Source organism: Curvibacter sp. GW821-FHT01G03 (genome assembly GCF_059422285.1).
The window spans coordinates 225,674-453,256 of record NZ_JBWKWP010000002.1 but is presented as its reverse complement, the minus strand read 5'-3'; the positions used below and the strand labels follow the sequence as shown (position 1 = coordinate 453,256).

The following is a 227,583-nucleotide window of genomic DNA, read 5'->3' as shown; positions in this document are numbered from 1 at the left end:
GCGCCCACAATGGCCAGCAAAAAGGCCTTGGCATTGCGGTTGATGCTGGAGAAGAACACATGCCCACCGGGCTTGACCAGGGTGGCGCAGGCTTGCACAACCGAAGCGGGGTCGGGCACGTGCTCCAGCATTTCCATGCAGGTGACCACGTCAAACTGGCCGGGTTGCTCCAGGGCCAGGGCTTCGGCGCTGATTTCTCGGTATTGCACGCCGGTGGTGCCGGCTTCGAGTGCGTGCAATTGGGCCACGCGCAGCGCCTTCGAGGCGAGGTCGATGCCCAGCACGTCGGCGCCTTTGCGGGCCATCGAATCCGACAGAATGCCGCCGCCGCAGCCGATGTCGACCACCTTGCGCCCGACCAGCGGGGCCTGGGCGTTGATCCAGTCCAGGCGCAGCGGGTTGAGCTGGTGCAGGGGGCGAAACTCGCTTTCGGGGTCCCACCAGCGGTGGGCCAGATCTGAAAACTTGGCCAGTTCGGCCGGGTCGGCATTGAGGGTGGGCGCGGAGGTCTGTGCTTCAGTCATGGGGCAATTGTGATTCAAGCAGACATAAAAAAAGCCCCGTTGCCGGGGCTTTTTGTTGTAACCCGGAGGGGATTACTTGGCGGCGCGGGTGCCAACCACTTCGATTTCCACGCGACGGTTCTTGGCGCGGCCTTCGGCGGTCTTGTTGTCAGCCACAGGCTGGCTCTTGCCCTTGCCTTCGGTGTACACGCGGTTCTTTTCGATGCCCTTGGACACCAGATAAGCCTTCACGGCTTCAGCGCGGCGAACCGACAGCTTCTGGTTGTAGGCCACCGAGCCCACCGAGTCGGTGTGACCGACGGCGATGATGACTTCCAGGTTGATGTCCTTGACCTTGCCGACCAGATCGTCCAGCTTAGCCTTGCCTTCAGCCTTCAGAACCGACTTGTCGAAGTCGAAGAAAGCGTCAGCAGCGTAGGTCACCTTGGTTGCAGCAACTGCGGCCGGAGCGGCAGCAGGAGCGGCAGCAGCAGGAGCGGCCGGAGCAGCTGCGGGGGCAGCAGCAGGAGCGGCAGCCGGAGCAGCCTTCGGAGCGATAGCGCCATCGCAACCAGCCACGGCAGTTGCCGGGGTCCAGTTGGCATCACGCCAGCACAGTTCGTTGGTGCCGTTCTTCCAGACGAGTTCGCCGGTGCCGTTTTTCCAGTTGTCGACGGTTTGAGCGCCAGCAGCGGTTGCAAGGGCAGCGGAGGCAAACAACATCGCCACTTTGTTCAGTTTCTTCATGGTTCTCCTCTTGGGGAAAAAGCCGCAGCCGCGCGGCAAATACGTACGCTTCCAGTGACCACCACCAAAAACGTTGTTTAAATTGTGCCACACCCGTTCGCCACGGCTCAGGGTCTGGCTCAAGCTGCGTGCAGGACAAGCGCGCAATATGCACGGTTTGTTGCTAGTTCGCGACAGGGCGTTGCCCGTAAAATGAGCCTTTCCTGCCGCAAACACCACCTCTCATGACCCAGTTCGCCAAAGAAACTCTGCCCATCAGTCTCGAAGAGGAAATGCGGCGCAGCTACCTCGATTACGCGATGAGCGTGATTGTGGGGCGTGCGCTGCCCGATGCCCGAGACGGCTTGAAGCCAGTTCACCGGCGCGTGCTTTTTGCCATGCACGAGTTGAACAACGACTGGAACCGGCCCTACAAGAAGTCGGCGCGTATCGTGGGCGACGTGATCGGTAAATACCACCCGCACGGTGACAGCGCGGTGTACGACACCATTGTGCGCATGGCCCAGGATTTTTCCTTGCGCCATATGTTGGTGGATGGTCAAGGTAATTTTGGATCGGTGGACGGCGACAACGCGGCAGCGATGCGGTACACCGAAATCCGCCTGGCCAAGATCGCCCACGAGATGCTGGCTGACATCGACAAGGAAACCGTCGATTTCGGGCCCAATTACGACGGCAGCGAAAAAGAACCCCTGGTGCTGCCCAGCCGCTTGCCCAATCTGCTGGTGAACGGCTCGGCCGGTATCGCGGTGGGCATGGCGACCAACATCCCGCCGCACAACCTCAATGAGGTGGTGGATGCCTGCCTGCACATGCTGCGCCACCCCGAGACCACGGTGGATGACCTGATGGAGATCATCCCGGCGCCTGACTTCCCAACGGCCGGCATTATTTACGGCATCAACGGCGTCAAGGACGGCTACCGCACCGGGCGTGGCAAGGTGGTGATGCGCGCGCGCTGCCACTTTGAAGACATCGACCGCGGCCAGCGCCAGGCCATCATCGTGGACGAGCTGCCCTACCAGGTGAACAAGAAGACTCTGCAAGAGCGCATGGCCGAGCTGGTTCACGAAAAGAAGATCGAGGGCATCAGCCACATCCAGGATGAGTCGGACAAATCAGGCATGCGCCTGGTGATCGAGCTCAAGCGCGGTGAAGTGCCCGAGGTGGTGCTGAACAACCTGTACAAACAGACCCAGCTGCAGGATACCTTCGGCATGAACATGGTGGCCCTGATCGATGGCCAGCCCAAGCTCTGCAACCTGAAGGACCTGATCGAGGTCTTCCTGCAGCACCGCCGCGAGGTGGTGACACGCCGCACGATCTTCAACCTGCGCAAGGCCCGCGAGCGCGGCCATGTGCTGGAAGGCCTGGCCGTAGCGCTGGCCAACATTGACGATTTCATCGCCATCATCCGCAACGCCCCCACCCCGCCGGTGGCCAAGGCCGAGCTGATGCTCAAGAGCTGGGACAGCAAGCTGGTGCGCGAGATGCTGACCCGTACCCGTGCCGATGGTGGCGTGGTCAACGCCGACGACTACCGCCCCGACGGCCTGGAGCTGCAGTTCGGCATGCAGGCCGACGGCCTGTACCGCCTCTCTGAAACCCAGGCCCAAGAGATTCTGCAGATGCGACTGCAGCGCCTGACCGGCCTGGAGCAGGACAAGATCGTGGCCGAGTACAAGGACGTGATGGCCGAGATCGATGATTTCCTCGACATCCTGTCCAAGCCCGAGCGCGTGTCGACCATCATCGGCGACGAACTGAGCGTGGTGAAGACCGAGTTCGGCCAGACCAAGCTGGGCGCCCGCCGCAGCGAGATCGAGCACAGCGCCCAAGACCTGAGCACCGAAGACCTGATCACGCCCACCGACATGGTGGTCACGCTCAGCCACAGCGGCTACATCAAGAGCCAGCCGCTGTCCGAGTACCGCTCGCAAAAGCGGGGGGGCCGCGGCAAGCAGGCCACCGCCACCAAGGAAGACGACTGGATTGACCAGCTCTTCATTGCCAACACGCACGACTACATCCTGTGCTTCTCCAACCGCGGCCGCATGTACTGGCTCAAGGTGTGGGAGGTGCCGGCCGGTTCGCGCGGCTCGCGTGGCCGCCCGATCGTCAACATGTTCCCGCTGGCCGAAGGCGAAAAGATCAACGTGGTGCTGCCGCTGACCGGTGAAAACCGCAGCTTCCCGGCCGATCACTTCATCTTCATGGCCACCAGCATGGGCACCGTGAAGAAGACCCCGCTGGACGAGTTCAGCAACCCGCGCAAGGGCGGCATCATTGCCGTGAACCTGGACGAGGGCGATTTTCTGATCGGTGCTGCGCTGACCGACGGCAAGCACGACGTGATGCTGTTCAGCGACGGCGGCAAGGCGGTGCGCTTTGACGAAAACGACGTGCGCCAGATGGGCCGTCAGACGCGCGGCGTGCGCGGCATGATGCTCGAAGAACACCAGCGCGTGATCGCCATGCTGGTGGCCGAAGACGAGCAGCAAAGCGTGCTCACCGCCACCGAAAACGGTTACGGCAAGCGCACCTCGATCACCGAGTACACCCGCCACGGTCGCGGCACCAAGGGCATGATTGCCATCCAGCAAAGCGAGCGCAACGGCAAGGTGGTGGCCGCCACGCTGGTGCATGCCGATGACGAGATCATGCTGATCACCGACAAGGGCGTGCTGGTGCGCACCCGCGTGGGTGAGATCCGCGAACTGGGCCGTGCCACCCAAGGCGTGACCCTGATCGCGCTGGACGAAGGCTCACGCCTGTCCGGCCTGCAGCGCATTGTTGAAAACGATGCCAATGCCCCGGCAGCCGATGGCGCAGACAGTGCCGACGGCGAAGAGGGTACTGAGCCCACCGGCGAGGCCTGACCCGCAAGCGCCTTTTGATGCCCACCCGCCGGGGCCCGCTGGGCCCCGGGTCTTTTTGTTACAGGTTCTGTTCATGACGCGTCCCTACAATTTCTCGGCCGGCCCGGCCGCGATCCCCGAAGAGGTGCTGCAGCAAGCTGCCGCCGAAATGCTCGACTGGCACGGCAGCGGCATGAGCGTCATGGAGATGAGCCACCGCGGCAAAGAGTTCATCAGCATCTACGAACAGGCCGAAGCCGACCTGCGCGAGCTGCTGGCGGTGCCGGCGAACTTCAAGATCCTGTTCATGCAGGGCGGTGGCCTGGCTGAGAACGCCATCGTGCCGCTGAACCTGTCGCGCGGCGAATCGGCTGATTTTGTGGTGACCGGCACCTGGAGCGACAAAAGCCAGAAAGAAGCGGGCAAGTACTGCGAGGTGCACATTGCCGCCAGCAACCAGGCCGACGGCCACACCAGCCTGCCGGCCCCGGCCAGCTGGCAGCTCAGCAAGGCGCCGCGTTATGTGCACCTGTGCAGCAACGAGACCATCCACGGCGTGGAGTTTCAAGAGCTGCCCGATCTGAAGGCCCTGGGCTGCGACGCCCCGCTGGTGATCGATTTCTCGTCGCACGTGGCGTCGCGCCCGGTCGACTGGAGCCGCGTGGGCATGGCCTTTGGCGGCGCACAGAAGAACATCGGCCCCGCCGGCCTGACCCTGGTGGTGGTGCGCGAAGACCTGCTGGGCCATGCGCTCAAGGCCTGCCCGAGCGCTTTTGACTACAAGTTGGTGGCCGACAACCAGTCGATGTACAACACGCCACCCACCTACGGCATCTACATCGCCGGCCTGACCTTCCAATGGCTCAAGCGCCAGACCGAAGCCGGCCTGAGCGGCGTGGCCGCCATGGAGGCCCGCAACAAGGCCAAGGCCGACCTGCTGTACGGCTTCCTCGACCAGTCGCAGCTCTACACCAACCCGGTGGCCCTCGAAGGCCGCTCGCGCATGAACGTGCCTTTCCGCCTGCGCGACGAATCACTGAACGACGCCTTCCTGGCCGGCGCCAAGGCACGCGGGCTGCTGCAGCTCAAGGGCCACAAGTCGGTGGGCGGCATGCGGGCCAGCATCTACAACGCCATGCCGCTGGCCGGCGTGCAGGCGCTGGTCGACTACCTGCGCGAATTCGAAAAAACCAAGGCCTGAGCGCCCCAAGCCCAGAGACACCGTCATGACCCAGCCCTCCAACGCCCCTTTGCCCACCCTGGGCGAGTTGCGCGTCCAGATCGACTCGCTCGACCAGCAACTGCTCAGCCTGCTCAACCAGCGTGCCCATGTGGCCGAACAGGTGGGCGAGGTCAAGAAGCGCGAAGGCACGCCCTTCTTCCGCCCCGACCGCGTGGCCCAGGTGATCGAAAAGATCAAGACCGCCAACCCCGGCCCGCTCAAGGATGAGCATGTGGCCGCCATCTGGCGCGAGATCATGTCGGCCTGCCTGGCCCTGGAGTCACCGCAGCGCGTGGCCGTGCTGGGCCCTGCCGGCACCTTTTGCGAGCAGGCCGCCATCGAGTTCTTTGGCGGTGCTGCCGACCTGATGTACTGCGCCAACTTTGACGAGGTGTTCCACGCCACGGCCGCGGGCAGCGCCCAGTACGGCGTGGTGGGGGTCGAAAACTCGGTCGAAGGCGTGGTCACCCGCTCGCTCGACCTGTTCCTGCACACCCCCACCCATGTGATCGGCGAGGTCAGCCTGCTGGTGCGGCACAACCTGCTGCGCCAGAGCGCCTCGCTCGATGGCATCGAAGCCGTGCTGGCCCACCCGCAGGCTCTGGCGCAGTGCCAGGCCTGGCTGTCCAAGCACCTGCCCCATGCCGAACGCCGCCCGGTGTCCAGCAACGCCGAGGGCGCCCGCCTGGCGGCCACCAACCCGGCCTGGGCCGGCCTGGCCAGCGAGCGCGCCGCCACCCTGTTCGGCCTGCACATCGTGGCCCACGCCATCCAGGACGAGGCCTACAACCGCACGCGCTTTGCCGTGATCGCCTTGCCGCAGACCCTGGCCACCCCACCTGCCACGGGCCGCGACTGCACCAGCCTGGTGGTTTCGGTGCCCAACCGGCCCGGCGCAGTGCACGACCTGCTGGTGCCGCTGAAGACCCATGGCGTGTCGATGACCCGCTTTGAATCGCGCCCGGCACGCACCGGCCACTGGGAGTACTACTTCTACATCGACCTCGATGGCCACCCCTCGCAACCCAACGTGGCCAAGGCCCTCGAAGAGTTGAGCGGCCTGTGCGCCTTCTACAAGGTGCTGGGCTCCTACCCCGTCGGGGCTGCCTGATGACGCCCACACCCCACACCGGAGCAGGCCATGTTTGAGCAACTGGGCTTGATCGGCTGCGGCCTGATGGGCGGCTCGTTTGCGCTGGCCCTCAAGCGTGCAGGCCTGGTCAAGCGGGTGGTGGGCTACAGCAAGTCGCCCTCCACCACCGAAAAAGCCCGCCAGATGGGCGTGATCGACCTGGCCGCACCCTCGGCACTGCTGGCCGTGGCCGGGGCCGACATCGTGATCGTGGCGGTGCCGGTGTCGGCCACCGAGGCCACGCTCAAGGCCATCAAGCACCTGGTCACGCCCGACATGCTGATCATGGACGTGGGCTCCACCAAGACCGACGTGGTGCAGGCGGCCCGCACGGCCTTGCGCGACCAGATCGGCTCGTTTGTGCCGGCCCACCCGATTGCGGGCAAAGAGGTGTCGGGCATCGAGCATGCCGATGCCGACCTGTACAAAGGCCGCCAGGTCATCCTGACCCCGCTCGAAAAAACGCTGACGGCCCACCTTCAAAAGGCCGCCACGGTGTGGACGGCGATCGGCTCGCAGGTGATCCACATGTCGCCCGAGCAGCACGATGCCGCCTTTGCGGCGGTCAGCCATCTGCCCCACCTGCTGGCGTTTGCCTACATCAACGGCATTGCCAACCAGCCGACGGGTGACGATTTTCTGGCCTTGGGTGGCCCCGGGTTCCGGGATTTCACCCGCATTGCGGCCAGCGACCCCAAGGTGTGGCGCGACATCCTGCGCTCCAACCGGCAAGAGCTGTTGACCCAGATGCGCCACTTCAAGGCCGCACTGGCCGAGTTTGAAGCCCAACTTGAAGCCGATCAGGGCCCCGCCCTGGAATCCCTCATCGACCGCGCCAGCCAGGTCCGTGCCCAATGGCGCCTGGCAGCCCCCCGCACCGCCAAATAATGTTCAGCACCGAATTCCTCGACCTGCCCCCGCTCGCCAGTGCTGGCGGCGCCGTCACCCTTCCCGGCTCGAAAAGCATCTCCAACCGCGTGCTGCTGCTGGCGGCCCTGAGTGCGGGCACCACGCGCATCCATGATCTGCTCGATTCGGACGACACCCGCGTGATGCTCGATGCGCTGCGCACCCTGGGCTGCGGCCTGCGCCAGCAAGGCAGCGTGCTCGAGATCGACGGCCTGGGCGGGCAACTGGGTCAACGCCAGGCCAAACTCTTCATGGGCAATGCCGGCACCGCCATGCGCCCGCTCACGGCCGCGCTGGCCCTGCTGGGCGGCGACTTTGAGCTGAGCGGCGTGAAACGCATGCACGAGCGCCCGATCGGCGACCTGGTCGACGCCCTGCGCCAGCTCGGCTGCCAGATCGACTACACCGGCAATGAGGGCTACCCCCCGCTGCACATCCACCCGCCCAAGCTACAGCTTGACCAGCCCATCCCCGTGCGAGGCGATGTGTCCAGCCAGTTCCTCACGGCCCTGCTGATGGCCCTGCCGCTGGCGGCCACGCAGGACATCGTGATCGAGGTGGTGGGCGAGCTGATCAGCAAGCCCTACATCGAGATCACGCTCAACCTGCTGCAACGTTTCGGCATCCAGGTGCAGCGCGAGGGCTGGGCCCGCTTCACGATCCCGGCGGGCAGCCGCTACCAGTCGCCCGGTGACATCCACGTCGAAGCCGATGCTTCTTCGGCCAGCTATTTTGTGGCGCTGGGCGCCCTGGCCCAGCCCCATCAGGTGGGCGGCAAGGTGCGTATCCAGGGCGTGGGGCTGGACTCAATCCAGGGTGATATCCGCTTTGTGGAGGCGGCGCGCCTGATGGGCGCCCAGGTGGATGGCGGGGCCAACTGGCTGGAGATCTCGCGCCAACACTGGCCGCTGAAGGGCATCGACCTCGACTGCAATCACATCCCCGACGCTGCCATGACACTGGCCGTGATGGCCTTGTATGCCGACGCCCCCACCACCTTGCGCAACATCGCGAGCTGGCGTGTCAAGGAAACCGACCGCATCGCCGCCATGGCAGCCGAACTGGGCAAGCTGGGCGCCACGGTTGAAGAAGGCCCCGACTGGTTGCGCGTGCACCCGCTGCCTGCAGGCCAATGGCGCAGCGCCAGCATCCACACCTACGACGACCACCGCGTGGCCATGTGCTTCTCGCTGGCGGCCTTCAACCCCGATGGCGTGAGCGTGCGCATCGAAGACCCCAAATGCGTCGCCAAGACCTTCCCGGACTATTTCGAAGCCTTGTTCGGCCTGGTCAACACCCCGGCTCAACGCATTCCGGTGATCTGCATCGACGGCCCGACGGCCTCGGGCAAGGGCACCGTGGCGGCGGCGGTGGCCGCCCGCCTGGGCTACCACTTTCTGGATTCGGGGGCCATGTACCGCATCACCGCGCTGGCCGCGCTGCGCGCCGGCCTGACCATCAGCACCGAGCACGAAACAGCGATTGCCGAGCTGGCCCGCACCCTGCCGGTGCGCTTTGACGATGGCAAGGTGTGGCTCGGCAACGACGATGTGACCGAAGCCATCCGCACCGAAGAAGCCGGCATGAACGCCTCCAAGGTCTCGGCCCTGCCCGCAGTGCGCCTGGCCCTGGTGGACCTGCAGCACAGCTTCCGCGCCCTGCCGGGTCTGGTGGCTGACGGCCGCGACATGGGCACGGTGATCTTTCCAGACGCCCCCTACAAGCTCTACATGACGGCCAGCGCGGCCTGCCGCGCCGAGCGCCGCTACAAGCAATTGATTTCAAAAGGGATCTCTGCTAATCTCAGCGAGTTGCGCGCGGACCTCGAAGCCCGTGACGCCCGGGATCAAAACCGGGCCGTTGCGCCCTTGAAGCCCGCGCCTGATGCGCAGTTGCTCGACAACTCCGAGTTGACCATCGAAGAATCGGTGTCTCAGGTGTTGAAAGGCTGGCTGCAACGCCAGGCCATCGGCCCCACAGCCGCCACCTGAGCAAAACCGAGCCGTGCGATTGTCATTGTCATAGCACGGCCGGTGAAGGCCCCCACAGCCCCCTTCGCGCGTCAGCGCACAGGCGGTGGGGTTCGTCAACGTAACCCGCGGGTCAGCCCGCAAAAAACCGCCGCAATCAGCCCCTAGCGATGGCAATGGTGCCTTCGCATTTCCTGCTTGCGGACTAGGAAATTTCATGTCTGAATCTTTTGCCGCCCTTTTTGAAGAATCTCTGCAACGCTCTGAAATGCGTGCAGGCGAAGTCATTACCGCCGAAGTCGTGCGCATCGAGCACAGCTTCGTGGTCGTGAACGCTGGCCTCAAGTCGGAAGCCTATGTGCCTCTGGAAGAGTTCAAGAACGACAAGGGCGAAGTCGAAGTCCAAGTGGGTGACTTCGTGTCGGTGGCCATCGACGCCATCGAAAACGGCTACGGCGACACCATCCTGTCGCGCGACAAGGCCAAGCGTCTGGCCTCGTGGCTGGCCCTGGAAAAGGCCCTGGAATCCGGCGAATTCGTCACCGGTACCACCAGCGGCAAGGTCAAGGGCGGTCTGACCGTCCTGGTCAACGGCATCCGCGCCTTCCTGCCGGGTTCGCTGATCGACACCCGTCCGATCAAGGACCTGTCGCCCTTCGAAAACAAGACCCTGGAATTCAAGGTCATCAAGCTGGATCGCAAGCGCAACAACGTCGTGCTGTCGCGCCGTGCCGTGGTCGAAGCCTCGATGGGCGAAGAGCGCGCCAAGCTGATGGAAACCCTGAAAGAAGGCTCCATCGTCAATGGCGTGGTCAAGAACATCACCGAATACGGTGCATTCGTTGACCTGGGCGGCATCGACGGTCTGCTGCACATCACAGACATGGCATGGCGCCGTGTCCGCCACCCGAGCGAAGTGGTGCAAGCTGGCCAAGAGATCACTGCCAAGATCCTCAAGTTCGACACCGAAAAGAACCGCGTGTCCCTGGGCCTCAAGCAAATGGGCGACGATCCTTGGATGGGCGTCAACCGTCGCTACCCGCAAGGCACTCGCCTGTTCGGCAAGATCACCAACATCGCCGACTACGGCGCGTTTGTTGAACTCGAACCCGGCATCGAAGGCCTGGTGCACGTCTCCGAAATGGACTGGACCAACAAGAACATCGCCCCCAGCAAGCTGGTCACCCTGGGCGACGAAGTCGAAGTCATGGTTCTGGAAATCGACGAAGACAAGCGCCGCATCAGCCTGGGCATGAAGCAGTGCAAGGCCAACCCGTGGCAAGAGTTCGCGCAAAACACCAAGCGCGGCGACCGCGTCAAGGGCCCGATCAAGTCGATCACCGACTTCGGCGTGTTCGTGGGTCTGGCTGCCGGCATCGACGGCCTGGTTCACCTGTCCGACCTGTCGTGGAACGAAGCTGGCGAAGCCGCTGTCCGCAACTACAAGAAGGGCCAAGAAGTCGAAGCCATCGTGTTGGCCGTGGACGTGGACCGCGAACGCATCTCCCTGGGCATCAAGCAGCTCGACTCCGACCCGTTCACCACCTTCGTGACCGTGAACGACAAGGGCCAGACCGTGACCGGCAAGGTCAAGACGGTTGATGCCCGTGGCGCTGAAATCGATCTGGGCGAAGACATCGTCGGCTACCTGCGCGTCAGCGAAATCTCGCGTGACCGCGTGGAAGACGCTCGCAACGTGCTGAAGGAAGGCGACGAAGTGACCGCTGTGGTGGTGAACGTGGATCGCAAGACCCGCAACATCCAGCTGTCGATCAAGGCCAAGGACGCTGCTGACCAGCAAGAAGCCATGGCTTCGCTGAGCCAGCAATCGGCCCGCGAAAGCGCCGGCACCACCAGCCTGGGCGCTCTGCTGCGCGCCAAGCTGGACGGCGGCAACAACTGATCCTGACGGATCAGCCGGCCCCGGGGCCGGTTTTGCACATGTTGCAAAACCGGCCCTTTTTCTTTTTCAGACTGAACCCATGACCCGATCCGACCTTGTTGAAGAGCTGGCCAACCGGTTCAGCCAATTGACACACCGGGACGCCGAACACGCCGTCAAGACCATTCTTGACGCCCTGGGCGATGCACTGGTGCGTGGCCACCGGATCGAGATCCGTGGCTTCGGCAGCTTCTCGATCAACCACCGCCCGCCCCGCATGGGTCGCAACCCGCGCAGCGGCGAAAGCGTGGCCATCCCGAGCAAGCGCGTGCCCCACTTCAAGCCGGGCAAGGCCCTGCGTGAGGCCGTGGACAAGCGCACCGAGGAACTGGGCCAAGAGCCCAAGTGACCCGAAGTGATGCCCCGACGATGCAGCAAGGCCTGCATGCCGGTCATCCCTCGTTAGAATCTCCTCGTCACTGAGGAGATGAATGAAATACCTCATGTGGCTGCTCAAGGCAGCCATTTTTTTTACCCTGTTTGCCTTCGCGCTGAACAACCAGCAAGACGCAACCGTCCACTTCTTCTTCGGCACCCAATGGCGGGCGCCGCTGGTTCTGGTGGTACTGTCCGCCTTCACGCTGGGTGTGGTGGCGGGCGTGCTGGGCATGGTGCCCCGATGGTGGAAACACCGCAGTGCCGCACGCAAGCACCAGGATCAAACCGCCCAACAGCCGGCCGCCCAGGCAGCCCCTCCTCAAGCCCCGGTGGCCCCCCCACCCTCTGTCGACGAGCACGAACCCCCTCATGGAATTTGATCTCAGCTGGCTCTTGCTGGGCCTGCCGCTGGCCTTTGTGCTGGGATGGGGCGCCTCACGCTTCGATATCCGCCAATTGCGCCTGGAAAACCGCCAGGCGCCCAAAGCCTATTTCAAGGGCCTGAACTTTCTGCTGAACGAGCAACAGGATCAAGCCATCGACGCCTTCATCGAAGCCGTCCAAAACGATCCGGACACCTCGGAGCTGCACTTTGCCCTAGGCAACCTGTTCAGGCGGCGTGGCGAGTACGAACGCGCCGTGCGCGTGCACGAGCACCTGCTCAGCCGCGCCGACCTGAGTCGCACCGACCGTGAGCGTGCTCAGCACGCGCTGGCCCTCGACTTCCTGAAAGCCGGCCTGCTGGACCGTGCCGAAGCGGCGCTGCACAAGCTGGAGGGCACCCCTTTCGAGAGCCAGGCCCGCCTGGCCCTGCTGGCCATCTGCGAACGCTCGCGCGACTGGCCCCAGGCTGCCGGCATTGCCCAGCGCATGGACCAGGCTGGCCAAGGTCGCTTCAATGCCCGCCAGGCCCATTACCTGTGTGAGCAGGCCCTCAGCCTGGTGGCGCAACAGGATGTGCCGGGCGCGCTGGAACGCTTGGCGGAAGCCCGCACCACAGCCCCCGAGGCCCCGCGCGCCTACATCGAAACGGCCCGCCTGCAGGCCCTGCAAGGCCAGCACAGCGACGCCTGCGACACCTTGCAGCACATGGCCCGCGTGGCCCCCAGCCACCTCTCGCTGGCAGCGCCCCTGTGGGCTGACTGCGCCCAGGCCGCCAAGCGCGGCCCGGAAACCCTGGCCCAGCTCGACGCCATCTACCAGGAACACCCCTCACTGGACCTGCTGGAAGCGCTGGTCACCCTGAGCCAGGCCCAGGGCGTACCAAGTGAAGTGGCCCGCGAGCGCTACGTGCAACACTTGGACAAAGAGCCCTCACTGGTGGCCGCCGCGCGATGGCTGGCCGGGGAGCAGCTCAGCCACGAACAGTTCCACCCCCAGGTGCAACGCGCCCTCGACCACGCGGCCAAGCCGCTGGTCCGCTACCGCTGCGCGGCATGCGGCTTTGAAGCCAAGCAGTACTTCTGGCAATGCCCGGGCTGCCAATCATGGGACAGCTACCCGGCCCAGCGGGTCGAGGAACTGTGAGCTGAGTGTCCACTCGGGCGTTGTCTGAAAGACGCTTGAACGGGGTTTTCAACCGCACACCATTGGCGTGGCGGTGCAAGCCCCCAGGGGGGCAGCAACACGCCTTTAATCAAAGGCTTCGCCACCTCCTGGAGAGCCCCCCATGTCCAACCTGTTGCGGCACGGCTGCCGGCCACTGATTCGCACCCTGCTCGGCGCCTGGGCCCTGAGCCTGTTTCTGGGGACAACGGCCCATGCCGAGCTCGAAATCAACCAGGCCAGCGAGGCCCAGCTTGACAGCCTGCTGCATGTGGGGCCGGCCCTGTCGCAAAAAATCCTGAGCCAGCGCCAGCAAAGCCCCTTCGCCGATTGGTCGGACCTGATCCGCCGCGTGCCTGGTATCGGCCCGCGCCGGGCCCGGCAGCTTTCACACCAAGGACTGACTGTGCAGGGTCAGGCCTACCCCGGCACACCCCAGCCGGAGGGCAGCAAGCCCTGATGCTGTTCAGCGCCGTGAGGTCGCAGCCCCAAAAGGGGCCATCTGACCCCACGGGCCCCTTCAGTCGAGGGTGCCCCCCACCATCACGGCATCGTGCTGGTGGGCCAGCGCGGCCTCCAGAGCCGCTTGCACGGCCTTGAGCTGCACGTCGATGGGCACGCCCCCCTGCCCTGCCTCATGGCCGAACGGCGGCACATGCATGAAGCCCCCACGCAGGCCCGGGTGCTGCTCCAGGTAGTCACTCAACAGAAACAGCAATTGATTGCACACAAAGGTGCCGGCGGTATAGGACACCGCCGCAGGTGCGCCCACGGCCTGCATGGCCTGCACCATGGCCTTCACCGGCAGGCGACTGCGCCAGGCCAGCGGTGCCTCGGGCAGGATGGGCTGATCCAACGGCTGCTCACCCGCGTTGTCGGGGATGCGCGCATCCACCCAATTCAGCGCGACCCGCTCCATGCACAACTCGGTGCGTGAGGCCGCGAGGCCCAGCGCCATGACCAGCGAGGGGGCAGGCCCGGCCTCGATGGCCTGGCGCAGCACCGGCCACGCCGTGCTGAAAACACAGGGCAGTTGCAGCGCCTGCACACGCTGCCCGCCGGCCAGCACGCAGCCGTCCAGTTGGCGCGCCACCTCCCAGGAGGGGTTGAGCGGGTCCCCACCAAAGGGCTCGAAGCCTGTGAGCAAGACCGTGCCGAACATGGTGGCCCTGCCTTTTCAGCGGGCCGCGTCGGCCGGGCCGTAGCCACCGCCGCCGGGGGTCTGGATCTCGAACACATCGCCGGCCTTCATCTCGGCCTGGCCGATGTGCTCCAGTGTCTCGACACGACCGTCGCTGCGCAGCACGCGATTCACGCCCACGGCACCGGCCTCGCCACCGGCCATGCCAAAGGCACCGCGCAGGCGGCCGTTGGACAGGATGCTGGCGGTCATGTCTTCCAGGAAGCGCAAGCGGCGGACGCCACCGTTGCCGCCATGCCAGCGCCCGGCACCGCCCGATCCCTGGCGGATCTCGTAGCTTTCCAGGCGCACCGGGTAGCGGAACTCAAGCACCTCTGGATCGGTCATGCGCGAATTGGTCATGTGCGTCTGGACCACGCTGGTACCGTCGAAGCCGCCCGCGACCTGGCCCTGGGCATCAAACACCGCACCGGCGCCGCTGCCACCGCTGATGGTTTCGTAGTACTGGTAGCGTGCGTTGCCGAAAGTGAAGTTGTTCACCGTGCACTGGCTGGCCCCCATCAGGCCCAGGGCGCCGATCAAGGCGTTGGTGATGCAGGTGGAGGTTTCCACATTGCCCGCCACCACCGAGGCCGGCGGGCGGGGGCTCAGCATCGAGCCCTCGGGGATGATCACCTTCAGCGGCTTCAGGCAGCCTGCATTGAGCGGGATGTCGTCGTCCACCAGGGTCCGGAACACGTACAGCACCGCGGCCATGCAGACCGCCGTGGGGGCGTTGAAGTTGTTGATCTGCTGCTCACTGGTGCCGGTGAAGTCGATCTCGGCACTGCGCTCGGCCCCGTTCACACGGATGCTGACGGCGATCTGGGCGCCATTGTCCAGCGGCAGGGTGAAGCGCCCGTCCTTGAGGCGGGTGATGGCCCGGCGCACCGATTCTTCGGCGTTGTCCTGCACGTGGCCCATGTACGCCTGCACCACGTCCAGCCCGAACTGGGCCACCATCTTGCGCAGCTCCTGCACGCCTTTTTCGTTGGCAGCGATCTGCGCTTTCAAGTCGGCCAGGTTCTGGGCCGGATTGCGGCTGGGGTATTCGCCGCTTTGCAGCAGGGCCACCATTTCGGCCTCGCGCAAGGCACCACGATCGACCAGCTTGAAGTTGTTGATCTGCACGCCCTCTTCTTCGATGCGGGTCGAGAACGGGGGCATCGAGCCGGGCGTGATGCCCCCGATGTCGGCGTGGTGCCCACGCGAACCCACATAGAACAGCGGCTGCTCGTCGGCCGCCTGCCCCAGGTAGACCGGGGTGATCACCGTCACATCGGGCAGGTGGGTACCGCCGTGGTAAGGATCGTTCAGGGCGTACACGTCGCCCGGCTGCATGCGACCGGCATTCTCGCGAATGACGGTCTTGATGCTCTCGCCCATCGAACCCAGGTGGACCGGCATGTGCGGGGCATTCGCAATCAGGTTGCCTGCGGCATCGAACAAGGCACAGCTGAAATCCAGCCGCTCCTTGATGTTCACCGAATAGGCGGTGTTCTGCAGTTGCAACCCCATCTGCTCGGCGATGTTCATGAAGAGGTTGTTGAACACTTCCAGCAGCACCGGATCGGCCGTGGTGCCGGCTGCGTAGGTGATGGCCCGCGCCTCCCGGCGCTCCAGCACCAGGTGGTCCAGGGCCGTGAGCGCGGCCTCCCAACCCGGCTCGACGATGGTGGTGGCGTTCTTCTCGGCAATGATGGCCGGCCCCGGGATCACATCGCCCGGACGCAGGTCTTCACGCACCACCAGGGCGGCATCGTGCCACTGGCCACCCGAGTACATGCGCACGGTTTCGCGGCGCGGCACCTCGCGCACCGGGTTCAGGGCATGGCGCGGCTCGGCAGGGGCATCGCCAGCCACCACCGATTCGACCGACACGGCCTCGACCACCAGGCCCTTGCCCGCCATCAGGAAGGCAAAGCGTTGCCGGTAAGCCTGCTCGAAGCCCGCCTGGATGGCCGCCAGCGTCTGCTCAGCCGTGTCGCCGGGCCGATACGCCACCACCAGGGCCGAATCGCTGCCCTCATAGCGCACATGAACGCGGCGGTGGGTGGTGATGCCGCCGGCGCTGACCTGCTGGCGGCCCAGCTCGGTCTCGGCCCCCTGGGCCAGGGCGTCCAGCCGGGCCTGGATGTCGGGCAGGGCCTCGACCTGCAGACGCGATTCCACCGCCTGTTCGCGGATCAGGCTCTGGTCGGCCAGGCCCATGCCATAGGCCGACAACACACCGGCCAGCGGGTGCACAAACACCCGTGTCATGCCCAGGGCATCGGCCACCAGGCAGGCGTGCTGCCCGCCCGCACCGCCAAAGCACTGCAGGGTGTAGCGGGTGACGTCATAGCCCCGCGCCACCGAGATCTTCTTGATCGCATTGGCCATCTGCTGTACCGCGATCTGGATGAAGCCTTCGGCCACCTCTTCGGCCGTGCGTCCGGCGCGCTGGGCCAGCTCGGCAAAGCGCTGCTGCACCACCTCGGCATCCAGCCGCTCGTTGGCCTGCGGGCCGAACACGGATGGGAAGTAGCGTGGCTGCACCTTGCCCACCATCACGTTCGCATCGGTCACGGCCAAGGGGCCGCCACGGCGGTAGCTGGCCGGGCCGGGGTTGGCCCCGGCGCTTTCAGGGCCCACCCGGAAGCGCGCGCCATCAAACTGCAGGATCGAGCCGCCACCAGCCGCCACGGTGTGGATGCTCATCATGGGCGCGCGCATGCGCACCCCGGCCACCTGGGTTTCGAACTCGCGCTCAAACTCACCTTGCAGGCCGCCCCGGAAGTGGCTGACGTCGGTGGAGGTGCCCCCCATGTCAAAACCAATCACATCGTCATGACCTGCCAGCCCGGCGGTGCGGGCCATGCCCACAATGCCCCCGGCCGGGCCGGACAGGATCGCGTCCTTGCCCTGGAACACGTGGGCATCGGTCAGCCCGCCCGACGACTGCATGAAGAACAGGCGCACACCCGGCATTTCAGAGGCCACCTGGTCCACATAGCGGCGCAGGATGGGCGACAGGTAGGCGTCCACCACCGTGGTGTCGCCACGGCTGACGAATTTCATCAGCGGGCTGGTTTCGTGGGAGCTGCTGATCTGCGTGAAGCCGATCGCGGCCGCCAGGGCCTGGGCGGCTTTCTCATGGGCGGTGTAACGGTACCCATGCATGAAGACAATCGCGACACTGCGCAGCCCCCGGTCGTGAGCGGCCTGCAGGTCGGCGCGCAGACGGGCTTCGTCGAGCGCCTGCACCAGCTCACCCTGAGCACCCACACGCTCGTCGGCTTCGATGACCTCGGTGTACAGCAACTCGGGCAATACGATGTGGCGGTCAAACAGGCGCGGCCGGTTCTGGTAGGCGATGCGCAAGGCATCGCGAAAGCCCCGGGTAGTCACCAGCAGCGTGGGCTCGCCCTTGCGCTCCAGCAGCGCATTGGTGGCCACGGTGGTGCCCATCTTCACGCATTCAACCTGCTCGGGCGTGATCGGCTCGCCGGCCTTCAAGCCCAGCAGATGGCGAATACCCGCCACTGCCGCATCGCGGTATTGCTCGGGGTTTTCAGACAGCAGCTTGTGCGTGACCAGGGTAAAGCCCCCATCAGCCAGTGGCTTGCGCGCCACGATGTCGGTGAAGGTGCCCCCACGATCAATCCAGAATTGCCAGCGATGGGGAGGGGTCGAGACAGAGGCTTGCATGGTCAGAAGTCGGCTTCAAGTGGGTTGATGAAGGGGGCTTGCGCCAGCGCCCGATCGCCCAACAGGCGACGGGATTGCAGCAAGGTACTCAGTTGCCAGGCTGTGGCGTCGGCCACAGCCTGGGCATAGGGCGGCAGGTTGGTGCATTCCAACACCACCTGGCGCAGATCCGGGGCCCGGGCCTGCAAAGCCTGCGCCGCCTGCACCACTTCGAGGCGGGCACGGGCTTCGTCAAGGGCGATGGCATTGCCCAGAATCGAGGTCACAAAATGCCCGTCCTCGGGCAGGTCTTGCAAGACCACGTGGCCCAGGCGGTCGGCAGGCACCCCCGCGGCCCTCAGGTGCTCGGGGCCCAGCCGATCGGCGCGGATGGTCAAGACCCCCACACGGGGCTGGCGGACCAACAGCGCGGGCAAGGCCAGCAGGCTGGAGCTCAGCACCGGCACGGGAACCGAGGCCTGAAGCTGAGCCTGCAGCAGCACCAGAAAGCCGCAGCTGGTGGTGATGGCATCCGCCCCGTCAGCCACCAATTGGCGCGCCGCTGCCACAAAACGTTCAGCCAGCCCGCTGTCACGCAAGGCCTGCGCCGAGCACACCACCTGGGCCGGCACAGCGCCTGGCACGACCTGAGTGATCACGGGCCAGGGGTAGCTGTCGGGCCGCCCCAAGTCGCCCGGCAAGCGCGGGAAGCGCGTGTCCAGCAGGATCAAGCCCAGCCGTCTTGGCGCTGCCATGGGGTTCACAGCGAGGCCGCCGCTCGGGCTGCCTGGTCGTACATGCCCGAGAGCACGCGCAGCAGCCGCGCCAGATCGCCGATGTCCCGATTCAGTGCATCGTCGGCCTGCAAGGCACCAATCAGGCACGACTCCCGGATCTCCCGGTAGCGGGCCACCCGGGCCAGCCCTTCTTCGGTGCAGGCGTAGGTCACTTCTTTGCCGTTCTTGCTGGCCATCACCACCCCCAGGTTCTGCAGTTTCTTCAACGAGTAGTTGATGAGGTGGGTGTCCTCGACATTCATGATGAAACAGATGTCGGCCAGGCGCTTGTTGCGGGCACGATGTGTCACGTGATGTAACACCAACACATCCAGCGGGGTCAGGTCCTTCAGCCCGGCGGCACTCATGCAATGCACGATCCAGCGGTGGAATGCATTGCCAGCCACCACCAGCCCGAACTCGAACTCGCTCATCTCGGCGCTCTGCTCGGAAACCAGATGCGCAGAGGACACAATGAGGGCGCGCTCGGTGGCGCCTGCGGGGGAAGCGGTGGGCTTGGCTGTCATGGTCATCCTCCCGGTTGGCATTGATGTTGCATGCTCAGATTGTAGGCAGCACCATGACAATTTACCAACGTTTTGTTGACATTAAGTAATTACCCCCATGATGTCGATCTGCCGGCCGATTACATTCACGTCAAACTTTTTTCCGGAGCACACATGAAGCGTCGCTATTTCTCTTTCACGGCTCTCAGTTTGGTGCTGGCGTCCGGCGCCACCATGGCGCAGACCAAATGGGATCTGCCCACCGCCTACCCCGCCAACAACTTTCATGTCGAAAACCTGAGCCACTTTGCCCAGGACGTGGACAAAGCCACGGGCGGCAAGCTCAAGCTGACTGTGCACGCGAATGCCTCGCTGTTCAAGGCCAACGAAATCAAGCGCGCCGTGCAAGGGGGCCAGGCTCAGATCGGTGAGATCCTGCTGGCCAACTTCGAAAACGAAAACCCCATCTATGGCACCGACGGCGTGCCTTTCCTGGCCTCGTCGTACGCCGAATCCAAGCGCCTGTATGACGCCCAGAAGCCCGTGCTGGAAAAGCTGCTGAATGCCCAGGGCATGAAGCTGCTCTACACCGTGCCATGGCCCCCGCAAGGCATCTACACCAAGAAAGAGATCGCCTCGGTGGCCGACCTGCGCGGCATCAAGTGGCGCGCCTACAGCCCGGCCACCGCCAAGGTGGCTGAGCTGATCGGGGCCCAGCCCGTGACCATCCAGGCCGCCGAGCTGTCGCAGGCCCTGGCCACCGGCGTGATTGAAAGCTACATGAGCTCGGGCTCGACGGGCTATGACTCGAAGACCTACGAAAGCCTGAAGTACTGGTACGACACCCAGGCCTGGCTGCCCAAGGACGCCATCATCGTCAACAAGAAATCCTTTGATGCCCTCGACCCCGCCACCCAGGCCGCGGTGACCAAGGCCGCCGCTGAAGCCGAGACCCGCGGCTGGGCCTTGAGCCAGGAAAAGAACGACTGGTACAAAAAAGCCCTGGCCGAAAAGGGCATGAAGATCATGCCGCCGCCGGCCAAGCTGACCGCTGACCTCAAGCAGGTGGGCGACATCATGCTGAGCGACTGGATCAAGAAGGCTGGCCCGGACGGTGAAGCCATTGTTGCCGCCTACCGCAAGTCCGCCCCTGCGGCCAAGAAATGATGCGACGCTTTCTCGACCGCCTCTACCTTGCCAGTGGCGCCCTGGGCGCCAGTTTCATCGCGCTGATCTGCGTGCTGATGATCGCGCAGAGCGTGCTGCGTGAATTCGGCGTGCGCACCGGCGCCATGAACGACGTGGTGGCCTGGTTCTGTGCCGCTGCGGCCTTCTTTGCCATGCCCCATGCCTTCAAGCACGGCGATTTTGTGCGTGTGACGCTGCTGCTGGAAAAGGTACCCAGCCGCCAGCGCCGCATGCTGGAGATCCTGTCGCTGGTGATCGGCTCGGTGGCCACGGCCTACCTGGCCTGGTCGGCCTGCCAGTTCACCTACGAAAGCTGGGAGTTCAACGACATTGCCCAAGGCCTGCTGCCCATCCCGATGTGGATCCCGCAGATGAGCTTTGCCATCGGCTCGGTGCTGCTGCTGGTGGCCGTGGTGGACGAACTGGTGATCGTGCTGCGCGGCGGCGTGCCCACCTTTGTGCGCGAGGTCGAAGAGCGCCATGCGCGCGGCGACTTCTCGTCCGAAGTTTGAGCACGTCCCCCTCCATAACGAAAGTACAACATGGATATATTGATGGTGGGTGGCATCTTGCTGCTGCTCATGATGGTGCTGCTGTCGGGCGGCGTCTGGATCGCCATGACGCTGGCCATCTGCGGCTGGGTCGGTCAGGCTTTCTTCACCAGCACGGCGCCGGGCAAGAACCTGTTCTCAGCCTTCTGGGAAAGCAATGCCAGTTGGGAGCTGGCGGCCCTGCCCCTGTTCATCTGGATGGGTGAAATCCTGTTCCGGACCAAGCTCAGCGAAGAAATGTTCGAGGGCCTGCGCCCTTGGCTCAACCGGGTTCCCGGCCGCCTGATGCACACCACCATCCTGGGGTGCGGCATCTTTGGCTCGGTGTCCGGCTCGTCTGCAGCCACCTGCGCCACGATCTCGAAAGTGGCCTTGCCTGAACTGATGAAACGCGGCTACGACGAGAAGCTGGCCCTGGGCTCGCTGGCCACGGCCGGCACACTGGGCATTCTGATTCCGCCCTCGATCACCATGGTGGTGTACGCGGTGGCGGCAGATGCTTCGATCATCCGCATCTTTCTGGCTGGCTTTCTGCCGGGCTTTTTGCTGATGGGTCTGTTCTCGGGCTACATCGGCTGGTGGAGCCTGCGCCACCCCGACAAGGTGCCTGCAGCCGACCCGCCCAGCAGCTTCATGCAGAAGCTGCGCCAATCGGGCAACCTGATCCCTTGTGCGGCCCTGATCGTGTTCATCTGCTGGGTGCTGATTGCCGGCTATGCCACCGCCACCGAATGCGCAGCCTACGGCGTGATGGGCTCACTGGGCCTGGCCTTGTGGAGCCGCTCGCTGACCTGGCAGAACTTCAAGGAAGGGCTGATGGGCACCACGCGCACCAGTTGCATGATCATGTTCATCCTGGCAGGCGCCGCCTTCCTGACCAAGACCATGGCGTTCACCGGCATCCCGCGCGAGCTGGCCGAGTGGGTCGAGTCGATGCACCTGTCGCCCTTTGCGCTGATCAGCGTGCTGGTGGTGGTGTACCTGGTGTTGGGCACGGCCCTGGACGGCATCAGCATGATCGTGCTCACCAGCGCGGTGGTGCTGCCCATGATCCAGAAGGCGGGCTTCGATCTGGTCTGGTTCGGCATCTTCATTGTGCTGCTGGTTGAGATCGCCGAGGTCACGCCACCGGTGGGCTTCAACCTGTTCGTGTTGCAGAACATGACGGGCAAGGACAGCAACGTGATCGCCAAGGCCGCAATCCCCTTCTTTGCCTGCCTGGTGGTGTGCATCGTGCTGATCACAGTGTTCCCTGACATCGTCACCATCGTGCCGGATCTGGTGATGGGCAAAGAGAAATAGGCCCCCACCCGGCCTTGGGTCAACAGCCCCGCGTCGCCTTGCCCTGGCGACCTGGGGCTGTTTGCTTTGAGGCCCCAGCCACGACCCTCCCCCCCCTCACCTGGCATGGTTCTGGCAGTTTCTTTTTTGTTGATTCCATCCCACCTCCCGCCCGATTTCGCATGACCCAACTCATCGCCTCACACGCCCACCCCCGCCTGAGCCCTGAGCCAGGCAACAGCCCCTTGAGCCACAACCCGGGGTCCTCAGCACCGCCGCTCCCAACCACGCGCCATGGCTTCAGCATCGGCCAGAAGCTGGGCCTGAGCTTTGGCTTGCTGGGCCTGGCGGTGGCCCTGCTGGGGGCAACCACCTGGTTGACCGGCGATGCCACCACCACCCAGGCCCAGCGTCTGGCCCAGCAACGCTGGCCGCTGGAGCGCGCTGTGCGCGACTGGAAGACCCAGTCGATCAAGCTGGGTGAACTGGCGCTGCGGGCCACGGGCTCGAACGATGTGTTTCCGGTGGCCAATGAAATGCGCAGCGAGGCGCAACATGACGATGCGCTGGTCCAATCGATTCAGCAGCAGGCGGGCAGTGCCGATGCCGCCACCCAGCAGGCGGTCGAGAGCGCCCTCAAGCAACGGACAGCCTATGTGCAACTGCGCCAACAACTGGTGCAGAACGCATTGGAGTCCAAGGTGATCAGCCAGAAGGAAATCAGCGATCACGCGGCCGTGCTGAAGAGTTACCTGACCAGCCTGGACACCTTGCTGAGCCTGTCGGAAGCCAGCGCGCGCGCCGATGCCGACAGCATGATCGCCAACGCCCAACGCGCCCAATGGATCAGCGCCATCGCCGTTGCCGCAGTGCTGTTGCTGGCAGCGGCCTGTGCCTGGCTGCTGCGCCGCTCCATCGTGCAGCCGCTGGCCGAGGCCTCGCGCGCCGCGGCCCGCGTGGCTGCGGGCGACCTGACCGTGCGCATGGACCACCAGCGCCAGGACGAGATCGGCAGCCTGCTGCAAGCCCTGAACCGGATGGTGGGCGCCCTCAACCAGGTGGTGGTGGAAGTGCGCGATGCGGGTGAGTCCATCCACACGGCCAGTGCTGAAGTGGCCCTGGGCAACCAGGACCTGAGCCAACGCACCGAGCACACCGCCAGCCGGCTGCAACAAACCGCCGCCAGCATGGACCAGCTCAGCCACATGGTCGGCACCCATGCCGAGAACACCCACCAGGCCACGGCGCTGGTGCGGGCTGCCACCGAGGTGGCCGGGCGCGGAGGGGCGGTGGTGCAGCAGGTGGTGGGCACCATGAACGAAATCCAGGCCCGCAGCCAGAAGATCGGTGAAATCGTGGGGCTGATCGACGGCATTGCCTTCCAGACCAATATCCTGGCCTTGAACGCCGCCGTCGAGGCCGCCCGGGCCGGTGAACAAGGCCGCGGCTTTGCCGTGGTGGCCGGTGAGGTGCGCAGCCTGGCCCAGCGCAGCGCCGCGGCGGCCCACGAAATCAAGCACCTGATCGGTGCCAGCGTCGAGAAGGTGCGCGACGGTACCACCCTGGTCGGCACAGCGGGTAGCACCATGAATGAGTTGGTGGCCAGCGTGCAGCAGGTGAGCGCACTGATGGCCGAAGTGAGCGCCGCCACCGCCGAGCAGACGCAGGAACTGCACCGGGTGAGTTCAGCCATCGGCGAACTGGATCAGATGACCCAGCAGAACGCCGCGTTGGTCGAACAAGGCGCCGCCGCCGCTCAGAGCCTGACCGAGCAGGCCACCCGCCTGAGCGCTTCGATGGCGCAGTTCACCCTGCAGAAAGGCCGTTGAGGCGCCCCTCAGAGGGGGCGTGTCAGGTACACCGCTTCGCGCCCCACCACCGGGGCCCGGGTGGGCATCATCACGGTGCAGTCATCGCACAGGGCCCGTATTTCGTGCGGGCCATCGCGGGCGATCAGTTCACCCTGGGCAAAGCTTTCAAAACCGACCAGGGGCCGCGTGAAGGCGAAATCAGAGGTCTGCACCAGGCAGGTCTGCAGCAATTCGAAGCGCCGGGGGGTGGGCCGTTCGCGGGCGGCCCCGTTGGGGGCCTCGACCAGGCCGAAATGGGCCAGAAAGCCCAGGGCCGCTGCGGTGGCGGTGTCGGCAGCCGACTGCAGAAAGTGCTGGCCGCATTCCACCACCAAGGCAGCGCCGGCATCGCTGGCCGCCTCGCCGTGGCGCCCGTGCTGGATCAGCGGGGTGCCCGAACCCAGGCCGCTGGGCATCACCATGTGCACCGGCGGCAAGCCCACGGCCAAGGCCACTTCAGCATTGCGCGCATAGGCGGGGTACACCCAGAAGGGCTGCACATCCTGGCTGGTCGAGTGGATATCCAGAATATGGTCAGCGGCAGACACCACCGGCCGCAGCTCACGGGCCCGGCGCAACTCGGGGCTGTCCTCGCGGCCCTCCAGCTCGGCGGCCGACCAGACGCGGTTGAGGTTGTGCACCAACTGGCGGCTGTCGAAGGGGCGTTCGATGTCGAAGCTCTCGTAGGCGGCGACGTTGGCAAACGACACCGTCAGCGTGCCCCGCAGAGGCCGCACGCCGCTGTCCAGCAAATGAGTGGCGGCCACCATGCCGCACAACTCATTGCCGTGCGTCAGGGCATTGATCAGCACGTGCGGGCCAGGGCGGCCCGACTCGAAGCGGTGCACATAGTCAATGCCCACATTGCCTTGCCGATAGGCGCTGAGATCGCGTGGCAGCACCTCGAACAACGGTGCCGCAGACTGCTTGGAATCGTTCATGTTCAAAACCCTTGTTGACGGTGAAAACAGCGGTACTCAGCGACGGGCCTGCATGTGGTCACGTTGCGCCAGTTGCGGAAAGCCCTTGAACCACAAAGCGGCCACCAGCACGGTGCCCACCCCGCCCAGCACCACCGAACCCACCGGGCCCAGCAAGGCAGCCGTGGCCCCCGATTCGAATTCGCCCAGTTGGTTGCTGGCCCCGATGAAGACCGAGTTGACCGCACTCACGCGGCCGCGCATGGCGTCCGGGGTTTCGAGTTGGACCAGGGTCTGGCGCACCACCACGCTGACCATGTCTGCAGCACCGGAGACCGCCAGCGCCGCCAGCGACAGCCACAGGCTGGTGGACACACCGAACACCAGCGTGGCCAGACCGAACACCGCCACAGCCAGCAACAGCTTACGCCCCACATGGCGGTCCATGGGCCAGCGCGTGAGCAGCACCGACATCAGCAGGGCGCCGGCTGCGGGCGCCGCACGCAGCAGGCCCAGCCCCCAGGGTCCGACGTGCAACACGTCTTTGGCATAGATCGGCAACAGGGCCACAGCACCCCCCAGCAGCACCGCAAACAGGTCGAGTGACACCGCCCCCAGCACCACCTTGCGCTCCCAGATGAAACGAACCCCGGCCATCAGCGTGCCCAAGGACACCGGCTCCTGGGGCGGCGGGTCGTGCTCATAGTGCACCCGCAGGATCTGCACGATGCCCAAGGCGAACAGGGCCGCGCAACACAGGTACACCGCGGTGACGCCGGCCACAAAGATCACCCCGCCCAGTGCGGGGCCGCCAATGATGGCTGCCTGCATGCCGGCTGACGAAAAAGCCATGGCCCGAGGCAGCATGGCCGGCGGCACCAGCACGGGGGTCAGGGCTTGCTGGGCGGGCATCTGGAAGGCCCGCGCCGTGCCTAGCACCACCGACAGCCACAGCAGCCAGTCGCGGCTGACCCAGCCACCCAACGTGGCCACCACCAGCACCGCAGCCACCAGGCCCTGCGCCAGCACGCAGGCGGCCACAATGCGGGCCCGGTGCACCCGGTCGGCCACATGGCCGGCCACCAGGGTCAGCAGCAATGCGGGGAGAAACTGGTACAGCCCCACCAGGCCCAGGTCCCAGGCCTGGCCCGTCAGTTCATACATCTGCCAACCCACGGCCACCATCAGCATCTGATTGCCTGTGGTGGCGCTGAGCCGCGTGAACCAGAACCGGATGAAGGCGCGCTGTTGCAACAGCTCGGAAAAACGGGGCGCGCCTGCAGCGCCGGCCCCTGCAGCCGCATTTGTCATGGGTGGCAGCATAGCAGTCAACCACCCTGTGGCGCCTAAGCAAAAACCGTTGTGCACTGCACATAAAACGCATAAAGCAGCGGCACAATGAATCTCCATGGAAGCCAATACCCAACTCAATGACCGTCGCCTGGCTGATGCCTGGGCCGAACTGCAAAACCATGCCAACAACGGCTATTCGCTTGACGAAGACGCCTACCGTCTGGCCTTCGCAGACCCGGAGTTCCTGTTGCGCCGCGAGACGCGGGGGATCCGCTTTCAGTTGGAGATGCTCAAGCCCGACCTGGCCCATGCGGCCCAGGGCATCAACAACACGGTGGTCGTGTTTGGCAGCGCCCGCTACCTGGCCCCAGACGAAGCCCAGGAAGCACTCGACAAGGCCCAGGCCGCTGGCGAACCACGGGCCATTGCCCGAGCCGTTCAGGCAGTGCGCAATTCACGCTACTACGATCTGGCCCGGCAGTTCGCCCGCCTGGTCGCCGCCGAGAGCGACAAGCGCCCCAAGGAAGACCGGCTCTACATCTGCACCGGCGGTGGCCCCGGCATCATGGAGGCCGCCAACCGTGGGGCACACGACATGGGCGCCCTGAACGTGGGGCTGAACATCGCCCTGCCCCATGAGCAAAAAGGCAACCCCTACATCTCACCCAGTCTGTGCTTCAAGTTCCACTACTTCGCACTGCGCAAAATGCACTTCATGATGCGCGCCAAGGCCCTGGTGGCGTTTCCGGGGGGCTTTGGCACGTTGGACGAACTGTTCGAAGTGCTGACCCTGGTGCAGACGCGCAAGGCCAAGCCCGTGCCCATCGTGTTGTTCGGCACCGATTACTGGAAGCGCCTGATCAACTTTGATGTGATGGTCGAAGAAGGCACCATTTCACCGGAAGACCTGGCCTTGTTCCATTTCGCCGACGAGCCGCTGCAGGCCTGGCAGCAGATCCAGGCTTTTTACGGGCTTTGAGTTGCTGGGCTTGCGCGGCAGCCGGGGGCTCGAAGCCCCACGACACCCCGTCCGTCAGGGATGATGTGGCCCGCCACGCATGCCCCACGCCAATTTGGAGCCGGCGCCCACCAGCAGGCCCGAGGCCCAGAACACCGACCCCACCCCGACCAGCGCGCCGGCTGAGCCAAACAGCATGGGCATCAACACACTGGATGCATTGATGGTCATCAGCCGCAGGCCCAGCGCCTCGCCATGGCGATCGTGGGGTGTGATCTGGTGCAGGGTGCTCATGATCATGGGCTGCACCGAACCCAGGGCAAAGCCAGCCAGTACCGAGCACAGGCCCATGGCCCAGGGGCCTTGCAGCAGCGGATAAACCCCGAACAGCAAGGCCGTGGTCAACATGGCCGTCATGATCACGGCCCATTCGTGCACCCGCTCGGCAAACAGGGGCAGCAACATCCGCACGCCCGAGGCCGACACGGCAAACGCCCCAAGGATGGTGCCGATCACCGAAGCACTGAGCCCGCGCTCATGGCCCAGCAAGGGCACGACAAAGGTGTGCACATCCCAACAAGAGGACAGGCACCAGTTGATCAGCAGCAGGCGCCTGAAGCCCACGTCGCGCAACAGCTCCCAGGCCGGCCGCTGGCGGTGCTCAGGCGGTGGCTCCATGGCGGGCAGCGCCCGCACCGAACGCGACCACCACCAGGACATCAGGGGCAGGAAGGCCATCAGACCAAAGGCGGCGCGATAGCCGAAGTGATCGATCATCAGGCCGGCAAAGAAGGGGCCCACAAAATTGGACACCGCCGGCCCCAAGGACAGCCAGCTGAAGACCTTCTTGAGCTCGGTCGGCCCCTCGGCCAGGCGCCCCACATGGCGCTGCAAGGCAATGACGGCGGCCCCGGCGGCCCCCCCGGTGCACAGCGCCGCCAGGCACAAAGACGCAAAGTGCGGCCAGGCGACCGCCACAGCCGATCCCGCAAAGGACACGCCCACGCAGATGGCCAGGGGCCGGTGCAGGCCATGGCGGTCGGCAAAGCGGCCTGCGGGCAAGGCCAGAAACACCTGGGTCAGAGCGAACAGCGCCAGCAGCACCCCGACCGAGGCCGCGCTGTAGCCCTGTTGCAAGGCCAGCAAGGGTGTGGCCATGCGCATGCCCGCCATGGCGGCATGGATGCAGACCTGGGCCGTGATCAGCCGGGCCAGTTCCTGGTTGAGACGACGCTTCAAGAGGGCTCACCTCCCCCATCCAGTGCGTCTGGTGACGACAGTGCACCGGGCTGGGCCAACTCAGGCAGCCAGCGCGCGGCCTCGGGGTCGGGCAAGGCCTCGACCTTCTTGAGGGCCCGGTTCATGACGTTGCTGCGGGTCTGGGCCCGGTCCAACGTGTTGAGCACGGTCTGGGTCTGCTCCTTGACCTTGCTGAGCACCTCACCAAACTTGTTGAATTCGGTCTTGACGGCCCCCAGCACCTGCCAGACTTCGCTGGAGCGCTTCTCGAGGGCCAGTGTGCGAAACCCCATCTGCAGCGAATTGAGCATGGCCATCAGTGTGGTGGGCCCGGCCAGCGTGATGCGGTGCTCACGCTGCAAGACCTCGATCAGGCCCGGGCGGCGCAACACTTCGGCATACAGGCCTTCCGAGGGCAGGAACAGGATGGCGAAGTCGGTGGTGTGGGGGGGCTCGATGTACTTTTCTGCGATGGAGCGCGCCTCGGTGCGGATGCGCAGCTCCAGGGCACGGGCAGCCAGTTCAGCGGCGGGCGCATCGGCACGCTGCTGGGCATCGAGCAGGCGCTCGTAATCCTCGTTGGGGAATTTGGCGTCGATCGGCAGCCACAGCGGCGCGCCATCCTCGGACCGCCCGGGCAGGCGGATGGCGAAGTCCACCGGGTTGCGGCTGCCGGGGCGGGTAACCACCTGCTCGGCGTATTGGTCGGGGGCCAGCACCTGCTCCAGCAGGGCAGCCAGTTGCGCCTCGCCGAACATGCCGCGGGTCTTGACGTTGGTGAGCAGGTGTTTGAGATCACCCACGCCCTGGGCCAGGGTCTGCATCTCGCCCAGCCCCTTGTGCACCTGATCAAGCCGATCGGCCACCTGTTTGAAGCTCTGCCCCAGGCGGGCTTCGAGGGTGCTTTGCAACTTCTCGTCGACGGTCTGACGCATCTCGTCGAGCTTGGCGGCATTGCTTTGCTGCAACTGGGCCAGCGCAGCCTCCAGGGTGGCGCGCAGCTCGCCCAGGCGACGGGCGTTGGCCTCGCTCAGGCCTTGCACCTGCTGGGCGAGGGTGTCGGTGAGCAATTTCTGCAGCAGGGTGAGCTGCTGGGCAAAGGCGTCGAGCTGGGCGTTCTGGGTGCGGGTGGCCTCGGCACCCTGGCGCAACAGGGTCTGTTGGAAGGTGGCCAACGACTGGCTCAGCTCCTGGCGGGTGCCGCGGGCACTGTCCGCCAATTCACGCCGCAGCTCACGCTCGGTGCGCTCGGCGCTGGCCGCGATGGCTTCCAACACCGCCTCGGCCGCCTGAGGGGGGCGGCGCAACAGGAGCACCAGCAGCAAGACGAGCAGGAGCCCATACAGGGCGCCGAAAGTCAACAGGTCCACCATGCTGCCGGGGTCAGGCGCCCAAGACGGCCGGGTTCAGCGGGGTCAGGGGCTTGCCGTGCACCAGGTAGCCGATCAGGTTGTCGGCGGCCAGATCGGCCATGGCGCGACGCGTCTTGATCGTGGCGCTGGCGATGTGAGGCGTCAGCACCACGTTGGGCACGGTGAGCAGATCCGGGTGCACTTTGGGCTCGCCCTCAAACACGTCAAGCCCGGCAGCCGCAATGCGGCGCTCACGCAAGGCCACAGCCAGCGCGGCATCGTCAACGATGCCGCCGCGGGCGATGTTGATCAGCGTGGCACTGGGCTTCATCAAGGCCAGTTCCGGCGCGCCGATGGTGTGGTGCGAAGCGGCACTGTAGGGCACCACCAGCACCACGTGGTCGGCGCGGCGCAGCAACTCTTCTTTGCCGACATAGCGGGCCTTGCACTCGGCTTCAAGCTCGGGCGACAGGCGAGAACGGTTGTGGTAAATCACGTCCATGCCAAAACCCAAAGCACCACGGCGGGCAATGCCCTGCCCGATGCGGCCCATGCCGATGATGCCCAGGGTGCTGCCATGCACTTCGGTACCGGCAAACATGTCGTAGCTCCAGCGGGTCCACTCGCCACGGCGCAGGAAGTGCTCGCTCTCGGTCACGCGGCGTGCCGTGGCCATGAGCAGGGCAAAGCCGAAATCCGCGGTGGTCTCGGTCAACACGTCGGGGGCGTTGGTGCCCAGCACGCCACGGGCCGTCATGGCGTCGACATCGAAATTGTTGAAACCCACCGCCATGTTGGCGCAGATCTTGAGGGCGGGACAAGCGGCCAGCAGCCCCTCATCAATGCGCTCGCTGCCCGTGGTGAACACACCCTGCTTGTCGGCCAGGCGGGCCTTCAGCTCCTCCGGGGTGAAAAGCACATCGACCTGGTTGGCGTCGACCTCGAAATGGGCACTGAGGCGTTCCAGGGTTTCAGGGAAGATGGCGCGGGCCACCAGGATCTTGGGTTTGGACATGGCAATCAACGTGCGGGCTGCGGGCAGGCGGTTGGGCAAAAATGGTGCTGGCCAGGCATCAAGGCCGCCCAGCACCCCGTGGGCGTGTGGATTCAGGGCGGGGCGATCTCGAACACCTGGCGCAGGTAGGCCAGGTATTTCTCGTCGTCGCACATGTTCTTGTTGGGGCTGTCGGACAGTTTGGCCACCGGCTGGCCGTTGCAGCGGGTCATCTTGATGACGATCTGCAAGGGCTCGCTGCCCAGGTCGTTGGTCAGGTTGGTGCCGATGCCAAAGGCCAACAGGCAGCGGCCACGAAACTGCTGGTAAAGCTCGATGGTGCGCGGGATGGTCAGGCCGTCACTGAAGATCAGGGTCTTGGTGCATGGGTCGACACGGTTGTTGCGGTAGTGTTCGATCAGGCGTTCACCCCAGGCGAAGGGGTCTCCGCTGTCGTGGCGCGCGCCATCGAACAGCTTGCAGAAATACATGTCGAAATCGCGCAGAAAAGCATTGATGCCGTAGACGTCACTGAGCGCAATGCCGAGGTCACCGCGGTACTCCTTGGCCCAAGATTCGAACCCGAACACCTGGCTGTCGCGCAGGCGTGGCCCCAGGGCCTGGCAGGCCTGCAGGTACTCGTGGGCCATGGTGCCCAGCGGGGTGATGCCCAGGCGCATGGCGGCCAGCACATTGCTGGTGCCGGCAAACTGGTGACTCAGACGGCTGTTCAGCACGCGCAGCACTTCTTCGTGCCAAGCCCGCGAAAAGCGGCGCCGGGTCCCGTAGTCGGCAATCTTGAGGTTGGACAGGCCTTCACCTTGCAACTGGGCGATCTTCACGTCGAGGCGGCGGCGCCCCTCCGGAAAGTCGGGTACGGGCTGGGTGTTGCGAAAGTAGACCTCGTTGACGATGGCCAGCACCGGGATCTCGAACAGGATGGTGTGCAGCCAGGGCCCGCGGATCGTGATGTCGATCTCGTCGCTGGGCAGCGGCGTGATGGTGATGTACTTTTCATTGAGCCGGAACAGGCCCAGAAAATCGACAAAGTCGCTCTTGATGAAACGCATCGAGCGCAGGTAGGCCAGTTCGGCATCCTGGAACTGCAGGCTGCACAGCGAGCGGATCTCGTCGCGGATCTCGTTGGCGTAGCGCGCAAGGTTGACGCCAGGATTGCGGCACTTGAACCGGTACTCGACCTGAGCCCCCGGAAACTGGTGCAGCACCACCTGCATCATGGTGAACTTGTACAGGTCGGTGTCGAGAAGGCTGGTGATGATCATGGTGTGTCGCGGCTGGCCTGCCGCAGCGGTTCGGGGTGCGCCGGGTGGAAGGCCACGGTGCACAGCGGGGAATCTGTCTCTGTTGTCTTGAGGGGCTCGAGGCCCTTGCCAACCCTCATTGTGGCACCTGCAGGAGAGCCTGCGCCGAGTGGGCCTGCGCGATGGGCAAAGGCAGGCTTGCCGAGCGGCGAATGCCTGCGGCGACTCTGCCGTCCCTCAACGCTTCAAGCCAGTCAGGACCGCACGCAAGGGCTCGGGCACAGGCACCGGACGGCGGGTCTCCCGGTCGACGTAGACGTGCACAAAATGCCCCTTGGCCGCACACAAGGCTTCGCCCTCGGCAAACAAGCCCACCTCATAGCGCACACTGGAGCTGCCCAGCCGGGCGACACGGATGCCAGCCTCGATGTTCTGCGGGAAAGCCAGGGGCGCAAAGTAGTTGCACTGGGTCTCGATCACCAGACCGATGGTGCTGCCGGCATGGATGTCGAGCACCCCCTGCTCGATCAAGTAGGCGTTGACCGCGGTGTCAAACCAACTGTAGTAGACGACGTTGTTGACGTGGCCGTAAACGTCGTTGTCCATCCAGCGGGTGGTGATGGTGCGAAAGGCGGCGTAGGCACTGCGGGGCTCAGGGCTGGGCCGGGCCGCAGCGGTGGGGTTGGCATCGGTGTTCATCGCCGACGATTTTGCCAGCGCGCATGAAATTGCGCAGCCACATGGTAAGTGTTGAACTGGGCACGGACTGTGGTCTGCAGATCGTGGCCGTAACCACCGCCCATGGCAAAGGCCAGGGGCAGGCCACGCTCGAAAGCCCAGCTGAACACCCTGCGGTCACGGGCCTCCAGACCATCATGGCTCAACTTGAGGCGCCCCAGACGATCGCCCTCATGTGGGTCGGCACCGGCCAGGTACAGCACAAAACCCGGATCAAAGCGGTGTTCCACCTCCTGCAAGGCGTGCTCCAGGGCCTGCAGGTACTCATCGTCGCGACAGCCGTCTGGCAGGTCCACATCGAGATCTCCGGGAACCTTGCGAAACGGAAAGTTCTTTTCGCCGTGCAGCGAGAGGGTGAAGACCGTCGGATCGTCCCGAAAAATGGCCGCCGTGCCATTGCCCTGGTGCACATCCAGATCAATCACCAGCACCTGCAGTGCGCGCCTGGAGCGCCGGAACCATTCGGCCTGCATCAGACGGGCGGCCACCGCCAGATCGTTGAACACACAGAACCCGCCGCCCTGCGCCACCCCGGCGTGATGCGTCCCCCCGGCCAGGTTGGCGGCAATGCCCTCCGAAAAAGCCATGCGGCTGGCGGCCACCGTGGCACCGACCGAGCGACGCGAACGTTCGGCCATGGCCTCGCTCCAGGGAAAACCGATCTCGCGCTGAGCCGCCGCCGAGAGGCTGCCCGTCTGCACGGCGTCGACATAGGCCGGATCGTGGGCCAGGGCCAGTTCGCCATCGGTCGCCCGAGGTGCCTCGCACAGCACCACCTCGGGCAACTCGTCCACCAGACGGTCCCTGAGCAGGCGATATTTCTGCATTGGGAAGCGGTGCCCTTCGGGCAATGGCAGGACAAAGTGATCCGCGTAGAAGGCTTGCATGAAACGTTGGTGTCCGATGTGAGTAATTAGAAAATGAGATCTAAATTGTTGCAACGCAGCAAAAAACACTTGCCAAGGCGAATTAGCACCCGCATACTTCAACCCATGCTGCACTGCAACATGACTAAGTCGGTTCAGGGCAGAGGAAATTCCAATTCACATTTTTTAATAGGAGTCCCTATGTCTCTGACCACTGAACAAATCCTGGCTGCTCACAAGGCCAACGTTGAAACCCTGTTCGGCCTGACCACCAAGGCTTTCGAAGGCATCGAAAAGCTGGTTGAACTGAACGTGACCGCCTCGCGCGCTGCTCTGCAAGAAGCCGCCAGCCACACCCAAGCCGTGCTGAACGTCAAGGACGCCCAAGAACTGCTGGCTCTGCAAGCCAGCCTGTTCCAGCCCCTGGCTGAAAAGACCGCTGCTTACAGCCGTCATCTGTACGACATCGCTTCGGGCACTGGCGCCGAGTTCGGCAAGGCCGTCGAATCCAAGACCAGCGAAGTTCAAAAGTCGTTCGTGGGTCTGGTGGACAACGCCTCCAAGAACGCCCCCGCCGGCTCTGAAACCGCCGTGGCCGTGATCAAGAGCGCTGTGGCTGCTGCCAACAACGCTTTTGAATCGGTGCAAAAGGCCGTCAAGCAAGCTTCCGACGTGGCTGAAGCCAACTTCAACGCCGTGGCTGCCACCGCTGTGAACGCCGCCAAGACCGGCACCACCGCTGCCAAGAAGCGTTGATGGTTCTCCGCTGGCGCAAGCCAGCGGGCCCACAGAATACGGAGCCTGGATTCGCAGTTGTCTCCTCGGGTCTTTTCGATGCCTTCGGCTCAGGGATCCATTCAAAGCCCAGTCAGTGACTGGGCTTTTTTTGTGCATTGATCCCTCCCGCAGCAACACCATTCAGGGCTGACGGGCCATTGCCAACGCCGCCTTCAAGCCTGGCAAAGCCTGCTGCATGGCCAGACGGCCTGCCTCAATGGAGCGGCGACGAGCGCCAAAATCGGCGCTCTTCACGCCCGACAATGCCGGCCGAACCACCAAGTCGGCCTCCTTGAGCTCCCAGTTGTTGATGCTCTTGGACATGATGGCAAAGGTTTGCAGTAGGATCTGCAGCGAGTCATTGGCCTGATTGCCCTCAGGCGGGCTGGAGATGTCCACAGCCACCACGTAGGTGGCCCCCATCTGCCGGGCGTAGCGCACGGGCACAGGCGACACCAGCCCGCCATCCACATAATCATGACCCCCAATGCTCACCGGCTGGAAGACCGACGGCACAGCACTTGATGCACGCACCGCCGTGCCTGTGTTCCCTCGGCGGAACAACACGCCCTGCCCGGTCTGCAGATCGGTCGCCACAACGCCCAGCGGCAGTTTCATGTCCTCGATCGAGCGATTGCCCAGCAAGCCGTTCACATACCGTGCGAGAGCTTCGCCCTTGAGCATGCCCCGGCTGAACAAGGGCAGCGTCCAGTCGGTGATAGCCGCTTCTTCCATGGTTTCAGCCACCTGCTGCATCTGGGGCCCGGTCTTGCCGCTGGCATAAAGCGCGGCCACAACACTGCCCGCCGACGTACCCACCACCAGATCAGGCTTGATGCCCGCTTCTTCCAGCACCTGAATCACGCCAATGTGGGCAAAACCGCGGGCCGCCCCCCCTCCCAAAGCCAGACCGACCTTCAGGGGAGGACGGGGTGGCGGCTCTGGGACAGCGGGCGGCACAGGCATAGTGCTGCCGTCACTGCGGGCAGTGCCTGGTTTGATTTCAGGCGCCGTCGAACAGGCGGCCAGCAACAGCGCGGCACACAGGCCGAGCACCCCGCAACGGGCGCGCGCAGGCACGGCCTGCATCAAGGCATTCAAGACAGATTTCATGGAAAGATTCAAAACGAACAGATGCAAACGAGCCCATCAAGCGCACAGGACGCGTCATCAGGGCAAGCCCGGCATTGTGCCGTCAAGAACTTGCCCGCAGGGTTGGCAATGCCATAATTGACGTTTACGTAAACGTCACTCATCACTTCCCATCAAGGAGACAACATGCAGATCAAGGATCGGGTTTTCATCGTCACGGGCGGCGCCTCGGGTTTGGGCGAAGGCACAGCACGCATGCTGGCTGCCAACGGCGCAACCGTGGTCATTGCCGATATGCAAGCCGATAAAGGCGAGGCGGTGGCACGCGAAATCGGTGGTGCCTTTGTCAAATGCGACGTCAGCCAGGAGGCCGATGGCCAAGCCGTGGTGGCCAAAGCCACCTCTTTGGGCAAGTTGGTGGGACTGGTGAACTGCGCAGGCATCGCCCCCGCAGAAAAGACCGTTGGCAAAAATGGCCCCCACGCCTTGGCCGTCTACTCCAAGACCATCATGGTCAACCTGGTCGGCACGTTCAACATGATCCGCCTGGCGGCCGATGCCATGTGCAAGAACGAACCCGAATCCACCGGAGAACGTGGGGTGCTCATCTCGACGGCTTCTGTGGCGGCATACGACGGGCAGATCGGCCAAGCTGCGTACAGCGCCTCCAAGGGTGGCGTGGTCGGCATGACCCTTCCGATCGCGCGCGACCTGGCACGCAATGGCATCCGCAACATGACCATCGCCCCAGGCATTTTCGGCACCCCCATGCTGTTCGGCATGCCACAAGAAGTGCAAGATGCCCTGGCCGCCAGCGTGCCCTTCCCTTCTCGCTTGGGCACACCCAATGACTACGCCCGCCTGGCCCAGCACATCATTGAGAACGACATGCTCAATGGTGAAGTGATCCGACTCGATGGTGCGATCCGCCTGGCCCCACGCTGAGTGGCTTGCCTGCCAGACCGGGTAACCAAGCAATCCGGTCTGAACGACTCAACAAAAGTCGCTGCGCTGGATGGCATGCCATCAGCGCAGGCCAGCATCAAGCACTGAAAGGTCACATCGATAGAACAGCACAAATAAAAAAAGGGTCACAGACGAATCTGTGACCCTTTTCAGGTTTGGCGGAGTGGACGGGACTCGAACCCGCGACCCCCGGCGTGACAGGCCGGTATTCTAACCAACTGAACTACCACTCCTGGCAGACAGCTTTTGCGCCCTGCGAACAGAGCCAAGTGCTGCAAACTTGGCGACCCTACGGGGATTCGAACCCCGGTACTCACCGTGAAAGGGTGATGTCCTAGGCCTCTAGACGATAGGGTCAAACCTTGGACTAACCGAAATTGGTGGAGGTAAACGGGATCGAACCGATGACCTCTTGCATGCCATGCAAGCGCTCTCCCAGCTGAGCTATACCCCCAATTTTCTGGCTTTCAACCAAAAAACGCTTCTGACGCAAGCGCCCGAAGACTTTGACTGGCGGAGTGGACGGGACTCGAACCCGCGACCCCCGGCGTGACAGGCCGGTATTCTAACCAACTGAACTACCACTCCTGGCAGACAGCTTTTGCGCTCTGCGAACAGAGCCAAGTGCTGCAAACTTGGCGACCCTACGGGGATTCGAACCCCGGTACTCACCGTGAAAGGGTGATGTCCTAGGCCTCTAGACGATAGGGTCAAAACCTTGGACTACTTAACCATCAAATCAAACTGTGGTGGAGGTAAACGGGATCGAACCGATGACCTCTTGCATGCCATGCAAGCGCTCTCCCAGCTGAGCTATACCCCCACATCTAGCTTGATTTAACTTCAAGTTAGCTCATTTGTCTTCAACATCGTTTTATTTATGTCGTTAACTCCTGAGCCTCAAATTATAGTCACATTTTTAGGCGTTTCGCAATCTCAGCGAAATTTTTTCTCGACCGAGCAATTCAAGCAGTGCATCGACCGACGGCGTATGCGCCGTACCAGCCGTGAGAACACGCACTGGCATCGCCAAGTGCGGCATCTTAAGGCCAAATTCGGTCAGTGTTTCCTTGATGGCCGCGGAAATTGAAGGCTTGTCCCAGGCACAGACCTGCAGACGGGCATCCAGCGCCTGGAGCGCTGGGCGCACCGCATCCGTGACGTGCTTGGCCAGTTCGTCGGCCTGGGGGCTGACTTCTTCAGCGTAGAACACCTTCACCCAGTCGGCCAGGGCCACCAACGTGTCGCAACGATCCTTGAACAGGCCGCAGATGGCCGGCAAGCGACCATCATCCAGGCCCGACAAGCCCAGTTTGGCAGCGAAGGGCAACACCAAGCCAGCGAGGGTCGCATCATCGAGTGCCTTGAGATGCTGTGCATTCACCCAGCGCAGCTTGGCCTCGTCAAACTGGGCGGCGCTGCGCCCCAGGTGATCCAGACTGAACCAGCCCAGGAACTGCTCACGACTGAAAATTTCATCGTCACCATGCGACCAACCCAGTCGCGCCAGGTAATTGACCATGGCATCGGGCAGGTAGCCCTCGTCACGGTATTGGGTCACTGGCTTGGCGCCGTTGCGCTTGCTCATCTTTTCACCCTGCTCATTGAGCACGGTGGGCAGGTGGGCATACACCGGGGGCTCTTGGCCCAGCGCACGGAAGATGTTGATCTGACGCGGCGTGTTGTTCACGTGGTCATCACCACGGATCACGTGGGTGATCGCCATGTCGATGTCGTCGACCACCACGCAGAAGTTGTAGGTCGGCGTGCCATCGGGACGGGCAATCACCAGGTCATCCAATTCATCGTTGCTGATCTCGATGCGCCCTTTGACCTTGTCCTCCCACACCACAGAACCTTCCTGGGGGTTCTTGAAGCGCAGCACCGGTTGCACCCCCTCGGGGACCGGGGGCAGGGTTTTGCCAGGTGCCGGACGCCAGGTGCCGTCATAGCGCGGCTTTTCCTTGGCCGCCATCTGACGTTCACGCAGCGCATCCAGCTCCGTCACACTCATGTAGCACGGGTAGACGTGGCCAGCAGCCTGCAACTGAGCCAGCACTTCCTTGTAGCGCGCCATGCGCTGCATTTGGTAGAACGGCCCCTCGTCATGGTCCAGGCCCAGCCACTTCATGCCTTCAATGATCACATCGACCGCGGCCTGGGAGGAGCGCTCCAGGTCGGTATCTTCGATGCGCAAGACGAACACGCCCTGGTTGGCGCGGGCAAAGGCCCAGGGATAAAGCGCCGAGCGGATGTTGCCCAGGTGGATGAAGCCGGTTGGCGAAGGCGCGAAACGCGTGCGCACAGTGGGGGAAACGGTGGTCATGGTGTTCAGTTCTAAAAGGCCACTGGCCACCGAAGTGGCCAGGGCGAGGTGAAGGGCAAAAAAGGCCTTGGCGGGCTCAGGCCTCCTGGGCGTTGGGCAAGGCCAAGCGCGAGGTATCGGGCTCGCCTTCTTCCTGTCCCACACGGTTCTCGTTGAGGCGGGCGATGTCGTCAGAGGTGATGTCACCAGTCACGTAAACGCCATCAAAGCACGAGGCATCGAAGCCGCTGATGCTGCTGTTGAGAGAGCCGATGGCGGCCTTCATGCCATCCACATCCTGGTAGATCAGGGCGTCGCAGCCGATGATCTGGCGCACCTCTTCGACCGTGCGGTCATGGGCCACCAGTTCAGAGCTGGTGGGCATGTCAATGCCGTACACATTCGGGTAACGCACCGGCGGTGCTGCGCTGGCCATGTAAACCTTGTTGGCGCCAGCATCGCGTGCCATCTGCACGATCTCGCGACTGGTGGTTCCGCGCACGATCGAATCATCGACCAGCAGCACGTTGCGGCCCTTGAACTCGCTGCCGATCACATTGAGCTTCTGGCGCACCGACTTCTTGCGCACACCCTGGCCCGGCATGATGAAAGTGCGGCCGACATAGCGGTTCTTGACGAACCCTTCGCGGTAAGGGATACCCAAGAGGTGTGCCAGTTGGGTGGCGCTGGGCCGGCTGGACTCGGGGATCGGAATGACCACATCGATCTCACTCGGGGGCACCGTGGAAACCACCCGCTTGGCCAGGCTCTCACCCAGGTTCAGGCGGGCCTGGTAGACCGAAATATTGTCCAGCACCGAGTCAGGGCGAGCCAGGTAGACAAATTCAAAAATGCAGGGATTGAGCTTGGGGTTGTCGGCGCATTGCTGAGACGACATCTGACCCTTCAGGTCAATGAACACGGCCTCGCCCGGCTCGACGTTGCGCTCGAACACATGGCCTGTGCCCTCCAAGGCCACCGACTCACTGGCCACCATCACGGTGCCATCCGCACTGCGGCCCATGGCCAAGGGACGGATACCGTGAGGATCGCGGAAAGCCAGCAGGCCATGACCCGCGATCAGGGCGATCACGGCATACGAACCCTTGACCCGCTTGTGCACCGCACGCACGGCCGTGAACACCTCTTCAGCCTGCAGAGGCAAGCCGCGGGTCGCGCGTTCCAACTCATGGGCGAACACGTTGAGCAGCACCTCCGAATCGCTTTCGGTGTTGGTGTGGCGGTGATCGGTGGAAAACAGCTCCGAACGCAGGGTCTTGGCATTGGTCAGGTTGCCGTTGTGCACCAGCACGATGCCGAAAGGTGCATTCACGTAGAAGGGCTGGGCCTCTTCCTCGCTGTAGGCATTGCCGGCCGTGGGGTAACGCACCTGACCCAGGCCCACCGATCCCGGCAGAGCCCGCATGTTGCGGGTGCGGAAAACGTCACGCACCATGCCTTTGGCCTTGTGCATGAAGAATTTGCGCTCCTGCTGGGTCACGATGCCGGCCGCATCCTGGCCGCGGTGCTGCAACAGCAGCAAGGCATCATAGATAAGCTGATTCACAGGGGCGTTGCTGACAACGCCGACGATTCCACACATGACAAAACCCCGATCAAGGAAGATATCTTCCAAACTGTGCCGGCAACGCCGGCTTCAAACCATCCAGCACCGCCGCAAGCACCGGTGCACCTTTTGACTCCTGCCACCATCCGCCCTCGTGCAGCGGCGTGACCTGAATCACCACCGCCACCGCGAGCAACAATACCGCCCCGCGAACCAGGCCAAACAAGGCCCCCATCGCGCGGTCTGCGGGCCGCATACCGATGGCCGCCACCAACTTCTGCGCCATGAAAGCCACCAACGCCGAGGCAAAGATGGCCGCCACAAACACCACCAGAAAACCAGCCGCATAACGCAACGATCCATCAGCTGATCCGAGCGGCAAGTACGCCGCAGCGTCCAGGGCAAACCACTGCCCGGCGATGAATGCAACCACCCATCCAGCCAGTGAGACCGTCTCATACACCAACCCCCGCCAGGCGCCGATCACCAGGGACACCCCCAGCACCGCCAGCAGGACCATGTCCGCTACAGCCATCCGTCAGCCTTATGCATCACTGCTCACAAGGTCAGGATGGATGCTGGAAGATCAAGTGACTTGATGCGCGAGGCCGCTTTGTCGGCCTCTGCCTTGCCCGCAAATGGGCCCACACGCACGCGAATGCGCTTGCCGTCACCGGTCTCGATCACCTGGGTATACGTTTTCAGCCCTGCCTTTTCCAGCTTGAGTCGGGCGTCGCGAGCCTTGGCAGCATCACTGAAGGCGCCCACCTGGACGATGAAGCGGGCACTGTCTGCGGCGGCAGGTGCATGAGGCGCTTCAGCGGCACTCTTGCCTTCGAGCAAGGCACGCGCCCGGGCGGCATCCTCCGCGGCCTTGCCATCGGATCTGGTTTCGGGTTTGGGTTCCGGCTTCGCTTCGGCCTTGGCCACGGCCCGGGCTTCGGGCTTGGGTTCGGGTTTGGATTCCGGCTTGGGGTCGGGCTTTCGCTCCGCGCGGGCCTCTGGCTTGTCTTTGTGCTCAGACTTGGATTCGGGCCTGGTTTCAGCCTTGGCCTCAACCTTGGGTGCTTCCTTGCGCGGTTCAGCGGCCGGTTTGGCGGCGGCTCGGGTTTCTGTGCGCGGGCTGGAGGAAGGCACCACCTCTTCGTCAGGGCCGATGCCTGAATCAGACGCGCTGCCGACGGTCACCGGCGGCGTCGGCAAAGCCAGCGCAGGCGACTTGTTCTTATCCGGGATGGCGATCGGGATGTCCACCGGAATCGGTCGGGGCTGGGTGTCGAACAGCAGCGGAAAGCCCAACACGCCAGCCAAGACCAATACGGCGGCACCGATCAATCGATGGCGGGCGCGGCGGCGCAGCACTTCCACACTGTCACCTTGCGATGAAGCCGGCGGCCGCTCGTCACGGCCTTTGGAAGCGCCCCCCAGGGGCCAGCGAAACTTGAAAAAAGCCATGAAGTGTGGGCGTCAGGCGTCCAGATGTTTGGCGTGAAGGCGGGGAATGCCGTCTTTGAGAACACCACCCACCGTGAAGAACGATCCAAAGACCACGATTCTATCAGCCGGGTCTGCGGCGGCCACGGCCGCCGCCAAGGCCTGCTGAGGATCCGGGAAGGTGGCCGTGCTGACCTCACGTCGCCCGCCCGCCACCATCTGCAGTGCGTGCCACTTGGCTTGCAGCCCGGCGGCCGACTCGGCGCGCGGGGTCGGCAGGTCGGTGAAATACCAGCGATCCACCAAGGGAGCAATGCGCGCCAGCATGGGCCCCAGATCCTTGTCGGCCATCGCTCCCAGCACCGCATGGGTACAGGGATAGAAGCCCATGGCGTCGAGATTGGCCGACAAGGCCGCCACCGAATGGGGGTTGTGCGCCACGTCCAGCACCAGCGTGGGCTGGCCCGGCACGATCTGGAAGCGACCGGGCAACTCCACCATGGCCAGCCCATTGCGCACCGCCTGGGCTGTGATGGGCAGGCGTTCGCGCAAGGCCGTCAAAGCCGCCAGCACACCAGAGGCATTGACCAATTGGTTGGCGCCGCGCAAGGCGGGGTAGGCCAGACCGCTGTAACGGCGCCCGCGGCCGGCCCAACCCCATTGCAGCTTGTCGCCTGAGAAATTGAAATCCGTACCGAAACGCCACAGATCAGCACCGATCTCCAGCGCCCGATCCAGCACGCTTTGCGGCGGCAGCGGGTCACTCACCACCACCGGGCGACCGGTGCGCATGATGCCGGCCTTCTCCAGGCCAATCGTCTCGCGGTCGTGGCCCAGGTACTCCATGTGATCGAGGTCGATGCTGGTGATGACGGCGCAGTCCGCATCGATCAGGTTGACCGCATCCAGACGCCCGCCCAGGCCCACCTCCAGGATGGCCACATCCAGCCCGGCCATCGACAGGCAGCGCAGGATCGCCAGCGTGGTGAACTCGAAATAGCTCAGCGACACCTCATCGCCCCGCAGGCGCGCCAGCTCAACGGCCTCAAAGTGCGGGAGCAGGGCTTCGGGCGTGACGATCTCGCCATGCACCCGGCAGCGTTCCTGAAAATGCACCAGGTGCGGCGAGGTGTACACACCGGGACGGTAGCCGGCCTGCAGCAGGATGGCCTCCAGCATGGCACAGGTCGAGCCCTTGCCATTGGTGCCCGCCACCGTGATCACAGGCACGTCAAAACGCAGGTCCATGCGACGCGCCACCTCGCGCACGCGGTCCAGACCCATCTCAATGTTTTTCGGGTGCAGCCGCTCGCAATGGGTCAGCCAGGCGTCCAGGGTGGTAGGCAGGGGATTTCTCATAAGACCCAGGATTGTCGCGCAGCACGGCCTGCTGCATCATCTCGGCCCATGAATCACCCCAAGATCACCGTCTACGGCATCCCCAACTGCGACACCGTCAAGAAAGCCCGCCAATGGCTCACCGAGCAAGGGCTGGCATTCGACTTTCATGACTTCAAGAAACAAGGCGTGCCCGAGGCCGCGCTGGACGCCTGGCTACCGGCCCTGGGCTGGGACAAGCTGGTGAACCGCCAAGGCACCACCTGGCGCAAGCTGGAACCGGCCTTGCAAGCCACGGTCCAGGACGATGCCGGCGCCCGCGCCCTCATGCTGCAGCAACCCAGCGTGATCAAGCGCCCCGTCGTTGACTGGGGCCCCCAGGCCCAACCTCGCTTCACGGTGGGCTTCAAGGCCGAAGCCTGGACGCAGCGTGGCCGCTGAGTCGGGCCTCACGTCCTGTTACATCCATTTACAGCCGCGCCGACACACCTCAGGAACCCGCTCTCTAGACTGCGGGTCAACCCTGAAGCGCCCCCAAGCGTTCAGCAAACAACACTTGAACTGAGGTTTTCCATGAACAAGCCCTTTGTCTTCGGCCTGGCCCTCTTGAGCACCACACTGTTGGCCGGCGCAGCGTCGGCCCAGGAAATGGCCCGAGTGGTCTCCACCACCCCCATCATTCAGCAGGTGGCGGTGCCCCAGCAGGTCTGCACCAACCAGCAAGTCGCCACCCCCGGCACCACCTCAGGGGCCGGTGCGGCCATGGGCGCCGTGGCCGGCGGTGCCGTGGGCAATGCCGTGGGCGGCGGCAGCGGCAAGGCCGTGGCCACGGTGATCGGTGTGCTCGGGGGGGCCTTGCTTGGCAATTCGATTGAGGCCCCCAGCCAGCCCCAGGTGCGCAACGTCCAGAACTGCAGCACCCAGACGGTCTATGAAAACCGGACCGTGGCTTACAACGTGACCTACGAATACGCTGGTCACCAGTACACGGTCCAGATGCCCAACGACCCTGGCCAGTACCTGCCCGTGCAGGTGAGCCCGGTCATCAATGGCCGTGTCAGCCACCCCGGCTACCCGGCCTCGGGCCCGCAGCCCGTGACGGCGCCGGTCTACAACAACACGCCCCAACCCTACCCGGCCCACTGATGCGCGATGCGCGATGGGTACGGCAGTGAGTCTGCGCGCCCGGGCACAGGCCCGCGGCGTGGCCTAAAATCGAGGTTTGCCCGAATTCGACTTCTTGCGCAACGCCTGCAGGTCGGCTTGTGGCCTCACCTCCAACGGATTCACCTCCATGACCACTGAAACCATCCAGAACGTGGCCTTGACCACGAAAGCCAACGTCTACTTTGACGGCAAGTGCGTGAGCCACGGCTTCGCCCTGGCCGACGGCACCAAGAAAAGCGTCGGCGTGATCCTGCCCGCCACGCTGACCTTCAACACCGGCGCCCCGGAAATCATGGAAGGCGTGGGCGGCTCGTGCGAATACAAGCTGGCTGGCAGCACGGAATGGGTCAAGGCAGGCGCGGGCGAATCGTTCAAGGTCCCCGGCAACTCCTCGTTCGAGATCCGCGTGACCGAGGCTTACCACTACATCTGCCATTTCGGCTGATCCACCCACTAGGACCGAACATGGCCACCATTCTGCAAGACCTGCCCCTGGGGCAAAAAGTCGGTATCGCCTTCTCCGGCGGCCTGGACACCAGTGCCGCGCTGTTGTGGATGAAGAAAAAGGGCGCCCTGCCCTATGCCTATACGGCCAACCTGGGCCAACCCGACGAGCCCGACTACGAAGAGATCCCGCGCAAGGCCAAGCTCTATGGCGCTGAGCAGGCTCGCCTGGTCGACTGCCGCACCCAACTGGCCCACGAAGGCATTGCCGCCCTGCAGGCCGGCGCCTTCCACATCTCCACCGCGGGTGTGACCTACTTCAACACCACCCCGCTGGGCCGCGCCGTGACCGGCACCATGCTGGTGGCCGCCATGAAGGAAGACGACGTCAACATCTGGGGCGACGGCAGCACCTTCAAGGGCAACGACATCGAGCGCTTCTACCGCTACGGCCTGCTGACCAATCCGGCCCTGAAGATCTACAAGCCCTGGCTGGACCAGAAGTTCATCGACGAACTCGGTGGCCGCGCCGAGATGTCCGCCTTCATGACCGCCGAAGGCTTCGGCTACAAGATGTCGGCTGAAAAGGCCTACTCGACCGACTCCAACATGCTGGGTGCCACCCACGAAGCCAAGGACCTGGAAAACCTCAACAGCGGCATCCGCATCGTCAACCCCATCATGGGTGTGGCCTTCTGGCGCGACGATGTCGAGGTGAAGCGCGAAGAAGTCAGCGTGACCTTCGAAGAAGGCCAGCCCGTGGCTCTCAATGGCATCCAGTTCAATGACCCCGTCGAACTGATCCTGGAAGCCAACCGCATCGGTGGCCGTCACGGCCTGGGCATGAGTGACCAGATCGAGAACCGCATCATCGAAGCCAAGAGCCGAGGCATCTACGAGGCCCCCGGCCTGGCCCTCCTGCACATCGCCTACGAACGCCTGGTCACCGGCATCCACAACGAAGACACCATCGAGCAGTACCGCCTCAACGGCCTGAAGCTGGGTCGCCTGCTGTACCAGGGCCGCTGGTTCGACCCGCAAGCCATCATGCTGCGCGAATCCGCCCAGCGCTGGGTGGCCCGCGCCGTCACCGGCACCGTCACGCTGGAGCTGCGCCGTGGCAACGACTACTCGCTGCTGAACACCGAAAGCCCCAACCTGACCTACGCGCCCGAGCGCCTGTCGATGGAAAAGGTTGAAGACGCCCCCTTCTCACCAGCCGACCGCATCGGCCAGCTGACCATGCGCAACCTCGACATCGTCGACACCCGCGACAAGCTGGGCATCTACACCAATGCCGGCCTCCTGTCGTTGGGCGGCAACTCGCCCCTGCCCTCGCTGCCGCGCAAGCAGGACTGAGCAACACCCCCCCCCAGATGCCGCCCAGACGGGCAGGCATCCCCCAAGCCAGCGGCCACCAGCCGACTGGCTTTTTTTGTTTTGGGCCTCTGCGGCCCACGCAGAGCACCGCCATCACGGCGCCGTGATTCATGGAATCGTCATGGTTTCGCCATCGACAGGTCATGGCACCCCGGGAAGATCAACGCCCAAGCCCGGCCCCAGGTCGGTCCGCTCCCATGGACTGGCACAGGCGACCGGGGCGCCCACCCACCGTGTCACCACCGCGCCGAACGCAACAGCCACAAGCTGCTATCGAGCGGTCGGTGCCCCGCCCATCGCGAAAGACACCGCCATGAACATCCGCCAACGCATCGTGTTGCTGATCACCTTGACCTTTCTCGCCCTCAGCTCGATCGGTACCTTTGCCGTGTTCCAGTCCCACGGCAGTGCCTCCGAGGTGCGCAGCGTGACCGAGGGCGTGGTGCCCAGCGCCCTGCACTCGGTGGAGTTGCAGGGCCAGCTCAAGGATGTGCAGATGGCCGCCATGAGCATGGTGGCCGCCCCCGATGAGCAGACCGTCGCCCGCACCCGAGACGAACTGGCCCAGAAGAAGGAGATCCTGCAAAAGGCACTGGACCTACAGCTTCAGATGGCCGACAGCAGTGCCCAGAAAGGGCTGGTCAAAGAGGCCGCAGAAAGCCTGAAGAACTACTTCAGCGCCATCGACGACACCGCCAACTTCAAGCTCAAGGGCATGAAGGACATGGCAGAGGCCAACATGGGTGCCACGGTCGACCAGTACCTGCGCGAACAAGGTGCCCTGCTCGACACCCTGCAGATCGAAAAGCGCCGCAGCAAAGATGCGGCCATCGAGAGCATGAACAGCCACCTCACCAGCACCACCACCACGCTGACCATCGCCACCGTGCTGGCCGTGCTGCTGCTGGTGGCCATCGGCCGCATTCTGTACCGCCAGGTGGTCCACCCGATCAAGGACATGGAATTGAAGATGACCGAGATCGCGACCAGCCAGGACTACACGCACCGCCTGCCCGTCACCCGGCAGGATGAGGTGGGGCGCTCGATCGCCGCATTCAACACCATGATCGAAAAGATCGAGGAAAGCAGCGCTCTGGTGCGCCAGAAGACTGCCGACATCCACGCCATGCTGCACAACGTGCCCCAGGGCATTCTGACGATCGAAAACGGCAACACCATCCACCCCGAGTTTTCTGACTTCCTGAGCACCGTGCTGGAGACAGAAGACATCGCCGGGCGCGACTTCTTCGAGGTGATCTTTTCAGGCGTGAACCTGGGTGCCGATGCCCGTTCGCAGGTCGAAGCTGCCGTAGCCGCCTGCATCGGCGAAGACCGCATGAATTTCGACTTCAATGCCCACCTGCTGCCCCGCGAGGTCGAAAAAACGCTGCCCGATGGCCGCATCAAGATCCTGGACCTGATCTGGTCACCGATCACCAACGAGCAAGACACCACCGAACGATTGCTGCTGTGCGTGCGAGACGTGACCGAACTCAAATCCCTGGCCAAGGCGGCCGACGCCCAGAAACGCGAACTCGCCATGATCGGCGAAATCCTGTCGGTGCCACAAGACCGCTTCAATGGCTTCCTGGCCAGTGCACGCCAGTTCCTCGACCAGAACCAGCAAACCCTCGAAACCGCCGCCAGCCAGGACGACGCGACGCGGCGCCAGCAACTGGGGCTTCTGTTCCGCAACATGCACACCGTCAAGGGCAACGCGCGCACCTACGGTCTGAACACCCTGACCGACGTGCTGCACCAGGCCGAACAAAGCTATGACGACCTGCGCCAGCAGGAAGTCCTGGAATGGGACAACGAGCGCTATCTGAGTGAACTGGCCCAGGCCCGCAACACGCTGGAGGAATACGCCACCCTGAATGCCGACAAGCTCAGCCGCGGCCTAAATACCGCCAATGAGACCAGCCACACCGTCTCGCAGGCCGAAATACAGCACACGCTGCAGATGTTGGAGGGCGTGGACACCAGCGACCTGAGCGCCGCTGCACAGGCCATCCAAGACATCAAGAGCCGCCTGGCCACCCTGGGCAGTAAATCGCTGCAGGAAACACTGTCCAGCGTGTTTGAATCGCTGCCCTCGCTGGCCCTCGAACTGGGCAAGGAGGCGCCCAAGCTGGCCCTGGCCGATCACGGCGTGCTGCTGCGGCCGGAGGCCGGCCCCTTGTTGCGCAATGTGTTCATGCACCTGCTGCGCAACGCCCTGGATCATGGCATTGAGCCCATCCTGGACCGCATCGCCGCCGACAAGCCGGTAGCCGGCACCATCCGGATCAACCTGCAATTGGACGCCCAAGGTCTGCACCTGGTGCTGAGCGACGATGGTAAAGGCCTGGCCCTGCAGCGCATTCGGGCCAAGGCCATCGAACAAGGCCTGCTCGATGCCAGCCAACACCCCGAAGCCCAGGATCTGGCCCAGTTGATCTTCGCCCCCGGCTTCTCCACGGCCAGCGCAGTCACCGAGGTGTCGGGGCGAGGCGTCGGCATGGACGCCGTGAAGATGTTTGTCGAATCAGCTGGTGGTCGCATCGAGTTGCACCTTTTGTCCGAGGCGACCCAGCGCGAATACGTGCCCTTCGAGACCCGGATCCACCTCCCCGCTTCACTGGGTGTGTACGCCATGACGCAACAACGACCGCAAACCGCTTGAGCAAGAAAAGGTACGCGAGATGACGACCACACTGATGATGACCCTGCTGTTGGGCGCCATCGTGCTGAGCCTGCTGCTGGGCTGGCGTGCTCACAGGCTGAACGCCACCCTGCAGACCATGGTTCCGCGACAGCTGATGGAAGACAGCAAGCAGCGCGCCCAGGCCAGGATCGACGATCTGCAAGAGCAGATCGAAGCCCTGGAGCAGCGCCTGCACGATGCGCAACGGCAATGGGACACCCGCCAGCAGGCACTGATCGGCGAACAACAGCTGCGCCTGACGCACAGCCAAGCGCAGGCCAGCCAGTCTCAGACCCAGATCGCCACCCAGTGCAACACGCTGGACCGCTCCATCACCGAGCTGCGCAACGTGGGCAAAACCTACGAACGCTGGCACGCCAGCATGGACTTCCTGCTCGGCCACAACCGGGCCATGCACAACAAGAACGACGAATTCGCCTCCATCGTGCGCCAGTTGGTGATCGTGGCGCTCAACGCCTCGATCGAAGCAGCGCGCGCCGGCACCATGGGTCGCGGCTTTGCGGTCGTGGCCGACGAGATGCGCTCACTGTCGGTGCGCGCCGAAAAGCTGGCCCAGGATTTCCGCAGCAGCCTGTACGAGAACGACTTGATCACCACCACCACCTTCCAGGACATGCAGGCCGGCGGCAAGATGATCGTGGGCGCCGTCACCGGGCTGGAGTTGCAGAACCGCAAGATCCTGGGCCTGGTCGACGGGCTGCAAAGTGCGCAGGAGCCTTGCGCATGATCAGCCAACGTGCCAAAGCAGGCTTCGATCGCATGGTCATGCAGGGCATGAGGGCCTCATTGGTCAAGCCGGGGGACGTGGTCACCGATTTGTCGGCCGTCCCGGCCTGGCGCCAGCCCCCGGCCAGTCACGCCGTGGTGCTGAGCGTGGCCTCGCTGTTGTTTCGCATGCTCGTCGTGGTCTATTTCAGCGACACCCCGGCCCTGCGTCGCCATTTCGCCGGCCTGAGCCGCCAAAACGCAGAAGACCTGTCCCACCAGGCCTTTCTGGATGCCGTCTGCGAGGCCGGCAACCTGTGCTGCGGCAGCGTCAACCGCGACCTGGGTGGCCTGTACGCCTGGGTGGGCATGTCCACCCCCCACATCGTCGAAAGCCACTGCACCCGCCACCTTGGCATCCTCAAGGCGGGGCATCTGCAGCACTTTCAACTGCTGCTCGATGGTGAACCACCGCTATACCTGACCTTGTGTGTGAGCGAGTCCGAAGACCTCGACTTCGACTTCCAACTCCCCGCCCCGGCCGACCAGGGCGTGGGCGAACTTGAACTGTTTTGATTGAACCAGGAGCCCCCATGGCACAAATCCTCGTGGTCGATGATTCGAGCACTGTCCGCAACGAAGTCGGCGACTTCCTCAAATCGAATGGCCTGGGCGTGTCCCTGGCCGTCGACGGCCGAGACGGCCTGAGCAAGCTCCAGGCCGATCCAGCCCTCAAACTGGTGATCTGCGACGTCAACATGCCCAACATGGACGGCCTGACCATGGCCGAAAAAGTGCGCAGCGAGCTGAAGAACAGCAACGTCAACATCATCATGCTGACCACCGAAAACTCACCCGCCATGAAAGAGCGCGGCAAAGCCGCCGGCATCAAGGGCTGGATCGTCAAGCCCTTCAACGGCCCGGCCGTGATCGCCTCGCTCAAGAAGATGGTGGCCTGAACCGGCCCCACCGGCCCGGGCCCCGGGGTTCAGATCACCACGGGCTCGGGCTCCAGCCGGATGCCGAAGCGTTCATAGACACTGGTCTGGATGGCGCGTGCCAGCGTCATCACCTCGCCGCCGGTCACGCTGTCGGCACCTTGGCCACGGTTCACCAGCACCAGGGCCTGCTTGTCATAAACCCCCGCCTTGCCCACCGACTTGCCCTTCCAACCGCAGGCGTCGATCAGCCAGCCCGCCGCCAGCTTGATGCTGCCATCGGCCATGGGGTAATGCACGATGCGGGGCTCGCGGGCAATGATGTCGGCACATTGTTCGGGGGTGACCGAGGGGTTCTTGAAAAAGCTGCCGGCATTGCCCACCTCAGCCGGGTCGGGCAATTTGCTGCGGCGGATGTCGCACACCCAGTCGAAGATCTGCCGCGCCTCGGGCTGTTCAATGCCGGCCTGGACTCGGCGTCGCTCCAGATCCAGATAGCCCAGCTCGGGTTTCCAGGGCTTGGGCAGGCGCAGGCGCACCCGGGTGATCACGGCCCGGCCGGCCAGGCCCAGCCCCAGGGGCAGCGAGGCATCCTGCGGCGACGTGGGCGCCCGGTGCTTGAACACCGAATCGCGGTAGCCGAAGGCGCATTGGGCAGCATCGAGGCTGAAGGTCTGCCCGGTCAGCAGATCAAACGCATCGAGTGATTCAAAGCGGTCCTGCAATTCAACGCCATAGGCGCCGATGTTCTGCACCGGCGAGGCGCCCACGGTGCCCGGGATCAGGGCCATGTTCTCCAGGCCGGGCAGGTTCTGGTCCAGGGTCCAGGCCACGGTGTCATGCCAGGCCTCGCCAGCGCCCGCCTCGACGATCCAGGCGCGGGGCGTTTCGTCCAGCACGCGCAGGCCCTTGATCTCCATCTTCAGCACCACATCGCGCACATCGCCCGTGAGCACGATGTTGCTGCCCCCACCCAGCACCCATTTGGGGGCTGGGCCCAGTTCGGGGTCGGCCATCAGCTCCGCCAGATCCGCCGGGGCGCGCACGCGCACCAGGGTCTGGGCACGGGCCACGATCCCGAAGGTGTTGTAAGGCTGGAGCGGGACATTTTTCTCGACTAACATCGGCGATATTGTCTCATTTGCCCTGGTTCATCCCGTCATGCCCTCATTCGATACCGTCTGCGAAGCCAATCTGGTGGAAGTCAAAAATGCCGTTGAAAACGCGGCCAAGGAAATCAGCACCCGCTTCGATTTCAAGGGCACCTCCGCCGCCATCGAACTCAAGGACAAGGAAATCACCCTGTTCGGCGACGCCGAGTTCCAGCTCGACCAGGTCGAAGACATCCTGCGCAACAAGCTGACCAAGCGCAATGTGGACGTGCGCTTCCTCGACAAGGGCGCGGTCCAGAAGATCGGCGGCGACAAGGTCAAGCAGGTGGTCAAAGTGCGCAATGGCATCGAATCCGAGGCTGCCAAGAAGATCCAGAAGCTGATCAAGGACAGCAAGCTCAAGGTTCAGGCCGCCATCCAGGGCGATGCCGTGCGTGTCACCGGCGCCAAGCGCGACGACCTGCAGACCGCCATGGCCTTGATCCGCAAAGACATCACCGACATCCCGGTCGACTTCAACAACTTCCGCGACTGATCCTCTGCGCATGCCCCACCGGTTCATGCCGCCCCCCTCACTGAGGCCCCGACTTGTCGGCCTGGCCCTGGCGGGGCTGGCTTTGGGCCTGTGCCTGCCGGCGACAGGCCAGGTGGTCCTGTCCGGCATCCTCGGTGGAAAAGCTTTGTTGCTGGTGGGGGCCTCCGCCCCCAAGGCCGTGGCCCTGGGCGAGACCTTTCAGGGCGTGCGGCTGGTGTCCCTTGACAAGGACAGCGCCGTACTGGAGCAGGACGGCCAGCGCTTCACCCTGCGACTGGGCGAGTCGCCGGTGCAGCTCAAGCCCGGCAGCGCGGCGGCGCGCCCGGCCAATGGCAAGCAAATCACCCTGACCTCGGACAGTGCCGGACATTTCAAAAGCCAAGGCGCCATCAACGGCCAGATCATGCAGTTCGTGATCGACACAGGGGCCACGGTGGTGTCCATCGGCCGCGCGGACGCCGAACGCATGGGACTGGCCTTTCTCGGTGGACAGCCAGTACAGATGCAGACGGCTAACGGCACGGCGCAGGGTTGGCGCATCCAGCTTCAAAGCGTGCGCGTCGGCGATGTTGAAGTATTTGATGTGGAGGCGGTTGTCACCCCCATGGCCATGCCGGTGGTACTGCTGGGCAACAGCTTCCTGAATCGGTTCCAAATGCACCGGGTCAGTGACCAGATGGTGCTGGAAAAGCGGCTGTGAGCGGCGACACCCTGCCCATGCACTTGGCCCAGGAGGGTCCGAGCGAAAGCTATGAGGACCTGCTGAGCCAATGGAGCGACCTGGAATCCGGGCTGGGCATGCTGCTGGCCGTGCCCGACAACGTTGAAGGCTTTCATCAAAAACTTCGACAGCACGACCGCTGGATGCAGGAACTGCTCGAGCAGGATGCCGACACCGCGCTATACCTGCTGTTCCAGATGGCGGGCACCTCGATCGCAGGCTACAGCACCACCCACTCCCTGGTGTGCGCGGCGCTTTGCCACATCATCGCCCTCGAGTTGCAACTGCCCGCCGGGCAACGCGACAGTCTGGTGGCCGCCGCCTTGACGATGAACATCTCGATGACGGCGCTGCAGGACGAACTGGCCGAACAGACCACGCGCCCCTCGGTCGAGCAGCAGACCAACATCGACGCCCACTCGGTCAAAAGCTGCATGCTGCTGGCCCGCGTGGGCATCAAGGATGAACTCTGGCTGGCCATCGTGGCCTCGCACCACGAGAACCTGCCCATGACGCTGCCCGGCAGCGCGCCCGACCCGATGCTGCGCCTGACCCACATCCTGCAGGTGACCGACCGCTATGCGGCCATGATCAGCCCGCGGCGCTCGCGTCCGGGTCGCAGCGTGACCGACTCGCTGCGCGCGGTCATCAGTGCCAGTCAGGGGCGCCATGACGACGTGGCCCAGGCCTTGGTACGGCATGTGGGCCTGTGCCCGCCAGGCACCTACGTGAGGCTCGACAACCAGGACCTGGCCGTGGTGCTGAGGCGCACCGCGCAACTCAACCAACCCCTGGTAGCCAGCCTGATCGACCCGCGGGGCGAGCCCTACCCGCACCCTCGTCTGCGCAACATTGCCCTGGGCGAGCAACGCATCCAGGCCGCCGTGCCCTCCGATGCCGTCAAACTCATGATCAACCACGCGGTCATGATCTCGGTGGCCCGCTCGCAACAGCCACGCAGCTACTGACAGGCTGCGGCTGACGGGTTCCAGGCACCAGGCCCTGGGCCTCAGGATTTCTTCTTCTGCCCCAAACGTGACTCAGTGCCTGCCAGCAGGCGCTGGATGTTCTCACGATGCCGATACACCAGGAAAGCGGCCATGGCCACCAGGGCCAGCAACTCGGGCGTCTCGGCATACCAGGCCGTGCCACTGGCCAGCACATAGACCAGCGGAGCCGCCACGGCCGCCGTCAGTGACGACAGTGACGAATAGCGGAACAGCACCGCCATCAGCAACCAGATCGCCCCGGCCGCCAGGCCCAGCACGGCATCAACGCCGAACAACACCCCCAGCGCCGTGGCCACGCCCTTGCCCCCCTGAAAGCGGAAGAACACCGGGTACAGATGGCCCAGAAAGGCCGCCAGCCCCACCAACGCGACCGTCCCGTCGTCCAGGCCCCAGTGGCGGCCGTACCAGCGCACCAACACCACGGGCAGCCAGCCCTTCAAGGCATCCAGCAACAGGGTGACGATGGCTGCAGCCTTGCTGCCCGAACGCAGCACATTGGTGGCGCCGGGGTTCTTGCTGCCGTAAGTACGCGGGTCATTCAGACCCATCACGTGGCTCACGATGACGGCAAACGACAGCGAGCCGAGCAGGTAGGCCAACAGCGTGGCCGCCAGTGTGTAAAGAATCTCCAACTTGTTCTACCTCTGTGCTATCTGCAAAAAGCCCTGAGCCGGCCGCAGATGCGCCCGTTTCAGGTCCAAGACGCTCATTCTGCCAGCGCGCACTGCACCGGCCGGGCACCCAGTTGAGCCACGCACACCTGAGGGTCGATGCCGACCAGAAACCCGCGGCGCCCGCCGTTGATGCAGATGCGGGGCAAGCCCAGGATGGTTTCCTCAATGTAGACCGGCATCTGCTTGCGCGTTCCGAAGGGCGAGGTCCCCCCGACCAGGTAGCCGCTGTGCCGGTTGGCCACCTCGGGTGCGCAGGGCTCCACCGACTTGGCCCCGATCTGGCGCGCCAGGTTTTTGGTCGACACCTTGCGGTTGCCATGCATCAGCACCACCAGGGGCTTGGCATCCTGGTCTTGCATGATCAAGGTCTTGACCACGGTGTAGGGGTCCTGCCCCAGCACCTCGGCGCTGTGCAGGGCGCCGCCGTGCTCCAGGTACTCGTAAGGGTGTTCGGTGTAGGCCACCCGGTGGGCCTTGAGCCACTGGGTGGCGGGTGTTTCGGAGACGTGTTCTTTCTTGGCCATGGACAGTCCCGGGCCCATCGGCCCGGCAAACAACAGGGTTGAGATGTTACGCCTTGGCCACCGGCGCGCGGCGCGGTGCCCTGGCGCGCACCTTGCGCTTGCCGAACTGCCCCACTCCGGCCACCAGCAGGTCAGCCAGGGCCTGCACCGGGGGCAGCAAAGGCCGCCCGCTTTGTGCCAGCAAGCACAGCCGCCGTTGCTGCAGGCCGGGCTCGGCAAATGGCACGGCCTTGAGCTGGCCTTGCTCCACCGCGTGCGACACCGTCAGGTAGCCCGCGGGCAACACATCCAGCTCACCCATCATCGACATCAGGGCGGGCGAGAAGTTGCTCACCAAGGCCGGGGCATATTGCAGTCCCTGCAGGGCGCAGCCCTGGTCGAACAGGCGACGGCTGGTGGTGCCCGGTTCACCCAGCAGCAGCGGGTAACGCACCGCTTCGGCCAGCCGCACACGGGGCTTGGCCGCCAACGGATGAGCGGGGCGCATCACGGCCAGCACCGGGGCCAGCACGGTGTGCAGCACCTCCACCTCCTTCTCAGGACTGAGGCTGTACTTGAGCCCCAGGTCCACCTCGCCCTGGCGCAGCAACTGATTGACCTGATCAGGAGCCACCACCTGCAACGTCAGCTGGGCCCCTGGGTGGGCCTGTCGAAACGACTGCAATGCGCCGGCCACGAAGCCCGCGGCGAAACCTTCGGTACAAGCCAGACGCACCCGCACCCGACCGGCCAAGCCGCCCAACTGCTCCAGCACGAACTGACCTTCTTCGGTGGCCGACGACAGATGGGCCAACAGGCGTTCCCCAGCGGGGGTGGGCGTCATGCCCCGGTGAGCGCGCTCGAACAAGGCCAGGCCCAACGCGTCTTCCAGCAGGCTGACCTGGCGGCTGACCGCTGAAGCCGCGACATGGAGCTGGCGCGCGGCCTCGCTCACGCTGCGGGTGCGGGCGACCACCGCAAAGTAGCGCAAGGGCAGGCTGAACAAGGGCAGTTTCACGGCAGGTCCTTTGGCATTCAACGTTCTGATCAAAGCAACGTTGCTTTGTGAATTCTCTAATGAGAGCAAGCATGTTTCATGCCCTGACAAACCCTCACTCGGCTTCTAATGGAGCCCAGCAAGTCTTCATCCCCCCTCTGTTGAGCGCCGCAGCCTCTGCCGCGGCAAAAAAGGAATGCCATGCAACGCCGCTGTGCCCTTTCCCTTCTGGCCCTGGCCGGATGCGCCAGTCTGAGCCAGACCGCCCTGGCCACCGCCGAGCCCTGGCCCAACCGCTCGGTGCGCATCGTGGTGCCTTTTCCACCCGGTGGCGGCACCGACATCGTGGGTCGGGCCATGGGGCAGGCCCTGTCACCGCGCCTGGGTCAGGCAGTGGTGATCGACAACAAGCCCGGGGCCTCGACCCTGATCGGCACCGAAGCCGTGACCCGATCCGCCCCCGACGGCTACACCTTGCTGGTGTCGGGCTCGACCACCTTCTCGGTGAACCCGGCCCTGAAGCCCCGGCTGAACTACGATCCCTTCAAGGACCTGAGTGCTGTGGCCGTGCTGGCCCGGGCCCCGCTGGTGGTGGTGGTGCCCGCCCAGTCACCCTTCAAGACCTTGCCGGAGCTGCTGAATGCCGCCCGGCGTCAACCCGGCTCGGTGCGATACGCCACCTATGGCAGTGCCACCGCGCCCCACCTGGCTGGCCTGCTGCTGGGCTTGAGTGCAGGCGTCACGCTGCAAGACATCCCCTACAAGGGCAGCGCCCAGGTCAGCACAGCCCTGATGTCGGGCGAGGTCGAGGCGACCTTTGACACCGTGGCCAGTGCCGGCCCCCTGATCAAGGCGGGCAAACTGCGTGCGCTGGCCACCCCCAGCCGCGTCCGGGTGAGCTCGCTGCCCCAGGTGCCCACGCTGACCGAGCTGGGCCTGCCCGACGCCAGCTTCGAGGGCTGGTACGCCATGGCCGCGCCGGCCAGCACCCCCGCCCCCGTGCTGGAACGCCTGGGCCGTGAACTGCGTGCAGTGATGGCCCTGCCCGAAGTGCAAAAGCAGTTTCGCGCCCAGGCCCTGGAGCCGGTGTACCAGGACCCGGCCACCATGACCCGGCTGATGGAGCAAGAGATCACCCAGTTCCGCGCCGCTGCAGCACGCGCCCACCTGACACTGGAGTGATGCCGGGCATGCACACCCCTCTGGCAGCGGTGCGGCTCGACAGGCCGAACCCTGCATTTCCGACAAAGTCTGATCCGGATCACGCCTTCGGGCACCGCCCTGTGGTCTGCTACCCGGCTTTCCACGGCCTGGCCTCGCTCTTGCTGCAGGCCGTGCACGACTTTTCGGACAATCCTCGCCATGAACACACCAGAACCTGCCCAGACAGTGGCGCCGATCGCCGCGCCAATGGCGCAACCGGGAGCCCCCGAATCTCCCCCAGCCGCAGCGCCCGCGCCGAGTTCACCCGTCAGCGGTGTGGCCCCCCACAGCCTCACGGAAGACGCCTTCGCGCTGTTCTCAGCCACCCTGCTGATCGCCCTGGGCGTGGCCATCTATGGGCACGACCACCTGCTCACCGGGGGCATGGCCGGGCTGGCTTTCATCGTGCATTACGCCACTGGCATCAGCTTCGGCAAGGTGTTCTTCGTGCTGAACCTGCCCTTTTACGTGCTGGCCTGGCGCCGCATGGAGCGCGCCTTTGTGCTCAAGACGATCGTGGCGGTGGCCCTGCTGTCGCTGCTGGCCGAATGGACCCCGCACTGGATCAGCTTTGCGCAGCTCGACCCGGTCTATGCCAGCGTGCTCGGCGGCGTGCTGCTGGGCGTCGGCTTCTTGATGCTGTTCCGCCACCGCGCCAGCCTGGGCGGGGTCGGCATCCTGGCGTTCTACCTGCAGGAAAGCCGGGGCTGGAAGGCCGGCCATATCCAGATGGCCATCGACTGCGCCATCCTGCTGCTGGCCCTGTGGACGGCACCGCTGCCCAACGTGGCCCTGTCAGTGGCCGGCGCCGTGGTGCTGAACCTGATCCTCACCATGAACCACCGCAAGGACCGCTACATCGGCTCCTGACCCTCCCCACCCTCGTGTTCGCCGGGGTGTCGGGGTGGCCCACCCACCTCACCGAAAGCCCGACATGACCCGAGACCAATTGATTCAGCAAGCCCGCCACGAACTCGACAGCGGCGCCCTGGCCGCCACCCTGGCGCGCCGGGTCGCCTGGCGCACCGAAAGCGATCTGGGGGCCGATGCCACCGAGGCCTCGCGGGCTGCCCTGCTCGGCTACCTGAGCGACGAGATGAGCCCCGTGCTGCAGGCGATGGGGTTCGAAGTGCAGATCCTGCCCAACCCGGTACCCGGTGCGGGCCCCTTCCTGCTGGCCCGCCGCATCGAAGACCCGGCCGCCCCCACCGTGCTCACCTATGGCCATGGCGATGTGGTCAACGGCCAGAAGCCGCAATGGCGCGACGGCCTGGACCCCTGGCAGTTGAGTGTCGAAGGAGACCGCTGGTATGGCCGCGGCACCGCCGACAACAAAGGCCAGCACAGCATCAACCTCAGCGCCCTCGCCCACACCCTGCAGGCCCGCCAGCAGCGCCTGGGCTACAACCTGACCGTGCTGCTGGAGATGGGCGAGGAAGCCGGCTCCCCCGGCCTGGCCGAGTTCTGCCAACAACACCGTGAGGCCCTGCGCGCCGACCTGTTCCTGGCCAGCGACGGCCCGCGCGTGCATGCCGAGCGCCCCACCTTGTTCCTGGGTTCGCGGGGCGCCATCAATTTCTCGCTGCAGGTGCAGCCGCGGCCCCGGGCCTACCACTCAGGCAACTGGGGCGGGGTGTTGAGCAACCCGGGCACCCGCGTGAGCCACGCGGTGGCCAGTCTGATCGGGCCACAAGGCGAAATGCGCGTGGCCGCCCTCCGTCCACCAGCCCCACCTGAACGCCTGCGCCAGGCCCTGCTCGACCTGCCGGTGGGCGGTGGCACCGATGACCCCGAACTCAGCCCTGGCTGGGGTGAGCCGGGCCTGACGCCGGCCGAGCGCCTGGTCGGCTGGAACACGCTGGAGGTGCTGGGCCTGGGCGCCGGCTCGGCCGTGCGGCCGATCAACGCCATCCCGGCCTCGGCCGTGGCGCACTGCCAGCTGCGCTTTGTCGTAGGCACCGACTGGCAAAACGCCGAGCAGCACCTGCGTGAGCACCTGGATGCGCACGGCTTCACCGACGTGCGGCTGGACATGGGCATGCGCTGTGCCGCCACCCGCCTCGCCCTGGACAACCCCTGGATCGACTGGGCCCTGGCTTCGATGCAGGCCAGCACGGGCAAGCCAGCCAGCCTGCTGCCCAACCTGGCCGGCTCCTTGCCCAACGACATCTTCTCGGACGGTCTGGGCTTGCCCACCTTGTGGGTGCCGCATTCCTACCCGGCCTGCGCACAGCACGCCCCGAACGAGCATCTGCTGGGCTCGGTGGCACGCGAGGGCCTGGCCCTGATGGCCGGCTTGTTCTGGGACCTGGGCGAACCTGGTGCGCCTTGGCGGACCGGGGCGCTGACCTCGGCAGCCGCCTGAGCCTTGCCCGCCGGGCTGATCAGATGGCGGGGTCGCGCTGCTCCCAGCGGATGGCATCGATCGCTGCCAACAGCTCGGGCGACAGCGTGGTGCCCCAGGCCGCCAGGTCTTCATCGAGCTGGGCAACCGAGGTCACACCGATGATGGTGCTGGCCACCTGCCACTTGGTGTAGCAGAACGCCAGGGCCAACTGGGTGGGGGTGAGGCCGTGCTCGCGCGCCAGCGCGTTGTAGCGTCGGGCGGCCTCCAACGCCTCGGGGCGGCCCCAGCGCTGCTTGCGCATCGACTCATAACGGGCGATGCGCCCATCCTTCGGGGCCTCAGGACCTTCGATACCACTGGCGTCGTATTTGCCGGTGAGCAGCCCGAAGCCCAGCGGCGAGTAGGCCAGCAGCGACACGTTCAGTCGATGGCAGCTTTCGTCCAGGGCGTTCTCGTAGCTGCGGTTGATCAGGCAGTACGGGTTCTGCACGGTGGCCACGCGGGGCAACCCGTGCTGTTCGGCCAGGCGCACGAACTCGTGCACGCCATAAGGGGTCTCGTTGGACAGGCCAACATAACGCACCTTGCCAGCCTTCACCAGGCGGCCCAGGGCCTCAAGCTGTTCATGGATCGAGGTGACCGAGCGCTCCTTGCTGGGGTCGTAATACATCGCACCGAAGGCGGGCACATGACGCTCGGGCCAGTGGATCTGGTAGAGGTCGATCACCTCGGTCTGCAGTCGGCGCAGGCTCGCGTCGCACGAAGCCGCGATGTCAGCCGCTGTCATGCCCGCGCCCTCTCGGATCCAGGGCATGCCGCGCGAAGGGCCTGCCACCTTGGTGGCCAGCACCACCTGCTGGCGAGCACCGGGGTTCTTGGCGAACCAGTGGCCGATGATGGTTTCAGTGGCGCCGCAGGTCTCGGCACGGGCGGGCACCGCATACATCTCTGCGGTGTCCAGAAAATTGACGCCTGCCGCCAATGAGCGGTCCAGGATGGCATGAGAGGTGGCCTCGTCGACCTGCTCGCCAAAGGTCATGGTGCCCAGGCAGATGGGCGTGACGTGCAGATCGCTTTGTCCAAGCTGGACTTTGTTCATGAAAACTCCGATGGGTCTGTCTGATGAAAATCTGGGCCGCTGAGGGCGCATGCCATGGGCTCACCCAAAGAACGGCAGCCCTGGCGAACAACGGCGGCAAAGAGTGTACGGGCGGGCAGAATTTTCTGCTGGCCCGTGCCACGACCTTGTCCTGGAGTTGACTGACGCCCGTTTGCCGCGTTCCGTATGATCCGCGCGATGTACCAGCCCAAACGACTCTCCCGCAGCGAATTCGTGCCCATCCGGGGCCTTCAATACCATGTGCGCGTCTGGGGCGAGCCGCAGGCCGGCCAGACCCCTCTGGTGATGGTGCACGGCTGGATGGATGTGGCGGCCTCCTACCAGTTCGTGATCGACGCCCTGCCCACCGACCGGTATGTGATCGCACCCGACTGGCGCGGCTTTGGCCTGACCACCGGGGCGGTCTGCGACCACTACAGTTTTCCCGATTACCTGGGCGACCTCGACTTTCTGCTTGACCACTACACCGGCACACAGGCCGTCGACCTGGTGGGCCACAGCATGGGCGGCAATGTGGCCATGATGTACGCAGGCGCGCGTCCGGAGCGCATCCGCCGCCTGGTCAACCTGGAGGGCTTCGGCATGCCCGCCACCCGCCCGGCTCAGGCACCTGGGCGCTATGCCCGCTGGATGGACGAACTCAAGAAGGTTCACTCGGGGGCCATGGCCCTGAAGGGTTACGACGGCCTGGACGGCGTCGCGCAGCGCCTGATGAAGACCAACCCCCGCCTGGGCCCCGACAAGGCCCAGTGGCTGGCCCAGCACTGGGCCCACGAAGTGACTGGCGCCAACGGACAGCCGCAGTGGCAGGTCCTGGGTGAAGCGGCCCACAAAGTCACCAGCGCGCAGTTGTACCGGGTCGATGAAGCCCTGGAGCTTTACGCGCGCATCAGTGCCCCGCTGCTGGCGGTTGAAGCCTCTGACGACAGCCTGGGTCAATGGTGGAAAGGCCAGTACACCCTGGATGAATACCACCAGCGCCTGCAACGGGTACCCGACTGCCGCGTGGCCCGCATCGAAGACGCGGGGCACATGCTGCACCACGACCAACCCGAAGCCCTGGCAGCACTGGTGGCGGGTTTTCTGGGATGAATCATCACAGATCGCACCATTTCTCATTAATTTCTGCACAATGAAGCTCGCTGGCGCGGGCATTTGAGACAGCGTGGGATGGTGGCAAGTCGGCTCTCGCCAGAGCTTGAGGAGAACCGCACCATGCGCCTGAGCATCAAACTGCCACTGGCCTTTGCCAGTGCCCTGGCCGCCCTGCTGGCAGCCGCCCTGTTCGGACTGGTTCAGCTGAACCAGTCCATCGGCGTGTACCGGGAGGTGGTGCAAAGAGACCACGACAACGCCATTGGTGCGGTCCAGCTCCTCAGTGAGTTCAAGGTTCAGATCCAGGAATGGAAGAACGTGCTGCTGCGAGGCCAGGACCCCGCACAACGCGAACGCTATTGGGGGGCCTTCCAGAAGCAGGAAGCCCTGGTTCAGCAAAGCGCACGCGCACTGGCCGCCCAGGTCGACCAAGCTGACGCACGCGCCCTGCTGGAGCAGTTCAGCCAGACCCACCAGAACATGGGGCAGGCCTATCGCCAAGGGCTGCAGGCATTTGAGCAGGCCCAGTTCAACCCCGCTGCTGGCGACAAAGCGGTCACAGGCATCGACCGGGAACCGGCCCGCCTGCTGGACCAGGCCACCGCCCTGATCAGGCGCGCCAGCGAAGCATCCGGCGAGGCCGCGGCCAGCCACGCCCGGGCCAGCACCTGGATCAGCCTGTCGGTGATGGGGCTGGTGTGCCTGCTCAGCGCGGTGGGTGCGCTGTGGTTCAGCCGCTCGGTCACACGCCCGCTGGGCCATGCCGTGAAAGTCACCCGCGCCGTGGCCGATGGCGACCTGAGCCTTGCGCTGAGGGCCACAGGCCGGGATGAGGTGGCAGAACTGCTGCAGGCCATGTCCGACATGCAGGCGCGCCTGTCCCAGGTGGTCAGCACCGTGCGCTCAGGGGCCGAGGGGGTGGCCCATGCCAGCGCCGAGATCGCGGCCGGCAACAACGACCTCAGCCTGCGCACCGAGCAGCAGGCCTCAGCACTGGAGCAGACATCGGCCTCGATGGAGGAAATGGCCGCCACGGTGGAGCACAACGCAGACAACGCACTGCGCGCCGATGCTGTGGCACACCAAGCCTCCAATACGGCGCAGCGGGCTGGCGGGGCCGTGCAGTCGGTGGTGAACTCGGTCCTTCAGATGCAGCAAAGCGCCCACCGGATTGCCGACATCACCGGGGTCATCGATGGCATTGCCTTTCAGACCAACATCCTGGCGCTCAATGCCGCCGTCGAGGCTGCTCGGGCTGGGGAACAGGGCCGTGGGTTTGCTGTGGTGGCGGGTGAGGTGCGGGTGCTGGCCCAACGCAGCGCAGCGGCAGCCCGCGAGATCAAGCAACTCATCCAGACCAGCCATGAACAAGTGGAGCAAGGCGCCCAGGTGGCCGGGCTGGCCGGCTCGACCATGACCGAGGTGGTCAGCGCGATCGCCGACGTGACCCGGCTGGTGGCCCAGATCAGTGCCGCCAGCAAAGAACAAAGCCTGGGTGTGGCCCAGATCGGCCAGGCCGTGCAGCAACTGGACCAGACCACGCAACAGAACGCAGCCCTGGTCGAACAAGGGGCCGCGGCCGCCCAGAGCCTGAAGCAGCAGGCCACAGCCCTGGTCGGTTCGGTGGCCTTCTTCAAGACCCACCCCCAGGTAATCACCGGTTGACAAAATCACACCAAATTTCTTTATTTCCAGCAAAAACCACCCGAAAAGGCCTTAAAAAATTTTTGCAACATCCGATTGAAATTTTTTCATCAGATCTGAGGCCTTGTGACAGCTTCTCGACAGCCACAAAGCGGTTGACCTCGATAAAGTGGCGCCGCCCCATCAACAACAGGAGACAAAAATGGTTTGGCAACAGGTTTACAACCCGACAGGCAACATGGTCCTGTCCACCTTGCTGGCCGCCGTGCCGGTCGTGGTGATGTTGGTCGGTCTCGGCTTTCTGCACCTGAAAGCCCACATCGCAGCCGGCCTGGGCCTGCTCAGCGCCTTGGCAATCGCGGTGTTCGCCTTCGGCATGCCGGCCGAGATGGCTGGCAAAGCGGCCTTTCTGGGCGGGCTGACCGGCTTGCTGCCGATTGGCTGGATCGTGCTGAACATCATCTTCCTGCATCAGTTGACCGAACAAAACGGCAGCTTCAAGGTGCTGCAGGATTCGATTGCCGGCATCACCGAAGACCGACGCCTGCAACTGCTGCTGATCGCCTTTGCCTTCGGGGCCTTCTTTGAAGGTGCGGCCGGCTTCGGCACCCCGGTGGCCGTGACCGCGGCCATCCTGATCGGCCTGGGCTTCTCGCCGCTGGCAGCCTCGGGCCTGAGCCTGATCGCCAACACCGCCCCGGTGGCCTACGGCGCCCTGGGCACCCCGGTGATCACCCTGGCCAAGGTGCACGACTACGATCTGGCCGCCGTGTCGGCCATGATCGGCCGCCAGTTGCCCTTCTTCTCGCTGCTGGTGCCGTTCTGGCTGATCTGGGCCTTTGCCGGCTGGAAAGGCATGAAGCAGATCTGGCCCGCCCTGCTGGTGACCGGCCTGAGCTTCGCCATCCCGCAGTTCCTGGTGTCGAACTACATGGGCCCCGAACTGGTCGACGTGATTGCGGCCATCTGCTCGATGGCCGCTCTGGTCACCTTCCTGAAGTTCTGGAAGCCGGCCCAGATCTGGACCTCGGTCTCGCTCAAGGGTCATGAGACCACCGGTGGCCAGGCCCAGAAGCCCGTGGCACCGATCAAGCATCCCACCTCGGCCGTGGTCAAGGCCTGGACACCCTGGGTCATCCTGACCGCCTTTGTGTTCGCCTGGGGCCTGCCGGTGACCAAGACCTATCTGAACGGTCTCTTCTCACCCAAGTTCGCCATTGACGGCCTGCACAAGCTGATCGAGAAAATGCCCCCCGTGGTGCCCAAGCCCACGGCCGAAAGCGCCGAGTACGTGTTCAACCTGCTCTCGGCCACCGGCAGCGGCATTCTGCTGTCGGCCCTGATCGGCGGCCTGGTGATGGGCTATGGCCTGCCCGCGCTGGTGAAGTCCTATGGCAAAACCATCTGGCTGGTGCGTTACTCCTTGCTGACCATCGTGCTGATGCTGGCCCTGGGTACGCTCACCCGCTACTCGGGCGTGGACACCACCCTGGGTCTGGCTTTTGCCGCCACCGGCGTGTTCTACCCCTTCTTCGGCACCCTGATGGGATGGCTGGGGGTGGCCCTGACCGGCTCCGACACCGCGGCCAACGTGCTGTTCGGCGGCATGCAGAAGGTGGCCGCCGACCAACTGGGCCTGTCGCCCAACCTGATGGGTGCGGCCAACAGCTCGGGCGGCGTGATGGGCAAGATGATCGACGCCCAGTCGATCGTCGTGGCCTCGACGGCCACCCGCTGGTTCGACCACGAAGGCGACATCCTGCGCTACGTGTTCTTCCACTCGGTGGCCCTGGCCTGCCTGGTGGGCCTGTTCGTGACGCTGCAAGCCTATGTGCCGCCCTTCACCCTCATGGTGATCCACTGAGCCGCGGGGCGCCGGCCCCTGCCTCTGCCTGCCTCCAGGACCGCTTCGGCGGTCCTTTTTTATTTGGGCCGGAAACCGCCCCGCCAGGAGTCCTGTCACGACCCGTGAGAAAATGCAGGGTTTGCATGCCCAGCCATTGGCGCCCGGCGCCCCAGCGGCATGCCCCCGAACACTCACAGGATAAAAATCATGGAAGCAGAACGCGTCAACCTCATCGGCACCACCCTGGCAGACCTGAGCCAGCGCACCGAAGAGTTACGGAGGTATCTTTGACTACCCTGCCAAAGCTGAACGCCTGCGCACGGTAACCGCCTCGCTGGAGGACCCCAACGTCTGGAACGACCCCAAGAAGGCCCAGGAACTGGGCAAAGAGAAAAAGGCCCTGGACGACGTCGTCCTGGTGCTGGACCGCCTGAGCAGCGAACTGGCCGACAACACCGAGCTCTACGACATGAGCAAGGAAGAAGGCGATGAGGCCGGCCTGGAGACCATCGAGGCCGAGTGCGCCCAACTGACCCAGAGCATCGAGCAACTCGAGTTCCGCCGCATGTTCAATCAGCCGGCCGACCCCAGCCCCTGCTTCCTCGACCTGCAGGCCGGTGCCGGCGGTACCGAAGCCTGCGACTGGGCCAGCATGCTGCTGCGCCAGTACCTGAAGTACGCTGAGCGCAAGGGCTTCAAGGCCACCGTCGAAGACGAAACCCCGGGCGACGTGGCCGGCATCAAGAGCGCCACCATCAAGATCGAGGGCGAATATGCCTTCGGCCTGCTGCGCACCGAAACCGGTGTGCACCGACTGGTGCGCAAGAGCCCGTTCGACTCGTCGGGCGGCCGCCACACCAGCTTTGCCAGCGTCTTTGTGTACCCCGAAATCGATGACTCGATCGAGATCGACATCAATCCGGCCGATGTGCGCACCGACACCTTCCGCGCCAGCGGCGCAGGCGGTCAGCACATCAACAAGACCGATTCGGCCGTGCGCCTGACCCACATCCCCACCGGCATCGTGGTGCAGTGCCAAGACGGCCGCAGCCAGCACAGCAACCGTGACGTGGCCTGGAAGCGCCTGCGCTCGCGCCTGTATGACCACGAGATGCGCAAGCGCCAGGAAGAACAACAAAAGCTCGAAGACAGCAAGACCGATGTGGGCTGGGGCCACCAGATCCGCTCGTATGTGCTGGACCAGAGCCGCATCAAGGACCTGCGCACCAACGTCGAGATCTCCAACACCCAGAAGGTGCTGGACGGCGATCTGGATGCCTTCATCGAAGCCTCGCTCAAGCAAGGCGTCTGACCCCACCAGCCCCAGCCGGCACCCCGGCCCACAGGAAGAAACACATGATGCGAGAAGGACAAGCCACGGCCATCCACCGTGCAGACTACACCGCTCCCGCGTACTGGATCGACACCGTTGAACTGACGTTCGACCTCGATCCGGCCAAGACCCGCGTGCTCAACAAGATGCGCCTGCGCCGCAACGCCGAGGTGGCCAACCAGGCCCTGCGCCTGGACGGCGAAGAGCTGAACCTGGCACGCGTGCTGGTCAACGGCCAAGGCACCTCGTTCAAGATGGACGGCAACCAGTTGGTGCTGGAAAACCTACCCGAAGGCCCGGACGCCTTCGATCTGGAGATCTTCACCACCTGCAACCCGGCCAAGAACACCAAGCTGATGGGCCTGTACGTCAGCAACGACTCGTTCTTCACCCAATGCGAGGCCGAAGGCTTCCGTCGCATCACCTACTTCCTGGACCGTCCCGACGTGATGGCCAGCTACACCGTGACCCTGCGCGCCGACAAGGCCAAGTACCCGGTACTGCTGTCCAACGGCAACCTGGTCGAGCAGGGCGAACTGGAGGAAGGCCGCCACTTTGCCAAGTGGGTTGACCCACACAAAAAGCCCTGTTACCTGTTCGCCCTGGTGGCAGGCAAGCTCGTGGCACGTGAACAGCGCATCCGCTCGCGTGCCGGCCATGACCACCTGCTGCAGGTGTTCGTGCGCCCTGGCGACCTCGACAAGACCGAGCACGCCATGAACTCGCTGATGGCCAGCGTGGCCTGGGACGAGGCCCGCTTCGGCCTGCCGCTCGACCTGGAACGCTTCATGATCGTCGCCACCAGCGACTTCAACATGGGCGCCATGGAGAACAAGGGCCTGAACATCTTCAACACCAAGTACGTGCTGGCCAACCAGGCCACCGCCACCGATGCCGACTTCAGCAACATCGAAAGCGTGGTCGGGCACGAGTACTTCCACAATTGGACCGGCAACCGCGTCACCTGCCAGGACTGGTTCCAACTCAGCCTCAAAGAAGGCCTGACCGTCTTCCGCGACCAGGAGTTCAGCCAGGATCTGGCAGGCAGCCCCTCGGCCCGTGCGGTCAAACGCATCGAAGACGTGCGCGTGCTGCGCACCGCACAGTTCCCCGAAGACGCTGGCCCCATGGCCCACCCGGTGCGCCCCGACAGCTACATCGAGATCAACAACTTCTACACCGTCACCATCTACGAAAAAGGTGCCGAGGTGGTCCGCATGATGCAGACGCTGGTGGGCCGCGAAGGCTTTGCCAAGGGCATGAAGCTGTACTTCGAGCGCCATGACGGCCAGGCTGTCACCTGCGACGCCTTTGCCCAGGCGATCGCTGATGCCAACCCCGGCTCGGAACTGGCCCAGCGCCTGCCCCAGTTCAAGCACTGGTACAGCCAGGCCGGCACCCCCCGTGTGCAGGCCCTGGGCCGCTACGACGCGGAAGCCCGCACTTACACGCTCACGTTGAGCCAGCAATGCCCACCGACCCCGGGCCAGGCCTTCAAGGAACCCTTTGTGATTCCGCTGAACCTGGGACTGCTCGACACCCTGGGCCGTGAGATGCCTCTGCAGCTGGCCCACTGGCCGCAGGCCGAAACCGGCACCCGCACCTTTGTGTTGAGCCAGCCCAGCGAGACACTGACCTTCGTCAACGTCGACAGCGCCCCCGTGCCCTCACTGCTGCGTGACTTCTCGGCCCCGGTGGTGCTTGACTATGCCTACAGCGACGACGAACTGCTGACCCTGCTGGCCCATGACAGCGATGCCTTCAACCGCTGGGAAGCCGGTCAACGCCTGGCGCTGGCCCGCGCCATCAAGGCCATCACCGCCGAGCAAGCCCCTGGCGCCGAAGTGCTGGACGAGGCCTACCTGCGCGCCATGCGCCAGGTGCTGGCCGACCCCCACCTCGATGCCGCCTTCAAGGAACTGGTGCTGACGCTGCCGTCCGAGACCTACCTGGCCGAACAGCTGGACGTGGTCGACCCACAACGCATCCATGCCGTGCGCGAGGCCATGCGCGAGCAACTGGCACGCGCCCTGCAGGCCGACTGGCAGCAGGCCTGGGAGGCCAACCGCGACACCGGCGGCTACCGCCCCGACCCCGAATCGTCGGGCAAGCGGGCCCTGGCCGGCTTGGCGCTGACCATGCTGTGCCTGGCGGCGCGCCACAGCGGCGACACCGTCTGGCCCGGCAAGGCGCTGCAGCGCTTCAAGGACGCGGGCAACATGACCGACCGCTTCAACGCCCTGAGCGCCCTCGTGATCAGCGGCCACGAACTGGCAGCCCCCGCCCTGGCGCGCTTTCATGCCCTGTTCAAGAACGAGGCCCTGGTCATCGACAAATGGTTCTCGCTGCAGGCCGGTGCGTCCGATCGCAACGGCAACGTGCTGGGTGCCGTGCGGCAACTGATGAGTCACCCCGACTTCAACCTGCGCAACCCCAACCGGGCCCGCAGCGTGATCTTCAGCTATTGCAGCGCCAACCCGGGCGCCTTCCACCGCAGCGACGCGGCAGGCTATGTGTTCTGGGCCGATCGCGTGATCGAACTGGACGCCATCAACCCGCAAGTGGCTGCCCGCCTGGCCCGCGCCCTGGATCGCTGGAAGAAGCTGGCCGAACCCTACCGCAGCGCCGCCCGCGAAGCCATTGCCCGCGTGGCCGCCAAGGCCGAACTCAGCAACGACGTGCGCGAGGTTGTCACCCGCGCACTCGCCGATTAAGGAGAGAAATCAACATGGCATCCAGAATCAGCCTGACCCGCTTCCTCGTCGAGCAGCAACGCGTCGACGGTCACATCCCATCGCAACTGCGCCTGCTTCTCGAAGTGGTGGCCCGCGCCTGCAAGAGCATCAGCCAGGCCGTCAACAAAGGCGCCCTCGGCGGGGTGCTCGGTAGCGCCGAAAGTGAAAACGTTCAGGGCGAGGTGCAGAAAAAGCTCGACATCATCGCCAACGAAGTCCTGATCGAAGCCAACGAATGGGGCGGCCACTTGGCAGCCATGGCCTCCGAAGAGATGGACAGCATCTACCTGGTGCCAAACCGTTACCCGCAGGGCGAATACCTGTTGTTGTTCGATCCGCTCGACGGCTCGAGCAACATCGACGTCAACGTGAGCATCGGCACCATCTTCAGCGTGCTGAAGAAGCCTGAAGGCTCGCCTGGCGTGACCGAACAGGACTTCCTGCAGGCCGGCGCCCAACAGGTCGCGGCCGGCTATTGCGTCTATGGCCCCCAGACCACCCTGGTGCTGACCGTGGGTGACGGCGTGAGCATGTTCACCCTGGACCGCGAACAAGGCTCGTTCGTGCTGACCCAGGAAAACGTGCGCATTCCCGCCGACACCAAGGAATTCGCGATCAACATGAGCAACATGCGCCACTGGGACGAGCCCGTGAAGCGCTACATCGACGAATGTCTGCAAGGCCAGGAAGGCCCGCGCGGCAAAGACTTCAACATGCGCTGGATCGCCAGCATGGTGGCCGATGTGCACCGCATCCTGACCCGCGGCGGCGTCTTCATGTACCCCTGGGACAAGCGCGAACCCAACAAGCCCGGCAAACTGCGCCTGATGTACGAAGCCAACCCCATGAGCTGGCTGGTCGAACAAGCCGGCGGCGCTGCCACCAACGGCCGCCAGCGCATCCTCGACATCCAGCCCAGCCAGCTGCACGAACGCGTGAGCGTGGTCCTCGGCTCAAAAAATGAGGTCGACCGCATCACCAGCTACCATACCCCGCTATAATGGCGGGCTAACGCCGGTGTAGCTCAGTCGGTAGAGCAGCTCATTCGTAATGAGAAGGTCGGGTGTTCGATTCATCTCTCCGGCACCATCAAAAAGTCTTTGTAATTCAACGAGTTACAGAGCAGCAAGGAACCCAGCCTCGTGCTGGGTTTTTTGTTTGGGGTTACGCCGGGGTTACAAATCTGGCGAGTCAGATGCCCAGACAGAGTGGACGAGAAGTTTGGCGCAAATGAAAAAGCCCGCGCGCAGCGGGCTGTATGGCGGCAAACGACCGACTCAGGCCGCCAGCGCCCCCCATGTATTGACTGCATCCGCCAACTCTTCAGGGCTGTATCCGACCTCCAGAGTCATGTTGGAAGGTGCACGGTACGCGATGCTGTCGATGACATCGTCGATTTGACCATTGGTGCGCTTGTCTCTCTTGGGCGGCCGAAGCACGAACAACCCCATCTGCCCCTTGCTGCGATACCGGGCAGCAAACTCCAGGTCCAGAGCGCTATCCAACAAGTGATTCTTCAGGGTGGCCGGCGAATAGTAGGCGCTGCGCACAATTCCAACACCGTTGACCGGCTGAAGAGGGATGTTGACCGCTCGGGGGCCCTTCTCTGTTTGGATAAGAACCTGAGGCGTGTTGGCGATGATGCTTGTGTCGAAACCCGTGCGAAGTTTCATCACATCTCGAACAGAGTCCAGCGCTTCAACGTCATCAATCACCTCGCTCTGCGAGGCAGCGCGCATAGGCAACGCCACAGTCACCTGATCTCTGAAGGCAATTTCAACCATCCGCTCTACGTCAAGGTTGTAGAACGGGGTCGGCTCCTCGAATCGAATCTGAGGAGATGGCGATGCTTCACCGCGGAGGGCAGCCTCGCCTGCAACAGCAGCCAATCTGACAATTGCCGAAGCGGCCTCGCCATACATGCAAGCAAGTCGACCAGGCTCAGTCACGATCTTCATCACGCGCTTACCAGATGCGCCGCTGATCGCACAAACGCCAACATTGAGGACCTCGCCCGTATACAAATCGGGGACACACCGGATGACAAAGATTCGCCCAGCCGCCTGTGGGGCGGCAGTCTGCGTCACGGCAGAGGTCAACGAATTAAGAAATGCGGTGCTCATACGATCAACTTTAGCTCACGGCCGAAGGATGCTGCAAGGCTTAGCGCTCGCCACCATACGGCGTCAAGGGCCAGGCGAGCATCGCTGAGTTCGGCAGTCCCAAGTGTTTCGCGCAACTCCATGTGAATGGCAAAAAAATTATCTTCGATCACTTGAGATGCCGCCAAAACTGCACTCTTAAACGACTCCTTGGACTTGGCGTGTGGTAACCAGTCGTCTATCTGCCTGCTTCTGAACCAGCCTGTTGTGGCCTGCAAGCTGGCCTCAGTCCACGCAGGGCCGCCAAGAATGTCGCCGTGATCTATGGCCATGAAGCTTGACTTCCCGGTCATCACCAGATTCCCCCAATTCCTATCCCCGTTCATGACGAGTTGATCTGCCGCGACAAGGCTGGGCATTGCTGGGCAACTGAGCAGCCGCTCGCAAAGCGCAGGGATCACGGTGGCGCCTTCAAGCCGATAGATCTCCATCGGAGTGCCGTCGAACTTCGGGGTGGCCTCAAGACTTACGAACGCGAGCTCCTTCGTGTCACCGCCAAGTACGGGTGCGACCATCAATGCGGCTTGAGGTTGGGGAATCCCAAGCCCACCGAAAACTGCGTGGCAGAACCACTCATTGAAGAGCCCGCGGAAGTTTTCAGGCTTGAAGTGCTTCACATACCCCCTGCAAGGCGCACCATCTGGATCCTGAAGTCTGGCCAAGTGGGTATCGGCCCTAATTCCATCTGGTGGAACCGAGATCGGACCGAGGTAACAACTCTCCGGCCAGAAGGGTGGTGGTGATACAGGCATGACCGCAGCGAACACTTCTCAAATGATATGTTGAAAAGTCGCAGTATAGATTGATCAAAGTTGATTAAGACTGCCTTCAGCCCGCATTGCCAACACGATCAAAAAGCCTCGAACCCAGTCGCACGATCATCGCCAATAGATTTCCTTGCCCACCACCGGCCGACTGGGTCGCATCTAAACGGGCATCTATCAGACGCCTACTGTTGGTCTATCCAGTGTGGCGCCACCTGCTCGACTCGGGCAACTCCCCAAAAGGTAGAGAGCCAGACTCTTCGCCAGGCCCCGTCGCTGACTCGGCTCCCAGTTGCTGGGGGCCGATCAAACGGGGGCGATGTTAAGTTTTGTTAGGTTCTAAGGAGCAAAACCACTCTCAGCCGCTTTGCGAGGCAGCACTTCGGCGCAAGGGATCGCGCAAAGAAAAAACCCGGCGCTCTGGCCGGGGCAACCCTTGCGGGCTTGCTCAGGGAGGAAAAGCAAGGTCAGCGAATGGGGCCATTGCCTTCGCATCGGCCCAGAAGATTCAAAGGCCCCGTCACTCTGATGGTCACAACCGGCCCCAAGGCCAGGTCAGACTTGCAGGAGCATCTGTCAATTGATTCTTCAGCCTGCTGCACCAGCTCTCTGGGAACACCATCCAGCTCCAACAATCTCAGCACATATTGAAGCCTCTGCCGGTTCAGGTTCGCGCCACCCGACGCTTCGGCGGAATTGCTCCTGATGCTGGAAGCCAGCGCAGTCACGAGGACCCCTGGACACCAGCCACCATGGGGTAGCGCGCGAATCTCTCGATGGAATTGATCTCTGGCCTCGGCCGGCAGCGCCACCCCGCTGCTCTCAAAGCGCACTGAGAGAAAATGGGTCGGGTAGGAGGTGGCCAGAGCCGATGAAGCCCAGTAGAGGCACATCATGCTCCCAATGGCGATCTGTGCCGCCCGTAGCGAAGACAGCCACCCATGTGACCGCAAACGAGACCCGACGAAAGGCATCTCAGCACTCACCCACGAAGGAAGCCAGTAGGCGCCGGGTTGACCGTGGTCTCAGGTTCATCTGCAGCCGTCTCTGTGCTTGCCAGGCCATGCAGTTCGTAGCCGATCCACAGAAGTGCCAGCACCTGGGCAATTCGAATCAAACGGTCAATCAATGGGGCCTCCGGTTGAGGTTGACATGAGATCTGAGTGCAGATCCCGCCCCCAATTGTCCAAGTTCTTCGGGCTCGCCATTCGGCCTGCCTGGGGTGCCGTTGGGAATACATCACCCCATGTCGAGACATTGCACTCAGCGGCCCGCCTGCTGACCCAGCGCCTTGGCCAAGCTCTCCAAATTGCCGCTGAGCATGATGCGCCATTCATCACCGGCCTTCTTGAGACTGATGACCTCCATGCTGACCACATTTAGATTGCTGACGCTGGCCTTGGTGCGTGCGAGAACATGAACCAACTCGCCTTCGTGAACCGAGCCGACCAATTCGGCGGAATGGATCCGCAATGAGGCAAGGGCGGGATGATCTCCCAATACCGTCACGAGAAAGTTCAGCACCGTGCTCATGAAATCGCGCGGCGACATCTCGGCAACACTCTTTTCAGTGGCACCAGCACCAAAGACGCCTTTGCAAAAGGCCATTCCCTTGCTCTCGCCGCCCTGGGCGCACATTGGCAAGAGCAGTTCCTTGAATCGCGCAATTTCAGCAGGATGCATGTGATCAGCCACCGCTCGAATACCCTTGCTTTGGACATCAGAGAAATAGGCCTGCACCTCCGCCTGTGGTGTCGAATCCGTCGCAATGGCGTGTGCGTTGAAAGCGAACGTAAAAATCAGCAATAACAAAGCGCGCATTGAAATTCCTTCTTTGGGTAAACAATGGCTCGATTTCCGAGCCGGCATCCGCCAGGATGCATCATTGTGAGAAAGTCATGAAATCATGGCCGGCAACCAATCCATTCGGATCTGACGATCCAGCCAGAGCCTAATTCCGGACGACTTGGTCACGGTACTTTTTCGGGATAGTGCGAACGCGGCAGTCAAAAGGCCAGCCCGTCGCGTAGCCTCCGATGCTCGTCAAAAAATAGTGCCGCTTCGAATTCGCACGCCCCAGACCTTGCATGGTCGCAACGTCAATTTCGCAATCGTGGTAGCAAACGGTTTGCAGCCAGAAGACCCACTATCTTTCGGAGCAGATGGTTTATCGTTGGATCAAGCACGAGGTTGTAGCTTGGTGTCAGTTCGCCGGCCAGCAGCGCTGATACCTGGAGTACTTACCGTCCTGACTCAAGACTTGCATTGAGTTCGGTCCATCGACCTTGTACTTCGGATCGTCGATCAGGGTTGTGTCTGGCCTATAGGTTCCTGGTTTAAAGCAACCGCCAGGTCCACAGAAGGAAACAGAATACGTTCCCTCTCCCGCTGGCTCAACGGCCAGTCCAAACTCCTGCGAGCAGGACACCTTCCAAAGACCGGCCAAGGGGTGAAGAGGTGTGGGGAAAATTCGCCCGGACAGGTGAATGTTGAGGCTTGTTCCGCGGGGGTCATGTGTCGGATCAGGCCAAACAGCGGCTTCGCTGAAACTCCAACTTAAGCTTATAGCAATAAGCAACTCTACATTCTTCATGGTCCTCCCTTTTTGGGCAAATGTTAGCAAAGAAGGCCGTGAGACTTTGAGCCCTTGTTAGCCTGAAACCGCAAGGCCTGCTCTCCAGACAATGCCGCGTGCGAGGGCCTCTTCGGGCGGTTGAAGAACGAGTTGTTCTATCCTCGGGACTTGAGGCTCTCCACCGTCGAGCAGTTCATTGAAGCGGTCGACTCGCACATCCGCTGGTACAACGAAAAGCGGATCAAGATCTCCCTTGGCTCTCTCAGCCCCATTGAGTATCGGGTGAGCCTTGGACTTGCGACATAAACCAGTCCAAGTTTTTATCCGCACCCCCCTGGCTCAGGTCTACTCGTGATTCAACACAGCAAGAAATCAGCCATTCTTTATTTTGCGCCACCAGATTACTGTTGAATTTTAGCAGCTGCGCGTACCAACTGAAGAACAACGACAGCACCCGCCATATAAAAAAAATAAGCCACCAACACCAGCGCTTTAATTCTCTTGGTGGCCAATAAAACCCAGGATGTAGCACCTACCGCACCAATGATCAGTATCGGCAACAAAGGTAGCGTGAACCTCAATTCGATTGCGGAGGCGAGCGTGACAGTACACCACCCAACAAAAAACAGCGCCGGAACGAATCTAATGCCAAGCGCCTTTGGCTGCCCATTGAGGCTATGAATAATTATACCCAAAGCCCCAAAAAACAGAATCGAAAGAGAGACAAAAGAGCATGCCAAATTAAGAGACGAGCCGCTTTTTGGATATGGGACAAGATAATCAAAATCAAATCCAGCAAGCAGCTTAACCAACACAAGCATCGCTCCATCGACCGGATTGCTGAAATACCACACAAGCCCCAAATAGGCATCAGATGAATTAATCAAAAAAGATGATGCATAGAAGTTTTGCGGACCTCCTTCCCCTAGCCAAGTTGCATATTTGATGTTTTCAATACCCCATCGTATTTGAGCTCCACCCAGATCGGCAACCGGAAGGAAGGTTACACGATTGAAGTATTCTGCGTTCAATGAAATTTGCAGAAAAATCGGAAGCAACCCAAAAACCACGCAAGGCAATATGACCCTTATGTGACCCGAGTGTTTCCTGCATGCGTAAAACAACACCAGGGAAACCGGCGCCAATATCCATACGTTTGCAGGCCGCACGACCACAGCGAATGAAGACAGGAAAACAAGCAAGAATACGTCAAGAAAATATTTTCTCCCCATCTCCACTGGAACTGACTGCCCGATCATCAAAGACAAAACAAAAATAATTAAAGATACCGAGAATCCATCAGACAGGGTCACACCCAAATAGGGAATGGCAAAAACATTAAGACAGAGTGCGAAAAAAGTAATATCCCCAGTTTTTTCATCTATCTTTGAAATTTCGCTACAGAGTGAAGTAATGGCATACATGTACACCAATGTTTGCAGCAACCACACCAAAAAAGAAAATGGAATTTTCAAAAATGAAGATACGCCATCAATCGCAGCCAGGAAAAATGGGTAACCATATGTTCTAAGCTCATGCGCCAACGACCCACCCTTGTTTACATTTTTTGCAATATCTACATACCGAATTGCATCACAGCAAACCTTTGCAATCGTCAGTTGATATATATAAAACAAAAACGACAAAAAGAAGAGCAATCCTAAAAACAATATTCTATTTGGGTTTTTTTCGCAAAGAAATTTTGCCATGGCTTACAGTTTCAAAAAAAGCGCTATGACTTAGATTATGCGAGGTAAAACTCAAACTATGTTAAATCTCTTTGAATTCCAGAGCCATTCAGAGGAAGAGATTGGGGAAATCTTTGCGATGGCCCCGCCCCAGGTTCGCAAGAACCTGGGGCTTTTTGTTTTCCGGTGTTGCTCAGGGCCTCAAAGAGGTGCCGTGCATGCCAGGGCCAGCTATACAGAACTGGGCGAACAAGCCCTTCACCCGACGCGCTTGCTCAAGGCCCAGATGCAGGCCCCCACAGCCAGAAGATCAGCCACATCCCTCTCATAACCTTCTGCCTTGGGATCCAGCCGTTCCAGCAGTGAGGCGATGTTGGCAATGGCCACGTCCGGGTCCGCGGCCCCACCGCTGGCTTCGGTCTCCAGGATTCTGAGCATGGCGTCGGGTTGTTTCATGGCGTTAACAGGGCGGTTGAGGCTGGCGTTGTGGCAGACACCCAAGGATAGCGAAGCCTTCAGCAGGCGTCACGTCAACGCTGTTGCGACCACCCCGTAAATCGCTTGTTACCCCTCATCTCGGCGATCGGCCCACCCCAGCGAGGGCACGTGGTGGCAGGTTCGGGCAGGCCACAGTTTCTCAGAAGGGGCCCAATCTCAAGCCCAGAAAGACGAGGTAGTGCTTCTCACAGCCATGGCATTCAAGGTGCCGACTCCCCGGGAGAAACCGCATCCACAGGTCGCGGGCCACGCGGAACAAAGGCTCGTGACAGCGGCTGCAACGCGGCCTGCTTTCATGCCTGAGCGCTGGGTTGGATGAAACTGTGCTCATGAACGACCTCCTTACCGACCTCGGTCATGTCGAACAGACACGCCGCCGCATGCGATTGCTGCGTTGCAACATGTTACGCCTCCACCGTGACAAGCCAAAGAATTTCTGCAAATGGGCCAGGGGTTAGGCCCCCCTCAGACCGAAGTCACCTTGAAACGTATCTGGTCAACCACTTACCAAAATTGGGCGATGCGCGCCCTGTTCAGGTTTGCCAAACTCGCGCGAACCGCAGGGAGAACGACAACGTGACAGCAGACTTTTCATTTGAAGATGGCGGCTACCTCATCGAGGTGTACGCCAGCGAGGTACAGCCCGGGCAATGGAAGGTTCATTCCGTTTTCCAGCGCCTGAGTGACCTGGACGATGACCACGGCATCGCCACCGCGATCCGACATGAGTCCGACGTGATCTTCGAATCGATGCCCCACGCCATGCTGGCGGGTCGCGAACAGGCCAAGCAATTGGTGCGGCAGGGCTCGGTCGGGCTCTGACAGCCGCTTTCAGAGCTCAAGCCCCGTCTGTGGGCAGGACCATGGTGATGGCCCCAAAAGGACAACGCAGCTCACATTTGCGGCAACCCACACAACGATCGGCGTCTTGCAAGGCTGAGAATTTGCGCCAGCCCTGAGCCTGCAAACTCAGAAGATGCAGATGACACGTCGGCACACACCAGCCACAGCCCGTGCAACGTGTGGAATCGATCACCGGAATCGGAATGGAACGAGAGGGGTTCATGCAAGCCGTGTTAGAAACCAGAGATAGCCAAAGCCCCTGCCGTGACAGGGCCTGTGCAGGCATGAATGCTGCTGCAGCGATGCTTTGGCACCAGAGTGTGGCTTCATGAACGCTATTTTCTTTTTTCCCGTGGCCGTGGCGATCGCTCTGACACCCGGTCCGAATAATTTCTGCGCCCTGAACAACGGCATTCGCCAAGGCGTGGTCCCGGCCTTGGTAGGCACTTGCGGCCGGGTTCTGGCGTTTTCGGTGTTCCTGACGGTGTCGGCCGTGGGCCTGGGCGCCATGCTGCTGGCCTCTGAGGCCGCTTTCAGCACCATCAAATGGGTGGGTGCAGCCTATCTTTTCTACCTGGGCTGGCGGGCCTGGCGCAGCCGCGAGTTCAGCGGACTGGCCCAGACGTCGGACACCGCGGACGGGCAGGACGCGCCCGCTGCGGCGGTGCAAGCGCGCAGTTGGCGGGCCTTGATACGGCAGGAATTCCTGCTGGGCATCACCAACCCCAAAGCCATCATTTTGTTCGCTGCAATCTTTCCGCAATTCATTGACCCCAGCCAAGCGGCTGTGCCTCAGTTTGCGATTTTGGGCCCCACCTACCTGGCCGCCGAGTTCGTGGCCAGCCTGGTTTATGCCGCTGGCGGCCTGCAATTGCGCCGCCTCATCACCACCCAGCGGGCCGTCGTGCGACTGAACAAGGCCACTGGGGGCTTCTTCATGGGGGCGGCCGGGCTGCTACTGGCCTCCAACAAATAAAAACAGCGCACTGCCAGACCGGCCACTACGATCCCCGTCTTCCACGACATACCAGGGCGCGACTGAGGTGGCACCAGCCCTGCCCCGCAGGGGTACCTGTTTCTGAGATTGTGTCAAGTGCGTAAAGTCTCAGGCACACTCCGAAGGTTTGCCCCCCACGCCCGCGCACTTCCCGCACTGATGAGTAAAAGACTGTTCGATTTCACCCTGGCCAGCCTGGCCTTGATTCTGCTGGGGGTGCCCATGTTGCTGATCGGGCTGGCGGTGCGATTCAACTCACCCGGGCCGGCGCTTTACTGGTCACTCCGGGTCGGTCGACAGGGCAAGCCTTTTCTGATGCCCAAGTTCCGCAGCATGCGGGTGGGCACACCCACGGTCGCCACGCACCTGTTGCCCGATCCAGACAGCCATCTGACGCCTTTGGGCCGTTGGCTGCGCCGCACCAGCCTGGACGAACTGCCCCAGCTGTGGTGCATCGTGCGCGGTGACATGAGCCTGGTAGGCCCGCGCCCTGCCCTGTGCAACCAACAGACACTGCATGCGATGCGCGAGACGGCAGGTGTCCATACCCTGGCCCCAGGCCTCACCGGATGGGCCCAGGTGCATGGGCGCGATGACCTGGACGACACCGAAAAGGCCGCCTACGACGCCGAGTACCTGCGCACGCACTGCCTGGCGCTGGACTTGCGTATTTTGTTCCGGACCGCCGTGCTGGTGCTGCGCGGCGAAGGCATACGACATTGAAACCAGACACCCCCGACTGACCGCCACCTCAGCAGAACATCAGGGCCAGCAAGGCCGCATCGTCGGCCAGGTTCAGCAAGGCATAGGCCGACAGACGCAGCAGCCAGAACTGCGCCTGCAAGGGCAAACCCTCCAGGGCCAGCCACCCCGAAAGCGGCGCCAGTGCCTCGGACGCGGGCTCGCTCACTCGAAACGCACCCCGGCACGTGCCCCGGCCGGCAAGGCCTGCATGCGGCCCACGACAACGGCCTCGGCAAATCCGGCCTCATGGAAGGCGCTCAGCACAGCGTCAGCGGCCTCAGGCGCACAACTCACCAACAAGCCGCCGCTGGTCTGCGGATCGGACACCAGGGCCTGCTGCCAGGCCTCTGCGCTGCCGGGCCAGGTGATGTCGCCCCCATAAGAGGCCCAGTTGCGGGCCGAAGCGCCGGTCACCACCCCATCATGGGCAAAGCGCTGGGCAGCCTCGATCAGGGGCAAATCAGCCAGGCTGACCTCGGCCTGCAGAGAAGAACCGCGGCACACTTCCAGCAGGTGCCCGGCCAGACCAAACCCGGTCACATCGGTCATGGCGTGAACGCCGGCCAACCCGCCCAGGGTGCTGCCCACGCGGTTCAAGCGCGTGGTGTGAGCCAACATCTCGGCATAGCCGGCCTCATCGAGCAGGCCTTTTTTGAGTGCGGCCGACAAGATGCCCACCCCCAGCGGCTTGCCCAGCACCAGCACGTCACCGGCCTGTGCGTCAGCATTGCGCCGCACGCGATCAGGGTGCACCAGGCCCAGGGCCACCAGCCCATAGATGGGCTCCAGCAGATCGATCGAATGCCCTCCGGCCACGGGGATGCCGGCCTCACGGCAGATCTCGGCCCCACCGGCCAAGACTTCGCCGATGGTCTCGGGCGACAGCTTCGCGATCGGCATGCCTACCAGGGCCAGCGCCAGGATGGGCGTGCCGCCCATGGCATAGATATCAGACAAGGCATTGGTGGCCGCGATGCGACCGAAATCTCGCGGGTTGTCAACGATGGGTGTGAAGAAATCGGTGGTGGCCACCAGGGCCTGATGGTCATTGAGGCGGTAAACCGCCGCGTCATCGCTGGTCTCCAGCCCCACCATCAACTCGGGCGGCATCAGGCCACGCGGTGCGCGTGACAAAATCTCGCTCAGCAAGCCGGGGGCAATCTTGCAGCCGCAACCGCCTCCGTGGGAAAACTGGGTCAATGCAGGAGTCGAAGTAGTCATGTCTTATTTTCACGTTTTTTGGCGACAGGGACGCTCATGAGCCGCCGAGCCCCCGTGCAGGTCAGCGAAATTGACCAATTCGACGTCGTGATCGATGCCCGCTCGCCCTCCGAGTTTGCACTGGATCACATCCCGGGGGCCATCAATTGCCCGGTGCTCGATGATGAGGAGCGCCGCATTGTGGGCACGATCTACAAGCAGCAAGGCGCCTTCGAGGCACGTCGCGTGGGCGGGGCCATGGTGGCCGCCAACCTGGCCCGCCACCTGAACGAACGATTTGCTGATCAGCCCGCCGACTGGAAGCCGCTGGTGTATTGCTGGCGTGGCGGTCTGCGCAGCGGCTCGATGGTGGCCTGGTGGCGTCTGGTGGGCTGGGATGCCCAGCAACTGGCCGGCGGCTACAAGCGTTTTCGCCAGCAAGTGGTGTCAAACCTGGCCGAGTTGGCGCCCAGGTTGCGGCTGCAGGTGCTGTGCGGCCCCACCGGCAGTGCCAAGACGCGACTGCTGCACGCGCTGGCCGACCAGGGCGCCCAAGTGCTTGACCTGGAAGGGCTGGCCCGCCACAAGGGGTCTTTGCTGGGCGCCGTGCCGGGGCAAGCTCAGCCCTCGCAAAAGGCTTTTGAGACCGCCCTCGACGCGGCGATCCGCCACTTCGACCTGAGCCGCCCCGTGTGGGTCGAGGCCGAAAGTCGAAAAATCGGACGCATTGCCCTGCCCCAGGCCCTGGTGGACCGCATGCGCAGTGCCCCCTGCCTGGAGTTGCAGGCCTCTTTGTCAGAGCGACTCCGTTTTCTGCTGAACGACTACGCCTACCTGGGAGACGCCCCCGAGCAACTGGCGCAGCAGTTGGAACCCCTGCGCACCCTGCACGGCCACGAGGTGCTGAACCAGTGGCAGGCCTGGGCCCGCCAAGGCCAACTCGCGCCCCTGTTCGAAAGCCTGGTCACGCTGCACTACGACCCTCAGTACGCCCGCTCGCAAGCGCTGCACTTCCGTCACTGGCCCGAGCGGGAGGCCCTCCAAGCCGACTCGCTCACCCCGGCTGCGCTGGCCCTGCTGGCCGCCGATGGACTGGCGCAGCGCGAACTGCCCGAGCCGGCAGACAAGGCCGCTTATTCATCTGCGTCATGATTTTTCAAGACTGACAGGGTTATGCTTTCGCCTTTGACACCTTTGTCAACGCCCGGCGTGCTCGCCCCCTCCTGAACCTCATCCATGGCTGAACGATCGCCCTACGAGATTGCCAAGGAAACGCTCAAGCTGCTTTCCGTGCGCAAGCTGCTGCCCTCGCCCGAAAACTACCAGGCGCTGTATCACGAAGTAGCCGGTACCCGGCATGTGCCCAACTTTCCCGAAGAGCAGTTGCGCAGCATCGCCCGGGTGATGCCGGGCCAGACACCAGCCCAGCAACGCCTGCTGGGCCAATTGGACCAGTCCATCCAAACCCGCAACTGGGTGGGCCTGCAGGCCGCCCTGGTGGGCCTGGCCACCCAGCCCCTGGTGAGCACGCCAGCGCACCTGCCGGACAAACCTGCCGTCACGGACGACTTGATGGCCGAATTGCGCGAACAGATCGCGCGCCTGATCGAAAACACCCTGCCCATGCTGGGCCAGGATGACCCGCGCCTCAAAGAGCAGGCCGAGCAACTGCTGACCTTCGCCCGCCAACCAACGGCCGACGTGAGCACCCTCAAACTGATGCTGGGCAACCTCAGCTTCAAGGTGTCCTTTGCGGCCGAAGACCAGATGGCCATCAAGAGCTCCCTGCTGGAGCTGTTGCACCTGCTGTTTGTGAACATCGGCGAGCTGACGGTGGAGGACAGCTGGGTCAAAGGCCAGATCGACGCGCTGGTCAGCGCCACCACGCCGCCGCTCACACTCAGGCGCCTGGACGACGTGCAGGCCCGCCTGAAAGATGTGATTTTCAAGCAAAGCGAAGCCAAGGCCCGCACGCTGGAAGCGCAAGAGCAGATGAAGCAGATGCTCGCGGCCTTCATCGAGCGCCTGGGTCGCATGACAGAACACAGCAGCGCCTACCAGGGCACGATCGAGAACTGCTCGCGCCAGCTGGAATCGGCCCAGACCCTGGTCGACATCGCCCCTGTGCTGCAAGAGGCCATTCAGGCCACGCGCGCCATGTCCATCGACACCTTGCACATGCGCGACGAACTGCGCGAGATGCGTGAGCGCACCCAGCAGGCTGACGAAGCCCTGCGCCGGCTGCAAGAAGAGTTGGACCGCGCCAGCTCGCAGGCGCGCCACGACCCGCTGACTGGCGCACTCAACCGCAAGGGCCTGGACGAGGCCCTGCAGCGCGAGATCGCCCGGGCCCGCCGCCAGGGCACGGCCATGTGTGTGTCGCTGCTGGATCTGGACAACTTCAAGCGCCTCAACGACAACCTGGGCCACGACACGGGCGACGCCGCCCTGGTGCACTTGGCCCAGGTGGCGCGCAGTACCATGCGCCCGCAAGACAGCCTGGCCCGCTACGGCGGTGAAGAATTCCTGGTGGTGCTACCCGACACCGAGCAGGCCAAAGGCGTTGAGGTGATGAAGCGCCTTCAGCGCGAGCTGACCAAGCAGTTCTTCCTGAAAGACAACGAAAAGGTACTGATCACCTTCAGCGCGGGCGTCGCGCAGGTGGGGGCCGACGAGGAAACCACCGAAGCCATCAAGCGTGCCGACCAAGCCATGTACCTGGCCAAACGGTCCGGGAAGAACCGTGTGGTTGCGGCCTGAGCTGCCTCGGCGCGCGTGGCTGCAAGCCCTGCTGCTGGGCAGCGCGGCTCAGCCCTGGCGGGCCTGGGCCCAGCGCAACACCCCGGCGGGCCTGGCCGCCGATCCATTTGGCCTGGGCGTGGCCAGCGGCTCACCCAGCCATGACAGCGTGGTGCTCTGGACCCGCTTGTGCACTGACGGACTGGGTCCGAACCAAGTCACTGTGTCATGGGAACTGGCCGAGGACGATCGATTTGCCCGGGTGCTGCAACGTGGGCAGGCCTCAGCCCAGGCCGAGTTGGGCCACAGCGTGCATGTCGAGGTCAAAGGCCTGCAGGCCGAGCGCTGGTACCACTACCGCTTCATGGTCGGCGACGCGGTCAGCGCGGTGGGCCGCACGCGCACTTTTCCGGCCCCGGACGCACTGGCCCCGCGGCTGCGGCTGGCATTTGCCTCTTGCCAGCGCTGGGAGCACGGCCACTATGCGGCCTGGCGTGACGTGGCCACCCGCAGCCCCGACCTGGTGGTGTTTGTGGGCGACTACATCTACGAATACGCCTCGCCCCCGGGCGACCCCACCCCCCAGGCCAAGACCCCGATCCACCGCGTGCACACGCTGCGCCGCGCTCAGACCCTGGCCGACTACCGCGACCGCTATGCGTTGCACAAAAGCGACCTGGCCCTGCAGGCGGCCCACGCAGCCTGCCCCTGGCTGCTGACCTGGGACGACCACGAGGTCGAGAACGACTACGCCGGCGATCGGGGTCGCGACAGCAGCGGCGCCGACTTCCTGCGCCAGCGCAGCGCGGCCTACCAGGCCTTCTATGAAAACCAGCCCCTGCGCGCCTCGGTGCTGTTGCACGGTCTGCAAGGCCTGACCCGGCCTGACGCCTTGCGCCTCTACCAGCGCAGCGACTTCGGGCGGCTGGCGCGTTTTCACCTGCTGGACGACCGCCAGTACCGTGCCGTGCAGGCCTGCCGCGAAGCCGGCAGCAGTGGTGCCGGCACTGTGCGCGCGGGCCGCTGTGCCGAGCTGAACGATCCGACCCGCAGCCTGCTGGGCCCGGCCCAGGAGCAGTGGCTGGCCCAGGGCCTGGCTCAGGATGCCGGCCCGCTGGGGCCGCGCTGGAGCGTGATCGCGCAGCAAACCCTGTTCTCGCCGCGCCACTATGGCGGCGCCAGCGCGGCCGCCCGGGCCGATGAACCCACCCCCACCGACCCCTGGGACGGCTACCCGGCGGCCCGTCAGCGCCTGTTGGCCGACCTGCAGGCCACGCCGCCGCGCAACACCGTGCTGATCGGTGGCGATGTGCATCAGAACTACGTGTGCCGGGTGCAGGCCGACCCCGATCGGCCCGATTCGCCGGTGCTGGCCAGCGAGTTCTGCGGCACCTCGATCAGCTCACACTCCAGCGCCACGCTGGAGCGCGCCGCCGCCCTGCGGCGCGACAACCCGCACATCCTGCTGGCCCGGCCAGACCAGCGCGGCTACGCCTGGGTAGAGCTGAGCCCGCAACGCTGGCAGACCACGCTGATGGCGGTGGATGACCCGGGCCGCGCCGACAGCCCCGTGCGCCCTCTGGCCCGCTTTGTGGTCGAAGATGGCCGCGCCGGGCCTCAGCCCGACACGGTTTAGCTCAAGCCTCAGACGTCGATCGCGCCGGCCGAGCCCGCCTGCTTGCGCAGTTCGAACTTCTGGATCTTGCCGGTACTGGTCTTGGGCAGTTCGCCAAACACCACCGCACGCGGCACCTTGAAGCCGGCCAGGTGCTTCTTGCAATGCGCCACGATGTCTTCGGGCGTGGTCTCAGCACCCGCCTTCAACTCGACAAAGGCGCAAGGGGTTTCGCCCCAGCGTGCATCGGGCTTGGCCACCACCGCGGCGGCCAGCACGTCGGGGTGGCGATAAAGCACGTCTTCGACTTCGATCGAAGAGATGTTCTCGCCACCCGAGATGATGATGTCCTTGCTGCGATCCTTGATCTTGATGTAGCCGTCCGGGTATTGAACCGCCAGGTCGCCGCTGTGGAACCAGCCCCCGGCAAACGCCTCTTGCGTGGCCTTGGGGTTCTTCAGGTAGCCCTTCATGGCGATGTTGCCGCGGAACATGATCTCGCCCATGGTCTCACCGTCCTGCGGCACCGGCTGCATCGTCTCGGGGTCAAGCACGCGCACATCGCGCTGCAGGTGGTAGCGCACGCCCTGGCGAGCGTTGAGTCGGGCGCGATCGCCGATGTCCAGCGCGTCCCAGGCTTCGTGCTTGGCGCACACCGTGGCCGGTCCATACACCTCGGTCAGCCCATAGACATGGGTCAGGTCAAACCCCATCTGCTCCATGCCCTCGATCATCGAGGCCGGCGGCGCGGCGCCCGCCACCATCGCCCGGATGCCGGCCGGCACACCGGCCTTCAGGGCGGCCGGTGCATTCACCAGCAGGCCGTGCACGATGGGTGCACCACAGTAATGGGTGACACCGTGCTCGCGCATCATGGCAAAGATGGCCTCGGGGTCGACCCGGCGCAGGCACACGTTGACACCGGCCCGCGCGGCCACTGTCCACGGGAAACACCAGCCGTTGCAATGGAACATGGGCAGGGTCCAGAGGTAAACCGAGAACTTGGGCATGTCCCACTCCAGCACATTGGAGATGGCATTCACCGCGGCACCACGGTGGTGGTAAACCACCCCCTTGGGGTTGCCTGTGGTGCCGCTGGTGTAGTTCAAGGCGATCGCATCCCACTCGTCCGCGGGCAACTGCCAGGCATATTCAGGGTCACCACTGGCCACAAACTGGTCATAGGTGGTTTGCCCGAGCCGCAGCGGGGCCTCGCCATAGAGGGCATCCTCCACATCGATCAGCAGCAGCGGGGTCTGGGCCTGGCGCAGCGCCAGAGCCTTTTGCACCACCAGGGCAAACTCGGGGTCGACGATCAGCGCCTTGGCCTCGCCATGGTCCAGCATGAAGGCAATGGTTTCCGGGTCAAGCCGGGTGTTGAGCGAGTTGAGCACGGCCCCGGCCATGGGAACCCCGAAATGGGCCTCGACCATGGGCGGGGTGTTGGGCAACATCACGGCCACGGTGTCGTTCTTGCCGATGCCGGCACGGCTCAGGGCGCTGGCCAGTTGGCGGCAGCGTGCGTAGGTCTGAGCCCAGGTCTGGCGCAAAACCTGCTCACCACGCCCGTGCACGATGGCCAGGCGGTCGGGGTAGACCTGGGCTGTGCGCTCGATGAAGCTCAAGGGGGTGAGACTGGCGTGATTGGCTTCGGTGCGGGGCAGATCCTGGTCATAAAAGGCGGTCATGAGGTCTCCTGAAGTGCGAAATAAGACAGTGCGGGCTGCGCTCGTTTCATTTTGCGGCGACAGCCTTACGCGGGCGTTTCAACCCACAAGGGCCTGAGCCACTCAGGCCGCCGGCCGACTGAGGCGCCCGCTTTGCTTGGCTCGGTACATGGCCGCATCGGCGTCGGACAGCAGGCTGCGCACATCGTGCCCGTCACGCGGATACAGGCTGATGCCCACACTGGCGTGCACCTGGATCGGCAGCCCCTGGTGCAGCACGGGCTGCAGAAACTGGGCCTGCAGCTTGGCCGCGATCGGGTCGGCATCCGCCTCGCCCTGCAGACCTTCGCACACCACCACGAATTCATCGCCGCCCATGCGGCCCACCAGATCACCGGCGCGCAGGTCATCGCTCAGGCGCTGGGCCACAGCACGCAGCACGGCATCGCCCACCTCATGGCCCAGGCCATCATTGATGTTCTTGAAGTGGTCCAGGTCCACGAAAAGCACCGCACAGACCAGGCCCGAACGGTCGGCCCGGTCCAGGGCCTCGGCCAGGCGCGCTTCCACCATGCGCCGATTGGGCAGGCTGGTCAGCGGGTCATGGTGGGCCAGGTGGTCCATGGCGTTGTGGCGGCTGCGCAGCTGCGACATCTGCAGCCAGACCTGCTCCTCCATGTGCTGGAAGCCACGCGCCAGCTCACCGATCTCATCCTGGCGCTCGACCGGCAGCCCCATCACACGCTGCCCCTTGCCCATGCTGCGGGTGGCCGCCACCATCGCCTTCAGGGGCTCCGTGACCACCCGCGACACCAGCACCGCCATCAACAGGGCCGCCAGACACACCAGCAGCAGCACCTGGACGATGCTGCGGCCCAGGAGCGGTGTATCGCCCTCGATGACGCTGAGCGTCTGGGCCAGCCCGAGCACCAGGAAACGCTGATCCACCTCGGCGCCGACCGGCAAACGCACAAACGCCGCCGCCAGGGGTTCGCCATAGGCATCGCTGGCCCGGGTGACCAGCGACTGGACCCGCCCATTGATCAAGCCCTGGGCCTCGGGAAAGGTGTCCTGGATGAACACGCGCTGCCCACGGTCAAACCCGAAGGTCTGGCTGGCATCCGGGTGCATCAGCCAATCCCCCCAGCGGTTGCTCATGTAAAGCTGGAAGCCGCCCGGCAGATTGGACATCACGTCCTGCAGAAAAGGCCGGGCCGCCACTTGCAAGGCCACCACACCCAGGGTGCGCCCCTGAAACACCACAGGTGCCGACACCGTGAATGAGGGCATGTCGTTGGCCCCCGGAGACTCGTCATGGTTGACCGCGAACTCAGACAGATACACCTGCCCGGCCGGTTGGGCCAGGGCCTCGAAAACATAGGGGAAATGCCCCTTCTCCCGCATGTCGCGCTCCGGCGCACGCTGCAGCGCCTCGCCCTCGCGCAGCACCCGCACCCGCTCCAGGCCATGCTCCCGCGCAGTGATCAGCCGCAGTTGCAGGTAGGCGGGATGGGAGGCCAGCAGGGCCTCGAAAGCTTGAGCCATGACCTCACGGTCGGCTTGCGGCGCACGGCCATGAGCCCCTGCCCCCTCTTCCAGCAAGGACCGGGCGGCCGCATGAGCCGCCAGCCCCAGGGCGTCTCGCGAGACGCTTTGCAGGCTGGAATGCAGGTGACGCGCCAGCACCTCGGTCGTGCTCAACAGGTAGCGCTCGGCGCGCTCGGTCATCATGGCGCGACTGCTCACAAAGGTGTAGTGGCTGGCCAGGCCGGCAGCAAACGCGCTGAAGGCCACCAACAGCAGGCTCAGCCGCAGGGCAATGCCGCCGGGCTTCATGCTGCCAGCCTCTCGGGCCGCTCGCCGTCCCGGATGCGCTGCCAGAGCGCCGCCCGGCGGGCTTCGTCCTCGACGGGCTCCAACCACAGCAGCGAGGCACCGGAAGCCACCTCAGGCGGCTCTTCCAGCGTGTTGGCCAGTCCCTGACGCTGACTGAATGTACGGCTGACCTCAGCCGACAACATGGTGTCGATCCAGCGCGCGGCCAAGGTCAGGCTGCGTGCCTGGCGGGTGATGGCCCAGCAGTCCAGCCATGCCAGGGCGCCCTCGCGCGGCAGGGTATAGCCCACATCCAGGCCCTGATCACGCAACAGCTTGAGTTGCTGGCGACCGTAGTTGGCAAACATCAGGGCCACCTGATGACGACGGAACAGATCGGCCGACTCGTCCGGCTGGGTGTAGAAGGCCCGCACATTGCGGCGCAGGGCCACCAGATGTCGGGCCAGAGGGTCAAACTGGCTGGCAGGGATGCGAAACGGCGGCAGCCCGGACGACTGCGCGGCAATGGAGAAATTGTGCGCACTGCCGTCAAATGCCAGCACCTTGCCACGCCAGCGCTCATCCCACAGCGCCTGGATCGAATCCGGCGGACGGGTCATCTGACGGCGGTCGAAGATCAGCCCCATCTCGGCATAGGTGAAAGGCATGCCGAACAGCTGAGACCCCTGCATCAGGCCCGGAATCGATTCACGCTTCAGAAAGCGGGGCAGTTGGGCCGCCGCCTGGGGAATCCAGGCCAGCGGCAAAGGCGACAACTGATTCAGGGCGCGCAAGCGCTGCAACTCGACCGTGTTGGCCGCCAGCACGTCAAAAGGTGGCCCACCAGTGTCGGGGTCGCGCCGGGCCAGGCGTTCGCGCAGCACATCATCAGACCCCACGATGGTGAGCTCAACCCGGACCTCGAAGCGACGCTCAAAGGCCTTGACGATGTCAGCATCTGCGTAGCCTGGCCAGGCCAGCACCCGCAAGACGCGACTGGTGTCAGCCACCCCACCCTCGCCCGAGCCCTGGGCGCAGGCACCTCCGCTGGCCCAGACGACAGTCTGCGCCAGTCCCGCACGCCAGAAGGCGCGCCTTCCAGCCGAGGGTCGCATGCCGCTTGTCATATAAGGTGTTCCGTCCGCCTGACAGTTTAAGGGGACAATAGGCGGGTGACGATCCCCCAGTCTTTCATCCAGGAACTTCTTGCCCGCACCGATGTGGTGGACATCGTGGGTCGCTACGTGCCCCTGAAGAAAGCCGGGGCCAACTTCATGGGCCTTTGCCCCTTCCATGGCGAAAAGTCGCCCTCCTTTTCAGTCAGCCCGTCCAAGCAGTTTTTCCATTGTTTTGGCTGCGGCAAGAATGGAAACGCCATCGGCTTCCTGATGGAGCACGCGGGCATGGGCTTTCGCGAGGCCGTGGAAGACCTGGCTCAGCAATACGGCTTGCAGGTGCCCGATGACGATGTCTCGCCGCACGACAAGGCCCGCGCGGCCGAACAGCGGCAAAAGCAACTCAGCCTCAGCGAGGTGCTTGAAAAAGCAGGCGACGCCTATCGCAAGCAGCTCAAAGTGTCGCCCCGGGCCGTGAACTACCTCAAAGGACGGGGCCTGTCGGGCGAGGTGGCCAAGCGTTTCGGCCTGGGCTACGCTCCGGAGGGCTGGCGCAGCCTGGCCAGCGTGTTTGCCGAGTACGACAGCCCCCTGCTGGCCGAATGCGGCCTGGTGATCGTGAGCGACGAGGACGGCCGGCGCTACGACCGCTTCCGTGACCGGATCATGTTCCCGATCCGCAACGTGAAAGGGGAATGCATCGGTTTTGGCGGGCGTGTGCTGGGGGACGAGAAGCCCAAGTACCTGAACTCGCCCGAAACCCCGGTGTTCAGCAAGGGGCGCGAGCTGTATGGCCTTTACGAGGCCCGCACGGCGCTGCGCGAGCAGGGTTACGCCCTGGTCACCGAAGGCTACATGGACGTGGTGGCGCTGGCCCAACTTGGTTTCCCCAACGCGGTGGCCACCCTGGGCACGGCCTGCACCGCCGACCACGTGCACAAGCTGTTCCGCTTCACCGACTCGGTGGTGTTCAGCTTCGATGGCGATGCCGCCGGCCGGCGCGCCGCGCGCAAGGCGCTGGACGGAGCCATCCCCTATGCCACCGACACGCGCAGCGTGAAATTTCTGTTCCTGCCGGCAGAACACGACCCCGACAGCTTCATCCGTGAATATGGCCCCGACGCCTTTTCGCGCCATGTGGGCGACGCCCTGCCGCTGAGCCGCTTCCTGATCGAGGCCGCCCGCGAGCAATGCGACCTGGGCACGGCCGAGGGCCGCGCCCACATGGCCGCCAACGCGCGCCCGCTGTGGAGCGCCCTGCCCGAAGGCGTGCTCAAGCGCCAGTTGCTGGGCGAGTTGGCCGAACTGACCCAGTTGCCCACCGCCGACCTGGCAGCCTTGTGGCAGGGCAGCCCCGATGCCGGCGCCGTTCCGCGCCATGGTCAACGCCAGGCGAGCCCGGATGACGCCCCCCACTGGCATGGCGATGGCGGCCAGGGGGCCTGGCCCGATGCCGGCGGCGGCAGCACCGGCCACCCCTCGGCCGGCCCCGGCAAGCGCTTCGACAAGGGCGGCTTCAAGGGCGGAAAAGACGGGTTCAAAGGCTCGCGCGATGGCTGGAAGGGCGGCAAATGGAATGCCAAGCCCGAGGAAAACGACGACGGCCCGCGCACCCCGCCCGTGACGCGACCTGACCATGCGGCCCGTCTGCTGCTGTCGCACATGAGCGCGCTGGAAAGCCTCGGCCACGATGACCACGACATGCTGTGCCAGTTGCCGCCCCCCCATGGGGCCCTGTTCGTCTGGCTGGAGAGTCAGTTCCACGAACACGGGCCCGTGCCCTGGGCGGTGCTGCGCGAGAGCCTGCGCGGGCAGGTCTTCGAAGCGCTGGCGGTGAAGCTCATGACCGGCTCACACGCTCAGACCGAGGGTGAAATCAAGGAATTGCGTGCCGAGCTGCGCGGGGTGCTCAACCGCATGCTGGTTGAGCAGCTCAAACTGCAAGAAAAAGAGGCCATCGAGGCGGTGCGACACGATCCGGCCGCCCTGGAACGCTACCGTGCCCTGTTCAAACGCCGCACCGAGCTCGAGCTGAATCTGCAGCGCGTGGCCATCCAATAAGCACTCTTGTACCGCCTGGCCCTTGAAAAGCGGCCACATCGGTATAATGTAAGGTTTGCATCGGCAAGAGCGACAGCAGCACCTCCGGTCCGGGCCCGCACCACACCCCTAAACGGGGCACGCGCCCACCATCCGCAAGGACTGCACACCAAATGTTCGCCCAGACATCTTGCCCCTGAGAACCGCGTGGCCAGGCCTTGCCCGGCTACCTGCTTCTCAACTGCGAAGGGCTGCAACAAGCTGCAAGAAATTGCGCCAAGCCTCCCTTTGCCGTGCCACCCGCGCCGGGATATGTGGCGCTTGCTCGTTTCTTTGTGTCCCTGTTTGATCCTGAGGTTGTCCATGCCCGCTCAAAAGTCCGCGAAGCCAGTCAAGTCCGAGTCCACCGCCCCGGCCCAGGTTGCTCCGAAAGCCACCGCCAAGACCCCGGCAGCCAAGACGGCTGCCAGTGCCAAGGCGGCGACCCCGTCTGCCAAGAAAGCCACCACAGTGCCCGCATCGAAACCCAAGGCTGAAGCCACCTCCGACGAACTGAAAAAGACTGCCAAGGCCACCGCGGCCGCTGGCGAAGACGCTCCGGTCAAGAAAAAGCCGGGCCGCCCGCCCAAGGCTGCCGCCGACAAGGACGCGACCCCCAAGACCGGTGCCAAGCGCGGCCGCAAGCCCAAGGCCGATGCGGTCAAGGAATCCAGCGAAGACGATCTGGACCTGTCCGACATCGAAGCCGACCTCGAAGGTGAAGTCGAAGCCACCCCCGCCGCGGCCACGACCGAAAAGGTCAAGCCCCTGCGCATGAAGATCAGCAAGGCCAAGGAACGCGCGCTGATGAAGGAATTCGGCCTGGACGAGACTGTCCTGTCCGAAGAAGACATGGCCAAGCGCCGCTCGCGCCTGAAGACCCTGATCACCCTGGGCAAGACCCGCGGCTACCTGACCCAGGTTGAAATCTCCGACCACTTGCCCGACAAGCTGGTGGATGCCGAGACCATGGAAGTCGTGGTCACCATGTTGAACGACATGGGTGTGGCGGTGTACGAGCAGACCCCCGACGCCGAAACCCTGTTCCAGAACAACGTGACCCCGACCGCTGCCACGGTCGAAGAAGCCGAAGAAGAAGCCGAAGCCGCGCTGTCCACCGTGGACTCCGAATTCGGCCGCACCACCGACCCGGTGCGCATGTACATGCGCGAAATGGGCACGGTCGAGCTGCTGACCCGTGAAGGCGAAATCGAAATCGCCAAGCGCATCGAAGGCGGCCTGATGGCCATGATGGAGGCCATCTCGGCCTCCCCCGCCACCATCGCCGAAATCCTCAACATGGGTGAGGAAATCCGCGAAGGCAAGATCGTCATCTCGACCATCGTCGACGGCTTCTCCAACGCCAACGAGGCTGACGACTACGTGGCCGAAGAAGACTTCGACGAATTCGACGAAGCCGACGACGACGACGGCAAGGGCGGCTCCAAGGCCCTGACCAAGAAACTCGAAGAACTCAAGCGCGAAGCCCTGTCGCGTTTCGACAAGCTGCGCGAGCTGTTCGAGAAGATGCACAAGATCTACGACAAGGAAGGTTACGGCGGCGCCGTTTACATGAAGACTCAGCAGCAGCTGTCTGCCGAGCTCATGACCATCCGCTTCACCGCCAAGACCATCGAGAAGCTGTGCGATCTGGTGCGTGCCCAGGTCGATGACGTGCGCAAGAAGGAACGCGAACTGCGCCGCATCATCGTCGACAAGTGCGGCATGCCCCAGGAAACCTTCATCAAGGACTTCCCGCCCAACCTGCTCAATCTGAAGTGGGTCGAGAAGCAGGCGGCCGCCGGCAAGCCCTGGTCCACCGTGATGGCCCGCAACATCCCCCCGATCCAGGAACTGCAGCAAAAGCTGATGGACGTGCAGTCTCGCGTGGTGGTGCCGCTGTCCGAGCTCAAGGACATCAACAAGCGCATGAACGAAGGCGAAGCCGCCTCGCGCGATGCCAAGAAGGAAATGATCGAGGCCAACCTGCGTCTGGTGATCTCGATTGCAAAGAAGTACACCAACCGGGGTCTGCAGTTCCTGGATCTGATCCAGGAGGGCAACATCGGCCTGATGAAAGCGGTCGACAAGTTCGAATACCGCCGCGGCTACAAGTTCTCGACCTACGCCACCTGGTGGATCCGTCAGGCCATCACGCGTTCGATCGCGGACCAGGCCCGCACGATCCGCATCCCGGTGCACATGATCGAGACCATCAACAAGATGAACCGCATCAGCCGCCAGCACTTGCAGGAGTTCGGCTTCGAGCCTGATGCCTCCATCCTGGCCGCCAAGATGGAGATCCCTGAGGACAAGATCCGCAAGATCATGAAGATCGCCAAAGAGCCGATCTCCATGGAAACGCCGATCGGCGACGACGACGACAGCCACCTGGGCGACTTCATCGAGGACGGCTCCAACACCGCCCCGATCGACGCCGCCATGCAGGCCGGTCTGCGCGATGTGGTCAAGGACATCCTCGACGGCCTGACCCCGCGCGAAGCCAAAGTGTTGCGCATGCGCTTCGGCATCGAAATGTCCACCGACCACACCCTCGAAGAAGTGGGCAAGCAGTTTGACGTGACCCGCGAACGCATCCGTCAGATCGAAGCCAAGGCCTTGCGCAAGCTCAAGCACCCGAGCCGCAGCGACAAGCTGCGCAGCTTCATCGACTCGCTGTGATCCCAGCCCCCTGATCGACCGGCGCCTCTTCGGCGCCCCCGATCTGTGCAGCCCCTGAGCCTTGCGGCCAGGGGCTTTTTGCTGGGCAAAACCAGGTGCGCCCTCTTGGCGCAGCAGGGCTGCCGGCCCCTGTCCAAAGCACCTGCTGACAAGCCTTGCATCGCGGCAAACCGCCTGCTTATTTGCAACAAAAGCCGTTCGCGTCAGCGACGGAAGATGGTGCAAATGAACGCTGTTCCGCCATGACTTCTGCCCTTTTCCACCCTGGCTTCCGGATCTTGCTCAGCCTGAGCGCCCTGCTCGGCACGTCTTCTCACGCTGGCAGCGGCCTGGGTGTCGAAACCGGCCCTTGTCTGGGCCCCGACTGCCCCAGCCGCTACCAGCCGCCAGCGGCCTGCCGGAAGCTGGGGGCCGAAGGTCGTGACCAGGCCTGGTCGCTGGTGGTCGGTGGCAACTTCCAGGTGCTGAAGGGCAGTGAAACCGAGGGCCGCGTGTTCGTGGCCGGCAATCTGGTGCTGCGCACCCAGGCTTACTACAACCTGGTGCAAGTGGGCGCCGGGGCCTGCGTGGTACCGCCGGACGCGGATCAGGCCAGCAGCCCCCCGCACCTGGTGGTGGGCGGGCAGATCCAGCCCGTGGCGGCCAGCGCCATCCTGGCCGTGGGTCAGCCCAATCTGCGCTCCAACGTCATCGTTGGCGGCTCTAGTGTGGGGGCGGGTCAGGTGCAGGCGCGCGGCGGCGTGCGCTACCAGACGCCCCCACCCGCAGCGCCGGTGGACTTCATCCGCCTGGCCCAGCGCAGCGCCCATTGGGCCACCCTGCCCCCCACCGGCACGGTGCATGGGCAGCATCCGATGGTGCTTCAGGGCGACGGGCAGTCGGCTCTGCAGGTGTTTCATCTGCGGGCCGACCTGCCCAGCGGAGGCCTGCGCCTGAAAGACATCCCGGCGGGCGCCACGGTGCTGATCAACCACCTGGGCACCCAGACCGTCAGCCTGCAGTACTACGACATGAGCGACACCGCGGGTCGCGGCGGCTTTCAGTTCGACACCGAACTCACCCGGCGCATGCTGTGGAACTTTCCTGCGGCCAGCCTGGTGAAACTGGGCGGTGGGGCTCAATGGCAGGGCAGCGTGCTGGTGGCGCAAGGCGCGCTGTACAACGCCTTGCCCGGTCTGAACGGACGGGTGCTGGTGGCAGGCGACCTGACCCAGGATGGCCAGGGCAGCGAATTCCACAACTACGATTTCCAGGGCGACCTGCCCGACCCACCGACCGACGAACAGAACACAACAGATCCAGGCCCGGAAACCCCGACCGAGAGCCCCCCCGAGACACCGACAGAAGCGCCCCCTGAAGAACCGCCCCCGGGGCCGATGCAGGCCGCCCTGAGCATCCAGGTGCGCTACGACGGCGATGCGCTCAAAATCCTGCAAGCGCCGCAACTCCAGATCCAAAGCCAGTGCGATCGTTCGGGCACCCAGTCGGTCAGCTTCACGCCGCCCGCGGTGGGCTGGATCGAAGGTCTGCAGGCCCAGGAGTCGTGCCTGCTGGTGGCCCGAATGGCGCACGCCGCCCAACTGCCACGGGGCTGGCAATTGCGGCAGCCCCCAAGCGGCCAGTGGGTGGGCGACAACCCCAGGGTGATCGCCCCCGACACCAACCCGGTCGAGCTGCTGCTGCCCATCCGACCGGTGCTGAGCGCCACCCTGCGGGTGCAGCCCCGTTACCTGGGCGACAGCCGCGCCATCCAGACCCCTCCCCGCATCGAGTTGAACTTGCGTTGCAGTCACTCCGGCCTGCAGGTGTTGCTCGTGCAAGCCCCTCAGGTCAGTCAAAGTGCGCTGCTGCAGGACGGCGAGACCTGCGAGGTGCTGGCGCAGCAGATCAGCGCGGCCGTGCTCGCACCCGAGCACACCTTGAGCCTGCCTGACACCGGCTGGTGGAGCCCGGGCAGCACGCTGGTGGCCGGTGACACGCCCGACCTCATCCCGCTGGACATCCGCATCCTGGGGCCGGCCCCCAACAATGGCCCCCAGCCGCCCACGGAGGACAGGCCATCCACCTTGAACAGCATCCCGCTGCTCGGCCCTTGGGGCTTGCTGGGCCTGGCCTGTGGTCTGGGTTTGCTGGGCGGTGGCAGTTGGGCCGCCCCCCTCATCGCTCGGCGCCAGCGCCGCACGACCGGCGACAAGGTCAGTGAAAGTCGCGACTGCGTGGGCGCATCGTCCCCAGGGTCTGGTCCAGCATCGCATTGAGGTTGTGCAGGCGACGCGCCACCAGGTGGCAGACATCGCCCTCGCGCTGCCACAGCCCGTCCACCGCCATCAGGCGCGAGCCCAGCAAGGCCTCGCGTTGCTCGGCCACCACCGGGGCCCACACGATCACGTTGACCACACCCGTCTCGTCTTCGAGCGTGACAAACACCGTGCCCTTGGCCGTGCCCGGGCGTTGGCGCACCGTGACCAGGCCGCAGGCCTGCACGCGCCGTCGCCCAGGCACCGCCTGCAACTGCTCGGCACTGAAGATGTGGCGCCGTGCCAGTTCGGAGCGCAGCAAGGCCAGCGGATGACGCCCCAGGCTCAAACCCAGGGCCTGGTAGTCCAGGGCCAGGGCTTCGGCCTCGCTGGCCACGGGCAGGGCCAGCGGGGCTTCATGCACCGGCGCGTGCTGCAACAGGCGGGGCGCGCGGTGCAACGCAGCGCTCTGCCACACCTGCTGGCGGCGGTGCCCGGCCAGGCCCTCCAGGGCATTGGCGGCCGCCAGCGCGGCCAGGTCGCCCGCGTCCAGCCCGGCCTCACGGGCCAGGCGCTCCACGCTCAGGGGCTGGCCGCGGCGGCGCAACTGCAGCACACGCCGGGCGGCGGCCTCGCTCAGGCCCTTGACCTGCTGCAGGCCCAAGCGCACCGCGGGCTGGTGCGCCCCAGCCCAGCCTGGGGGCTCCAGGGTGCTCAGCCAGTCGCTGTGCAATACATCCACCGGCCGCACCTCCACACCATGGCGGCGTGCGTCCTGCACCAATTGAGAGGGGCCATAAAAGCCCATGGGCTGCGAGTTCAGCAAGGCGGCCAGAAAACAGGCCGGCTCGTGACACTTGATCCAGGCGCTGGCATAGGCCAGCAAGGCAAAGCTGGCCGCATGGCTTTCCGGAAAGCCGTACTCACCAAAACCCTCCATCTGCTTGAAGATCGCTTCGGCAAACTCGGGCGTGTAGCCACGCACACGCATGCCCTCGAACAGGCGCTCACGCAGGTGGCCGATGCCGCCCTTGCGCTTCCAGGCCGCCATGCTGCGGCGCAGGTGGTCGGCCTCCTCGGCGCTGAAACCGGCCGCGATCATGGCGATCTGCATGACCTGCTCCTGGAAGATGGGCACGCCCTTGGTGCGGCTCAAAGCCACCTCCAGGCCAGGCGGACAAACTTCAGGCTCCAGGCCCTGGCGCCGGCGCAGGTAGGGATGCACCATGCCGCCCTGAATGGGCCCGGGCCGCACGATGGCCACCTGCACCACCAGGTCATAGAACTCACGCGGCCTCAACCTGGGCAACATGCTTTGCTGGGCCCGCGACTCGACCTGGAACACCCCCACCGTGTCGGCCCGGCACAGCATGTCGTAGGTGGGCCCGTCTTCGCCGGGCACATCGGCCAGGCCGAAGGGCCGGCCATGCCACTGCCCCATGAACTGAAAGCTGCGCTGCAACGCGCTGAGCATGCCCAGGGCCAGCACATCGACCTTGAGCAGGCCCACGTCGTCGATGTCGTCCTTGTCCCACTCGATGCAGGTGCGCCCCGCCATGCGGGCATGCACCACGGGCACGGTGGCATCCAGGCGCTCGCCACTCAGCACAAAGCCGCCCGGGTGCTGCGACAGGTGGCGCGGAAAGCCCAGCACCTGCTGCGTCAAGGCCAGCCAGCGCTGCAACAAAGCGGCGTCCAGGGGCAACCCCAGGCTCTGCAAACGCGGCTCCAGGTCGGCCGGCGCATCCCACCACTGCTGGTGGCGCGCCAGCACCTCCACCACCGCCGCGGGCACCCCCAAGGCAAAGCCCACATCTCGGATGGCGCTGCGCGCTCGGTAACAGATCACCACCGCCACCAGAGCAGCATGCCCCCGACCATACTTGCCGTACAGGTACTGGATGACCTCTTCTCGGCGCTGGTGCTCGAAGTCGACATCGATGTCGGGGGGCTCCTTGCGGGCGCGGCTGATGAAACGCTCGAACAACAGGCTGTGGCGGCTCGGATCGATCTCGGTGATGCCCAGGCAGAAGCACACCGCCGAATTGGCGGCCGAGCCCCGGCCCTGGCACAGGATGTGGCGCTGACGGGCAAAGCACACCACATCGTGCACGGTGAGGAAGTACTTCTCATAGCCCAGCTCGTTGATCAAGGCCAGTTCGTGCGCCAGTTGAGCCCGCACCGCCTCGGGCGCCCCCTGGGGGTAGCGGCGCCGCACCCCAGCCTCGACCGCCTGGCGCAGGTGCTGGGCCGGGCTCAGGCCGGTTGGTACCAGGGCCGGCGGGTATTCGTAACGCAGCTCATCCAGGCTGAAGCGGCAGCGGGCGGCCACGCGCACGCTCTCGGCCAGCAGCTCGGGCGGAAACAAGCTGGCCAGGCGCAGCCGGGAGCGCAGATGCGCCTCGGCATTGGCCTGCAGTTCCAGGCCGCACTCGGCCACCGGGCGACGCAGGCGGATCGCGCTGAGCACGTCGTGCAGCGGCTTGTCCGAACGCCGGTGCAGGTGCACATCGCCCACCGCCACCAGGGGCAGGCCGCAGGCGTGGCCCACGGCCTGCAGGGCCTCCAGCCAGCGGGCATCGTCCATGCGCAGCCAGCGGCGCACGGCCAGCCAGGCCCGCCCCGGAAAGCTGGCCGCCAACCCCTGGGCCACCTGGGCCAGAGCCTCGGTCTCAGGGGGCTGATCACGATCGGGGCTCCACAAGGCCAGGCAATCGGCCAGCCGCGCCGGGCTGGCCTGCAGATCGGCCCAGCCCAGCTGGTATTCGCCCTTGGGCTGGCCCGCCCGCACCTGGGTGATCAACTGGCACAGCTGGCCATAACCGCGTCGGTTGCAGGCCAGCAGCACCAGTTGCCCGCCCGGATCACCCAGCGCCGGCTCGGGCGGCAGGCCAAACTGGGCCCCGATGATCAGCTTGAAACCCAGGCGCTTGGCCTCGCCATGGGCGCGCACGACGCCGGCCACCGAGCACTCGTCGGTCAGGGCCAATGCCTCGTAGTCCAGGGCTTGGGCGCGCGCCACCAAGTCTTGCGGCCAGGCCGCGCCGCGCAGAAAACTGAAGTTCGACACGCATTGCAGCTCGGCATAGGCCGGCAGGGGCGAGGCAGGGTGTGCGGGCGGGGTCATCCGAACACCCCGTGCAGAAACCAGCGCGTCGGGCTGCCCTGGTGAGCGTTCAAGGGGCGCACGCGAAACACCCACAGCAAGCCGGCCCGGGCACTGCGGGCAATGAAGTAGTCGCGCAGGGTCAGGTCGGGGTCGGTCGCGCCGGGCCCATCCCACCAGCCGGCCTCCAGCCGTTCAGGGCCGGCCAACAGGGTCAGCGGGCCGCCATACTGCGGACGCTCGCCGACCAGGCGCAGCGGCTCGGGTTCGGGCAGCAACCAGGGGGGCTGCCAGGCGGTGGCGGGCGCTGGCCGAATCGTGGCCGGAGAGGCCGGCCGCTCGATGGCGGGCTGCCAGTGCTGCATGTGCTGAGGCCGGTGGTCGGCCTGCAATCGGCCCGCCAGCACCCGCCCTGGGCCCAGGCGCGCGCTCAGCCGCTCCAGGCAGATCGGCAGGGGCTCGCCCCCGGCCAGGTCCTGGGGCAACAGGCTGGCACTGTCGGGCCCCCAGTGCTGCACCCCCAGCGCCTGCAGGCTCAGGGCCTGCACCGGCGCGGCCAGCGTGAGCCGGGCCAGGTGTTCAGCCAGCAGGCGCTCCAGGTGGGCCACTTCACGCGTGGCTTGGGCCGTGTGCACCACCAGCTCAGCCCCCGGCTCGCACCCCCGGCGCGGGTCATGCCGCCAGGCCAGACGCACCCCGGTCACGCCGCTGTGGCGTGCCGCCAGCCACACGGCCAGAGCCTGCAGCAACTGGCGCGCCCCCCACATCAGGCCTGCCGCCTGCTCCACCAGACTGGGGCAGGCCAGATGCTGCTCGAACTGCTCGGGCAGCACCTGCCAGTCAAACACCTCGGGCCGTTGACCGTGGGCGCGGTCCAGGGCGCCGGACAGATCGGCCCCGAAACGGCGCGCCAGGCCGGCGCGGGGCAAGGCCCGCACCTGGCCCAGGGTCTGGCACCCCAGCTGCTGGAGCAGCTCGGCATGCTGCGCCACCTCGGGCAGCGCCTGCAATGGCAAGGCATCCAGCGCGGCCGCCAGCCGGGCCGCATGACAGCGGCGCAGGCGCCGTTGCCCAGGGGGCAGCGAACGCGCCAGGGCCAGGGCTGCCCAGGCCGTGGGGGCCACACCGATGCGCTGCACGCCCAGGGCACCGGCCTCGGCCATCAGACGGCGCAGCAAGGCCGGCGCCCCCCCGAACAGGCGCAGGCTGGCCTGCACCTCCAGCACCACGGCGCCCTGCAGCCGGGCCACGCGCGGCGTGTAGCCCAGGGCCCACCACGCCAGCGCCGGTCCGGGCTCAGCCAAGGGGTCGGGCAAGAGCGCGATCCACCACATGGCGATCCGGTTTGAAAGGGTTGGGGGATGGGGCCACCGGGGTCTGCGAAGGTGTGTGCGGTGGCGGGTGCTGTGGCGAAGAGGCCGGCCCGGCCCGCAAGGGCGAAGGCCGGGCCGCAGGCAACAGCAAGGCCTGCTCGAGCACCCGGCCACGCCGCTTGAGCACCTGCACCTCCAGTGCGTCGGTCGGGCCGGCGCGCAGGCCCAGGCGCAGCGGTGCGGGCGAGGCCTGCTGCCGAGCCACCCAGGGGCGCAAGGCCCACAGGCCAGGCGGGCAGGCCTGGCGCCCGGCCTGGGCCGCCAGCTGCAGGCGCCGCAGGCCCTGCGACAGGCCTGATGACAGGCCCTGTGGCAGCCAGACCAGCAAGGCTGCCAGCGCCTGACAACGCAGGGCCTGCTCGGCGGCCCACAGGCGCTCGGCCGGACTGCTCGCCTGCACCCAGATCAGGGAGCTCAGCGCCAGCCCCTGCCAGGCCAGCGCCGGCAAATGCGGCACCAGCGGCGGCCCCACCAGCACCACCGAGCCTTGCTGAGACAGCCGCGCCAGGCTGGGGGCCAGCAAGCGCCACTCACGCCAGCCCGCCTCGGGCTGCAGCACCTCCGTGAGCTGGCCGCAGGGCCAGCCCCCGCCAGGCAGTTCGGCATCCAGCGCGGCAAAACCGCTGGGGCACACCGGTGCTGCGCTGCGCCCCAGGTCGCTGGCGCGCCAAAGGCTGGGAATCGCATCCAGAAGAAGGGCTGACATGGTGAATCGAGGGGGTGACGTGACTTTGAACTGTTTATTTATACAGTATTTTAACCATCACACGGCAACAGCACAGTCCACCCAGGGGTCTCTGGGTTCGGGTATCGCGGCCCACCGTGACCAAGCCCACACCTGAGGCCCTTGCGGCGGTGTTTCGGCGTGTTACAAACAGTGGGTGATAGACCTCAGACCGACGTCCCATCAACCGAACAAGACAGAAGCATGAACAAGACGACACGCGCCATCAGCCTCCTGGGCCTCATGTGGAGTTCCCTGGCCCTGGTGGCTTGCGGAGGGGGGGGTGGCGGCGGCAGCACCAGCACGCCCATGGTGGACAGCTATGGCGTCACCCAGTCCAGCAGCTTTGATGGGGGCGTGACCAGCGCCGCCGGCATCAACGGGGCCGCCGCCGATGGCACCGTGCTGGCCAATGCGCCCGTCACCATCACCGACAGCGCCGGCCACAGCGTGAGTGCCACCACCAACAGCAACGGCATCTACCATGCCCGCATCGACGGCTTTGTGCCCCCCATGGTCGGGGTGGTGACCAAGCCGGATGGCTCACGCTGGTTTGCCCCCGGCACCACCGCCCCGGTGGCGCGCAGCTTCATCGTGCTGAACCTGACCGGCCTGACCGACAAGCTGGCCTCGGACGTGGTGAGCGCCGCCGGCCAGTCGGGCTCGTCGCGCCTCACCCCGACCCTGCTGGCCGCCAACAGCACCGCGTTGGCCCAGGCCAAGGCCAACCTGAACAGCAACCTCGGCAGCCAGATCACCGCCGCCGGGCTGAGCACCAGCACCTTCGACCCGGTCAGCACCTTGCTGACCAACACCAACACCGGCTACGACCAGTTGCTCAACGGCCTGGCCATCAGCAACACCGCCACCACCCCGACGGTGATCGGTACCCGCTACAGCCTGGGCGGCAGCATCAGCGGCCTGGGCTCGGCCACGGGCCTGAGCCTGAAAAACGGCAACGACACGGTGTTTGTGAGTGCAGGCGCCGCCAACTTCGCCTTCAGCCGCCTGATCGCCCCCGGGGCCAACTACAGCGTGAGCGTGGCCAGCCAGCCCAGCGGCCTGAGCTGCAGCGTGAACAACGGCAGCGGCACCATGGGCGCAGCCGCCCTGACCAATGTGGCCGTGGTGTGCGGCACCAGCGTGGCCAGCCTGGGTGGCAGTGTCAGCGGCCTGGGCACCGCCAGCGGCCTGGTGCTGGCCAATGGCAGCCAGACCGTGAGCGTGCCGGCCAATGCCAGCAGCTTCACCTTCCCCAGCAACCTGACCCTGGGTGCCAGCTACTGGGTGACCGTGCAGACCCAGCCCAATGGCGCCACCTGCGCCGTCAACAACGGAGGTGGCACCGTCACCAGCGTCGCCCCCATCACCTCGGTGCAGGTGCAGTGCGTGCTCAACACCTACCCCTTGAGCGGCAGCGTGAGCGGCCTGAGCACCAGCGGGCTGGTGTTGGGCATCACGGCACAAAGCGTCAACGTGCCAGCCAATGCGGTGAGCTGGAGCTTTCCGGCGGGCGTGGCCGTGGGCGTCAATTACAACGTGGTGGTTCGGGCGCAGCCCGTGGGCGCCACCTGCTCGGTGGCCAATGGCAGCGGCACCATGGGAGCCAGCGCGGTCAACTCGGTGACCGTCAGCTGCAGCAGCGCCAGCTACAGCCTGGGTGGCAGCATCAGCGGCCTCACGGGCAGCGGCCTGGTGTTGAGCGCCCTGGGCCAGAGCCTCACCGTGGCCGCCAACGCCACCCAGTTCACCTTCGCCACGCCCGTGGCCGCAGGCACCGCCTACAACGTGCAGGTGCAGACCCAGCCCTCGGGCCAGACCTGCAGCGTGAGCAACGGCAGCGGCAGCATCACCGGCAGCGCTGTGAGCAACGTCCAGATCAGCTGCAGCAGCAGCGCCACCACCCTGGGTGGCAGCGTCAGCGGCCTCACGGGCAGTGGCCTGGTGGTGGCCAGCAATGGCCAGACCCTGCCGATCCCCGTGCCTGCCACGGGCACCAGCACCACCTTCATCTTCCCGCAGGCACTGGCCTACGGTACGCCCTACGACGTGACAGTGCCCACCCAGCCCACCAACCAGTACTGCAGCGTGGGCAATGGCAAGGGCACCATGGCCGGCTTGAACGTGAGCAATGTGCAACTCAATTGCGGCCCTGGCTCGTTTGCCCTCAGCGGCACGGCCAATGGTCTGCTGGGCCCCCTGACCCTGGTGGTCAGCAGCACCGGAGACACCGCCGCACTGACCGTGGCCAAGCCCGGCTTCAGCTTTGCCACGCTGATCCCGGTAGGCACGCGCTACCGGGTTTATTCGCAGTTCCCGGCCCTGCGCGCCTACGCCTGCAACGCGGCGGACGGCACCCTGCCGCCGGGCGGGGTGTCGCTGGTGTTGAGCTGCTTCACCCAATACGCTCACACGCTGACCGTCAGCGGACTGGCCAGCGGCACCTCGCTGGGCCTGAGCATGACCTTCAGCTACCCCACGGGCAGCTCGCCCGACCAGAGTGACACCATGACCCAGACCTTCACGGCCTCGAACGGCACCCTCACCTACTACCTGCCAGTGGGGGCCAGCTACAGCTACGGCATCACGGCCCAGCCAGCCTCGGGCAGTTGCGCCATCAGTCCGACCGGCACTGGCAGCGGCAGCCAGACCACCAACGGCAGCGCGGTGAAGTTCAGCTGCCAATGAACTCCCCCGACAAGCGCACCGACAGCAGCACCGACAGCGGACCGCCCGGTGTGCGCCTGCTCGGCACCCAGGAGCTGGCCAACGACTGGACTCGGCTGAGCAAGACCCGATTTGAGCTGCAGACCCGCGACGGCCGCACCCTGAACACCGCCCGCGAGGTCTACCACCTGGGCGACGGGGCCTCGGTGCTGCTGTACAACCGGGCCCAGGCCACGGTGCTGCTGACGCGCCAGTTCCGCCTGCCGGTGTGGCTCAAAGAAGGGGGCGAAGGACAGTTGATCGAGACCTGCGCCGGCCTGATCGACCCGGCCGACAGCCCCGAGTCGTGCGCCCGCCGCGAAATCGAAGAGGAGATGGGGCTGCGTGTGGAACACCTGCAGCCGGTGTTCCAGGCCTACATGAGCCCGGGCTCGGTGAGCCAGCGGCTGCATCTGTTCTGCGCCGAATACACGCCCGGCAGCGCCGCCACCCAGGGCGGCCTGGCCGAGGAGGGCGAAGACATCGAGGTGCTGGAAATGCCCCTGCAAGAAGCCCTGGACAGGGTCTATGACGGCCGAATCCAGGACGGCAAGACCATCATGCTGCTGCTGCATGCGGCCCTGACAGGCCTTGATGGGCTGATCCAGCGCAGACCGGAGGAGAAAAGCCTGGGTTCACCTCTTGTTAAAAGTTGTGACTGACGTATCGTCTCCAACCAGCCGCCCACCTTGAACCGACCCCAGCCCCCTCAACCCGCCCACCCTCGTCTTGCGCCTGATGCTTGAACGGATCTTCAGCCCAGCTTTCAGCCCCGCGCCCTGGCGCAGCATGGCACTGATGATTCTGCTGGTGCTGGGCTTCACCGGTCTCTACACCTGGACCACCTGGCAGCAGGTCAGCAATAGCCTGATCGCTGAGCTGAGCACGGTGACGGAGCTCGGCGAAAAATCAACCGATCATTACTTTCAACTGCTGCATGTCAGCCTGAGCGGGCTGGCCGAGGAACTGCAAGAGTCCCCCACCCCCGAGGGCCAGTACGATCTGGAACGGGTCCGCCGTTACAGTCGCCGGCACCCCGAACTGCTGGACGTGAGCCTGATCCGCCAGGACGGGCAGATGCTGCTCTCGACCCAGGCCGATGCGGGCACCGTCATGCCCTCGCTGGCCACGCGGGACACCTTCATGGAAGCACGCGCCGCCATGATCCGAGGGCAGAACTTTGTGTTCGGACGCCCTGCCCTGGGCACCCTGACACAGCGCTGGATGATCCCGCTGCGCCATGCGCTGCGCGATCGTCAAGGCCGCCTGCAGGCCATGGTGACAGCCTACCTGCCGGCCGAACTGCTGCAGACCTTCTGGCAGAACGCCCCCATCGTGAAGCGGGCCTCGATCGGCATCCTGGGTGATGACGGCTACCTGCGCAGCCGCTACCCCAACCCGGCCAGCGCGAGCATGCAGCAGATCTACGGCCAGCAGCGCCGGGGCGCCCTGTTCCGCGAGCTGCAGGCCCGCCATTTCCCAGCCCAGGGCACGCTGCAGGGCCGCAATGAGATCGGAGGCCAGGACAACCTCAATGTCTACCGCCGCATGAGCCACTACCCGGCCACCCTGTTCGTGACCCTGCCCATGCAGGAGATGCGGGCCGTGTGGTGGAGCAACATGCAGGTGCCCTATTTCCTGATCAGCCTGCTGCTGGTCGGGCTGTTGCTGGTGCAGCGCAGCGCGCAACGCCGCCGGCACGAACTGCTGCGCCAGCAGGAGATGATGCAGCAGGCCAGGGCCCGGCTGGCGGCCATCGTGGAAAGCTCGGACGACGCCATCATCAGCCATGACCTGGATGGACGCCTCGCGTCCTGGAACCCCGGGGCCAGCCGACTGCTGGGCTACACCGAGGCCGAGGCCCTGGGCCAGTCCAGCCAGATCATCGTGCCGCAGGAGCGCCAACTTGAGGAACGCCAGATCCTGGAGCGGGTGCGCCAGGGTGAGCGCGCCGAGCGCATCGAAACGCAGCGTCTGCACCGGGACGGCACGCGCCTGGACATCGAGCTCACGCTGTCACCGCTGACCGACGAAGGCGGCCGCATCACCGGGGTCTCGAACATCATGCGCGACATCTCCGAGCGCAAATCGGCCGAGCAGGCCATCCATGTTCTGGCCTATTTCGACCCCCTGACCGGCCTGCCCAACCGGCGCCAGTTCATGGACCGCCTGAGCCAGACCCTGAGCCAGGCGCAGAGCGGGTTCCAGGTGGGCGCCCTGCTGTTCATCGACCTGGACCACTTCAAGGACGTGAACGATGCCCGTGGCCACGCCGTGGGCGATGCCGTGCTGTGCCATGCCGCGGCCGTGCTGGTGAGCCTGCTGCGCGAAGGCCACCTGGTGGCACGGCTGGGGGGGGACGAGTTCGTGGTGCTGGCCCCGATCCTGAGCAACACCCTGACCGCCGGTGCCAGCGAGGCCATGGCCTTGGCCGAGCGCATCCGCCAGCGGCTGGCTCAGCCCTTCGAGCTGGAGCAGCAGCGCTACAGCCTGGGCGCCAGCATCGGCGTGTCCCTGTTCCCCTTCGGTCAGCAGACCCCGGCCGACCTGCTGCGCGAGGCCGACACCGCCATGTACCGCGCCAAGGGTGCCGGGCGCAACCGCATCGCGTTTTTCGAGACCAGCATGCAGGCCGACATCGAGCAACGCCTGGCGCTCGAGAACGACCTGGAAAAAGCCCTGGCCCAGCAACAGATGGTGGTCTACCTGCAACCCCAGTTCGACGCCCGTGGCCAGATCGATGGGGCCGAATTGCTGCTGCGCTGGCAGCACCCCGAGCGCGGCCTGGTGCCGCCCGACCGCTTCATTGCTGCCGCCGAAAAGTCGGGCCAGATCATCGCCCTGGGTGACTGGGTGCTGCAGCAGGCCTGCGAACTGCTGGTGTTGCTGCAGGCGCGCGGCCACGACATCCCGCTGTCGATCAACGTGAGCCCGCGCCAGTTCCGCCAGCCCGACTTGGTGGGCCGGGTGAAAGAGGTGCTGCAACGCACCGGCGCCCCTGCGCACAGCCTGATCTTCGAGGTGACCGAAGGCCTGCTGATCGACGACTTCGAGGAGACCGTGGCCCGCATGCTGGCCCTGGCCCAACTCGGCATCCGCTTCTCGATCGACGACTTTGGCACCGGCTACTCCAGCCTGGCCTACCTCAAGCGCCTGCCGCTGTATGAGTTGAAGATCGACCGCAGCTTTGTCAAGGACACGCCGGAAGACCCCAATGACACGGCCATCGTGCGCATGATCCTGTCCATGGCCAAGCACCTGGGCCTGCGTGTGGTGGCCGAAGGCGTGGAAACCGCCGAGCAGGCCGACTTTCTGCGCCAAAGCCACTGCGACGCCTTGCAGGGCTACCTGTTCGCCCGCCCCGCCCCGGCCTGGCAGTGGCTGGCGGAGCAGGAGCGGCCCATCAAAGACAAGTCACCGGGTTGATGACCGCGTGGCGGCCTCAGGCCGGGCCGCCACTGGCGTGGATCAATCCAGTTTCACCCCCACCTGCTTGATCACGCGGCCCCACTTTTCGCGCTCGGTCTTGGCGTAGCTGGCCATCTGGGCCGGCGTGCCGGGCAGCGGCTCGACGCCCAGGGCCTGCAGGCGAGCCTTGACGGTGGTCGAGTTGAGCGCGGTCTGCAAGGCCTTGCTGAGGCTGTTCACCACCTCCGGCGGGGTGCCGGTGGGCACCACCAACCCCTGCCAGGCATAGCCCTCGAAGCCTTTCAGGCCTTGTTCGTTGAGGGTGGGAACGTCGGGCATGGTGGCCACGCGCTGCGGGCTGGCCACGCCGATGGCCTTGAGCTTGCCGCCATTCAGAAAGGGATAGGCGGTGGCGCTGTCCACCCACATGGCAGGCACCTGACCGCCCACCACATCGGTGATGGCCGGGGCCGCGCCGCGGTAAGGCACATGGGTGAGCTTGAGGCCGCTTTGCTCGCGGAACAATTCGCCCACCAGGTGGTGCGGGCTGCCCGGGCCGGCCGACGCCCAGTTCACGCCATCGGTCTGTGCCTTGGCCCAGGCGACAAACTCTTTGTAGTTGCTGACCGGCACCTGGTTGGACACCACCAGGAACATCGGGAAGCGCACCAACAGGCCCACGGGCTGGAAGTCTTTTTCAGCGCTGTAGCTGAGCTTGCTGAACAGGAAGGGATTGGCCGCCAGGGTGGCAAAGTCGGCCGAGAACACCAGATTGCCGTAGTCCTTGGAACGGGCCGCGTACTCAGCAGCGATGTTGGTGCCCGCGCCGGGCTTGTTGTTGATGATGATGGTGCGACCCAGGCTGGTGCCCATGGATTCGGCAATGGTGCGGGCCACCACATCCGAGCCCCCACCGGCGGCGTAGCCCACCACCCATTCCAGGGGTTTGTCATTGGCAGCGGCCAGGGCGGCGCTGCCCAGGGCCAGGCCCAGCCAGGACGTGGCCAGGGCGGTCAGAAAAGTGTTGCGTTGCATGGTGTTGTCTCCGATTCGGGTGTGGTTTTTGGAATGGCTTGTTGTTTTGATGAGGGCGCAATGCCCCCTGCCCCGCCACGGAAGGCAGGCCAGAGAACAGAGGCGTTGCTGAGCGCCGCTGGGGCGAGGCTGGGCCGGGCCTCAGGCCGCGGCGTGCACCGGGGCCACCGGGGTGATGGCGGCGCGCTCGGGCGCCACCGGCGCCTGGGCCGGCGCGCTGCCGCGGGCCAGCTGCAAAGCATGCTGCAAGGTGTCGGCATCGCCGATGTGGTTGGCCAGCAGCAGCACCAGGCGGGCGTTCATGGCATGGCTTTGCTCGGTGCTGAGGCCCTGGTGGGACTGGATCAGCGCGTCGTAGAAGTCGTCGCAGGCGCCGAGGTTGGCTTGGGTGTTGAGCATGTCGGTGTCTCCAGGGTCTCAGGCGGCGGTGGCCGTCGCGGTCGCGGTGGCCAAGGCGGCGCGCACGGCGGCTTCGGTGGGGGCACGCCAGCGAGCGCTCACGTGCTGGTCAGGGCGGATCAGGTAGGCGGTACCGGGCTGGGCATCCAGGCGCTGGGCCACCAGGCCTTGCGGGTCGAGCAGCTCGTGGCCGATGCCGATGGCCTGCACATGCGGCAGGCCGGCGGCCCAGGCGGGCACGGGGCCGAAGCACAGCAGCGTGAAGTCAGCGCCCAGCTCGCGCAACAGCCAACTGTTCTGACCTTCGGGGCGGCGCACCGGGGCATCGAGCAGCACGGCGCCGGGCACCTGGCGCGGTGCGGCAAACGCATCCCCATCCGGGGTGTTGAGCACCGAGCCCTGCAGCGTGGCCGGCACCGACAGCCGGCCGCTGTTGACCAGACGGCGGGCAAATTCATGCTCGCGCGCCAGGTCCAGGGTGGCGTCGCGGAACAGCCGGCTGATCTCGCTCTTGGGCGTGATGAAGTCGGTGGCCCGGGTGGAGTTGAGGATGTTCTCGTCGGCCGCGTACTCGCGCTCGGGGCCATAGGTGGCCAGCAAGGCCTCGCCGGCGCGGCCCTTGAGCAGCCAGTCGAGCTTCCAGGCCAGGTTCTCGGTGTCTTGCACGCCGCTGTTGGCACCGCGTGCGCCAAACGGTGAAACGCCGTGCGCGCTGTCACCGGCAAAGATCACCCGGCCGTGCACGAAGCGGTCCATGCGCAGGCAGGCAAAGGTGTAGACGCTGGCCCACTCAAGCTCGAACTGCGCGTCATGCCCCAGCAGGGCGCGCACGCGCGGCAGGATGTTCTCGGGCTTTTTCTCTTCTTCGGGGTCGGCGTCCCAGCCGAGCTGGAAGTCGATGCGCCAGACGTTGTCGGGCTGACGGTGCAGCAGCACGCTCTGGTGCGGGTGAAAGGGCGGATCGAACCAGAACCAGCGTTCGGTCGGAAAGTCGGCCTGCATCTTGACGTCGGCGATCAGGAAGCGGTCCTGGAAGATGCGGCCCTTGCTCTCCAGGCCCAGCATGGCGCGCACCGGCGAACGCGAGCCATCGCAGGCCACCAGCCAGTCGGCATCGAGCTGGCAGGCGCCCTCGGGCGTGTCGATGCTGACCCGTGCACCGTCGGCACGCGGCGCCACGGCCGTGACCTTGTTGTGCCAGCGGATGTCGATCAACGGCAGCTGCAGCGCGCGCTCGACCAGGTAGGCCTCGGCGTAGTACTGCTGCAGGTTGATGAAGGCGGGCTGCAGGTGCCCATCTTCGGGCAGCAGGTTGAACTGGTAGACCTGCTGATCGTGGAAGAAAACCTTGCCCACGTTCCAGGACACGCCCTTCTCGACCATGCGCGGGGCCACGCCCAGGCGGTCCCAGATCTCGAGCGCCCGCTTGGAAAAGCAGATGGCGCGCGAGCCGATGGACAGGCGGTAGTCGTTGTCGAGCACCACCACCGGCTGGCCGCGCTGGGCCAGGTCGATGGCCAGGCTCAGCCCGGCCGGGCCGGCGCCCACCACCACCACCGGGTGGCGCGCCGGCGTGGCAGCGTCCTGATCGGCACTGCGCCGGTACGGGAACTCGATGGCCTGCACCTCAGGCCCGGTGCCACGCAGGGCTTCGAAAGGAATGTCTTGGGGGTTCATGCGGCTTGTCTCCTCACACCTGGACTCTTGCGGATTGGGGGTTCAGCCTTCCAGCGACTTCCACATCTGCACATCGCGCTCGGCAGTCCAGATGCGGGGGTCGGGAAACTGGGTGGCTTCGTCGTAGGCACGGGTCACGTCAAAAGGCATGCAGTGGTTGAAGATCACCCACTGGCCGTACTTGGGCTGCAGCTTGGCAAAGGTGGCTTCATAGACCTTGCGCAGGTCCTGGCCTGCGGCGGCACCGGCCTTGACGCTCTCGTACAGATCGCTGATGAAGGCCCGGGTGCCGGCCAGGCCAGCCTGCACCTGCTCAGGCGTCTGCAGCGCAGCGCCACGGCCAGGCACCAGCTTCTCGGGCTTCAGCGCGGCGATGTTGTCCAGGGTCTGTGGCCAGTCCTTGAAATAGGCGTCGCCAGCGTAGGGGGTGGCGTCGAACTCGACCAGGTCACCCGAGAACAGGATCTTCTCTTGCGGCAGCCAGGCCACGGTGTCGCCCTTGGTGTGGCCGCGGCCCAGTTGCAGGATCTGCACCTCGACGCTGCCCAGCCACAGGGTCATCTTCTTGTTGAAGGTCAGGGTGGGCCAGGTCAGGCCTTCGGGCACGCTTTCGACGTTCTGGAACAGGCGCGGAAAGCGGCCGATCTCGCTGTCCTTGTCGAACTGGCCTCGCTCGACGATCAGGTCACGGGTGTCTTCGCTGGCGATGATGTGCTCGGCGCCATAGGCGCTGGCCCCCAGCACGCGCACCGCGTGGTAGTGGCTCAGCAGCACGTACTTGATGGGCTTGTCGGTCACTTCGCGGATGCGGCGGATCACGTCCTGCGCCATCACCGGCGTGGCCTGGGTGTCGATCACCATCACAGCGTCGTCGCCAATGATGATGCCGGTGTTGGGGTCGCCCTCGGCGGTGTAGGCGTAAGCGTGCTCGGACAGCTTGTCGAAGCTCACCTTCTTCACTTCAAGGTCGGCGGCAGAGGCAAAAGTCTTGGTCGTCATGTCGGTCTCGTGGGTGGGTTGAAATTCAACATAGGCAAATTTGTTCGCCTAAACGGAATTCGTTGATCCTAAGCAAAAAATTCATTCATGTCTAAGCCATTCGTTTAAGTGAAAACCCTAGCCCTTTCAGGGGGCCTGCGAGCAAGCACAATCGGGTCATGAGAAGCACAAGCGAAGAAGAACAAGGCCTGGAGCCCGAATCCGGCCCCCGCGCGCCGCGCGGCATCCAAAGCGTGGAAGTGGGCGGCCAGTTGCTCAAGGTGCTGGCCCACACAGGCCGCCGCATGCCCCTGAAAGACCTGGCCCGCGAGGCCGACATGAGCCCGGCCAAGGCCCACCCCTATCTGGTGAGCTTCGGCAAGCTGGGGCTGATCGAACAAGACGGCGTGAGTGGCCACTACGGCCTGGGGCCTCTGGCCTTGCAACTGGGCCTGATCAGCCTGCAGCAGGTCGACCCGGTGCAGCTGGCCAACGCCGAGTTGCCGGCCCTGGCGCAGCGCCTGGGTCACACGGTGTCGGCCTCGGTGTGGGGCGCGCGCGGCCCGACCATCATCCGGGTCGAAGAAGGGCCGACCGCGGTGTATGTGGCCATGCGGCACGGCACCACGGCCTCGGTGCGCCACACGGCCTCGGGCCAGGTGTTTGCGGCCTACCGGCCGCGCCACGACGTGGCCATGGCCCTGGCCAGCGACGGCGACGCCGGCGCCCTGGACGACCCCACCTTTGCCGCCGAACTGGAGCGCGTGCGGCAAACCCGGCTGGGCGTGGTGAACAACCACCTGATCACGGGCATCAGCGCCCTGGCCAGCCCCGTGTTCAATGGCTTTGGTCAGCTGGTGCTGGTGCTGGCCTGCATCGGCCCCAGCGCCACACTGGACACGGCTCTGGACGGGCCGGTGGCCCTGGCCCTCAAGGCCTGCGCCCTGGATCTGAGCCGGCGCCTGGGCGCCACCGGCTAAGGCCGTCTTTCAATCCGCCAGCAAGGGGCTGTGCACCTTCGAGAAGCCGCCCGCCTGGTCGTAGGCGTGGCCCATCTGCAGCACGGCCCAATCGGCCTGGGCCGGGCCGATGATCTGCAGGCCCACGGGCCAGCGCCCTTGCGGCCCGCCCAGGCCAGCCGGCACGCTGAGGGCCGGCAGCCCACCCATCGTGGCCGCGATCACCACCTCCATCCAGCGGTGGTAGGTGTCCATCGTGCGCCCATCCACCTGCGCCGGCCAATGCTGGGCCAGCTCGAACGGAAACACCTGGGCCGAGGGCAGCACCAGGTAGTCATAGCGCTCGAACAAGGCCCGCAGTGCCTGGTACCAGGCACTGCGCACCGCACTGGCCCGGAACAGCTGCGGCCCGCTCAAGGCCAGCCCCCGCTCGATCTCCCACACCGCCTCGGGCTTGAGCTGGGCACGGCGCTTGGGGTCCTCATACAAGGGCGCGTAATTGCCGGACACGGTGAAGCTGCGCAGGTCCAGCCAGGCCTGCCAGACACGCTCGAAATCGGCCTGCGGCAAGACCGGCTCGACCACGCAGCCCACCGCCTCGAAATGGCACAGCGCCTGCTCGCACAGTGGCAGCACCCCGGGCTCAGTGGCCAGATGCCCGCCCAGGTCGCCCAGCCAGCCAATGCGCGTGCCCTGGAAATCACGGGCCAGCGAGCCGGCGTAGACCGAAGTGTCCTGCTGCCGCGTCAAAGGCTGGCGCGCATCAAAGCCTGCCTGCACCGACAGCAGCAAGCCCAGGTCGGGCACGTTGCGCGCCATCGGGCCGCTGACGCCGAACTGCTGGAAGAACACCTCGTCGGCCGGCCCCTGCGGCACGCACCCGAAAGACGGCCGGAAACCAAACACATGGTTGAAGGCCGCCGGCGTGCGCAGCGAGCCCATCATGTCGGAGCCATCGGCCACCGGCAACAGGTGCAAGGCCACCGCCGCGCCAGCACCGCCGCTGCTGCCACCGGCCGATCGGGTCGGGTCGTACGCGCCACCGGTGGCGCCATACACGCTGTTGTAGGTGTGGCCGCCCAGGCCGAACTCGGGCGAATTGGTGCGCCCGATGAAGAGGGCGCCCGCTGCACGCATGCGGGCGAACACCTGGGCATCGGTGCGCGTGAGCTGGCCCTTGAACAGGGGAGAGCCCCGGGTGGTGATCAGGCCTGCGGCCGGGGCGATGTCCTTGGGGGCTTGTGGAAAGCCATGCAGCACGCCCAGGCTCTGCCCGCGACCCAGTTGCTCATCGCGCTCACGGGCCTGGGCCAGCAGGCCCTCGGGCTCCAACGCGGCGACGATGGCATTGACCTGGGGGTTGAGGCGCTCGATGTGGCCTAGCGTGGCCTGCATCAGCTCGACACACGACAGTTCACGCCGGTGGATGGCCTGCGACAGGGCTACCGCATCGAGGGCCAGAGGGGCCGGCAGGGCCACTTGGGCGTCGGTGGAGGCTTGGGGGGTGATTTCAGAGGGCATGGGCTGGGAGCTTAAGCAGGCAAGCCCTGCGGCGCAATGCAGGGGAACGCCAGCAAAAAAGCCCGGGCCTGCCCGTCTTTCGACAGGGCAGGCCCGGGCTCGATGTCGTGCGCTGGCGCGAGCTTGCGCCTTGGATCAGGCGGTTTCGGCCAGGGCGTCGCCCAGGGCGTTGATCAGGCGGTCGATCTCGGCCTTTTCGGTGATGAAGGGGGGTGCCAACTGGATGGTGTCGCCACCGTAGCGCACATAGAAGCCCTTCTTCCAGCAGGCCATGGCCACCTCGTAGGGGCGGCGGGCCGGCTCACCGGGCAAGGCCTGCAGCGTGATGCCGGCGGCCAGGCCGTAGTTGCGGATGTCGGCCACGTGCTTGCTGCCCTTGAGGCTGTGCACGGCGGTCTCGAAGTACGGGGCCAGGGTGCGCACGCGGCCCAGCATGTCTTCCTTTTGCAGCACATCGAGCGCGGCCAGGCCAGCGGCACAGGCCACCGGGTGGGCCGAGTAGGTGTAGCCGTGCGGGAACTCCAGCATGTAGTCGGGGCCGCCCACCGCCATGAAGGTGTCGTAGATCTCCTGGGTGGCCAGCACGGCCCCCAGGGGCTGGGCCCCATTGGTGATCTGCTTGGCGCAGTTCAGGATGTCGGGGGTGACGCCAAAGGCCTCGGCCCCGGTGAAGGCGCCGGTGCGGCCAAAACCGGTGATCACTTCATCAAAGATCAACAGGATGTTGTGGGCGGTGCAGATGTCACGCAGGCGCTTCAGATACCCCACGGGCGGGATCACCACGCCGGCCGAACCCGAGAAGGGCTCGACGATGACGGCAGCGATGTTCGACGCATCGTGCAGGGCAATCATGTCGAGCAGGCGGTCGGCCAACTCGGCACCCGTGGGCGGCATGCCCTTGTAGAACGAGCCGGCGGCCGGCTGGGTGTGCGGCAGGTGGTCGGCTTCGACGCCCTGGCCGAAGATCTTGCGGTTGGCGCCGATGCCGCCCACCGAGATGCCGCCATAGTTCACGCCGTGGTAGCCCTTTTCGCGACCGATCAGGCGGGTCTTGCTGCCCTGCCCCTTGGCACGCCAGTAGGCACGGGCCAGCTTGAGCGACGTGTCGGCCGACTCAGAACCCGAACCGGTGAAGAACACATAGTCAAGGCCGGCCGGGGTCAGCTCCTTGAGGCGGTTGGCCAGGGCGAACGAGCCGGGGTGACCGAACTGGAAGGCCGGCGCGTAGTCGAGCTTGGCGATCTGGCGGCTCACGGCTTCGGTGATTTCGGGACGGCCATGGCCCAGGCCGCTGCACCACAGGCCCGACAGGCCGTCGAAGATCTTGCGGCCATCAGCGTCGGTGAAGTAGGCCCCCTTGGCCTCGACGATGATGCGCGGGTCTTTCTTGAAGCTGCGGTTGGCCGTGTAGGGCATCCAGTGGGCTTCAAGCCACGCGGCATCGGTGCGACCGGCAAAAGAGGTGTCCGGTGCCGGGGTGGCAGAGGGTTCGGCGGCGAGCTGGGTCATGGCGGTCGGGCCACGCGGCGAACGTGGCAGTGTGGGTGAAACAAGTTGCCCATTCTTCATGCCGCCGTTATTCTTGAAAATGGATCAATATCAATACTTACTTCGCAATTTATGCAAGTAAAAAACAACCCACCCCCACCCCCCCCTGCAGCCGAACGCGCCACCAAGAACCGCGCCATCCTGGGCCAGCTCAGCGACATGGACCTGCGCCTGCTGCAGGTGTTCAAGACCGTGGTCGAATGCGGCGGCATGTCGGCCGCCGAACTCGAGCTGAACATCGGCACCTCCACCGTGAGCCGCCATGTGAAAGACCTCGAAACCCGCCTCGGCCTGGTGCTGTGCCGGCGCGGCCGGGCCGGCTTTGCCCTCACCCAGGAGGGCCAGCGGGTGTATGACGAAACCCTGCGCCTGCTGGCCGCCGTGGACGGCTTTCGCAGCAGCGTCGACGACATCCACCACCGCATGGGCGGGCAACTGGAGCTGGCCCTGTTCGACAAGACCGCCAGCAACCCGGCCTCGCGCATCCATGAGGCCATCGCGCTGTTCACCGAGCAGGCCCCCGATGTGAACCTGGTGCTGCGCGTGGCCTCGATCAACACCATCGAGCGCGGCATCATTGACGGCAGCCTGCAGGTGGGCGTGATCCCGGCTCACCGCAGCTCGCCCAGCCTGATGTACGCCGACCTGTTCAACGAAAAAATGCTGCTGTACTGCGGCGCCCGCCACCCCCTGTTCGGGGCCGAGCACAGCGATCTGGACTGGGACAGCCTGCGCCGCTGGCACTTTGCCGGCTTGGGCTACCACTCGCCCAACATGGAGCTGAGCCACCAGGCCCGCCTGTCGCGCCGGGCCACCGGCTTTGACCAGGAGGCCATCGCCACGCTGATCCTGTCGGGCCGCTTTCTGGGCTTTCTGCCCGATCACTATGCCGAGCCCTTCGAACGCCAGGGCCTGATGCAGGCCGTGCAGCCAGAAGCCCTGCACTACGAATGCCAGTTCGTCAGCCTGCTGCGCCGCTCGCCCCAGCCTGGGCGGGCCGCACAGCTGTTTCATGACTGCCTGGTGCGGGCGCATGCCCCAACGACCATGGCCCCAACGTGAGCCAGCACCCGCGTGCAGCGGCGAGAGAAATCACCCCCTCAGCAGCCGCTTGAGCAAATGGGCTCTGAAATCTTGCCGGGTCCCGATGAAGAGGTGAACGATGACCAGACTGTCATCGAACTCGTAGACCAGCCGGGTTTGTCGCACCAGGACGTAGCGGACATGGGACATGCCCAGGTCTGCCAGCCATTCAATGGGGTTTCCAGCTTGGGGTGCTTGCTGAATGCGCCTGAAAGCGTCCTGATACTCTTAGTGGACGGCACGCCAGACGGTTTGGCCAAAGTTCTGCTTGACGTATCGCTGGATGTCTTTGAAGTCTTCTTTGGCGCTGTCCAGAACGACGACACGGTGCGTCATGCCCCCTCATCCATCTCATCGAGGAAGTCTTTGGCCTCACTGAAATGCCCTGCTTTGAACTCGGTCCTGCCCAGGGCCAACAGCTTGAGCAGGGCCATCGTCTCCTGCTGTTTTTCATACTCGGCAATGTCCATCACCACCATCTTGGCCTCGCCGTTCTGGGTGATGATGATGGGCTCGGGATTGACAGAAAACCCTTTGACAATGTCCGCCGCATTCGACTTCAAGTAGGTGATGGGCCTGATCTGGGTGGCAAGGGACATGGCAGCTCCTGGAAATCCTGGCCGGCCAGAATACGATCCATATTCAGACCCGTCAATCCGACACCCGCTTGAACTGCAAGGGGCTGAACGTCAAACGCGCCCCGCCCAAGTGCACCGCTCAGCCCAAATGCACCGCTAAGCCCAATTACGGCCAGGCGGCCTGTTGCTGAGGCCAGAAGGTCTCTCGCGGCCCCAAGCACCGCTTGACCCGAGTCAAACCCTGGAATTGTCAAATTTCATAAGACAGACCGTCAATTTTTCCTCCGATTGTCAAACACAGTTTATTGACCAACAATCGGCCGGCCCCGGGGCCCACCAGACGTCTGCCGGTCTTTGCGGGGCGCCTTCCCCCTTCGAGAGACAAGCATGACGACAAGCCACCCGACCCTGAACCGCCGGCAGTTGCTGGCCCTGGCCAGCGCTGCCAGCGTGGGCAGCCCCCTGCCAGCGCTGGCCCAAAGCAAATACCCAGGCGGCAAGCCGGTGACCGTGGTCGTGCCCTTTGCCGCTGGCGGCACCACCGACATCCTGGGCCGGCTGATGGCCCGCCACCTCGGCAACCGCCTGGGCGGCACCGTGATCGTGGACAACAAGGCCGGCGCTGGCGGTGGCATCGGAGCCGCGGTGGTGGCCAAGGCCGCCCCTGACGCCTACACCCTGCTGATGGGCACCATCGGCACCCACGCCATCAACCAGTTCCTTTACAAGAAGCTGGCCTACGACCCGGCACGCGACTTCGCCCCCCTGGGCCTGGTGGCCAAGGTGCCCAACGTGCTGGTGGTGCACCCCAGCCAGCCCTACAAGACCGTGAAAGAGCTGATCGCCTACGCCAAGGCCCACCCGGGCAAGGTGACCTATGCCTCGGCCGGCAATGGCACCTCCATCCACCTGGCGGGGGCTTTGTTCGAGCAGATGGCCCAGGTGGACATGGTGCACGTGCCCTACAAGGGCAGCGCACCGGCGATTGCCGACCTGCTGGCAGGCCAGACCTCGTGCAGCTTCGACAACCTGCCCTCGGCCCTGCCACACATCAAGTCGGGCGCCTTGCGTGCCATCGCTGTCACCGGCTCGGCCCGCTTTCCGAGCCTGCCCCAGTTGCCCACCATCGCCGAAAGCGGCCTGCCCGGTTACGACGCCACCTCGTGGTTCGGTCTGTGGGCGCCCGCCGCCACCCCGTCAGAACTGGTGGCCCGCCTCAATGCCGAGATCAACCAGATACTGAACCAGGCCGAGGTGCGCCAGCAGATGCTGGAGCAAGGCGCCGAAGCCGCCCCCGGCACCCCCCAGCAATTCAGCAGCTTCATCCAGGCCGAAGCCGCCAAGTGGTCGAAAGTGGTTCAGACGGCCAACGTGCAGCTGGACTGAACGAAAACCCCGGCTGAGCCGGTATCACCCGCCGCGCCGGGCGTAGTAGCCCAACAAGGCCTGGGTGCCGGTGATGCCGGCCTTCTGCGCCCATTCGCGGCCGAAGCGTTCACCCAATTGGTCCAGGGTGCGGCGCAGTTCGGCGGTGGGGGGCACCACCTGCACACGCTGTTCAGCCAGTTGTTTCTTGGCCGCCTCATCGGCGCTGCGGGCCAGTTGCCAACCCTGGGTTTCGGCTTGTTTGGCGGCCTCCAGAAGGCTCTGACGCACCGCCGGGCTGAAGCCATTCCAGACCTTATCGCTGACACAGACCATGTTCTTGGGAATCCAGGCGCGCAGGTCCACAAAGAACTTCATGGCCTTCCAGGCCTGGCTGTCGACCCCGGTGGTGCTGGAGGTGAGCATGGCGTCCACCTGGCCGGTCTCGATGGCCTTGGAGAGGTCTTGCGCCGCAATGGTGGTGGCCGTGGCGCCCGACAATTCGGCCAGGCGTTTGGTGGCGTCGTTGTAGACGCGAAAGCGCAGGCCCTTGAGGTCACCCAGCTGATTGACCGCGCTGCGGCTGTAAAGGCCCTGGCCCGGCCAGGGCACGGCATACAGCACACGCACACCGTGGCTGAGCATCTCGTCGCTCACCGCCTTGCGCGAGGCCTCCCACATGTGGGCCGCATCTTCAAAGCCCCGAACCATGAAAGGCAAGGAGTCGATGGCCAGCAGCGGGTACTTGGCACCGTAGGAGGACATCAGCACCTCACCAAAGGCCAACTCCCCCTGCGCCAGCGCCGGCAACACCTCGGCCATGGGCTTGAGCTGGGAATTCACCCCCAGCTCGACAGGCGAGCCTGCGATCTCGGCCACACGGCGAGCAAACTGACGCAGGTTCTGGGTATGGAAGACCGCGTCGCCATAGGCACCGGAAAAGCGCAGGGCGGATGTTGGGGCCTGGGCCAGGACTGAGCCACTGCCGAGCAGCGCAGCCCCCCACAGCGAAGCCAGCGCCTGACGGCGCGCAATGCAATCGGACACGGGAAAACCCTCGGTTGAAACGCTGCGGCGATGATACGACCCGTCAGCCGAAAAGCACCGACTGTCGGCCGTCAAGTGTGGAAAACGGCCGCTTTCAACGCCCCCCATGTCAGCGACGCGCCACACCCAGCAGTTGATCCAGCAAATCGGGCCGCTCGCTCAAGGCCTGGGCGCTGTCGCGGTGCACCACCGTGCCGTGGTCCAGCACCACCGCCACATCGGAGATCGCCAGGATGGCCTGCGGGTGCTGCTCGACGATGATGGCGCTCAGCCCTTCGTCGCGGGTGATGGCCCGGAGGGCCCGCAACAACTCCTCCACGATGATGGGGGCCAGGCCCTCCAGCGGCTCGTCAAGCAACAGCAGCCGCGGGTTCAGCACCAGGGCACGGGCCACGGCCAGCATCTGCTGCTCGCCACCCGAGAGCTGGGTACCCAGGTTGCCCTGACGCTCGGCCAGACGCGGAAACATCTGGTAGGCCCGTTCGGGCGTCCAGGGGCCGGGCCGGGCCACGGCCGTGAGGTTCTCATGCACCGTGAGCGACTTGAAGATGTTGCGCTCTTGCGGCACCCAGCCGATGCCAGCGGCGGCCCGTTCGTGGGGCTTGAGGCGGTTCAGGGCCTGGCCGCCCAAGCTGATGCGGCCCGCATGCTGACGCGTGGCGCCCGCCAGGGTGTTCATGAAGGTGGTCTTGCCGGTGCCGTTGCGCCCCAGCAGGGCCAGGGTCTGGCCCTCGTCCAGGCGCAGCGACACCTCGTGCAACACCACGGCCTCGCCGTAACCAGCGCTCAGGTTCTCGACGTTCAGCAACTCAGCCATGGGCGTCTCCGTGGCCCAGGTACACCGCCTTGACCTGGGGATCGTTTGCAATCACCTCGGGCTCACCCTCGGTCAGCACCGTGCCATTGACCAGCACCGTCATGCGGCGGGCAAAGCTGAACACCAGGTCCATGTCGTGCTCGATCAGCAGCACCGACACATCGGCCGGCAGCGCTGCCACGGTCTGCAGCAGTTCGTCACGTTCACCCGCCGGCACGCCGGCCACGGGCTCGTCCAGCAGCAGCACGCGGGGCTCGCAGGCCAGGGCAATCGCCATCTCCAGCAGGCGGCGTTTGCCGTAGGCCAGCACCCGCGTGGGTTGATGCGCCACATCGGCCAGGTGGAACTGCACCAGCAACTGCTCGGCGCGCTCCACCACACCACGGTCGCGGCCCAGGGCCTGCCACCAGCGGCCGCCCTGGCCGCGCTGCTGTGACACCACCAGGCTCAGCGTCTGCAGCGGGCTCATGCTGTCGAACAACTGGTTGATCTGGAAGGTGCGCACCAGGCCGCGCTGCACCCGAAGGTGCGGCGCCAGGGTGGTGATGTCCTGGCCATCCAGCCACACACTGCCCTCGGAAGGGGCCAGCACGCCGGTGAGCTGGTTGATCAAGGTCGTCTTGCCGGCCCCATTGGGGCCGATCAGCGCATGACGGGCCCCCTGGCGCAGTTGCAGCGACACCTGGTTGGTGGCGGTGATGCCGCCAAAACGCATCACCAGAGAGCGCGTCTCCAGCACCACCGGGGCCTCTGGCCGAGTGGTCTCGGCAATGGCTTCGTAGTAGGCAGCGCTCATCGCGGGCCCCCTTGCGCACGACCACGGCCGAACCAGGTCCAGGGGCGCAGCAGCCGCTCACGCCCCACCAGCACCAGCAAGACCAGCAGCAGGCCGATCCAGAACATCCAGTACTGCGGCGTGATGGCCGAGAGGCTGTCCTGCAGCAGTTTGAAGACGATGGCCCCGACGACCCCGCCATACAACCACCCCACCCCGCCAATGACCAGCATCAACAGCACATCGGCCGATCGGTCAAAAGCCAGCACATCGAGCGAGGCAAAGCCCGTGGTCTGCGCCAGCAGGGCCCCGGCCACGCCGGCCACGCCAGCCGCCACGGCATAGACCAGCACCAGGCGCTGCACCACCGGGATGCCGATGGCCATGGCGCGCAGGCGGTTGTCACGGATCGCCATCAGCGTGGCCCCAAAGGGGGAATGCACCAGGCGGCGCATCAGCACGAACAAGAGCAAGGCCACGCCCAGCGAGTACCAGGCCGCCACCTGCCCCATCAGATCAAACTCGAAGTAGCCCAGCACCGGGCCCATGGTCACGCCCTGCAAGCCATCCGCGCCACCGGTCAACCAATCAAGCTTGTTGGCCAACTCCAGCAAAATCAGCGCGGTGCCCAGGGTCACCATCAGCCGGGTCAGGTCGGTGCCACGCAGAATGGTGACACTGCACAGCGCCCCCAGCGCCGTGCACAGCACGGCGGCCACCAGCAGCCCCAGCGTGGGGTCGGGCATGACCAGCTTGGCAAACAAGGCGGCCGAATAGGCGCCAAAGCCGAAGAAAGCCGCATGGCCCAGCGAAACAATGCCGGTGTAGCCCAGGATCAGGTCCAGCGACATGGCAAACAAGGCCACGATGGCGATCTCGTTGATCATCAACGCGTGCGAGGGCAGCACGGCCGGCGCGGCCAGGGCGGCGGCCCAGACCACGAACTCCCAGGCCCGGGGTCGCGAGCGGCGCAGCAGGGTCGCCTGCATGTCAGAAGCCGTGTTCGGGCGGTGCATCAGCGGCCCCCCCGGCGGGTGAACAGCCCCTGCGGGCGCCACAGAAGAATCATGATCATGAGCGTGTAGACGATGAAGGCGCCCAGTTTGGGAATGAAGTACTTGCCCGCCACATCGGCCACGCCCAGCAGCAGCGCGGCCAGCAAGGGGCCGGTGATCGACGAGGTGCCCCCCACCGAGACCACGATCAGAAAATAGATCATGTACTTGAGCGGGAAGGTCGGGTCCAGCCCCAGCACCTCAGCCCCCAGCGCGCCGCCGAGGCCCGCCAGGCCCGAACCCACGGCAAAGGTGAGCAGAAAGATCTGGTTCACATTGATGCCCAGGCCGGCGGCCACGCGTGGGTCGTCCACCGCGGCGCGCAGCCGGCTGCCAAAGCGGGTGCGCGTGAGCACCAGCTGCAACACCACCGTGAGCGCCGCACACACGGCAATGATGAACAGGCGGTAATGGCCCATGCCCAGTTGCAGCAGGCCATCGCCCCATTCGGTGCGGCCACGCAGCCACTCGGGCAGTTGGACGTTCTGCTGGCTGGAGCCGGCAAAGTAGTCCACCCCGGCCACCGCCATGAAGGCCAGGCCAATGGAGAACAACACCTGGTCCAGGTGGGGCTTGCTGTACATGGGCCGGTACAGCGTGCGTTCCAGCAAGGCCCCCATCAACCCGGCGCCCACAAAGGCCAGCGGCAGGCAGGCCAGAAACGGCAGGCCCAGGCGCTGCATGGCCATCACCGTGATGTAGCCGCCGGCCATGGCGAAGGCCCCATGGGCCAGGTTGATGAAGTTCATCAGACCCAGCGTCACGGCCAGGCCCACGGCCAGCACAAACAGCAGCATGCCGTAGGCCACGCCGTCAAAAAGAATCGTCAACACGGCGGCGCTTCCCCCAAGTGGTCGTCAGTGGTCAGTCAAAAGCCCCGCCTGTCCGCAGGACGGGGCCATGGTGCCGAGGCGGGCGCTCAGCGCGCCTTGCCCGGGTCTTTCACATCCTTGATCACATCGAACTCGACGTTGTAGAGCTGGCCGTTCTTTTTCTCGACCTTGCGCAGGTACACGTTCTGCACGATGTCGCGCGTCTGCGCGTCGATGAAGACCTGGCCACGCGGGCTTTCGAAGATCTGGCCTTTCATGGCGCCCAGCAGCGCCGTGCCATCGCCCTTGCCCTGGGTGGCCTTGAGGGCCTCGTAGATCACACGCATGCCGTCGTAGCCCCCCACCGCCATGAAGTTGGGGCGCATCGAGGGATTGGCTTTCTGGAAGGCCTCGACAAACTTCTTGTTGACCGGCGAGTTGTGATCGGTCGAATAGTGGTGCGAGGTGACCACGCCCAGGGCGCCATCGCCCATGTCGTTGAGCTGATCGTCATCGGTCACGTCGCCGGTGGCAATCAGGCGGATGCCGGCCTTGTCCATGCCGCGCTCCAGAAACTGCTTCATCACCGCCGCACCAGCGCCCGAGGGCACGAAGACAAACAGCGCATCGGGCTTTTCATCACGCACTTTCTGCAGGAAGGGCGCGAAGTCGGGGTTGCGCAGGGGCACGCGCAGCGCATCCACCACCTGGCCACCGTTGAAGGTGAAGCGCTCTTTGAAGAACTTCTCGGCATCGATGCCCGGACCGTAGTCGGACACCAGGGTGACCACCTTCTTGATGCCGTTCTTGGGCGCCCAGTCGGCCATCGACACCGTCACCTGCGGCAGCGTGAAGCTGGAGCGCACGATGAAGGGCGAGGCTTGGGTGATGCTGGAGGTGGCCGCTGCCATGACCACCATCGGGGTCTTGGATTGGCTGGCAATCGGCGCCGTGGCCAGGGCCAGCGGGGTCAGACCGAAGCCGCCCAGCACATTGACCTTTTCATTGACGACCAACTCCTGGGCGATGCGCTTGGTCACGTCGGGCAGGCCGGTGTCGTCCTTCACGATCAGCTCGACCTTGCGGCCGGCCACGGTGTCGCCGTTCTGCGCCATGTAAAGCCGGGCTGCCGCCTCGATCTGACGCCCGGTGGAAGCCGACTGGCCCGTCATGGGCAGGATCAGGCCGATCTTGAATTTGCCGGCGTCCTGCGCCAGCGCCGTGCCGGCCTGGGCAGCCGCCAGGGCCAGTGCTGACAGCGCGACACGCTGAAAAAATTGACGTTTTTGCATCTTTTTGTCTCCAATGCGGCAGGCGCCGAGCGAAACGCCTGTTGGCCGCGGGTTGATCTGCCGGGGACCGGATCTTTGTTGTTTGGGCGGACTCTATCACGCACGATGTACGGGCGGCAGGCTCAGGGACTTCGCCGGCAAGGCGCCGCCGCCAGGCCAGCCCTGCCAACAAGTTACACAGCCACCCTCGAAGACGTAATAAAATTACAAAGCCTCGCCGAGGCTATTCTTCAACCCCTCTCGCTACCTGCCCAGCTGCAAGCCCCATGTACGAAGCCCGCGCCCCCGAAACCACCACGCCGCCCCCCGAGTTTCCACGCCTGCTGGGCGACATTGGCGGCACCAATGCCCGTTTCGGTTGGCAGCACCAGGCCGGCAGCCCGATCACTCAGGTGCAAGTCGTGCCCTGTGCCGAACACCCCAGCCTGCTGGCCGCAGTGCAGCACTACCTGAGCACACAGCAGCTGGCACAGCCCGCCCGCGCGGCCTTTGGCATTGCCAACCCGGTCAATGGCGACGCCGTGCGCATGACCAACCACCACTGGGCGTTCTCTGTGGAGGCCTTGCGCGCCGGCCTGGGTCTGTCGCGCCTGCTGTTGTTGAACGATTTCACGGCCCTCGCCTTGTCATTGCACAGCCTGCCAGCCGACGACCTGCGCGCCGTGGGCGGCGGCACGGCGGCCACGGGTGCCGCCGTGGCCTTGATCGGCCCGGGCACAGGCCTGGGGGTGTCGGGGCTGGTCCCGGCCGGCCCTCAGGGCCCCTGGGCCCCGGTGGCGGGCGAAGGGGGCCACGTGAGCGTGTGCGCCATGAACGCCCAGGAGTTTGCGGTGATCGAGGTGCTGCGCCAGCGCCACGGTCATGTGTCGGCCGAACGCGTGGTGTCGGGCACAGGCCTGCCCGAGCTGTACCAGGCCCTGCGCCAGGTGCAGGGCCTGCCCGCCGACGACAGCGCCGGGGCCCCACAGATCATCGAGGCCGGCCTGCGCGAACCCGGCTCGGCCGCTGAGCAGACGCTGCAGCTGTTCTGCCGCTTTCTCGGCGATGTGGCGGGCGATCTGGCCCTCACCCTGGGGGCCCGTGGGGGGGTTTACATCGGCGGGGGCATCGTGCCGCGCCTGCTGGATTTCTTTGCGGCCTCTGATTTCCGCCGCCGCTTCGAGGCCAAGGGCCGTTTCAGCGCGTATCTGAGCCAGGTGCCGACCTGGGTGATCACCAGCCAGGTGTCACCCGCCCTGCAGGGGGCGGCCAACGCGCTGGACAACCTGCGCTGAACGGCGCTTTGGCAGGCCGGTTCAGCGCGGCACCGTCACAGCGGGATGTGACTGGGCCCAGGCCTGAGCCTGTTGCCAACTCGGGGGCACGCAGCCGCGCTGCTGCACACAAAGACTGGCGCAGGCCAGCGCGTGCTGCAGCGCCTGTGCTGCGGCGCTGTCACTCAAGCCTGCTGAATCCGCCCAGCCCGGGCCATGGCGCAAAAGGCTGCTCAACAGGCCGGCGAAAAAGCTGTCCCCGGCCCCCACGGTGTCGATCACTTCGAGCGCTGCGCCTTCGCATGCAAACCAGCGCCGGCCATCACGCGCCAGCAGCCAGGCCCCCTGTGCGCCCAGCGTCAGGGCCAGCCACCCGGTGTTCAAGCGCCCCATCAGGGCCTCGGCTTGCAACATGGGGGTGGCGCCGGGCACCTGCAGGTGGGCCAGGTCCTCGTCACTCACCTTGACCAGATCGGCCTGAGCCAGCACCTGCAGGACATGGGCCTGGTAGGCCGGCAGATCGGGCATCACGGAGGGGCGCAGATTGGCATCCACGGCCACGCACCGGCCGGCGGCCTGCTGCGCCATCAGCCAGGGCAGATAGACCGAGGCATCGCGTGCATCCAGTGCCAGCCCCCCTGTGCAAACGCATTGCAAGCCTGGCAAGGCGGCGCAGTCTGCGTTCAAGCCCTCTGCGCTGACCTGGCGATCGGCCACGCCCTCGCGGTAGAACGCGTAGTCGGGATGACCGTGCTCGTTCAGCGACACCACGGCCAGCGAGGTCGCCTGAGTCACCGGCTGCGGATGGGCCAGATGCACGCCATCGGCTTGTATCTGACTCGCCAGCGCCCGCCCGAAGCGATCGCTGGCAAAGGGGTTCAAGTAGGTGGTGCTGACGCCCTGGCGGCTGATGGCCCGGCTCAGGTTATAGACCGCCCCCCCAAGACAGGGTTCAAAAGCGCCATCGGCGCGCGCGATCAGATCGATCAGGGCTTCGCCAGCAATGGCCACCTGAGCGGCAGAAAAATCGGACATGGCCATCAACGCCAAGGCGGCGCCTGTTGAAATCAAAAGGGATCTGGCATCAGCGCGGGCAGGTCGAGCCCCGCACCTGCAGCGTGGCCGCCAGAATGCGGGGCTCTGGCCGCTCGCCTGCGGTGAGTCGGAGCAGGCAATCCACCATCTCGGTGCCGGCCAGCTCGATGGGCTGGCGCACGGTGGTCAGGGAGGGGTGGCAATGCGCGGCGGCCTCGATGTCGTCGTAGCCCACCACGCTGACATCGCGGGGAACGTCCAGGCCCTGCGCCAGCAGCACGCCCATGGCGTTCATGGCGATCAGGTCACTGGCCGCAAACAGCGCATCAAGACCCACGCCTCGGGCCAAAAACTCACGCATGGCCTGCTGGGCCTCGACGGCCGTGAAAGGCGCCACGATGCGCAGCGCCGGATCGGGGGTCAGGCCACGGTCACGGTGGGCCTGCAGGTAACCCTCAAAGCGCTGCTCGGCCTCAGGAAACGCCACGTCCCCCATGAAGGCGATGTGGCGTCGCCCCAGACCCAGCAGGTGCTCGGTGGCCATGCGCCCGCCCGAGAAGTTGTCGGTGCCCACGCTGCAATAGAGTTGCCTCGGCAATTGCGCCCCCCAGACCACAAAAGGCACCTGGCGCACCGCCAGCGCATTGAGTTGATCATGGTGGCCCCACTGGCCGATGACCACGATGCCACGCGCTCGACCGGTGTCGTACAGGCCGGCCAGGTCGTCCAGGTGCTCTGAGTCGACCCGCGACAACAGCAGGTCGTACCCGTGGTCGGTCAAGGCGTCGGCCAGGCTACCCAACATGCCCAGAAAAAACGGATCCGACACATGCTGACGGGTTTTGCGGTCGAATGGGATCACCACACCGATGGTGCGGTTCTCGCCCAGGCGCAGGTTCTTGGCTCCAACGTTGATCGAATAGTTCAACGAGCGTGCCAGTTCGGTGATCCGTTGGCGGGTCTCGGGGTTGATCAGCGCACTGCCATTGAGCGCGCGCGACACGGTGGAGGCGGACACGCCCGCCAGGCGGGCGATGTCCATCATCTGGACGCGTCGCTTATCGGAGTCAGGTCGTGTCATGTCGGCTCAAGGGATTGAACAGCGGTGCAGGTCGATTCGGACCCAGCCTGAAAACCAGGGCAAGTGGATGCATCAGGGGGTCTGCTGCGCATACAGAAGCCATAGTTGAGCGACCAGCAGGGCATCACCGCCAACCGCCCCCAGCACCTCACGTGCTTGTGCTTTGCGGCCTGCCCCGATGAGACTGCGGCCGTAGTGTAAGCGCACTTCTTCAGGCCGGCGGAGCTCCCCCAGGCCCAGTGCTTTTTCATAGGCCTCGGCAGCCTGGGGCCACTGTTGTGCCGAGCCGAGCAGGTCGCCCAGTTGCGCCCAATCGTTGCCCTGGCGCGCGGCCTCGCGCAGTGCTGCCAGGGCTTGCTCATCCTCCGCAGCGCGCTTGCGGGCCTGTGCCAATGACGCCTGAGCAGGTGCATCCGTCAGAACCCGCCGTTCAACGCCCATGGCCAGCACGCGGCTCGCCTCGGCCGGCAAGCCGGCCTTGATCGCCAGGCTGGCAAAGCTGCTGAATTCCGCCGCGTCTTCCAGGTTGCCCGTGGCCTCATACAGGCGGTAGACATCCAACTCAAGGCGACTGTTGAAGCCAGGCTGCTGGGTCACCCTGGGCAACAGGTCGGACCAGTAATCACGGCTGGCCTCCAGCGTGGCCGATTGGCGCAACAACTGGCGCAAGGTCTGAAAGTAACCAGCTTCATCCTTGAGCTTGAGCTGGCTGGCCCCCAGGGCACGCCACTCGGCCTCATTCAAAGGGGGGCTGCCGGCGTCAGACTGGGCCTGCCGGGCTTCGGCCAGAACCGCGGCATGCTGGCCCAGCATGCCCAGCGACTGCAGCCTGACCTGGCGGAATCGGGCCGCCTCGGGCCCGCCGGCCTGCCAACCAGCCTGGGCCCAACGGGCTGCCCGGGTGTAATCCTTGAGGTTGATGCTGGCGTTGACCAGGGACTGCACCAAAGCACGGCGATCAGCCTCCGGCAGGTCGGGTCGTTGCAGCAGCGCTTCGAAGGCCGGCACGGCCAGCGCAAACTGGCGCGCCTGCATGGCCGCCGCGGCGGTCGTGCGGTCCAGCAGCGCCCGCTCGGCGTCCGTCAAATCGGTGCGCGCACGCACAGGCGCCAGCAAGGCCAGGGCCTCTTCGGGGTGGCGCGCCTTCAACACGTCCTGGGCCGCCTGCAGCGGCTGGGCCACCTCACGGCGCAGTGCATCGTCGGCCTGGGCGGTGGTCACCCAGAGGAGAGCGGCCAACACCACGGGCATGAAGCGGCCCGAGCCGGGCAAGGGAAAAGCGGTGGAAGTCATGACAAGGGACATCGATCCAAAATCAGTCAAAAAAGACCCCGCGCCCGAAAGCGCGGGGCAAGTCACTACCTTGGAGAAACTCAGTTGACGCTCAGTTGACGCTCAGTTGACGAACTGTTCTGAGCCAACAATGCCCAGCTTGGTCAAACCGATGCGCTGGGCATTGGCCATCACCGCGGCCACCGCCTCGTACTTGGCCTTGGCATCCGAACGGATGTGGATTTCTGGCTGAGGCTGCAGTCGCGCCGCCTCGCCCAGATGCGCTTCCAGCTCAGCCCGGTTGCTCAGCGCAGCGCCATTCCAGTGGATGACACTTTGCTTGTCGATGTCGATGTGCACCACCACCGGATCCACCTTCTTGGTGGGTGGCGTGGACACCGGCATGTCGAGGTTGACCGAGTGCAGTTGTGCCGGAATGGTGATGATCAGCATGATCAGCAGCACCAGCATCACATCGATCAGGGGCGTGGTGTTGATGTCCATCATCACCTCGGGTTCGCTGTTGCCGCCCCCGCTACCTATGTTCATTCCCATGATGAATCCTTGTCTTTGAAACGGAGCCCGGGCTCAGTTGGAGGCGGGCTCGGTGATGAAGCCCACCTTGGTGATGCCCGCACGCTGCACCGCATACATGACCCGGCCCACCGACTCGAAGTCGCTGCGCGCGTCACCCCGGATCTGGACTTCAGGCTGAGGCACCTTGACGGCGAAGGTCTTCATGCGGTCCAGCAGGTCGGTGGAGTTCTTGATGGGCGTGTCGTACAGAAAAATATGGCCTGAGGCATCCACCGAGATGATCACGTTCTCGGGCTTGGTCTCGCGCACCACGTTTTTCTCTTTGGGCAGATCCACCTTGACCGAGGTGGTCACCACCGGGATCGTGATCAGGAAAATGATCAGCAACACCAGCATGACGTCCACCAGCGGCGTGGTATTGATCTGGCTGAGGACTTCGTCTTCGCCCGAGTCGGCACCGACATTCATGGCCATGGTTGGGGTCTCCTGCGCGCCGCCGAAGCGGCTCTGATGTCAATGGGATTCACTTCTTGGCAGTGGCCAGCAGCACCGAGTGCAGGTCGTTGCCAAAGGCGTTGATGTCTTCCATGGCCGACTTGTTGCGGCGCACCAACCAGTTGTAGCCCAGCACGGCAGGCACAGCGACCGCCAGGCCGATCGCCGTCATGATCAGGGATTCACCCACCGGGCCCGCCACCTTGTCGATGCTGGCCTGACCCGACATGCCGATTTTGACCAGCGCGTTGTAAATGCCCCAGACCGTGCCGAACAGCCCAACGAACGGACCGGTGGACCCCACGGTGGCCAGCACGGCCAGGCCGTCCTGCATGCGGCTTTGCACATTGCCAATGGCGCGCTGGATGCTCATCGTGACCCAGGTGTTGAAGTCGACCGCCCCGAGCATGCCCTCGTGCTTGCTGGCACCTTCCAGGCCTTTCTCGGCAATGAAGCGGTAGGGGCTGTCGGCGTGCAGTTCGTCGGTGCCCTCGCGCACCGAGCCCTTGGTCCAGAAGTTGTCTTGCGCCTTGCGGGCAAAGCCGGCGTTGCGGTTCTGCTCGAAGAACTTGGTGACGATCACGTACCAGCTGCCCATGCTCATGAGCACCAGGATCAACAGCGTGCCCTTGGCCACGGCATCGCCCTGGGCCCACAGGGCCCCCAGGCCATAGGGGTTGTCGGTGCTGGCTTCGGCGGCCGCGCCGGCCGGTGCCGGTACCGATGCCACCTGGGTGGCTGTCGTTTCTGCGGGGGCAGCCGCGTCGGCCGCCCAGACAGCGCCTTGGCCCAGCCACAGGCTGGCACTCAGGCCGCAGATCACAGCGATGGACTTGATGATTTTGAACATGGTGGAAGAACTCCTCGAAAAATGATGTCGTGTGTTTTCTGTGGCGATCAGGGTGGCCAGCCGGCTCATTCCAGACGCCACGTGTACTTCATGCTGGCCCAGCTCTGTTCGGGCTTGCCATCGGTGCTCGCCGGCTTGAACTGGCAGCGCGCCAGGGCCAGCCGGGCCGCCTCATCCAGGCGTTTGAAGCCCGAGGTGCTTTCGACCTGCGAATCCACGACGCGACCATCCACGTCAACCAGGAAACGCAGCTGCACCGTGCCCTCTTCTTCGGCCCGGCGCGACGCGGCGGGATAAGCAGGCTTCTCGCAGTTCTGAGCGCTGATCACAGCGGCGGTGCGCACAGGCGCCGCAGGCGGTGGCGGTGGCGCGGGAGGTGCCGGTGGTGGCGGCGGCGGTGGTGGTGGCGCGGGGGGCTGAGGCGTGTTCGACACCGCAGCAATCGCATTGGCGGCCGCCGGCGCGTTGCTCACCACGGCCGCAGGCGGCACATAGGCCGGCGGTGGCGGTGGCGGTGCGTTCTTGGGTGGAGGCGGCGGTGGCGGCGGCGGAATGTCGGGTTTGGCCTCCTCCAGCAACTGGGCCTCAACGGGCCCCTTGATCACTTTGACGAACTTGCGGGCCAGGCCCGAATTGATCGCCCAAAAGATCAACGCATGCAGCACCAGCACCAGGCACAAGCCGACGACGTGCTTGCGAGGGGTGCGTTGCCGACTGGCGTAGTCATTCATCAAACAGGGTCTCCTCTGGTTTGGACTTCTCAACAGCACGCGAATTGATTCATCGTGCAAACGTTTGCAATCGTAGTTTGTGCCGAAAAAATCAATACTAGTGATAACCCTAGACACACTTGCACAAGCTCTTTCGAAGTGAATCCCCTCTGTTGCAAGCCAGATACACTAGGGAAATCACTTAATTTTCAACCCACTACAGAGGAAGCAAGGCACCTTGGCAGCCTCATTTTCAATAACGGCTTCATGCCAATTTGATTTAAATGATAAAACCATCTTTGCAATCGTTTGCATGATCCAACACAATGCGATCACTCGCGGTAGGCATGCCTTGTGTGCCGAGAGTCACCCCAGCCGACAACCGGGCTTGCAGCGAGGTTTCGGCTCACTCATGAAACGTAGAAGGAGACTTTTGTGAAAAAGAAGCACCCAGCCATCGTTCCCACCAAGGTGGCGATCGCCGCCTCGATCGCGGTCCTGCAACTCGGCGCCGCATGGGCCCAGAACGCCCAGCCCGCCACGGCTGGCTCTGGCCTGAATCTGGACGAGATGGTGATCACTGCCACCCCGGAAGCACGCTCCAAGATGAAGCAGAGCTTGTCCGTCAGTTCGATGGACGGCGACCAGATCCAGGACGCGATGCCCGCCAGCTCGGCCGAAATCCTGCGTTCCATCCCGGGCATCCGCGCTGAAGCCAGCAGTGGCGAAGGCAATGCCAATGTGACCGTGCGCGGCCTGCCGATTTCAGCTGGCGGCTCGCGCTATGTGCAGTTCCAGGAGGATGGCCTGCCCGTTCTGCTGAACGGTGACTACAACTTTCTGACGCCCGACGTGTACATGCGCGCCGACATGGGCACGGAAGGCGTCGAAGTGGTGCGCGGTGGCTCGGCCTCGACCATGGCCACCAACGCCCCGGGCGGTGTGATCAACTTCATCAGCAAAACAGGCGAAGTCGAAGGCGGCACGATCGGCCTCACCACGAATGTCGGCGGCTCGACCAGCCGCCGCCTGGACCTGAACTACGGTGTGCGCATCTCTGACACCGCCACCTTCAACGTGAGTGGCTATGCACGCGACGGCCAAGGGCCTCGCGCCACCCAAGGCGTCAACATGGAGGGCGGCGGCCAGATCCGACTGGCACTGAACAAGGACCTGGGGGGTGGCAACAACATCAAGGTCTACGCCAAGTTCCTGGACGACAAGACGCCCCTGATCATGGATGCCCCGGTGCGCATCGTGAACGGTCAGATTGTTCAGCTCAATGGCGTCAATCCCGGCACCTTCTCCCCCTATGCCGGAGGTCTTCCCCGCATTGCCAACTGGGGCCTGTATGGCGGCGGCCCAGGCAACATGAATGATGGTCTGCGCGCCGTGTCCAAGGCTTTCGGCGCCGAGGTGAACCTGGACCTGGGTGGCGGCTGGCGCCTCAACGACAAGTTCCGCATCTCGTCCAACGGCGGCTCGTTCAACGGCATCATGCCGGCCGCCTATGGCCCCACCAACAACCTGACCAATCCGACCTCGTCGAACGCCAGCGGCTATCAGGCCCTGTTCCTGGGTTCACGCTTCAACGATGCCGGCCTGGCCGTCAACGACCTGAAGGCCTCCAAGACCTTCCAGATGGCCGACAAGGCCAAACTGACCAGCACGGTCGGTGTCTTCATGGCCAGCCAGAAGCTCAACATGGACTGGGAAATCGGCGGCTTCAACGCGAGCCTGCCAGTCAATGGCAACAGCACCTATGGCCCCTACAGCAGTTGGTATCAGCGCAACGTGAACGAGACTTTCAACAGCCTCGCACCTTACGCCGCGCTGGGCTATGAAAGCGGCCCGCTGAACATTGACGCCAGCGTGCGCTTCGATCGCCAGAAGGTGACTGGCAGCTGGGCTGACAGTGGTTCCAAGGGCGGCCTGGGCATCGGCTACCACTCCGATCTCAACTCGTACTCGGTGGGTGCCAACTACAGCCTGAGCAAGGACACCGCCCTGTTTGCCCGCATCAGCAAAGGCGGCGCCCTGCCCAGCGATCGCATCCTGGCCTACGGCGGTGCCTGCGGCAACAACTGCCTGCAAAACGGCAACCAGACCCCCAACACCGTCACCCAGTACGAAGGCGGATTGAAGTGGCGCAATGGTCCGGTGACCACCTTTGTGACCTTGTTCCAGGCCAAGACCGACGAGACGAACTACGACGTGACCACGGGCGTTTCCTCGGCCAACAAGTACGACGCCAAGGGTGTGGAACTGGAAGCCAGCTACAAGGCCGGCAACTTCCGTCTGAACGGCGGCCTGACCGTGACCAATGCCAAGGTGACCGACTCCAACATTGCCGGTTATGCGGGTCTGACCCCGAACCGTCAGGCCAAAGTGATCTTCCAGTTGGCACCAAGCTACCGCTTTGGTGCGGCCACCGTCGGGGCCTCCATCATCGGAACCACCTCTTCGCTGGATGGCCAGACCACAGCGTTGCAGGCCACGCTGCCGGGCTACACCTATGTGAACGCCTTTGCCAAGTACGACGTGAACGCGGCCACCACGGTGATGCTGGGCGTGAACAACCTGTTCAACACGCTGGGCTACACCGAGATCAACACCGACCGTGCTGCAGCCCGCTCGATCACCGCACGCACGGTGCGTCTGTCGGTTCGCTACAACTTCTGATGAGAAGGCAGGCCGTCGCTGGCTGCCCCGGCGCCGGCCTGATGAGTTTTAACGCGGTATCTCCAAACCTCTCTTGAAGCCCGTGCGGCACGGTCGACCCCCGGCCAGCCGTGTCCGTGCGGCGCTCTTTTCCCTGATTGCACCCTATGAATTTCGTCGGAGCCAGCCACCCTCTCCAAGCCAGCGAGTCTGTGTCGCCCAGCGTGTCGGACTTTCTGCAGTCCATCCCACCGGCGCGGGCCACGCTGTTGCGCGAGCGGCTGGAGCGCGAACTCCCCCGGCTTCGGCGGTGCCTGGACCCGCTGTATGGCCAGACACCCTGCTTCGAATCGTTTTTCAATACCGTCCTACTGAACGCCCTCGCATCCGCCGAGCAGCGCGACGCCGACCTTTGGCAACTGGACCTGCACCGCGAGGCTGACCCCGCCTGGCATCAAAGAGGCCTGAGCGGCTATTGCACCTATGTCGACAAATTGGCTGGCACCCTGGCAGGGGTACAGCAGCGCATCGATTACCTGCGTGAACTGGGCGTGAATTACCTGCACCTGCTCCCCTTCTTGAAAGCCGGCACCGCCCCCAATGACGGCGGTTTTGCGGTCGCCAGCTTTGATGAGGTGGAACCCTCCCTGGGCACCCTGGCCGACCTGCGCTCGCTGTGCCAGGCACTGCGCCAATCGGACATCAGCCTGTGCAGCGACTTTGTGCTGAACCATGTGTCGCACGAGCACCCCTGGGCCAAGGCGGCCCGGGCCGGTGACCCGCGCTATCTGCCGTACTTTCACTGGCTGCCCAGTGAGGCTGAAGTCCGGGCCCGTGAACAGCACCTGGTCCAGATCTTTCCGGCCACCGCACCCGGCAATTTCACCTGGATTGCAGAACGCCAGGCCTGGGTCTGGACCACCTTCTACCCCTACCAGTGGGACCTGAATTACGCCCACCCGGCCGTCTTTGCCGACATCGCGGCCGCGCTGCTGAACCTGGCCAACCAGGGCGTGGAGTCCTTCCGACTCGACTCGACCGGCTTTCTGTGGAAGCGCGCAGGAACCAACTGCATGAACCAGCCCGAGGTGCACCTGATCGTGCAAGCCTTGCGCAGCCTGTGCGCCATTGCCGCCCCGGGCGTGCTGCTCAAGGCAGAAGCCATCATGCCGACCCGGGAACTGCCGCCCTACTTCGGGCTGGGGCCGGTGGCCGGACCTGAATGCCACATTGCTTACCACTCCAGCCTGATGGCGGCCAGTTGGGTCGCCCTGACCGAGGAAAGCCCGCAGCTGATCGAGGAGGTGTTGCGCAATACGCCCGAACTGCCCGTGGGCGCCAGTTGGTTGAGCTACGTGCGCTGCCACGACGATATCGGCTGGAATGTGTTGCGTCCCGAACTGCTGGCACTGGGCGCCGACCCTGTGGCTCGTCTGGGCCGGGCTGCCGCTTTCCTGGCTGGCGAGACCCCGGGCAGCTATGCGCGAGGTGCGCGCTTTCAGGCCAACACACCAGGGACGGTGCATGGCAGCAACGGCATGAGCGCCGCACTGGTGGGTTTGCATCCCGATCTGCCCGCCGACCACCCCGACCAGCAGGCGCCCCTGCGTCGCCTCGGGTTGATGATGTCGCTGAGCTTTTTTGTGGGCGGCCTACCCCTGATCTACATGGGCGACGAACTGGGTCTGGACAACACATCGGAGGCAGAGGTGCAAGCACGCCAAGGCGCTGATGGGCGCGAACTCCACCGCCCACGACTTGACGAAGCCGCCCTGGCACGCCGGCACCAACCCGGTACGGTGGCCGCACATGTCTTTTCGCTTTTGCAAGGCCTGAACCGCCTGCGCCGTGAACGCCTGAGCCTGGACGGCCCGATCCGCCTGCAAGTGCTGCCGTGCCGGCACCCAGGCTTGCTGGCCTTGCAACGCAATCAGGAAGTCGGCCTGTTCAATTTCAGCCCGGAGCCGTGCAGCATCGAGCTGTCAGAGCTGAGCAAGCCCGCGCTGCAGAATCTGAGCCTGAATGAAAGCCACCCTGTGAGCTCAGTGCACCTGGAGGGCCATGGCTGCGTCTGGCTCGGTGCCTGACACAGCCCCCCCCCCAAGGAGACCAACGAATGCGAGACAAGCATCAGAAGCCCTGGCTGACGCTGTGGCAGATCCTGCAGATGAACCTGGGGTTCTTCGGCATCCAGTACAGCTTTGGCCTGCAGCAGGCCAACATGAGCCCGATCTACAAATACCTGGGCGCCGATGAGGGCAGCCTGCCGTTTCTCTGGCTGGCCGGCCCCATCACCGGCCTGCTGGTACAGCCCATCATTGGCGCGCTGAGCGATCGAACCACCGGCCGCTGGGGGCGGCGCACGCCTTACTTCCTGGTTGGGGCCGTGCTGTGCAGTCTGGGCCTGCTGCTGATGCCTTTCAGCCCCAGCCTGTGGTTTGCCGCCAGCCTGCTGTGGATTCTGGATGCAGCCAACAACGTGACCATGGAGCCCTACCGGGCCTACGTGAGCGACCGCCTCAACCCGGGTCAACATGCCTTGGGATTCCTGAGCCAGAGTGCCTACACCGGGCTGGCCCAGACCCTGGCCTACCTGACCCCCTCTTTGCTGGTGATGTGGGGGCTGGACAAAAACGCCCTGGGTGCCAACCACATCCCCCAGATCACCGTGATTGCCTTTGTGATCGGGGCGGTGTTCTCCATCGGCACCGTGGCCTGGTCGGTCTGGTCCACACCGGAGCTGCCCCTGAGCCCCGAGGCACTGGCCGAACTGCGCGCCAGGCCCTCAGGGTGGCGCGCCACCCTGACAGAGATCGTCGAGGCCGTGCGCGACATGCCCCAGATGATGCGCCGCCTGTGGTGGATGAAACTGTTCCAGTGGTACGGCATGCTTTGCTACTGGATTTACGTGGTGCCGTGCCTGGCCCGCTCGGTGTTTGACACCCCCGACGCCCAGTCGGAGGGCTTTCGCGATGCCAGCCTGCTCAACGGTGAGATCGGGGGGTTCTACAATTTTGTGGCCTTTTTGTCCGCCTTCGCGCTGGTGCCACTGAGCAGGCGCTTCGGCCCGGCCCGGGTGCACGCGCTGTGCCTGACCCTGGCCGGTCTGGGCATGGCCGTTCTGCCCTCTTTGCAGTCGAAGGCCCTGCTGTTCATCCCGATGCTGGGCGTGGGCCTGGCCTGGGCCAGCATCATGGGCAACCCCTACATCCTGTTGGCGTCGAGCATTCCGAAGGAGCGCGCCGGGGTGTACATGGGCCTGTTCAACATGTTCATCGTGTTGCCCATGATCCTGCAAATGCTGACGCTGCCGCTTTACTACGACAGTCTGTTGGCCAGCGACCCGCGCAACGTGTTGCGCCTGGCCGGTGGGCTGCTGGTGGTGGCGGCCGCCTTTTCTTGGCGGCTGCATCGCCAGCCTCGCTGAAGCGGCAGCTCAAGCGGCCTGGCGTTTGGCGACGCGCTCGGCCACGAAACGGAAACCGAAACTGAGGGCGTCTTCCATGGCCTGCTCGATACCGTGGCGCTCTTTCTCGGTCAGGTAGAACATCAGGTCCACATCGTGACGCACATAGCGTGCCGGCAGACGGTTCAAGGCCACGCAGGCCACATCGGCCAGCATGTCGTGGGTGAAATCAGGGTATTTCTCGGAGCGGTGGCTGACCTCCTCGAACACCAGCCGCTCATAGAAATTGTGGATCTGCTCAAAGTCGGTGCTCATGGTGGTCTCCTTCGCGCTGTTGGGGGCCTGTTTTGTTGGAGGCCTGTTTAGCGGCCAGACTCCAACATTAACAGCGAGCCCCGGCCGCCACAAGACAGAAAGGGCCTGCCCTCGGGCTGGCCCTGGCCGCGGGCTCAGGCGCCCTGGCGGTCCAGACCCAGCAGGCGCACCGCGTTGTCCTTCAGGATGCCGGGCATCACTTCGGGCTTGAAGCCGGCCACCTCGAAATCCTTCATCCAGCGCTCGGGTGTGATCAGCGGGTAGTCACTGCCGAACAGGATGCGGTCCTTCAGCAGGCTGTTGGCGTACTGGATCAGTTGCTTCGGAAAGTACTTGGGGCTCCAGCCCGACAGGTCGATCCAGACATTGGGCTTGTGCGTGGCCACCGACAGGGCCTCGTCCTGCCAGGGGAAGCTGGGGTGGGCCATGACGATCTGCATGTCAGGGAAGTCGATGGCCACGTCGTCCAGGTGCATGGGGTTGCTGTACTCCAGGCGCAGGCCGCCGCCGCAGCGCATGCCGCTGCCGATGCCGCTGTGGCCGGTGTGGAAGATGGCAGGCAGCTTGTAGTGGTTGATCACCTCGTAGATCGGCCAGGCCATCTTGTCGTAGGGGTGGTAGCCCTGCACCGTGGGGTGGAACTTGAAGCCCTTGATGCCGTGCTCGGTGATCAGCTTCTCTGCCTCACGCGCGCCCATCTTGCCCTTGTGCGGGTCGATGCTGCCGAAGGCCATCATCATGTCGCTGTTGGCCTTGGCCGCCTCGGCGATCTCTTCGTTGGGCACGCGCTTGCGGCCCAGCTTGGATTCACTGTCCACCGTGAACATCACCAGACCGATCTTGCGTTCGCGGTAGTAGGCCACGGTTTCTTCGATGGTGGGGCGACGGTTGCTGCCGAAGTACTTGTCGGCAGCACGGTCGTATTCCTCGCCGTAGTTGTCAAAGGGGTTCCAGCAACTCACTTCGGCGTGGGTGTGGATATCGATGGCAATCAGGTTCTTGTAGTCCATTGACGGTCTCCTGGGGTGGATAGAAACAAGGGTTTTCACCAAGATCAAAGCGGCTCTGTTGGCTTGAATTGGTTATTTTTTATAACCATAATCGATTCAACAACGGAACGCAATCATGAACCAGACATCCTCCCATCCCGACCTTCAAATCGAATTTCATGGCGACGAACAGCAAGTGGCCGTGCTGCGACTGACCCGTCCGACCAAGCGCAATGCGCTCAATGACGGGCTGATCATCGCAATCCGCAATGCCTTCGATGGCCTGCCCGAGACCGTGCGCGCTGCCGTGATCGACGGCCAGGGCCCGCACTTCTGCGCCGGCCTGGATCTGAGCGAGCTCAAGGAGCGCGATGCCGGTCAGGGGGTGCACCACTCCCGCATGTGGCATGCGGCCCTGGAGCGCGTGCAGCATGGCCCGGTGCCGGTGATTGCGGCCCTGCATGGTGCCGTGGTGGGGGGCGGGCTGGAACTGGCCAGCGCCTGCCACATCCGGGTGGCCGACGAGACCACCTTCTACGCGCTGCCTGAAGGCTCGCGCGGCATTTTTGTGGGCGGCGGCGGCGCGGTGCGCATCCCGCGCCTGATCGGTGCGGCCCGCATGACTGACATGATGCTGACCGGCCGCGTCTACAACGCCGCTGACGGCGAACGCATCGGCATGGCCCAGTACCTGGTGCCTGAGGGCACCGCCTTCGACAAGGCCCTGGAGCTGGCCCTGCGCGTGGCCCAGAACGCCCCGCTGACCAACTACGCCCTGATGCATGCGCTGCCCCGCATTGCCGAGCAGCCAGCCGACCAGGGCTTCTTCACCGAAGCCCTGATGGCCGCCATCGCGCAAAGCGCCCCCGAGGCCAAGGACCGCGTGCGTGCCTTCCTCGAAGGCCGTGCCGACAAGGTGCGCAAGGACTGAACCCAGCCGCCCCAACAACCACCACCGAGCAGAAGAACATGAGCGAGACAAACCAAGCTGCGGCCCCGGCCCGCTACCGCCCCCTGGAATTCGGTGTCACCCGGGTTCAGTTGCACACCGGCCAACCCGGTACCCGCTACCTGCAGGCCGAACAGCCGCTGGCGTCGCATGCCGAGCGCATGACCGACCGGCTGCTGCACTGGGCGCAGACCGAGCCCGAGCGCACCTTCATGGCCCAGCGCCAACGCGACAGCCAGGGCCGCACCGGTGAGTGGCGCCGTGTGAGCTATGCCGAGGCCTTGCAGACGGCGCGGCGCATCGGCCAGGCCCTGCTCAACCGGGGCCTGAGCGCCGAACACCCGGTGGTGATCCTCAGCGAAAACAGCCTGGAGCACGCCCTGCTGGCGCTGGGCTGTGTGTATGCGGGCATCCCGCACTCGCCGGCCTCGCCGGCGTACTCCACCATCAGCCAGGACTACGACAAGCTGCGCCACGTGATCAACACGCTCACGCCCGGCCTGGTGTTTGCCACCGAGGGCAGCCGCTTCGCCAAAGCCATCGCCGCGGCGGTGCCGGAGCGGGTGGAAGTGGTGCTGGTCTCGGGCGAGGTGCCGGGCCGGGCCCACACGGCCTGGAGCGATCTGATCGCCACCGAGGCCACCGACACGGTGGACGCGGCCATGCAGGCCACGGGGCCGGACACCATCACCAAGTTCCTGTTCACCTCGGGCTCGACCAAGCTGCCCAAGGCGGTGATCAACACCCACCGCATGTGGTGTGCCAACCAGCAGCAGATGCGCCAGTCCATGCCGGTGCTGGGTGATCCGGAGCAGCCTCCGGTGCTGATCGACTGGCTGCCCTGGAACCACACCTTCGGCGGCAACCACAACGTGGGCCTGACGATCTACAACGGCGGCACGCTCTACATCGACGACGGCAAGCCCACGCCAGCCATGATCGGCGAGACCCTGCGCAACCTGCGTGAGATCGCCCCCACGGTGTACTTCAACGTGCCCACCGGTTTTGAGGCCATCGCCAATGCGATGAAGACCGACGATCTGCTGCGCAAGACCCTGCTGTCGCGGGTGCGCATGTTCTTCTACGCCGGGGCGGCCCTGGCCCAGCCGATCTGGGACGATCTGCACGCGCTGCAGGAAGCCGAGGTGGGCGAACGCATCGTCATGGGCACCGGCCTGGGCATGACCGAATCGGGGCCGTTTGCGCTCTACATCACCAACCCACAAGTCAAGTCGGGCGACCTGGGCGTGCCCACCCCAGGCCTGCAGCTCAAGCTGGTGGACAGCGATGGCAAGGTCGAGGTGCGCTACCGCGGCCCCAACATCACGCCGGGCTACTGGCGCGCCCCGCAAGAAACGGCCGCCCACTTCGACGAAGAAGGCTTCTTCTGCAGCGGCGATGCCGTGCAGTGGATCGATGACAGCAACATCCACCTCGGCCTGCGCTTTGACGGCCGCATCGCCGAAGACTTCAAGCTGGCCACGGGCACCTTTGTGAGCGTGGGTCCGCTGCGGGCCAAGATCATCGCGGCCGGCGCCCCCTATGTGCAGGACGCCGTGCTGACCGGCATCAACCTCAAGGAGGTGGGCGCCCTGCTGTTCCCGACCCAGGCCTGCCGTGCCCTGAGCGGGCTGCCCGCTGACACGCCCTGGGCCGAGGTGTTGAGCAGCGCCCCGGTGCTGGCCAAATTCCAGCAGATCGTCGATGAGCTGGCCAGCCACGCCACCGGCAGCGCCAACCGCATCGCACGCGCCGCCCTGCTGGCCGAGCCGCCCTCGATCGACCGCGGCGAGGTGACCGACAAGGGCTCGATCAACCAGCGCGCCGTGCTCAAGCACCGCGATGCCCTGGTGCAGGGCCTGCACGAGGGCAGCCTGCCCCATATCTTCCAACCTCAAGGAAACTGACCATGGACATCCAAGGACAAGCCGCGCTCGTCACCGGCGGCGCATCGGGTCTGGGCGAAGCCACCGCCCGAGAACTGGCCCGCCTGGGCGCACGCGTGGCCGTGCTCGACGTGAATGCCGAACTGGCCGCCAAGGTGGCCGCCGACATCGGCGGCATCGCCTGCGTCTGCGACATCACCAACACCGACAGCGTGCAGGCCGCCCTGGCCCGCGCCACCGAGGCCCACGGCCCGGCCCGCATCCTGATGAACATCGCCGGCATCGGCACCGCCAAGCGCGTGGTGCAAAAGGATGGCAGCGCCGCACCGCTGGAAGACTTCAGCCGCGTGGTGACGGTGAACCTGATCGGGGCCTACAACATCAGCCGCCTGTTTGCCGCCCAATGCGCCAAGTTGACCCCGCTGGAAGACGGCGAGCGCGGCGTGATGATGTTCACCGCCTCGGTGGCCGCCTTCGATGGGCAGGTGGGCCAGCAAGCCTACAGCGCTTCCAAGGGTGGCCTGGTGGGCATGACGCTGCCGATGGCCCGCGATCTGGCGCAGCACGGCATCCGGGTCTGCACCGTGGCCCCGGGCCTGTTCGCCACGCCGCTGATGAAGCAATTGCCCGAGCCGGTGCAGGCCTCGCTGGCGGCCTCCATCCCCTTCCCTTCGCGCCTGGGCAAGCCCGAAGAATTTGCCCAACTGGCCTGCCACATCGTCACCAACGGCCACCTCAATGGCGAGGTGATCCGCCTCGATGGTGCCTTGCGCATGGCGCCGCGCTGAAATCGATCGATTCAGCAACTTTTCAAAAATAACGGAGACAAATCATGAGCAATCGTCGTCAATTCATCCAGGCCCTGAGCGCCCTCGGCGCCCTGGGCGGCAGCGGCCTGCTGGCCCCCAACGCCTTCGCCCAACTGGTCGACCAGTGCAAGATCTTCTACGGCTTTCCGGCCGGCAGTTCGGGCGACAGCGTGGCCCGCCGCGTGGGCGAGAAGATGGCTGGCACGGCCTTCAGCAAGAACCCCGCGGTCGTCGAGAACAAGCCCGGCGCCGGCGGCCGCATCGCCCTGGAATCGCTCAAGCCCGCACCCGCTGATGGCTCGGTGCTGGCCCTGTCGCCCTTCTCGGCCCTGGCCATCTACCCGCACATCTACAGCAAGATGAACTACGAGATGAAGGACTTCGTGCCTGTCTCGATCGGCGCCGTGATGCACCATGGCCTGGCCGTGGGCCCGCTGGTGCCGGCCAGCGTGAAGACGCTCAAAGACTTCCTGGCCTGGGCCAAGGCCAACCCCAAGGATGCCAGCTATGGCTCGCCGGGCGCCGGCTCCACGCCGCACTTTCTGGGCGCCCTGCTGGGCCTGAACAGCGGCGTCGAGATGCGCCACGTGCCCTACCGCGGCTCCATCCCCGGCGTGACCGACCTGGTGGGCGGGCAGATTGCCGCCATGCTGACCCCCAGCGGCGACTTCATCGCCAATGCCAAGGCCGGCAAGCTGCGCATCCTGGCCACCTCGGGCGAAAAGCGCTCGCCCTTCCTGCCCGACGTGGCCACCTTCGCTGAGCAGGGCTTTGCCGACCTGACCACCGAAGAATGGTTCGGCTTCTACGCCCCGGCCAAGACCCCTGCGCCGGTGGTTGCTGCAGCCAACGCCGCGATCAACGCTGCCCTCAAGGAGAAGATCGTGATCGACAGCCTGGCGCTGGTCGGCCTGATCGCCCAAGGCTCGACCGCCGAGGAGATGGGCCGCTCGCAAAAGCACGAGTTCGAGCGCTGGGGCCCCCTGGTCAAGCGCATCGGTTTCAGCGCCGAATCGTGATCGCGTGACCTCCTGATCCCGCCATGGGGCCCCGCGGGGCCCCTTGTTGTCTTAGCCCACCCACTTTCTCCGCACCATGTCTTCCTCTTACCAGCCCCGCCCCGCCGACAACGCCTTCTTGCTGTTCAACGTGCTGCAGGCGCCGCAGCAACTGGCGCCACTGTCCGCCCTGACCGAGGCCGACCAGGCCTTGATGGCGCAGGTGCTGGACGAAGCCGGCAAGTTTGTCGGCGAGGTGGTGGCCCCTTTGTCGCGTGACGGCGACGAGATCGGCTGCCGCTGGGAGGCCGGCCGCGTCACCACCCCACCGGGCTTTCGCGAGGCCTACCAGGCCTTCTGGCAGGCCGGCTGGCCCGCCCTGGCCGGCGCGGCGGAGGACGGTGGCCAGGGCCTGCCCTGGGTGCTGGAAGGCGTGCTTTATGAATGGCTGAGTGCCGCCAACCACGGCTGGACCATGGCACCGGGCCTGCTGCATGGCGCCTACGAATGCATCAAGCACCACGCCTCGGACGAACTCAAGGCGCGCTACCTCGACAAGGTGGCCAGCGGGGAGTGGCTGGCCACCATGTGCCTGACCGAACCCCATGCCGGCAGCGATCTGGGTCTGGTGCGCACCCAGGCGCAGCCGGTCGAAGACGGCAGGCTGCCCGGCGAACATCGACTCAACGGCAGCAAGATCTTCATCTCGGGCGGCGAGCACGATCTGACCGACAACATCGTGCACCTGGTGCTGGCCCGCCTGCCCGGCGCGCCGGCCGGGCCCAAGGGCCTGTCGCTGTTCCTGGCGCCGAAGTTCTTGCCAGATGGCTCGCGCAACGGCGCGCACTGTGATCGCATCGAAGAAAAAATGGGCCTGCACGGCAGCCCCACCTGCGTGATGCGCTTTGAAGACGCCACCGGCTGGCTGGTGGGCCAAGCCGGCGCCGGCCTGAACGCCATGTTTGTGATGATGAATGCGGCGCGTCTGCACGTGGCCCTGCAAGGGATCGGCCTGCTGGACGCCGCCTGGCAGAAGGCCGATGCCTACGCCCATGAGCGCCGCCAGATGCGCGCGCCCGGGCCCCGCCCCGCCTCGCGTGGCGACAAGGACAGCGCCGACCTGCTGATCGAGCACCCGGCCATGCGCCGCATCCTGGACGTGCAGCGGGCCTGGATCGACGGCGGCCGCCTGCTGGCCTACCGCACCGGTCTGGCCCTGGACATCGCCCGCCACCACCCCGACGCGGACGAGCGCGCCCAGGCCCAGCGCTGGTGCAGCCTGGTCACCCCGGTGTTGAAAGCGGCCTGGACGCACCAGGCCTTTTACGGCGCCAGCGAATGCCTGCAGGTGTTCGGCGGCCACGGCTACGTGCGCGAATGGGGCATCGAGCAGATCGTGCGCGACTCGCGCGTGGCCATGATCTATGAGGGCACCAACGAGATCCAGGCCATCGACCTGCTGCAGCGCAAGGTGCTGCCTGACGGCGGTGAGGCGTTGGGGGCCCTGCTGCTGTCACTGCGCGCCACCCTGGATGCCAGCCGCCCCTTCGATGCCGAGGTGCTGCGCCGTCTGGCCGAAATGCGTTACCTGAGCACCACGCTGGCCGCGGCCTGCGCAAATGACCCGATGCTGGCCAGCCTGAGCGCCGACGACTACCTGCGCGCCGTGGCCCTGGTGCTGCTGGCCTGGGCCTGGGCCCAGATCGAACACACCCCGGGCGCCGACGGCGCACGCTGGCAAGGGCCTTTGCAGGCACTGCAGCAGCGCGTGATGCCTGAGTTCGACATGCGACTGAAGATGATCCGCCAGCAGATCCCGGCCACCCCGCTGCACCCGGCCTGAGGCGGCCCCCCATCAGATCGGGGCCGCTGCAAGCCTCGATTCAGCCCCGGTCGACGCGCAGGCTCAAGCTGGCTCCAGGGGCAGCGCGGGCTCGTCGTACCGCAGCGGCTGCGCCAGCTCGACCCGGTTGCGCCCCCGACTCTTGGCCCGGTAAAGGGCCTTGTCGGCCGCAGCCAGCAGCTCACCCGGCAATTGCCCATGCTCCGGGTAGGACGCCACCCCCGCCGACAGCGTGATGCGCAGGCGCTGCCCTTCAATCAGCAACAGGGACGAAGCCAGGCTCTCGCGGTAGTGCTCAGCGCGCTGCAGCGCCGCCGCCACCGGCATGTTGGGCAGCATCAGCAGAAATTCCTCACCCCCATGGCGGCACACCACGTCACTGGCCCGCGAATCATGGCTCAGTAAAAATGCCACGCGCCGCAACACCTCATCGCCCACGGGGTGGCCTGCGTTGTCATTGACTTTCTTGAAGTGATCGATGTCGATCACGATCAGTGCCAGAGGCTGGCCCTCGCGTTGGCAGCGGATCAGCTCGCGGCCCAGCGTGGCATCCAGAAAGCGCCGATTGAACAGGCCGGTGAGCGAATCCCGGTTGGCCTGCTCGCTGAGGCGCACCTGCAGCACCTGGTTCTCGGCCAATTGACGCTGGAGCGCCCGCTCGCTGTCGGTCAGGCGCAGGCGGATCGCATGCAGCTTGCGGGTGCGGTCGTTGGCGCCATGGGCAAAGGCCAGCAGGTAACCCGACAAGGCCAGCATGCACAAGGCTGTCGGCACCGGGGCCAGATCAGGCTGAAAGCGAAAGCCATGCACCAGCACGGCCAAAACCGCTCCGCCCCCCTGCAGCAACACGGAGATCAGCAGGCCCCTGGGGCCCTTGAAGGCCGCCAGGTTCATGGCACCGCAGACACACAGGGCATAGGCCAGCCACAGAGGCGCCCCCAGCCAGGCCACCCAAAAGCCGATGGCCAGTGAATCGACGGTCAGTGTTCTCAATTCAAAGGCCAGTGGATCCTTGGCCAGGCGGGCCAGCAGATAGGCCAGTTGGGGGTACAGCACAAACTGCAGGCCCAAACCAGCCCACCAGAACCAGGGCCAGGGGCTTGCCCACCACTGCCATGCGACCACCACCATCACCGCAAGCCAGGACACGGCGCGGTTGCGGTAATTCATGCGAACCACCCAATGCGGGGGGCGTGGCGGAAAGGGCGACATGGGCAGCAGACAGGCCAGATATCAGAGTCTTCAACTGTATCAGTTGGTAACCAAACCTGCACCCGGACTGAAGGCCTTGCAAAGCGGCCCACAGGCCGTTGCCAGCGCCACCCCATGGCCGCAATTTTGTGGGTGCCAGCCCTCGCCCCGGCAGCGAGGCCGCGCCCTCAAGACCACTCATCAAGCCTGAGCAGCAACAGGTCCGACACATCGTGTGAGGCAATGTAAGTAATTTCAATTTTTAGCGGCAAATCTTGACGCTTTAAAGGCAGTTCTTAGCATCTGACGAACGAAAGAAAGACCACAACCGCGATAGGGGACTTTATGAATTTCACTCGCCGTCAATGGATGGGGGCCAGCGCCGTCGGCCTGCTGGGGGCCCTGGGAGCCGGGACCAGGCTGTCACCGCTGGCGCAGGCCATGGCCGCCACGTCGCCAGAGGCTGCAGGCCTGGACGGGCTTGCCTCGTTCACTGGACAAGTCACCCATGCGACCCACTACGGGCCCTTGATCGCCACGGTCCAGAACGGCCGGCTCGTCAAGGTGGAGGCCCAGGCGACCGACAAGCGCCCCACCCCCATGCTGACCGAGGGCGTGCTGGATCGGACCTACGACAAGACCCGCATCGCGGGCCCGATGGTGCGCAAGTCCTACCTGGAGTGGGAAATGAACGGGCGCAAGGGCAGCAACAAACCTGAGCTGCGCGGGCGCGACGAATGGGTGCAGGTGAGCTGGGACACCGCACTGGGTCTGACCGCCAAGGCCATCCTGGACACCATCGAAAAGCACGGCAATGAGGGCTGCTTTTCCAGCTCCTACGGCGGTTGGTCCCATGCGGGCATCTTCCGGCCCAACGTGCTGCAGGGGCGCTTTTTCAACCTGCTGGGCGGCTCGTCGATCACCACGGGCGACTACTCGGCCGGTGCAGGGCAGATCATCATGCCGATGGTCATCGGCGACATGGAGGTCTACTCCGCCCAGACCGCCTGGGAACAACTGCGCGATCACACCGAACTGGTGGTCTTCATCGGTTGCGACCCCGACAAGAACAACCGCATCGAGTACACCGTCTGCGATCACGAGATGTATGCCGGCTGGGATGCCATCAAGCAGGCCGGCTGCCGCTTCGTCTCCATCAACCCGCAACTCACCACCACCGACGAGAAGATGGGCTCGGAATGGGTGCGCATCATCCCCAACACCGACACCGCGCTGTTCCTGGCCATGGGCTACCACCTCATCAGCCAGAACAAGCACAACCAGGCGTTCATCGACCGGTACACCGTCGGCTTCGATCGCTACCGTGCCTACCTCGAAGGCAAGGACGCCGATGGCTCGCCCCCCAAGACGCCCGAATGGGCCGCGGCCATCACAGGCATCCCGGCCGCCAAGATCCGCGCACTGGCCGAGTTGATGGCCTCCAAGCGCACCCAGCTGTGCGGCTCGTGGGCCATCCAGCGCGCCCACCACGGCGAGATGCCTTACTGGGCCATCGTCAACTTTGCCTGCATCCTGGGCAACATCGGCCTGCCGGGTCAGGGCGTGGGCTTCTCGTGGCACTACGGCGGTGGCGGCATGGCTCAATCGGGTGGCACGGCACCCACAGGGCTGTCGCAGGGCCGCAATCCGGTCCGCAAGATCTGCCCTGCCTCACGCATCAACGACATGCTGCTCAACCCCGGCAAAGAGTTCACCTACAACGGCAGTCGCTACACCTACCCCGAGGTCAAGCTGATCTACAACGCAGGCAACAACCTGTTCTCGCACCAGCAAGACCTGAACGAACTGGCCCGGGCCCTCCAGACCGTGGACACCTACATCTGCCAGGAACCCTGGTGGAATGGCTCGGCACGCTGGGCTGACATCGTGCTGGCGGCCACCACCACCCTGGAACGCAACGACATCTCCTCGGCCGGCACCTACAGCATCGACAAGGTCTATGCGATGAAGCAGGTGGTTGCACCGCAGCACGATGCGCTGGACGACTTCGAGATCTTCCGCCGCCTGTCTGCACTGTGCGGGGTCGAATACGCCTTCACAGAAGGCAAAACGGCACTGGACTACGTCAAGACGGCCTACGAGGCCAGCAGTGCGGCCAAACACACGCCGTTTGACCAATTCTGGGCCGAAGGCATCGCTCGCATTCCCGTGCCCGCAGCGGCTCATCAGTGGGTGCGTCATGGCGACTTCCGTCAGGACCCGCAAAAGCATCCGCTGCACACCACCAGCGGCAAGGTGGAGATGTACTCCAGCACGATCGAGAAAATGAACATTCCCGACATGCCACCCATGCCCAAATGGCAAGCCCCTGCCGAGTACCTGGGCAACGCCCGCAAGGGCCAGGTGCATGTGGTCAGCCCGCACCCCTACTGGCGCCTGCACTCGCAGATGAACAACTCCGAAACGCTGCGCAAGCGCTACACGGTACAGACCCGCGAGCCCCTGACCCTCAGCCCCGAGGACGCCAAGGCACACGGCATCCAGGATGGCGATCTGGTGGAGCTCTACAACGAGCGCGGTGCCGTGGTGGTCGGCGCCCGGGTGTCCGACAAGATCATGCCCGGTGTGGTCAGCCTGTACGAAGGCGCCTGGCCACAGCTGGACAGCAAGGGGCGCTGCAACAACGGCCTGATCAACTTCCTGACCTCCAGCCGCCAGGCCAGTGGCCTGACCCAGGCCACGACAGCCAACACCTGTGTCGCCTCGATCCGCAAATGCACCGATGCTGACCCCGGCGGCACCCGGGCCTTTCAGCCGCCTAGGATCACGCGCAGCGATGTCCACTTTGACGAGAAGTTCTTCGGTGCCGACCGGGCATTTGCCTTGCGTGAAAAAGCCACGGCCTCGTTGACGCCAGCCGAAAAGATCTTCTACCAACGCTGCACGGTCTGCCACGGCCCACGCGATCCAGGCCAGTTCACCGAAAAGCAATGGCTGGGCATCACGCCCAGCATGTTCCAACGGGCCGGACTGAACGATGACGAACGCAAGATGGTGCTCGACTTCCTGCTGAAGAACGCCAAGCACTGAGCGCCCCCCCTATCCCCTCCATCCCACCCCATCCCCTGCACCCATCCCTAGAAGGAGTTCTGACATGTACCGTGTTTCATTGATTTTGGCCGCCGCCCTGGCGGCAGCCCCCGCCATGGCCGACCAGGCCCTGGCCACCAGCAAGGCCTGCATGGCCTGCCACTCGGTCGACAAGAAAATGGTCGGCCCGGCCTTCAAGGATGTGGCGGCCAAGTACGCGGGCCAGAAAGACGCCCCGGACAAACTGGCCGCCAAGGTCATCAAAGGCGGCTCAGGTGTCTGGGGACCGGTGCCGATGCCACCCAATGCACAGGTCAACGAGGCCGACGCCAAGAAGCTGGTGAACTGGGTGTTGTCACAGAAGTAAGCCCCGCCCAAGCGCCCGCTCCCAAGCGGGCGCAGCCTCCCCCCGGCCCTGGCGGTCGCGGCCCGAGCGCCGGGCTGGGCAGGCCGTGTGCCTGGGGTGGCAGGCGTCAGGCCAGAAAACGCTGCGCCAGCAAGGCCCAGTAAGCCGCCCCTCGCACCAGGTTGCGGTCATTGAAGTCATAGCCCGGGTTGTGCACCATGCAGGCACAGTGCCCGGCAAACGGGTGGCCTGCATCTTGCCCGTCACCATTGCCGATCAGCAGGTAGCTGCCCGGCACTTTTTCAAGCATGAAAGCAAAGTCTTCGCTGCCCGGCAGGGCCGGTGCCTGCAGCGTGACCTGCTGCGGCCCGATCAGCTCCAAAGCCACCTCGCGCGCCAGCGCGGTCTCGGCCGCCGTGTTGACCAGCACGGCATAGCCATCGCGGTAGTCAACCGTGGCCGAACAGCCAAAGCTCGCGGCCTGCGCCTGGGCCAGCGCGGTGATGCGCTCGCGCAGCAGGGTTCGCACCTGGCGGTCCAGGGCGCGCACACTGAGTTTGAGCGTGGCGGTCTCGGGGATCACGTTGTTGGCCTGCCCGGCGTGGAAGGACCCCACCGTGACCACCGCCATGCCCAGGGGGTCGACGTTGCGCGACACCACCGTCTGCAGGGCCATCACCAGGCTGGCCCCGGCCACCACGGGGTCGGCGGCGCGGTGCGGCATGGCGCCATGCCCCCCCATGCCATGCAGGGTGATCTCGACATAGTCAGACGAGGCCATGGCCGGGCCTTCGCGCAGGGCCAGATGCCCTTGCGGGTAGCCTGGCATGTTGTGCATGGCAAACACGGCATCGCAAGGGAACTGCTCGAACAAGCCATCCTGCATCATCCGAACCGCACCGCCCAGCCCCTCTTCGGCGGGCTGAAAGATCAGGTTCAGCGTGCCATCAAATCGCTCTGACTCGGCCAGCAGTTTCGCCGCCGCCAGCAGCATGGCCGTGTGCCCATCGTGCCCGCAGGCGTGCATCACCCCCGCGTGCTGGCTGGCGTGGGGCAGGCCACTGGTCTCGGTGATGGGCAGGGCGTCCATGTCGGCGCGCAGGCCCAGGCGCCGGGTGCCCCTGCCGCGGCGCAGTTGGCCCACCACCCCGGTGCCGCCCAGACCACGGGTGACCTGATAACCCCAGCGCTGCAGGGCTTCGGCCACGCGCTCGCTGGTGCGGTGCTCCTCAAAGCCCAGTTCGGGGTGTTGGTGGATGTCGCGGCGCCAGGCCTCGAACTCGGGGGCCAGGGCCTGGGCACTCGCCAGCAGGTCAGCAATGTCGATGCTCATGTCCCGGTCCTTACTGGGGCTGCAGCTGGATGGTCTTGGCCAGGGCCCTGAACTGAGCTGTGCCATCGGCATAAGCCTGCGCGGCCTCCTGCAGGCTCAGGGGGCGTGACACCTGCTGGCTCTGGGCCTCCAGCCCGGCGCGCACAGCGGGATCCGACAAGGTGGCGGTGAGCGCCTTGTACAGCGTCTGCACAATGGGTTCAGGCGTGTCCTTGCGCACGAAGTAACCGGTCCAGAGCTTGTAGCTGAAGTCTTTCAAGGCCCGGCTCTCGCGCAGCGTGGGCACCTGCTTGAGGCCCTCCAGCCGCTCCTCACTGAGGGTGGCGACAAACTTGAGGCGCCCCTGCTGCACCATCTCGAGCTGCGCCTTGCCAAACACGGTGATGAAAATGTCGACCTGGCCCCCCATCAGGTCCGTGAAGGCCGGTGCCCCGCCCTTGTAAGGCACATGGGTCATGGGCACGCCCAGGGTGTGCGACATGTGCTCGCCCATGAAATGGTAGAACGAGCCCGGCCCCACGCTGGCATAGGTGAGCGGGCGCCCCTCGCGGGCCACCCGGGCGGCATAGGCGGCCAGTTCGTCGCCATTGCTGACGGGCAGGTCAGCACGCGCGATGACGGCCAGCGGGGCCACCGAGATCATCTGCAGCAGGCGGAAGTCCTCGCTCTTGAACTTGACGGCCGCGTTGGCCAATGGCGACAGGATCAGCTCATTGGGCGACCCCTGAAACAGCAGGTAGCCGTCGGCAGGCGCAGTCAGGGTCTTCTGGGCTGCAATCGCGCCACTGACACCCCCCAGGTTCTCGACCACCACCGGCTGACCCAGGTGCTTGCCCAGGGCCGTGTTCACGGTGCGCGCGATGACATCAGACACCCCACCCGCAGGGTACGGCACCATCAACGTGACGGGGCGCTGCGGAAAGCTCTGGGCCCAGCTGCCGCCAGCCAGGGTCACGGCCGCCAGGGCCAGGCCGGTTTTCAGGGACGCACGACGAAGAATCGATTTCATGGGGTTCCTTGCCATCAAGTAAGAGATGAGGAGTCCATGCTAGAAATGCTCAGAAGATGTGTCCAATGCATAATTTTCCTGAAACCCATTCAATCACCTCATACCAAAGCCATGGACCTGCGCCAACTCCAGCATCTGATCTGCCTGGCTGAAACGGGCTCGTTCAGTCGGGCTGCCGAACAACTGCACCTGACCCAATCGGCCCTGAGCCGCAGCATCCAGGCCCTGGAGCGCACGCTGGATGCCCGGCTGATCGACCGGCTGGGCAAACGCAACGAGCTCACGCCGCTGGGCGAGGTGGTGGTCACGCATGGGCGACGCATGTTGTTCGAGGCCGACGAACTGAAGGAGAACCTGAAACGCCTGGCCCAGGGGGGGCTGGGCTCGCTGCGGCTGGGCCTGGGCTCGGGCCCTGGGGCCTTGCTGATGACGCCCTTGCTGAGCCACATGGCGCGCGAGCACCCCGCGGTGCGGGTCAGCGTCTCGCGCGGGCCCACCGAGCTTCAGTTGCAGATGCTGCGCGCGCGCCAACTCGATGCGCTGGTCATCGACCTGCGCCGCGTGGTACCCGCCGACGATCTGCAGATTGAATCTCTGATCGAACTGAGCGCCGGCTTCATCTGCCGTGCCAGCCACCCTCTGGCCGGGCGCGGCAGCCTGGCCTTTGATGAACTGCTGGCCTACCCGATTGCCACCACCCCGCTGAGCGATGAGGTGGCCCGCCTGCTGGTCGACCGGTATGGCGTGCAGGCCCACCCGGAGCGCCTGGCCTCGCTGCGCTGTGAAGATGTGAGCAGCCTGGTGGACACGACCCTGAACACGGATGCGATCTTTTTGGGCGTGCAGGCGGCTGCCAAGGCCCACCTGCAATCAGGCGCGCTGGTGGCCCTGCCCGTGCACCCCCCTCTGCTGGCCACGGCACGCTTCGGCCTCATTACCCTGCGCGGGCGCACCCCTTCGCCGGTCATGCACCTGCTGCGCCAGTTTGTGGACCAGCACCTTTGCGAGTGAGGGCGCGGTGGCGATCGGCACGCCCGAGACAGGGCCGGTCATAGACAGGTCACTGGCAGGTAAAGGCCCCGCTGATGCCCGGTTAAGGTCTGTTGAAGCGCTGACATCCTGTCACATAATCAACGCCACCCATGAAATTAGCGCCCGTCAGCTTCAGCAACATTCCGCTCGGTCGCCCGCTGCCCTTCGGCCTGCACAATGCCGACGGGACCTTGCTGGCCAGTCGCGGCTACATCTTCACCGAACGCGAGGCACTGGACACCCTGGCGGCCCACGGCACCCTGTTTGTCGACCCACAGGAGGTGCGCCAGTACCGCCGTGCGATGGAGGCCCAGATGCATGCGATGGTGAACGACAAAAACACCACGCTGGGCCAGATTGCCGACACCCAGATCATGGCGCCGGATCTGATGACCGCCGCCCCCAAGACGACGGACGAATACAGCGACGCCGACGCCCCGATCGACTGGCTGGACATGCAAAGCCGCGCCAACGCGATCATGCGCGACCCGCGCAGCCAACGCTTCATGTTCCGCCTGGACAAGCTGCAACGCGACCTCAGCCGCATGCTGCGCAGCAACCCCGACACGGTGCTGTTTGCGCTGATCCACCTGACGGCCAGTGAGACCCGCTTCTACAGCGCCACCCATGCCATGCTGGTGTGCGCCATGTGCTCGCTGGCCGCGCGCGACGTGCTGAACTGGTCGCCCGAGCTGGAGACCTCGATGGTGCGGGCCTGCCTGACCATGAACATCGGCATGACCGAGCTGCAGGACCAGTTGACCCAGCAGCACGACCCGCCCACACCCGAACAACGTGCCGTGATCGACCAGCACCCCGAGCGTTCGGTGAATCTGCTGCGTGACCGCGGCGTGCAGGATGCCGTCTGGCTGGATGCCATCAGCCTGCACCACGACGCCATGGCGGGCCCTTTGGGCGGGCGCAGCGCGGCCGAGCAGATCGCCCGGCTGATCCACCGGGCTGACGGTTTCGCGGCCCGCTTGTCACCTCGGGCCACACGCCCTCCCATGGCGCCGTCGGCAGCCATGCATGCCACCTATTTCGATGAGCGCAAGAAGGTGGATGAGGCCGGCGCCTCACTGATCAAGGCCGTGGGCATCTACCCCCCGGGGTCGTTCGTGAAACTGGCCAGCAACGAGGTGGCGACCGTGGTGCGCCGTGGCGCCAACACCCTCACACCGCGCGTGGCCGTGCTGGTGAACCGCGAAGGCATGCCCATGCTGGAGCCGGCCATCCGCGACACGCGGGTGAGCGATTTCCGCATCCTGTCGAGCGTGAACTACCGCGACATCCGGGTGCGGACGGACCTGGTGCGCCTGCTGGCGTTGACTTAGCCCCCAGAGCTTGATCCCCCCTGAGCCGCCTTCGGCGCCACCGTGCGGCCGCGAGACGCGGACGCTCTTCGCCCTGTCCAGCCCTGCGCAGGCAGGCCTGGAGCCGCAGGGCTCAGCCCCCAAGGGGGACGACACCCATGGCCTGGCAAAGCCAGCTCCATGGTGTCCGCTGGCATGGCCTGCTCCGCGGCCCTTTGAACGGTGAGGCCGGTGCTCGCTCAGACTCCATGCTCAACACCCGGCATCAGCGTTGGGCACTTGATCCCGCCCCAGAGACGGGAGACTCCATCTGTCCTACAAAGCGCTCAATAGTGAGGCGGCAGTTCGTCGCGCAGGCTGGTGCCGCGCTGCACGCCGCTGTCGGGGGTCTGGCGGCGCAGTTCGTGCACTTCGCGGATCAGGGCATCAATCTGCTCCTGCTGGCGGAACACGGTCTGGTTGAGTTGTTCCAGCAGGTCTTCGTTGAAGCTGGTCTTGATTTCCAGCTCGGTCAGCCGGCTGTCGATGTGGGCAGGGATATCCATGCCCCGATTGGACCTGAAAAATCAGCGCCGCAGATGACAAAACCCCACACCTGCGAGGCAGGTGTGGGGTGGCGTCGTTCAATTCAAATCAACTCAGCGCGGCTCAGGCGATCGCCGGGGTGCGGATCAGGTGATCGAAGGCACTCAAGGCGGCCTTGGCACCGTCTCCTGCCGCGATCACGATCTGCTTGTAAGGCACCGTGGTGCAGTCCCCCGCAGCCAGCACGCCGGGCAGGTTGGTCTGGCCCTTGGCGTCGACCACGATCTCGCCGAAGCGCGACAGCTCGACCGTGCCCTTGAGCCACTCGGTGTTGGGCACCAGGCCGATCTGCACAAACACCCCCTCGAGGGCCACCAGTTGCTCTTCGCCGCTGACGCGATCCTTGTAGCGCAGGCCATTGACCTTGCCGTAGGCCCCGGTGATCTCGGTGGTCTGGGCATTGGTGTGCACCACCACATTGGGCAGGCTGTGCAGCTTCTTGACCAGCACGGCGTCAGCCTTCAGCTCAGGCGCAAACTCGATCACGGTCACGTGGCGAACCACACCGGCCAGATCGATGGCCGCCTCGATACCCGAGTTGCCGCCACCAATCACCGCCACGTCCTTGCCCTTGAACAAGGGGCCATCGCAGTGCGGGCAATAGGCCACGCCCTTGTTCTTGTACTCGGCCTCGCCGGGCACGTTGACATTGCGCCAGCGTGCGCCTGTCGACAGGATCACGGTCTTGGCCTTGAGGCTGCCGCCATTGGCCAGCACCACCTCGGTCAAACCGCCGGGCTGGGCAGCGGGGATCAGCTTGTCGGCGCGCTGCAGGTTCATGATGTCCACGTCGTAGGCCCGGGTGTGGGCCTCCAGGGCCGCGGCGAACTTGGGGCCATCGGTCTCGAGCACCGAGATGTAGTTCTCGATGGCCAGCGTGTCGTTGACCTGGCCGCCGAAACGCTCGGCCGCCACCCCCACGCGGATGCCCTTGCGGGCCGCGTACACCGCCGCGGCGGCGCCGGCCGGGCCTCCGCCTACCACCAGCACATCGTACGGGGCCTTGGCCGACAGCTTGGCGGCGTCGCGGGCCGCAGCACCGGTGTCCAGCTTGGCCACGATCTCTTCCACGGTCATGCGCCCCGAGGCAAACACGTCGCCATTCAGGAACACCATGGGCACGGCCATGATTTCGCGGCGCGTGACTTCCTCCTGGAAGGCACCGCCTTCGATGACGGTGGTCTTGATGCGCGGGTTGAGGATGGCCATGAGCGACAGCGCCTGCACCACGTCCGGGCAGTTGTGGCAGCTCAGGCTCATGTAGACCTCGAAGTTGTAATCGCCATCCAGGGCCTGGATCTGCTCGATCACATCTGCCTCGACCTTGGGCGGGTGACCACCGGTCCACAGCAGCGCCAGCACCAGCGAGGTGAACTCATGGCCCAGCGGCAGACCGGCAAAGCGCAGTTGGCTGCTGCTGCCCACGCGCTGCAGGCTGAACGAGGGACGGCGGGCATCGCTGCCATCGGTGCGCAGGCTGATCTTGTCAGCACGCAGCGACTGGATGGTCTGCAGCAGTTGCAGCATCTCGCGGGCGGTGTCGCTGTCGTCGAGGGACGCCACCAGCTCAAACGGTTGCGTCACGCGCTCCAGGTAGGCGGCGAGTTGGGTCTTGAGTTGGTCGTCGAGCATGATGGCTTCCTTCTTGAATTCGGTTGGGGGCGCTGCGGACAGGCACCGGGGACATCCACCGGGGCGCGCGCCAATTTTTGGGCGAAAAAAAGCCGGACGGCATGGCGCAGGGCCATGACGCTGTCCGGCGGGGGAGCACGCCGCGGCGTGCTCGGCCGTCATCCGGCAGTGACTTAGATCTTGCCGACCAGGTCGATCGACGGAGCGATGGTCTTGGCGCCTTCATTCCACTTGGCGGGGCAGACTTCGCCGGGGTGAGCGGCGGTGTACTGGGCAGCCTTCAGCTTGCGCACGGTTTCCTTGACATCGCGAGCGATTTCGTTGGAGTGGATTTCGCTGGTCTTGATCAGCAACTCGGGGTTGATGATGAAGGTGCCGCGCAGTGCCAGGCCTTCTTCAGGGATGTGCACGCCGAAAGCGTTGGTCAGGGCGTGGGTCGGGTCGCCGACCAGGGGGAACTTGGCCTTGCCGACAGCAGCCGAGGTTTCGTGCCAAACCTTGTGCGAGAAGTGGGTGTCGGTGGTGACGATGTAGACCTCGGCGCCAGCCTTCTGGAATTCAGCGTAGTTGTCGGCGGCGTCTTCGATTTCGGTCGGGCAGTTGAAGGTGAAGGCGGCCGGCATGAAGATCAGAACCGACCACTTGCCCTTCAGGCTTTGCTCGGTGACTTCGATGAACTTGCCATTGTGGAAAGCCTGGGCCTTGAAGGGTTGGACTTGGGTGTTGATCAGGGACATTGCTGTTTCCTCACTTGGGGTTGGTTGAACGACAGCCGTGACTTTATCGCAGCCGAAGCCATTGAGCCCATTAATTGATCGTATTCATACGATTACATATAACTATCATTGGGCGCCATTTGTCACCACAGAGTCACAAGCCGCTGCAGTCGGCCCTGGGCTTGCCGCCACAATGGCGGCATGGCTACGAAGAAACCTGCCCCCTCTGTTGCCGTGGAAAGCGTGGACACCCGCTACCTCGAAACCCTGATGGGCTACAACGCCCGCCGCGCCGCACTGACGATCATCGAGGTCTTCATGGAGCGCATGTCGGTCTATGGACTCAAGGTGGTCGACTTCTCGGTGCTGTCACTGGTCGCGCACAACCCGGGCATCACCTCGCGCCAGTTGTGCACCACCCTCAACATCCTGCCGCCCAACCTGGTCGGCATCATCGCCAGCATGGACCGGCGCGGCCTGATCGAGCGCAGGCCCCACCCCAGTGATGGCCGGGCGATGGGTCTGCACCTGACTGACGCCGGCCTGGCCTTGATGAAAGACGCCGAACAGACCGCCGCCGACCTCGAAGACGATGCCACCAGCCGGCTCACGGCCAACGAACGCAAAACCCTGATCCGGCTGCTGCAGAAGATCTACCTCTGACCCGCCCGAGCGCCAGCCAGCGCCCGGATCCGGGCTTGATTCAGGCTGAATCGGCAGCTATGAAAGACGTAGCAGACTGTGCAATTTGGGCTATAGTCGCGCCGTGATGGCAGGCGACCGCCCGATGCGCCCGCCCGTCCAGCGCATCAGCCGGAGATTGCGACCATGAGTGCCAAGGAAGTCAGCGCCATCAGCCAGTTGTTCGACCTGCTTGAATCGCGTTATGCATTGCGCGTGTTGTGGGCCTTGCGCGACGAACACGCCCAGACCTTCCGGCTGCTGCAGGACAGCGTCGGTGGCATCACCCCCAACACCCTCAACACCCGGCTGAAAGAACTGCGCGAGGCCGGTCTGGTCGACCACGGTCCCAGCGGCTACCTGGTCACGGACAGTGGCAAGGACCTGCTGCGGCGCCTGCACGATGTGCAACCCTTTGCCGCTCGCTGGGCGGCCCACCGGGCCCGGCGCACCGCCTAGGCACGACCCTCCCAGCCGGGGCGCGTCCTGGGTTTCAGGGATAATCCTGGCTCTCGAATTGAAGCACTTGACGCAAGGAAATCCAATGCCCACCACTCCCTCTGGCCTGCAATACGAAGACACCACGGTTGGCGAGGGCGCAGCAGCGCGCGCCGGCGTCGAGGTGATCGTGCACTACACCGGCTGGCTCTACGAAAACGGCGTTCAAGGCGCCAAGTTCGACTCCAGCGTCGACCGCAACGACCCGTTTGAATTCGCCCTGGGGGCCGGCATGGTCATCAAGGGTTGGGACGAAGGCGTGCAGGGCATGAAGGTTGGCGGCAAACGCACCCTGATCATCCCGCCCGAGCTGGGCTACGGTGCGCGCGGTGCGGGCGGCGTGATCCCGCCCAACGCCACCCTGAAATTCGATGTCGAGCTGCTGGGTGTGGAATCCCCCGAATCGGCCAGCGCCGACCTGCAGATCGTGGACACCGTGGTCGGTGACGGTACCGAGGCCGTGGCCGGCCGCAAGGTGCGTGTGCACTACACCGGCTGGCTGTACAACAGCGGCGCCCAAGGTGCCAAGTTCGACTCCAGCGTGGACCGCAATTCGCCGTTTGAATTCCACCTGGGTGCCGGCATGGTCATCAAGGGCTGGGATCTGGGCGTGCAAGGCATGAAAGTGGGTGGCAAGCGCACCCTGATCATCCCGGCCAAGCTGGGCTATGGTGCCCGCGGCGCCGGTGGCGTGATCCCGGGCAATGCCACCCTGAAGTTCGACGTCGAACTGCTGGCTGTCGCCTGAGCCTGATCCCGGGCCCGGAGCGCTCAGCCCAGCAGGGCGCGCTCCAGGGCCCGGTACTGGGTGGCCCCCACCGCTTCGCGGATGCGCGGCGCCACCGACAGCAGGGCCTGGTAATTGCCCGCAGCCTCCACCGCCAGGTTGAGGCGAAACCCCCGCAAGCCCAGAGAGGCCGTCAGCGCCACCGCCACCGGGTAGGCGTCATTGAAACGCTGGCGCTCGCTGCGAGCACTGTCATGCGGCAGCAGGGACAATGAAAAATCAACCGCGGCCTCCCCCTCTTCGAAGGGTTCTGGCCCCTTGGGCAAAGGGCTGGCCACCGACTCGACCGCGACCGGGCTGACCTGGGCCAGCAAGCCCGACGCCAGCATGTGCCGGACATCGGCCTGGGTGATGCCCAGCGCGGTGGTGGCCAGCAGGACCTCATCCAGCCGCCGCACCCCGTCAAACAGGATGAAGGCAGACCGCTGACGAGGCGTCAGCACCGGGTCGCGTGCCTTGAAAAGGCGTTGACCCAATTCGGTCTTGGTATAGATCATCGGCAGTGTGCGTTGCGGGAACAGGTCTGTGCAGGCCCACCGGGGCCTGCCGCATTGTCAGCCCAGATTGGCATGCGCTGGGGGGCTTTTGTATTGGGGTTTTTCCATAAGCAGGCCCGTTGGCAGGCCACGCTCAGCTGTGCACTTCAAGAACCTGGCTGGGTCGACGCGGCGTGAGCGCACTGACCAACCCGATGACGGCAAAGCCCACCGGCACACCAAACACGCCGGCCGACACCGGCTGGATGCCGTACCAGAGGCGGGGCCCGGGGGGCCAGCCCAGCCAGAGCATGAGCGTGGCCGAATTGGACAGCAGGTAATACACCGTGACCGCCAGGCCCGCCAGCATGCCGACCACCGCCGCCTGCCGGGTGGTGCGCCGCCAGAAGATGCCCAGCACCATCGCCGGCAGCAGGGCCGATGCTGCCAGCGAAAACGAAGCCGACACCAGGGGCAGGATCTCGGACGGCTTGAGCGCCGCAATGAAGGCCGCCAGCATGGCCACGGCCAGCAGCACGAACTTGGACAGGATCACGCGCCGCTCGCCCAGCGCGACCTTGGAGGCCGCCTTGCGGAACAAGTGCAGGTCATGCACCAGCGCATTGCTGATGGTCAGCAGCAGACCGTCCGCGGTCGATAGCGCCGCCGCCAGGCCGCCCGCCGCCACCAGGCCCGACAGCACATAGGGCAAGCCGCCGAGCTCCGGGGTGGCCAGCATCACGATGTCGGCCCCCAACCTCAGTTCGGCAAACTGCAGCAACCCATCGCCATTCACGTCGCTCACCGACACCAGGGAAGGGTCCACCTTGGACCACTGCACGATCCAGGTCGGCAAGGCCCCGAATGTGCTGCCCACCAGGTTGTTCATGATCTCGAACTTGACCAGCACCGCCAGCGCGGGCGCACTCAGGTACAGCAAGGCAATGAACACCAGCGACCAGGCCACCGAGGTGCGCGAATCGGCCACCGTGGGCGTGGTGCAGTATCGGATCAACAGGTGCGGCAAGCCCGCCGTTCCGGCCATCAGACAGAACATCAGCGCCAGAAAGTTGAGGCGAGACAGGTGAAACGCTTCGCGCTCGGCTGGCGTGCCTTCCGGGTCACCGGCAAAGGCCTGGCTGTGCCTTGGCATGCCCCCGAGCGGGGTGGCGCGCTCGCGGTTCTCCTGGATGGCCCGGGTCCATTGTTCGCGGGCGGCAGCGGCGTCGCGTGGCAGACTGGCCACCTCGCGGGTGGCAGCCACGATGCTGGCCACATCGGCATTGCGCTGGCGCAGTTCACGCAGGTGTTCCTGGGCAGCCTGGCGCTCGCGCACCAAAGACTGCGGAACGTTGTTCAGATTGGCTTCGTACTCGTGCGACCGGCGCAGGAACTCAGCCGCCACCTGCCGCTCGGCCGGTGAATCGATGAGCTGTTGCTCCAGCGCCTCGATCTTGGCCAGCTGACGCCCATACACCAGAGGGGCCAGCGGATTGCCCAATTGCTTGTACGCCAGCCAGGACACCGGGATCAGAAAGGCCAGCAGCATGATGATGTACTGAGCCACCTGGGTCCAGGTGATGGCCCGCATGCCCCCGAGAAAGGAACACAGCAGCACGCCGCCCAGGCCCAGCATGATGCCGATCTCGAACTGCACGCCGGTCAGGCGCGAGGCGATCAGGCCCACGCCGTAGATCTGGGCCACCACGTAGGTGAAAGAGCACACCACCGCCGCCAGCGCCGCAATCACGCGAGGCCAGCGCCCACCAAAGCGCTGCTCGAACAGATCGGGCACGGTGTAGAGGTTCATGCGCCGCAGGTAGGGCGCGATCAGCATGGCCACCAGACAAAATCCGCCGGTCCAGCCCAGCACATAGGCCAGCCCGCCGGGCTGCCCTTCGGTGCCCGAAAACCCCTGCAGGTAAAGAGCACCAGCCAGGCTGATGAAAGAGGCCGCGCTCATCCAGTCGGCCGCCGCCGCCATGCCATTGAAGAACGGCGGAATGCGCCGCCCGGCCACGTAATAGTCTTCGGCGTCGGTGGTTCGGCTGTAAATGCCGATGCCGGCACACACCATCACACTCGAAAACAGGAAGATGGGGCCGATCCAGCGCCGCGACAGCCCCTGCTGTTCGGCCCAGCCCATCAGAAGCAGAAAGCCCAGCAGGCCCAGGACAAACAGGCCCAGGATGCGGTACAGGCGGCGCTCGTAGCGACGCCGCACACCCGAATCTGCCAACACCGCCGGCCGCTCCGGCATCAGTCGGCCTCGGCACCAACCCCTGCAGGGGGCTGGGCGCTGCGGCGGTCGGCGCGGTTGAGAACGCAGGCATACAGCACCACGATGGCGATGAACACCAGCACGGCCCCCTGCGAGGCCATCCAGTAGCCCAGCGATCCGCCCCAGGCGGGCAAGGGCCATTGCTGCAGATCACGGGCGAAGTAACAGGCCCCAAAGGACACCGCCGCCCACACGCCCAGGAGCGAGGCCCGCAACCACCAGAAGCGGTGTTGGGTCAGCACAGCCGGGGTCGGCGCAGAGAGTTCGGAAGCCACGGGTGGAGACATGCCCGCATGATCGCACCGGATACCGCCCGTCAGGCCTAGGTCTTACCCCGGCGACGGCGGCTCCGATGCCCCCTCATGCACTGGCTCAGAGGCCGGCCAGGCGTTTCCAGGTGTCGATCACGCTGTCCGGGTTGAGCGAGATCGAGGCGATGCCCTGATCCGCCAGCCACTGGGCAAAGTCGGGGTGGTCGCTGGGGCCCTGGCCACAGATGCCGACGTACTTGCCTTGCGCCTTGCAGGCGGCGATGGCGCGACTCAGCATGGCCTTGACGGCCGGGTCGCGCTCGTCGAAGTCGGCGGCCAGCAGTTCCAGGCCCGAATCACGGTCCAGGCCCAGCGTGAGCTGGGTCAGGTCGTTGGAGCCGATCGAGAAGCCATCGAAATACTGCAGGAACTCATCCGCCAGGATGGCGTTGCTCGGCACCTCGCACATCATGATGACCTTGAGCTCGTTCTCGCCACGCTTCAGGCCGTGATCGGCCAGCAGCTGGGTGACGCGGTCGGCCTGGCCCAAGGTGCGCACAAACGGCACCATCACCTGCACATTGGTCAAGCCCATGTCGTTGCGCACGCGCTTGAGGGCTTCGCACTCCATGGCAAAGGCCTCGCCGAAATCGGCACTGATGTAGCGCGCCGCACCACGGAAGCCCAGCATCGGGTTTTCTTCCTCGGGTTCGTAGCGGCTGCCGCCGATCAGCTTGCGGTACTCATTGCTCTTGAAGTCGGACAGGCGCACGATCACCGGCTTGGGCCAGAAGGCCGCAGCAATGGTGGCCACGCCTTCGGCCACCTTGTCCACATAGAAGGCACGCGGCGACGCATGACCCCGGGCCACCGACTCGACCGCCTTCTTCAGGTCGGTGTCGATGTTCGGGTAGTCCAGGATCGCCTTCGGGTGCACCCCGATGTTGTTGTTGATGATGAACTCCAGGCGGGCCAGGCCCACGCCCTCGTTGGGCAGCTGGCAGAAATCAAAGGCCAGTTGCGGGTTGCCCACGTTCATCATGATCTTGGTGTCGATCTTGGGCATCACGCCGCGCTCCACCTCGGTCACCTCGGTCTCCAGCAGACCGTCATAGATGCGACCGGTGTCGCCTTCGGCGCAGCTCACGGTCACCAGGGTGCCGTCCTTGAGCAGGTCGGTGGCGTTGCCACAGCCCACCACGGCCGGGATGCCCAGTTCGCGCGCAATGATGGCGGCGTGGCAGGTGCGGCCACCCCGGTTGGTGACGATGGCGCTGGCGCGCTTCATCACCGGCTCCCAGTTCGGGTCGGTCATGTCGGTGACCAGCACATCACCGGCCTGCACCTTGTCCATTTCGCTGATGTGATGCACCAGGCGCACCGGGCCGGTACCGATCTTCTGGCCGATGGCACGGCCTTCGGCCAGCACGGCGCCCTGGCCCTTGAGCTTGTAGCGCTGCTCAGCCTTGCCTTGCTGCTGGCTCTTCACGGTTTCGGGGCGGGCCTGCAGGATGTAAAGCTGGCCGTCGGTGCCGTCCTTGCCCCACTCGATGTCCATCGGGCGGCCATAGTGCTGTTCGATCACCAGCGCGTACTGAGCCAGTTGCTCGACGTCGGCATCGGTCAGCGAATAGCGGTTGCGCAACTCGGTGGGCACATCCACGGTCTGGACCAGCTTGCCCGAAGCGGCTTTTTCTTCAGCGCTCGAGAACACCATCTGGATCAGCTTGGAGCCCAGGTTGCGGCGGATCACGGCACGCTTGCCGGCCTTGAGCATGGGCTTGTGCACATAGAACTCGTCAGGGTTCACCGCACCTTGCACCACGGTCTCGCCCAGGCCGTAGCTGGAGGTGATGAAGACCACCTCTTCAAAACCCGACTCGGTGTCGATGGTGAACATCACGCCGGCGGCGCCCAGATCGGAGCGCACCATGCGCTGCACGCCGGCCGACAGGGCCACGTCGGCATGGGCAAAACCCTTGTGCACGCGGTAGCTGATGGCGCGGTCGTTGTAGAGGCTGGCGAACACCTCCTTCATCTTGTGCAGGATGTCGCTCAGGCCCACCACGTTCAGGAAGGTCTCTTGCTGACCGGCGAACGAAGCGTCGGGCAGGTCTTCGGCGGTGGCCGAGGAACGCACCGCGAACGAAGCGGCGGCATTGCCTGCGCTCAGCGTGGCAAAGGCGTCGGCAATCGCTTTTTCCAGGTCAGCCGGGAAGGGCTGGGCCTCGACCATGGCACGGATCTCGGCGCCGGCCTTGGCCAGCGCGTTGACGTCCTCGGTGTCCAGGCTGGACAGTCGGGCATTGATCTTGTCGGCCAGGCCGTCATGGGCCAGGAACTGGCGGAAGGCATGGGCGGTGGTGGCAAAGCCGGTGGGCACCCGCACGCCTTGCGGCAGTTGCGAAATCATCTCGCCGAGGCTGGCGTTCTTGCCGCCAACGGCCTCGACATCGCTCATTCTCAGGTTTTCAAACGGTACGACCAGGGCGGTCGGGCTGAAAAGTGCAGACATGGGAAAGCTCCAGAAGTTAAAACCGGGTCTGCGCTGCCAGCGCTTCGGCCATGGCAGCTGCGGCCCATGCGCGTCGGGCGACTTTGTATTTGTGCTTGTAGGTCAAGACAGCGCATGGTGAGAATTTGGATAATGCGCGATTGTAGGCTTGGCGCGCCAAGACCTGCTGGCGTCAGGCTGACAGACTCTTTTTGGAACCCCCTTCGCAAATGCACACCCGCACAGTCTTCTACATCTCGGACGGCACCGGCATCACCGCCGAAACCTTCGGCAACGCCATCCTGGCCCAGTTCGACATGAGCACCCGCCACGTGCGCCTGCCCTTCATCGACACCGTCGACAAGGCCCACCAGGCCGTGCGCCAGATCAACCACACGGGCGAGATCGAGGGCCGCAAGCCCATCGTTTTCACCACGCTGGTGAACATGGAGGTACTGGCCGTGATCCAGGAAGGCTGCCAGGGCATGTTGCTGGACATGTTCGGTACCTTTGTGCACCCGCTCGAAAAAGAGCTGGGCATCAAGTCGCACCACCGGGTGGGCCGCTTCTCGGATGTCAGCAAGAGCAAGGAATACCACGACCGCATTGAGGCCATCAACTTCAGCCTGGCCCATGACGACGGCCAGTCCAACCGCGACCTGGAGGCCGCCGATGTGATCCTGGTCGGGGTGAGCCGCAGCGGCAAGACCCCCACCAGCCTGTACCTGGCCATGCAGCACGGCCTGAAGGCCGCCAACTACCCGCTGATCCCCGAAGACTTCGACCGCCGCCAGTTGCCGCCGGCCCTGCTGCCGCATCGCAAAAAGCTGTTCGGCCTGACCATCCACCCCGAGCGCCTGTCCGAGATCCGCAACGAGCGTCGCCCCAACTCACGCTATGCGAGCCTGGAGAACTGCCGCGCCGAGGTCAATGAAGCCGAGGCCATGATGCGGCGCAGCGGCATCCGCTGGCTCAGCAGCACCACCAAGTCGATCGAGGAGATCGCCACCACCATCCTGCAGGAGATCCGGCCCGAGCGCCTGATTTACTGAGATCCCCGCCAAATCGGGTGCAACAGCGCCTTGTTCTGCACCACAATCCACCGATCACCCCAACCGGAAGGACACCCCATGAAAGGCGACCCTCAAGTCATAGCCCACCTGCAGGCCCAGCTCAAGAACGAGCTGACCGCCATCAACCAGTACTTTCTGCACTACCGCATGCTCAAGCACTGGGGCTTCGACAAGCTGGCCAAGAAGGAATACGCCGAATCGATCGGCGAGATGAAACACGCCGACTGGCTGATGGACCGCATCTTCATGCTGGACGGCCTGCCCAATCTGCAAGATCTGGGCAAGCTGTCGGTGGGTGAGGACGTGCCCGAAATCCTGCGCTGCGACCTCGGCGCCGAGCAAGGCGCCCAGGCCACCATCAAGGCCGGCATGGCCCACTGCGAAAGCGTGCGCGACTACGTCTCGCGTGACCTGCTGCAGAAGATCCTCGACGACACCGAAGAGCACATCGACTTCCTGGAGACCCAGATCGACCTGATCGACAAGGTGGGCCTGCCCAATTACCTGCAGTCGCAGATGGGCGAACACGAATAAGCACCCCCGCGGTGCCACTTTCCATGGGCCTTCGGGCCCATTTTTTTTGCTCGGCCCCAATCCATCGCGCCGATCTTGACTCCTGTTGCGTCAAGTTGTTGCGAATACTTCTCATTTGTAATGTAAACTTGCGCCACGCCAGCCAAGCCCGACACGGGCCCCGCCAGCCCCGGATCCTGTGTGCCGGCCCTCGTGGCCCCGGGCGCCTGGCGGGCCTCTGGCCTGCGCGCGGCCCCTCACGGATCGGGCGCGCCGTGGGGCGCCTCCGACCTCGGCACGCCGGCTCCGGCTCACGCAGGGCGCTCCGCCCCCTGCCCCCGGACCCACCCCGTGCCCCGAGGCCCAACCATGTTTCAGCAACGCATTTTCCGCCGTGGCCCGCTCGCCCTGGCCCTGTTCACCGCCTTCGGCCTGCCGGCCCTGGCCCAGACCCTGCAGGAAGTCACCGTCAACGGGGCCCAGGATGAGGGTTATTCACCCGCCAGCAGCCGCAGTGCCACCAAGACCAGCGCGCCCTTGCGCGACATTCCGCAATCGGTGCAGGTGGTGCCGGCCCAGTTGCTGCGCGACCAGGGCGCCCGTTCGATGGAAGATGCCCTGCGCAACGTGCCCGGCGTGGCCATGAGCACCGGCGACGGCCAGCGCGACCAGGTGGTGATCCGCGGCTTCACGGCCCTGGCGGATCAGTTCATCGACGGCGTGCGCGACGACGCGATGTACTTCCGCGACCTGGCTGACATCGAACGCATCGAAGTGCTCAAGGGCCCGGCCGCCGTGCTGTACGGGCGCGGCTCCTCGGGCGGGCTGATCAACCGCGTGACCAAGAAGCCGCAATTTGGCGTGACCCGCGGCGAAGCCACGCTGGGCCTGGGCAGCTTTGACTACCGCCGCGCCACCGCCGACCTGAACCTGGGCTTGAACGAGAGCGCCGCCTTCCGCCTGAACGTGGCCAAGGAAGACTCGGGCAGCTACCGCGACCAGCAATTTCTCAAGCGCTACAACTTCGCCCCCTCGCTGGCCCTGAAGCTGGCCCGTGAAACCGATCTGCTGCTGCAGTACACCGACGCCGACGACCGCCGCCTGACCGACTTCGGCATCCCGGCCCTGAACGGGCGCCCGGTCAATGTGGCCGCCAGCACCTACTACGGCTCGGGCCAGGCCGCGCGCGACGACACCACCACCAGCCATGTGCGCGCCTTCACGTCCACGTTCAACCACCGCTTCGACGAGGCCCTGTCGCTGCGCAACGTCACCCGCATCCAGGGCTACGACCTGCGTCGCTTCAACACCCTGCCCAGCGGCACCACCGACCCGGTGACCCAGACGGTGGGGCGCACCCGCTCCTTCATCTTCCGCGACGAATCGAGCCTGTTCAACCAGACCGACCTCACCTGGCGCAACCAGTTGGGCGGCTTCCAGCAAGAGTGGCTGATGGGCCTGGAGCTGGGCTCGCAGAAAAAGACCGCCTGGTCGGTCTCCGGCGGCACAGTCGACCGGGTCAACCTGTTCAACCCCGGCAACGTGGTGCCGCCCGCCATCGCGGCCAGCGCCTACGCGGCCGACAGCGCCATCCCCAGCCACACCTCGCTGGGCACCAGCGCGCTGTATGCGCAAGACCAGATCACCCTGTCGCCGCAATGGAAGGCCCTGCTCGGCGCCCGCTACGACGTGTTCAGCCAGGACACGGCTTTCGAGCGCAAGCTCAGCCCACTGAGCCGCACCGACAAGAAGTTCAGCCCCCGCGCCGGTCTGGTCTGGCAGCCGGCCGACTGGCTGTCTTACTACGCCTCGTACAGCCGCTCCTTCCAGCCCTCGGGCGAAAGCCTGGCCCTGTCGTCCAGCAACGCCGCCAGCGCCCCCGAGATCACGGAGAACCGCGAGATCGGCGCCAAGCTCGACCTGCTGGATGGCCAGCTCAACCTGACCGGGGCCCTGTTCCGCCTGGAGCGCGCCAACATCAAGAACACCGACCCGAACCGCCCCTCGGTGATGATCAATGTGGGCAAGCAGCGCACCGATGGGTTGGAGCTGACCGCCACCGGCCGCCTGCCCGGCCGCTGGGACCTGAGCGCCGGTTACGCCTGGCTGAACGGCCGCATGGTCGAGTCGGTGGCCACCACGGCCTCCAGCCAGTTGCCCGTGGTCAACGTGTCGGCGCTGGGCAAGGTGCCCGCGCTCACGCCGCGCCACTCGGGTTTTGTCTGGGCCATGAAGGACCTGGGCCAGGGCCTGCGCCTGGGCGGCGGCCTGAGCGCGGTGGGCGCCCGCTACACCTCGCTGACCAACCTGGTCACCCTGCCGGGCTACACCACCCTGGACGCCGCGGCGCATTACGAGCGCGGCACCTGGGCGCTGGACGTGAACCTGAAGAATGTGGCCAACCGCAAGTACTACGTGTCCAGCCACGGCAGCAATGACAACCTGATCCTGCCGGGCTCGCCACGCGCCCTGCAGATGACGCTGCGCACCACCTTCTGAGCCCGGGGCCCCATGCACGCCAAACCCCTTCATGTGGCGGCCCGGGTGGTGGCCGCCCTGCCGGGCGGCTACCTGATCAGTGCCTGCAGCATGGGCCTGCTCAGCCGCCTGCTGGTCCTGGCCGGCCTGCCCCGCAGCGAGGCCGTGGTGGCCACCGCCATGCTGGGCTTTCTGATCTACCTCGCCTGGTTGCTGTGGGCCTTCAGCGTGCGGCGCCTTCGCCGTCTGTGGGCCACCGTGCTGCTGGGCAGCGCCGCCTGCCTGGCCCTGCTGGCCTGCCTGCCCTGAGAAAGCCCCACCATGCACCCCCATTTCCGCCAATCCATGACCTGGCTGCACAGCTGGGCCGGTGTGCTCGTCGGCAGCCTGTTGTTCGTGGTGTTCTGGATGGGCACGTTGAGCGTGTTCGACCGCGAAATCGACCGCTGGATGATGCCCGACACCCGCCTGGACACCGCCGTGTTGCAAACCCCGCTGGTGCTGGAAGGCCCGGTCGGCGCCCAGATCGAACGCCTGACCCAGGGCGCCTCGCAATGGTCCGTGGTCTTGCCCTACGAGCGTGCGCCGGTGCTGCGCCTGAGCTGGCGCCCGCCAGGCAGCGCCCTGCCCGAGCGGCGCTACCTGCACCCGCGCACCGGTGCCGTGCTCAACGAGGTCGAGACCCTGGGTGGCTCAGGCTTCATCTACCCGTTCCACTACAGCCTGCACCTGAAATGGAAAGACCTGGGCTACTGGCTGGCCGGCCTGGCGGGCCTGGCCATGCTGGTCGGCGTGGTCAGCGGCGTGGTGATCCACCGCAAGCTGCTGGCCGACTTCTTTCTGTTCCGCCCACGCAAGCAGTTGCCCCGCGCCAGCCTGGACCTGCACAACCTCACAGGCGTGTTGTTGCTGCCGTTTCACTTTGCCATCGCCTTGTCGGGCTTGATCGTCTTCATGGGCATCTACTGGCCTGCCGCGCCCTGGGCCGCCTACCCGGGCGCCGGGCCGGTGGCTGCCCAACGGGCCTTCCAGGCCGAAGGCATGGGGGTCTATCGACGCCCCCCCGCGGGCCGACCCGCCGAGCACGCCCCCAAGCTGGACGAGCTGCTGGCCCAAGCCCGCCAGCATTGGCCCGGCAGCGAGGCCTACTTCCTGCGGGTCTGGCACCCAGGCGACGCCAACAGCTATGTGGAGCTGCGCCGCTCGCCTCAGGACCAGGTGCCCCTGGGCCTGGAACAGCTCTATTTCGATGCGGCCAGCGGCACCCTGCTGCACGAGTTCAACGAAGCCCCGGTGATGCGCGTGCAGCGCTTCATCAGCGGCCTGCACTATGTGCAGTTCAAGCACTGGACGCTGCGCTGGCTGTACTTTGCGGCCGGCCTCGGCGGCTGCGTGATGATCGGCACCGGCTTTGTGTTCTGGCTCGAAAGCCGGCGTGTCCGCCACACCCGTCAGGGCCTTCGCGGCGTGCGCCTGGTCGAGGCCCTGAGCATCGCCACCCTGCCCGGTGTGATCGGGGCCACCCTGGCCTTTCTGATCGCCAACCGGCTGCTGCCGGCCCAGGTCGGATTCGGCGGGCTGGGCCGCGCCGACCTGGAGATGGCCGCCTTCTACCTGTGCTGGCTGCTCAGCCTGGCCCATGCGGCCTGGCGCGGCCACCCGGCCTGGGCGACCCAGGTGCGGGCGGTGGCCATCGCGGCGGCGGCCGCCGTGTTGCTCAACGCCCTCACCACCGGCATGCCCCTGTGGCGCAGCCTGCAGCAAGGCCAATGGGGCGTGGCCGGCGTGGACTCCGCCCTGCTGTGCCTGGCGGCCCTGAGCGCCTGGACCGCATCGCGGCTGCACCGCCCCGTACCCCACCGCGGGGCAGCAGGCCTGGCAAGCGCTGTGCCGGCCCCTGGAGAACGACATGCATGACGCCATTTGGATGGGGGCCGCCGGCCTGCTCAACACGCTGGGCATGGCCTGCCTGGCCCTCAGCCAGGAACGCCACCGGGACACGCTCGGCATCGGACGCCATCAGCCCCCGACGCACGCGACCTTGCGCCGCTGGCGCCTGCAGGGCGCGGCCCTGCTCGCCCTGGCCTTGGGCCTGTGCCTGTGGCAAGACGGCGCGGCCTTCGGCAGCCTGCTGTGGCTGATGTTGTTGAGCGCGGGCGCGCTCGCCGTGGCCCTGCAACTGAGCTTTGGCCCCAACACGCTGCGCTGCTTGCTGGGCGGGCAAGACAAACCGCCCACCAACACCAACACCAACACCAACACCAACACCCGCACAAGCGCAGGCACGGGCTGAAGCCCCCCTGATGCCCTTTTCAGCCAGGTGTCCAGGCCGCCCGCCTCGGCAGGTGCCGCCCCAGCCAATGACTCGCAGCCCAGAGGATGAACCCTTGACCATGACACCCTGCACGCTACATGCCGGTCGCCCCCCCAGCCCGGCCCACCGCCTCTCCGCTCTCGCGCCCAGGCCCCAACGCCTGCGCGCCATCACCCAGGCCACACTGACCCTTTGCAGCCTGGCGCTGCCCGGTCTGTCGCAGGCCCAGGGCACGGCCTCCACCGATGGGGTGGCCGAAAAAGCCCTGTCCTCCGTCACCATCCAGGCCCGGCCCGAGCCCGAGAGCGCCACCACCCCGGTGACAGGCTTCGTGGCCCGGCAAAGCGCCAGCGCCACCAAGACCGACACCCCGGTGCTGGAAACACCCCAGGCCATCTCGGTGGTCACCCGCGACCAGATCGAAGCGCAGGGCGCCACCACGCTGCGCCAGACCACGGCCTACAGCGCCGGCATCGTCTCCAGCTATTTCGACAGCCGCGTCGACAGCTTCAAGGCCCGTGGTGGCGACGTGACCCAGTACCTGGATGTCCTGCTGCGCAGCTACGGCACCTACAACACCACCCGCCCCGACCCCTACACCCTGGAGCGCGTGGAGTTGCTGCGCGGGCCCAGCTCAGTGCTGTACGGCCAGGGCCAGATCGGCGGGGTGCTCAACCTCAGTTCCAAACGGCCGCAGGCCGAAACCCAGCGCGAGATCCAGCTGCAGCTGGGCAACCGCCAGCGGCGTCAGATCGCGGCCGACCTGACCGGGCCACTGGACGCCGAGGGCCAGTGGCTGTACCGCCTGATCCTGGTCGGCCGCGACAGTGGCACCCAGGTCGACCACGTGGCCGACGACCGCACCGTGGTCGCCCCCACGCTCACCTGGCGCCCCAGCGCCGACACCTCGCTCACGCTGCAGGGCCTGTACCAGCGCGACCAAAGCGGTTCTCTCATCGGCTTCTTCCCATGGCAAGGCACCCTGCTGCCCAGTGCCTACGGGCAGATCCCCACCAGCACCTTCATCGGCGAACCGGGTTGGGACGCCTACAACACCCGCCAGAGTTCTCTGGGCTACCTGTTCAGCCACCGCCTGAACGAGCAATGGACCCTGCGGCAAAACCTGCGCGCCACAGAAAGCGAGGTGGACTACCGCACCGCCTACACCAGCTTCACGGCCAATGCCGCCACCGGCCGCCCGGCGCGGCCGGTGTTCAACGCCGACAACCGCACCGTGGCCCGCGACCTGGTGCAACAGCTCAACACCGGGCGCATGGTGCTGATCGACAACCAGGCCGAGCGCAGTTGGCAAAGCGGCGCCGTCGGCCACCGGCTGCTGCTGGGCCTGGACCTGCAGCGCAACCAGACCGGCCAATGGACCGGCCGTGGCAAGGCCGGTGACATCGATGTGTACCAGCCGGTCTATGGCAATTACACCCCGCCGGCCACCCTCACTCGCCAGCCCTCGGTGACACAACGCCAACTGGGCCTCTACGCCCAGGACCAGATCGCCTGGGAGCGCTGGCGCCTGACCCTGGGGCTGCGCCACGACAGCGCCCAGACCGACACCGAAGGCCGGCCGGCCGCCGCGATCGACGACAAGGCCTGGAGCAAGCGCGCCGGCCTGAGCTACCTCGCCGAGGGCGGCTGGGCGCCCTACCTGAGCTACTCGGAATCTTTCCTGCCGCTGGGCGGGGTGGACGTGTACGGCAGCGCCTACAAGCCCCAGCGCGGCAAGCAATGGGAGGCGGGGGTGAAGTGGCAACCACCGGGTGGCGGCATCACGGCCTATGCCGCGCTGTACGAGCTACGCGACACCAATCGCAAGACCACGGACCCGGCCAACCCGCTCAACAGCCTGCAGATCGGTGAGGCCCGGGTGCGCGGGGCCGAACTGGAGGTGACGGCCAGCCTGAGCCGGCATTGGGACTGGACCGGCAGCTATGCCTGGACCGACGCTCGGGTGAGCCGCAGCACCGGCGCCGACCAGGGCAAGCGCTTGCAAGGGGTGCCCGAACACAGTGCGGCACTGTGGCTGATGCACCGCTTTGCCGGCCAGGGCCGCGGCGGCCTGTCGGCCGGCCTGGGGCTGCGCTACCTCGGTGAATCGTGGGATGGCACCGACAGCCTGCGCACGCCGGCCAGCACCCTGCTGGACGCGATGGTGGCCTACGACCAGGGCCACTGGCGCCTGGCCCTGAACGCGGTGAACCTGACCGACAAGGTGCAGATCACCACCTGCCTAACCCGCGGCGACTGCTTCTACGGCCAGCGCCGCACGGTGGTGGCCACAGCCACTTACCGGTTCTGAAGCCGGGCCAGGGTGTGGAGGGGTGCCCCCCCGGAGGCCGCCGCCGCGCCCGGACCGTCTCCCCAGCCGCCCCCCAGGGCCCGCACCAGGGCCACCGTGGCCACGGCCTGACCGGTGCGCACCTGCAGCTCGGCTCGGCGGTTGCGCAGCTCGGCCCGACGCGCGTCCAGCAGTTCGATCTGGCTCACAAAGCCATGCCGGTAACGTGATTCGGACAAGGCCGTGGCACGGCGCGCAGCCGCCACGGCCCGGGCCTGGGCCTCAGCCTGGGCGGCCAGCAGGTTCAGGTTGCTGAGCTGGTCCTCGACCTCGCCGAAGGCGTTCAGCACCTGACCGCGGTAGACCGCCAGGGCCGCATCCAGTCGCGCCTGGGCGCCCTGCACGGCCGCCTCGCGCCGGCCGCCATCGAGCAGCGGCAGCGACAGCAGGGCCCCAGCGCTCCAGGCCCGGGCCGACCACTTGAACAGATCGCCCAGCTCGGGTGAGGCCTGGCCGGCACTGCCGGTCAGGGTCACCGCCGGGAACCAGGCCGTCTGGGCCACGCCCAGCCGCGCCTGGGCCGCCAGCACCGAGGCCTGCGCGGCCGCCACATCGGGACGGCGCGCCAGCACCGTGCCCGGCACCCCGGGCGGCACCACCGGGATGCTGGCCAGGGGCCCGGCTTGGGGCAGGCTGAAACCGGTGGCCACCTCGCCCACCAGCACCGCCAGCGCGTGCGTCAGCAAGGCCTGCTGGCGTTGCAGGGCCAGGGCCTCCGACTCGGTGGCCGCCACCTCGGAGCGGGCCCGGGCCAGGTCCAGCTCGGCCACATCGCCGGCCCGCTCGCGCCGGGTGGTCAAGGCCAGCATCTCGCGCAGGGCCTGCAGGCTCTCGTCGACCAGCACCTGCTCGGCCTGCACCGAGCGCAGCTGCAGGTAGGTCTGGGCCACATCGGCCTGCACCAGCAGGCGGGTGCTCTGCAGCAGCGCAGCCTGGGCCCGCGCGTCCTGGCCGGCGGCCTGGCTGGCCTGGCGCAGGCGACCCATCACATCCAGTTCATACGAAGCCCCCAGGCCCAGGCTGGCCGTGGTGCTGGGCACCTCGCCCGTCAGCGTGCCGCGACCGGCCTGGCGGCTCAGGCCGGCGTTGACGCCCACCTGCGGCGCCCGGGCGGCCTCGGCCGTGCCCAGCAAAGCCCGGGCCTCGGCCAGCCGGGCCGACGCCTCCTGCAGCCGGGTGTTGGCCCCGTCGGCGCGCAGCACCAGATCGGTCAGCACCGGGTCCATGAAATCCAGCCACCAGGCGCCCCGGGACTGGGCCTCGGCGCCAGGAGCCACGGTCCAACGGGTGCCGTCTGCGCCCAGGCCGGCCGGCTGGGTCTGGCTGAAGGTGGCCGGCAGTGGAGGCAGGGCCTGCTCAGCGCCGGGCAAAGGCGTGCTGGCACAGCCGGCCAGCCACAGGGCCGCCCACAGCGGAGTCAGAACACGCAGGGTGCGGGGAATCAAGAAATCAGTCATGGCGTGTGGCTTTCAATCAGGGTCACGGCGCGGAGCCGCCAGCACGGGCCGGGCCTGGGCACCGGAGGCGGCCAGATCCAGCGGCCCCACGGGTGCGACATGGCTGCCATGCTGGATCAAGGGCCGGTTGCCCGTCAGCCGCCGCAGCAGCACATAGAACACCGGGGTCAGGAACAGGCCGAAGGCGGTCACGCCGATCATTCCGGCGAACACCGCCACGCCCATGGCGCGGCGCATCTCGGCGCCCGCCCCGGTGGACAACACAAGGGGCAGCACCCCCATCACAAAGGCCAGCGAGGTCATCAGGATGGGGCGCAGGCGCAGGCGGCTGGCTTCGATGGCGGCCTGCAGCGGGCTGCGTCCGGCAAACTCCAGCTCGCGGGCAAACTCGACGATCAGGATCGCGTTCTTGGCCGACAGCCCCACCAGCACCATCAGCCCGATCTGGGTGAAGACGTTGTTGTCACCGCGTGACAGCCACACCCCGGTCATGGCCGCCAACAGGCCCATGGGCACGATCAGGATGATGGCCAGCGGCAGCGTCAGGCTCTCGTACTGCGCGGCCAGCACCAGGAACACCAGCAGGATGGCCAGCGGGAACACCCACACCGCCGAATTGCCAGCCAGGATCTCCTGGTAGGTCAGCTCGGTCCATTCGTAGCTGAAGCCCGGCGGCAGGGTCTCGGCCGCGATGCGGGCCACCGCAGCCTGGGCCTGGCCGCTGGAAAAGCCCGGTGCCGGACCGCCGTTGATGTCGGCCGACAGGTAGCCGTTGTAGCGCATGGCGCGCTCAGGCCCGAAGCTGGGCTCGATCTTCAGCACCGCCGACAGGGGCACCATCTCGCCGCTGCTGGAGCGCACCTTGAGCAGGCCCACGTCTTCGGCCCGCGCGCGGTAGGGCGCATCGGCCTGCACGCGCACGCTGTAGGTGCGGCCAAAGCGGTTGAAGTCGTTGGCGTACAGGCTGCCCAGGTAGATCTGCAGGGTGTCGAACACCTCGGTCACCGGCACGCCCAGTTGGCGCGCCCGGGTGCGATCAATGTCGGCATACAACTGGGGCACGTTGACCTGGAAGCTGGTGAACAGGCCGGCCAGCTCGGGCGTCTGGTAGGCCTTGGCCATGAAGGCTTTCACGGCGCCATCCAGGGCCGCATAGCCTTGCGAGCCACGGTCTTCGATCTGCAGCTTGAAGCCGCCGGTGGTGCCCAGGCCGGCCACGGGGGGCGGCGGGAACATGGCAATGAAGGCGTCCTGCAGGCCGGCGTACTTCTGGTTGAGCTGGCCGGCGATGGCCCCTGCGCTCAGGCTGGCGTCGCGGCGCTCTTCAAAAGGCTTGAGGGTGGCGAACACGATGCCCGAGTTGGAGCTGTTGGTGAAGCCGTTGATGGACAGGCCCGGAAAGGCCACGGCGTGCTCCACCCCCGGCTGGGCCAGGGCGATCTCGCTCATGCGCCGGATCACCTGCTCGGTGCGGTCCAGCGTGGCGCCATCGGGCAATTGGGCGAAGCCGATCAGGTACTGCTTGTCCTGCGCCGGCACAAAGCCGCCTGGCACGCTCTTGAACAGGCCCAGGGTCAGCAGGCCCAGCACCAGGTACAGGCCCATCATGGCGCCCTTGCGGGCAATCACCCGCGTGACGCCGCCGCTGTAGGCCTTGGCCCCGCGCCCGAACAGGCGGTTGAAGCCGGCAAAGAAGCGGCCCAGCACGCGGTCCATGCCACGGGTGAGCGCGTCCTTGGGTGCGTCATGCCCCTTGAGCAGCAGGGCGGCCAGGGCCGGTGACAGGGTGAGCGAGTTGACGGCCGAGATGATGGTCGAGATGGCGATGGTCAGCGCGAACTGGCGGTAGAACTGGCCGGTCAGGCCGCTGATGAAGGCCAGCGGCACAAACACCGCGCACAGCACCAGGGCGATCGCGATGATGGGGCCCGAGACCTCGCGCATGGCGCGGTAGGTGGCCTCGCGCGGCGACAGCCCGGCTTCGATGTTGCGCTCCACGTTCTCCACCACCACGATGGCGTCGTCCACCACGATGCCGATGGCCAGCACCAGGCCGAACAGGCTCAGCGCATTGATGGAAAAGCCCGACACCTGCATCACGGCAAAGGTGCCCACCACCGACACCGGCACCGCCAGCAGCGGGATGATGGAGGCGCGCCAGGTCTGCAGGAACAGAATCACCACCAGCACCACCAGGGCCACGGCCTCCAGCAGGGTGTGCACCACTGAGTCGATCGAGGCGCGCACGAACTGCGTCGGGTCGTACACGATCTGGTAGTCCATGCCATCGGGCATGCCCTTCTTGAGCTCGGCCATGGCGGCATGCACGTCGTCCGAGATCTGGATCGCATTCGAACCCGGGGCGGCAAAGATGGGCACGGCCACCGCATCCTTGTTGTCGAGCAGCGAGCGCAGCGCATACGAGGCCGCGCCCAGCTCCAGCCGGGCCACATCGCGCAGCCGGGTGACCGCACCGTCGCTGCCGGTCTTGACGATGATGTCGCCGAACTCTTCTTCGCTCTGCAGGCGGCCCTGGGCGTTGATGGAGAGTTGCAGATCCGCCCCGGGCAGGCCGGGCGAAGCCCCCACCACACCGGCGGCGGCCTGCACGTTCTGCTCGCGGATGGCGCGCACCACGTCGTTCGCCGACAGGCCGCGCTGGGCCACTTTCTGCGGGTCCAGCCAGACGCGCATCGAGTAGTCGCCCGAGCCGAACAACTGCACCTCGCCCACGCCCTTGACGCGGGCCAGACGGTCTTTCACGTTGAGCACCGCATAGTTGCGCAGGTAGGTCATGTCGTAGCGGCCACCCGGCGACAGCAAGTGCACCACCAGGGTCAGGTCGGGCGAACTCTTGACGGTGGCCAGCCCCAGGCGGCGCACCTCTTCGGGCAGACGAGCCTCGGCCTGGGCCACCCGGTTCTGCACCAGTTGCTGCGCCTTGTCGGGGTCGGTCCCCAGGCGGAAGGTCACGGTCAGCGTCAACAGGCCGTCGGTGGTGGCCTGGCTGCCCATGTAGAGCATGCCTTCGACGCCGTTGATGGCCTCCTCCAGCGGGGTGGCGACGGTCTCGGCGATCACCTTGGGGTTGGCGCCAGGGTAGTTGGCGCGCACCACCACCTGGGGCGGCACCACCTCGGGGTATTCGGACACCGGCAGTACGCGCAGGGCCAGCAGGCCGGCGATCAGCATCAGCACCGACAGCACGCCCGCAAAGATGGGGCGGTCAATGAAGAATTTGGACAGGTTCATGGGTTCGATCTCGTGTCGCGGCGGGCCGGCTTCAGGCCGCCGGCGTGACGGGTGCCGCCGGGGTGGCGGCGGCCGCCTCCGGCTTCATGGGGACGGTCTGGGGGCTGACCAGGGCGCCAGGGCGGACGTGCTGCAGGCCGTTGACGACCACCTGTTCGCCCGCCTTGAGGCCGCTCTTGACCACGCGCAGGCCGTCGACCGGCGCGCCCAGGGTCACCTCGCGGTACTCGGCCTTGCGGTCGGCGCCCACCACCAGCACGAACTTCTTGTTCTGGTCGGTGCCCACGGCGCGTTCATGCACCAGCAGGGCGGGCCGGGTCTGGGCCTGGCCCATGCGCAGGCGGGCAAACTGGCCTGGCATCAGGCGGCCATCGGGGTTGTCGAACACGGCGCGCACCCGCACCGTGCCGCTGCGCACATCGACCTGGTTGTCCACCAGTTGCAGGTGGCCGCTGTAAGGGGTGCTGCCACCTTCGGCCGTGCCCCCTTCTGCCGTCCCCATCTGCACGGGGATGCGCTCAATGCGGGCGCGCGCGCTCTGGCCGCTGCCCAGCCCTTGCAAGGCCTGGGCAATCAGCTGCTCGTCGGCTTCGAAGCTGGCATAGATCGGATTCACCGAGACCAGGGTGGTGAGCACCGGGGCCCCGGCACCGGCCGCCACCAGGTTGCCGGCGGTCACCTCGATGCGCCCGATGCGGCCCGTGATGGGCGCACGCACCTGGGCGTAACCCAGGTTCAGGCGGGCACTCTGCAGCGCGGCCTGGGCGGCCCGCAGGTTGGCATCCGCCTCGCGCTGGGCGTTCTGACGCTCGTCGAGTTCGCGCTGGGCGATGGCGCGCTCTTCCCACAGACGGGTGGCGCGCTCCAGCTCGCTCTGGCTGTAGGCCACGCGGGCCTGGGCCGCGGCCACCTGGGCCTGGGCCCGGTCCACCTCGGCGGCAAAGGGCGCCGGGTCCAGGCTGAACAACAGGTCGCCGGCCTGGACCAGCGAGCCCTCGCGGAAGTTCACGGTCTGCACCGCACCCGCCACGCGGGGACGCAGGTCCACGCGCTGGACGGCCTCCAGCCGACCCGAGAACTCATCCCACAAGGCGATGGGCTGTTCGGCCACCGTGGCCACCGAAACCGGGGTGGCGGCGGGCGCCTGTTCAACCGGTGCATCGGCGTGCGAGTTGGGCAGGCCCAGGAAGGCCGCCCCTGTGGTGGCCAGCACGGCCAGGGCCACCGCCGACAGCCACAGCGGGCGGCGCGATGCGGCGGCCGCCTGGACCTGGGCGGCGAGAACGGGTTTGGATTCAGGTGTGGGGTTCATGGCAATCCTCCAAGACAGAAAAAACGGGACGCAGCCCACCCCCCGGGCCACGCAGGCCCACAGGCAGAACCGCAAGACAGGAAAACAGAATTTCGGGCGAGCAACGCCCGAATCACCGACCGGGGCCGGTGATCAGCAAGAGGGCAGGCAAGGCCTTGACGGCCGCCCGGTCAACACCGCGGTGTCAGGCCGGGCCGATGGGGGTGCTAGGAAGGCACCGGGCTGCGGGTGTCCTCGAAGAAACGTTGGAACTGCGCCTGCACCGCACCGGCACAGGGGCAGGCCTGGGCCTGGGCGGCCAACAGGGCATCGGGCCAGTGCTGGGCCGCACTCAACACCTCGCCCCGGGCCTGCAGGCCCGCCGCCTGCAAGCGCGTGACATAGGCCATGGCCTCGTCGCGCATGGGGTCGTCCGGGCCCACCAGCACCAGGGTGGGGGGCAGGCCTTGCAGGCGCATCGAGCCGGCCGGCACGGCATAGGGGTGTTCGGCGTCGCGCGGGCTGCGCAGGTAGCTGAGCCAGCCCTCGACCCACTTGCAGCAGGTGGCGCTGCCGGTGGCCTGGCGCAACGAGGCCGTACCCACGCAAGGATCCAGCATGGGCGAGAGCAGGATCTGCCCGGCCAGCGGGGGATGCGCCTGGTCGCGCGCCATCAGGCTCACGGCCGCCGCCACGTTGCCACCGGCCTCTTCACCCGCCAGGTAAACCAAAGCCCCCTGGCCGGCCAGCCGGTTGCGCTGGCGGAACACCCATTTGAGCACCTCGTAGCCGGCCTCGGCCGCGTTGGGAAAAGGATGCTGCGGCGCCAGCGGGTAAGCCACCGACACCACCACCGCGCCCGCCCCCAGCAGCAACTGGGCCACGGTGCAGCCGTTGTCCAGGTCACCCGAGACAAAGGCGCCCCCATGGAAGTGCACCACCAGGGGGCTCGCCGCGCCCGGGATCTTGCGACCGTAGACGCGAACCGCCACGCGCTTGCCGCCGGGCAGGTCGACCTCGCTGTCGACCCCGGGGTGGAGCGGCGGCGTGGCCAAGGCGGCGCGGGGCGATTCGGTTTCAGGGGTGCTGGGCATGGTGGGCAAGGCTCGCAACAAGATGGGATGGTGCGACTTTAGTGGCAGAAGACCCGGTCATAAACACCTGGTTCGCCACAGCAGTGTTTCCAAACGCCCAACAATGCCGACCGGTCGTCGTGTGAGAATTTGTGCCAGACCCAACCGGGCACAACAACAGGAGGGCCCATGGACCAGATCCAGGCCATGCGCATATTCACCCGCGTGGTGGAAGCCGGCACGTTCACGCGCGCGGCCGATTCATTGAACCTGCCCAAGGCCACCGTGACCAAGCACATCCAGGCCCTGGAGGCCCGGCTGCGGGTGCAACTGCTCAACCGCACCACGCGCCGTGTCACCGTGACGGCCGACGGCGCCGCCTACTACGAGCGAACCGTGCGCCTGCTGGCCGAGCTCGACGACATCGAGGCCAGCATGAGCCAGGCCCGCGCCAACCCGCGCGGGCGCCTGCGCGTGGACGTGGGCAGCACGATTGCCCGCCTGCTGATCATCCCGAACCTGGCCCGCTTTCAGGAGCGCTACCCCGACATCCAGCTCGACCTCGGCGTGAGCGACCGCATCGTGGACATGATCTCGGACAACGTGGACTGCGTGATCCGGGGCGGCAACCTGATCGAGCAATCGCTGGTGGCGCGGCGCATCGGCAACCTCGAATTCATCACGGTGGCCGCGCCCAGCTACCTGCAACGCCGCCGCGTGCCCGAACACCCGCTGGACATTGAGCGCGAGCACACCGTGGTGACCTACTTCGGGGCCCACACCAGCCGCCAGTACCCGCTGGAGTTTCACCAGGGCGAAGAGGTGATCGAGATCCCCGGCCCCTACCGCATCAGCCTGAACGAATCGAACGCCTACACCGAAGCCCTGCTGCAAGGCCTGGGCATCGGGCAGATCACCACCTTCCAGGCCCGCCCCTACCTGGCCAGCGGCGCCTTGCAGCGCCTGCTGCCCGAGTGGGGCCACCCGCTGCTGCCGGTCTATGTGGTGTACCCGCCCAACCGGCACCTGAGCGCCAAGGTGCGCGCCTTTGTCGATTGGGCGGCCGAATTGTTTGCCAGCCAACCCCTGCTGCAGGGCCAAGCCCTGCCCTCCTGAACCCAAGGCCCCCTGACATGAGCTCATCCCGCCTGTGTGTCCGTCCCTGCGCCCGCCCGGCCCCGACCGATGAGGCCACTTACGCCGACTCGCCCCAATGGCGCAACGGCAAGTTCCGCAACGCGGCCCCGCGCCATGCCATGGGCACCCTCAAGACCCTCGCCGTGATGTGGCGCTTTCTGTTCGGCAAGCCGGCCGACACGGTGCCGGCCCGGCCGATCCCGGTGCAGGCGCTGAGCCGGGCCGAGCTGCTGGCCGCCCCCGACATGAGCCTGTGGCGGCTCGGTCACTCCACCATGCTGATGAAACTGGGACAGCAGTTCTGGCTGACCGACCCGGTGTTTTCCGAACGCGCCTCGCCGTTCACCTTCATGGGCCCCAAGCGCTTCCACGCGCCACCGCTGCGCATCGAAGACCTGCCCGAGATCACCGGGGTGCTGCTGTCGCACGACCACTACGACCACCTGGACCGGGCGGCCATCGAGCAACTGGCACCCAAGGTGGCGCACTTTGTGACACCGCTGGGCGTGGGCGAGCGCCTGATCGCCTGGGGCGTGCCGGCCGCCAAGGTGCAACAACTGGACTGGTGGCAGGAGACCCAGGTGCAGGGTCTGCGCCTGGTGGCCACGCCGGCCCAGCATTTCTCGGGCCGCAGCCTGAACGATGGCAACCGCACGCTGTGGGCCTCGTGGGTGCTGATCCAGGACGAGGTGCGGGTGTTCTTCAGCGGTGACACGGGGTACTTCAAGGGCTTCAAAACCATCGGTGAGCGCTTTGGCCCCTTCGATCTGAGCCTGATGGAAACAGGCGCCTACAACGCCGATTGGCCCGATGTGCACATGCAGCCCGAGCAAAGCCTGCAGGCCCATCTGGACGTGCGGGCGCGGCACCTGATGCCCATCCACAACGGCACCTTCGACCTGGCCCTGCACCCCTGGCACGAGCCCTTCGATCGCATCGCCGGCCTGGCCCGGCAGGCCGGCGTGCCCTTGGTGGCGCCGCAGATGGGCGAGCGCCTGGACCTGCGCGCACCGGCGCTGTCACAGGCTTGGTGGACGGCGGTGGCGTGAGCTCAGGCCTTTGGGACCACGGGCAAGGCCAGCACAGCCCGCTCACTCATAGTGCGACCACATGCGAAGCACTTTGACCACGCCCTGCTCCTGCAGCACCTGGTAGACCAGACGGTGCTGGATGTTGATGCGACGCGAGTAGGCGCCCGTCAGGTCGCCCACCAGCTTTTCAAAGGGCGGCGGGTTCTGGAATGGGTTGTCCCGAAGGAGGGTCAGCAGTTCCTGAGCCTTGGCTTTGAGTCCGCTGGCCAACAACTTTTGGGCATCTTTTTGCGCATGCCGGGTGTAGACCACCTGCCAGCTCACCAGTCCAGCTCCTGAGCGCAAGACTCGACCGGCGTGGCCATGCCCTCTCGGATCGACTCTCGCATGCCGGGCACCGACAGCAGGTAGAGCGTCTCCTGAATGGCCTGCCAGTCCTCGGCCGACACCAGCACGGCATCATGGCGCTTGCCGGAGATGGTGATGGCCTGATGGGACTCGGCCGCCTGATCCATGAGGCGATACAGATTGGCGCGTGCTTCGCTGGCGGTGAGTGTGACCATGGTGGGCTCCTTGCTCAAAAGCGTACGTCAAAAGGTACGCAAGGTCAAACTGAGCCCCAGGGGGCACATCAGCGCGTCAGCGTTTCAGCGCCGCCTCGCGGATCGCGGTGAGGGTGCTGCGTGTGGTGATGACCTCGGGGCTGAGCGGGATCTCGATCACGGTCCCGCGCTCGCAGGCCAGGGCGCGCAGCAGCGCGGCTTCGAAGTCTTCGGTGCGCGTGACCTGCTCGGCCGCATAGCCGTAGGCGCGGGCCAGGGCGCAGAAGTCGGGGTTGGCCAGGGCCGAGCCACTGATGTGCTCGGGGTACTCGCGCTCCTGGTGCATGCGGATGGTGCCGTACATGCCGTTGTTGAGCAGCACGATGAGACTCTTGCCGCCGTGCTGGCTGGCCGTGGCCAGCTCCTGCCCGTTCATCAGAAAGTCGCCGTCGCCCGCGATGGTGAAAGCCACCCGGCCAGTGAGCAGGTTGGCCGCAATGCCGGCCGGCACGCCATAGCCCATGGCCCCGACCGTGGGCGCCAGCTGCGTCTTGTGACCCCGGGCCAGGCCGAAGTGCCGGAAGTAGCGGTGCACCCAGCTGGCAAAGTTGCCTGCGCCATTGGTGAGCACCGCATCGGCCGGCAGGTGCTTTTGCAGCAGGGCCACCACGGCGGGCATGTCGATCGCGCCGGGCTGCGCCGTGTCCAGGCCTGGCAAGGCCTGGGGTTGCAGGTTGGCCTCGTAGTCGGCGTGGGCGGCAGCGGTCCAGTCGGCCCAGGGCAGGCTGACCGGGGCACTGAGCACCTCCAGGCTGCGGGCGGCGGCATTCATGCTGGCGTTGATGACCAGGTCGGCCTGGTAGACCCGGTTGAGTTCTTCGGCGCTGGCGTGGATGTGCACCAGCTTCTGGCGCGGGCGTGGCGCCTCCAGCAGCGTGTAGCCGTTGGTGGTCATCTCGCCCAGGCGCGGGCCGATGGCGATCACCAGATCGGCCTCGCGGATGCGGGCGGCCAGGCGCGGGTTGATGCCGATGCCCACATCGCCGGCGTACAGCGGGTGGTGGTTGTCGAAGGTGTCCTGGAAGCGGAAGGCATTGCCCACCGGCAATTGCCAGTTCTCGGCAAAGCGCTGCAGGGCCTGAGCGGCCTGCGGGGTCCAGCCGCCGCCGCCGGCGATCACAAAGGGCTTTTGCGATTGCAGCAGCAGGCCGCGCAGATCGCGCAGCGAGCCCGGGTCGCTCCAGGCCTGCACGGCATCGACCCGGGGCAGCGGGGTGGCGCTCACGGTCTGGGTCAGCATGTCTTCGGGCAGCACCAGGACCACGGGGCCCGGGCGGCCGTTCATGGCGGTGGCAAAAGCGCGGGCGATGTACTCGGGGATGCGGCGGGCATCATCGATGCGCTCGACCCGCTTGGCCATGCCCTTGGTGCTGGGGCCGAAGAAGCTCTGGAAATCAATCTCCTGGAAGGCCTCGCGATCACGAAAATCGCTGCCCACATCGCCCACCAGCAGCACCATGGGCGTCGAATCCTGGAACGCGGTGTGCACGCCGATGGAGGCATTGGTGGCCCCCGGCCCGCGGGTGACCAGGCAAACCCCGGGGCGGCCCGTGAGCTTGCCGGCGGCCTCGGCCATGAAGGCGGCGCCCCCCTCCTGTCGGCAGGTGATGAAGCGGATCTGGTCGCGGTAGCGGTGGAAGCCGTCCAGGACGGCCAGGTAGCTTTCACCGGGCACGCCGAAGGCGGTGTCCACGCCCTGGGCGATCAGGCATTCAACCAACAAATGTCCTGCGCTTTGCTGCTCAGCCATGCGGAGTTCTCTCAGATGAAATGGAAGAACTCCGGATCGTAATGGCTTCGCGCCGCCAGTGCGCCGGCTTCAGTCGGATTCAGCAGGCAGGGCCGCCAGCCACCTCAGATGGTCGGGGCGGATGTCGGCGGGCGAACGGCAGCCGCAGAGGGCCAGGGCCATCTCGAACTCATCGCGCAGCAGGCGCAGCACATGGGCCGCGCCCATGGCGCCATGCGCCGCCAGGCCCCACAGGCAGGGCCGGCCGATCAGCACGGCCTGGGCGCCCAGGGCCAGGGCCTTGAACACATCGGTGCCGCGCCTAAGGCCGCCGTCCACCAGCAAGGGCACATCGCCCTGCAGCGCCTGCGCGACTTCGGCCAGGCATTCGGCCGTGGCTTCCTGGGTGTCCAGCACCCGACCACCATGGTTGCTGAGCACCAGGCCCGCCACGTTCAGCCGCGCCGCCTGGCAGGCATCGAGCGGGTGGGTGATGCCCTTGAGCAGCATCGGCAGGCGGGTGCGCTCTTGCAGCCAGGCCAGATCGTCCCAGCGCAAGGCGTGTTCAACGGTGCCGCCGCACAGGCCGGCCGCCGCCGCTGTGGCGGCTCGCCAGTGCGGTGTGACCAGGCTGGCGGGGGGCTGTGCCGCCAGGCGGCGCACGCGATCTCGGCTACCCTGCACCGGCGCGTCCACACTCAGCACCAGGGCCTCGTAGCCGGCGCGCTCGGCCTCGGCGGCCACCTCCAGCAGCCCCGCCCGGTCTGCGCCATTGGCCAACTGCATCCACAGCGGCCCGCGTTCGGGCTCAGCGCGGACCAAGGCAGCCACCTGCTGCAATGGGGTGGTGCTGTGCTGGCTCAGCACCAAGCCGCACTGCTGGCTGGCCGCTGCCAGGGCCATGCCGCGCTCGCCGTCAGGGTGAGCCCAGCACTGGTAGGCCATGGGGGCCACGATCAGGGGGGTGGACAGCTCGCGACCCAGCAGCGTCACGCGGGTGTGGCCTTGGCGCAGGTCCTGCAGCACCCGGGGACGCAAGCCCCAGCGGGCCCAGGCGGCCACGTTGCGGCGCTGGGTCGATTCATCGCCTGCGCCGCCATCGAAATAGGCCCAGGCCTCGGGCGTCAGGCGCTCCCGCGCCCGCAGAGCGTAGTCGGGCAAGGTGGTGGGCAGGGCCTTCAGGTCTGGGCCCATTGCCGCAACAGGTTGTGATAGACCCCGGTCAGGGCCGTGGTCTCGGGGGTCTCGCCCAACTGGGCGCGCAGCTTGAGCAGGTTCATGTCAAGGTCGAACAGGATGCGGCGCTGTTCATCGCTGCGCACCATGCTCTCGATCCAGAAGAAGCTGGCCACCCGGTGGCCGCGCGTGACCGGGGTGACCTGGTGCACGCTGGTGCCGGGGTACAGCACCGCGTCGCCGGCCGCCAGCTTGACGCCACGGCTGCCATAGGTGTCCTGCACCAGCAGCTCGCCGCCGTCGTACTCGGCCGGGTCGCTGAGGAAGACGGTGCACGAGACATCGGTGCGCACCCACTCCTGCGAGGCCTTGGAGTGCAGCACCGCCCCGTCCACATGCGGGCCATAGAAATTGCTGCCCCCGCCATAGCGGTTGAACAGCGGGTTGAAGATCTTGCGCGGCAGGGCCGCCGAGAAGAACAGCGGATCGCGTCGCAAGGCCCCGAGGATCAGGGCCTGCAGGGCATGTGAGGCCTCGCTGTCCTGTGCCAGCTGCTCATTGTTCTTTTGGGTCAGGGCCTGGATGCCCGCGCTGCTGCGCCCATCGATCCAAGGGGCCTCGTCCCCGAGCAGGGCACGGGCGGTGCTGAGCTCTTCGGCGCTCAGCAGGTTCTTGAGTTGCAGCAGCATGGACTCCCCAGGTCAGAACAGGGCCTTGACGCTCAACTCGATGCGACGCGGCGCACCGGGCACGTAAAAGCCTCGGTAGAGCTGGTCAGCATACAGTTTGTTGGTCAGGTTGCTCACGTTCAAGCGCAGCAGGGTGTTGCTGGTCAGGTTGTGCTCGACCATGGCATCGACGGTGGTGAAGGCCGGGGCCACGACGTTGCGGTTCTGGTCAGGATTCTGAGCCCCCCGGTAGTTCAAACCACCGCCGACACGCCAGCCCGGCAGCACGCGGTAGGTGCTCCAGAGGGTGGCGCTGTGCTTGGGCGTGAGGGCCGGGCGGTCACCCTGGCGCTGGGCGGCGCTGGTAGAGGCCACACTGCTCACGTCGATGCTGGCCGAGGGGATCCAGGTGTGGTTGTAGAACACCTCCCAGGCCGAGGTCAGGCGGCCGGCAAAATTGAACTCCATGCCGGTGGCATGGCGCTTGCCCGAGAGCAGGTATTGGTTGGCCGCCGTGTCGACGTCGGTGTTGCGCTCGTTGTACTTCTCGCTGCGGAACAAGGCCACGCCGAACAGGCCCTTCTTGTCGAACACGTCGTACTTGGCGCCCAGCTCGAAGTTGCGGCTCTTTTCCGGCGGGGTGTTGAGCAGCGTGGCGCTGGTGCCCGACAGGCTCAGGTTGACGGTGCCGTACTGGTAGGTGTCGCCCGAGGTGTTGTACGAGGTGCCGTACGAGGCGTAGTACGACGAGGTGTCGTTGGGCTGCCAGATGGCCCCCAGGCGCGGGCTCCAGAGGTTGTTGTCCATGCTGAAGCTGTTGCCGCTGGTGTCGCCATACTTGCCCATGAAGCGGTCGTAGCGCAAGCCGCCGACCAGCTTGATCTGCTCGGTCAGGCTCATGACGTCCTGGCCGTAGAAGCCCAGCGAACGGGCGCGGAAGGGCGCCATGGCGACCGAGCGGGTGTCCTGCACAGAGGCGCCGCTGTCGGGGTTGCCCACCGTGGTGGTGGGGGGCGTGGCCAGGCCGGTCGTGGCATTGTTGTTCTGCAGCGCACGCTGGTCGTAGTAATCGACGCCGCCCACCAGGCTGTGCTTGAGGCCGCCCCAGTGGGCGTTGCCGGTGTACTCGCTTTGCACCTGCAGCATGTTGGAGTCGTTGCGACGCGCCTTGAAGCGGCGGTTGAGCACCGTGCTGTCGCTGAGGCTGGACGCGGTGGTCACACTGCCCCAGCTGATGTTGCTGGCCAGCAGGTCACGCGAGTAGTGGCCATAGCGCAGCGTGGTCTTGATCTCGGCATCGCCATCGAGACGGCGCTTGTGGGTGACCGTGCCGTAATTGGACTCGGTGCGCAGGTAGTCGCTGGCCAGCCCGTAGTAGGCGGTGGCGTCGAGCACCGGGGTGATGGTGCCGCTGCTGTTGTTGCTGGCGGTGGTGCTGCCGTTGTTGATCAGCCAGGGGTGGTTGTACATCGGGCGCCCCTCGGTGCGCAGGTGGTACATGCCGATCGAGTACTCGTCGCGCTCGCCGATGCCCCAGCGGTAGGTGGGGGCCACGCCCTCCTTCTTGACCGTGGCGCCCCAGTTGTCGGCCTGTTGGCGCATGATGTTCACCCGGAAGGCCGACGACTCGCCGGTCTGGCGGTTGATGTCCGCCGAGACCCGGGCCGAGCGGCCGTTGCCCACCGTGGCGTTGATCTCGCTCTGGTCCATCAGGAAAGGCTGCTTGTTGACCTGATTGACCACCCCGCCAGTCGAGCCCTTGCCGAACAGCATGGAGGCCGAACCCTTGAGCACTTCGACCCGGTCGAGGTTGAAGGTGTCGTGCTGGACCATGGCGTTGTCATGCAGGCCATCGACATAGATGTCGCCGGCCTGCTGCAGCGAGAAGCCGCGGATGCGAACGTCTTCCTCACCGGTCTCGCCAGCCTGGAAGGTCACGCCCGAGACCGACTTCAGCACTTCGCGCAGATCATCGAAATTGCGGTCGTCCATGTAGTGCTCGGTCATCACCGTCACGGTCTGGGGAATGTCGCGGATGTCCTGGTTGCCCTTGGCGATGCCGGTCTGCTTGACGAGCAGGCTCTCCTTGGCAATGGTCGGGCCCTCCTTGGTGTCCTTGACGGTCACGGTGCTGAGGGACTTTTCCTCGCTCTGCGCCAGCGCCTGCTGGGCCGTGCCCAGCGAACCTGCCAACATGAGCGCCGCCAGGGGCAGCACCTTGCCGGGCACGGTGACGGCCTGACGCGTCGCAGCAGGCTGATTTCGGGACATCTTTTTGCGTTGCATGAAAACTCCAGTGTGTGGGTGGGCCCCAAGCCAAAGCCCAGGCCGACGGCTGACGACCCGCATTGCGCTGTGCAGTCGCTGGCTGATTTGAAAAATGGCGTGGCGCCCCCCGCAAGCGGCGGCCACAACCTGGGGAAAAGGGTCAGCGGTAGCCGACGCGGTCCAGCATCTGCTGCACCTTGGTCTGGTTCTGGCCAGCGGCACTCACCGGGATGACTTCGCTCTTGAACGTGCCGCCGCCCGCCATCGACCTGAGGGCGGCGTTGTCAAACTGCACGCCCTTGGCCACCGGCCACTCGTTGTTGCCATTGGCAAAGTGCTTCTGTGCGTCGGGGCTGGCCAGGTACTCCAGGAACTTGACGGCATTGGCCTGGTTCTTCGAGTAGCGGGCCACGGCACCGCCGGCCACGTTGACGTGCGTGCCCCAGCTCGACTGGTTGGGGAACACCACCCCCACCTTCTCCACCACCGCACGGTCTTCGGGGTTGCTGGAGCGCATCAGGCGGGCGTAGTAGTAGCTGTTGGAGAGGGCCACGCTGCATTCCCCACTGGCGACGGCGCGGATCTGGTCCGTGTCACCGCCCTGGGGGGAACGGGCCATGTTGCTGACCAGGCCCTGCAACCAGGTTTCGGTGGCCGCGGCCCCGATGTGCTCGATCATCGAACCAAACAGACTCACGTTGTAGGGAGAGGAACCGGTGGTGGTACAGAGCTTGCCCTTGAACTGGGGATCGGCGAGCTTTTCGTAAGTGTCGAAATCGGATTTGCGGTACTTGATCTTGTTGAAGACGATGACGCGGGCACGGGTCGAGAAACCGAACCAGGCGATGCCGCCATCGGCCTTGGGCTGGGCATGGAACTGCGCCGGGATCGCTTCTTCAAGCGTCTTGGAGCGGATCGGCTGGAACAGGCCGTCGTTCTCGGCACGCCATAAGCGGGCCGCATCCACCAGCAAAATCACATCGGCAGGCGAGGCGCTGCCTTCGGCCTTGAGGCGACTGAGGATGCCGGCGTCATCCGAGTCAACCCGGTTGATCTTGATGCCGGTGGCCTTGGTGAAGGCACTGTAGAGGGCATCGTCGCTCTGGTAATGGCGTGCCGAGTAGAGGTTGACCGAGCCCTCGTCCGCATGCGCGGACAGCCACGGCGCCGCAAGGGCCAACAAGAAGATCGGAAGGATGCGTCGCATGTGTGAGGGCCTCGCCAAGGTCAGCTCAGAAGGTGTCGATTCGGGTGAAGAAATTGCAATCACTTTGCGAATCAACGCAAAGGAAAGCAAATGCTATCACGAACAAGAATGATTCTCATGAAGATCAACACACGCGATACAAGGTGTTGCGCGAGACTAACGGCGGCGCAGTGTCCGGCTCAGCATGATCACCGGCACCAGGCCTGCCAGCACCAGGGCCAGGGCCGGCAAGGCCGCCTCGCCCAAGCGTTCATCGCGCGCCAGCTGGTGGGTGATCACAGCCAGGGTGTCCGTGTTGAAGGGCCGCAACACCAGGGTGGCAGGCAGCTCCTTCATGACATCCACCATCACCAGCAGGATGGCGGCCATCATGGGCTGGCGCAGCAGCGGCAGGTGCACCCGCCTGAGCAGGCCCCAGCCCGCCACACCCAGCATGCGGGCGCTGTCATCGAGGTGAACCGGCACCCGGCTGTAGCCGCTTTGCACCGATTGCAAGGCCACGGCCACGAAGCGGACCAGGTAGGCCCAGATCAGCCCCAGAAAGGTGGTGGTCAACAAAGACCCCACCGACCCTTGCGGCCAGCGCGACTGCACCCAGCCCACAGGCAGCAGAAGTCCGACCACGATCACGGCACCGGGCACGGCATACCCGAGGCCGATCACATAGGACAGTGAACGCATCTGGGTGCCGGGGTACAGGCGCGACTGGGCCGACAGCCACAGGGCCAGCAAGCTGGCCAGCACGGCGGTGCCCAGGCCCAATGCGAGGCTGTCAAAGGCCCAGCGACCGAAGCGCGCCCAGGGCAGAGCCACCTCGCCGGCGGCGTGCAGGGCGCGCAGCATGAAGCCCACCGGCAACACAAAGCCCAGCAGCACGGGCAGCGCGCAAAGGCCGATCGCCAGCCCGGCTTGCCACCCCCCCAGTCTGAGCACGGTCGAGCCTGCCGAAGCCCGGTCCAGCCGCTGGCTGGCAAATCGCAGGCGAGCCTGGGAACGTTGTTCCAAGGTCAACAACAGTGCCACGATCAGCAACAACACAGTGGCCAGTTGAGCCGCGGCAATGTGGTCCTCCATGACCAGCCAGGCCTTGTAAATGCCGGCGGTGAAGGTCTGGATGCCGAAGTAGCTGGAGACGCCGTAATCGGCCAGGGTCTCCATCAGGGCCAGGGCCGCCCCGGCCGCCATGGCGGGCCGGGCCATCGGCAAGGCCACACGGAACACCCGCCGGCCAAGCGACGCCCCCAGCAGGCGGGCCGCCTCCATCAGCAACTGGGCCCGCTGTGCCAGGGCCGTGCGCACCAGCAGGTAGACATAGGGGTACAAGGCCAGGATGAAGACGCCGATCGCGCCCCCCACGCTGCGGATGTTGGGCAGCAGGCGCCCCTCCAGGCCCCAGGCCGCACGCATCCAGGTCTGCAAGGGGCCACTGAACTGCAGGAAGTCGGTGTAGGCATAGGCCAGCACATAAGCTGGCATGGCCAGCGGCAGCAGCAAGGCCCATTCAAAGGTGCGGCGCAGCGGAAAGTCGAACAGGGACACCAGCACCGCGCAGAGGCTGCCCAGCAACACCACCCCGACACCCACCCCCAGCGACAGCAGCACGGTGGTGGCGGCATAGCGGGGCAACACTGTGTCCAGCATGTTGCGCAGCAGGTCGTGCGAGCCTTCATTCCACTGCAGCCAGGCCCCGATCACCACCAGCACGGGCAAGGCCAGCAGCAGGGCGATCCCCCAGAGAACGGCACGCGAGAAGAAGCCCGGACGAAAAATCATGCGGCATTGTAGGAGCCAATATCGCGGCCCATGGACTCCCTACAATCGCCCCATGTTTCTTGAAGTCCTTGATCTGGAGATCCGCTATCCTGGCCGCGAACACCTGGCGGTGGACCGCGCCAGCCTGGGCCTGAAGGCCGGCGAGATCGGGGTGTTGCTGGGCCCTTCGGGCTGTGGCAAGACCACGCTGCTGCGCGCCGTGGCCGGCCTCGAACCCGTCAGTGCCGGCACCATCCGGCTGGCCGGCGAGTGGGTCAGCGGCCAGGGCGGGCATGTGCCGCCGGAGGGCCGGCGCATCGGCATGGTGTTCCAGGACTACGCGCTGTTCCCCCACCTCAGCGTGGCGGACAACGTCCGCTTCGGACTGCACCGCCAGCCGCGGGCCCAGCAGGCCCAGCGGGTGGATGAGGTCCTGGGCCTGGTGGGGCTGCGCTCCAGCGCCCAGCGCTTTCCGCATGAGCTCTCGGGCGGCCAGCAACAACGGGTGGCCCTGGCCCGGGCCCTGGCGCCCAAGCCCCACCTGATGCTGCTCGACGAACCGTTCTCCAACCTGGATGTGGAATTGCGCGAGCGCCTGGCCCACGAGGTGCGCAGCATCCTCAAGGAAGCCCAGACCACCGCGCTTTTTGTCACCCACGACCAGATGGAAGCCTTTGCCCTGGGCGACCTGATCGGGGTCATGTCACAAGGCCGGATGCACCAGTGGGCCGACGCCGGCACGGTTTACCGCGAACCGGCCAGCCGCTTTGTGGCCGATTTCATCGGGCACGGGGTGTTCGCGCCCGGCCGCGTGCAACATCAGGCCGGCCAGCGCTGGATCGACACCGCCCTGGGGCCCCTGCCAGCCCCGGCGCACCGCGCCGACGGCCCCTGCGACGTGCTGCTGCGCGCCAGCGATGTGGCCTGCGACCCGGCCCCGGGTGCGCCCCAGGCCCAGATTGTTCGCAAACTGTTCCGCGGCGCCGAATCGCTGTACGAGCTGCGCCTGGCCGACGGCCAGCGGCTGCTGGCCCAGGTGCCCAGCCATCTGGAGCACCCTGTGGGCAGTTGGATCGGCGTGCGTGCCTGCCCCGCCCATCCGGTGGTGTTCGACCCCGTCGCCCCAGCGGCCTGAAACGGCCCTGCCCTCCCCGGGCTCAGGCCGGCTGCAGGCCCGCTGCAGTGCGGCGCACCCGCCGCACATTGAAGGCACTGGCGATCAACACGGCCTGCACCACGGCCAGGCCCACCAGCACGCTGGTGTACTGCCCATGGTCCATCATCCGACCAAACACCAGCGGCGAGATGGCCTGGCCGATGTCCAGCCCCGCGTACACCACCCCATAGACACGGCCGGTGGCGTTCTCGGGCGTGGAGCGCTTGACCAGCAGATCGCGCGAAGGGCCGGCAATGCCATTGGCAAAGCCCATGAAGCCGAACAGCACCGGCACCAGGCTGGCCGGCACCGGGGCCAGTGCCAGGCTGAGTGCCACCAGGGCCGCCAGGCCGATGCCCACGGCCACGATGCGCTCGCAACGCGTGGGATCGGAGGCCAGAAAGCCCCCCAGCACCATGCCACCGGCGCTGGCCACCATGTAGATGGTCAGGCACACCGCCACCAGGGTCACGGGCACGGCATGCAATTGCCGGGCGGCCTCCGGCGCAAAGGTCTGCACCACGCTGAGCGCCATGGCATAGAAGAGGAAGAACGCGAAACACATCCACACCGCTGGGATGCGCAAGAAATCGAGGCCGCCAGCCGCCGCAGCGGTGCTCTTGGCCGAGGAAGAGGATGCAGGCTTGGGCACGGCTGCGGCGCCGGGCAAGCTCAGCACCTCACGGTTGAACCACAGCACGGCCAGCACGACCAGCGCCAGCCCACCCGCGCTGGCCAACGCCACGCGCCAGGAAAAAGCCATGGCCAAGGGCACCACCAGGGCCGGGGCCAGCGCCCAGCCCAGGCTGCCCGTGATCCCGTGCACGCTGTAGGCATGACCCAGGCGGGTGGTGGCCACCTTGCGGTTGAACAAGGTGTAGTCCACCGGGTGGAACACCCCGTTGCCCATGCCGGCCAGCACGGCACAACACAGCAGCATCCAGTAGCTGGGCGCCGCGGCATAGCCCAGCAGGGCCACACCCAGCAGGCCCAGGCCGGCAAACAGCACCGGGCGCGGGCTGTAGCGGTCGACCACAAAGCCCGACAGCGCCTGCACGATGCATGACACCACGAAGAACACCGTGAGCACAAAACCCAGCTCGGTGTAACTCACGCCAAAGGCGTCCTTGAGCCAGGGAAACAAGGGCGCCAGCACCAGCTGGCTGAAATGGCTGATGCCGTGGGCCAGACCCACCAGGCCGATCAGGGTGGCATCCTGACGAACAGTGGGCACGGGCAAGGCGTGGGCGGTAGTGGACATGAAACAGGCTCCCGAGTGGCTTGACGAGGGTCATGTTAGGGGGAGCGCGCTCGTCTTGTTGACGATGAAAAGACATAATCCATCGAAATTAAGACAAATCAGCCCGCCGACATGCCCGCCACCCGACGCCCCCTCACCCGACGCAGCGCCCTCCGGCCGGTGGCCGTGCGCCCCGCCGGCGACGTGGTCGACAGCCTTACCCCACACCTTTACCTGCCCACGGCGGATCGGCCGTTGCGCGCCAAGATGCGCCACCTTCAGGCCGAGACCAAGGTGGTGCCGCACCACCATGAGTGGCCCCAGCTGACCTTCTCGCTCAATGGCGTGTGCCGCCTCAGCACCGACGACGGCACCTTCATCGTGCCGCCCTCCCGGGCGGTCTGGGTGCCGGCGGGCATGAGCCATTCGATCAATGTGGTGGAAGACGCCGACTTGCACACCCTCTACCTGCACCACCTGGCGGCCCCGCAGCAGGCCCCCTGGCAAGGCTGCGTGGTGATCGAGGTCACCGAGCTGATGCGCGCCCTGGTGCTGAGCCTGGACACCCACTCCGACGCCCAGCTGAGCCGGGTCGAGCCAATCAGGCAACAGGCGCTGCTGCAACGCGAGCGCCTGATCCAGCCCCTGCTGTGCGATGAACTGCTGCAGGCGCCGCAGATCCGCATGGGCGTACCCCTGCCCCCGCGCGAGGGCGGCGACAAGCGCCTGCGGGCCCTGTGCGAAGCGGTGCTGAGGGCCCCGGGTGAACGGGCCACGCTGGCCGAGTGGTCGGCCAGCGTGGGCGCCAGCGAGCGCACCGTGGCTCGCCTGTTCCGCGAGCAACTGGGCCTGAGCTACCAGCAGTGGCGCCAGCAGGCCACGCTGGCCTATGCCCTGCCCCTGCTGGCCCGCGGCCAGCCGGTGAGCCTGGTGGCGGCCGCCAGCGGCTACGCCAGCGAGAGTGCTTTCACGGCCATGTTCCGAGCCGCCATGGGACAGCCCCCCAGCCACTTCAGCGGCAAGGCCCGAAGCAGCCCAGGCGTGGCCTGAAGGCGAGCCGTTCATCCGGTTACATCCTCACAGACAAGGCCGCCGGCTCACGCTATGCTGCCGCAGGTCTCCGACAGCCCCCTCTTGCCTTGCCCATGCGTTCTTTCTACCCCCTGACCTGGCTGCTCCGCCTGCCCCCCCATGTTCTCAACGGCCTGGGGGTGGCGCTCGGCATCGGCCTGATCCAGTGGCTGTTCGGCAGCCAAACCACGCTGCACCTGGCGCAGTTGGCCAGCAGCGGCGCGGTGTTCTCCAGCCTGGCCGATGTGCCCACCACACCGCGGCGCTCGCTGCACCGGGTGCTGTTGGCGGCCGCCCTGGGCGCCCTGGCCACCTGGACGGTGGCCGCCCTTGACCCCTACCCCAGGGTGCTCGGCCTGGCCATCATGGGCCTGGTGTTCCTGGGCATGATGACCCTGGCCTGGGGCCCCCGGGCCGGGCCGGTGTCGTTTTCGGCCGTGCTGGCCATCGTCTTCACCATGGGCATGCCCCCGGGCACCCCACCCGGCGAACTGCTGCTCTGGACCCTCGCAGGCTCGGCCGTTTACCTGGTCTGGGCCCAGGTCCTGGTGCGCCTGCTGCAACCGCGCTACCGCAGCCTGGCCCTGGCGACGGCACTGGACGCCACGGCCCAGTTGCTGCGCTCAAGGGCCGGGGTGGTGGAAGGGGCCGCTGAGACCGACCAGGCGCGGGACTCGCTGCAGACCTGGGTGCGCGACGAAGCCGTGTTGGCCGAACGCCTGCAGGCCGCCCGCGACCTGCTGTTTGCCGCCCCGGATTCGGCCCGCGCACGCCGCGACACCGGCATGCTGCTGCGGGCCATCGACCTGCGCGACATCCTGCTGGCCAGCCGCCTCGACCTGGAGCTGCTGGGCAGCGACGAACTGGCCCTGCAGGTGCGGGCCGCCCTGGCAGCACGCCTGCGGCACCTGGCTTACCGGCTGGACCAGGCCCAGGCCGGTGTGCGTGGCCTGCCGCCCCCGGATGAAGACGAGCCGCCGCTGCGGCTGGCCTTGCGCGACCAATTCATGACCCACCCGCTGTTGCAATCGGACGACGTGCGGGCGCGCCTGCTGCCCGCGCTGGTGAACCGGGTGCAACACCTGGCCGATGACGTGGACGCCATCCATGCGCTGCTGCGCCAAGGCGACGGTGAACTGCCACTGACACGCAAGGAACTGCAACTTTTCGTGGCCCCCGAAGGCTGGCCGCTGTCGGCCTTCAAGCCCCATCTGAGCCTGGCCTCGCCCGTGCTGCGCCACGCCCTGCGGGCCGCGCTGGCGCTGGGCGCGGCCTACTACATCGCACTGGCCCTGCCCTGGACCGCGCACCCCCAATGGCTGGTGTTGAGCGTGGCCGTGGTGCTGCGTGGCAACCTGGAACAGACGCTGTCGCGGCGCAACATCCGGGTGCTGGGCACCTTGCTGGGCTGCCTGATCGTGATGGGGCTGGCCCATGTGCACGCCCCCTGGGTGCTGACACTGGCCTTTTTGATGGCCGTCGGCCTGGCGCACAGCTTCGCCGTGGAACGCTACCTGGTCACCGCCTCGGCGGCCACGGTGATGGCGCTGTTGCAGGCCCATCTGGCCCACCCGGCGATCGGCTTTCCGATTGCCGAGCGCCTGGGCGACACCCTGCTGGGCGCCTTGATGGCCTGGGCTTTCTGCTTTGTGCTGCCCTCGTGGGAGCGGCGGGCCCTGCCCCGCGCGCTACCGCGCCTGCTGCTGGCGCTGCGCGCCTATGCCCATGCGGCACTGGCCCCGCACGACCCGGCCCACCCCGAGCGCACGGTGGCCCAGCGCCTGGCCCGGCGCCAGGCCTACGACGCCCTGAGCCTGCTGGCCACCGCGCTGCAACGCAGCAGCTTCGAGCCGCGCCAGGTGCAACTGCCGCTTCAGCCCCTGACCCGCCTGCTGGACCACGCCCAGCGCCTGATGGCCCACTTGTCGATGTTGCGCATGATGCAGTTGCGCGAGGGCTCCGAGTTGCAACGGGCCCAAGCACAGGCCGCCGTGCAGGCGGCCCAGAAGACACTGGACACGCTGCTGACCCCAGGCCAACGGCCACCGGGCAACAGCGAGGTGGAAACCCAGGTTGAAGCAGCCGCCCTGGACGCTGGGCTGGACCTGCTGCCGGAAAAACCGCTCAGTGAGGACGTGCTGCCCTGGATGAACCGACGCCTGCAGGTGGCCCTGCGCGATGCGGCGCGGGTGGCGTCATCGGCCCGCGAGGCGCTGGGCGAACTGCGCCGCCCGCCGGGCTGAAAACGCACCAGGCGACGCTGACAAGCCTGGCGCCCAAAGGCACCTCAAGGCGCCTCAGGCCAGCGCCTGCTCCACCGCCAGCGCCACGCTGGCCAGGCGCGCATCGTCGCCGCGCACCGAGGCCAGCATCAGCCCCACCGGCAGCTCGCCCGCGGGCTGGCAGGGCAGGCTGAAGGCACAGCCATCGAGGTAGTTGAAGGCAAAGGTGTTGCGCAGCAGCAGGCCATTGGCCTTGAAGAAGGCCTCGTCAGACGCCACCAGCTCGTCGATGGCCGGCGCCAACACGGGCACGGTTGGGCACAGCACCGCGTCAAAGCCCTCCAGAACCGCCTCCACCCGGGCGATCCAGTCAGCTCGGTGGTCCTGCATGGCGATGTACTCGCGGGCCGTGACGGGCGCCCCCAACTCGATGCGGGCGGCCACGCGGGGGTCGAACTGCGCCCGCGCCCGGGCCAGGCGCTGGTGATGCACGGCATAGGCCTCGACCGGCGAGAACCCGCCGGGCGCATTCAAGCGCGGGATCTCGGCCAGCTCGCTCAGGGGGATGTCGATCAACTGAGCGCCAGCCGCCGACAGCCGCGTGAGCGCACGGGCATGGGCCTGGGCCACTTCGGGCGCCAGGCCATCGAGCAGCACGGTCTGCGGCAGGGCCAGACGCAGGCCGGCCAGCGGGCGCCGTTGCACGGGCAGCGGCGCACCGGCCAGCACAGCATCCACCGTGAGGCAGTCGGCCACGCTGCGGGTCATGGCGCACACGGTGTCCAGACTGCGCGACAACTCCAGTGCGCCCTGACGTGGCACGCGCGACTGCGTGCTCTTGAAGCCCACCAGGCCGCACAAGGCCGCAGGAATGCGGATCGAGCCGCCAGTGTCCGAGCCCAGGCCCGCCACGGCCAGCCCCAGGGCCACCGAGACGGCGGCCCCCGACGAAGAGCCCCCGGGAATGCGCGCCACCCCGGCATCGGCCGGGTTGCGTGGCGTGCCGTGATGGGGGTTGATGCCCACACCCGAGAAAGCGAACTCGGTCATGTTGGTCTTGCCCAGCAGCGCCGCACCGGCGTTGCGCAGCCGGGCCACGGCCGGCGCGTCTGCACCGGCCGCAGGCTCGCCGCGGCAGACCACCGAGCCGGCCAGCGTGGTCTCGCCGGCCACGTCGTACAGGTCCTTGATGCTGACGGGCAGGCCCGCCAGGGCCGGCAGGGCCACACCGGCAGCGCGCTGCGCATCCGCGTGGCGGGCGGCAGCCAGGGCGGCCTGGGGGTACAAGGTGGTGAAGACGCTGGCTGCCGCCGGTGCAGCCGCGGCCTCCAGGGCGCCGGCCACCAGGGCCTCGCAACTGGTTTCGCCGCGCGCCAGGCGGGCCTTGAGAACGGGAATGGTGTCGGTGATGAAGCGCATGGGCCCCTCGCAATTCAGCCAGCGGGCATTATCGGGCGGGGTGGGCCGTGCTGCAGCCCGGGCCCACAGAGCTTTCAGCGCGCCGGGGTCTCGGTCGGTGTGCCCGGGGCCAGCAGGCTCCACTCCAGCAGCGCCACATACCCGTCGCGACAGGCCAGCACCAGCCGGGGCCCGTCGCTGTGCACCACGGCCCCGGGCGGAAAACGATGCCCTTGCTTCCAGGCCGCGGCGCGGCGCACATGGAAGAGCACGTTGTTGACCCTCGCCAGGCATTCAAAACGGCCAAAGGCACGCAACTGGGTCTGCAACTCGTCCACACCACGTTCGAAATCCAGCAGGCGGTCGTCGTCGCTCCAGAGCTTCACGTAGTGCCCCTCGCCTTGGGGCTGGGCCTGCGCCCACAGGGCGTCCAGATTCATCGCCACGGCCGTGGCCAGTTGCCCGGCGGCGATCTGGGTCTTGAGGTCCAGGCTCTCGTGACACTCGTCGTCGGTCAGCTCGAAGCTGCGGCTGGCCAGCACATCGCCGGCATCAAACTCGTGCGTGACCTGGTGGCAGCTCACAGCCCAGCGCTTTTGCCGGTCCAACAAGGCCTGCACCAGAGGATAGGGTCCACGGTAACGCGGCAACGGCGAGGGGTGGAAGTTGATGGCATAGCGCAGATAAGGCGCCCAGTCACCGATGCGCCACTGGTAGCTGGCCAGCACTAGCAGCTCGCAATCGCGGGCCTGCAGATCGGCCATGGCGGCCGGGTCCAGCGGCGAGAGCTGGATGTCCAACCCCAGGCTGCGGGCATAGGCGATGGTGGCCTTGTTGTGGGAGATGCGTTCGTCGGTGGGGGCGGTGAACAGCTTCACCGGCTGCCAGCCTGCCTCGACAAAGGCCTTGAAAACACCGAGGTAACGGTCGGTGGCCGTGATGGCAAAGCGCCGCGCTGGCATGGGCTTCCTGGGCTGGTTCAAGGGTGCGCCAGCCAGCAGGCGCCACCTGACCGGTGGCGGCCCCGGGGGCCGGTTTCACCATTTTGAAAGCCGCAGGTAAAGCCTGATTGAGGTTTTGGTAAACGGCTGGTAGCCCTGGCTGGCACCGGAACGCCGAGCCGCTCAGGCCGCCCAGGCGGTTCAGCGCGGCGGCAAGCGAGGGCTGCGGTCGCCCAAATCAGTCACTTCGGTCACCTCGATGATCTCGCGCACCTCGACGTCGGTGACATCGGCCGGGGCGCGACGCCCCGCCCCGCCTGCCCCGGCTTGGCCCCGCCGCAGCACGTCGCCAAACTGCTGGCCCAGATCAAAGCGCCGCACCCAGGGCGTGACAGGGCGCCCAGTGAGCCGGGCCCAGCCGGCCCGCAGGGTCCAGGCCAGGGCCAGCAAGGCCATGGCCGCGAGCAGGCTGAGCACCAGCACCAGCGCACCGGCCACCAGCAGCAGGCGCAACAAAAGACGGGACAAAGTGGCCAGGGCCTGGTTGAGTCCGGACATGGGTTCCTTTCAAGACGAAAAGCCCGACGCGCCAGGCGCGTCGGGCTGTGCATGGCTCAGATAGAGCCGAAGCCTCAAAGTTCAAGCGGTCGCGGGACGGCCCCGCGGTCAGGCCGCGCTGGCCGCACCGAAGTGGAACACCCCGGGCGCCTGCACCGGATCGACGTCGACCGGGATCACGCTCTTGGGTGCAAACTTGCCTTCCAGCAGCAACTTCGACAGCGGGTTCTCGATGCGCTGCTGGATCGCACGCTTGAGCGGCCGGGCACCAAACACCGGATCGAAGCCCACCTTGGCCAGTTCGGCCAGTGCCGCGGGCGACACCTGCAAAGTGAGGTCCATCTTCTGCAGGCGGGCCTGCAGGATCTGCAGCTGGATGCCGGCAATCGATTCGATGTGCTTGGCATCGAGCGCATGGAAGACCACGGTCTCGTCAATGCGGTTCAGGAACTCAGGGCGGAAGTGGTTCTTCAGTTCGTCCCACACGGCGTCCTTGATGTCGTCATACGACTGCCCCACCATGGCCTGGATGTGGTGCGAGCCGATGTTGCTGGTCATCACGATGACGGTGTTCTTGAAGTCCACGGTGCGGCCCTGACCATCGGTCAGGCGGCCATCGTCGAGCACCTGCAGCAGCACGTTGAACACATCGGGGTGCGCCTTCTCGACCTCGTCGAGCAGCACCACGCTGTAGGGCTTGCGACGCACCGCCTCGGTCAGGTAGCCCCCTTCTTCGTAGCCCACGTAGCCCGGAGGCGCGCCGATCAGGCGGGCCACCGAATGCTTCTCCATGAACTCGCTCATGTCGATGCGGATCAGGTGCTCTTCGGAGTCGAACAGAAAACCCGCCAGCGCCTTGCACAGCTCGGTCTTGCCCACGCCCGTGGGGCCCAGGAACAGGAAGGAGCCGGTGGGGCGGTTGGGGTCGGACAGACCCGAACGTGAGCGGCGGATGGCATTGGCCACCGCACTGATGGCTTCGTCCTGGCCCACCACACGCTCGTGCAGCTTGTCTTCCATCTGCAGCAGCTTGTCTTTCTCGCCCTGCATCATCTTGGACACCGGGATGCCGGTGGCACGGCTCACCACCTCGGCGATCTCTTCGGCACCCACCTGGGTGCGCAGCAGGCGTGGCGCGCCCTGGGTGGCGGCCTTGCCGGCCTCCTTGTCCTGGGCTTCCTTCAGCTGCTTTTCCAACTCGGGCAGCTTGCCGTACTGCAACTCGGCCACCTTGTTGAAATCGCCCTTGCGGGTCAGCTCCTCAATCTGCTGGCGCAGCTTGTCGATGGCTTCACGCACCTGCTGGCTGCCCTGAGCCTGGGCTTTTTCAGACTTCCAGATCTCTTCGAGGTCGGCGATCTCTTTTTGCAGCTTGGCAATCTCTTCCTCGATCAGCTCCAGGCGCTTCTGCGAGGCCTCGTCGGTCTCTTTCTTCATCGCCTCGCGCTCGATCTGCAACTGGATCATGCGGCGGTCCAGCTTGTCGATGGCTTCAGGCTTGGAGTCGATCTCGATCTTGATCTTGGCTGCGGCTTCATCGATCAGGTCGATGGCCTTGTCGGGCAGGAAGCGGTCGGTGATGTAGCGGTGGCTCAACTCGGCCGCGGCCACGATGGCCGGGTCGGTGATGTCCACACCATGGTGCACCTCGTACTTTTCTTGCAGGCCGCGCAGGATGGCGATGGTGGCCTCGACGGAGGGCTCGCCGACCAGGATTTTCTGGAAACGGCGCTCCAGCGCAGCGTCTTTCTCGATGTACTTGCGGTACTCGTCCAGGGTGGTGGCGCCCACGCAATGCAGTTCGCCGCGGGCCAGCGCTGGCTTGAGCATGTTGCCGGCGTCCATGGCGCCCTCGGCCTTGCCGGCGCCCACCATGGTGTGCAGTTCGTCGATGAAGACGATGGTCTGCCCCTCGTCCTTGGCCAGTTCGGTCAGCACGTTCTTGAGGCGTTCCTCGAAATCACCGCGGAACTTGGCGCCGGCCAGCAGCGAGGCCATGTCCAGCGACAGCACACGTTTGCCCTTGAGGGAATCGGGCACCTCGCCGGCCACGATGCGTTGCGCCAGCCCCTCGACGATGGCGGTCTTGCCCACGCCGGGCTCGCCGATCAGCACCGGGTTGTTCTTGCTGCGGCGCTGCAGCACCTGGATGGCGCGGCGGATCTCGTCGTCGCGGCCGATCACCGGGTCGAGCTTGCCCTGGCGGGCCCGCTCGGTCAGGTCGAGGCAGTATTTCTTGAGGGCCTCGCGCTGGCCCTCGGCCTCGGGGCTGTTGACGTTCTGGCCGCCGCGCACGGCCTCGATGGCCGACTCCAGGCTCTTGCGGGTCAGGCCATGGGTCTTGGCGGTGGCGGCCAGATCGATCTTGCTTTCGGTCAGGGCCAGCAGAAACAACTCGCTGGCAATGTACTGATCGCCCCGTTTGAGGGCTTCTTTTTCGGTGGCCTGGAACAGCACGGCCAGGTCACGGCTGACCTGCACCTGCTCCTGGCCCTGCACCTGGGGCAGGCGCTTGACGGCCGCCTCGGCGGCACTCAGCAGGCCGGCCACGTTGACACCGGCGCGCTGCAACAGGGCTTTGGGGCCGTCGTCCTGACGCAGCAAGGCCACCAGCAGGTGGGCCGGTTCGATGTAGGCATGATCGTTCCCCAGGGCCAGACTCTGAGCCTCGCCAAGGGCTTCTTGAAACTTGGTGGTGAATTTATCGATTCGCATGGGTGATCTCCAGTTGATCAGCAACTTGTGCCCAACAGGCTTATTTCAAGGGCCGGCCGCCGCCTGGGTGCTGACTAAAATCAAAGCATGGACATCCACCAACTGTCGCTTCAGTACCAGCGCGAGCAAGACCGCATCCTGATGCGCTTCAACACCACCTCGCGCGAGGAGTTGCGGCTGTGGCTGACCCGCCTGCTGCTCAAGGGCTGGTGGCCCCTGTTGCTGGGCGAGGTGCCCGCACCAGCCGAACCTGGCACGCCACAGGCGAACGCAGGTGCTGCAGGACTGGCGCAGGCGCAGGACGCGGCCCCCATTCAGGCCATGCCGGCGCCCACGCCCCACGCTGACTATGGCCAACCTTTTCGGGCTGATTACGTCACCCTGCCGCTGGGCGAGGCGCCTTTGCTGGTGACCGAGGTCAGCCAGCAGCGCCGCGGGGACAAGCTGGCCATCTCGTTTCTGGAGCGACTGGACCCGCAGACCCCTGGCCGCACCGTGGATGTGGAGTTCGAGCCCGGCCTGCAGCAAGGCCTGCGCCAGTTGCTCATCCTGACACTGGGCCAGACCGACTGGAACCTGCCCGATACACCGCTGAAACCACCCGAGGCCGCCACCGCCACTGACACCGGCCCGGCCGATAACGCGTTAAGCCCCTCACACGGCCGCTCAGGCTACCTGCACTGACGAGGCCCGAACCCCTCAGGCATTGCGCGCTTCGATGCCCCAGCGCGCCAGCGCAGCGTCGTCGCTGACACGGGCATCCACCCACTGCGCCCCCTGGGGGGTTTGCTCTTTCTTCCAGAACGGCGCCTGGGTCTTGAGGTAGTCCATCAGGAACTCGCAGCCCAGAAAGCTCTGCCCCCGGTGCGCCGAGGTGACCGCCACCAGCACGATCTGCTCGCCGGGCTGCAACAGGCCCACGCGGTGCACCACCCGGGCGCCATACAGGTCAAAGCGCTGGTGGGCCTGGTCGATCATGGCCTCGATGGCGCGCTCGGTCATGCCGGGGTAGTGCTCCAGCTCCATGGACAGCACGGGCGCGCCGTTGTTGCCCTCGTTGCCGCCACGCACGGTGCCCACAAAACTGCACACCGCCCCCACACGCCGGTCATGGGCGCGCAGCGCGGCCAATTCGGCAGAAACATCAAAGTCGGCGGTCTGGATGGCAACACGGGGTAATCGGCTCATGGTCGGTATTTTGGCACCGCAGGCAAGGCCCCGGCGGCGGCGTTTATACTGCGCCGATGTTCACCGCCCCAGCCCAGCCTGCCACCGAGCGCCGCGCGCCCGGCGCGCCCGCTCAGGCCTGCGGCGTGAACAAAAGCAAAAAACCCCAGCTCATCTGACCGGAGCTGCGGTTCCGTCCTCGGATGAGCGATGGAGCCGCACGGCAAGAGCCCACCCTGTTTTTTGCCCCGTCCCTGTTGCGCGTTTCGAGGCCGGTTCACCCCCGGGTCTTCAACCTTTGCCAAGGAAACACGCATGCCATCACCCACCCGCCAGACCCCGCCCGAGCCCGCCACGGCCCATCCCCCCTTCCAGGGTCTTTGGCTGCCCCTGATCACGCCCTTCGATGAATCCGGCCAGGTGGACCACGCCAGCCTGGCCACCCTGACCCGGCACTACAGTCAACCGACGCAGGGCCTGAATGGCCTGGTGGTGTGTGGCTCGACCGGCGAGGCCGCCTCGCTGACCGAACAGGAGCAGGAGGCCGTGCTCGACACCGTGCTGGCCCACACCTCGCTGCCCGTGGTGATGGGGCTGACGGGTTACCACCTGGGCCACACCCTGGAACGTGTGGCCGCCCTGGCCCCGTACCCGCTGGCCGGCTGGCTGGTGCCCGCGCCCCATTACATCCGCCCCTCCCAAGCGGGTCTGCAGGGCTGGTTTGAACGCATCGCGGACCAGGCCCGGGCGCCACTGATCGTCTACGACATCCCCTACCGCACCGGCTCCACGCTGAGCCTGGCCACCCTGCTGGCCTTGGCGGAACACCCCCGCATCCAGGCCATCAAGGACTGTGGCGGCGACCCGGCCAAGACCCAGGCCCTGATCGAGGACGGCCGGCTGCAGGTGCTGGCGGGGGAAGACGCCCAGATCTTCACCACCCTGGCCCTGGGTGGCCACGGCGCCATCGCGGCCAGTGCCCATTGGCAGACCGCGCGCTTTGCACGCCTGCTGGCCCTGTTGGCCGCATCCGATCTGCAGGCCGCGCGGGGGCTGTGGCAAAGCCTGCTGCCCATGATCCCCCTGCTGTTCGCCGAGCCCAATCCTGCCCCGATCAAGGCCTTGCTGGCCGCACAAGGGCACCTGCAGCCCCATTTGCGCGCGCCCATGACGGCGGCGTCGCCCGCCTTGGTGCAGCGCCTGCTGGCGGTGGACCGGACCGCGGGCTGAACAGGGCCGGCTTCACACAGCTTCACCCGGGCGACATGTTGCAGGCGAGGGGTTCACAAAACCTCACCATGATGACATTCGCTTGTGACGGGGCCCGTCGAAGATCGCGATACGCAGGCGCCAAGGGCCAGAGCCGGCGCTTTGGCCCTTGGCGCCGACACCGTGTCCCCTCTTTCGAAGCCTACGCATGAAACCCTCTCCAAGCTTTTCACTTGCCCCCCACGCACTGAGCCGCCGCAGCTGGCTGATGGCCCTGGGCAGTCTGGGCATCGCACCTGTGCTGACCGCCTGCGGCAGTGGTGACGACGGCAGCTCCAAGATCCGGGTGATCAACGCCACGCAGGGCCTGAGCGCGCTGGACGCCTACCTGGACACCACCTCGATCGCCAGCAGCGTGGCCAGCGCAGCTGCCAGCAGCTACTACGGCGCCGACCCCGACACCTACACCCTGGGCCTGCGCAGCGCGGGCGGGGCCGTGAACAGCCTGGAGTCGTCGCTCACCCTGAGCAAAGACACCTCCACCTCGGTGGTGGTGACGGGCACCCAGAGCGCCCTGAGCACCACCCTCTACACCGAAAACGAAAGCACCCCCAGCAGCGGCTACGCCAAGCTGCGCCTGATCAACGGCTTGCAGACAGGCGATGGCGTCGACGTCTACATCACCACCACCAGCACCACCAGCCTGGACAATCAGTCGGCCGCCATCAGCAACGTGACCGAAGGCGGCACCAGTTCGTTCAGCAAGGTGAGCAAGGGCACTTACAGCCTGTGGATCACCGGCAACGGTGACACCAGCGACCTGCGCGCCTACGTGGCCAGCATCACGCTGTCGGACCAGGGCATCGATACCTTTGTGCTGATCCCCACCAACAGCACCACACTGGCCAGCGTGCTGCGCCTGCCGCAAAAGGGCACCAGCACGACCTATGCCTGCACCCTGACCCGGGTGCGTTTTGTCAATGCGGCCTCGGCCTCCGCGTCGGCCCAGGCCACGCTGGACGGCACCGCGGTCTCGAGCGCGACCATCGGGGCCTATGGGGTGTCGTCCTACTCGCAAGTCACGGCGGGTTCACGCCTGGTGGGCTTCACCCTCAGCGGCAGCACGGTCAGCAGCCAGATGACGCTGGTGGCCGGCGATGACATGACCGTGGCCCTGGCCTTGGACAGCAGCGGGGCCTACACGGTGGTGAGCTTTGTGGACAACAACTTCCCCTCGACCTCCAGCACCAAGTCGAAGATCCGCCTGGTCAACCTGGCCGCCACGGCGGGCAGCGCGCAGCTGACCTACAACGGCGGCTCGCTGCTGGCCGACTACACTGCGGCCAACAGCGCCTCCAGCTACACCAGCTTCACGGCGGGCGAATACGATTTCGTGATCAGCGCCAGCGGCGGCAGCACCCAGACGGTGGCCAGCTACACCAGCGTGGCGGGCGTGGTGTACACCGCGTTTGCCTTCGGCACCAGCGCGGTCAGCAAATTCACGATGCGTCAGGACGGCTGAATCCGCTCCAGGCCCTGGGCCCAGAGGGCCGCCATGGCCGGTGAGTTCAGGCAACTGCAACGGGCGCCTGCGCTCCAGACGGCCCGCTCCATCAGCTGGATGTCGGCCTCGTGCTGGCGAGCCACGTGGGGGTCTTCAAAAAAGATCACCTTCTGGCAGGCGCCATCCAGCACCAGCTCGGCAATCTGGGCATCGCCCCCCAGGGGGCCGCTCTGGTAGCGGGTGACCCAGGGCTGACCCGCGGGCCAGCCGCGCGACCAGGCCAGCTCATTGAGCAGGCCACCCGTGGTGCCGGTGGCCACACGCGATTCAAAGCGCGACAGCAGATCAAAGTGCTGGCCGGCGAAGTCGACCATCTGGGTCTTGCGGGCATCATGGGCGATCAGGGCCAGGGTCTGGTCCGCCGGGTCCAGCTCGGCCACCGCCGTGGCCCCCAGGCGCTCCGGTGCCAGGCCAGCCACCAAGGCCTCCACCCAGACCCACTCCAGGGCACCCGCCAGGGTCGGGACGAAGGGCTTGCCATGGGTGACACATTGCCGCTTCAGGGCCTGGGCCTCCGGGAAAGTGGACGAAGGGTCCACCGGGTCCATCAAAAAAATCACGCCGTCCAGCGACTCCCCCGGGGTCAGCCCCCCTGCGATGCGCGAAACCACCCGCATGAGCCCACCTTCACGCCCATTGGGCAGGCGGTGCAGGCCGGGGTAATCCACCAGCAGTTCTTCATTCAGCAAAGCGTCAAAAGCCGCCCCGACCGTGACCAGTTGCAGCCCCAGTTGCCGCACCAGGTCTTCGCTGCTGCGTGCCCATTGGGCCAGCGCGCTGTCGCTGCCCGTGCGGTGCAGGCGGTGCGCAATGAGGCCAAAGCGGCGCTGGCCTGAGACGGCCTGCTGCCAGGACTGCAGCGGCGCCGGAACAGGCCGGGCCTGGAGAGAGGACGATTCGGACATGGGGCACCTCCGGGGTCAGGGCGCGCGGTGCAGGCGCGGCGCCGATTGCAATGCGATCTGTTCCACCAGCACCTCGGCCACATTGGGCAGCCGCGGCGCACCCGGCGCCAGCAAGGCGGCCTGCAGGCGTTGGAGGTCGGCCACGGTGGGGGCCACCTTGATCTGGCCGATGGCGGCCTGGGCATTGCCGCTTTTGAGCAGCGCCATCACCTTGAGGGTCCATTCGTTGTTGTTTTTGGCCATGGGTTCCTTTCGCATCGATCGAGTTCTTTCCTGCGGCGTGGCGTTCGGGCACGCAAGATTGCTTTAGCATTCGGCAGCACTGTAACGCGCACACGCCCCATGGCCACACAAACCATCACCATCGACGGCTACAAGCTGTTCCCCAACCCGCGCAATGTGCACCGGGTGGTCTTTGAGCACCAGCTTTTCGTGCCCTACCCCTACGCACTGATCGACCTGCCCAGCTTTGACCTGGCGGGCAAATACAGCCTGTTTGCCGCCTGCCGCCTGGAGGACATGAAGATGGGACAGATGGTGACCTTTGAACTGCTGGCCGATCAGGAGCGTTTTGAACGCCGCTTCGTGCCCGACTGAGCTGTGCCCCACACCCATCCCATGACCGAAGACGACAACCAGATCATTGTCCCGCCCTCGTTCATCGCCGTGTACAGCGATGCAAGACAGCGCCTTAGCGAGCCCGCGGCCGTGGTGCGCCAGCGCTATGAGCTGTGCGAAGACCTGGCCTGCCAGTTGGTGGGCCACGCCCAGACCCTGTACCACGCCGAGGCCCCCTCGGAGTCGGGCATTCTGCGCAGCATCCATGCCGGCCTGAGCAACCCGGAATCCGGCTTTTCGGGCGCTGAGGCCACCTGGGTGGTGCTGCGCCTGGCCGAACTGCTGGAATGGGCCAGCCCGGCACTGGCGCCCACGCCTACCCCCTTGGCGGACGCAGAGCCGTCCTGATCAGCCGCCGGTGACCGGCGGAAAGAAAGCCACCTCGGCCCCTGCCACCAAGGGTGTCGACTCGTCGCGCAGATCCTGATTCAGCGCCAGCCGCACCGGGCGCTGGCGGGCCAGCGCATCCGCATAGGCACCGCCCCGCGCAATCAGTTCGTCGCGCAACTCGCCCAAGGTGGTGGCGCAGGTGCGCACCGTCTCGTCACCCCGGCCCAGCGCCTCGCGGATGGAGGCGAAATAGCGCACGCGCAATTCGAGTTCAACGCTCATGACAGCAGCTCCGTGAACGAGACAAAGGCCACCAGATCGCCCGGGGCGATGGTGGTGCCCGCGGGGTTGTCAACCAGGCCATCGCCCCAGACGGCCGAGGTCAACACCCCCGAACCCTGGTGGGGGAACAGGTCCAGCCCGCCCTGCGGGTTGCGCCAGACTCGCAGGAACTCGCGACGCTTGTCGGCCTTGCCCCAGGAGAAATGGGCCGGCAGGGCCACCGTCTTGGGCCGGACCTCCTGCACGCCTTGGAGGCGCAACAGAAAGGGGCGCACCAGCATCAGGAAGGTGACATAGCTGGACACCGGGTTGCCCGGCAGCCCGACAAAGTGGCTTTGGGCGACGCGGCCATAGGCAAAGGGCTTGCCGGGCTTGATGGCCAGTTGCCACAGATGCAACTCGCCCAGCGACTGTACGGCCGGCTTGACGTGGTCTTCCTCCCCCACGCTGACGCCGCCGCTGGTGAGGATGAGATCGTGCCCCTGAGCCGCCTCGGCCAGGGTCTGGCGGGTGCGCTCAAGTTGGTCGGGCACGATGCCGAAGTCGGTGACCTCGCAGCCCATGCGCAGCAGCAGGGCCCGCAGAAAGAAGCGGTTGGAGTTGTAGATGGCGCCGGCTGGCAATTGTTCGGGCGGCACATCGCCCGGCATGACCAGCTCATCGCCGGTCGAAAACAAGGCCACGCGGGGGCGCCGCGCCACCTGCAAGCGGGCCCGTCCGACGCTGGCGGCCAGGCCCAGGCTGGCCGGGCTCAGGCGCTGCCCTCCGGCGAGCACCACGGCGCCCAGTTGAACGTCTTCGCCAGAACGGCGGATTGCCATGCCGACGCGAACCGCCTTGGTAAAGCGGACCTGGGGCGCCCCTTGCGCGTCCGCGAGGGCTTCACAGTCTTCCTGCATCACGACGGTATCGGCACCCGGGGGCACCGGCGCCCCGGTGAAGATGCGCGCGGCCGTACCGGGCTGCAAGGGCACGGGCACCTCGCCCGCGGCCACGCGCTGCGACACCGGCAGCACCGTGCCTGCCGTGCCGGCGTCGGCGGCGCGCAGGGCATAGCCGTCCATGGCGCTGTTGTCATGCGGAGGCACCTGCAGCGGGGAGACCACCGATTCGGTCAGCACACGGCCGTCGGCCTCGAAGGTGGACACGCACTCGTCCGGCCAGGCGGCGTCATCCAAAGGTCGGGCATGGCCGAGCAACTCGGCCAGCACGTCATCAAGCGGGCGCAGCGCTTTGGCAGGCTGCAGGGCGACGGTGGATGCGTTCATGTTCGGTTTTCGAAAGAGTATTCAAAGCGGTCGCCATTGTCGACCAGCCAGGCGGCCACCGCCTCGGCTTGGTTGAGGTCGAGCACCGGGCGCCCAGTGGGCTCGGGCAGTTCCGCTGCGGGCACGTCCGTGGCGATGGCCACGATGAAATCGTCTTCGGGGTAACGCACGGGGTGGCCAGCGAAGTCCCCCCCGGGTGCACGCCAAACCTCGACCTTGAGCAGATCGCTTTCCTTGAAGCCCTCTACCAGCACCCAGTCCACCCCGTCATACAGCTCGGCCAGCATCTGATGCACCGACAGCCGGTAAGGCTGCTCGTACTCGCGCATCAGCGCCAGACGGTGCTCGCTGGCCACCACCACCTCGAAGGCACCGGCCTGGCGATGGCGCCAGCTGTCTTTACCGGGGTGATCGATGTCGAAGCGATGGTGCGCATGCTTGACCACCGACACGCGCAGCCCGCGCTGGCGCAAGGCTGGGATCACGCGCTCCAGCAGCGTGGTCTTGCCCGAGCCCGAATAGCCCGCAAAGCCGACAACTTTCATGCAAGTCTCCTGGGTCTGCCGCACGGGGATGATGGCCGTGGGTCAGAGCTGTTGATAGGGTGTCAGATGGCAAAAAGCCAGCGCGGGGCGCTGGCTTCAAGCTTCAGCGCCAAAGCGCAGGGATCGCAGCCGCCACAGCGTCTGCGATCAGTCGCAATGGCGTTCGATGTAAGCCTTGACCACCGCGACATCGGCCGGGATCACCTGAACCTTCTTGGGCAGTTGTTCGATGCCTTCGAAGCGGGCCGGGCGCTCGGGCTCATGGCCCAGGGCTTCGGCGATGGTGGCGGCAAACTTGATCGGCAAAGCGGTCTCGAGCACGATCATCGGCACCGACGGGTCTCCGCGCTGCTCCAGGGCCACTTTCACCCCATCGGCAGTGTGGGTGTCGATGGTGACGCCATGGCGCTGGAAGTTGTCGCGAATGGTGGCCAAGCGATCGGCATGGGTGCTGCGGCCACTGACAAAGCCATAGCGGCTGGCCGCCTGGGCGAACAAGGGGTCGGCGCTGAGGTCAAAACGGCCCTGGCTGGACAGCTGGGCACCGAACAGATCCTGAGTGCGAGCGGCGTCGCGGCCCAACAGGTCGAATACGAAACGCTCGAAATTGCTGGCCTTGGAGATGTCCATCGAGGGGCTGGACGTCTCATGCGTGTCGGCGCTGCCGCGCACGCGGTAGATGCCGGTGCGGAAGAACTCGTCGAGCACGTCGTTCTCGTTGGTGGCCACCACCAGCCGGTCGATCGGCAGGCCCATCATGCGCGCCACGTGGCCGGCACAGACGTTGCCGAAGTTGCCCGAAGGCACAGTGAAGCTCACCTTTTGCTGGTTCGATTCGGTGGCCTGCACGTAACCGGCAAAGTAGTAGACCACCTGGGCCAGCAAACGCGCCCAGTTGATCGAGTTGACCGTGCCGATCTTGTACTGGCGCTTGAAGGCCAGGTCGTTGGAGACGGCCTTGACGATGTCCTGGCAGTCGTCAAAAACGCCTTCGACCGCCAGGTTGTGGATGTTGTCGTCCTGCAGGCTGAACATCTGGGCCTGCTGGAAGGGGCTCATGCGACCGTTCGGGCTGGTCATGAAGACGCGCACGCCCTTCTTGCCGCGCATGGCGTACTCGGCCGCACTGCCGGTGTCACCCGAGGTGGCGCCCAGGATGTTGAGTTCTTCACCACGGCGGGCCAGTTCGTACTCGAACAGGTTGCCCAGCAATTGCATGGCCATGTCCTTGAAGGCCAGCGTGGGGCCATTGGACAGGGCTTCGAGCCACAAACCATCTTCGAGGTGGCGCAGGGGCACGATCTCGCCGGTGCCGAACACCTCGGCGGTGTAGGTCTTGTGGCACAGGGCGCGCAGGTCGGCTGCCGGGATGTCGTCGATGTACAGCGACAGGATCTCGAAGGCCAGTTCGGCATAGCCCTGCTGGTGGTAGACCTGGCGCCAGCGCGTCAAGGTGGCGTCATCTACCTGGGGGTAGTGCTCGGGCAGGTAGAGCCCGCCATCGGGCGCCAGGCCCTCCAGCAGGATTTCACAAAAGCGCTTGCGGTCGGCGTGACCTCGTGTGCTCAGGTACTTCACGTTTAGTTCCTGTTCCAACAATTCAAGGGCAACCCGCCGGTGCTCACCGGTCAGACTGCCATTTTGACGCGATCGCCACCCGAATCAATGGGTGGCCGAACACGACAGGCGGCTGAGCCCTCAGGCCAGCTCTTCCTTGCGGATGCGGGTGATGGGGGCCAGCACGGTGGGCAGGCCCTGCATTTCAGCCATCGCGGCATTCATGATGCCTTCGCGGGTGTCGTGGGTCAGGATGATCAGATCGGTCTGGGTCGAACCCTCGCCGCCGACCTCGTCGGCCTCGCGCTGCAGCACCGCATCGATGCTGATGCCGGCCGTGGCCAGGATGCCGGTCACCCGGGCCAGCACGCCGGCCTCGTCAGACACACGCAGGCGCAGGTAGTAGCTGGTGACGACCTCGCTCATGGGCAGCACCGGCACGTCGCTCATGGCATCGGGCTGGAAGGCCAGATGGGGCACGCGCTGGGCAGCATCGGCCGTGTGCAGGCGGGTGATGTCGACCAGGTCGGCAATCACGGCACTGGCGGTGGGCTCGGAGCCCGCGCCCTTGCCGTAGTACAGCGTGGTGCCCACGGCATCGCCCTGCACCATCACGGCGTTCATGGCGCCTTCGACGTTGGCGATCAGGCGCTTGGCCGGCACCAGGCTGGGGTGCACGCGCAGCTCGATGCCGTTGGCAGCGCGCTTGGTGATGCCCAGCAGCTTGATGCGGTAGCCGAGTTGCTCAGCGTAGCGGATGTCGGCGGCCGAGAGGCGGGTGATGCCTTCGACATAGGCCTTGTCGAACTGCACCGGGATGCCGAAAGCGATGGCGCTCATCAGCGTGGCCTTGTGGGCCGCATCGACGCCTTCGATGTCGAAGGTCGGATCGGCTTCGGCATAGCCCAGGCGCTGGGCCTCCTTGAGCACCACTTCAAAGTCCAGGCCCTTGTCACGCATTTCGGACAGGATGAAGTTGGTGGTGCCGTTGATGATGCCGGCGATCCACTGGATGGCGTTGGCAGTCAGGCCTTCACGCAGCGCCTTGATGATGGGGATGCCCCCCGCCACAGCGGCCTCGAAGGCCACCATCACGCCCTTGGCCGAAGCCGCAGCGAAAATCTCGGTGCCATGCACGGCCAGCAGGGCCTTGTTGGCCGTGACCACGTGCTTGCCGGCGGCAATGGCTTCGAGCACCAGAGCCTTGGCCACGCCATAGCCGCCGATGAGTTCGATCACGATGTCGATTTCTGGGTTGGCAATCACGGCGCGGGCGTCATTGACGACCTGCACCTGCTCACCCACCACGGCGCGCGCTCGCTCGACGTCCAGATCGGCCACCATGGTGATCTCGATGCCACGGCCCGCACGGCGGCGGATTTCTTCCTGGTTGCGTTGCAGCACGTGGAAGGTGCCACTGCCAACGGTGCCAATGCCCAGCAGGCCAACTTTGATCGGGTTCATAGCGAGACGGTTTGAAGTTTTGAAACAGACAGATAGAAAGGCTCAGACCACCACGCTGCTGCGCTTGCGGTACTGCTCCAGGAAACGGGCGATGCGGCCGATGGCCTCGCGCAGGTCGTCCTCATGGGGCAGGAACACGATGCGGAAGTGGTCGGTGTCCGGCCAGTTGAAGCCGGTGCCCTGCACCAGCATCACCCGGGTCTCTTCCAGCAATTCGAGGAAGAACTGCTGGTCGTCCTTGATCGGGTAGACCGCCGGGTCCAGGCGCGGGAACATGTACAGCGCCGCCGTGGGCTTGACGCAGCTGACGCCCGGGATGGCCGTGATCAGCTCATAGGCCAGGTCGCGCTGGCGGCGCAGCCGGCCCCCTTCGCAGACCAGGTCATTGATGCTCTGGTAGCCACCGAGCGCGGTCTGGATGGCCCACTGGCCGGGCACGTTGGAGCACAGGCGCATGTTCGAGAGCATGTTCAGGCCCTCGATGTAGTCCTTGGCAGGCTTTTTGTCGCCCGACACCACCATCCAGCCGGCCCGGTAGCCGCAGCTGCGGTAGCTCTTGGACAGCGAATTGAAGGTGAGGGTCAGCACATCTTCGCTGAGCGAGCCGATGGCGGTGTGCTTGACATCGTCGTACAGCACCTTGTCGTAGACCTCATCGGCAAAAATCACCAGGCCGTGCTCGCGGGCAATCACCACGATGGCCTTGAGCAGGTCGTCGGAGTACAGGGCGCCAGTCGGGTTGTTGGGATTGATCACCACGATGCCCTTGGTGCGCGAGGTGATCTTGCTGCGGATGTCATCCAAGTCAGGCATCCAGCCGTTGGCCTCGTCACAGCGGTAGTGCACCGGGGTGCCGCCCGACAGGCTGGCCGCCGCCGTCCACAAAGGGTAGTCGGGCGAAGGCAGCAGCACCTCGTCACCGTTGTCGAGCAGGGCATTGGTGGCCATCACGATGAGCTCGCTGGCGCCGTTGCCAAGGTAGATGTCGTCAAGCGTGACACCCTTGATGCCTTGCTGCTGGGTGTAGTGCATCACCGCCTTGCGAGCGGCAAAAATACCCTTGCTGTCCGAATAGCCTGCCGAATTGGGCAGGTTGCGGATCATGTCCTGCTGGATTTCCTCGGGCGAGTCAAAACCAAATACCGCCAGATTGCCAATATTGAGCTTGATGATCTTCTGGCCTTCGTCTTCCATTTGACGCGCTCGGTCCATGATGGGACCGCGGATGTCATAGCAGACGTTGGCAAGCTTGGCAGATTTCTGGACAGTTTTCATGGTGACGGGAAAGCCCCCTCCTGGGTAAGTCGTCAGAAGCGAAACCTATAATTTGACCACAGTTCTGCACCGCAGCCTGCAGCGCGCCCCACAGTCGCGCCTCTTCGCCCCAACACAGTGCCCCATGAAGCTGCAACCCGACCAATTCGACGTTCAATCCATCACCGCTTACGGCGAGGGCTGGGTGGCCATCAACGGCGAGAAACACGCCGGCAGCCTCATCATCAGCGCTCAGGGGCAGCGCCTGAACTGGCCCGTGAGCCGCTTCGAAGACCTGACCGAAGATCATTTCGAGCAATTGGCCGCCATTGATTGCGAACTGATCGTATTTGGCAGTGGCCGACGCAACCGTTTTCCGCCGGCGGCCTGGCTGAAGGCACTGATGGCCCGCCGCATCGGGCTGGAAACCATGGACACCCAGGCCGCCTGCCGCACCTACAACATCCTGGCGCAAGAGGGCCGCAAGGTGGCGGCAGCACTGTTGATCGAGGGCAACGAGCCCGCGCAACCCTGAGTCGACCGATTTAGAGGTAAAATCTTGGGTTGCGGATGGAGCGGGCAATCAAAAGAGAGGTGCAATGCCTCCGGACCCAGCCCATCTTAGGTCACACCTGTCACACGAGATTGAAGTTCTATGGCGATCGTTGTCAACAAGTCCATCCCTGAATTCGAAGCGAACGCCACGGGTGGGATCAAGGTGTCGAACTCTTCCCACCTGGGCCAGATCCTGGTGCTGTACTTCTACCCGAAGGACAACACCCCGGGCTGCACCACCGAAGCGATGCAGTTCCGCGACAAATACAAGGATTTCGTGAAGGCCGGCGCCACCGTGTTCGGTGTGTCGCGCGACAACATGAAATCGCACGATGAGTTCAAGCTCAAGCTGGAACTGCCCTTCGAGTTGATCGCTGATACCGAAGAAAAAATGTGCCACATGTTCGGCGTGGTCAAGAACAAGATCATGTACGGCAAGAAGGTCAAGGGCATCGAACGCAGCACCTTCCTGATTGGCGAAGACGGCATTCTCAAAGAAGAATGGCGCGGCCTCAAGGTGCCGGGTCACGTGGACGAAGTTCTGAAGTCGGTCAAGGAACTCAAAGCCCTCAAAAAGGCCGCCTGAGAACCCTCAGCCCGATCCCGGGAGGGCTTGTCGAGTCATGCATAATGGCTCGCATATGTTGCTGGTTTCGCACCGCCACCCTCCTCCGCAAAAGCCGCTCAGGTCTCCTGGCGGCTTTTTTGCTTCCTGCACCAATCCGTGCACTCGCATTCCCACTTTCAGTGCTTTTTCTGGAGACTGACCTTCCATGCCCCTGCCTCCCGCCCCATCGAAGAAAGCCACCATCCTGCCCACCAGCGCCTACGCCAACCCCGGCGAGGACAAAGCGCGCAAGGCCGGATCACGCGGCCGCGCGGCCGATTCAGCCCACCCCGAGGCCAAGGGTGAGGCACCCGAGGCCCTGCTGGCCATCCCCGCTGCACCAGCCGCCCCCGCACCGGTCAAGACCCCCAGCCGACGCAAGACTGCCTCCACCCAGGTATCGGCCCTTCTGAGCCCCCCGGCAGCAGCCCCCGCCGTCACCAAATCGATTCCCAGCACCCCGACAGCCGCCCCCATCGCCGTCACACCGGTGGCAGCCGAGGCGCCGGCCGTCGCAGCACGCAGCCGCAAGGCGCGGCATACCGGGCCGACCAAGCTCTTCGTGCTCGACACCAATGTGCTGATGCACGACCCGATGTGCCTGTTCCGCTTTGAGGAACACGACATCTTCCTGCCGATGATCGTGCTGGAAGAACTCGACAGCCACAAAAAGGGCATGACCGAAGTGGCTCGCAACGCGCGCCAGACCAGCCGCTCACTCGATGCGCTGGCCGCCGCCCAAGGAGCCGACATCACGGCCGGCTTGAAACTGGACACCACCGGCCACCGCGAAGCCGGTGGCAAGCTTTTCTTCCAGACCCGGCCACTGAACTACACACTGCCCACCAGCCTGCCCCAGGGCAAGGCCGACAACCAGATCCTGGGTGTGGTGGAGGCGCTGCGCCACCTGCACAGCCCACAAGGCCAGGAGGGCCAACCCACACGCGAAGTGGTGCTGGTGTCCAAAGACATCAACATGCGCGTGAAAGCCCGCGCCCTGGGCCTGACCGCCGAGGACTACCAGAACGACAAGACGCTGGAGGACGGCGACCTGCTGTACTCCGGCGCCATGGCATTGCCTGCCGACTTCTGGGCCAAGAATGGCAAATCGGTCGAGAGCTGGCAAAGCGGCTCGCACACCTACTACCGCATTGCGGGCCCCATCGTGCCCAATCTGCTGATCAACCAGTTCGTGTTTTTCGAAGCCCCGGGTGAGCCCAGCCTGTATGCCCGAGTGACCGAGATCCGCGGCAAGACCGCGGTGCTGCAGACCCTGAAGGACTTTGCCCACGCCAAGAACGCCGTGTGGGGCGTGACGACGCGCAACCGCGAACAGAACTTCGCGATGAACCTCCTGACCGATCCTGAGATCGATTTCGTGACCCTGGCAGGCACCGCCGGTACCGGCAAGACCCTGATGGCACTGGCCGCAGGCCTGACCCAGGTGCTGGATGACCGCCGGTACACCGAGATCATCATGACCCGCGCCACCGTGAGCGTGGGTGAGGACATCGGCTTTCTGCCGGGCACCGAGGAAGAAAAAATGGGTCCCTGGATGGGGGCCCTCGACGACAACCTCGAATTTCTGGCCAAGGGTGACGGCGGCAATGCGGGCGAATGGGGCCGCGCCGCCACCAATGAGTTGATCCGCAGCCGCATCAAGATCAAGAGCATGAACTTCATGCGCGGACGCACCTTCCTGAACAAGTACGTGATCATCGACGAGGCACAGAACCTGACGCCCAAGCAGATGAAAACACTGATCACGCGGGCCGGCCCGGGCACCAAGATCATCTGCATGGGCAACCTGGCCCAGATCGACACACCGTACCTGACCGAAGGCTCGTCCGGACTCACCTTTGCCGTCGACAAGTTCAAGGGCTGGCCGCACAGCGGGCACATCACCCTGGCACGTGGCGAGCGATCACGCCTGGCTGATTTTGCGAGCGAAGTGCTCTGACAACGCGTTGAACGGACCGGCCAGCGGCCGGCCAACCCCAGTCAAACGCCCGGCATGCCCGGGCGTTTTGCATTTCAAGGCACCAGAATCACTGGATCACGGCCAAGGCAGCAGCCCCTTGGCAAAGAAAGCCCCCACCTCGGCACGCAGGGGATCGCCGCCCAGGCGCTCGTAATCCACGTGGTCGGCATCGGGAATCACACGCCAGATGCGGGGCTGGCCCGCAGCCTCGAACACGGCCCTGGCCACCTCCAGGGGCACGTGGTGATCACGGTCACCCACCACCACCATCACGGGCCTGGGGGCCAGGCTCGCGATCCGGGCCAGAGGATTGACCTGCTCCAACCGCACACCCGCCCGGGCAAAGTCGCGCAAAACCCAGCGTGCCTGCCAACCGCCACCCAGCATGCGCGAAAGCTCCTCCGACAAACCCGTCCAAACCGCCTTCAAGACGACGGCTCGCACCCGCTGATCACGCGCGGCCGCCAACGCCACGGTAGAGGCCCCAATGGAGAAACCCTCCGCACCCAGCCGGCCAGGATCGACATCGGGGCGTTGCTGCAGAAAATCGAGGGCGCCGATCACATCCTCTTGCTCACGATCACCCCAGGTCTGCAGGTCACCGCCACTTTCGCCAGCGGCCCGGTTGTCGTACAGCAGCACACCAAACCCCAGCCTGGCCAGCGACTCAGCTTCGTCCAGCAGCCACAGGCGATTCTCGGCCGCGCCGTGCACCAACACCACCGCCGCGCGATTGCGCGAGGGCACATACCAGCCCTGCAGAGTGACGCCATCGGCACTGCGAAAAGCCACCGATTCGAGCCCCGGCAAGCGGCGCCGGGCATCGGCCTGCGCCTGTGCGCTGATGGGTCGACGCTCTGGATGCAGCAGATGCCGCATCAGTTCGTCGTGCCGCCAGACAAGCAGGGCCACCAACAGCAGCAGCCCCCCCAGCAAGGCCCACAACACCACACCCAAGGGATGCCGGCTCAGCCACGCCCATGTGCTTGAGATCATGCAGAAACAGGAGGCCTGCTCAGAAATCGTCGGCAGAGCCGCGGGCCAGGCTTTCAAACCGGGTCTGCGACTTGTGGAAATACAGCTTCACCGTGCCGGTCGGGCCGTTACGCTGCTTGCCGATGATGACCTCGGCCATGTTCTGGTCCTTGCTTTCCTTGTTGTAGTAATCGTCACGGTAGATGAACATGATGATGTCCGCATCCTGCTCGATGGCGCCGGATTCACGCAAGTCACTCATCATGGGACGCTTGTCGGTGCGCTGCTCCACGCTTCGGTTCAGCTGCGAAAGCGCGATCACCGGGCACTGCAACTCCTTGGCCAGCATCTTCAGGCCACGGGAGATTTCGCCCAGCTCGGTGGCACGGTTGTCGGCACTGGCCGCCGAGCCGGAGCCACTCATGAGCTGCAGGTAGTCGACCACGATCAAGCCCATCTTGCCGCACTGGCGCGCCAACCGGCGCGAGTTGGCCCGCAGCTCGCTGGGCGACAGGCCTGGCGTCTCGTCAATGTGCAGCGACACCGTGCGCAGACGCTCGATGGCCTCGGTCAGACGCGGCCACTCATCATCAGTGAGCTTGCCGGTGCGCAGGTTGCCCTGGTTGATGCGGCCAATGGAACCCACAATACGCACCGCCAGCTGAGCGGCCCCCATTTCCATGGAGAACACCGCCACCGGCAGACCTTCGTTCAAGGCCACGTGCTCGGCAATGTTGATGGCAAAAGCCGTTTTACCCATCGAGGGACGGGCCGCCAGCACGACCAGGTCACCGGCCTGCAGACCCGAGGTCATGCGATCCAGGTCATAGAAGCCCGTGGGCACACCGGTGATGTCATTGGTGTTGTCGGCCATCTCCTGGACGCGGTCCAGCAGGTCAACCACCAGTGAATCCATGGACTGGAAGCCCTGCTTGTTGCGCGAACCTTCTTCCGAAATCTTGAAGATCTTCTGCTCTGCTTCGTCCAGAATCTTGTCGACGGCGCGCCCCTGCGGATTGAACGCCACGGTGGCGATCTCATCACTGGCCGTGACCAGCTTGCGCAGGATCGAGCGCTCGCGAACGATCTCGCCATAACGGCGGATGTTGCTGGCACTGGGCACATACTGGGCCAGTGAATTCAGGTAACCAAGCCCCCCCACCTCTTCGGCTTTGCCCAGGTTCTGCAGGCTTTCATAGACCGTGATCACGTCGGCAGGCTTGCCTGAGTTGATCAGCGAGCTGAGCACCCCGAATACGACACGGTGCTCATAGCGGTAGAAGTCACCTTCGCTCACCACGTCGGCGACACGATCCCAGGCACTGTTGTCCAACAGCAAGCCCCCGAGCACGCTGGACTCGGCCTCGATCGAATGCGGCGGCACGCGCAGCTTGGCCACCTCACGGTCCACCGTGCGCTCAATCGCGTGCTGCGCCGGCGCCGACTCAAGTGGCGGCGGCATCTCGATTCCGACAGGAAGATGGAAATCAGGCTCGAAATCAGAGTCGACAGGCGGAAAAATGGCAGACATGGGTTTCCTTGGCAGCCTTAAATCGTAAGCGTTTCAACGCCTTCCGTCAGCCCCAGGGCTGGGGATAAGCTGTGCATGATGAGGGGAAATCAAGGGGATAAACGCACTTCGACCCTGGCGACTTCCCCAAAAGAAAAGCCGCCCGAAGGCGGCTTGACAGAAGCAGTGGCTTCGGTGATCAGGCGGTTTCGCCGTACACGGAAACATTCACTTCAACGACCACATCAGTGTGCAGGGCAACGCTGATGGTGCTGTCGCCAACCACCTTCAGGGGGCCGTTGGGCAGACGGATCTGAGCCTTGACCACTTGGTAGCCTTGCTTGATCAGTTCTTCAGCGATGTCGTGGTTGGTGACGGAACCGAACAGACGGCCATCAACGCCAGCCTTCTGGGTGACCTTGACGGTCGTACCAGCCAGCTTTTCGCCTTGGGCTTGGGCTTCGGCCAGCTTGGCGGCTGCGGCCTTTTCCAGCTCAGCGCGCTTGGCTTCGAACTCAGCCTTGGCAGCTTCGGTAGCACGGCGAGCGCGGCCCGACGGGATCAGGAAGTTGCGGGCGTAGCCGTCCTTGACCTTGACGATTTCGCCGAGGTTACCCAGGTTCACAACCTTTTCGAGCAGGATGATTTGCATGGTTGTTCTCCTTAGATCTTGTGCTGGTCGCTGTAAGGCACCAGAGCCAGGAAGCGGGCGCGCTTGATGGCAGTGTTCAGCTGACGCTGATAGATGGCGCGCGTGCCGGTCAGGCGAGCGGGGATGATCTTGCCGTTTTCAGCGATGAAGTCACGCAGGGTGTCGACATCCTTGTAGTCGATTTCTTCGACGCCAGCGACGGTGAAGCGGCAGAAGCGCTTGCGCTTGAACAGCAGGGACTGGGTGTTGCGCTTCGGGCGCTTATCTTTGTTGAACTTCTTGAACGTGGCCATGTTGGCCTCCTGAAATTTAATCTTGCTGGAATTCCTGGATGTGAAAAACGACGGTCTTGACGTTGCGCGGTGTGGCCAGAAATCCGGAGAATTTCCAGACCGAGCCGAGGGCCTGCTTGGCAAGCCGTTCGGCGTTACTACCGAGCGCAACAGCCCTGATGGCCACCTGCACCTTGCGCTTCTGCCCAGCTTCTTCAACCTCCGACTCGGATTCGAGCCGCAGGTCAATGGCGGGCAGACCGGCAGGTGTGAATCGCATCGGCTTGGCCTCAACGATCACGGCGGTCAGAGCGACGTGGTTCACTTCCCCTTTGAATCAGTCAAACGAACTGGACGCAGGCCTTAGTTGTTGGCAGCGGCGAATTCAGCTTGCTGGGCCTTGCGGGCCTCTTCACGCTCGACGGTCTTCATCATCGAAGACGGGCCGGTATCAGCCTTCTTCTTGACGACGGTCAGGTGACGCAGCACGGCATCGTTGAACTTGAACGCGTGTTCCAGTTCAGCCATCACAGCCTGATCGGCTTCGATGTTGACGCACAGATAGTGGGCCTTGGCCAGCTTGTTGATCAGGTACGCCAGTTGACGACGGCCCCAGTCTTCCACGCGGTGGATCTTGCCGCCGCCGGCGGTGATCATGCCCTTGTAGCGCTCCAGCATGGCCGGAACCTGTTCGCTCTGATCCGGGTGAATCAGCAAAACGATTTCATAATGACGCATTGAGTACTCCTTACGGGTGAAGCCGTCCGCTGCGTCTGTAGCAGTACGGCAAGGCAAAGCCCACGAGTATAGCGCCACTGATTCTCAAAACACAAGCGCCCATCGCTTTTTTGGCTGAGACGAATCCAGTGGACAATCCACGCCTTGAAAAGTTCAACAGCGGCCCCATCTGCCGCGACATCCTCTTTTCGTCAACTTATCGACCCGAATCCGAATGTCTGAAAACCAAGAACACCAGAATCAGGCCATGCCAGGCGGCCCGATGAGCCCCGAAGAGCAAGAAGCCGCCCAGGCTGCCAACGACGTCGAGGCGCTGGCCCAGGCGCAGGCCGAGCTGGCAGCCCTCAAGGCCAAGAGCGCGGACCTCGCCGACCAGTTCCTGCGCGCCAAGGCCGAGGCCGAAAACGCCCGTCGCCGTGCCGAGGAAGAAATCGCCAAGGCCCGCAAGTTCGGCATCGAGAGCTTCGCCGAAAGCCTGCTACCCGTGTGCGACAGCCTGGAAGCCGGCTTGGCCATCAAGGATGCCAAGCCCGAACAGATCCGCGAAGGCGCAGAAGCCACCTTGCGTCAACTGACCGCCGCACTCGAGCGCAACAAGGTGCTGGCCATTGCACCGGCAGCAGGCAGCAAATTCGACCCGCACCAGCACCAGGCCATCAGCATGGTGCCCGCCGACCAAGAAGCCAACACGGTGGTGAGCGTGCTGCAAAAAGGCTACCTGATTGCCGAGCGCGTGCTGCGCCCGGCCCTGGTGACGGTGGCCGCGCCCAAATAAATTTTCAGTTCTGGAAGCCGCCGGGGCTTGAAACCCCAAAAGTTATCCACAACTCATCAACAAGACGAACCAAACAACACACGCTGGCAAATCGCCCGGCGTGCAATCGAAATACAGGAGTAAATCATGGGAAAAATCATCGGTATTGACTTGGGCACCACCAACAGCTGCGTGTCCATCATGGAAGGCAACACCACCAAGGTGATCGAGAACTCGGAGGGTGCACGCACCACCCCGTCGATCGTGGCTTACCAGGAAGATGGCGAAGTGCTGGTGGGCGCCTCGGCCAAGCGCCAGGCCGTGACCAACCCCAAGAACACGCTGTATGCCATCAAGCGCCTGATTGGCCGCAAGTTCACCGAAAAAGAAGTGCAGAAGGACATCAACCTGATGCCCTACTCCATCGTGGCCGCCGACAACGGCGACGCCTGGGTGGAAGTGCGCGGCAAGCGCCTTTCGGCTCAGCAGGTGTCGGCAGACATTCTGCGCAAGATGAAAAAGACCGCCGAAGACTACCTCGGCGAAGAAGTCACCGAAGCCGTGATCACGGTGCCCGCCTACTTCAATGACGCCCAGCGCCAGGCCACCAAGGACGCTGGCCGCATCGCCGGCCTGGAAGTGAAGCGCATCATCAACGAGCCCACCGCCGCCGCGCTGGCATTTGGCCTGGACAAGACCGACAAGGGCGACCGCAAGATCGCCGTGTATGACCTGGGTGGTGGCACGTTTGACGTGTCCATCATCGAAATTGCCGACGTTGATGGCGAAAAGCAGTTCGAAGTGCTGTCCACCAACGGCGACACCTTCCTGGGTGGCGAAGACTTTGACCAACGCATCATCGACTACATCATCACCGAGTTCAAGAAGGAACAAGGCGTCGATCTGTCCAAGGACGTGCTGGCCCTGCAACGCCTGAAGGAAGCCGCCGAAAAGGCCAAGATCGAGCTGTCCTCATCGGCCGCCACCGACCTGAACCTGCCCTACATCACCGCTGACGCCTCGGGCCCCAAGCACCTGAACATCAAGCTGACCCGCGCCAAGCTGGAGCAGTTGGTGGAAGAGCTGATCGAGCGCACCATCGCTCCGTGCCGCACCGCCATCAAGGATGCCGGCGTGACGGTGGGTGAGATCCACGACGTGATCCTGGTCGGCGGCATGACCCGCATGCCCAAGGTGCAGGAAAAGGTGAAAGAGTTCTTCGGCAAGGATCCGCGCAAGGACGTGAACCCCGACGAAGCCGTGGCCGTGGGTGCTGCCATTCAGGGCCAGGTGCTGTCGGGCGACCGCAAGGACGTGCTGCTGCTGGACGTGACCCCGCTGTCCCTGGGCATTGAAACCCTGGGCGGTGTCATGACCAAGATGATCAACAAGAACACCACCATCCCGACCAAGTTTGCGCAGACCTTCTCCACCGCCGACGACAACCAGCCGGCCGTGACCATCAAGGTGTTCCAGGGCGAACGCGAAATGGCCTCGGGCAACAAGCTGCTTGGCGAATTCAACCTCGAAGGCATCCCGCCCGCACCGCGCGGCCTGCCCCAGATCGAAGTGTCGTTCGACATTGATGCCAACGGCATCCTGCACGTGGGCGCCAAGGACAAGGGCACGGGCAAGGAAAACAAGATCACCATCAAGGCCAACTCGGGTCTGTCCGAAGAGGAAATCCAGAAGATGGTGAAGGATGCGGAGCTGAACGCCGCCGAAGACAAGAAGAAGCTCGAAATCGTGCAAGCCCGCAACCAGGGTGAAGCGACCGTGCACAGCGTGAAGAAGAGCCTGACCGACTACGGTGACAAGCTCGAAGCTGGCGAGAAGGAAAAGATCGAAGCCGCCATCAAGGACCTGGAAGAGGCCCTGAAGGGTGAAGACAAGGCGGCCATCGAAGAAAAGAGCAACGCGCTGATGACCGCCAGCCAGAAGCTGGGCGAGAAGATGTACGCCGACATGCAAGCCGAGCAAGCTGCCCAGCAGGCCGCCGCCGGCGGTGCAGCAGGTGCCGGCGCCGCTGGCACGGAATCTGCCTCCAAGCCCGCTGACGACAACGTGGTGGACGCTGAAGTCAAGGAAGTGAAGAAGGGCTGATCCCCGGCTACGGCCACTTCGCCCGCCGCGCCGGACCCAGGCCTGGGACCTGCGCGGCGTTTGTGTTGAATACGGCTCGGAAAACCAATGGCTAAACGAGACTATTACGAAGTCCTGGGTGTCGGCAAGACTGCCTCGGATGAAGAAATCAAGAAGGCTTATCGCAAGTTGGCGATGAAGCATCACCCTGACCGCAATCAGGGCGATGCGGCCAAGGCTGCCGAGGAGAAATTCAAGGAAGCCAAGGAAGCCTATGAAATGCTCAGCGACCCGCAAAAGCGGGCCGCCTATGACCAGCACGGCCACGCCGGCGTGGACCCGAACATGCGCGGCCCCGGTGGCGCCGAAGGCTTTGGCGGCTTTGCCGAGGCCTTTGGTGACATCTTTGGCGACATGTTCGGCCAGCAGCGTGGTGGCCGTGCGGGCGGGCGCCAGGTCTACCGCGGCAGCGACCTCAGCTATGCCATGGAGGTCACTCTCGAAGAGGCGGCCCGTGGCAAGGATGCGCAGATCCGCATCCCGAGCTGGGACACCTGCGACACCTGCCACGGCTCCGGCGCCAAGCCCGGCACCAGCGCCAAGACCTGCGGCACCTGCAACGGTCAGGGCAGCGTGCAGATGCGCCAGGGCTTCT

At 65.3% G+C, this 227,583-nt stretch carries 194 protein-coding genes, 7 tRNA genes and 2 pseudogenes (2 of these 203 only partly in view); 94 read left to right on the top strand and 109 right to left on the bottom strand.

Annotated features, from left to right (window positions below):
* Positions 1-524, bottom strand: the 5' portion of a protein-coding gene (gene ubiG, locus AC07VS_RS04230) for a bifunctional 2-polyprenyl-6-hydroxyphenol methylase/3-demethylubiquinol 3-O-methyltransferase UbiG (RefSeq protein WP_494750275.1). The gene continues 211 nt to the left of window position 1, outside the view; only the first 524 of its 735 coding nucleotides appear in the window; it begins with the start codon at positions 522-524; its stop codon lies beyond the left edge, outside the window.
* Between the two features lie 72 nt (positions 525-596).
* Positions 597-1,250 (bottom strand): outer membrane protein OmpA, encoded by a 654-nt coding sequence (gene ompA / locus AC07VS_RS04225; RefSeq protein WP_494750274.1) that lies wholly within the window; start codon positions 1,248-1,250, stop codon positions 597-599.
* A 224-nt stretch (positions 1,251-1,474) separates the two neighbouring features.
* Here ompA and gyrA point away from each other — a divergent pair, with 224 nt between their 5' ends.
* From gyrA to AC07VS_RS04175, 10 genes are all read left to right on the top strand, one after another.
* The gene (gene gyrA / locus AC07VS_RS04220) at positions 1,475-4,129 is read left to right on the top strand and encodes a DNA gyrase subunit A (protein ID WP_492347015.1); all 2,655 of its coding nucleotides are present in this window, start codon (positions 1,475-1,477) and stop codon (positions 4,127-4,129) included.
* Between the two features lie 73 nt (positions 4,130-4,202).
* Entirely contained in the window at positions 4,203-5,309 is a 1,107-nt protein-coding gene (gene serC, locus AC07VS_RS04215; RefSeq protein ID WP_494750273.1) for a 3-phosphoserine/phosphohydroxythreonine transaminase, read from the top strand.
* A 25-nt stretch (positions 5,310-5,334) separates the two neighbouring features.
* Complete coding sequence (pheA, locus tag AC07VS_RS04210) at positions 5,335-6,441, top strand: prephenate dehydratase (protein ID WP_492347013.1); 1,107 nt, start codon at positions 5,335-5,337, stop codon at positions 6,439-6,441.
* A gap of 30 nt (positions 6,442-6,471) precedes the next feature.
* Complete coding sequence (locus AC07VS_RS04205; protein ID WP_492347012.1) at positions 6,472-7,350, top strand: prephenate dehydrogenase; 879 nt, start codon at positions 6,472-6,474, stop codon at positions 7,348-7,350.
* Entirely contained in the window at positions 7,350-9,362 is a 2,013-nt protein-coding gene (locus AC07VS_RS04200) for a bifunctional 3-phosphoshikimate 1-carboxyvinyltransferase/cytidylate kinase (RefSeq protein WP_494750272.1), read from the top strand. The genes AC07VS_RS04205 and AC07VS_RS04200 overlap by 1 nt, the downstream gene beginning before the upstream one ends.
* A gap of 196 nt (positions 9,363-9,558) precedes the next feature.
* The gene (gene rpsA, locus AC07VS_RS04195) at positions 9,559-11,244 is read left to right on the top strand and encodes a 30S ribosomal protein S1 (RefSeq protein ID WP_492347010.1); all 1,686 of its coding nucleotides are present in this window, start codon (positions 9,559-9,561) and stop codon (positions 11,242-11,244) included.
* Between the two features lie 79 nt (positions 11,245-11,323).
* Entirely contained in the window at positions 11,324-11,632 is a 309-nt protein-coding gene (locus AC07VS_RS04190) for an integration host factor subunit beta (RefSeq protein WP_027477601.1), read from the top strand.
* An 82-nt stretch (positions 11,633-11,714) separates the two neighbouring features.
* On the top strand, positions 11,715-12,041 hold the full coding sequence (locus AC07VS_RS04185) for a LapA family protein (protein ID WP_492347009.1): 327 nt from the start codon (positions 11,715-11,717) through the stop codon (positions 12,039-12,041).
* On the top strand, positions 12,031-13,188 hold the full coding sequence (lapB, locus tag AC07VS_RS04180; RefSeq protein ID WP_494656495.1) for a lipopolysaccharide assembly protein LapB: 1,158 nt from the start codon (positions 12,031-12,033) through the stop codon (positions 13,186-13,188). The genes AC07VS_RS04185 and lapB overlap by 11 nt, the downstream gene beginning before the upstream one ends.
* Positions 13,189-13,330: 142 nt before the next feature.
* Entirely contained in the window at positions 13,331-13,666 is a 336-nt protein-coding gene (locus AC07VS_RS04175; RefSeq protein ID WP_494656494.1) for a ComEA family DNA-binding protein, read from the top strand.
* Between the two features lie 60 nt (positions 13,667-13,726).
* On the opposite strand, the gene pcp is transcribed toward AC07VS_RS04175, so the two are convergent.
* Genes pcp through AC07VS_RS04155 form a run of 4 tightly spaced genes read right to left on the bottom strand, consistent with a single transcriptional unit; the run spans position 13,727 to position 19,364 of the window.
* Positions 13,727-14,368 carry a pyroglutamyl-peptidase I gene (pcp, locus tag AC07VS_RS04170; protein WP_494656493.1) on the bottom strand — a complete coding sequence of 214 codons (642 nt, stop codon included), beginning with the start codon at positions 14,366-14,368 and terminating at the stop codon, positions 13,727-13,729.
* A gap of 15 nt (positions 14,369-14,383) precedes the next feature.
* Positions 14,384-18,076, bottom strand: a complete 3,693-nt coding sequence (locus tag AC07VS_RS04165) for a hydantoinase B/oxoprolinase family protein (RefSeq protein ID WP_494750271.1) — start codon at positions 18,074-18,076, stop codon at positions 14,384-14,386.
* Positions 18,077-18,078: 2 nt separating this feature from the next.
* A complete protein-coding gene (locus tag AC07VS_RS04160) occupies positions 18,079-18,810 on the bottom strand; it encodes an aspartate/glutamate racemase family protein (protein ID WP_492347004.1) in 732 nt (243 codons plus the stop codon).
* A 5-nt stretch (positions 18,811-18,815) separates the two neighbouring features.
* Entirely contained in the window at positions 18,816-19,364 is a 549-nt protein-coding gene (locus AC07VS_RS04155) for a winged helix DNA-binding protein (RefSeq protein WP_492347003.1), read from the bottom strand.
* 147 nt (positions 19,365-19,511) lie between these two features.
* On the opposite strand from AC07VS_RS04155, the gene AC07VS_RS04150 reads away from it, so the two are divergent.
* From AC07VS_RS04150 to AC07VS_RS04135, 4 genes are all read left to right on the top strand, one after another.
* Positions 19,512-20,504 (top strand): TRAP transporter substrate-binding protein, encoded by a 993-nt coding sequence (locus AC07VS_RS04150; RefSeq protein WP_494656491.1) that lies wholly within the window; start codon positions 19,512-19,514, stop codon positions 20,502-20,504.
* Positions 20,504-21,037, top strand: a complete 534-nt coding sequence (locus AC07VS_RS04145) for a TRAP transporter small permease (RefSeq protein WP_494750270.1) — start codon at positions 20,504-20,506, stop codon at positions 21,035-21,037. Before AC07VS_RS04150 ends, AC07VS_RS04145 begins: the two co-directional genes overlap by 1 nt.
* Positions 21,038-21,067: 30 nt before the next feature.
* The gene (locus AC07VS_RS04140) at positions 21,068-22,378 is read left to right on the top strand and encodes a TRAP transporter large permease (RefSeq protein ID WP_494750269.1); all 1,311 of its coding nucleotides are present in this window, start codon (positions 21,068-21,070) and stop codon (positions 22,376-22,378) included.
* 161 nt (positions 22,379-22,539) lie between these two features.
* The gene (locus tag AC07VS_RS04135; protein WP_494656489.1) at positions 22,540-24,186 is read left to right on the top strand and encodes a methyl-accepting chemotaxis protein; all 1,647 of its coding nucleotides are present in this window, start codon (positions 22,540-22,542) and stop codon (positions 24,184-24,186) included.
* An 8-nt stretch (positions 24,187-24,194) separates the two neighbouring features.
* Here AC07VS_RS04135 and AC07VS_RS04130 read toward each other — a convergent pair whose 3' ends face one another.
* Both AC07VS_RS04130 and AC07VS_RS04125 read right to left on the bottom strand, forming a co-directional pair.
* Positions 24,195-25,148, bottom strand: coding sequence for a M14 family metallopeptidase (locus AC07VS_RS04130; RefSeq protein WP_494750268.1), 954 nt, complete (start codon positions 25,146-25,148; stop codon positions 24,195-24,197).
* Positions 25,149-25,184: 36 nt separating this feature from the next.
* Positions 25,185-26,438 (bottom strand): MFS transporter, encoded by a 1,254-nt coding sequence (locus AC07VS_RS04125; protein WP_494750267.1) that lies wholly within the window; start codon positions 26,436-26,438, stop codon positions 25,185-25,187.
* 97 nt (positions 26,439-26,535) lie between these two features.
* On the opposite strand from AC07VS_RS04125, the gene AC07VS_RS04120 reads away from it, so the two are divergent.
* Positions 26,536-27,399 (top strand): LOG family protein, encoded by an 864-nt coding sequence (locus tag AC07VS_RS04120; protein ID WP_492346997.1) that lies wholly within the window; start codon positions 26,536-26,538, stop codon positions 27,397-27,399.
* Positions 27,400-27,453: 54 nt separating this feature from the next.
* Here the strand turns inward: AC07VS_RS04120 and AC07VS_RS04115 are convergent, their stop codons facing one another.
* The 6 genes from AC07VS_RS04115 to AC07VS_RS04090 all read right to left on the bottom strand — a co-directional run bounded on the left by AC07VS_RS04115 (position 27,454) and on the right by AC07VS_RS04090 (position 33,850).
* Complete coding sequence (locus AC07VS_RS04115; protein ID WP_494750266.1) at positions 27,454-28,617, bottom strand: MFS transporter; 1,164 nt, start codon at positions 28,615-28,617, stop codon at positions 27,454-27,456.
* Positions 28,614-29,990, bottom strand: a complete 1,377-nt coding sequence (locus AC07VS_RS04110) for a DNA recombination protein RmuC (protein ID WP_494750265.1) — start codon at positions 29,988-29,990, stop codon at positions 28,614-28,616. The genes AC07VS_RS04115 and AC07VS_RS04110 overlap by 4 nt, the downstream gene beginning before the upstream one ends.
* Before the next feature lie 10 nt (positions 29,991-30,000).
* On the bottom strand, positions 30,001-30,984 hold the full coding sequence (locus tag AC07VS_RS04105) for a 2-hydroxyacid dehydrogenase (RefSeq protein WP_494750264.1): 984 nt from the start codon (positions 30,982-30,984) through the stop codon (positions 30,001-30,003).
* Positions 30,985-31,076: 92 nt separating this feature from the next.
* Positions 31,077-32,246, bottom strand: coding sequence for a nicotinate phosphoribosyltransferase (pncB, locus tag AC07VS_RS04100; protein ID WP_494750263.1), 1,170 nt, complete (start codon positions 32,244-32,246; stop codon positions 31,077-31,079).
* 216 nt (positions 32,247-32,462) lie between these two features.
* On the bottom strand, positions 32,463-32,924 hold the full coding sequence (locus tag AC07VS_RS04095) for an acyl-CoA thioesterase (protein WP_492346992.1): 462 nt from the start codon (positions 32,922-32,924) through the stop codon (positions 32,463-32,465).
* Entirely contained in the window at positions 32,921-33,850 is a 930-nt protein-coding gene (locus AC07VS_RS04090) for a histone deacetylase family protein (protein ID WP_492346991.1), read from the bottom strand. Before AC07VS_RS04090 ends, AC07VS_RS04095 begins: the two co-directional genes overlap by 4 nt.
* Before the next feature lie 180 nt (positions 33,851-34,030).
* Here AC07VS_RS04090 and AC07VS_RS04085 point away from each other — a divergent pair, with 180 nt between their 5' ends.
* Positions 34,031-34,585, top strand: coding sequence for a phasin family protein (locus tag AC07VS_RS04085; protein ID WP_492346990.1), 555 nt, complete (start codon positions 34,031-34,033; stop codon positions 34,583-34,585).
* Between the two features lie 162 nt (positions 34,586-34,747).
* Here the strand turns inward: AC07VS_RS04085 and AC07VS_RS04080 are convergent, their stop codons facing one another.
* Positions 34,748-35,695, bottom strand: coding sequence for a patatin-like phospholipase family protein (locus AC07VS_RS04080; RefSeq protein ID WP_492347065.1), 948 nt, complete (start codon positions 35,693-35,695; stop codon positions 34,748-34,750).
* 189 nt (positions 35,696-35,884) lie between these two features.
* Between AC07VS_RS04080 and AC07VS_RS04075 the strand changes: the two genes are divergently transcribed.
* Positions 35,885-36,643 (top strand): 3-hydroxyacyl-CoA dehydrogenase, encoded by a 759-nt coding sequence (locus AC07VS_RS04075; protein ID WP_492346989.1) that lies wholly within the window; start codon positions 35,885-35,887, stop codon positions 36,641-36,643.
* 177 nt (positions 36,644-36,820) lie between these two features.
* Here the strand turns inward: AC07VS_RS04075 and AC07VS_RS04070 are convergent.
* The 11 genes from AC07VS_RS04070 to folC all read right to left on the bottom strand — a co-directional run bounded on the left by AC07VS_RS04070 (position 36,821) and on the right by folC (position 43,329).
* A tRNA-Asp gene (locus tag AC07VS_RS04070) sits at positions 36,821-36,897 on the bottom strand.
* Positions 36,898-36,945: 48 nt separating this feature from the next.
* Positions 36,946-37,021: transfer RNA gene (locus tag AC07VS_RS04065), tRNA-Glu, on the bottom strand.
* Between the two features lie 21 nt (positions 37,022-37,042).
* Positions 37,043-37,118, bottom strand: a tRNA-Ala gene (locus AC07VS_RS04060).
* A 57-nt stretch (positions 37,119-37,175) separates the two neighbouring features.
* A tRNA-Asp gene (locus AC07VS_RS04055) sits at positions 37,176-37,252 on the bottom strand.
* A gap of 48 nt (positions 37,253-37,300) precedes the next feature.
* Positions 37,301-37,376: transfer RNA gene (locus AC07VS_RS04050), tRNA-Glu, on the bottom strand.
* 35 nt (positions 37,377-37,411) lie between these two features.
* Positions 37,412-37,487, bottom strand: a tRNA-Ala gene (locus tag AC07VS_RS04045).
* A gap of 96 nt (positions 37,488-37,583) precedes the next feature.
* On the bottom strand, positions 37,584-38,990 hold the full coding sequence (gene gltX, locus AC07VS_RS04040) for a glutamate--tRNA ligase (protein WP_492346988.1): 1,407 nt from the start codon (positions 38,988-38,990) through the stop codon (positions 37,584-37,586).
* 76 nt (positions 38,991-39,066) lie between these two features.
* Positions 39,067-40,572, bottom strand: coding sequence for an amidophosphoribosyltransferase (gene purF / locus AC07VS_RS04035; protein WP_492346987.1), 1,506 nt, complete (start codon positions 40,570-40,572; stop codon positions 39,067-39,069).
* Between the two features lie 13 nt (positions 40,573-40,585).
* Positions 40,586-41,071 carry a CvpA family protein gene (locus AC07VS_RS04030; RefSeq protein ID WP_492346986.1) on the bottom strand — a complete coding sequence of 162 codons (486 nt, stop codon included), beginning with the start codon at positions 41,069-41,071 and terminating at the stop codon, positions 40,586-40,588.
* Positions 41,072-41,094: 23 nt separating this feature from the next.
* Positions 41,095-41,991 carry an SPOR domain-containing protein gene (locus AC07VS_RS04025; protein WP_492346985.1) on the bottom strand — a complete coding sequence of 299 codons (897 nt, stop codon included), beginning with the start codon at positions 41,989-41,991 and terminating at the stop codon, positions 41,095-41,097.
* A 12-nt stretch (positions 41,992-42,003) separates the two neighbouring features.
* Positions 42,004-43,329, bottom strand: a complete 1,326-nt coding sequence (folC, locus tag AC07VS_RS04020; RefSeq protein ID WP_492346984.1) for a bifunctional tetrahydrofolate synthase/dihydrofolate synthase — start codon at positions 43,327-43,329, stop codon at positions 42,004-42,006.
* Between the two features lie 48 nt (positions 43,330-43,377).
* Between folC and AC07VS_RS04015 the strand changes: the two genes are divergently transcribed.
* From AC07VS_RS04015 to AC07VS_RS03980, 8 genes are all read left to right on the top strand, one after another.
* Entirely contained in the window at positions 43,378-43,749 is a 372-nt protein-coding gene (locus AC07VS_RS04015) for an ArsC family reductase (protein WP_494750262.1), read from the top strand.
* A 132-nt stretch (positions 43,750-43,881) separates the two neighbouring features.
* Entirely contained in the window at positions 43,882-44,454 is a 573-nt protein-coding gene (locus tag AC07VS_RS04010; protein ID WP_494750261.1) for a glycine zipper 2TM domain-containing protein, read from the top strand.
* A gap of 148 nt (positions 44,455-44,602) precedes the next feature.
* On the top strand, positions 44,603-44,920 hold the full coding sequence (ppnP, locus tag AC07VS_RS04005) for a pyrimidine/purine nucleoside phosphorylase (RefSeq protein ID WP_492346981.1): 318 nt from the start codon (positions 44,603-44,605) through the stop codon (positions 44,918-44,920).
* Between the two features lie 20 nt (positions 44,921-44,940).
* Positions 44,941-46,278, top strand: a complete 1,338-nt coding sequence (gene argG / locus AC07VS_RS04000; RefSeq protein ID WP_492346980.1) for an argininosuccinate synthase — start codon at positions 44,941-44,943, stop codon at positions 46,276-46,278.
* A 334-nt stretch (positions 46,279-46,612) separates the two neighbouring features.
* Entirely contained in the window at positions 46,613-48,964 is a 2,352-nt protein-coding gene (locus AC07VS_RS03995; RefSeq protein WP_494750260.1) for an ATP-binding protein, read from the top strand.
* A gap of 19 nt (positions 48,965-48,983) precedes the next feature.
* A complete protein-coding gene (locus AC07VS_RS03990; protein ID WP_494750259.1) occupies positions 48,984-49,733 on the top strand; it encodes a methyl-accepting chemotaxis protein in 750 nt (249 codons plus the stop codon).
* Positions 49,730-50,287 carry a hypothetical protein gene (locus AC07VS_RS03985; protein WP_494656479.1) on the top strand — a complete coding sequence of 186 codons (558 nt, stop codon included), beginning with the start codon at positions 49,730-49,732 and terminating at the stop codon, positions 50,285-50,287. Before AC07VS_RS03990 ends, AC07VS_RS03985 begins: the two co-directional genes overlap by 4 nt.
* A gap of 17 nt (positions 50,288-50,304) precedes the next feature.
* Entirely contained in the window at positions 50,305-50,670 is a 366-nt protein-coding gene (locus AC07VS_RS03980; RefSeq protein WP_494656478.1) for a response regulator, read from the top strand.
* A gap of 29 nt (positions 50,671-50,699) precedes the next feature.
* On the opposite strand, the gene murB is transcribed toward AC07VS_RS03980, so the two are convergent.
* On the bottom strand, positions 50,700-51,773 hold the full coding sequence (murB, locus tag AC07VS_RS03975) for a UDP-N-acetylmuramate dehydrogenase (RefSeq protein ID WP_494656477.1): 1,074 nt from the start codon (positions 51,771-51,773) through the stop codon (positions 50,700-50,702).
* Positions 51,774-51,810: 37 nt separating this feature from the next.
* Between murB and AC07VS_RS03970 the strand changes: the two genes are divergently transcribed.
* The 3 genes from AC07VS_RS03970 to AC07VS_RS03960 are packed head-to-tail and all read left to right on the top strand — an operon-like array spanning position 51,811 to position 53,985.
* Positions 51,811-52,296, top strand: coding sequence for a YajQ family cyclic di-GMP-binding protein (locus AC07VS_RS03970; RefSeq protein WP_019577630.1), 486 nt, complete (start codon positions 51,811-51,813; stop codon positions 52,294-52,296).
* A 25-nt stretch (positions 52,297-52,321) separates the two neighbouring features.
* A complete protein-coding gene (locus AC07VS_RS03965; protein WP_494750258.1) occupies positions 52,322-52,996 on the top strand; it encodes a retropepsin-like aspartic protease family protein in 675 nt (224 codons plus the stop codon).
* Positions 52,993-53,985 carry an HD-GYP domain-containing protein gene (locus tag AC07VS_RS03960; RefSeq protein ID WP_492346972.1) on the top strand — a complete coding sequence of 331 codons (993 nt, stop codon included), beginning with the start codon at positions 52,993-52,995 and terminating at the stop codon, positions 53,983-53,985. The genes AC07VS_RS03965 and AC07VS_RS03960 overlap by 4 nt, the downstream gene beginning before the upstream one ends.
* 41 nt (positions 53,986-54,026) lie before the next feature.
* Here the strand turns inward: AC07VS_RS03960 and plsY are convergent, their stop codons facing one another.
* The 3 genes from plsY to AC07VS_RS03945 all read right to left on the bottom strand — a co-directional run bounded on the left by plsY (position 54,027) and on the right by AC07VS_RS03945 (position 56,222).
* Positions 54,027-54,659, bottom strand: a complete 633-nt coding sequence (gene plsY, locus AC07VS_RS03955; protein WP_494750257.1) for a glycerol-3-phosphate 1-O-acyltransferase PlsY — start codon at positions 54,657-54,659, stop codon at positions 54,027-54,029.
* A gap of 74 nt (positions 54,660-54,733) precedes the next feature.
* Positions 54,734-55,225, bottom strand: a complete 492-nt coding sequence (gene ybaK / locus AC07VS_RS03950; RefSeq protein ID WP_019577626.1) for a Cys-tRNA(Pro) deacylase — start codon at positions 55,223-55,225, stop codon at positions 54,734-54,736.
* Positions 55,226-55,271: 46 nt separating this feature from the next.
* Positions 55,272-56,222: a LysR family transcriptional regulator gene (locus tag AC07VS_RS03945; RefSeq protein ID WP_494656475.1), complete on the bottom strand. Its 951-nt coding sequence runs from the start codon at positions 56,220-56,222 to the stop codon at positions 55,272-55,274.
* Positions 56,223-56,402: 180 nt separating this feature from the next.
* Between AC07VS_RS03945 and AC07VS_RS03940 the strand changes: the two genes are divergently transcribed.
* The 3 genes from AC07VS_RS03940 to AC07VS_RS03930 all read left to right on the top strand — a co-directional run bounded on the left by AC07VS_RS03940 (position 56,403) and on the right by AC07VS_RS03930 (position 59,769).
* Positions 56,403-57,383 (top strand): Bug family tripartite tricarboxylate transporter substrate binding protein, encoded by a 981-nt coding sequence (locus AC07VS_RS03940; protein WP_494750256.1) that lies wholly within the window; start codon positions 56,403-56,405, stop codon positions 57,381-57,383.
* Positions 57,384-57,563: 180 nt separating this feature from the next.
* Positions 57,564-58,274 (top strand): YitT family protein, encoded by a 711-nt coding sequence (locus AC07VS_RS03935; RefSeq protein ID WP_494750255.1) that lies wholly within the window; start codon positions 57,564-57,566, stop codon positions 58,272-58,274.
* A 64-nt stretch (positions 58,275-58,338) separates the two neighbouring features.
* Positions 58,339-59,769 (top strand): M20 family metallopeptidase, encoded by a 1,431-nt coding sequence (locus AC07VS_RS03930; RefSeq protein ID WP_494656473.1) that lies wholly within the window; start codon positions 58,339-58,341, stop codon positions 59,767-59,769.
* A 19-nt stretch (positions 59,770-59,788) separates the two neighbouring features.
* Here the strand turns inward: AC07VS_RS03930 and AC07VS_RS03925 are convergent, their stop codons facing one another.
* Positions 59,789-60,850, bottom strand: a complete 1,062-nt coding sequence (locus AC07VS_RS03925) for an aldo/keto reductase (protein ID WP_492346966.1) — start codon at positions 60,848-60,850, stop codon at positions 59,789-59,791.
* A 198-nt stretch (positions 60,851-61,048) separates the two neighbouring features.
* On the opposite strand from AC07VS_RS03925, the gene AC07VS_RS03920 reads away from it, so the two are divergent.
* The 7 genes from AC07VS_RS03920 (at position 61,049) to AC07VS_RS03890 (ending at position 70,613) form a co-directional block, all read left to right on the top strand.
* The gene (locus AC07VS_RS03920) at positions 61,049-61,963 is read left to right on the top strand and encodes an alpha/beta fold hydrolase (protein ID WP_494750254.1); all 915 of its coding nucleotides are present in this window, start codon (positions 61,049-61,051) and stop codon (positions 61,961-61,963) included.
* 123 nt (positions 61,964-62,086) lie between these two features.
* Positions 62,087-63,631, top strand: a complete 1,545-nt coding sequence (locus tag AC07VS_RS03915; protein WP_494750253.1) for a methyl-accepting chemotaxis protein — start codon at positions 62,087-62,089, stop codon at positions 63,629-63,631.
* Positions 63,632-63,812: 181 nt separating this feature from the next.
* A complete protein-coding gene (locus AC07VS_RS03910) occupies positions 63,813-65,474 on the top strand; it encodes an L-lactate permease (protein ID WP_492346963.1) in 1,662 nt (553 codons plus the stop codon).
* Positions 65,475-65,663: 189 nt separating this feature from the next.
* A protein-coding gene (prfB, locus tag AC07VS_RS03905; RefSeq protein ID WP_492346962.1) for a peptide chain release factor 2 occupies positions 65,664-66,768 on the top strand; the annotation gives its coding sequence in 2 pieces (ribosomal slippage) (positions 65,664-65,744 and positions 65,746-66,768; 1,104 coding nt in all).
* A 47-nt stretch (positions 66,769-66,815) separates the two neighbouring features.
* Positions 66,816-69,503, top strand: coding sequence for an aminopeptidase N (pepN, locus tag AC07VS_RS03900; RefSeq protein ID WP_494750282.1), 2,688 nt, complete (start codon positions 66,816-66,818; stop codon positions 69,501-69,503).
* A gap of 14 nt (positions 69,504-69,517) precedes the next feature.
* Positions 69,518-70,525 (top strand): class 1 fructose-bisphosphatase, encoded by a 1,008-nt coding sequence (locus AC07VS_RS03895; RefSeq protein WP_492346961.1) that lies wholly within the window; start codon positions 69,518-69,520, stop codon positions 70,523-70,525.
* Positions 70,526-70,537: 12 nt separating this feature from the next.
* Positions 70,538-70,613 (top strand) — tRNA-Thr (locus AC07VS_RS03890).
* A 188-nt stretch (positions 70,614-70,801) separates the two neighbouring features.
* Here the strand turns inward: AC07VS_RS03890 and AC07VS_RS03885 are convergent.
* The 3 genes from AC07VS_RS03885 to AC07VS_RS03875 all read right to left on the bottom strand — a co-directional run bounded on the left by AC07VS_RS03885 (position 70,802) and on the right by AC07VS_RS03875 (position 74,271).
* The gene (locus tag AC07VS_RS03885; RefSeq protein ID WP_494750252.1) at positions 70,802-71,647 is read right to left on the bottom strand and encodes a DUF3037 domain-containing protein; all 846 of its coding nucleotides are present in this window, start codon (positions 71,645-71,647) and stop codon (positions 70,802-70,804) included.
* The gene (locus AC07VS_RS03880) at positions 71,644-72,303 is read right to left on the bottom strand and encodes a hypothetical protein (RefSeq protein ID WP_494750251.1); all 660 of its coding nucleotides are present in this window, start codon (positions 72,301-72,303) and stop codon (positions 71,644-71,646) included. Before AC07VS_RS03880 ends, AC07VS_RS03885 begins: the two co-directional genes overlap by 4 nt.
* Before the next feature lie 1,410 nt (positions 72,304-73,713).
* Positions 73,714-74,271: a hypothetical protein gene (locus tag AC07VS_RS03875; RefSeq protein WP_494750250.1), complete on the bottom strand. Its 558-nt coding sequence runs from the start codon at positions 74,269-74,271 to the stop codon at positions 73,714-73,716.
* 838 nt (positions 74,272-75,109) lie between these two features.
* On the opposite strand from AC07VS_RS03875, the pseudogene AC07VS_RS03870 reads away from it, so the two are divergent.
* A pseudogene (locus AC07VS_RS03870) lies at positions 75,110-75,331 on the top strand (IS3 family transposase); the annotation flags it as partial.
* A 95-nt stretch (positions 75,332-75,426) separates the two neighbouring features.
* Here AC07VS_RS03870 and AC07VS_RS03865 read toward each other — a convergent pair.
* Both AC07VS_RS03865 and AC07VS_RS03860 read right to left on the bottom strand, forming a co-directional pair.
* Positions 75,427-76,734: a glycosyltransferase family protein gene (locus AC07VS_RS03865; protein ID WP_494750249.1), complete on the bottom strand. Its 1,308-nt coding sequence runs from the start codon at positions 76,732-76,734 to the stop codon at positions 75,427-75,429.
* 237 nt (positions 76,735-76,971) lie between these two features.
* Positions 76,972-77,169: a hypothetical protein gene (locus tag AC07VS_RS03860; protein WP_051443262.1), complete on the bottom strand. Its 198-nt coding sequence runs from the start codon at positions 77,167-77,169 to the stop codon at positions 76,972-76,974.
* Positions 77,170-77,787: 618 nt separating this feature from the next.
* Here AC07VS_RS03860 and AC07VS_RS03855 point away from each other — a divergent pair.
* On the top strand, positions 77,788-78,033 hold the full coding sequence (locus AC07VS_RS03855) for a hypothetical protein (protein ID WP_492346941.1): 246 nt from the start codon (positions 77,788-77,790) through the stop codon (positions 78,031-78,033).
* 16 nt (positions 78,034-78,049) lie between these two features.
* Here the strand turns inward: AC07VS_RS03855 and AC07VS_RS03850 are convergent, their stop codons facing one another.
* Positions 78,050-78,277, bottom strand: a complete 228-nt coding sequence (locus AC07VS_RS03850; protein ID WP_494656428.1) for an ATP-binding protein — start codon at positions 78,275-78,277, stop codon at positions 78,050-78,052.
* A 105-nt stretch (positions 78,278-78,382) separates the two neighbouring features.
* Between AC07VS_RS03850 and AC07VS_RS03845 the strand changes: the two genes are divergently transcribed.
* A complete protein-coding gene (locus AC07VS_RS03845) occupies positions 78,383-79,030 on the top strand; it encodes a LysE family translocator (protein WP_494750248.1) in 648 nt (215 codons plus the stop codon).
* Positions 79,031-79,210: 180 nt separating this feature from the next.
* Positions 79,211-79,774, top strand: coding sequence for a sugar transferase (locus AC07VS_RS03840; protein ID WP_494656426.1), 564 nt, complete (start codon positions 79,211-79,213; stop codon positions 79,772-79,774).
* Positions 79,775-79,802: 28 nt separating this feature from the next.
* On the opposite strand, the gene AC07VS_RS03835 is transcribed toward AC07VS_RS03840, so the two are convergent.
* Together AC07VS_RS03835 and selD are read right to left on the bottom strand one after the other, a co-directional pair.
* Entirely contained in the window at positions 79,803-79,961 is a 159-nt protein-coding gene (locus AC07VS_RS03835; protein ID WP_492346938.1) for a hypothetical protein, read from the bottom strand.
* Positions 79,958-81,016 (bottom strand): selenide, water dikinase SelD, encoded by a 1,059-nt coding sequence (gene selD, locus AC07VS_RS03830; RefSeq protein ID WP_492346937.1) that lies wholly within the window; start codon positions 81,014-81,016, stop codon positions 79,958-79,960. Before selD ends, AC07VS_RS03835 begins: the two co-directional genes overlap by 4 nt.
* Before the next feature lie 36 nt (positions 81,017-81,052).
* Here selD and mnmH point away from each other — a divergent pair, with 36 nt between their 5' ends.
* The 3 genes from mnmH (at position 81,053) to AC07VS_RS03815 (ending at position 85,370) form a co-directional block, all read left to right on the top strand.
* Positions 81,053-82,147, top strand: coding sequence for a tRNA 2-selenouridine(34) synthase MnmH (gene mnmH, locus AC07VS_RS03825; protein WP_494656425.1), 1,095 nt, complete (start codon positions 81,053-81,055; stop codon positions 82,145-82,147).
* 84 nt (positions 82,148-82,231) lie between these two features.
* The gene (locus AC07VS_RS03820) at positions 82,232-83,755 is read left to right on the top strand and encodes a GGDEF domain-containing protein (RefSeq protein ID WP_494656424.1); all 1,524 of its coding nucleotides are present in this window, start codon (positions 82,232-82,234) and stop codon (positions 83,753-83,755) included.
* Positions 83,745-85,370, top strand: a complete 1,626-nt coding sequence (locus AC07VS_RS03815) for an alkaline phosphatase D family protein (protein ID WP_494750281.1) — start codon at positions 83,745-83,747, stop codon at positions 85,368-85,370. Before AC07VS_RS03820 ends, AC07VS_RS03815 begins: the two co-directional genes overlap by 11 nt.
* Before the next feature lie 8 nt (positions 85,371-85,378).
* Here the strand turns inward: AC07VS_RS03815 and AC07VS_RS03810 are convergent, their stop codons facing one another.
* The 3 genes from AC07VS_RS03810 to AC07VS_RS03800 form a co-directional block, all read right to left on the bottom strand.
* On the bottom strand, positions 85,379-87,037 hold the full coding sequence (locus AC07VS_RS03810) for an acyl-CoA synthetase (protein ID WP_494656423.1): 1,659 nt from the start codon (positions 87,035-87,037) through the stop codon (positions 85,379-85,381).
* Between the two features lie 102 nt (positions 87,038-87,139).
* On the bottom strand, positions 87,140-88,852 hold the full coding sequence (locus AC07VS_RS03805) for a diguanylate cyclase domain-containing protein (RefSeq protein WP_494750247.1): 1,713 nt from the start codon (positions 88,850-88,852) through the stop codon (positions 87,140-87,142).
* Positions 88,849-89,946: an ABC transporter substrate-binding protein gene (locus AC07VS_RS03800; RefSeq protein ID WP_494750246.1), complete on the bottom strand. Its 1,098-nt coding sequence runs from the start codon at positions 89,944-89,946 to the stop codon at positions 88,849-88,851. The genes AC07VS_RS03805 and AC07VS_RS03800 overlap by 4 nt, the downstream gene beginning before the upstream one ends.
* Before the next feature lie 57 nt (positions 89,947-90,003).
* Between AC07VS_RS03800 and dnaG the strand changes: the two genes are divergently transcribed.
* The 3 genes from dnaG (at position 90,004) to AC07VS_RS03785 (ending at position 96,965) form a co-directional block, all read left to right on the top strand.
* On the top strand, positions 90,004-92,007 hold the full coding sequence (gene dnaG, locus AC07VS_RS03795) for a DNA primase (protein ID WP_492346931.1): 2,004 nt from the start codon (positions 90,004-90,006) through the stop codon (positions 92,005-92,007).
* 342 nt (positions 92,008-92,349) lie between these two features.
* Positions 92,350-94,707, top strand: coding sequence for an RNA polymerase sigma factor RpoD (gene rpoD, locus AC07VS_RS03790; protein ID WP_492346930.1), 2,358 nt, complete (start codon positions 92,350-92,352; stop codon positions 94,705-94,707).
* Positions 94,708-94,949: 242 nt separating this feature from the next.
* On the top strand, positions 94,950-96,965 hold the full coding sequence (locus tag AC07VS_RS03785) for a choice-of-anchor A family protein (protein WP_494750245.1): 2,016 nt from the start codon (positions 94,950-94,952) through the stop codon (positions 96,963-96,965).
* Here AC07VS_RS03785 and AC07VS_RS03780 read toward each other — a convergent pair.
* From AC07VS_RS03780 to imuA, 3 genes are read right to left on the bottom strand one after another with little or no spacing between them, the layout of a single operon-like run.
* Entirely contained in the window at positions 96,904-100,071 is a 3,168-nt protein-coding gene (locus AC07VS_RS03780; RefSeq protein ID WP_494750244.1) for an error-prone DNA polymerase, read from the bottom strand. The two genes, AC07VS_RS03785 and AC07VS_RS03780, sit on opposite strands and share 62 nt — an antisense overlap.
* Positions 100,068-101,366 carry a Y-family DNA polymerase gene (locus AC07VS_RS03775; protein WP_492346928.1) on the bottom strand — a complete coding sequence of 433 codons (1,299 nt, stop codon included), beginning with the start codon at positions 101,364-101,366 and terminating at the stop codon, positions 100,068-100,070. Before AC07VS_RS03775 ends, AC07VS_RS03780 begins: the two co-directional genes overlap by 4 nt.
* The gene (gene imuA, locus AC07VS_RS03770) at positions 101,347-102,129 is read right to left on the bottom strand and encodes a translesion DNA synthesis-associated protein ImuA (RefSeq protein WP_494750243.1); all 783 of its coding nucleotides are present in this window, start codon (positions 102,127-102,129) and stop codon (positions 101,347-101,349) included. The genes AC07VS_RS03775 and imuA overlap by 20 nt, the downstream gene beginning before the upstream one ends.
* Positions 102,130-102,351: 222 nt before the next feature.
* Here imuA and AC07VS_RS03765 point away from each other — a divergent pair, with 222 nt between their 5' ends.
* The 3 genes from AC07VS_RS03765 (at position 102,352) to AC07VS_RS03755 (ending at position 108,279) form a co-directional block, all read left to right on the top strand.
* On the top strand, positions 102,352-104,835 hold the full coding sequence (locus AC07VS_RS03765) for a beta strand repeat-containing protein (RefSeq protein WP_494656418.1): 2,484 nt from the start codon (positions 102,352-102,354) through the stop codon (positions 104,833-104,835).
* Positions 104,832-105,515, top strand: a complete 684-nt coding sequence (locus AC07VS_RS03760) for an NUDIX domain-containing protein (protein WP_494750242.1) — start codon at positions 104,832-104,834, stop codon at positions 105,513-105,515. The genes AC07VS_RS03765 and AC07VS_RS03760 overlap by 4 nt, the downstream gene beginning before the upstream one ends.
* A gap of 127 nt (positions 105,516-105,642) precedes the next feature.
* Positions 105,643-108,279, top strand: a complete 2,637-nt coding sequence (locus tag AC07VS_RS03755; RefSeq protein WP_494750241.1) for a bifunctional diguanylate cyclase/phosphodiesterase — start codon at positions 105,643-105,645, stop codon at positions 108,277-108,279.
* 42 nt (positions 108,280-108,321) lie between these two features.
* Here AC07VS_RS03755 and AC07VS_RS03750 read toward each other — a convergent pair whose 3' ends face one another.
* The 4 genes from AC07VS_RS03750 to AC07VS_RS03735 form a co-directional block, all read right to left on the bottom strand.
* The gene (locus AC07VS_RS03750; RefSeq protein ID WP_492346923.1) at positions 108,322-109,296 is read right to left on the bottom strand and encodes a Bug family tripartite tricarboxylate transporter substrate binding protein; all 975 of its coding nucleotides are present in this window, start codon (positions 109,294-109,296) and stop codon (positions 108,322-108,324) included.
* Between the two features lie 141 nt (positions 109,297-109,437).
* Entirely contained in the window at positions 109,438-109,695 is a 258-nt protein-coding gene (locus AC07VS_RS03745) for a DUF2783 domain-containing protein (protein ID WP_492346922.1), read from the bottom strand.
* An 18-nt stretch (positions 109,696-109,713) separates the two neighbouring features.
* Entirely contained in the window at positions 109,714-111,372 is a 1,659-nt protein-coding gene (locus AC07VS_RS03740) for an FAD-dependent oxidoreductase (RefSeq protein WP_494750240.1), read from the bottom strand.
* 42 nt (positions 111,373-111,414) lie between these two features.
* Positions 111,415-112,371 carry an MBL fold metallo-hydrolase gene (locus AC07VS_RS03735; RefSeq protein ID WP_494656414.1) on the bottom strand — a complete coding sequence of 319 codons (957 nt, stop codon included), beginning with the start codon at positions 112,369-112,371 and terminating at the stop codon, positions 111,415-111,417.
* 158 nt (positions 112,372-112,529) lie between these two features.
* Between AC07VS_RS03735 and AC07VS_RS03730 the strand changes: the two genes are divergently transcribed.
* Positions 112,530-113,330, top strand: a complete 801-nt coding sequence (locus tag AC07VS_RS03730; RefSeq protein WP_492346919.1) for an IclR family transcriptional regulator — start codon at positions 112,530-112,532, stop codon at positions 113,328-113,330.
* Positions 113,331-113,339: 9 nt separating this feature from the next.
* On the opposite strand, the gene AC07VS_RS03725 is transcribed toward AC07VS_RS03730, so the two are convergent.
* Together AC07VS_RS03725 and aptA are read right to left on the bottom strand one after the other, a co-directional pair.
* Complete coding sequence (locus AC07VS_RS03725; protein WP_494750239.1) at positions 113,340-114,830, bottom strand: amidase; 1,491 nt, start codon at positions 114,828-114,830, stop codon at positions 113,340-113,342.
* A 135-nt stretch (positions 114,831-114,965) separates the two neighbouring features.
* On the bottom strand, positions 114,966-116,339 hold the full coding sequence (aptA, locus tag AC07VS_RS03720) for an omega-aminotransferase AptA (protein ID WP_492346915.1): 1,374 nt from the start codon (positions 116,337-116,339) through the stop codon (positions 114,966-114,968).
* A 111-nt stretch (positions 116,340-116,450) separates the two neighbouring features.
* On the opposite strand from aptA, the gene AC07VS_RS03715 reads away from it, so the two are divergent.
* Positions 116,451-117,440, top strand: coding sequence for a LysR family transcriptional regulator (locus AC07VS_RS03715; RefSeq protein ID WP_494656410.1), 990 nt, complete (start codon positions 116,451-116,453; stop codon positions 117,438-117,440).
* Between the two features lie 353 nt (positions 117,441-117,793).
* Here AC07VS_RS03715 and AC07VS_RS03710 read toward each other — a convergent pair whose 3' ends face one another.
* A complete protein-coding gene (locus AC07VS_RS03710; RefSeq protein ID WP_494656408.1) occupies positions 117,794-118,060 on the bottom strand; it encodes a type II toxin-antitoxin system Phd/YefM family antitoxin in 267 nt (88 codons plus the stop codon).
* A 366-nt stretch (positions 118,061-118,426) separates the two neighbouring features.
* On the opposite strand from AC07VS_RS03710, the gene AC07VS_RS03705 reads away from it, so the two are divergent.
* Complete coding sequence (locus AC07VS_RS03705) at positions 118,427-119,425, top strand: Bug family tripartite tricarboxylate transporter substrate binding protein (protein WP_492346911.1); 999 nt, start codon at positions 118,427-118,429, stop codon at positions 119,423-119,425.
* 24 nt (positions 119,426-119,449) lie between these two features.
* On the opposite strand, the gene AC07VS_RS03700 is transcribed toward AC07VS_RS03705, so the two are convergent.
* The 6 genes from AC07VS_RS03700 to AC07VS_RS03675 all read right to left on the bottom strand — a co-directional run bounded on the left by AC07VS_RS03700 (position 119,450) and on the right by AC07VS_RS03675 (position 125,202).
* Positions 119,450-120,451, bottom strand: coding sequence for a TRAP transporter substrate-binding protein (locus tag AC07VS_RS03700; protein ID WP_492346910.1), 1,002 nt, complete (start codon positions 120,449-120,451; stop codon positions 119,450-119,452).
* Between the two features lie 109 nt (positions 120,452-120,560).
* The gene (locus tag AC07VS_RS03695) at positions 120,561-121,268 is read right to left on the bottom strand and encodes an ABC transporter ATP-binding protein (RefSeq protein ID WP_492346909.1); all 708 of its coding nucleotides are present in this window, start codon (positions 121,266-121,268) and stop codon (positions 120,561-120,563) included.
* Complete coding sequence (locus AC07VS_RS03690; protein WP_494656407.1) at positions 121,261-122,064, bottom strand: ABC transporter ATP-binding protein; 804 nt, start codon at positions 122,062-122,064, stop codon at positions 121,261-121,263. The genes AC07VS_RS03695 and AC07VS_RS03690 overlap by 8 nt, the downstream gene beginning before the upstream one ends.
* Entirely contained in the window at positions 122,061-123,032 is a 972-nt protein-coding gene (locus tag AC07VS_RS03685; RefSeq protein WP_494750238.1) for a branched-chain amino acid ABC transporter permease, read from the bottom strand. Before AC07VS_RS03685 ends, AC07VS_RS03690 begins: the two co-directional genes overlap by 4 nt.
* A gap of 26 nt (positions 123,033-123,058) precedes the next feature.
* Complete coding sequence (locus AC07VS_RS03680; protein WP_492346906.1) at positions 123,059-123,931, bottom strand: branched-chain amino acid ABC transporter permease; 873 nt, start codon at positions 123,929-123,931, stop codon at positions 123,059-123,061.
* An 86-nt stretch (positions 123,932-124,017) separates the two neighbouring features.
* Entirely contained in the window at positions 124,018-125,202 is a 1,185-nt protein-coding gene (locus tag AC07VS_RS03675) for an ABC transporter substrate-binding protein (protein WP_492346905.1), read from the bottom strand.
* A 266-nt stretch (positions 125,203-125,468) separates the two neighbouring features.
* On the opposite strand from AC07VS_RS03675, the gene AC07VS_RS03670 reads away from it, so the two are divergent.
* A complete protein-coding gene (locus AC07VS_RS03670) occupies positions 125,469-126,476 on the top strand; it encodes a glucokinase (protein WP_494656405.1) in 1,008 nt (335 codons plus the stop codon).
* 21 nt (positions 126,477-126,497) lie between these two features.
* On the opposite strand, the gene AC07VS_RS03665 is transcribed toward AC07VS_RS03670, so the two are convergent.
* The 7 genes from AC07VS_RS03665 to AC07VS_RS03635 all read right to left on the bottom strand — a co-directional run bounded on the left by AC07VS_RS03665 (position 126,498) and on the right by AC07VS_RS03635 (position 132,456).
* Positions 126,498-127,490 carry a carbohydrate kinase family protein gene (locus AC07VS_RS03665; protein ID WP_494750237.1) on the bottom strand — a complete coding sequence of 331 codons (993 nt, stop codon included), beginning with the start codon at positions 127,488-127,490 and terminating at the stop codon, positions 126,498-126,500.
* A gap of 49 nt (positions 127,491-127,539) precedes the next feature.
* Entirely contained in the window at positions 127,540-128,571 is a 1,032-nt protein-coding gene (locus tag AC07VS_RS03660) for a LacI family DNA-binding transcriptional regulator (RefSeq protein WP_492346902.1), read from the bottom strand.
* Positions 128,572-128,643: 72 nt separating this feature from the next.
* Entirely contained in the window at positions 128,644-129,864 is a 1,221-nt protein-coding gene (locus AC07VS_RS03655; RefSeq protein ID WP_492346901.1) for a hypothetical protein, read from the bottom strand.
* A gap of 102 nt (positions 129,865-129,966) precedes the next feature.
* Complete coding sequence (locus tag AC07VS_RS03650; RefSeq protein ID WP_492346900.1) at positions 129,967-130,398, bottom strand: ExbD/TolR family protein; 432 nt, start codon at positions 130,396-130,398, stop codon at positions 129,967-129,969.
* Positions 130,399-130,431: 33 nt separating this feature from the next.
* Entirely contained in the window at positions 130,432-130,854 is a 423-nt protein-coding gene (locus tag AC07VS_RS03645; protein ID WP_492346899.1) for an ExbD/TolR family protein, read from the bottom strand.
* A gap of 49 nt (positions 130,855-130,903) precedes the next feature.
* On the bottom strand, positions 130,904-131,725 hold the full coding sequence (locus AC07VS_RS03640; protein ID WP_492346898.1) for a MotA/TolQ/ExbB proton channel family protein: 822 nt from the start codon (positions 131,723-131,725) through the stop codon (positions 130,904-130,906).
* 65 nt (positions 131,726-131,790) lie between these two features.
* Positions 131,791-132,456: an energy transducer TonB gene (locus AC07VS_RS03635; protein WP_492346897.1), complete on the bottom strand. Its 666-nt coding sequence runs from the start codon at positions 132,454-132,456 to the stop codon at positions 131,791-131,793.
* Between the two features lie 414 nt (positions 132,457-132,870).
* Between AC07VS_RS03635 and AC07VS_RS03630 the strand changes: the two genes are divergently transcribed.
* The 3 genes from AC07VS_RS03630 to AC07VS_RS03620 all read left to right on the top strand — a co-directional run bounded on the left by AC07VS_RS03630 (position 132,871) and on the right by AC07VS_RS03620 (position 138,523).
* Complete coding sequence (locus AC07VS_RS03630; RefSeq protein ID WP_492346896.1) at positions 132,871-135,117, top strand: TonB-dependent receptor; 2,247 nt, start codon at positions 132,871-132,873, stop codon at positions 135,115-135,117.
* A gap of 146 nt (positions 135,118-135,263) precedes the next feature.
* Positions 135,264-137,183, top strand: coding sequence for an alpha-amylase family glycosyl hydrolase (locus AC07VS_RS03625; protein ID WP_494750236.1), 1,920 nt, complete (start codon positions 135,264-135,266; stop codon positions 137,181-137,183).
* Positions 137,184-137,212: 29 nt separating this feature from the next.
* Positions 137,213-138,523 (top strand): MFS transporter, encoded by a 1,311-nt coding sequence (locus AC07VS_RS03620; RefSeq protein ID WP_492346894.1) that lies wholly within the window; start codon positions 137,213-137,215, stop codon positions 138,521-138,523.
* A 9-nt stretch (positions 138,524-138,532) separates the two neighbouring features.
* Here the strand turns inward: AC07VS_RS03620 and AC07VS_RS03615 are convergent, their stop codons facing one another.
* The gene (locus AC07VS_RS03615; protein WP_492346893.1) at positions 138,533-138,817 is read right to left on the bottom strand and encodes a late competence development ComFB family protein; all 285 of its coding nucleotides are present in this window, start codon (positions 138,815-138,817) and stop codon (positions 138,533-138,535) included.
* Between the two features lie 134 nt (positions 138,818-138,951).
* Positions 138,952-139,827 (bottom strand): amidohydrolase family protein, encoded by an 876-nt coding sequence (locus tag AC07VS_RS03610; protein WP_494750235.1) that lies wholly within the window; start codon positions 139,825-139,827, stop codon positions 138,952-138,954.
* Between the two features lie 115 nt (positions 139,828-139,942).
* Between AC07VS_RS03610 and AC07VS_RS03605 the strand changes: the two genes are divergently transcribed.
* The 5 genes from AC07VS_RS03605 (at position 139,943) to AC07VS_RS03585 (ending at position 146,291) form a co-directional block, all read left to right on the top strand.
* Complete coding sequence (locus tag AC07VS_RS03605; RefSeq protein ID WP_492346891.1) at positions 139,943-140,737, top strand: crotonase/enoyl-CoA hydratase family protein; 795 nt, start codon at positions 139,943-139,945, stop codon at positions 140,735-140,737.
* Positions 140,738-140,775: 38 nt separating this feature from the next.
* On the top strand, positions 140,776-142,662 hold the full coding sequence (locus AC07VS_RS03600; protein ID WP_494750234.1) for a feruloyl-CoA synthase: 1,887 nt from the start codon (positions 140,776-140,778) through the stop codon (positions 142,660-142,662).
* Positions 142,663-142,664: 2 nt separating this feature from the next.
* On the top strand, positions 142,665-143,429 hold the full coding sequence (locus AC07VS_RS03595) for an SDR family NAD(P)-dependent oxidoreductase (RefSeq protein ID WP_492346889.1): 765 nt from the start codon (positions 142,665-142,667) through the stop codon (positions 143,427-143,429).
* A gap of 44 nt (positions 143,430-143,473) precedes the next feature.
* Positions 143,474-144,469, top strand: a complete 996-nt coding sequence (locus AC07VS_RS03590) for a Bug family tripartite tricarboxylate transporter substrate binding protein (protein ID WP_492346888.1) — start codon at positions 143,474-143,476, stop codon at positions 144,467-144,469.
* Between the two features lie 76 nt (positions 144,470-144,545).
* Positions 144,546-146,291, top strand: a complete 1,746-nt coding sequence (locus tag AC07VS_RS03585; RefSeq protein WP_494750233.1) for an acyl-CoA dehydrogenase family protein — start codon at positions 144,546-144,548, stop codon at positions 146,289-146,291.
* A 63-nt stretch (positions 146,292-146,354) separates the two neighbouring features.
* On the opposite strand, the gene AC07VS_RS03580 is transcribed toward AC07VS_RS03585, so the two are convergent.
* Entirely contained in the window at positions 146,355-147,461 is a 1,107-nt protein-coding gene (locus tag AC07VS_RS03580; protein WP_492346886.1) for a sensor domain-containing diguanylate cyclase, read from the bottom strand.
* 366 nt (positions 147,462-147,827) lie between these two features.
* On the opposite strand from AC07VS_RS03580, the gene AC07VS_RS03575 reads away from it, so the two are divergent.
* The gene (locus tag AC07VS_RS03575; protein ID WP_494750232.1) at positions 147,828-150,533 is read left to right on the top strand and encodes a molybdopterin-dependent oxidoreductase; all 2,706 of its coding nucleotides are present in this window, start codon (positions 147,828-147,830) and stop codon (positions 150,531-150,533) included.
* A gap of 64 nt (positions 150,534-150,597) precedes the next feature.
* Entirely contained in the window at positions 150,598-150,900 is a 303-nt protein-coding gene (locus AC07VS_RS03570; RefSeq protein ID WP_492346884.1) for a c-type cytochrome, read from the top strand.
* A gap of 106 nt (positions 150,901-151,006) precedes the next feature.
* Here the strand turns inward: AC07VS_RS03570 and AC07VS_RS03565 are convergent, their stop codons facing one another.
* Both AC07VS_RS03565 and AC07VS_RS03560 read right to left on the bottom strand, forming a co-directional pair.
* Positions 151,007-152,212, bottom strand: coding sequence for a M20 aminoacylase family protein (locus tag AC07VS_RS03565; RefSeq protein ID WP_494750231.1), 1,206 nt, complete (start codon positions 152,210-152,212; stop codon positions 151,007-151,009).
* A gap of 10 nt (positions 152,213-152,222) precedes the next feature.
* Positions 152,223-153,221 (bottom strand): Bug family tripartite tricarboxylate transporter substrate binding protein, encoded by a 999-nt coding sequence (locus AC07VS_RS03560; protein ID WP_492346882.1) that lies wholly within the window; start codon positions 153,219-153,221, stop codon positions 152,223-152,225.
* 111 nt (positions 153,222-153,332) lie between these two features.
* Here AC07VS_RS03560 and AC07VS_RS03555 point away from each other — a divergent pair, with 111 nt between their 5' ends.
* Entirely contained in the window at positions 153,333-154,232 is a 900-nt protein-coding gene (locus AC07VS_RS03555; protein WP_492346881.1) for a LysR family transcriptional regulator, read from the top strand.
* A 131-nt stretch (positions 154,233-154,363) separates the two neighbouring features.
* Entirely contained in the window at positions 154,364-155,587 is a 1,224-nt protein-coding gene (locus AC07VS_RS03550; RefSeq protein ID WP_492346880.1) for an HD-GYP domain-containing protein, read from the top strand.
* A gap of 305 nt (positions 155,588-155,892) precedes the next feature.
* Here the strand turns inward: AC07VS_RS03550 and AC07VS_RS03545 are convergent, their stop codons facing one another.
* From AC07VS_RS03545 to ahpC, 3 genes are all read right to left on the bottom strand, one after another.
* Entirely contained in the window at positions 155,893-156,111 is a 219-nt protein-coding gene (locus AC07VS_RS03545; RefSeq protein ID WP_492346879.1) for a SlyX family protein, read from the bottom strand.
* Between the two features lie 103 nt (positions 156,112-156,214).
* Complete coding sequence (gene ahpF / locus AC07VS_RS03540; protein ID WP_494750230.1) at positions 156,215-157,783, bottom strand: alkyl hydroperoxide reductase subunit F; 1,569 nt, start codon at positions 157,781-157,783, stop codon at positions 156,215-156,217.
* A gap of 173 nt (positions 157,784-157,956) precedes the next feature.
* Complete coding sequence (gene ahpC, locus AC07VS_RS03535) at positions 157,957-158,520, bottom strand: alkyl hydroperoxide reductase subunit C (protein WP_019574930.1); 564 nt, start codon at positions 158,518-158,520, stop codon at positions 157,957-157,959.
* 180 nt (positions 158,521-158,700) lie between these two features.
* Between ahpC and AC07VS_RS03530 the strand changes: the two genes are divergently transcribed.
* The 4 genes and pseudogenes from AC07VS_RS03530 to AC07VS_RS03515 all read left to right on the top strand — a co-directional run bounded on the left by AC07VS_RS03530 (position 158,701) and on the right by AC07VS_RS03515 (position 160,426).
* Positions 158,701-159,162, top strand: a complete 462-nt coding sequence (locus tag AC07VS_RS03530; RefSeq protein ID WP_492346877.1) for a MarR family winged helix-turn-helix transcriptional regulator — start codon at positions 158,701-158,703, stop codon at positions 159,160-159,162.
* 165 nt (positions 159,163-159,327) lie between these two features.
* Positions 159,328-159,639 (top strand): winged helix-turn-helix transcriptional regulator, encoded by a 312-nt coding sequence (locus AC07VS_RS03525; protein WP_492346876.1) that lies wholly within the window; start codon positions 159,328-159,330, stop codon positions 159,637-159,639.
* Positions 159,640-159,724: 85 nt separating this feature from the next.
* Positions 159,725-160,069, top strand: a pseudogene (locus AC07VS_RS03520) (FKBP-type peptidyl-prolyl cis-trans isomerase); the annotation flags it as partial.
* Positions 160,070-160,096: 27 nt separating this feature from the next.
* The gene (locus tag AC07VS_RS03515) at positions 160,097-160,426 is read left to right on the top strand and encodes an FKBP-type peptidyl-prolyl cis-trans isomerase (protein WP_492347060.1); all 330 of its coding nucleotides are present in this window, start codon (positions 160,097-160,099) and stop codon (positions 160,424-160,426) included.
* 23 nt (positions 160,427-160,449) lie between these two features.
* Here the strand turns inward: AC07VS_RS03515 and AC07VS_RS03510 are convergent, their stop codons facing one another.
* The 4 genes from AC07VS_RS03510 to ppsA form a co-directional block, all read right to left on the bottom strand.
* Entirely contained in the window at positions 160,450-160,962 is a 513-nt protein-coding gene (locus AC07VS_RS03510) for a hypothetical protein (RefSeq protein WP_492346875.1), read from the bottom strand.
* A 133-nt stretch (positions 160,963-161,095) separates the two neighbouring features.
* Positions 161,096-163,201 (bottom strand): VC_2705 family sodium/solute symporter, encoded by a 2,106-nt coding sequence (locus AC07VS_RS03505; RefSeq protein ID WP_494656394.1) that lies wholly within the window; start codon positions 163,199-163,201, stop codon positions 161,096-161,098.
* Positions 163,201-163,509 carry a DUF4212 domain-containing protein gene (locus AC07VS_RS03500; protein ID WP_492346873.1) on the bottom strand — a complete coding sequence of 103 codons (309 nt, stop codon included), beginning with the start codon at positions 163,507-163,509 and terminating at the stop codon, positions 163,201-163,203. Before AC07VS_RS03500 ends, AC07VS_RS03505 begins: the two co-directional genes overlap by 1 nt.
* Before the next feature lie 85 nt (positions 163,510-163,594).
* Positions 163,595-165,988: a phosphoenolpyruvate synthase gene (gene ppsA / locus AC07VS_RS03495; protein ID WP_492346872.1), complete on the bottom strand. Its 2,394-nt coding sequence runs from the start codon at positions 165,986-165,988 to the stop codon at positions 163,595-163,597.
* A 209-nt stretch (positions 165,989-166,197) separates the two neighbouring features.
* Between ppsA and ppsR the strand changes: the two genes are divergently transcribed.
* From ppsR to AC07VS_RS03460, 7 genes are all read left to right on the top strand, one after another.
* Positions 166,198-167,019: a posphoenolpyruvate synthetase regulatory kinase/phosphorylase PpsR gene (gene ppsR / locus AC07VS_RS03490; RefSeq protein ID WP_027475805.1), complete on the top strand. Its 822-nt coding sequence runs from the start codon at positions 166,198-166,200 to the stop codon at positions 167,017-167,019.
* Positions 167,020-167,097: 78 nt separating this feature from the next.
* A complete protein-coding gene (gene bfr, locus AC07VS_RS03485) occupies positions 167,098-167,574 on the top strand; it encodes a bacterioferritin (protein WP_492346871.1) in 477 nt (158 codons plus the stop codon).
* Positions 167,575-167,922: 348 nt separating this feature from the next.
* On the top strand, positions 167,923-170,052 hold the full coding sequence (locus tag AC07VS_RS03480; RefSeq protein ID WP_492346870.1) for a TonB-dependent receptor: 2,130 nt from the start codon (positions 167,923-167,925) through the stop codon (positions 170,050-170,052).
* Positions 170,053-170,064: 12 nt separating this feature from the next.
* On the top strand, positions 170,065-170,340 hold the full coding sequence (locus AC07VS_RS03475; protein WP_492346869.1) for an iron transporter: 276 nt from the start codon (positions 170,065-170,067) through the stop codon (positions 170,338-170,340).
* 12 nt (positions 170,341-170,352) lie between these two features.
* A complete protein-coding gene (locus AC07VS_RS03470; protein WP_494750229.1) occupies positions 170,353-171,948 on the top strand; it encodes a PepSY-associated TM helix domain-containing protein in 1,596 nt (531 codons plus the stop codon).
* The gene (locus AC07VS_RS03465) at positions 171,941-172,324 is read left to right on the top strand and encodes a DUF3325 domain-containing protein (protein ID WP_494750228.1); all 384 of its coding nucleotides are present in this window, start codon (positions 171,941-171,943) and stop codon (positions 172,322-172,324) included. Before AC07VS_RS03470 ends, AC07VS_RS03465 begins: the two co-directional genes overlap by 8 nt.
* 100 nt (positions 172,325-172,424) lie before the next feature.
* Positions 172,425-174,656, top strand: coding sequence for a TonB-dependent siderophore receptor (locus AC07VS_RS03460; protein WP_494750280.1), 2,232 nt, complete (start codon positions 172,425-172,427; stop codon positions 174,654-174,656).
* On the opposite strand, the gene AC07VS_RS03455 is transcribed toward AC07VS_RS03460, so the two are convergent.
* The 4 genes from AC07VS_RS03455 to AC07VS_RS03440 all read right to left on the bottom strand — a co-directional run bounded on the left by AC07VS_RS03455 (position 174,644) and on the right by AC07VS_RS03440 (position 181,789).
* Complete coding sequence (locus AC07VS_RS03455) at positions 174,644-176,152, bottom strand: efflux transporter outer membrane subunit (protein ID WP_494750227.1); 1,509 nt, start codon at positions 176,150-176,152, stop codon at positions 174,644-174,646. The two genes, AC07VS_RS03460 and AC07VS_RS03455, sit on opposite strands and share 13 nt — an antisense overlap.
* Before the next feature lie 12 nt (positions 176,153-176,164).
* Positions 176,165-179,404, bottom strand: coding sequence for an efflux RND transporter permease subunit (locus AC07VS_RS03450; protein WP_494750226.1), 3,240 nt, complete (start codon positions 179,402-179,404; stop codon positions 176,165-176,167).
* Positions 179,405-179,435: 31 nt separating this feature from the next.
* Positions 179,436-180,716, bottom strand: a complete 1,281-nt coding sequence (locus AC07VS_RS03445) for an efflux RND transporter periplasmic adaptor subunit (RefSeq protein WP_494656388.1) — start codon at positions 180,714-180,716, stop codon at positions 179,436-179,438.
* Positions 180,717-180,922: 206 nt separating this feature from the next.
* On the bottom strand, positions 180,923-181,789 hold the full coding sequence (locus AC07VS_RS03440; RefSeq protein ID WP_494656387.1) for an alpha/beta hydrolase: 867 nt from the start codon (positions 181,787-181,789) through the stop codon (positions 180,923-180,925).
* A 168-nt stretch (positions 181,790-181,957) separates the two neighbouring features.
* Here AC07VS_RS03440 and AC07VS_RS03435 point away from each other — a divergent pair, with 168 nt between their 5' ends.
* Together AC07VS_RS03435 and AC07VS_RS03430 are read left to right on the top strand one after the other, a co-directional pair.
* Entirely contained in the window at positions 181,958-182,884 is a 927-nt protein-coding gene (locus tag AC07VS_RS03435) for a LysR family transcriptional regulator (RefSeq protein ID WP_492346861.1), read from the top strand.
* 17 nt (positions 182,885-182,901) lie between these two features.
* Positions 182,902-183,954 (top strand): MBL fold metallo-hydrolase, encoded by a 1,053-nt coding sequence (locus tag AC07VS_RS03430; protein WP_492346860.1) that lies wholly within the window; start codon positions 182,902-182,904, stop codon positions 183,952-183,954.
* Between the two features lie 42 nt (positions 183,955-183,996).
* Here AC07VS_RS03430 and AC07VS_RS03425 read toward each other — a convergent pair whose 3' ends face one another.
* From AC07VS_RS03425 to AC07VS_RS03390, 8 genes are all read right to left on the bottom strand, one after another.
* Positions 183,997-184,260: a Txe/YoeB family addiction module toxin gene (locus tag AC07VS_RS03425; RefSeq protein WP_492346859.1), complete on the bottom strand. Its 264-nt coding sequence runs from the start codon at positions 184,258-184,260 to the stop codon at positions 183,997-183,999.
* Entirely contained in the window at positions 184,257-184,499 is a 243-nt protein-coding gene (locus AC07VS_RS03420; RefSeq protein WP_492346858.1) for a type II toxin-antitoxin system Phd/YefM family antitoxin, read from the bottom strand. The genes AC07VS_RS03425 and AC07VS_RS03420 overlap by 4 nt, the downstream gene beginning before the upstream one ends.
* A 76-nt stretch (positions 184,500-184,575) precedes the next feature.
* Positions 184,576-186,288 (bottom strand): thiamine pyrophosphate-binding protein, encoded by a 1,713-nt coding sequence (locus tag AC07VS_RS03415; RefSeq protein ID WP_492346857.1) that lies wholly within the window; start codon positions 186,286-186,288, stop codon positions 184,576-184,578.
* 69 nt (positions 186,289-186,357) lie between these two features.
* Positions 186,358-187,461, bottom strand: a complete 1,104-nt coding sequence (locus AC07VS_RS03410; protein WP_494750225.1) for an alpha-hydroxy acid oxidase — start codon at positions 187,459-187,461, stop codon at positions 186,358-186,360.
* Positions 187,446-188,132, bottom strand: coding sequence for a Fe2+-dependent dioxygenase (locus AC07VS_RS03405; protein WP_492346855.1), 687 nt, complete (start codon positions 188,130-188,132; stop codon positions 187,446-187,448). Before AC07VS_RS03405 ends, AC07VS_RS03410 begins: the two co-directional genes overlap by 16 nt.
* Positions 188,133-188,144: 12 nt before the next feature.
* A complete protein-coding gene (locus tag AC07VS_RS03400; RefSeq protein WP_494750224.1) occupies positions 188,145-190,397 on the bottom strand; it encodes a TonB-dependent receptor in 2,253 nt (750 codons plus the stop codon).
* A gap of 142 nt (positions 190,398-190,539) precedes the next feature.
* Complete coding sequence (locus AC07VS_RS03395; protein WP_492346853.1) at positions 190,540-191,586, bottom strand: extracellular solute-binding protein; 1,047 nt, start codon at positions 191,584-191,586, stop codon at positions 190,540-190,542.
* A gap of 156 nt (positions 191,587-191,742) precedes the next feature.
* The gene (locus AC07VS_RS03390; protein WP_492346852.1) at positions 191,743-193,359 is read right to left on the bottom strand and encodes an ABC transporter permease; all 1,617 of its coding nucleotides are present in this window, start codon (positions 193,357-193,359) and stop codon (positions 191,743-191,745) included.
* 52 nt (positions 193,360-193,411) lie between these two features.
* Between AC07VS_RS03390 and AC07VS_RS03385 the strand changes: the two genes are divergently transcribed.
* Positions 193,412-194,473, top strand: coding sequence for an ABC transporter ATP-binding protein (locus AC07VS_RS03385; protein WP_494750223.1), 1,062 nt, complete (start codon positions 193,412-193,414; stop codon positions 194,471-194,473).
* A 22-nt stretch (positions 194,474-194,495) separates the two neighbouring features.
* Here the strand turns inward: AC07VS_RS03385 and AC07VS_RS03380 are convergent, their stop codons facing one another.
* A complete protein-coding gene (locus tag AC07VS_RS03380; RefSeq protein WP_492346850.1) occupies positions 194,496-195,755 on the bottom strand; it encodes an MFS transporter in 1,260 nt (419 codons plus the stop codon).
* A gap of 111 nt (positions 195,756-195,866) precedes the next feature.
* On the opposite strand from AC07VS_RS03380, the gene AC07VS_RS03375 reads away from it, so the two are divergent.
* Both AC07VS_RS03375 and AC07VS_RS03370 read left to right on the top strand, forming a co-directional pair.
* Entirely contained in the window at positions 195,867-196,784 is a 918-nt protein-coding gene (locus AC07VS_RS03375) for an AraC family transcriptional regulator (protein WP_492346849.1), read from the top strand.
* A 95-nt stretch (positions 196,785-196,879) separates the two neighbouring features.
* Complete coding sequence (locus AC07VS_RS03370; protein ID WP_494750222.1) at positions 196,880-199,048, top strand: FUSC family protein; 2,169 nt, start codon at positions 196,880-196,882, stop codon at positions 199,046-199,048.
* Positions 199,049-199,102: 54 nt separating this feature from the next.
* Here AC07VS_RS03370 and AC07VS_RS03365 read toward each other — a convergent pair whose 3' ends face one another.
* The 4 genes from AC07VS_RS03365 to clpB form a co-directional block, all read right to left on the bottom strand.
* Positions 199,103-200,446, bottom strand: coding sequence for an amidase (locus AC07VS_RS03365; RefSeq protein WP_494750221.1), 1,344 nt, complete (start codon positions 200,444-200,446; stop codon positions 199,103-199,105).
* Positions 200,447-200,520: 74 nt separating this feature from the next.
* Positions 200,521-201,408 (bottom strand): formyltransferase family protein, encoded by an 888-nt coding sequence (locus AC07VS_RS03360; protein WP_492346846.1) that lies wholly within the window; start codon positions 201,406-201,408, stop codon positions 200,521-200,523.
* 159 nt (positions 201,409-201,567) lie between these two features.
* The gene (locus AC07VS_RS03355; RefSeq protein WP_492346845.1) at positions 201,568-201,924 is read right to left on the bottom strand and encodes a hypothetical protein; all 357 of its coding nucleotides are present in this window, start codon (positions 201,922-201,924) and stop codon (positions 201,568-201,570) included.
* 108 nt (positions 201,925-202,032) lie between these two features.
* The gene (clpB, locus tag AC07VS_RS03350; protein WP_492346844.1) at positions 202,033-204,639 is read right to left on the bottom strand and encodes an ATP-dependent chaperone ClpB; all 2,607 of its coding nucleotides are present in this window, start codon (positions 204,637-204,639) and stop codon (positions 202,033-202,035) included.
* A gap of 87 nt (positions 204,640-204,726) precedes the next feature.
* Between clpB and AC07VS_RS03345 the strand changes: the two genes are divergently transcribed.
* Positions 204,727-205,323 (top strand): hypothetical protein, encoded by a 597-nt coding sequence (locus AC07VS_RS03345; RefSeq protein WP_494750220.1) that lies wholly within the window; start codon positions 204,727-204,729, stop codon positions 205,321-205,323.
* Positions 205,324-205,338: 15 nt separating this feature from the next.
* Here the strand turns inward: AC07VS_RS03345 and AC07VS_RS03340 are convergent, their stop codons facing one another.
* Positions 205,339-205,827 carry a molybdenum cofactor biosynthesis protein MoaE gene (locus AC07VS_RS03340; RefSeq protein WP_031255025.1) on the bottom strand — a complete coding sequence of 163 codons (489 nt, stop codon included), beginning with the start codon at positions 205,825-205,827 and terminating at the stop codon, positions 205,339-205,341.
* A gap of 294 nt (positions 205,828-206,121) precedes the next feature.
* On the opposite strand from AC07VS_RS03340, the gene dapA reads away from it, so the two are divergent.
* Both dapA and AC07VS_RS03330 read left to right on the top strand, forming a co-directional pair.
* On the top strand, positions 206,122-207,036 hold the full coding sequence (gene dapA / locus AC07VS_RS03335) for a 4-hydroxy-tetrahydrodipicolinate synthase (RefSeq protein WP_494750219.1): 915 nt from the start codon (positions 206,122-206,124) through the stop codon (positions 207,034-207,036).
* Positions 207,037-207,223: 187 nt separating this feature from the next.
* Positions 207,224-208,537, top strand: a complete 1,314-nt coding sequence (locus tag AC07VS_RS03330) for a DUF4397 domain-containing protein (RefSeq protein WP_494750218.1) — start codon at positions 207,224-207,226, stop codon at positions 208,535-208,537.
* On the opposite strand, the gene AC07VS_RS03325 is transcribed toward AC07VS_RS03330, so the two are convergent.
* Positions 208,525-209,484, bottom strand: coding sequence for a methylglyoxal synthase (locus AC07VS_RS03325; protein ID WP_494656377.1), 960 nt, complete (start codon positions 209,482-209,484; stop codon positions 208,525-208,527). The two genes, AC07VS_RS03330 and AC07VS_RS03325, sit on opposite strands and share 13 nt — an antisense overlap.
* Before the next feature lie 15 nt (positions 209,485-209,499).
* Positions 209,500-209,727, bottom strand: a complete 228-nt coding sequence (locus tag AC07VS_RS03320) for a hypothetical protein (protein ID WP_492346839.1) — start codon at positions 209,725-209,727, stop codon at positions 209,500-209,502.
* Between the two features lie 99 nt (positions 209,728-209,826).
* Between AC07VS_RS03320 and AC07VS_RS03315 the strand changes: the two genes are divergently transcribed.
* Positions 209,827-210,081 (top strand): hypothetical protein, encoded by a 255-nt coding sequence (locus AC07VS_RS03315; protein WP_492346838.1) that lies wholly within the window; start codon positions 209,827-209,829, stop codon positions 210,079-210,081.
* A gap of 21 nt (positions 210,082-210,102) precedes the next feature.
* Positions 210,103-210,450, top strand: coding sequence for a hypothetical protein (locus AC07VS_RS03310; protein ID WP_494656376.1), 348 nt, complete (start codon positions 210,103-210,105; stop codon positions 210,448-210,450).
* On the opposite strand, the gene AC07VS_RS03305 is transcribed toward AC07VS_RS03310, so the two are convergent.
* The 6 genes from AC07VS_RS03305 to AC07VS_RS03280 all read right to left on the bottom strand — a co-directional run bounded on the left by AC07VS_RS03305 (position 210,451) and on the right by AC07VS_RS03280 (position 216,823).
* Complete coding sequence (locus AC07VS_RS03305; protein WP_494750217.1) at positions 210,451-210,714, bottom strand: MoaD/ThiS family protein; 264 nt, start codon at positions 210,712-210,714, stop codon at positions 210,451-210,453.
* Positions 210,711-211,982, bottom strand: coding sequence for a molybdopterin molybdotransferase MoeA (locus AC07VS_RS03300; protein WP_494750216.1), 1,272 nt, complete (start codon positions 211,980-211,982; stop codon positions 210,711-210,713). Before AC07VS_RS03300 ends, AC07VS_RS03305 begins: the two co-directional genes overlap by 4 nt.
* Positions 211,979-212,527: a molybdopterin-guanine dinucleotide biosynthesis protein B gene (gene mobB, locus AC07VS_RS03295; protein WP_492346834.1), complete on the bottom strand. Its 549-nt coding sequence runs from the start codon at positions 212,525-212,527 to the stop codon at positions 211,979-211,981. The genes AC07VS_RS03300 and mobB overlap by 4 nt, the downstream gene beginning before the upstream one ends.
* A gap of 147 nt (positions 212,528-212,674) precedes the next feature.
* Complete coding sequence (gene thrC, locus AC07VS_RS03290; protein ID WP_494656374.1) at positions 212,675-214,105, bottom strand: threonine synthase; 1,431 nt, start codon at positions 214,103-214,105, stop codon at positions 212,675-212,677.
* Between the two features lie 120 nt (positions 214,106-214,225).
* Positions 214,226-215,548, bottom strand: coding sequence for a homoserine dehydrogenase (locus AC07VS_RS03285; RefSeq protein ID WP_494656373.1), 1,323 nt, complete (start codon positions 215,546-215,548; stop codon positions 214,226-214,228).
* A 42-nt stretch (positions 215,549-215,590) separates the two neighbouring features.
* The gene (locus AC07VS_RS03280) at positions 215,591-216,823 is read right to left on the bottom strand and encodes a pyridoxal phosphate-dependent aminotransferase (RefSeq protein ID WP_019574981.1); all 1,233 of its coding nucleotides are present in this window, start codon (positions 216,821-216,823) and stop codon (positions 215,591-215,593) included.
* A 124-nt stretch (positions 216,824-216,947) separates the two neighbouring features.
* On the opposite strand from AC07VS_RS03280, the gene AC07VS_RS03275 reads away from it, so the two are divergent.
* The 3 genes from AC07VS_RS03275 to AC07VS_RS03265 all read left to right on the top strand — a co-directional run bounded on the left by AC07VS_RS03275 (position 216,948) and on the right by AC07VS_RS03265 (position 219,924).
* Positions 216,948-217,337: an Mth938-like domain-containing protein gene (locus AC07VS_RS03275; RefSeq protein ID WP_492346829.1), complete on the top strand. Its 390-nt coding sequence runs from the start codon at positions 216,948-216,950 to the stop codon at positions 217,335-217,337.
* A 120-nt stretch (positions 217,338-217,457) separates the two neighbouring features.
* Positions 217,458-217,943, top strand: a complete 486-nt coding sequence (locus AC07VS_RS03270; RefSeq protein WP_027475765.1) for a peroxiredoxin — start codon at positions 217,458-217,460, stop codon at positions 217,941-217,943.
* Positions 217,944-218,130: 187 nt separating this feature from the next.
* Positions 218,131-219,924 (top strand): PhoH family protein, encoded by a 1,794-nt coding sequence (locus tag AC07VS_RS03265; RefSeq protein ID WP_494750215.1) that lies wholly within the window; start codon positions 218,131-218,133, stop codon positions 219,922-219,924.
* Positions 219,925-220,020: 96 nt separating this feature from the next.
* On the opposite strand, the gene AC07VS_RS03260 is transcribed toward AC07VS_RS03265, so the two are convergent.
* The 6 genes from AC07VS_RS03260 to rpsF all read right to left on the bottom strand — a co-directional run bounded on the left by AC07VS_RS03260 (position 220,021) and on the right by rpsF (position 224,092).
* Complete coding sequence (locus AC07VS_RS03260) at positions 220,021-220,941, bottom strand: alpha/beta hydrolase (protein WP_494750214.1); 921 nt, start codon at positions 220,939-220,941, stop codon at positions 220,021-220,023.
* Positions 220,942-220,960: 19 nt separating this feature from the next.
* The gene (gene dnaB, locus AC07VS_RS03255) at positions 220,961-222,451 is read right to left on the bottom strand and encodes a replicative DNA helicase (protein WP_492346826.1); all 1,491 of its coding nucleotides are present in this window, start codon (positions 222,449-222,451) and stop codon (positions 220,961-220,963) included.
* A gap of 178 nt (positions 222,452-222,629) precedes the next feature.
* Positions 222,630-223,082: a 50S ribosomal protein L9 gene (rplI, locus tag AC07VS_RS03250; RefSeq protein ID WP_019574987.1), complete on the bottom strand. Its 453-nt coding sequence runs from the start codon at positions 223,080-223,082 to the stop codon at positions 222,630-222,632.
* An 11-nt stretch (positions 223,083-223,093) separates the two neighbouring features.
* Positions 223,094-223,375 carry a 30S ribosomal protein S18 gene (gene rpsR, locus AC07VS_RS03245; RefSeq protein WP_011794373.1) on the bottom strand — a complete coding sequence of 94 codons (282 nt, stop codon included), beginning with the start codon at positions 223,373-223,375 and terminating at the stop codon, positions 223,094-223,096.
* A 16-nt stretch (positions 223,376-223,391) separates the two neighbouring features.
* A complete protein-coding gene (gene priB / locus AC07VS_RS03240; RefSeq protein WP_019574988.1) occupies positions 223,392-223,679 on the bottom strand; it encodes a primosomal replication protein N in 288 nt (95 codons plus the stop codon).
* Between the two features lie 38 nt (positions 223,680-223,717).
* On the bottom strand, positions 223,718-224,092 hold the full coding sequence (rpsF, locus tag AC07VS_RS03235) for a 30S ribosomal protein S6 (protein WP_019574989.1): 375 nt from the start codon (positions 224,090-224,092) through the stop codon (positions 223,718-223,720).
* Positions 224,093-224,306: 214 nt separating this feature from the next.
* Between rpsF and grpE the strand changes: the two genes are divergently transcribed.
* The 3 genes from grpE to dnaJ all read left to right on the top strand — a co-directional run.
* Positions 224,307-224,867: a nucleotide exchange factor GrpE gene (gene grpE / locus AC07VS_RS03230; protein ID WP_492346825.1), complete on the top strand. Its 561-nt coding sequence runs from the start codon at positions 224,307-224,309 to the stop codon at positions 224,865-224,867.
* 126 nt (positions 224,868-224,993) lie between these two features.
* A complete protein-coding gene (dnaK, locus tag AC07VS_RS03225; RefSeq protein ID WP_492346824.1) occupies positions 224,994-226,949 on the top strand; it encodes a molecular chaperone DnaK in 1,956 nt (651 codons plus the stop codon).
* Between the two features lie 87 nt (positions 226,950-227,036).
* A protein-coding gene (dnaJ, locus tag AC07VS_RS03220) for a molecular chaperone DnaJ (protein ID WP_492346823.1) crosses the window boundary here: on the top strand, positions 227,037-227,583 show its beginning. The gene runs 587 nt beyond the window's last position; only the first 547 of its 1,134 coding nucleotides appear in the window; it begins with the start codon at positions 227,037-227,039; its stop codon lies off the right edge, out of view.

Coding starts and splice junctions, on each gene's coding strand:
- ompA (WP_494750274.1), bottom strand. CDS start 1,250: ATGAAGAAACTGAACAAAGTGGCGATGTTGTTTGCCTCCGCTGCCCTT.
- gyrA (WP_492347015.1), top strand. CDS start 1,475: ATGACCCAGTTCGCCAAAGAAACTCTGCCCATCAGTCTCGAAGAGGAA.
- serC (WP_494750273.1), top strand. CDS start 4,203: ATGACGCGTCCCTACAATTTCTCGGCCGGCCCGGCCGCGATCCCCGAA.
- pheA (WP_492347013.1), top strand. CDS start 5,335: ATGACCCAGCCCTCCAACGCCCCTTTGCCCACCCTGGGCGAGTTGCGC.
- AC07VS_RS04205 (WP_492347012.1), top strand. CDS start 6,472: ATGTTTGAGCAACTGGGCTTGATCGGCTGCGGCCTGATGGGCGGCTCG.
- AC07VS_RS04200 (WP_494750272.1), top strand. CDS start 7,350: ATGTTCAGCACCGAATTCCTCGACCTGCCCCCGCTCGCCAGTGCTGGC.
- rpsA (WP_492347010.1), top strand. CDS start 9,559: ATGTCTGAATCTTTTGCCGCCCTTTTTGAAGAATCTCTGCAACGCTCT.
- AC07VS_RS04190 (WP_027477601.1), top strand. CDS start 11,324: ATGACCCGATCCGACCTTGTTGAAGAGCTGGCCAACCGGTTCAGCCAA.
- AC07VS_RS04185 (WP_492347009.1), top strand. CDS start 11,715: ATGAAATACCTCATGTGGCTGCTCAAGGCAGCCATTTTTTTTACCCTG.
- lapB (WP_494656495.1), top strand. CDS start 12,031: ATGGAATTTGATCTCAGCTGGCTCTTGCTGGGCCTGCCGCTGGCCTTT.
- AC07VS_RS04175 (WP_494656494.1), top strand. CDS start 13,331: ATGTCCAACCTGTTGCGGCACGGCTGCCGGCCACTGATTCGCACCCTG.
- pcp (WP_494656493.1), bottom strand. CDS start 14,368: ATGTTCGGCACGGTCTTGCTCACAGGCTTCGAGCCCTTTGGTGGGGAC.
- AC07VS_RS04165 (WP_494750271.1), bottom strand. CDS start 18,076: ATGCAAGCCTCTGTCTCGACCCCTCCCCATCGCTGGCAATTCTGGATT.
- AC07VS_RS04160 (WP_492347004.1), bottom strand. CDS start 18,810: ATGGCAGCGCCAAGACGGCTGGGCTTGATCCTGCTGGACACGCGCTTC.
- AC07VS_RS04155 (WP_492347003.1), bottom strand. CDS start 19,364: ATGACCATGACAGCCAAGCCCACCGCTTCCCCCGCAGGCGCCACCGAG.
- AC07VS_RS04150 (WP_494656491.1), top strand. CDS start 19,512: ATGAAGCGTCGCTATTTCTCTTTCACGGCTCTCAGTTTGGTGCTGGCG.
- AC07VS_RS04145 (WP_494750270.1), top strand. CDS start 20,504: ATGCGACGCTTTCTCGACCGCCTCTACCTTGCCAGTGGCGCCCTGGGC.
- AC07VS_RS04140 (WP_494750269.1), top strand. CDS start 21,068: ATGGATATATTGATGGTGGGTGGCATCTTGCTGCTGCTCATGATGGTG.
- AC07VS_RS04135 (WP_494656489.1), top strand. CDS start 22,540: ATGACCCAACTCATCGCCTCACACGCCCACCCCCGCCTGAGCCCTGAG.
- AC07VS_RS04130 (WP_494750268.1), bottom strand. CDS start 25,148: ATGAACGATTCCAAGCAGTCTGCGGCACCGTTGTTCGAGGTGCTGCCA.
- AC07VS_RS04125 (WP_494750267.1), bottom strand. CDS start 26,438: ATGACAAATGCGGCTGCAGGGGCCGGCGCTGCAGGCGCGCCCCGTTTT.
- AC07VS_RS04120 (WP_492346997.1), top strand. CDS start 26,536: ATGGAAGCCAATACCCAACTCAATGACCGTCGCCTGGCTGATGCCTGG.
- AC07VS_RS04110 (WP_494750265.1), bottom strand. CDS start 29,990: ATGGTGGACCTGTTGACTTTCGGCGCCCTGTATGGGCTCCTGCTCGTC.
- AC07VS_RS04105 (WP_494750264.1), bottom strand. CDS start 30,984: ATGTCCAAACCCAAGATCCTGGTGGCCCGCGCCATCTTCCCTGAAACC.
- pncB (WP_494750263.1), bottom strand. CDS start 32,246: ATGATCATCACCAGCCTTCTCGACACCGACCTGTACAAGTTCACCATG.
- AC07VS_RS04095 (WP_492346992.1), bottom strand. CDS start 32,924: ATGAACACCGATGCCAACCCCACCGCTGCGGCCCGGCCCAGCCCTGAG.
- AC07VS_RS04090 (WP_492346991.1), bottom strand. CDS start 33,850: ATGCAAGCCTTCTACGCGGATCACTTTGTCCTGCCATTGCCCGAAGGG.
- AC07VS_RS04085 (WP_492346990.1), top strand. CDS start 34,031: ATGTCTCTGACCACTGAACAAATCCTGGCTGCTCACAAGGCCAACGTT.
- AC07VS_RS04080 (WP_492347065.1), bottom strand. CDS start 35,695: ATGCAGGCCGTGCCTGCGCGCGCCCGTTGCGGGGTGCTCGGCCTGTGT.
- AC07VS_RS04075 (WP_492346989.1), top strand. CDS start 35,885: ATGCAGATCAAGGATCGGGTTTTCATCGTCACGGGCGGCGCCTCGGGT.
- gltX (WP_492346988.1), bottom strand. CDS start 38,990: ATGACCACCGTTTCCCCCACTGTGCGCACGCGTTTCGCGCCTTCGCCA.
- purF (WP_492346987.1), bottom strand. CDS start 40,572: ATGTGTGGAATCGTCGGCGTTGTCAGCAACGCCCCTGTGAATCAGCTT.
- AC07VS_RS04030 (WP_492346986.1), bottom strand. CDS start 41,071: ATGGCTGTAGCGGACATGGTCCTGCTGGCGGTGCTGGGGGTGTCCCTG.
- AC07VS_RS04025 (WP_492346985.1), bottom strand. CDS start 41,991: ATGGCTTTTTTCAAGTTTCGCTGGCCCCTGGGGGGCGCTTCCAAAGGC.
- folC (WP_492346984.1), bottom strand. CDS start 43,329: ATGAGAAATCCCCTGCCTACCACCCTGGACGCCTGGCTGACCCATTGC.
- AC07VS_RS04015 (WP_494750262.1), top strand. CDS start 43,378: ATGAATCACCCCAAGATCACCGTCTACGGCATCCCCAACTGCGACACC.
- AC07VS_RS04010 (WP_494750261.1), top strand. CDS start 43,882: ATGAACAAGCCCTTTGTCTTCGGCCTGGCCCTCTTGAGCACCACACTG.
- ppnP (WP_492346981.1), top strand. CDS start 44,603: ATGACCACTGAAACCATCCAGAACGTGGCCTTGACCACGAAAGCCAAC.
- argG (WP_492346980.1), top strand. CDS start 44,941: ATGGCCACCATTCTGCAAGACCTGCCCCTGGGGCAAAAAGTCGGTATC.
- AC07VS_RS03995 (WP_494750260.1), top strand. CDS start 46,613: ATGAACATCCGCCAACGCATCGTGTTGCTGATCACCTTGACCTTTCTC.
- AC07VS_RS03990 (WP_494750259.1), top strand. CDS start 48,984: ATGACGACCACACTGATGATGACCCTGCTGTTGGGCGCCATCGTGCTG.
- AC07VS_RS03985 (WP_494656479.1), top strand. CDS start 49,730: ATGATCAGCCAACGTGCCAAAGCAGGCTTCGATCGCATGGTCATGCAG.
- AC07VS_RS03980 (WP_494656478.1), top strand. CDS start 50,305: ATGGCACAAATCCTCGTGGTCGATGATTCGAGCACTGTCCGCAACGAA.
- murB (WP_494656477.1), bottom strand. CDS start 51,773: ATGTTAGTCGAGAAAAATGTCCCGCTCCAGCCTTACAACACCTTCGGG.
- AC07VS_RS03970 (WP_019577630.1), top strand. CDS start 51,811: ATGCCCTCATTCGATACCGTCTGCGAAGCCAATCTGGTGGAAGTCAAA.
- AC07VS_RS03965 (WP_494750258.1), top strand. CDS start 52,322: ATGCCGCCCCCCTCACTGAGGCCCCGACTTGTCGGCCTGGCCCTGGCG.
- ybaK (WP_019577626.1), bottom strand. CDS start 55,225: ATGGCCAAGAAAGAACACGTCTCCGAAACACCCGCCACCCAGTGGCTC.
- AC07VS_RS03940 (WP_494750256.1), top strand. CDS start 56,403: ATGCAACGCCGCTGTGCCCTTTCCCTTCTGGCCCTGGCCGGATGCGCC.
- AC07VS_RS03935 (WP_494750255.1), top strand. CDS start 57,564: ATGAACACACCAGAACCTGCCCAGACAGTGGCGCCGATCGCCGCGCCA.
- AC07VS_RS03930 (WP_494656473.1), top strand. CDS start 58,339: ATGACCCGAGACCAATTGATTCAGCAAGCCCGCCACGAACTCGACAGC.
- AC07VS_RS03925 (WP_492346966.1), bottom strand. CDS start 60,850: ATGAACAAAGTCCAGCTTGGACAAAGCGATCTGCACGTCACGCCCATC.
- AC07VS_RS03920 (WP_494750254.1), top strand. CDS start 61,049: ATGTACCAGCCCAAACGACTCTCCCGCAGCGAATTCGTGCCCATCCGG.
- AC07VS_RS03915 (WP_494750253.1), top strand. CDS start 62,087: ATGCGCCTGAGCATCAAACTGCCACTGGCCTTTGCCAGTGCCCTGGCC.
- AC07VS_RS03910 (WP_492346963.1), top strand. CDS start 63,813: ATGGTTTGGCAACAGGTTTACAACCCGACAGGCAACATGGTCCTGTCC.
- pepN (WP_494750282.1), top strand. CDS start 66,816: ATGCGAGAAGGACAAGCCACGGCCATCCACCGTGCAGACTACACCGCT.
- AC07VS_RS03895 (WP_492346961.1), top strand. CDS start 69,518: ATGGCATCCAGAATCAGCCTGACCCGCTTCCTCGTCGAGCAGCAACGC.
- AC07VS_RS03885 (WP_494750252.1), bottom strand. CDS start 71,647: ATGAGCACCGCATTTCTTAATTCGTTGACCTCTGCCGTGACGCAGACT.
- AC07VS_RS03875 (WP_494750250.1), bottom strand. CDS start 74,271: ATGCGCGCTTTGTTATTGCTGATTTTTACGTTCGCTTTCAACGCACAC.
- AC07VS_RS03865 (WP_494750249.1), bottom strand. CDS start 76,734: ATGGCAAAATTTCTTTGCGAAAAAAACCCAAATAGAATATTGTTTTTA.
- AC07VS_RS03860 (WP_051443262.1), bottom strand. CDS start 77,169: ATGAAACAACCCGACGCCATGCTCAGAATCCTGGAGACCGAAGCCAGC.
- AC07VS_RS03850 (WP_494656428.1), bottom strand. CDS start 78,277: ATGAACCCCTCTCGTTCCATTCCGATTCCGGTGATCGATTCCACACGT.
- AC07VS_RS03845 (WP_494750248.1), top strand. CDS start 78,383: ATGAACGCTATTTTCTTTTTTCCCGTGGCCGTGGCGATCGCTCTGACA.
- AC07VS_RS03840 (WP_494656426.1), top strand. CDS start 79,211: ATGAGTAAAAGACTGTTCGATTTCACCCTGGCCAGCCTGGCCTTGATT.
- selD (WP_492346937.1), bottom strand. CDS start 81,016: ATGACTACTTCGACTCCTGCATTGACCCAGTTTTCCCACGGAGGCGGT.
- mnmH (WP_494656425.1), top strand. CDS start 81,053: ATGAGCCGCCGAGCCCCCGTGCAGGTCAGCGAAATTGACCAATTCGAC.
- AC07VS_RS03820 (WP_494656424.1), top strand. CDS start 82,232: ATGGCTGAACGATCGCCCTACGAGATTGCCAAGGAAACGCTCAAGCTG.
- AC07VS_RS03810 (WP_494656423.1), bottom strand. CDS start 87,037: ATGACCGCCTTTTATGACCAGGATCTGCCCCGCACCGAAGCCAATCAC.
- AC07VS_RS03805 (WP_494750247.1), bottom strand. CDS start 88,852: ATGAAGCCCGGCGGCATTGCCCTGCGGCTGAGCCTGCTGTTGGTGGCC.
- AC07VS_RS03800 (WP_494750246.1), bottom strand. CDS start 89,946: ATGCGACCCTCGGCTGGAAGGCGCGCCTTCTGGCGTGCGGGACTGGCG.
- rpoD (WP_492346930.1), top strand. CDS start 92,350: ATGCCCGCTCAAAAGTCCGCGAAGCCAGTCAAGTCCGAGTCCACCGCC.
- AC07VS_RS03785 (WP_494750245.1), top strand. CDS start 94,950: ATGACTTCTGCCCTTTTCCACCCTGGCTTCCGGATCTTGCTCAGCCTG.
- AC07VS_RS03780 (WP_494750244.1), bottom strand. CDS start 100,071: ATGACCCCGCCCGCACACCCTGCCTCGCCCCTGCCGGCCTATGCCGAG.
- imuA (WP_494750243.1), bottom strand. CDS start 102,129: ATGTCAGCCCTTCTTCTGGATGCGATTCCCAGCCTTTGGCGCGCCAGC.
- AC07VS_RS03765 (WP_494656418.1), top strand. CDS start 102,352: ATGAACAAGACGACACGCGCCATCAGCCTCCTGGGCCTCATGTGGAGT.
- AC07VS_RS03760 (WP_494750242.1), top strand. CDS start 104,832: ATGAACTCCCCCGACAAGCGCACCGACAGCAGCACCGACAGCGGACCG.
- AC07VS_RS03755 (WP_494750241.1), top strand. CDS start 105,643: ATGGCACTGATGATTCTGCTGGTGCTGGGCTTCACCGGTCTCTACACC.
- AC07VS_RS03750 (WP_492346923.1), bottom strand. CDS start 109,296: ATGCAACGCAACACTTTTCTGACCGCCCTGGCCACGTCCTGGCTGGGC.
- AC07VS_RS03745 (WP_492346922.1), bottom strand. CDS start 109,695: ATGCTCAACACCCAAGCCAACCTCGGCGCCTGCGACGACTTCTACGAC.
- AC07VS_RS03740 (WP_494750240.1), bottom strand. CDS start 111,372: ATGAACCCCCAAGACATTCCTTTCGAAGCCCTGCGTGGCACCGGGCCT.
- AC07VS_RS03735 (WP_494656414.1), bottom strand. CDS start 112,371: ATGACGACCAAGACTTTTGCCTCTGCCGCCGACCTTGAAGTGAAGAAG.
- AC07VS_RS03730 (WP_492346919.1), top strand. CDS start 112,530: ATGAGAAGCACAAGCGAAGAAGAACAAGGCCTGGAGCCCGAATCCGGC.
- AC07VS_RS03725 (WP_494750239.1), bottom strand. CDS start 114,830: ATGCCCTCTGAAATCACCCCCCAAGCCTCCACCGACGCCCAAGTGGCC.
- aptA (WP_492346915.1), bottom strand. CDS start 116,339: ATGACCCAGCTCGCCGCCGAACCCTCTGCCACCCCGGCACCGGACACC.
- AC07VS_RS03715 (WP_494656410.1), top strand. CDS start 116,451: ATGCAAGTAAAAAACAACCCACCCCCACCCCCCCCTGCAGCCGAACGC.
- AC07VS_RS03710 (WP_494656408.1), bottom strand. CDS start 118,060: ATGTCCCTTGCCACCCAGATCAGGCCCATCACCTACTTGAAGTCGAAT.
- AC07VS_RS03705 (WP_492346911.1), top strand. CDS start 118,427: ATGACGACAAGCCACCCGACCCTGAACCGCCGGCAGTTGCTGGCCCTG.
- AC07VS_RS03695 (WP_492346909.1), bottom strand. CDS start 121,268: ATGGCTGAGTTGCTGAACGTCGAGAACCTGAGCGCTGGTTACGGCGAG.
- AC07VS_RS03690 (WP_494656407.1), bottom strand. CDS start 122,064: ATGAGCGCTGCCTACTACGAAGCCATTGCCGAGACCACTCGGCCAGAG.
- AC07VS_RS03685 (WP_494750238.1), bottom strand. CDS start 123,032: ATGCAGGCGACCCTGCTGCGCCGCTCGCGACCCCGGGCCTGGGAGTTC.
- AC07VS_RS03675 (WP_492346905.1), bottom strand. CDS start 125,202: ATGCAAAAACGTCAATTTTTTCAGCGTGTCGCGCTGTCAGCACTGGCC.
- AC07VS_RS03670 (WP_494656405.1), top strand. CDS start 125,469: ATGTACGAAGCCCGCGCCCCCGAAACCACCACGCCGCCCCCCGAGTTT.
- AC07VS_RS03665 (WP_494750237.1), bottom strand. CDS start 127,490: ATGTCCGATTTTTCTGCCGCTCAGGTGGCCATTGCTGGCGAAGCCCTG.
- AC07VS_RS03660 (WP_492346902.1), bottom strand. CDS start 128,571: ATGACACGACCTGACTCCGATAAGCGACGCGTCCAGATGATGGACATC.
- AC07VS_RS03655 (WP_492346901.1), bottom strand. CDS start 129,864: ATGACTTCCACCGCTTTTCCCTTGCCCGGCTCGGGCCGCTTCATGCCC.
- AC07VS_RS03650 (WP_492346900.1), bottom strand. CDS start 130,398: ATGGGAATGAACATAGGTAGCGGGGGCGGCAACAGCGAACCCGAGGTG.
- AC07VS_RS03645 (WP_492346899.1), bottom strand. CDS start 130,854: ATGGCCATGAATGTCGGTGCCGACTCGGGCGAAGACGAAGTCCTCAGC.
- AC07VS_RS03640 (WP_492346898.1), bottom strand. CDS start 131,725: ATGTTCAAAATCATCAAGTCCATCGCTGTGATCTGCGGCCTGAGTGCC.
- AC07VS_RS03635 (WP_492346897.1), bottom strand. CDS start 132,456: ATGAATGACTACGCCAGTCGGCAACGCACCCCTCGCAAGCACGTCGTC.
- AC07VS_RS03625 (WP_494750236.1), top strand. CDS start 135,264: ATGAATTTCGTCGGAGCCAGCCACCCTCTCCAAGCCAGCGAGTCTGTG.
- AC07VS_RS03620 (WP_492346894.1), top strand. CDS start 137,213: ATGCGAGACAAGCATCAGAAGCCCTGGCTGACGCTGTGGCAGATCCTG.
- AC07VS_RS03615 (WP_492346893.1), bottom strand. CDS start 138,817: ATGAGCACCGACTTTGAGCAGATCCACAATTTCTATGAGCGGCTGGTG.
- AC07VS_RS03610 (WP_494750235.1), bottom strand. CDS start 139,827: ATGGACTACAAGAACCTGATTGCCATCGATATCCACACCCACGCCGAA.
- AC07VS_RS03605 (WP_492346891.1), top strand. CDS start 139,943: ATGAACCAGACATCCTCCCATCCCGACCTTCAAATCGAATTTCATGGC.
- AC07VS_RS03600 (WP_494750234.1), top strand. CDS start 140,776: ATGAGCGAGACAAACCAAGCTGCGGCCCCGGCCCGCTACCGCCCCCTG.
- AC07VS_RS03595 (WP_492346889.1), top strand. CDS start 142,665: ATGGACATCCAAGGACAAGCCGCGCTCGTCACCGGCGGCGCATCGGGT.
- AC07VS_RS03590 (WP_492346888.1), top strand. CDS start 143,474: ATGAGCAATCGTCGTCAATTCATCCAGGCCCTGAGCGCCCTCGGCGCC.
- AC07VS_RS03585 (WP_494750233.1), top strand. CDS start 144,546: ATGTCTTCCTCTTACCAGCCCCGCCCCGCCGACAACGCCTTCTTGCTG.
- AC07VS_RS03580 (WP_492346886.1), bottom strand. CDS start 147,461: ATGAATTACCGCAACCGCGCCGTGTCCTGGCTTGCGGTGATGGTGGTG.
- AC07VS_RS03575 (WP_494750232.1), top strand. CDS start 147,828: ATGAATTTCACTCGCCGTCAATGGATGGGGGCCAGCGCCGTCGGCCTG.
- AC07VS_RS03570 (WP_492346884.1), top strand. CDS start 150,598: ATGTACCGTGTTTCATTGATTTTGGCCGCCGCCCTGGCGGCAGCCCCC.
- AC07VS_RS03565 (WP_494750231.1), bottom strand. CDS start 152,212: ATGAGCATCGACATTGCTGACCTGCTGGCGAGTGCCCAGGCCCTGGCC.
- AC07VS_RS03560 (WP_492346882.1), bottom strand. CDS start 153,221: ATGAAATCGATTCTTCGTCGTGCGTCCCTGAAAACCGGCCTGGCCCTG.
- AC07VS_RS03555 (WP_492346881.1), top strand. CDS start 153,333: ATGGACCTGCGCCAACTCCAGCATCTGATCTGCCTGGCTGAAACGGGC.
- AC07VS_RS03550 (WP_492346880.1), top strand. CDS start 154,364: ATGAAATTAGCGCCCGTCAGCTTCAGCAACATTCCGCTCGGTCGCCCG.
- AC07VS_RS03545 (WP_492346879.1), bottom strand. CDS start 156,111: ATGGATATCCCTGCCCACATCGACAGCCGGCTGACCGAGCTGGAAATC.
- ahpF (WP_494750230.1), bottom strand. CDS start 157,783: ATGCTCGACGACCAACTCAAGACCCAACTCGCCGCCTACCTGGAGCGC.
- ahpC (WP_019574930.1), bottom strand. CDS start 158,520: ATGTCCCTGATCAACACCCAAGTCCAACCCTTCAAGGCCCAGGCTTTC.
- AC07VS_RS03530 (WP_492346877.1), top strand. CDS start 158,701: ATGGCTACGAAGAAACCTGCCCCCTCTGTTGCCGTGGAAAGCGTGGAC.
- AC07VS_RS03525 (WP_492346876.1), top strand. CDS start 159,328: ATGAGTGCCAAGGAAGTCAGCGCCATCAGCCAGTTGTTCGACCTGCTT.
- AC07VS_RS03510 (WP_492346875.1), bottom strand. CDS start 160,962: ATGATCTATACCAAGACCGAATTGGGTCAACGCCTTTTCAAGGCACGC.
- AC07VS_RS03505 (WP_494656394.1), bottom strand. CDS start 163,201: ATGCCGGAGCGGCCGGCGGTGTTGGCAGATTCGGGTGTGCGGCGTCGC.
- AC07VS_RS03500 (WP_492346873.1), bottom strand. CDS start 163,509: ATGTCTCCACCCGTGGCTTCCGAACTCTCTGCGCCGACCCCGGCTGTG.
- ppsA (WP_492346872.1), bottom strand. CDS start 165,988: ATGTCTGCACTTTTCAGCCCGACCGCCCTGGTCGTACCGTTTGAAAAC.
- ppsR (WP_027475805.1), top strand. CDS start 166,198: ATGCACACCCGCACAGTCTTCTACATCTCGGACGGCACCGGCATCACC.
- bfr (WP_492346871.1), top strand. CDS start 167,098: ATGAAAGGCGACCCTCAAGTCATAGCCCACCTGCAGGCCCAGCTCAAG.
- AC07VS_RS03480 (WP_492346870.1), top strand. CDS start 167,923: ATGTTTCAGCAACGCATTTTCCGCCGTGGCCCGCTCGCCCTGGCCCTG.
- AC07VS_RS03475 (WP_492346869.1), top strand. CDS start 170,065: ATGCACGCCAAACCCCTTCATGTGGCGGCCCGGGTGGTGGCCGCCCTG.
- AC07VS_RS03470 (WP_494750229.1), top strand. CDS start 170,353: ATGCACCCCCATTTCCGCCAATCCATGACCTGGCTGCACAGCTGGGCC.
- AC07VS_RS03465 (WP_494750228.1), top strand. CDS start 171,941: ATGCATGACGCCATTTGGATGGGGGCCGCCGGCCTGCTCAACACGCTG.
- AC07VS_RS03460 (WP_494750280.1), top strand. CDS start 172,425: ATGACACCCTGCACGCTACATGCCGGTCGCCCCCCCAGCCCGGCCCAC.
- AC07VS_RS03455 (WP_494750227.1), bottom strand. CDS start 176,152: ATGACTGATTTCTTGATTCCCCGCACCCTGCGTGTTCTGACTCCGCTG.
- AC07VS_RS03450 (WP_494750226.1), bottom strand. CDS start 179,404: ATGAACCTGTCCAAATTCTTCATTGACCGCCCCATCTTTGCGGGCGTG.
- AC07VS_RS03445 (WP_494656388.1), bottom strand. CDS start 180,716: ATGAACCCCACACCTGAATCCAAACCCGTTCTCGCCGCCCAGGTCCAG.
- AC07VS_RS03440 (WP_494656387.1), bottom strand. CDS start 181,789: ATGCCCAGCACCCCTGAAACCGAATCGCCCCGCGCCGCCTTGGCCACG.
- AC07VS_RS03435 (WP_492346861.1), top strand. CDS start 181,958: ATGGACCAGATCCAGGCCATGCGCATATTCACCCGCGTGGTGGAAGCC.
- AC07VS_RS03430 (WP_492346860.1), top strand. CDS start 182,902: ATGAGCTCATCCCGCCTGTGTGTCCGTCCCTGCGCCCGCCCGGCCCCG.
- AC07VS_RS03420 (WP_492346858.1), bottom strand. CDS start 184,499: ATGGTCACACTCACCGCCAGCGAAGCACGCGCCAATCTGTATCGCCTC.
- AC07VS_RS03415 (WP_492346857.1), bottom strand. CDS start 186,288: ATGGCTGAGCAGCAAAGCGCAGGACATTTGTTGGTTGAATGCCTGATC.
- AC07VS_RS03410 (WP_494750225.1), bottom strand. CDS start 187,461: ATGGGCCCAGACCTGAAGGCCCTGCCCACCACCTTGCCCGACTACGCT.
- AC07VS_RS03405 (WP_492346855.1), bottom strand. CDS start 188,132: ATGCTGCTGCAACTCAAGAACCTGCTGAGCGCCGAAGAGCTCAGCACC.
- AC07VS_RS03400 (WP_494750224.1), bottom strand. CDS start 190,397: ATGCAACGCAAAAAGATGTCCCGAAATCAGCCTGCTGCGACGCGTCAG.
- AC07VS_RS03395 (WP_492346853.1), bottom strand. CDS start 191,586: ATGCGACGCATCCTTCCGATCTTCTTGTTGGCCCTTGCGGCGCCGTGG.
- AC07VS_RS03390 (WP_492346852.1), bottom strand. CDS start 193,359: ATGATTTTTCGTCCGGGCTTCTTCTCGCGTGCCGTTCTCTGGGGGATC.
- AC07VS_RS03385 (WP_494750223.1), top strand. CDS start 193,412: ATGTTTCTTGAAGTCCTTGATCTGGAGATCCGCTATCCTGGCCGCGAA.
- AC07VS_RS03380 (WP_492346850.1), bottom strand. CDS start 195,755: ATGTCCACTACCGCCCACGCCTTGCCCGTGCCCACTGTTCGTCAGGAT.
- AC07VS_RS03375 (WP_492346849.1), top strand. CDS start 195,867: ATGCCCGCCACCCGACGCCCCCTCACCCGACGCAGCGCCCTCCGGCCG.
- AC07VS_RS03370 (WP_494750222.1), top strand. CDS start 196,880: ATGCGTTCTTTCTACCCCCTGACCTGGCTGCTCCGCCTGCCCCCCCAT.
- AC07VS_RS03365 (WP_494750221.1), bottom strand. CDS start 200,446: ATGCGCTTCATCACCGACACCATTCCCGTTCTCAAGGCCCGCCTGGCG.
- AC07VS_RS03355 (WP_492346845.1), bottom strand. CDS start 201,924: ATGTCCGGACTCAACCAGGCCCTGGCCACTTTGTCCCGTCTTTTGTTG.
- clpB (WP_492346844.1), bottom strand. CDS start 204,639: ATGCGAATCGATAAATTCACCACCAAGTTTCAAGAAGCCCTTGGCGAG.
- AC07VS_RS03345 (WP_494750220.1), top strand. CDS start 204,727: ATGGACATCCACCAACTGTCGCTTCAGTACCAGCGCGAGCAAGACCGC.
- AC07VS_RS03340 (WP_031255025.1), bottom strand. CDS start 205,827: ATGAGCCGATTACCCCGTGTTGCCATCCAGACCGCCGACTTTGATGTT.
- dapA (WP_494750219.1), top strand. CDS start 206,122: ATGCCATCACCCACCCGCCAGACCCCGCCCGAGCCCGCCACGGCCCAT.
- AC07VS_RS03330 (WP_494750218.1), top strand. CDS start 207,224: ATGAAACCCTCTCCAAGCTTTTCACTTGCCCCCCACGCACTGAGCCGC.
- AC07VS_RS03325 (WP_494656377.1), bottom strand. CDS start 209,484: ATGTCCGAATCGTCCTCTCTCCAGGCCCGGCCTGTTCCGGCGCCGCTG.
- AC07VS_RS03320 (WP_492346839.1), bottom strand. CDS start 209,727: ATGGCCAAAAACAACAACGAATGGACCCTCAAGGTGATGGCGCTGCTC.
- AC07VS_RS03315 (WP_492346838.1), top strand. CDS start 209,827: ATGGCCACACAAACCATCACCATCGACGGCTACAAGCTGTTCCCCAAC.
- AC07VS_RS03310 (WP_494656376.1), top strand. CDS start 210,103: ATGACCGAAGACGACAACCAGATCATTGTCCCGCCCTCGTTCATCGCC.
- AC07VS_RS03305 (WP_494750217.1), bottom strand. CDS start 210,714: ATGAGCGTTGAACTCGAATTGCGCGTGCGCTATTTCGCCTCCATCCGC.
- AC07VS_RS03300 (WP_494750216.1), bottom strand. CDS start 211,982: ATGAACGCATCCACCGTCGCCCTGCAGCCTGCCAAAGCGCTGCGCCCG.
- mobB (WP_492346834.1), bottom strand. CDS start 212,527: ATGAAAGTTGTCGGCTTTGCGGGCTATTCGGGCTCGGGCAAGACCACG.
- AC07VS_RS03285 (WP_494656373.1), bottom strand. CDS start 215,548: ATGAACCCGATCAAAGTTGGCCTGCTGGGCATTGGCACCGTTGGCAGT.
- AC07VS_RS03280 (WP_019574981.1), bottom strand. CDS start 216,823: ATGAAAACTGTCCAGAAATCTGCCAAGCTTGCCAACGTCTGCTATGAC.
- AC07VS_RS03275 (WP_492346829.1), top strand. CDS start 216,948: ATGAAGCTGCAACCCGACCAATTCGACGTTCAATCCATCACCGCTTAC.
- AC07VS_RS03270 (WP_027475765.1), top strand. CDS start 217,458: ATGGCGATCGTTGTCAACAAGTCCATCCCTGAATTCGAAGCGAACGCC.
- AC07VS_RS03265 (WP_494750215.1), top strand. CDS start 218,131: ATGCCCCTGCCTCCCGCCCCATCGAAGAAAGCCACCATCCTGCCCACC.
- AC07VS_RS03260 (WP_494750214.1), bottom strand. CDS start 220,941: ATGATCTCAAGCACATGGGCGTGGCTGAGCCGGCATCCCTTGGGTGTG.
- dnaB (WP_492346826.1), bottom strand. CDS start 222,451: ATGTCTGCCATTTTTCCGCCTGTCGACTCTGATTTCGAGCCTGATTTC.
- rplI (WP_019574987.1), bottom strand. CDS start 223,082: ATGCAAATCATCCTGCTCGAAAAGGTTGTGAACCTGGGTAACCTCGGC.
- rpsR (WP_011794373.1), bottom strand. CDS start 223,375: ATGGCCACGTTCAAGAAGTTCAACAAAGATAAGCGCCCGAAGCGCAAC.
- rpsF (WP_019574989.1), bottom strand. CDS start 224,092: ATGCGTCATTATGAAATCGTTTTGCTGATTCACCCGGATCAGAGCGAA.
- grpE (WP_492346825.1), top strand. CDS start 224,307: ATGTCTGAAAACCAAGAACACCAGAATCAGGCCATGCCAGGCGGCCCG.
- dnaK (WP_492346824.1), top strand. CDS start 224,994: ATGGGAAAAATCATCGGTATTGACTTGGGCACCACCAACAGCTGCGTG.